Below are 230,686 nucleotides of genomic sequence, written 5' to 3'. Positions count from 1 at the left end.
CCGTTCCATTAACGAATTTCAGAAAACATGTCTTTTCTTACACAGTCCCCTGCCTGGCTTGCATTACAGTCACACCAAACCCAACTAACCCAACATTCCATCCGCGACCTTTTCGACCAGGATCCGCAGCGTTTCGACAAATTCTCCCTGCAATTCGACGATATGCTGGTCGATTTTTCAAAACAACCCGTCACCCAGGAAACCATTCATCTGCTCGTCGCGCTTGCCCGTCAGCAAAACCTGGAAAGCTGGATTCAACGGATGTTTCTGGGCGAAAAAATAAACAACACAGAAAACCGGGCGGCGCTGCACATCGCGCTGCGCAGTAAAAAGCCCATTATGCTTGATGGCGAAGATGTCACAGTCAAGGTCAGAGACGTACTCAAAAAAATGGAACAATTCTCGACAATCGTGCGCAGCGGGGAATACAAAGGTTACTCCGGAAAACCTTTTACCGATATCGTCAATATTGGCATCGGCGGCTCGGATCTTGGACCGCTGATGGTGACCGAAGCGCTCAATCCCTATGGTTTGCCGCATCTCAAGCCCCATTTTGTTTCAAATATCGATGGCACGCAGCTGTACGAAACATTGCAGCGGCTTGATCCGGCCACAACGCTTTTCATCATCGCGTCGAAAACATTTACCACGCAGGAAACCATGACCAACGCGCATTCGGCCCGCGCCTGGTTTATTGCGCAGGGCGGCCGCGAGCAGGACGTCGCCCGCCATTTCGTCGCTGTTTCCACCAACCGCAGCGCAGTGGAAAAATTCGGTATTCAGCCTGATAACATGTTTGAATTCTGGGACTGGGTTGGCGGCCGATACTCGTTATGGTCTTCCATTGGATTGTCTATCGCATTGACGATCGGCATGGATCATTTTCATGCGCTGCTTTCCGGCGCGGATGCAATGGACCGGCATTTCGCCGATACGCCGCTGGTCAAAAACATCCCGGTATTGCTCGGACTCATTGGTATCTGGCATATCAACTTCCACGGCATCAGATCGCATGCTGTGCTGCCTTACGATCAGTATCTGCACCGCTTTCCGGCTTATTTGCAGCAACTGGAAATGGAAAGTAACGGCAAGCGCATTTCCCGTGACGGGGATGCGGTTGACTACCAGACCGGCACTGTCATTTGGGGAGAGCCTGGAACGAACGGACAGCATGCCTTCTATCAGTTGTTGCATCAGGGCAGGCAAACCATTTCCGCCGATTTTCTGGCGCCCTGCCAGAGCCATCATCCGATCAACACGCATCACAATTTATTGCTGTCCAATTTCTTCGCGCAAACAGAAGCACTGATGTGCGGCAAAACCGATCGTGAAGTAAGGGCAGAACTGGAAGCTCAAGGCATGCCTGATGAATCAATAAAAGAACTGCTGCCCCATAAAACGTTTCCCGGCAATCGTCCGACCACATCCATTCTATTCAAAAAACTCGACCCCCAAACCCTAGGCGCATTAATCGCGCTCTATGAACACAAGGTATTTGTGCAAAGCGTGATCTGGAATATCAACCCATTCGATCAGTGGGGCGTGGAGCTGGGCAAACAGCTTGCCGGCAGAATTCTTCCCGAGTTGGAGCAAGAAGCACACGATGAAACAGTTACATCCCATGATGCGTCCACCAACGGACTCATTCGTTTCTTCAAAATGCACCGGTAGTATAGAAATACAGAAGTGCGTCAGAGAATATTAGGTTGCTTTCGACCAAAAAATGGGGCCGGTATTTTCTTTCGGATACACCGCTATCTGTCCACCCGCAGAAAAAACAATCTGTCCGCCAGCCAAGCACTTACACTTCTTTTTGCTGGTGAATTGCCTGATTTTTGATAGTTTTTTTTCGGTTCTTAAGTACCTTGAAAAACTACCAATAGGTTAATTTATGGCAATTCAATGCTTTGCGGGAGTTATTGTATTAAGCAAAATACAATTAATCGCTAATAATGGAAATCCAGCATTCGTTTTGAGAACATCTGAATTTTTTCTGTGTTAACCAGTTTACAACGGCTATTTAATAATACTTCCAATGCGGATTTATAACTTCTTTCAATTAAATCTTCACAATACTTAACACTGTTGGTTGATTCTATAGCACTTAATAATTTATTCTTCAAAGTCTCAGCATCATGATTACTGCTGCGCAACAGATGCGATAGTAATTCTTTTTTGCCTTTAGTCAAATTTCGCAAAGCAACCGCAACTGGCAAAGTTATCTTGCCATGATCCAAGTCTTCAAACTGAAGTTTAAGATTGCTGTCAAATCCGGTGATATTAATTATGTCATCTCGTACTTGAAATAATGTTCCGATTTCTTCAAAAAAATCTCCAAGCACCTTAATTTGTTCAGCAGAGCCACAACCGAGTATCGCCCCCATTCTGGCAAAGGAACCGAAAGGAATACCTGACTTCCTTTTATGAATATCCATCACCGTATTGAAAACAGTATCAGTGCTAGAGCCTGAATCTTCAAGTACTAGTTTTAGCCCTTCGATATCCAGTCCCTGGCCAATGTGTGCATTCAGTAATAAAGACATGTACTCTTGATAGAGCGCTAATTTTCTTTGATCTTCGAGTACGGAATTTTCAATAAGTTTTTGTCCAATGAAATATGCAAATGTACCAGCATTAATTGCAGCGCCTGTCCCATATATGAGGTGGCATGCTTTTCCTCCACGACGTATCTCGGATGAATCCTGAACATCGTCGATTATTAGTGAACCTACATGCATTATTTCAGGTAGAGCTAACCAGTCCAGATATTCATCAAATTGATTTCCGATTGCTTCACAAGAAACCTGAAGGATATAGCCACGCCACCCTTTTCCTTTGCGCTTTAGAATCTCCCATAAAGGAATTGATAAAGCATTGTAGGCTCGTTCATCAATTTTTATACACTCATTAATAGCGCAATCTTTAGTTGAACAAATATTTTGTAGGAAATTTCTTTTCTTTCTGGGAAGAAGTTTTTCCAAAGCGCAAAATGTATCTTGATTTGCCTTTTCAATTAATGCGTCGAATGAAACTTCTTCTTTGGATATAAAATACATTATTTAGTAGCTATATAAAAAAATTAATTGCAGCTGTTGCTTGAATTCAAGTATTGATTTGACAGTAAGAATGTTTCGGTCAGTAATTGTTAGGAAGCTTTCAACAGATCGAACTTATGCAAAAAATTTGTGGACTAGTTGTCAAGTAAAAAGCGTGTTTAGGTACTCTTTGACCCATAAATAAGAATCCGAAGAAGAATGTCTGGGCGCAAAAGGATTACTGGCGATTTGGTCATATGTAATACGAAATAATATGCATAAGTAACAGTCGAATCTTTGGTGCTGGCTCTAGCAACCATATCTGAAAATTTGTGCAGCATTTTGGTCACAATATCGGTTTTCATTCCTGAAGTTTCTGGCCAGCGCAAATCTTCATTTTGAGAGATCATCCAGGCTAACCGGTAGTTATTGCATAATTTACTTTGAATGAATTTGCAATCCTGGCTATCAAGCGTTGACCGTGAATTAAGTTGCGTTTTCAGCTTCTCCATCGCTAAAACAATGCAGGTAATGCCTTGACCGTATATAGGATTAAACGAAGCAATTGAATCACCAACTACGATAAAACCCTTCGGCCAGTTCTTCATTTTGTTATATTGTAAAAATTGACTTTCGTTTTTTATAAATCGTTTTATCTCGGTCACTGGCTGCGCATCTTTAATGGCATTATAAATGGTGTTGGTTCTAAGGCTTTTTGCAAACGCAAAAAAAGCACTTTCATTATCGGGTGGGCAATCTTTTGAAAAACCATATAGCCCGACGATATGTTGATTGTTTTCAATTGGGAAGATAATTCCACCGCGCGTTAATGAAGGCGCATTACTCATAATATATGCTGCCAGAATTTAATCTTCCAGGTACACATTCTTAAAGATGCGTGTGGAGTACCCTATATAAGGATAAATCTTTCTTCTAGGTACAACCCCGAATCCTTGTTTCTCTAGATACATTGGGGTTTTGGTGTTGCGGCCAGAACAGTCGACTAATAAATCGGCTTCTAAAACCCCTGTTTGTTGTTTTCTTGAGTAAATCACTTCTGGAGGATGGTGCTTTGCAAGCCGCATGTCGAATACCGTTGCATCATCTAAAACCTCAAGATTGGGGTAGGATCTCATAACAAATTCTCGTAGCGTTTGCTCAAGCATTTGCCGGGACTGGTTTAAAGAAAACAAGTCAGACTTAAAACGGAACATGAGTCCCTTGGAAAACATGGTCTGCCAGTCTTCAGATGATTTAGTAGAAACTGATCCTTTCGATTTTAGCGTTTGTATAAATCCGGGCAACAAATTTTCAAGGCCCTGCAATCCGCGAGTTAAAAGGAGATGAGCGTGAAAAGATTGTGCAGTGCCTTTACGCGGACTGACAGGATCAAAAATTTTATCTCTTTCGATAATAATAACTTTCTTGAAAAGTGGCGATAAAATAGTTGCGCAAAGCAAGCCAGAGATACTGCCGCCGATAATGACTGCTCTTTCTTTCATGTGAAGTTTGATAACAATCTAAATTTTATAATCCGATACAGGAAATTTTGTTCAATGCCACTATTTGGAATAACTTAAATTCATCACCATGAACCTGAATATTGCATGAAAGAAGGAAGCAATTCCTCTTAAATCTTTTATAAATCAGTTATCTAGGCTGCATAAAGAGAGAAATTGCCAGTGTCGAATTGTATCCAAAGATCGCTCAATTTTCCAGAAGTAAGAAAACGTCTGTAGAAGCGAATTTTAGGGCTGGAGCATCACTTCTGATGGCGGCGAAATATTACTACGTCAGGTTGATCGATTGATTGGGCTAAGTAGAGCCGTAGCAAGCGCAGTGAAGGACAACCGCAGACAGGCAAAAAGCTGTAGGCATGACGGATTGATCTGTTATGGCTGCGGATTTTGGATTGGCATCGGGCTATGAAGATTTGAGTGATCATCAAAAGCAGAGCAATCCGGCAAAGAACGTCATATATTTATCTATAAGGAATATCTTAATCTACTCAACCAGGGCACCGAACCGATTGACTGAGTCAACACGACCGATGAAAGATTACCTTATAAAAATTATTTTTGATCAATTGCTTATACACTATACCCGCTGCCGGTAACGCTCCCGCAGCATTTCATAAAGCTGTCCCAGCCCGAGCAGTGTTTCCTTCAGTCCATTCCGTACTCGCTCCGAACCCAATGCCTGCTTGCTCATGGTGCTGTGCGCCGCCAGGGCGTCCATAATGGCGTTTAGGAGTTCATCGTTAAGATCAGGTGAGCTTGAAAACTGTTCTTTCGAATTATTTGCCGCCTGCTGAACGAGAATGTCGGATTCCAGCAGTTTTCCCTTGATAACGTTATTCACATAGATCAACCGGTCATTCTCGGTGATATCGCCATCAAACAGGTCATTCACTCTGGCAATGATCTCGTAGAGACAGGCTTTTTCCTTTTCCTGAATGGAGCCGCTGCCCGATTCGGTGAGCGGTTTCAGTTTGGGATACTCGCCGTCAATTAATGACAGCGCTCTTTTGCCTTGATGCTTCAGCGTATGATGAGTCAGTATCACCTTTGACAAATCAATACCCTCCCGTTCCCGGCCAAATTCCAGCAACGGCAACAGCCGTTTGTAGAATATGAAACGTTTTTCAATAGCGGTGTTGCCATAGTCAAATATCTGCGACAAAAATGCATACATGCGCTGGTATGCTGTCATGTCATGCTTGAATAAAACCAGTGCATTCAATTCATTTTGCGCTGCTTCAATCGCCTTAACATCATCTTTTGCCCTGGCGGTTTTGAGTTTTTCCTGAGCAGCCTTGTAATGATGCAAAAGACGGGACACCACGGGCTCCAAAGCGGCTGCCAGATCGCTTTGTCTGGATTTCGCATTAAACTCGACTTCTACTACACGGTTCACCTCGAAGTCATCGTAATAACCGGCGGCATCCAGCTTCATGCGAAGATCGTACACCAGATGGGGGTCGGTTACGTTCGAGAGTTCTGCAGTATCGTAGTAGGTTCTGAATGCCCCCAGTATCTCTTCCGGGTCGTTGACAAAATCCACCACATACGTGGTATCTTTACCGGGGTGCGCACGGTTTAACCGGGAAAGTGTTTGAACCGCTGCAATACCCGCCAGACGCTTGTCGACATACATGCCGCAGAGAAGAGGTTGATCAAATCCGGTTTGAAATTTATTGGCGACCAGCAAAATTTGATATTCATCCGTGGCAAAGGCTTCCCGGATGTCCCGTTTTCTTAACTCGGGGTTCAGGTGATGACTGGTTTCTGTGAAAGGATCAGGGCCAGATTGTGAATCGTTGACTTCTCCCGAAAAAGCGACCAGTGTCTTGATACTGTAGCCTTGAGACTTGATATAGCTGCCGATGGCAATTTGCCAGCGTACCGCTTCAAGACGGCTGGAAACGACCACCATGGCTTTACCTCGACCATCCAATAGTGGTGCCACACTGTCCCGGAAATGTTCTACAACTACCTGAACTTTCTGACTGATGTTGTATGGATGCAGTTTAACCCATCGCATAATGCCTTTGAGTGCTTCGCTGCGTTCCACTTCCTTTTCATCGAATTCTTGACCATTATGGGCGAGTTTAAACGCCAGCTTATACGGCGTGTAGTTCTGCAATACGTCGAGAATGAAGCCTTCTTCGATCGCCTGACGCATGGAATAGACATGAAACGGTGCTGGCACATTATTATCACTGGCAGGTAAATCGGGATTGGGGCGGCTACCAAACAGTTCCAGCGTCTTGGCCTTGGGAGTGGCGGTAAAGGCTACATAACTGATACCGCTGTCCACTGTACGTGCCGCCATTTGTGCAGCCAGCAAATCTTCGGTGCTGACTTCACCGCCATCGTTCAGCTCATCGAGTTCCTGGGCCGATAAAACCGCTTTGAGCTTGGCGGCTGCTTCTCCCGTTTGAGAAGAATGGGCTTCATCGGCAATCACTGCAAAACGTTTGCCTTGTGTGGCTGCCAGTTCCTGCACGGCCTTTAATGCAAAGGGAAAGGTCTGGATGGTGCATACCACAATTTTCTTGCCACTCGACAATGCCGTTGCCAGTTCACCGCTTTTGCTGACGCCTTCGCCTTTAATGGTGGCGACGACCCCGGCGGTACGTTCAAAATCAAAAATGGCTTCCTGCAGTTGACTGTCCAACACATTGCGATCCGATACCACCAACACGGTATCAAACAGTTTCCGGTGTTGCTCGTCATGCAAGTCCGCCAGAAAATGCGCCGTCCAGGCAATCGAATTGGTTTTTCCGGAACCGGCTGAATGTTGTATCAGGTATTTCCCGCCGGGGCCTTCGGTCAATACTGCCGCCAACAGTTTTCGGGTGGCATCCAGTTGGTGATAGCGTGGAAAGATGATGCTTTTGATCTGTTTTTTGTCATCCTTGCGGGTCACCAGATAACGCCCCAGAATTTCCAGCCAGCTATCCCGTGCCCAGATGTCTTCCCACAAGTAGGCCGTACGGTGGCCGCCCCGTTCATTGGGTGGATTACCAGCCGCACCCTGATCGCCCCGATTGAATGGCAGAAAAGTTGTGTGTGGGCCTTCCAGCTTGGTGGTCATGCGGACTTCGCTATTGCTGACCGCAAAATGCACCAGGGCGCCATTCGGAAAAGACAGCAGTGGTTCGGGGGTGCTTTGGGCTTTGGGGCGGGACAGGCGGTCAAAACGGTATTGATCGACAGCGTCATCCACCGATTGGGTAAAATCGCTTTTGAGTTCCACCGTTGCAACCGGTAGCCCATTTAAAAACAACACCAGATCGATGGCATTCTCGTTATGCAGCGAATAACGCAATTGACGCACCACCCGCAACCGATTTGTAGCGTAGCGGACCAGAATATCGGGGTTCATCGCCAAGGCCGGTTTGAACTGCGCCAATGTGAGCGGTTGCCGTAAACCGATCATTTCGATGCCATGACGCAACACATCCAATGTACCCCGCTGATTGAGTGAATCACGCAGTCGCTGCAGTAATATGTTTGTGGCCTGTGCGCCGTGATTCTTCTCCAGCATTTCCCAGGCTTTGGGTTGCGTGGTTTTTACCCAATCGAATACATCTGCCGGAAATAAGGCGCTTGCCCGGTCATAGGCTTGCGTATCGCCTTGCCCATAAAGCCAGCCGCGATCTGCGAGACAGTCGCAAATTTCAGTTTCAAATTGGATTTCTTTATGCAGATCGCTCATGGCCGGAATACCCGCGGCTCAATACACCGCGTCATGATCGCCCACATTCACCGGAATAATCCGCTTATCCTGAATCAGTAACTCCAGGGTAATGCGGCAAGACAGATTGATGGAAACCGAATGCAAACCCTGATGCTTGCCCTGCAAGGGATGCAAACGCAGAGAGGGATGATTTGGGTTGGCTTCCAGCAGTTGCAGCGTTTTGGCGTAAGTCTGTTTGAGTTCAGGATGTCGTTTCAAGAACCTGACTTCCTTGCGCTTGTACTGTTCAGTGAACACTAACTCGAACATGCTTGGTCAAGCCAGGCCGCATGTTCCTCGGCAGTCTCGGTGGTAAACCGGCCTGCCGCCAGATCCGCCTTCGTTTGCGCAATGGCGGCATCCAGCTCGCACTCGCGCAGGTAATGGTAATGCGCGATATCCATGACCACAAACCGGTCCTTGCCGCGCACCGAAACAATCGCTTCCGGCGAATCACCCAGCGCCGCTTCAATGGCGGCGACCCCTCTGGTTTTCAAATCGTTGGCGCTGATATGGGACATTGCATAAACTCCTGACAATCAATTAACAATACGATTAATCATATGCTTAATCGTGCGATTAAGCAAGCGATACTAACGCTCTACCAGACCGCGCACATCGATCTTGCCGGTGACAGCGGCTGAAATTAAGGCTGTACGGCGTTCTTTGAGTAGTTCAATAGCTTTTTCGGCTTCGGTTGTTAACTCATCAATTTTGATAGTTTCGCATTCTAGAAATGAAACAATTTGAGCTTGTTCGTCTATGGAAGGTAGTCCAAATGACAATCTGGATATTTGTTCGAAATTTAATCCTTCACGAGCGGCACCATTTTGAATAGCATCGATTTGAACCTTTATAAAATTAGATTTCATAACCATTGCTATATAACTTCTAAAGTTGATTTCAGCAAGGCGAATAATACAAACATGTTGATTTACATTTGCTGGCACAAAATTATCCGGAACCAGGCAAGTTCTTCCCAAAGATGCACCCGTGATATTTAGAAGTATGTCTCCTGGAAATACACGTGAAAATGACATTTCTGAATCGGTTTGTTCGGCAATGTAAACCACATCATCTATTATTAAGCCTTCATCATATACATTTTGGCTTCGAATAAATAAAACTCCACTATCAATATAGGTTGTTGAGCCTCCTAATGGTGTTTTGCCGCTTCCTATTTTTTTACAAATAAAACCAAGTTTTTTGACTTCCCAATGCTCCGGCACATCACCCAGCCATTCAATACCAGAATCCTTCATCGGCACATCAGGATTCAGTCCTTTGGTAACCGCATGAGAAATAACCGCCTGCCGTTTTTCTTTTAGCAGTTCAATGAGCCGTTGCTGTTCGACAATCAGTTCATTAATTATGGTGGTTTCTCGGTCTAGGAAGTTGGCGATATGTTTATGTTCTGCAATCGGGGGAAACGGCACCTCGAAAGTGTAAAGATTACTTGTGGTGAGCTGATTGACAGTAGATGTTAAAAAAGAACCAGATTGAAATTTGAATAGACTAGAGTTGAAAATATAAGATAGATAGTTGTTATATTTACTTCTAAAAATGGTCATGAATGCACCAAAGGTTAGCCCAGTGGATTCCGTTCCAATTTCAGCATTTTTTCCGATCAATGCACGGCTTCCATTCCGTGAGCAAATCAATATATCGCCAGTCTTTGTGATTAATTTTTCAGGAATGATTTTTCGTACATAAACATTATCTTCAAAAACAATTTTTCCATTTTGAACATTTGATGATCGGAGTACCAATGTACCATCCTCGCCTACAACATCCGATGGATCGTATGTCAATCCAATTAATGCTTCACCCAAATATTTAAGTTTTTTTATCTCCCAATGTTCTGGTATTTCTCCTAGCCATTCAATACCAGAATCCTTATACCTTTCATACCGTGGAAAACTCATGCCGACAATCCCTTGATCATTGTCAGGATACGGTCAGTGCATTGTTTTAATTCCGCATCAATTTCAGCCAGTGGGCGGGGTGGTTCGAAGACATAGAAATGCCTATTGAACGGGATTTCATAACCGACTTTGGTTTTGTCAGGGTCAATCCAGGCATCGGGTACATGCGGCAATACTTCCCGTTTGAAATAGTTTTCTATGTCTTCACTCAGCGGCACATTCTCGGTATCCCGCAGACTGGTGTCCGGTTGCGGTTTACCTTTTTGCTTGCCTTTGGTGGCTAACACGATTTGACCGTTCTCGTCGCGCAATGGCCGTTCTAGGGTAATGGTACGGTAGCCGAAATCGGTATTTTTGAAGATACGGGATATCGGTTTTTTGCTTTCACTGCCTTCGTTGACTTGGCTGGCTTCAATGAACTGCCCGAACAGGCGGGTGATTTCGGTGATATGGTCATCGGACAGTTCCTTGCGTTTGGAACCCAGACTTTTACGCATTTTCTGCCAGTAGCCTGATGCATCGATCAACTGCACCCGTCCTTTGCGGTGTTCCGGCTTGCGGTTGGAGAGTATCCACACATACGTGGAAATGCCGGTGTTATAGAACATGTCCGTCGGCAATCCGATAATGGCTTCCAGCAGATCGTTTTCCAGCACATAGCGGCGGATTTCACTTTCCCCCGAACCTGCCGCACCGGTAAACAATGGGGAGCCGTTCAAAACGATGCCAAAGCGGCTGCCGCCATCGACAGCGGGGCGCATTTTGCTGATCAGGTGTAGCAGGAACAATAACGAACCGTCCGAGACACGCGGCAGGCCGGGGCCGAAACGGCCATTGTAGCCTTGCGTTTCATGTTCCTTGCGGATTTCCTTTTCAACCTTTTTCCATTCCACGCCAAACGGCGGATTGGAGAGCATGTAGTCGAATTTCCTGTGCAGGTGGCCGTCATCGGAAAACGTATTGCCAAACGTGATATTGGCGACATCCTGACCCTTGATGAGCATATCGGCTTTACAGATCGCATACGATTCGGGGTTGAGTTCCTGACCATACATGGTCAGGCGGGCATCGGGATTGTGCTCGTGCAAGTATTCACCCGCCACGGACAGCATACCGCCGGTGCCTGCCGTTGGATCATAAATGGCGCGTACCACGCCGGGTTTGGCCAGCACATCGTCATCCTCGATAAACAGCAGGTTGACCATGAGGCGGATGACTTCACGCGGGGTGAAGTGTTCACCGGCGGTTTCATTGGAAATTTCGGCAAACTTGCGGATCAGTTCCTCGAACACCAGTCCCATCTGGCTGTTGCTGACTTTATCGGGGTGCAAATCGACATGGGCAAAGCGTTCGGTGACCTGATACAGCAATCCGGCTTTGGAGAGCCGTTCGATTTGGGTATAACAATCAAACCGTTCAAAAATATCCCGCACTGCTTCAGAGAATCCCTGGATATAGGCAAACAGGTTTTCCCTGATGTGATCCTGATCGCCCATGAGTTTTTTCATGTCCAGCGGCGATAGGTTGTAGAAACTTTGGCCGGCTTTACGCAGCAGGAAGGGTTCGGGGTTGATGTCGGCTTTCAGTTTGTCGGCATGCTCTGCCAGCACCGCTTCCTTGGTGGATTCCAGTACACAGTCCAGACGGCGTAATACCGTGAACGGCAATATCACCTTGCCGTATTCCGATTGCTTGTAGTCGCCGCGCAGCAGATCGGCGACCGACCAGATAAAGGCGGAAAGGGATTGATGGTTCATGCGTTTTTTAGTTGAGTTTTTATTGTGCTATTGATGCGGAATTTTTCATTCCAGAAAGGTACCAATAACACGAATTCTCAAAAAAATGAATACTAACGGGATAACAGGCGTAATATTTTCGCTGGAATTTTCCCTGGATACGCATTCCGCAATTCTTCAATTGTGAGAATTCAGTTTAATCCGGTTTTTTAAAAATGGCTCAGCGTTCATGAATACACCATCAAAAAGCGTGCAGCAACTGTGCGTGATTCAAATATCAGACAATTTAACACTGCCGCTGTCGGAAGTTGAAATCCATGCGATACGCGCGCAAGGTTCCGGCGGGCAGAATGTGAACAAGGTATCAACCGCCGTGCATCTGCAATTTGATGTCGGGGCTTCCTCGTTGCCCGACCCCTACAAGGAAAGGCTGCTGAATTTGCGCGACAGCCGCATTTCAAAAGACGGGGTTATTACGATCAAGGCCCAGCGTTATAACAGTCAACTGAAGAATAAAGAGGATGCGCTGAACCGGCTGGCAGCGCTGATTAAAAGCGTTACCGTTCAGAAAAAAACGCGCAAGCCCACGCAACCGAGCAAAGCGGCTAAAGCAAAACGGTTGGAAAACAAAGCCAAGCGGAGCCAGATAAAATCACAGCGTGGCAAAATCGAGGGCGTTTAGCGATAAAAGCAACTAAATAAACCCTGTTTTTAACCCAATTCGGCACCGACAACAGGTATTAGCAAATATCGTGCCAAGCCATGTTACCATCTATGATTATTTAATCTATTTTATCCAGACAATTACAGTGGCGAAAAAGGAATATAGTTTTCAACAGATCAGTTGTAATTGCGGCGTTATCGCCTTGCCTGATCAGTTAACCCGAACAGGTGGCGGATCTTGCTTTTTTTACAAATATCATGTGAGAATTTTCACTTTTTTTTCCAGATCTACATTTTAGAATGTTTCTAAACCGTAGGCGTTTCTTACAAACGAGGGGGTCGCCATGAAATTATCCGAATTATATTGGCATCGCATCACACCATTGCACTTCTTGCTCTGGCCACTGAGTTTATTGTTCGGTTTATTCATGCGCATACGCAAGTTATGTTACTGGCTGGACTTTTTTCCGTCGGTCAAGTTGCCTGTGCCCGTGATTATTGTTGACAGTATAACCGCCGATGATGGCGGCAAAACACCACTGGTATTATGGCTCGTCGATATGCTGCGCGCACGCGGCCTGTGCCCCGGAATTATTGCACGGGGAAATCTCGATACGGGCAATCCGGAAGCAGTGACACAATCAAGCAAACCCGCCAGTGTGGGTGGCAAGGCGTTGTTGCTGGCGAAGCGTTTTGAGGCTATCTGCCCGGTATGGGTCGGAGAAGATCCTGTTGATGCGGCACAAGCGTTACTCCATGCAAACCCCGGCTGTAATATCATTATTTGTACGTTTGGGTTGCAACATCATCGACTGGAACGCGATTTTGAAATTGCAGTCGCCGATTTTAGCGAGCAAAGCTTTGGAAACGGCATGTTACTGCCTGCAGGGCCGCTCCGTATAAACCTTAAGTATTTGAACAGTGTCGATGCGGTAGTCGTGAATGGTTCGCCAAAGCATCGTTTCGATACCGACGACTGGGCGCCAACGTATTATATGAAACTGGCCGGAGAAACGGTCTACAAGCTATCCGATCCGGACAGCCGTCATCCAGTATCCATTTTGAAAGATAAAAAACTACACGCAATCACCATTTACGAAAATTCGCAATGGTTTATTCATCAATTGCAACGTCATGGGTTGTGGAGCGATCTGCATACCGTAGCTGAAGACCATCGGTTTGTGGCAGAAGATTTTTCCGGCATGCATGCAGAAGCAATCATCATGTCCGAAGAAAGCGCCCTGCAATGCCTGGAATTTACACATGAAGCAATCTGGGCGCTGCCTGTGGAAGCATGGGTTGATGGTAATCTGCAAGCACAAGTGCTCAATAAGCTCAGAGAAAAATTTGCTGATACCGAGGTTCTGAACGAAATGATTTGTCCGCATTGCAAATGTCAGCTTCGCCATCAGAAAAAAGAAAACACCCTGGTTTGCGATCAGGAACACAGGGCTTTCCCTATTAAAGATGGTATACCCGCGCTTCAGTTACAGGACAGCCATGAACTTGCTGCGTAAAGCCAAACCTTACACGTTACGTGAAATTCGATACGATGCAATCAATCCGGTGCCAAGAAAAGCACCGGCCAGCATCAGAATCAGATAATTGCCCGTAGTTACGTAAGGTGTCGCGCCATTAAACCCCTGTGCTTCACCATGTAATCCAGCAGTAGTAAAGACTTCGATCTGTTCCAGAACATTTCCGCGCTCGTCGATAATGGCTGTTAAACCGGTATTGGTTGCGCGCAGCATATAGCGGCCAGTTTCCAATGCCCGCATTTGCGAGATCTGTAAATGCTGATGCGGCCCGATAGACCGGCCAAACCAGGCGTCATTGCTCACATTCACAAGTAGCGTCGCCTGCGGCAACTGATTGATGATTTCTTCACCGAATACATCTTCATAACAGATATTGATTGCAACCCGTTGTCCAGCCAGTTGCATCGGCTGCTGATCCAGGCTTCCGCGCGAGAAATCGGATAACGGAATTTGCAGCACATTGATAATCCAGCCAAAAACCGGCTTGAACGGAATAAATTCACCGAATGGCACCAAATGATGCTTGCGGTAAACCTGTTCAGGCGATGTACCAAAACTGAACATGCTGTTGTAATAGGTGTCATCGCCATTTTCCGCGTGTTCAGCCAGACCGATCAGCACATCGCCATTATTGTTCCTGGCATGGTCGGCCAGATAAGCCAGATATGCAGGCGGCACCGCATCGTTGAAAAGCGGTATGGAAATTTCGGGCGTCACAATGAGGCGGCTTTTACTTTCCAGAATCAACTCCGCGTAGGTTCTCATGGTACTTTCCACATGATCTTCACGCCATTTCAAATCCTGTTCAATATTGCCCTGCAACAAACTGACAGTGACCGGCTCGCCAGTCGGCTGTGTCCAGTTAATCAACTGAAGGCCAAATCCGCCAACCCAGATCAAAGCCAGGAACGCACCAAGCCGCCATGCAGCCATTCCTTTTTCAAGCCAGCAACAGAACAGTGCGGCGCTTAGCACCAATATCAATGAAACGCCATAAACACCGACAACGGGCGCAAACCCGGCCAAAGGACTGGCAGGCACCTGCGAATAGCCAAGCGCCAGCCACGGAAATCCGGTAAACAATGTTCCCCTCAGCCATTCAGTCAACATCCAGGCTGCCGCCACGGCAAGCGCCCAGACATATGGCGAAGCCAAACGCATGCGTGCTGCCAGCCAGCCACAGGTTGCCGGAAACAGGGATAAATAGGCGCAGAGTATCAGCAGCGCAAAAATTGCAAGCGCTGGCGGCATGGCGCCAAAATCATGGAGACTGACATAAAGCCAGGTAACGCCTGCGCAGAACAGCCCCATACCAAATGAAAAACCCAGCCATACGGTCTGGGACGTTTTTGCACTGGTGCGCCAAAAAAGAAATAGAAGGGTAAGCGTTACCAACGGCACCGGAAACCAGTAAAACGGCGCAAAACCGGACACGGTTATAACGCCCAGAAGGAAGACGGTTATAAGTCTAAAATAAAAATTCTTCAATCGAAAATGGCCAGTTGTTTTTTCTGAGAACCTGTTCAAGATCTTGATCAAAAGATGCGGTACACGTCAAAATGAAACTAAAAACGGCGCATACACAAAGTATGCGAGCACCCCGAGTTCTATTTTAACGCTGTAATGCGTTCTTCAGTGAGACATGAACAGGTGCCGAGTATATCATCCCCAAAACCGCAACTGATCAATCGAGTCAATATGACCGGACAATAGACCGGAAACAACTCAGTATCCCATCAATGTGTGCTACTTGCTTTTGCAATATTCAACACGTTGATGAGATACTGAATTTTTTATGTTTGATGCCTTCAAGGCGCATCAAAACTTACAAACAAGAATGTTGCACAATCATTGACCTCACACCCCCCCTCGAACTCGGTGACCTGTTTCACGAGCTGCTCCGGAATAATTTCTCCATGATTTCTTACAAAGAAATCAATTTTTGCCCTCATGGGATCGTTAAAAACACCGTTGCCATTATTAAATAACACTGAAGTACCATTTGCCTGCGGAACCAAGTCAGCAGAAAGATTGCCCGTCAATGTCAATTCATTGCCATCACCTGATACATCGCCAGCAATACGCAACAGGATACGCTGCGAATCATCACCAGCGATATTGTTAATATCGATCCAACCGGTGTAAGCGTTATGCGGTGCAATAAAATTTACACCTCGTAACCGGACGCTGACACCTCTGTTCGTCCTGGTCAATTCAGCCAGCCCGGCAACCTGCTGATTATCCAAATTCACAATAGGTGCGTACTGAATAGCGCTTTGTGGTGCTGCATAGCCATTCACTGCCAAAAAAAACAACCATAAAAATAGTATTGGCAGTGCAATTTTCGTTTTCATTCGCGTCTTTTGCATCATTTCATTCTCCATTAATGAGCGATCAAAAATTAGCGTGGTTAAACCCATGCACCCATATTGACCATATTACCGACACCGCAGCCACAACCGCCGCCAGCATCCTGAGCATGCTTCCAGTAAGAAAGCATTTCTTTTGAAACTTTGGTGGTAGCCACTCTGTTCATCGGTGCAGACGGCGCGATCAGAAATTCATTTCCGGGTGCGACAATAATCGCGTCATCAGGCACATCTTCGGTAATTTCAACAGGCCCGAACACCAATGCTCGCGCACCGATTCTCACGCCATCGTGCACGCGGGGTCCGAACAAAACCGCGCCATCACCGACATGAACCGCGTTACCGATTTCAACCGGACCATGCAACACAACCCGGTTACCTATAACACAGTTCTCACCGACTCGACATGACGTAAATGTCAGTTCATGCAGACTGGAATTCCGTCCGATCACTGTGTTCCTGCCGACTGACACAGTCGGCGCAACATCACCGAGCACATAGGAACCAGAACCAACCCGAACGCCTTCTTCGAGTTTGCAGCCGCCCAAAACAACCGCACCATCATCGATTAATTCCGGCGACATCACGTTTGGAATGACAAAACGCGCAGTACTTTCCGGAGAATCTGACGGCGGGGCATTCAATCCTAATCCACCCATATCCGGAGCCGGGGTTGAAGGTGTAGGCACTGGCGAATGTGGTTCAAACAAGCCAAAACCAAGATCACCGAGGTTCGCCTGACGACCCGGGATAACCCCGGTTCCACGGCGATAAATTGTAGGCGGTGCAACCGACAATTTGCCAAATGCCTCGATCAGTTCCGGAAATTGATCTCCAGGATTACGTGGATTCCCGGCTTCATTTGAAAATGGAATCATGCGTCCAGCTGCACGGTATAGCAGATTAAATCCACGTGCCAGCACCAGATTTTCCTGATCAACATCAGCAAAAAACAACGAAAATGGCGCCGGTACCGGCATAATATTGGCCTGCACATCATCTTGGGAGAGAATACGCGCACCAAACAACACCAGACTTGCTTCTGGAATTTCAATCGGTTGATGCGGCGTTGAGCCCAAAATATGCGCCGCCAGACCGGTAAAGCTTGCATCATGGATATGTGCATTCTGCACAATCGCATTAATTCCTGTACCACAGGCCTCACCGATATGCACATTGCCAACAAATGTCACGCCATGCGCTGTAAATGTGCCATCCCCCAGATACAGGTTGCCATGTCCGCCCTGCCCATTAACGCCCTCATAATTCAGCAAGCGACAGTTATCCTGTAAATTTACCGCATTGCCGACATCTGCAGATTGCCCGTTTAGATCGACAAACGCATCAATTAAACTGGCTGCGCCGAGACTCAGATGCCGCACATTCAATCCCGCAGTTGGATGAATGAAACTGGTAAAACCAACCGCACCGTGCGATGGCCGTACCACTGAGGCACGGAAACTATTGCCGCCGTGCTTAGCGGCCGTAGCTTCGCGCCACCCCGGAATCAATGCTTGCCCTGCACCCACAGCTCCTGCCGCGAGTGACAACTGCAGCATTTTCCGTCGCGAAACTTGTGGTATGAATTTGTTATCCATTTTGGATGCCCTCAAAATAATTGGTCACTATTCTTACTGACAATCAGTCGATTAAACGCACGCCCGTTCCTGGGAAATTCCATTCAAGTTGCATGTGCAAAACCGTTCCAGGCGGAAAACCGGTTGCCGTCGGTGTTGGCACGGCACCGTAAAGAATATGGTCTGAATGCAGATGGGTGATGATGGATAACAGTCTGTTACCTTCGATTCCATATTTCGCAGCCTCGGTCGGGCAATAATTCAAATAGCGCTCGTAGACAGCATCACCATTGTTATCGGTAATATAACCATTCGGCACGCCACCATACGGTTGCGGGAAAATCGCGCCATCGGCTCTATGCCACATCGCCCATACGGTATAGGCCCTGTTTGGGATTAAATCACTGACACTGATTCGCAAATGCGCACTGCCATCGGGTTTACAACGAATTTTCATTTTACCGGTAGCCTTAAGCCAGTCTCCAAGGGTAATCGGGTCCGGTGAACCGGGTTCCGCTTGGGCCTGAACTGCGATACTCGCTTCAGAGTGAAATGGTAATGTCACACGGCTATGATCGACCAATGGTGCATTCATATCGGCGTTGCGATGATTAATCAAGCCAGACGTCCAGGTACCGACATCACGCAACGGCACATTTATCCCCGCCGGATTCGGTGGAAAAGCATCTAATGCCCCCGGAAAAACGATATTCAAATCTGGGTCGACAATCGTCGCCAAAACCGCATCCATCGGTGTATCCGGTGTAATCGGCATCGGTTGACTGTGTCCCGGATTATAAACACCTGCGGTATTGGCGCCCGCTGTGCGCAAATCAGCCGATAGAAAGTCCCATTCATACCGCACCTGGCCTAGATGCCGATTCCAGCCGGTCGCATTTTCGGCTTTAATCACCGCGACATCGACACCCCGGTTATTTTTATTTCCGGTAGCCCAGCTGGTTTGACTCAACATGAATGTTGCACATAATAGGACCACTAACATGTTACTTTTCATATCTCTCTCCTCTATTTCGACAGCAAAACCGGTTTTAAAATCTAAAAACTGTTTTCAGTTGCAATAGTAAAACCACGTTCCGCATGTTAAAAAAACAGGGAATTATGTGATGTGATAAAAATCACAGCGTATTTCTGGAATTTGTGTAATCAGGCCAAAAAAAACTTTATTCCAATATCAATCGCAAAACTGTAATCATGTCATCCCCTTGAGCAATTGATTGCAATGCAAAAAATTTCACAAAATAATGAAGACTTCAGTTGTATATAGAGCCGTCATCTTCTTTTCCTCAATCAAAAGGGCGGGATCTACTATGAATTGTGTAGCACAAACCTCACCAGCTCCGGATCGAGGCACCCAAGACAAAACACACATTCCGCATGTATTTTGCAAGTACTGAACGTCGCCATGACGAAAATCAACTGTACGTCGTATAATTAAGACCCCATAACACATGTAATGAATACAACTATTCAAAATAAAAACTATTATGACCGAGGAAAATCCATCCGCTTCGACCCAATCCGATGAAAACCAGATTATTGCCGAGCGCCGCGCCAAGCTGGCTGCGTTGCGCCAGAATGGTAATGCGTTCCCAAATACTTTCCGGCGCGAGCATCTGGCTTCATCGTTGCATGCGCACTATGACGGTCATTCCAAGGAGGCGCTCGAGACTACACCGATTTCAGCCAAAGTTGCCGGGCGCATGATGCTCAAGCGCGTGATGGGCAAGGCAAGTTTCGCCACCATCCAGGATATGAGTGGACGTATTCAGTTGTATATTTCCAATAATGATACCGGCGAATCGTCCCATACCGCATTCAAGCATTATGACCTCGGCGATATTCTCGGTGCTGAAGGCACGCTGTTTAAAACCAAGACAGGCGAGCTATCGATACGTGTCACCCAATTACACTTGCTGACCAAATCGCTGCGGCCTTTACCGGAAAAGTTTCACGGCCTGACCGATCAGGAACAAAAATACCGTCAACGGTATCTTGATTTGATAACCAATGAAGACACCCGCAAGGTTTTTACAATACGTTCAAGAATTATCCAGGCAATGCGTGATTTCTTTGTTGCGCGCGATTATCTCGAAGTGGAAACGCCGATGATGCACCCGATTCCGGGCGGCGCTACCGCACGGCCTTTTGCCACGCACCATAATGCGCTGGATATGGAATTGTTTTTGCGCATCGCGCCTGAACTTTACCTCAAGCGGCTGGTTGTCGGCGGCATGGAAAAAGTCTTTGAAATCAATCGAAACTTCAGGAATGAAGGAATTTCGACGCGGCATAACCCGGAATTTACCATGCTGGAATTTTACGAAGCGTACCAGGATTTCAGCTATCTGATGGATTTCACAGAAGAACTACTGCGATTTGTGGCGCAAACGGTATTGGGAACCACAACATTGATTTATCAGGAACGCGAAATCGACTTCAGCAAACCATTTAATCGCATCACCATCACCCAGGCGCTGATGAAATTCCATCCCGAATACACGGCAAATCAACTTGCCGACCGAAACTTTCTGATACAGCATTTAACGGCGCTCAACATTCATTACAACCCGCATGACGGGATCGGCGGTTTGCAATTGTCACTTTTTGACGAAACTATCGAACATTTGCTGTTTGAACCGACATTTATTATTGACTATCCGGCGGAAGTGTCTCCACTGGCGCGCCGCAATGACCAGAATCCCGAAGTCACTGACCGTTTCGAACTGTATATCGCCGGACGCGAGATTGCCAACGGATTTTCCGAGCTAAACGACCCGGAAGACCAGGCTGAGCGCTTCATGGAACAAGCCAGGGCCAAGGATGCAGGTGATCACGAAGCTATGCATTATGATGCCGACTATATCAGGGCGCTCGAATACGGACTACCGCCTACGGCTGGCGAAGGTATCGGCATTGACCGGCTGGTAATGCTTTTTACAGACAGCCCGAGTATTCGCGATGTGATTCTTTTTCCGCAACTGCGCCGCGAGGATTAATCCATTCAGCGTTTTTATACCCGGCCACGCTATACGGCCGGAATAAACATTACCCTCTGGGATGATGCATGCTATGCAGTAGCTTTAATCGTTCACGTGCAATATGCGTATAGATTTGTGTCGTCGAAATATCCGCATGACCCAACAATAACTGCACCACGCGCAAATCCGCGCCATGATTCAATAAATGTGTAGCAAACGCGTGCCGCAAGGTATGCGGGGAAAGATGTTTCTTGATTCCGACCGTCCGTGCATGACGCTTGATCAGATACCAGAACGCCTGCCGGGTCATTGCGCCGCCTCGTGAAGTAACGAATACGGTATCCGTTACAATGCCTTGCAGCAACAATGGGCGGGACTGCCGGGTATATCGATTTAACCACTCAAGCGATTCCTCACCAAGCGGTGTCAGGCGTTCTTTCCTGCCTTTACCCATTACTTTGACCACACCCATGTCCTGACTGACTTGTGAAAATTTTAAATTGATCAGCTCTGAGACGCGCAGACCTGTGGCATACAGCACTTCCAGCATAGCCCGGTCACGCAAACCTAACGGATTGCTCAAATTGGGCGCATTCAATAGTTGCTCAACTTCTTCTTCAGTTAAACTTTCCGGTAGATTGCGGAGTAATTTGGGTGGATCGATATTCAGACTCGGGTCAATCGTTATTTTTCCCTGACGCAGTAAATAACGATAAAACCGCTTCATGCTTGACAATTCTCGGCTCGTAGTGCTGGCTTTGACTTTGGCTGATACTCTGGCTGCCAGAAATTCGAGCAAATCAGAATGCGTCGCATCAATAAGCGATTCCTGTTCCCGTTGTTCCTGCTTACTGAGCCAATCCGCAAAAAGCTGCAAGTCATTGCGATAACTCTGCAATGTATTGCGCGAAAGGCCATCTTCCAACCATAGCATATCGAAAAACTCGTCGAGTATTGCCGCGTTTTTTTCAGACACTCTCATGTTGCAGCAACCACCGTTTGATATCCAGTGGTTCTCCTTCTCTGGCATTCATAAAACCTCCTAAACTGCCATTTTTTGCAATGATTCGATGGCACGGTATCACAATTGGGATTTTATTCGCACCGCAGGCGCGCCCTACGGCTCTGGGTGCTGAATGTATCTTTTCCGCAATTTCTGCATAACTGCAGGTGTGACCACTCGGAACACCCTGAATTTGCTCCCACACGCGCCGTTGATGCACTGTCCCGCTGATATGAAGGGAGAGATCAAATGTATAACGGGGATTTGTCAAATAAGCCTGCAATTGCGCACAGACTTCTTTCGCCAATGGCGTGCTTGGTGTCATAAGCGGGGTATTCAGCGGCAGATAATCAATTTCGGTCAACCAGTCCTCGTCTGTACATATGCCAAGAACAGCAAAAGGCGCATGTATTCTGGCCTGAAAACGGTTATCGGCAACAACTTTTTGATGATTCTTGATCTTGCTCACGCTTTTTTGTTCTAACACTTTGAGATTCCGATATAAAAAAGCATTTATAGCATAATCTCATAGACTTCAAAATTGTACTAAAGTTGCATATTGGGCACGCTTAAAATAATTTAAACAGATATCAAAGCCTCCCAATCAGACGATGTCTGACGGGAAGCTTGTAAGGAAAGGAAAGTCAGAAGATACGTTAATTACTGTCCATTCAACGACGTGGATAATAATAAATCGTTGAGCCGTTTCACAAAGGCGGCAGGATCTTCCGGCTGTCCGCCTTCCGCCAGCAAAGCCTGGTCAAACAGGATGTGACTCCAGTCTTCAAAATATTTATCTTCAGTTTTGAGCCGTTTTACCATCGGATGATGCGGATTAATTTCCAGAATCGGTTTACTGTGATTTACTTGCTGTCCTGCCTGTTTTAACAACCGTTCGAGATTACCGCCCATGTCATAGGTATCAGCCACAAGACATGCTGGTGATTCAGTCAAACGCAGCGTTACGCGTATATCCTTCGCTTTGTCTTCAAGCGTTTTTTTCATGCGCTCGACAAGATCCTGATATTCATCGGCTTCTTTTTTTTGCTCTTCTTTCTCTGCTTCGTCTTCCAGATTGCCAAGATCCAGGCCACCCTTGGCCACGGATTGCAACTGTTTTCCTTCGAACTCGGTCAGATGACTGACAAGCCACTCGTCCACCCTGTCAGCCAGCAAAAGTACCTCTATCCCTTTCTTGCGGAATACTTCCAGGTGCGGGCTGCTTTTTGCTGCTTTTAAGCTGTCCGCCGTAACAAAATATATTTTCTCCTGACCTTCTTTCATCCTGCCGACATATTCCTCGAGAGAAACGGTCGGTTCATCAGTTTCGCTGGATGTGGTCACAAATCGTAACAATTTAGCAATCCTGTCGCGATTGGAAAAGTCCTCACCGACGCCTTCTTTCATGACCTGACCAAACTCTCGGTAAAAGGTTTTAAACTTTTCCTGGTCTTCTTCTGATTCACCTTTCGCGAGATCTTCAATCAAACCCAATACTTTTTTGATAGACCCTGCGCGGATTGATTCGATGTCTTTCGATTCCTGCAGAATTTCGCGTGAAACATTCAACGGCAGATTATTGGAATCGATAACGCCACGCACAAAGCGCAGATAATTCGGCATCAATTTTTCTGCGTCGTCCATGATAAATACGCGTTGCACATACAGCTTAATCCCATGACGATGTTCACGGTCAAACAAATCAAAAGGTGCACGCGAGGGAATATAGAGCAATTGAGTGTATTCTTGCCGGCCTTCTACCCGTGCATGCACATAGGTTAGCGGCGGTTCAAAATCATGCGCAACATGTTTATAAAATTCATGATACTGCTCTTGAGTTATTTCGTTTTTTGGACGCGCCCATAATGCATTTGCCTGATTGATGGTTTCATCTTCGTCAGTAATCGTGTTTTTCTTTTCTTCATCCGACCATTCTTCCTTTTTCATCAGTATCGGCAATGTAATATGATCAGAATATCGTCGAATAATATTGCGCAGACGCATGCCGTTGAGCAGATCGTCTTCGCCTTCACGCAAATGAAGAATAATCTCCGTACCACGTGCTTCTTTCTCGATGGTTTCCAGTGTGTAATCACCCTCACCTGCAGATTCCCAACTTACGCCATGCTCTGCTGTCAAACCCGCACGCCGTGTATTGATTGTTACCTTGTCGGCAACGATGAACGCCGAATAAAAACCGACACCAAACTGGCCAATTAAATGCGCGTCTTTAACCTGATCACCGGTTAATGAATCAAAGAACTCGCGGGTACCCGATTTCGCAATTGTACCGATATGGTCAATGACCTCCTGACGGGACATGCCTATACCATTATCAACGATACGAATTGTCCGCGCCTCGGAATCATAACTGATCCGGATTTGTAATTCTGAATCGGATTCATACAATGCGGCATCCGTCAGGCCTTCAAAACGTAGCTTATCCGCAGCATCTGAAGCGTTCGATATTAATTCACGCAGAAATATTTCCTTGTTGCTGTATAAGGAATGAATCATCAACTTGAGCAGTTGTTTCGCCTCGGCCTGAAAACTCAGATGTTCTTTTGTTGTTTCAGCTTGCACAGTTCTCTCCTTAAAAAAATCAGATGATTAATAATGGGGGCAATATTCTGAATTTCAAGTTGCCTTGAAGATGTGACTCAGGCAATTATCAGGTCGTTAAAAACCTGCAAGCCTAGAATAAAGGAATGAAAATTAATATATAAGGATTTAATCTGAATTGACCAGCAAAATGTCGACAGAGTGGCCATTTTGCTGGCAATCAATACGTTACATCGAGTTTTGAATTGCGTAAAGGCTCAACCCCATCAGCGATTGAGGAAATATTCCCAGGATAAGTACAGCAATCCCATTGACACTGATCAGTACTTTGACATCACTGTTAACGGTGATCGGCTCTTCAGTATCTGGTGCATCAAAATACATGAACTTGACAATACGCAAATAATAAAAGGCGCCAATGAGCGAAAAGATGACCGCAGCGACTGCCAGCCAGATGAACCCGGCATTCACAACAGCTTGCAAAACGGCGAGCTTGGCATAAAAACCGACCATCGGCGGAATGCCTGCCAATGAGAACATGAGTAGCAATGTGATAAATGCGTACCATGGGTTACGCTTACTGAGTCCTTTGAAATCGCTGATATTTTCCGCTTCGAATCCACTGCGCGACAACATCATAACCATTGCAAAAATACCCAATGTCATCAGTACATAAGTAATGACATAAAACAATGCAGAGCTATAACCATTCCAATCCGCGCTGATAAACCCGAGTATCAAAAAACCCATATGAGAAATGGTCGAATACGCGAGCATGCGCTTGATATTTGTTTGTGCAATTGCAGCAATATTGCCCACCGCCATTGACATTACGGCAAGGATAATGAGCATACCTTGCCAGTCTGTCACCATCTCGCCCAGCCCTTCAACGAGCAAGCGCATCACAAATGCAAATGCAGCCAACTTGGGGGCAGAACCAATAAACAGGGTTATGGCTGTTGGCGCACCTTCGTAAACATCGGGCGCCCACATATGAAAAGGCGCCGCACTCAGCTTAAAGCTTAATCCTGCTACGATAAAGACTAGCCCAATGACCAGTACCTCGTGATTACCGACACCATTCTTAATCGCTTCTGAAACATTAGCGATATGCAGCGAACCGGTCGCTCCATAAACCATGGACATGCCGTATAAAAGAAAGCCTGAGGCCAAAGCACCGAGTACAAAAAATTTCATCGCCGCTTCTGTCGCCACAATGGAATCCCGGCGTAGTGCAACCAGCGCATATAGCGACAATGAAAGCAGCTCCAGCCCGATGTAAAGTGTCAGGAAATGACTGGCAGAAATCATTACCATCATGCCGAGTGTGGCAAATAGAATTAGGCAGAAAAATTCGCCTGTCAAGATTCCACGTTCACGCACATAGGTATATGAATAAATCAACACTGCGGATACTGTGCCATAGACCATTATTTTCAGGATATCCGCCATCGCATCATCTACAAACATGCCGGAAAATGTGAATGTTGTTTCCGCTGAAAACGACACAAAAGTCAGGAATGCGCACCCCAGCAACGTTGCCTGTGTCAATAAGTAGGTGATGTAGCGCCTTGCTTCACCAGCTGCCAGATCTACCAGCATAACCACGCACACCATTACAAGTATAAAAATCTCAGAATAGGCTGGTGTAAAATCAGGTGGTAAAAAATTCATTAATCGTTCATCCTCATCTCGAGAAATTTATTATTCTGGAGTTTAATTACAGCTTGCTGTTGCCCACATGCACCAGCAGATTATCCACAGTAGCATGCATGACATCGGTTAACGGGAATGGATAAACACCCAGCCATAATACCGCTAACGCCAGTATGGCAAGCACAACGAATTCGCGCTTGGAAATATCCTGCAGGCCTTCTACAGCCGGACTGGCAACTGCACCAAATATCACGCGTTTATACATCCATAATGTATATGCTGCGCCGAAAATAAGTGTCGTCGCGGCAAGAAACGCATACCAGAAGTTAACCTTCATCGCACCCATAATGACCATGAATTCACCGACAAACCCGCTGGTCCCCGGCAAGCCTGCATTCGCCATTGCAAACAACATAAAGAATGCGGCAAAAACCGGCATTTTATTGACAACGCCACCGTAGTCTGCAATTTGTCTTGAATGCAGTCTATCGTACAAAACACCCACACACAGGAACATGGCGCCGGAGATAAAACCATGTGAAATCATTTGCACCATGGCGCCTTCTATGCCGTAAGCATTAAACAGAAAAAAACCGAGGGTCACAAAACCCATATGGGCAACTGACGAATAGGCGATCAGCTTCTTCATATCGGCCTGCATCAACGCAACAAGACCAATATATACGACAGCCACCAGCGACAGCACAATCATCATTTCAGCCAGATAATGGCTTGCATCCGGGACTATCGGCAACGAGAACCGCAGAAAACCATAGCCGCCCAGCTTGAGCATAATTGCCGCCAGTACGACTGAACCTCCTGTCGGCGCCTCCACATGCGCATCCGGCAACCAGGTATGCACTGGCCACATCGGCACTTTTACCGCAAAAGCAAGCAGGAATGCGATAAAAATCAGGATCTGTGCATTAAATGGTATAGGTAATTGATGGAATTCTTCAATCGAGAAGCTGCCCCCAGCCGACTGATACAGATAAATAAAGGCGACTAACATCAATAACGAACCAAGCAGGGTATACAGAAAAAACTTGATTGCCGCATAGACCCGGTTTGGACCACCCCAAATACCAATAATCAAAAACATCGGTATTAATGATGCTTCCCAAAAAACATAGAAAAGCATGGCATCCAATGATGAAAAAACGCCATTGACGATACCCGACATGATCAGGAATGCGCCCATGTATTGAGACACACGCTCCTGTATAACCTGCCATCCGGCAATTACAACGAGTGGTGTCGTAATACAGTTCAGCAAAATTAGCGGCATGGATATGCCATCTACGCCAATGTGATAATTGACATTAAATCGTTCGAACCAAGGGCGATTCTCAACAAATTGCATTGTGCTTAATGCAGGATCAAACCCTGTGTAAAGTGGTATCGCCACCAAAAAACCCAATATCGATCCTGCAAACGCTATCCAGCGTGCCAACTGCGCATTGCGATCATCCCCGGTAGCAAATACGGCGATACCAACTAGAATTGGTAACCAAATAATCAAACTTAAAAGTGGGAGACCAAACAACATGTTTATTCCGTTCTATTTGTTAGTGTTTATCAGTTCCAAGCTGCAGCGGTTTACTGTGATATAACAGCAAATACTTAATATAACCACAGGGTCAAGATTGCAAAAATTCCGACTATCATTGTAAACGCGTAGTGGTAGATATATCCGGTCTGGAATCGTCTAACCAGCGTGGCAATCCAACCGACCAGCCTGGCTGATCCATTAACGATCAATCCATCGATTAGTTTAATATCCCCGAACTTCCATAGTCCCGTACCAAGCGCCCTTGAACCGCCTGCGAATAGCCACGAATACAATTCATCAATGTAGTATTTACGATCCAGTATTGTATATATCGGACCACACGCCTTTTTAATCTTGCCAGGAATATCGGTTCTGACTGTATACAAAAACCAGGCCGTAAAAATACCCGCGACAGATAACCAGAAAGGCGCGGTTGTCAGCGCATGAACCATCATGCCGCCTACACCCGTGAATTCGGCGCCAAGCTTTTCAATCGCTGCATGCTCAGGCAGTACGTGTATGACATTATTGAAATAATCACCAAATACTATTGGCCCAATAAACCATCCCGCCCCAACCGTGGGGATAGCCAGTATCACCAGTGGCAGCGTCACAACCCACGGCGATTCATGCAAATGCGCCTTGGTATGTTCGTCCATGCGCGGTTGCCCATGAAAAGTCAGGAACAACAATCTAAACGTATAGAGTGCTGTGACAAATACAGTCGTCAGTACACAGAAGTACGCGAATCCCACACCGGGTATATCTGCAAACCCTACGGCTTCAATAATGGCATCTTTTGAAAAGAAACCTGAGAAACCGGGTACGCCTGCACTGGCCAATGCCGCAATAAACATGGTCCAGTAGGTAATGGGCATATATTTTTTCAATCCACCCATTTTTTCCATATTCTGTTCATGGTGCATGGCAATAATCACAGAGCCTGCGCCAAGGAATAGCACTGCTTTGAAGAATGCATGCGTCATCAAATGGAAAATCGCGGCCGAATAAGCCGATGCACCGAGCGCCACCGTCATATAGCCTAGTTGTGACAACGTTGAGTAAGCGACTACACGTTTAATGTCATTTTGCACGACTGCGACAAGTGCCATGAACAGCGTTGTAATTCCGCCAACAACCAAAATCGTCGAAAGCGCAACATCTGACAATTCGAACAAAGGGGACATGCGCGCAACCATGAAAATTCCGGCAGTAACCATTGTTGCAGCGTGAATGAGGGCTGAAATAGGTGTGGGGCCTTCCATTGAATCCGGCAACCAGACATGTAACGGAAACTGCGCAGATTTACCCATTGCACCGATAAACAGCAAAATACAAATCACAGTAATAACCAACCAGGATGTACCCGGTATTAATTCAATCGTTTGTCCCGCAACATCCGGTGCCTGCTCAAACACAGTGGCGTAGTCCAGTGTACCAAAATAGACTAATACCAGCGCAATACCCAGTAAAAAGCCGAAATCGCCGACTCTGTTTACCAGAAATGCCTTCATATTGGCGTAAATTGCTGTCGGCCGTGTATACCAGAAGCCAATCAATAAATACGATACCAGCCCGACCGCTTCCCAACCAAAAAACAGCTGCAGGAAGTTATTCGACATAACCAGCATCATCATCGAAAAGGTAAACAATGAAATATAACTGAAGAAACGTTGATAGCCCGGATCGCCATGCATATAACCGATGGTATAAATATGCACCATGAGCGAAACCAAGCTGACCACAACCATCATAGTTGCAGATAATTGATCAATCAGAAAACCAATTTCAAAGCTTGTGTTTCCGGTTACCAACCATGTATATACAGTACCGTTGAATACATTGCCGTCCAGTACATCCTTAAAAATAATCAGGGATGCTATAAAGGAAACAAAGACCAACGAAATGGTTACGCGATGGCTCCATACTGTGCCAAGATAGCGGCCAAATAACCCGGCTGCGATAGCACCGACCAGCGGCGCTATCGGAACCAGTAAATAAAGTGTTTGCATCTCAATCTACTTATTTAAATGTCAGTTATAATTTTCTTATTCAAATAGAAATTGTTCTAGCCTTTCAATTTGTCCAGATCATCTACATTAATCGTACGCAAATTCCGGAATAACACGACCAGTATTGCCAAACCGATTGCTGCTTCTGCCGCAGCAACGGTTAGGATAAAAAATACAAATACCTGTCCGGATATATCCTGCAGATAATGTGAAAATGCAACAAAATTCATATTCACAGCCAGTAGCATCAACTCAATTGACATCAGTATGATAATGACATTTTTTCTGTTGAGAAAAATGCCTACAATACCTATTGCAAATAAAATTGCCCCAAGCACCAGATAATGAGATAACGATACCAAGTAACTACCTCTTTTAAATTCAAATTGTTATAACAATCGCGCAGATTTACGAATTCTTTTTATCTGCAGGCATTGAAACTATACGTAAGCGGTCTTGTTTTTTAACGCTGACTTGTTTCGCAATATCAAGCGATTTTTTATCTTCCCGTTGACGCAATGTCAGCGCAATTGCTGCAACCATTGCCACCAGCAGCAAAACCGCCGCCAGCTCGAATGCATAAACATACTCTGTATAAAGCACCCGACCTAATTCTTTGGTATTACTGTAATCAGCGGCTTTGGGTTCCGGTGCCGGCATTTCTGCCAAGCTAAAGTGATTGCCAAACATGATCATCGCAATTTCAACAACCATTACCAGCGCAACCACTCCCCCCAAGGGAAACCACTTCCAGAAACCTTCGCGCAACTTATCCAGATTAATATCCAGCATCATTACGACGAATAAAAAAAGCACCATGACTGCCCCGACATAAACCAGAACCAGTGTGATGGCAAGAAACTCAGCTTCCAGTAATAACCATAGTCCCGCACAGGTTACAAAAGCCAGAACCAACAGCAAAGCGGAATAAACCGGGTTGCGTACAGTTATCACGCCTAGCGCCGAAGCGATAAGCACTGCAGAAAAAAAATAAAAAATGATGTCCTGAAAATTCATTCGTATTTACCAGCGTGTATCATCGATAAGGCGCATCCGCTTCTCTATCCTTGGCAATCTGTTCCTCATAACGATCTCCAATGGCAAGCAGCATCTCTTTGGTGTAAATTAAATCGCCACGTTTTTCACCGTGATATTCAAGGATACGTGTTTCAACAATCGAGTCGACAGGGCAGGATTCTTCACAAAATCCACAGAATATACATTTAGCGAGATCGATATCATATCGTGTTGTTCTTCTTGTACCATCCTCGCGCTGTTCTGAATCAATGGTAATTGCCATAGCCGGACACACCGCTTCACAGAGCTTGCATGCAATACAACGCTCTTCTCCGTTCGGATAACGTCTCAGCGCATGCAGCCCGCGAAAACGTGGCGACTGAGGTGTTTTTTCTTCAGGATAATGTACGGTTATTTTGGGCTTAAACAGATATCGCCCAGTAACCATCATTCCCTTCCATAATTCCAGCAACAGAAAAGTGCTAAAAAACTTTTTGATTCGATTCATAATACGTTCTCTTTTTAGAACCAAAGATTGAATGGAAAATCATTCCGAACAGATTCTGGCAGCTGCATAATCAGTCCCAGTACAACTATCCAAACCAGCGTTATTGGAATGAATACTTTCCAACCCAGTCTCATAATCTGGTCATAGCGATATCTTGGGAATGTCGCACGGAACCAAAGAAAAAAGAATAACAAGAATGCTATTTTTAACAATAACCAGATAAAACCTGGAATCATATTGAGTGGCGCAATATCCAGAGGTGGCAACCACCCGCCAAGAAACATCAGTGCAGTTAATGTTGCAACCAGTATCATGTTGGCATATTCAGCCAGAAAAAATACCGTAAACGCCATTCCCGAATAATCGACGTGAAAACCCGCAACAATTTCCGATTCACCCTCAGCCACATCAAATGGCGCCCGGTTTGTCTCCGCCACACCGGATATAAAATAAACCAGAAACATGGGAAACAATGGAATCAAATACCAGTGCAGCATACTGCCACCTTGCTGACCATTAACGATATCGCCCAGGTTCAGACTTTGCGACATCATGAGCACACACACCAGCGCAAAGCCCATCGCAAGTTCGTAGGAAACTACCTGCGCTGCTGAACGCATCGCACCTAAAAAAGCATATTTTGAATTAGACGCCCAGCCCGCGATGATCACACCGTAAATACCCATTGATGTCATTGCCAATATATAAAGCAAACCTGCATTAATATCAGCCAATACCAGTTCAGCAGAAAACGGCACTACTGCCCATGCTGCCAGAGCGGGCATTATGGTCAAGATCGGCGCCAATATAAACAGAAACTTGTTTGCACCTGTCGGAATAACAATTTCTTTCATTAACGCCTTCACGGCATCAGCTATCGGCTGCCCCCATCCGCGTAACCAGGGTATCCCAAAGAAAGTAACGCGATTGGGACCCACGCGTATTTGCATATAAGCTATGATCTTACGCTCGGCAAAAGTCAAATAGGCTACGCCAAGCAGCAATGGAACGACAATGGCAAAAATAAATGTCACATTTGTCGCAAGCGAAAACAACATGGAACCCCATTCCGTTCCAAAAAACTGTTCAAACAGTTGTTGTATAGATTCCATCAAAAATCTCAATCCTTAGCATTACAATTTTTCTACCAATATTTCCCCGAAGAGTGCGCCCAGTTTGGAAGTTTTGGAATGTGCGCAGGGAATTCGTACACAATTAGCAGGTAATTTGTCATCACAGACAACTTGCAGTATTGCAACCTCATCGCCCTGTTTGATGCTGACTTGATCCCCAGTGGTGACACCTATTTTTTCCATTAATTCAGAAGTCATCCACGCAGCAATCGAGACTGCATCCCGAGTTTCCTGCAAAGACTGGGCTCGCCGAACAATTGGATCAGCCATATAAATGGGCACTTCTCCGATACGGTATATCGCGTTTTCACTATTCGTTTCCAGACTAAATACCGAACTTCTTAGGTTATTACTCAGATATTTACCGAGTTCGGTGCCTTCCGAGAAAATTTCATCACGAATCTGTTCGGAGGTTTCGTAGTTGAAATTATCCAAATTCAGTAAATTAGCCATGACTCGCAGTACTTTCCATGCAGGCCTGGCTTCTCCCAGTGGCGCAACAACGCCATTAAAACTCTGAACACGCCCTTCGGTATTGACAAATGTTCCCGATGTCTCAGTAAATGGAGCAATGGGTAGCAATACATCAGCATATTCCTGCGCACGACCCTGATATGCACTCAGCGATACTACAAAATCGGATGATGCTACGGTTTTCAACGACTGCTGTGCATTATAGGTATCGCATTCCGGCTCAACATTCATCAAAATGAGTCCGCGGCATTTATTATCCATAGCACCTTGCAACATTTGTACGGCATTTAAGCCAGTCGGCGCATGTTGAAATAAGCTAACTGTCGCAGAAATGCCCGTCATATCCGGCACGGCGCCTGCCATATAAGCGCCAACACTATTGGCCGCTTCTCCCAGAATACCAAAGCTTGCTCCGGTAATCTCCGCAATTGCACTTGATAGCACATGAATTTTCGTATAATCTGGATGGTGCCGCGCGATATTTCCCAAATAGACTGCCGCAGGCGCATTGTCTATCAAGCTGGCAGCAATTGCGCTCGCATTTTCGCCGACCTGTATCGATGCTAATAATCCGCCCAGTGCTTCCGGTTGCCCGACGTCCTTGATTTCTATCGCTGCTTTTAGAATTTCTGCTAACGTTCTTGCAATCGTTTCCGGAGCTACAATGGCTTTGTTACTAATCCTTGTCAATAAATCATCATCGACAGGATTTACAATATTCAGTTGTGCACCTGTCTTCACAGCCTGTCTGATTCGCTGCGCGATTAACGGATGGTCTTTACGTAAAGTGCTGCCCACAATCAGAATTGATTTCAATTCCGAAATTGCCGCAATACTGGTTCCTAGCCAAGGTATGCCACGTAATTGTTTATCTGCACTAAAATCGGATTGACGCAGGCGATGATCGATATTTCCGCTTCCCAGTCCACGCATCAATTTTTGCAGCAGATACAATTCTTCTGTCGTGCTATGTGCAGAACCTAGCGCGCCCAGCGCTTGAGCGCCAAAATTTTCTTTGATTTCGATGAGCTTATTCGCCGTAAATTCCAAAGCCTCTTGCCATCCACATTCCTTCCACTGACCATCTTGCTTGATCATCGGCTGCGTTAAACGGTCTTCTGAATTCAATCCTTCGTAGGAAAAACGATCTTTATCTGACAACCAGCACTCATTGATTGCTTCGTTATCTCGTGGAAGTACTCGCATCACCCGGTCATGTTTAACCTGAACGATTAAATTAGATCCTAAACCACAATGCGGGCTAATTGATTTTCTGCGGGACAGCTCCCAGGTTCGCGCGGAATAACGGAACGGCTTGCTCACCAATGCGCCGACCGGGCAAAGATCTATCACATTACCCGACAATTCAGAATCTATGGTTTTACCGACAAAAGACAGTATTTCTGAATGTTCGCCACGCCCGGCCATGCCGAGTTCCATAATACCTGCAATTTCCTGACCAAAACGGACACAACGCGTACAGTGTATGCAACGCGTCATATCGGTGGAAATTAAAGGACCAAGATTTTTATTGGCGACGACACGTTTTGCTTCCTGATAACGCGAGCCACTTGCACCATAACCAACCGCCAGATCTTGTAATTGACACTCACCACCTTGGTCGCAAATAGGACAATCCAATGGATGGTTGATCAATAAGAATTCCATGACGCCTTTTTGTGCCGTCACGGCCTGTTTCGAATGGGTATATACTTTCATACCATCCATAACTGGCGTTGCACATGCCGGCAATGGCTTTGGTGCTTTTTCCACCTGCACCAGGCACATACGACAATTCGCCGCTATGGATAATTTTTTGTGATAGCAAAAATGCGGAATATAGACTCCGACCTCCTTGGCACCATCCATGATGGTACTTCCTTTAGGTACAGATACTTGTTTCCCGTCGATTTCAATATTGACCATCGGCTAAAATTCTTGTTATTAAAAGTTTCTAAAATAGAAAAAGTGTTCACTTATCTACTTATAAATTAACTGAGCGTGTCGCCTAAACATTTACACCATGCATTTCTTATGTTCAATATGATAGGCAAATTCATCTCTAAAATGCTGAATCATGGCGCGTACCGGCATCGCAGCAGCATCACCTAACGCACAAATCGTTCTTCCCTGAATATTATCTGCGATATCATCCAGTAAATCGAGATCTTCCTGACGCCCTTTTCCATGCTCAATACGATGGACGATCCGGTAAAGCCATCCTGTTCCTTCCCGACACGGCGTACATTGACCGCAGGATTCCTCAAAATAAAAATAGGATAAACGTTCAAGCGCTCTAACCATGCAAGTTGTTTCATCCATAATGATAACTGCGCCTGATCCCAGCATGGAGCCGGCCTTTGCGATGGAATCATAATCCATATCTGTTGCCATCATGATATCGCCTGGCAACACAGGCATTGATGAACCACCAGGTATACAACCTTTCAGCTTGCGGCCACCACGCATGCCACCGGCAAGCTCAAGCAGCTCGGCAAATGGTGTCCCGAGCGGAATTTCGTAATTGCCCGGTTTATTGACATGACCGGAAACAGAGAAAATCTTGGTGCCGCCATTATTGGGCTTGCCCAATTTCAGATATTGCTCGCCTCCATTACGAATAATCCAGGGAACCGACGCAAATGTTTCTGTATTGTTTATGGTTGTTGGTTTTCCATAAAGACCATAATTTGCCGGAAAAGGCGGTTTAAAGCGTGGCTGCCCCTTTTTACCTTCTATGGATTCAAGCAGCGCCGTCTCTTCACCACAAATATACGCGCCATACCCATGGTGATTATAAAGTTGAAAACTGAAAGATGATCCCAGTATACTATTTCCAAGATAGCCAGCTGCTCGCGCTTCCTCAACCGCTTCTTCCATGCGCTCATAGGTCGCCCATATTTCACCATGGATGTAATTATAGCCCGCTTTTGCACCCATTGCATATGCGGCTATGATCATACCTTCGATCAAAAGATGCGGGTTATAGTGCAAAATATCACGGTCTTTAAAAGTACCGGGTTCTCCTTCATCAGAATTACAAACGATATATTTATCGCCCTGATAATCCTTGGGCATAAAACTCCATTTTAAGCCGGTCGGAAATCCCGCACCACCTCGCCCACGCAGCGCCGATTTTTTGACCTCTTCGATAATTTCTTCCGGCGGAATCTTATTAGACAGAATTCTTCTAAGAGCTGCGTAACCCTCGCGTCTTAAATAGCTGCTCAGACGCCAATTGTCGGGATCTGACGGATCTACGCCATTGAGCAATGTAAGTGGATACTGTTTCATTTTTTTAATTCCTCCAACATTTCATCTATTTTTTCGTTGGACATGAAACTGCACATGCGCCTGTTGTTAACCAGCATTACCGGCGCATCTCCGCAAGCACCCATACACTCGCCTTCCTTCAACGTAAACTTCCCATCAGGTGTTGTTTGATTAAATCCTATTCCCAATTTTTGTTTAAGGTGGTCAGCCGCTTGATTTCCCCCGGATAATGCACAGGGCAAATTCGTACAGACTGTTATTTTGTACTGACCGACCGGTTCAAGGTCGTACATATTGTAGAATGTAGCAACTTCATATACCGCTATGGGCGGCATACCCAGGTAGTCTGCAACAAAATCCATTGTTTCATTTGCCAACCATCCTTTTTCATTCTGAGCAATTGCCAAAGCCGACATCACTGCGGATTGCTTTTTGTCAGCAGGATATTTCGCTATTTCGCGGTCTATTTTTTCTAAGGATTCAGCGCTTAACATCTCAATTATCTATCTATTTCACCAAATACTATATCTTGTGTGCCGATGATTGCCACCACATCAGCGATCATATGCCCGCGCGACATCTCATCCATTGCCGCCAGATGCGCAAAACCAGGCGCACGGATTTTCAGGCGATAAGGCTTGTTCGCACCATTTGATACCAAATAGATACCGAACTCTCCTTTAGGGTGTTCAACACCAACATAGGCCTCTCCTGTCGGCACGTGAAAACCTTCTGAGAACAATTTGAAATGATGTATCATTTCTTCCATATTCTGTTTCATATCCACACGCGACGGCGGCGCAATCTTGTGATTATCAGTAATTACCGGCCCCGGATTCTTGCGTAACCAATCAACACACTGTTTGATAATACGATTGGACTGACGGAATTCTTCCATACGCACCAAATAGCGGTCATAGCAGTCGCCATTGACACCAACCGGAATGTCAAAATCCACCCGGTCATAAACCTCATAAGGTTGTTTTTTTCGCAAATCCCACTCCACCCCCGATCCCCGCAACATCGGTCCGGTAAAACCAAGCGCTTTGGCGCGCTCAGGTGACACCACACCGACATCAACAAGCCGCTGCTTCCAGATACGATTATCTGTCAACAAGGTCTCGTATTCATCGACGTAAGCCGGAAAACGTTCGGTAAAATCCTCAATGAAATCCAGTAGCGAACCTTCTCTGGCTTGATTTCTTATTTTTGTTTGTTTCTCATTGTGTATTTTTGAAGATTGATATTGCGGCATGGTGTCAGGTAAATCGCGATACACCCCACCCGGCCTGTAATAAGCAGCATGCAATCTCGCTCCGGATACTGCCTCATAGCAATCCATAAGGTCTTCTCTTTCACGAAACGCATAGAGAAACATGGTCATTGCTCCAACATCCAGTGCATGCGCACCAATCCACAGCAAATGATTCAAGATCCGCGTGATCTCGTCAAACATGACGCGAATATATTGCGCCCTGATTGGGACATCTACCTCCAGCAGTTTCTCGATAGCCATCACATAAGCATGTTCATTGACCATCATTGAAACGTAGTCCAACCGGTCCATGTAGGGAACGGATTGCAGATAGGTTTTGTTTTCTGCGAGTTTCTCGGTTGCGCGATGCAATAATCCGATATGCGGATCGGCGCGCCGCACCACCTCCCCATCCAATTCCAACACCAATCGCAGCACTCCATGCGCAGCTGGATGCTGAGGTCCAAAATTCATGGTGTAATTTCTTATTTCTGCCATTTCTTGTTTTTAGATATTCAAATTTTTATCATTCAAGCACAACGCTATTCCGTATGACTATCGCCATAGTTTTTCTCACGAATAACATGCGGCGTTATTTCACGTGGCTCTATGCTGACCGGCTGATAAATGACTCGTTTTTGTTCTTCATCGTAGCGCATTTCAACGTATCCTGATATCGGAAAATCCTTACGAAACGGATTACCCACAAATCCATAGTCAGTAAGTATTCTTCTTAAATCCGAATGTCCAGCAAAAACAACTCCGTAAAGATCGAAGGCTTCACGCTCAAACCAGTTTGCAACCGGCCAGATATCCATTACAGAATCAACTACCGGAAATTCATTATCTTCCGCAAATACTTTCATTCTCAGTCGCTGATTGAGGTTCACTGAAAGCAAATGATAAACGACTGCAAACCGCCTGCCATCCGATTGACCCAACGCATTCGAATTATCCCCATAGGTCGAGTAATCGACACCACACAAATCTATCAGTGTATCGAAACTTAAATCTTTATGATCTCGCAAGATTTCGCTCACCGAACAGACATCTTTGGCATGAACCACAATTGTCAGTTCATCAAACAATTGATGCTTGCTCACCAGACGATCAGCCAGAATATTTGTCAGCGCTTCAACCAATACTTGTTGTTGATCTGTATTCATGCCCCTACCTACCGCGCAATCGTGTTGGTACGGTGAATCTTGTTTTGCAACTGTATAATGCCATAGAGCAACGCCTCAGCAGTTGGCGGGCATCCCGGAACATAAATATCAACCGGTACAATGCGGTCACACCCGCGCACCACAGAGTATGAATAATGGTAATAACCACCACCATTTGCACATGAACCCATAGAGATTACCCAGCGCGGTTCAGCCATCTGATCGTATACTTTTCTAAGCGCAGGGGCCATTTTATTGCACAACGTACCCGCAACTATCATCACATCTGACTGCCTCGGACTTGGCCGAAACACAATACCGAAACGATCAAGATCGTAACGCGAGGCACCTGTTTGCATCATTTCCACGGCACAGCAGGCCAAGCCAAATGTCATCGGCCACATCGACCCGGTCCGTCCCCAATTAATTACCGAATCCAGGTTTGTTGTTATAAAGCCTTTTTCCAAGGCGCCTTCAATACTCATAACCTTAATCCCACTCCAATGCGCCACGCACCCATTCGTACACGAAACCCACCACTAGTATGCCAAGAAACACCATCATTGCGACAAAACCAAATAATCCTATTTCGTCAAGCACGATCGCCCAGGGAAATAGAAACGCGATTTCCAAGTCAAATAAAATAAACAATATCGCAACAAGATAATAGCGCACATCGAATTTCATCCGCGCATCTTCAAACGCTTCAAAACCGCATTCGTACGCAGATAACTTTTCTTTATCTGGACGATTGGGCGCCATCATCCACCCGCCGATCATGCAACCGGCGCCAACTACAAACCCTATAATCAGGAATAATAAAATCGGAAAATAATTTTCAAGCATAGCTATATTTTACTGTATAAATTGACAGTCTGAAGATGTTTATTTAAAAAGAGACGATATGAAGATACCAACCATTCACTTGGTGCCGACGGCGAGACTCGAACTCGCACAGCTTTCGCCACCGCCCCCTCAAGACGGCGTGTCTACCAATTCCACCACGTCGGCGGCTCGACTATATTTACGTCAAGGTATTAAAATACCCTTTATACATTCCTAATCCGGTATCTGGTTTGCTTTCGATGCACCTTCACTTTCGGAAATGCTCGGGGCAACCACTTCCTCAGCATCTGATTCTAGATTGAGTTGTTCTGACGGTGTGGCATCTTGATTTTCTTCAATTTCACCCATCAAACTCATCACGCCCAGATCTTCTGATTGATTCATCGAAAGATAAGTCAAACTCATGCTGGTCACAAAAAAAATTGCAGCAACTATTCCTGTTGTTCTACTTAAAAAAGTCGCTGAACCACTTGCACCAAATAAACTTCCTGCCGATCCGCTGCCAAAGGCAGCACCCATATCAGCACCTTTACCATGTTGCAGTAATACTAGCACGATTAATACCACCGCTAATATTACATGAATAGACCAAACCAAAGTTTCCAACGTGTAACTCCAATAAATTTAACTTTGTATTGCCTTGCAAATAGCAATAAATTCATCTGCGATCAGCGATGCGCCACCAATCAAACCACCGTCAATATCGGACATTGCAAAAAGCTCAGCAGCATTATTTGCTTTTACACTGCCGCCATACAATATCGTCAAGTTAGCAGCAACTTCCGAATTCTGTTTAGCAATGCCTTGCCTTATAAAGCGATGTATATCTTGAGCCTGTTGAGGCGTGGCTGTCTTGCCCGTTCCAATCGCCCAAACCGGTTCGTAAGCAACAACCGCCTTTGCCAACGAATCAACGCCTGCCGATGTTATCACTGCACTTAATTGCTCATCGATTACCTGCTCAGTTGTACCCGAATCCCGCTGCTCCAGTGTTTCACCGACACACAATATAGGCGTCAGGCCTGCTTTTTGTGCAGCGACATATTTCTCAGCGACGACTTGACTGCTTTCACCATAAAACATTCTTCTTTCTGAGTGACCTACTATTGCGTAAGTGCAATCAAAATCATTCAACATTGCAGCCGATACTTCTCCAGTGAAAGCGCCTTTTTCATGTTGACTGACATTCTGCGCACCCCATTTTATTTTTGTGTCTTCTAGTTTAGACTGCGCAAAAGCCAAGTAAGGATAGGGTACACAAACTGCATAACTGGCATCAGTTCCCAGCACTGAAATTCCAGCAACCATTGCACTTAATAGTGCATCATTTTCTTTAAGGTTACCATGCATTTTCCAGTTACCAGCTACCAGTTTTTCTCGCATTTTTTAAATTCCTTGCTTTCTCAAAAGGGGCGATGCTACCTCTGATTGACCAACTAGTCAATCTCATCGCAAGTTACAGGCATTTCAACAAAGCCATAAATATTAACAAAAAACGCCAAATTATCAGCTGCTTGGAAACGCTCGAATGAAGCAGAACAGTCTGTTTATAGACCTTTATCAGCTTTAAATGTTCGGAAAAAAAGCTTGATTAGCCAAAGCGGCCTGTTATGTAATCTTCTGTTTGCTTATTTTTTGGTTTGATAAATATCGTATCTGTTTCATCAAATTCAATTAACTCTCCGAGATACATATACGCTGTATAATCAGAAACGCGTGCAGCTTGTTGCATGTTATGCGTCACTATTAGAATAGTGACTTTATCTTTAAGATCTGCAATGAGCTCCTCAATACTTGCAGTTGCTATTGGATCTAATGCGGATGTCGGTTCATCAAACAATAATATCTCAGGATCAGTTGCTAATGCACGTGCTATACATAATCGTTGCTGCTGACCACCCGAAAGGTTGAATGCAAGATCATAAAGCCGGTCCTTTACTTCATCCCAAAGGGCTGCATTACGAAGCGCGTCTTCAATTTTTTCATCAAGTATTGCGCGTTGTCTTATTCCTCTTACTCTTAAACCATATGCAACATTCTCATAAATTGATTTTGGAAATGGATTGGGTTTTTGAAAAACCATGCTGATTCGCATTCGCACTTCTATCGGATCAACTTTAGGCAACAAGATGTTTACATCATCCGGATAAAGAATAATGTCTCCTTCATAACGATTTCCCGGATACAAGTCATGCATTCGATTAAAACATCTCAGAAATGTCGATTTCCCACAACCTGAGGGGCCGATTAGCGCTGTAATTTTTTTGTCATGCAGCACCATATCGATATTTTTCAATGCATTAAAAGTACCGTAATAAAAGCTCAGATTCTTTACCTCTGATTTGTACTGATTTAACTCCGTACTATTTTGCATTTCTCTACCATTTAATATTCTTACGCATGCGATAACGCAAATAAATTGCCAATCCATTCATCGTTAGTGTCATGACAACCAATACCAGTCCAGCTGCCGCTGCATTTAATTGAAACGCCTCTTCCGGTCTTGATACCCAGTTAAACATCTGTATCGGCATCACTGTAAATGGCGCAGTCAGCCATTCAAACGAAATAAAAGGAAATTCATCGGTTACAGGTGACGGTGGCAAGAAAGCTATAAACGTCAAAGCGCCAATTGTAATTATCGGCGCTGTTTCGCCAATAGCTCTGGCCAACCCAATAATAATCCCAGTTAGAATGCCAGCAGCCGAATACGGTAACAAATGATCCGAAACCGTCTGCCATTTAGTTGCGCCTAATGCGTAAGCGCCTTCACGAATTGCAATAGGTATCGCCCTGATCGCTTCACGCGTTGCAACAATAACTACCGGCAAAATCAACAAAGCCAAAGCCAGGCCAGCGGCAAGAATACTTTGCCCAAAGCCTAACTGATATACAAACAAGCCTAAAGCAAGCAATCCATATATGATTGAAGGCACGCCCGCCAAATTGGTCACATTGATTTCTATAATTTCGGTGAAAAAATTCTTTGGTGCATATTCTTCAAGATAAACGCCTGCGCCAATACCCAAGGGAACGGCAGATACTGCAGTTACTAACATCACCAATGTAGTCCCAACCCAGGCCGACAATATTCCCGCAGCTTCTGGGCGGCGAGATGGAAAAGAAGTAAAAAAATCCCAGGACAATCGCGGCATGCCATCAATCAACATCTGTGTAAATAATGCGATAAACGTCAGTATTGCAATCATTAATGCAATGATACCGGTAATCATAAACAACAAATCCCAGCGTTTATGATGTTCGATTATTTTTCTGAGCTCGCTCAGATTATTTACATTTCTCATGCGTCACATACTGAAATGATCAAATCTTAGTAAATTTCTCTGTAACGTTTACGTAACAGATGTCCAATGATGTTAAATACAAGTGTTATCAATAACAACGTCAGGCCTGCTGCAAAAATGGTCTGGTATCCTACGCTCCCATGTGGCAAATCCCCCAAACTGACCTGAACGATGTATGCAGTTATCGTTGCGGCTGGTTCCATGGGATTCCACGTCAAGTTTGGCTGCATACCTGCTGCAATTGCAACCACCATGGTTTCGCCCACCGCTCTTGAAATACCCAGAATATAAGCAGCTGCAATCCCAGAAAACGCGGCTGGCATAACTACACGAATAGCCGTCTGAAAGCGTGTAGCGCCCATTGCATAAGAGCCTTCTCTCAAATGCATTGGCACTGCCCGCATTGCATCTTCAGTCATTGAACTGACATAGGGAATGATCATAATTCCCATCACCAAGCCCGCCGACAACAAGCTGAAACCTGGCAGTTCAGGAAAAATCATTTGCAGTAACGGTGTAACAAATAGGAGGGCAAAATAGCCATATACCACCGTAGGCACCCCACCGAGTAACTCCAAAAATGGTTTTGCGACTTCACGTACAGCAAAAGGCGCAAATTCAGAAAGATATATTGCAATAATCGTACCCAAAGGCAATGCAACGCATAGCGCAACCATGGAACTAACGACAGTTCCCGATACCAACGGCAAAATTCCATAATGCGCGTCATCAAAGAGGGGAGTCCACTGTGTGTCAGTGAGAAATTCCCAAATCGAGACATGTTGAAAAAATACGACTGATTCCTTTACCAGCATCACAATGATTGCGAGCATAATAAAGACAGAGAGCATAGCAGACAGGAATAAAATCGATTCTATAAATCGTTCGTGCAAATTACGTCGGTAGCTATACCCTAGTCTACCTACATAATTTTTCTTTTTAGACAACTCTTTTGACACAAGGATTTGTTTAATAAATTCGGGTACTTTTTATTAAAAAACACTGTCCTGTAACTTTTAAAACGCCACTATCATCTTACGTTTTGTTTAAGTTAAATTGCTTAAATATACAGTGCTGTTTATATTCTGCTAAAACCGAACTTGAATATCCATCAAATTAGAATGATTAATAAGCAATTCTGGAGCATTTATTTTAACTCCAGAATTGCTACGGTTTTATGACAATAATTTAATAATCATCATCCCAGTCATCATCGTCATCATCCCAGTCATCATCTTCATCGGCCTTCAATACCATCTTGCCCTGAGCAAGACTCGCATCAAGATCCGTCATCGGGGCTTCTTCATGCACCAGGTTCTGATGACAATCTATACACGTCGCTCCCTCTGTTTCCATCTTCTTATGCGCAGCCTGTGCATCCTCTCCAGGTGGATCCGGATTCTTATGACAATCACGACACGTCACACTGTCCCATTTCTTCAGGTTCATCCGCGCATCATGCGCCATGATTAACCGACGTTCGTTAAACTTCTCCAACGTCGAGTAATCATTCACCAGCTCCAGCCATAATTCCCGCGCACCATCTACTACATGAGTATAAACCGCCAAATGAAAGTTCTTGAATCCCTGCGGTATATGACAGTCCTTACACCCAGGATTGACTCCCAATGCCCCATAGTGGGTCGATTCTCTCAGCTCGTCCTGGGTATACGTCATCGAGTGACAGCTCGTACAGAATTCTTCTGTCGATAACGCCGCCTCTCCGCCAAATACTATACCCACCAGAACGATCCCCAGTAACGCCCCCGTTAACAGGGTGCCTATCGCTCCTTTTTGTAATGCAGTCATTCAGGTCTCCTGTTAATCATCATCGTCATCGTCGTCTTCGTCGCCTTTCTCACCCTCTTGGGCGTTGGCCTGGAATTCATCGTGAAACTTGAATTTCGGTTCGCCGACAAATGCACCATCCAGTTTGTAGTGCGCATGCATCGCACTGTCGTCTTTTACCATTTTGTCAAAGTCAAACCGGTATTTCTCATCAACTTCTGGTGTGAATGGCGTATAGGGTGCTTTCGTGCCTTTCCAGCCCGAACCTTCATAGTTCAGGTGACACCCCGCACACGCTTCTTCAAAATGAAAGTCCTGACCTCTGTCCGCCAGTCGCTTGCGCTCGGTGGTCCTGCCTGTTCTTTCAAATTGCTGCCCGCCTTTTCGGTGATCGCCCCTGTATCTTTTGCCAGCACCATGGCAGGATTCACACCCTACTGCCGCCAGTTGACGTCTCGGCCGCTCTATGGTGTATCCTCCTCTCTGCTCCCAGCCATCAACATGGCAGCCTACGCAGTCTTTGTCTTTGGTGTAGTCCTTGTCTGGGTCAAGGCCTGCTTTTTCTTTCGCTTCCTTGCGCTCGCCTGCCTTCAGCGATTCCATCGCTTTGGCATGCGCTGTCTCGCGCCATGATTTACCTTGTGATTTGTGGCATGAGCTGCATTTCTGCCGCCCCTCAAAATCCGCTACCGCTGTCCCCGTGAAAAACACAAATGTCGCGAGTATAGCCAGTACGTACGTTATTGGGTGTTTCATCCTTCCTCCTTGTACTTTTCTTATTTCAAGTTCTTAAGCCGCGTATTGTACGCGATCACCCGTTTGTGTAAATGCTTATATGGATGCCGCGTGCTTTTTTTGTTCTTGTTGTTGCTTATTTTAGCTGTCTCTGTCTACGCTGTCTTTATTGTATCAATCCATCGCTTTCGTTGCCCGGAATTTTGTATACCCAGTAACCGCCCTGCTGGTATACCAGTTGCAGTGCTTCCAGTTCCATCGGCGCGTCTTTGTCTGTGAACGGCAGCATTCGCGCCAGCAGGGTTTCACTGCTTTGTGCGTCGCTCAGAAAGTAGACTCTGATTTGCGTATCGGTTATCGATTGCAGGGTATAGGTGTCAAAGTCGTTTTCCTTGAGTTGTACTTTCATGTGGTTGATCATGCCATGGATGTTGCCCGTCATTGGAAAGTTCTGGTAGGCAACGCCAATTTTATCCGGGTACATGAGACCCAGTTTATACAGGTCTGTAACATGAACGATGATGTAGGCTTCCCGGTCCGTTCCAACGAGGCTGCGAAGTTGGGCTACGCCTTCTTCCGCTTTGGCTGTCAGCGCCCGGCTAAATCGCTCGAATTGCTCCAGTTCGCTTTGGCTGGGTTTGCTTTGCCAGAACGCCTGTTCATACGCATCTATGGCGTCCATATATTCATACCAGTGCTGCGGTATGATTAAAGGTTCGTTCAGGTGGCTGGTGAACAGGGTTTCGTGTCCGCTCAACAGGTTGATCTGTTGCGAGATGTCCCACCAGGCTAAGATGAGCGCATCTTTTTCTGCGTATTGGCCAATGGCTTTGGCCAGCGCACTCAGTTCGGATGATTTCCAGTCTAATGCGTGCAGGGTTTCTTTGCTGTGGTTCTCCCATTTGACCAGCACCGGCGCTGCGCCGTCCCGTTGCGCTACTGTTGCCTGCGCTATGGGCTTTTCAACATCCGGAACGATGACGTCATACCGGCTGATTTCAAGTTCAGGCCACGCATCCAGTTCCAATTCGGGATACTGCTGCGGATTCCCTGAGGATTGCTTCTGGTACTGATACGGTGCCGCTACCGGTTCAAACCATAAGTACGCAAACCACCCCAGAAAAACCAAACCTCCCGTCACCAGGAGTATGCCTAATGACGGGAGTAGTTTATCCCCCGACCGCTTCACTTGCGTGTCGCGGCCGGTCGTCTCTGCGGGTATCAAGCTTCGCTTTGCTTACGTTTACGCCATCCTGCCAAGGCTAATGTGCCTGCCAGCAGCATGCCGCCACCTAAACCGCCCAACGAGATTTTCTCTGCTGTACCGTCCAGATCCAGTAAGCTGGTGCGTTTGCCTTCGAGTTTGGCAACACGTTCTTTTAACGCGACCATTTCCCGAATCCGGAAGTTTTCGTCTTGTACTTCAACGTACGCCCGGTTCATCGGTCCCCAGCCTTCGGTGTAGGTCCAACCGCCTGGATTGACGTGTGCAAGACCAACGTGCATTTTAGCCAGGTCGTTTTCACCCATCTCGAGCACTTTCAACTCCATCGAGGCCGGGTTGTTGTCTTGCGACCAGAATAATTGCGTGAAGATCATGAATCCCGGTTTCTCCGGTGCCGGTGGATTCGGACGGTTGGTCTTCTGTCCTGCCAGCAAACCTTCGTTGTACAGCTTCTCGACTACTGCATGTGCATCCTGGTATTTCGCCAGACCTTGCAAGGTGCCTTTGTCCATCAGATCCAGATACGAACGTGCAAAACGCTCTGAGTGACACTGAGTACAGGTTACTACCCATGCATCCAGTCTCTCTTCTGACCATTCGCTGTTGATGTTCTCTGCTATCCCAGGTACAAATGGATAGTTCGCCCAGCGAATCTTTCTCACCATGTTGTGCGCGTATTCGCCTTCAAATTCCATGTGACAGCCCGCACAGGTCGGTGCTGTCTGGCCACCTTTGCTGTATGCATCCGAGAGTTGAACTTCCCAGTTCCAGCTATTGCCCAGCATCGCTACCATCTTGCCGTGCTTGGACATGGAATACGCTTCCCAGTTGTTGTGGTCTACACCACTGTGACAGGTCGCGCAGGCTTCCGGCTTACGAGATTCCGCCGCTGAGAATTCATGACGGGTATGACAGGTGTCGCATTTGTTCTGGTTCATGTGACACATGGTACAGCCTTCGGCTACTTCACGTTGTGGCATCGCCGCCCATACCGTGGTCTCTACGTTCGCCTTGTAGTCCAGCGCATGCGATGGACGTCCATCTGGCCACTGTCCGTTCGGCCAGATCAGCGTGTCACGCTCTGATTCGCGTTCCGCAAATTCCTGCAAGTGACATTTGCCGCATACATCCGCCGTCGGCATGATCAGGTCTTTGCTGTGATCTATCTTGCCCTGCTCGTTGATCCCAGCATGGCAATCTATACAACTCACTTCCTTCAGCTGCTCGCCTTCCTTCAGGTAACCCATCGAACGCAGATTCTTCTCTACGTCTTCAAGCTTGCCTTTCTTGTAAAATGTCGGATCGCTTGGCTTTAATGCACGCACTTTGTCCAGATTCGCATGGGTACTCTTCTTCCATGCGTTGACCCATACCGGCGATTCGTCCGAGTGACATTCCACACACTCTTTACGATCCGCTTTGTCTCTCATCGAGGTCGGCGGCTCATAAAATGTCGCAGGATCCATGTATCTGCTCAACGGAATCGGCTCCCAGTAATCACCCATCGTGCCCTTGCCCGCGCCTTGCTCAGGATCCTTATAACGCTTCACCAATGCTTCATGCAACTCCTTCGGACTCGCACCTCTGTCTATACCCAGTGCTTCATACGTCACGTCAGGAACACTTGGTATCGCCTGTACCGCACCCGCCAGCGCAAATGCACTTACAAACATGACCAATCTTAGCCATACCTTGGAAATCATCTCTCTCTCCTTTGTCTTTCTGTTATTTCCAGTTTTATTTTTACTTCTTTCTTCTTCTCTTCAGTGCAACAATTGCGCTTCCAAATACCCAACATACCTCGCGCATACCTCCCAATCCCACGCATAAATATGCAAATTCCCTTCCAGTATCCGAACCCCAATTCAACGCACTTGCCCTACCTTCCTTCGCTCCCCTAGACTACTCAGTCACCTTAACACTGTCAAGAAGTTTGTGCGTACCCTTTCACCCATAAGCGGGAACAAAGCAAGCTTGCCACTTACTGCAATCAAAAAATTACGATTTGCTTTCTTCCTCAGCTTTTTTACGACGCATGAAAAAGAATGCGGCACCACCGATTATGACTGCAACCAATCCAATTTCTATTACGCCAAAACCGCCTCCGTGTCCGCCATGACCGCCACCACTGCCACCAATAGCAAACGGCACTCGCCCAGCTACGACCACATTACCTGCCTCATCCTTTCTTTCTAACAAAATCTCATAATTACCTCTTTTCAGATCAGCAGAAACAACAATGATGCCCGATGGGTGTTTCATATATGGAATGTAATTAATACCGTGTTCTGCTGCACTCGGATCAACTCCTCCCGGACCATCATGCTCCATGACATGATCTTCATGATCGTGCATGTCATGACCCGCGTGATCTACATCGTCTTTTTTGCTCGCAGCACTATCAGATGACGCTGTTTTTTTTGCATGTCCACCATGACCACCATGCCCTCCATGACCAGCCTCCACCAGACGTACGGCAAGTGGTATCTCGCGTGAATCCCAATCCGAGAGCTCTACGGTTAATTGCACCTTACCGGGAGTTGGAATATTTTTGCAGAAAGAATGGAGCGGCGGAATGTCGCCTTCAGGCACTTCATAACCACTAAACGCTATAGGAAATTCACCACCTTTGATTTCACAGCCGCCGGCATCATGATGTCCTTCGTGAGCAAGCATTAACTGCGCATGTGCAGGCAGCGCCAACGTCGCAATTAGAACAGCACCGCCCAATTTTGTTACCCATCCACTTATTTCCTTCATATTCTCTCCAATTTTTTCAATGATCACTTCTTCTTTTACTTTTTTGTTTTACGCTCAGCAATGCTGCTCGAATAACTCATTTTGGAATTGTATAACAAAAATTTCAGAATATTAAACCGAATTCGCCGGATTCCTTTTTATTTCCATATAATGAATTAACATTCCATTTGCAAACAAAGCTGGCACTTCCATCACCTCAACCGATTCAGTATTTTATTTAAACGCGCAAAGCAAAACCGCCAATTCATTTAGTAACGTTTTAAAAACTTACCAAACCAATCAGCGGTCTTCTCTTAGCGGGGTCACGATCAACATGAATAACCCGCATAATCGACTACGTTTTCTTCACGCGCATAAACTACAAACGCGCTTCATGTTTCATTACTTCTTCTATGTTAACCCCGACTTCTGATTCACCGCTAAATACCGTACCCAATTTGTTGTTTTTCATGTTCTCCAAATTCTGGATATACACGGTAGACGATAGTGGAAAATATTTGACTTCGGTTACCAGTGCAGCCGCATTTTCCATAAAAAATTTCACAAAATCCTGTATCTCTGGCTTGCTGGTTGACCGGGCATTAATATAAACAAAAACAGGTCTCGATAATGGTTGATAACTGCCATTTTCCACAGTTTCGGCAGATGGGATTACACCGCCGTTACCGCTATCAACTGCAACTGCAGTAATTTTGTTTTTATTCTCAATATAATAAGCAAACCCGAAGAAGCCTAGCGCATACATGTCACTGGCAACGCCTTGCACTAAGACATTGTCATCTTCAGAAGCTGTAAAATCACCCCGGCTTGATTTTGCCCTACCGACCACAGCTTCAGTAAAATACTCAAAGGTACCCGAGTCCGCGCCCGGGCCAAAAAGTTTAACATTTCTATCCGGCCACGAAGAGTTGACCTGATTCCAGTTCATAATCTTTCCTTGGGCCTCTGGTTCCCAGAATTGCTTGAGCTCATCCACGGTCATGGTTTTACTCCAAGTATTTCTTGGGTTAATGACTACCGTTAACGCATCAATAGCAATCGGCATTTCTATATATTGCACGCCAGCCTTCTTACAGGCCTCCATTTCCAGTTGTGTAATAGGCCGAGAGGCATTAACGACATCCAGTTCACCTCGACAAAATTTCTTAAAACCTCCGCCAGTTCCTGAAATTCCAACAGTAACCCGCACGGCACCCCGCTTGGCGATTTGAAAATCCTCTGCTACTGCTTCAATAATCGGATATACCGTACTAGAACCATCAATTCTGACTATTGGACTCGCACTTACATTCACACTCAACAGAAAACAACATGAAACCAGTATGACGATAAGCCCTTTCAAACGCATTAAACTCAACATCCATGTGCTCCAAATTAAAAATTTTAGCAAAATGTATATAATTTTTTCTTGTTATCTAAGAATCAAATTGTATGACAGTATTATTACAATTTCGTGACAAGCAACTTTAATTATGTGCCTGAGCTCGCCTCTATCAATCAATCTGATTACATTTTTTTTGCACTGCAACCGCAATCTCTTCAGCCCAGTGTTTCACTTTCTGATCAGATTCTCCTTCCACCATAACACGTATCACAGGTTCGGTTCCGGAAGCACGCAACAAAACACGTCCTTGGGTATTCAAATCGGCTTCTGCTGCTTTAACCATAGCCTGGATTTCCTGTTGATTCTCGACATCAAATGGTTTCGCCACTTTAACATTGATGAGGTAATTCGGATAAAGCGTAATTTCCTTCAAAGCCTCAGCCAGGGTAAGTTCCCTGTCCCGAAGCGCATATAAGACCTGCAACGCTGAAATTATTCCATCACCCGTAGTATGTTTATCCATGCAGATAATATGTCCGGAGCTTTCCCCACCGATATACCAATTTTTTTCGCGCAAAAGCGTCATCACATGGCGATCCCCAACCTTTGCCCTAAGAAACGGAACGCTCAGATTCTTGAGTCGATTTTCTATTGCCATATTTGTCATCAATGTGCCGACAACACCGCCTCTCATCAACCCAGCCTGGCGACGATGTTGCGTAATGACATAAATCAACTGATCTCCATCGTATAACACCCCTTTATCATCAACCATCATGACCCGATCGCCATCGCCATCGAGCGCGATACCTAGATCAGCGCGGTTCAATTTAACCGCTTCTTGTAAAGTTGAACAATGCGTTGCCCCGCACTCAAGATTGATGTTTAAACCATTAGGCTTGTCGCCGATTGTCACCACATCGGCTCCAAGTTCATGAAACACATGGCCAGCAATGTTGTATGTCGCACCATTCGCACAGTCAACCACGATTCTTAAACCTCTCAAATCAAGATGGTAGGGAAAAGTACTTTTACAGAATTCAATATACCGCCCACTGGCATCTTTAAGTCGTTGCACTTTACCCAACTGCGCGGAAGGCATTGTTTTTATCGGCGAGTTGATTTCTGCCTCAATCTGTTGCTCAATTTCATCCGGCAGCTTTGTTCCCTCAGCAGAAAAGAATTTAACGCCATTATCTTCAAACAGATTATGCGATGCCGAAATAACAATCCCGGCTTGTAATCTTAGCGCACGAATCAAATAGGCAATTGCTGATGTCGGCATCGGACCGGACAGCAGCACATCCACCCCTGCGGCTGACAGGCCCGCTTCCAGCGCTGACTCCAGCATATAACCCGACACACGCGTATCTTTACCAATTAATACTGCGGGACGCTCACCTGCGGCCAGATGCCAGTCTTTGGCAGCCAGCACCTTACCTGCGGAATAACCCAAATTTAGAATACGATCTGGCGTAATTGGGTCTTCTCCAACGCGCCCCCGAATACCGTCTGTTCCAAATAATTTTTTAATCAATGGCTTAAATATTTATTAGTGATTGAAAAAAAGATATCGATTTATGCTGATACTTTAGTGTTATGACTGCTCATGATTATTTGCAGCTTGCACAGCAGAATAAAAAGTCAAAGCATCCTTTGTTGCCTTTACATCATGTACACGCACAATTCTCGCGCCATTGGCGACCGCAATTAACGCCGCTGCAATACTTTCATGAATACGCTGACCGACTGCATTACCCGTAATTGCGCCCAACATTGATTTTCGTGACAACCCAACCAAAATAGGCACATTCAATTCCGTTAATTTTTTCAAGTCGTTTAGAAGCGCAAGATTATGGTGCAATTTTTTTCCAAAACCAAAACCAGGATCAATAAGCAGGCGTTGCCGGGAAATACCCAGTGCAGCCGTTGCCTGAATACGCGCCTGCAAGAACTCATAGACATTGTTAACAATGTTGGAGTATTGCGGGTTTATTTGCATATTAGCAGGACTGCCTTGCATATGCATCAAGCAAAATAGTACCCGATCATCTGCCGCAACCACTTCTAATGCGCCGGGCTCACGTAACGCATTGACATCATTAATAATATCAACACCAACAGCAATTGCCTGTCGCATCACTTCAGGTTTGGACGTATCCACTGAAACCAATACATCCTCATCCACCAATGCTTCAAGAATTGGCATAACACGTTTCAATTCCTCATCAACGCTGACAGCAGAACTGCCCGGACGGGTTGACTCGCCACCAATATCGAGGATATCCGCACCTTCCTCAATCAGCTTTCTGGCATGGTCAATGGCATCGTCTATTGAAAAATACAGACCCCCATCCGAGAATGAATCCGGTGTTACATTGACAACCCCCATAACAAGTGGCTTTTTGGAAGTATGAATAGGATGGGAAACGCTCAATGCCATTATTAGGATATCGAAAACAAATGAAAACGGGATACGATCTATTAATCGTACCCCGCCCAAATAACCCCGTCGAGAATTAATTAAAACGCACTATTCAGCACTCTCCTTGGCAACGCCTTGTGGTGGCGTATCTGCTTCACCTGTATCTTCTTCTGTGGAAGCTGCTTCTTCTGCAGCTGGCCCTTCCATAGACTGAGGCGGTTTAGGCGCACGCGGAGGACGTCCTTCCATAATATCTTTGATCTGATTGCTGTCAATGGTTTCCCATTCCAGTAAGGCCTGTGTCATGGCTTCAATCTTATCCTTGTTTTCCTCAATCAATTTTCGTGCAAGCGCATACTGTTCGTCCACAATCCGACGAATCTCAGCGTCGACCTTTTGCATGGTTGCTTCACTCATGTTCTTATGGGTAGTAACAGATCGACCGAGAAAAACTTCCCCTTCATTCTCACCGTACACCATAGGGCCAAGCGAATCAGTCATACCCCATTGAGTAACCATCTGACGCGCCAGTTCAGTTGCACGCTCAAAGTCATTTGAAGCGCCTGTTGTCATTTGATGCATAAATACTTCTTCAGCAATACGCCCGCCAAACATAACCGACAGTCTTTGCAAGATTTCCTCTTTTTCCATGCTGAAACGATCTTCGGTTGGCAGTTGCATTGTGACACCCAATGCACGCCCTCTTGGGATAATCGTTACTTTATGCACCGGATCCGTTTTAGGCAAAAGATATGCTACAACCGCATGCCCCGATTCATGGTAGGCCGTGTTCTTGCGCTCATGCTCAGGCATGACTACGGATCTCCTTTCGGCACCCATAAATATCTTGTCTTTGGCGTTCTCGAAGTCTTCCATATCCACCAGGCGTTTGTTTTTACGTGCTGCAAATAAAGCCGCTTCGTTAACCAAATTGGCCAGATCAGCACCTGACATACCCGGTGTTCCACGTGCCAGAACGTCAGCTTTCACATCAGGAGCCAGCGGGACTTTGCGCATATGCACATTGAGAATCTGCTCACGTCCACGTATATCGGGCAATGGAACGGTCACCTGCCTGTCAAAGCGTCCAGGACGCAACAATGCAGGATCAAGCACATCAGGCCGGTTGGTTGCTGCAATCACGATAACGCCCAGCGCACCTTCAAAACCGTCCATTTCCACAAGCAATTGATTGAGCGTCTGTTCGCGTTCATCGTTACCGCCACCCAATCCTGCACCACGCTGTCGACCAACCGCATCAATTTCATCGATAAAAATGATGCATGGCGCATGCTTTTTGGCTTGTTCAAACATATCACGGACTCTAGATGCACCCACACCGACAAACATTTCCACAAAATCCGAACCGGAAATACTGAAGAAAGGAACCTGCGCTTCCCCCGCAATCGCGCGCGCCAATAGTGTTTTACCCGTACCCGGGCTGCCCACCATCAACACACCACGAGGAATACGCCCCCCCAGTTTTTGAAACTTGGTAGGGTCGCGCAGAAACTCAACAAGCTCCGCAACTTCTTCCTTGGCTTCCTCGCACCCGGCGACATCATTGAATGTCACTGGATTCTGAGATTTGTCCAACATACGGGCCTTGCTTTTACCAAATGAGAATGCGCCGCCATTACGACCACCGCCCTGCATTTGGCGCATGAAAAAAATCCATACTGCGATCAGCAGCAACATTGGGAACCATGAAATGAAAATACTCATTAACATTGATGGTTCTTCTTCAGGCTTTGCTTCTATCACAACACCTGCTTTTAGCAAATCGCTAACCAGCCATGGATCTGATGGCGCAAAAGTTGTAAAACGCGCGCCATCTGTATTGGTTCCCCTCAAGGTGCGGCCATCAATCACTACCTTTGCAATACGGCCACGATTTAAATCAGAAATAAACTGCGAGTAATCAATCGGCACCTGCGCTTGCTGTCGCACACTGAATTGGTTAAATACCGTCATCAAAATGAGTGCAATAACAAGCCAAATGGCCATATTTTTAATCAAATTATTCAAAATAGCTCCTTGGTTTGCACCTTTTAAAATTTTATCTAGTCTTTTTACACCAAACGGCTCAAATTTCCAACTTTCGGTTTTAATTAAAACCGAATGGCAACATCAAATATAGATTAATAATTATATAAATTAAGTTCGTGTTATCAATATTTATTTATTCAGACAATTTGTTTTTTAATTCTGCTTAAATTAACGTTTCTTTTCAAGTCCTAACAAATAAACTTCAGAACTGCGATCACGAGAAGCCTTCGGTTTCCGTATCATAACCTTATTAAATCCATCGCGCATTTCCCGTAAAAATTGATCGAAATCACTGCCTTGAAAAATTTTGACCAAAAAACTTCCACCGTAGTTCAGTTTTCTCATCGCAAAATCCAAAGCCAACTCCGCCAGATACATACTGCGCGCCTGATCACATACACCGATACCACTTATATTGGGCGCCATATCCGAAAGAACAAGATCCGGCTTACTTCCTGCCAGTATCTGATCCAACTCAATGATAGCACTTTCTTCTTGAAAATTATCCTGTACAAAAGTCACACCCGGTAATGGCTGCATTTCCAGCATATCCAGAGCAATCACTTTACCTTTGCATCCCACCTTATGCAAAGCAACCTGGGACCAGCTCCCCGGTGCCGCACCGAGATCAATAATCACCATTCCTTCTTTAAACAAATGATCGCGCTCATCAATTTCAAGTAATTTGTAAGCAGCACGTGAGCGAAAACCTTCTTTATTGGCTAACTTTACATAGATATCGTTAACATGTTCATGCATCCATGCATTGCTGGTTTTAGTACGCCTCATCGAGTAAAATCAGATATTTTGAGTAAGACTCATGTTAACTTTGAATGTTGTACAACGTCGCCAGTTAGCTGCTCAAGGGCATGCGCTGAATCCTGTAGTAATTATCGGTAAAGCCGGGCTCACAGATAGCGTTCTGGAAGAGCTCGATCGTGGGTTGCTAAGCCATGAATTAATTAAAGTTAAAGTACATCTAGACGACCGCAATGAAAGAAAATTAGTACTCGAAAAAATCTGCAAAGCACTTAATGCCGCACCTATCCAGCATATCGGCAAGACTTTTGTTATTTACCGGCCCGCTCCTGAAGAAAACAAGCAGAAGAAAACGGTTAAAAAACAAAAACGCGAACCGCGTCGTACCAAACGCAGTTATCAAGACTGATAATTTATTCAGAAATCAAATATATTTAACACTTAGGATTTCATACTCCCGAATACCACCTGGCGCCTGAACTTCTGCGATATCACCTTCATATTTACCGATCAAAGCGCGCGCGGTCGGCGAACTGATCGAGATTTTCCCATCCTTGATATCGGCCTCATCGTCACCAACGATCTGATAGGTCACGCTCTGACCATTTTGCAAATCTTCAAGCTCAACGGTTGCGCCAAAAACACAAGCACCATCCGCATTGATGAGCGCCGGATCGATAATTTGCGCACTGGACAGCTTGCTTTCCAGATCCGCAATTCGCCCTTCAATAAAGCCTTGTTTCTCCTTGGCAGCATCATATTCGGCATTTTCAGAAAGATCGCCATGTGCGCGGGCTTCTGCAATTGCCTCAATAACAGCAGGGCGATGCACCGTTTTCATCTCATGTAATTCCTTACGAAGCGCTTCTGCGCCCGCCACAGTTAAAGGAATCGTAACCATTATTGCTATTTATCCTTCTTTATTCTTCAAATTTATCGATTCACACTATTCAATCAAAGACATGCCAACTGATAATTTCAATCAAGTATGCATTTTTTGCAGCTTATATGCTTTTAATTCCTGCATATTAATCATACCCACACATGCAGCCCGCGCACCCGCCAAAGTAGTATAGTAAGTTACTCTGGCTTGCAACGCTGCATGACGAATTGAATAAGAATCGCGTATTGCGCTGCGTTTATTTTTGACGGTATTAATGATTAAGTTGATTTCACCATTCTTAATCATATCCACAATATGTGGGCGCCCCTCAGCAACCTTATTGACAGCCATCACCCGCAGGCCTGCTTCAGTCAGTGTTGCAGCCGTTCCCCGTGTAGCATAAAGTGTAAACCCGAGTTTCGCAAGATCATGTGCGATTTCGATTACATGAGATTTATCCGATTGGCGTACACTAATAAAAGCCGTACCTGATTTTGGCAACCGGATATCCGACGCGAGCTGAGATTTAACAAATGCCTCAGCAAATGTATCACCAATACCCATTACCTCTCCGGTCGATTTCATTTCTGGCCCCAAGATCGTATCTACACCAGGAAGCTTAATAAAAGGAAAAACTGCTTCTTTGACAGAATAAAATGCAGGCGTTACTTCCTGTGTTACACCCTGTTGCTTCAATGTCTTACCTGTCATACAGCGCGCAGAGATTTTAGCTAGCTGCAGACTTGTTGCCTTGGAAACAAACGGAACAGTCCGGGATGCCCGAGGATTGACCTCCAAAACATAGACGCTCCCATCCTGGATAGCAAACTGCACATTCATTAGCCCCACAACATGCAATGCACGCGCCATGGCCACTGTTTGGCGACGCAACTCATCTTGGATTGCCGATTGCAAACTGAACGGCGGCAATGAACAGGCGGAATCGCCCGAATGAACACCAGCCTCTTCAATATGTTCCATGATACCACCAATCAACACGGTTTCACCATCATGTATCGCGTCAATATCCACCTCAGCCGCATTGGTCAAAAAATGATCGAGCAAAACAGGTGAATCGTTGGATACTTTTACCGCCTCACGCATATACCGTTCCAGATCGTTTTGTTCGTGCACAATTTCCATAGCACGACCACCCAGCACATAACTCGGCCGGACAACCAGGGGGTAACCAATTTCCTCAGCAGCAACCAGCGCAGCTTCAGGATTTCGTGCCGTACGATTTGGCGGTTGCTTTAACCCGAGTTCTTGCAGCATTTTCTGGAAACGTTCTCGATCTTCAGCGCAATCGATCATATCAGGACTGGTGCCGATAATCGGTACGCCGTTGGCTTCCAGATCTCTTGCAAGCTTCAATGGCGTCTGTCCACCGTAATGCACAATCACGCCTTCCGGTTTTTCAACAGCCACAATTTCCAGCACATCCTCGAGTGTCAACGGTTCAAAGTATAGCCGATCCGAAGTATCGTAATCAGTTGAAACCGTTTCAGGATTACAGTTCACCATAATGGTTTCATAACCGTCTTCCCGTAACGCCAGAGCAGCATGCACACAACAGTAATCAAATTCAATACCTTGACCTATCCGGTTAGGGCCACCACCGAGTACCATAATTTTCTTTTTGTCGGTTGGTTGCGCTTCACACTCCTCTTCATAAGTGGAATACATATACGCCGTACTGGTAGCGAATTCCGCAGCACAGGTATCCACACGCTTATAGACAGGCCGCAAATTATACCGATGGCGATATACACGCACCGCAGTCTGGTCTGTGTTCAGCAGCTTTGCCAGTCTTCGATCTGAAAAGCCATTCCGTTTAAATCTACGCAATGCTTGTTCATCCAGTGTCTCCAATCTTTTTTTGGACAACGATTGTTCCTGCCTGACCAAATCCTCAATTTGCGCCAGAAACCAGGGATCAATACGCGTCAACTGAAAAACATCGTCTACAGTCAAACCACCACGAAATGCATCAGCAATGTACCAGATACGTTCCGAACCTGGATTGGCCAGTTCGGACTCTATTTTCTCCAGATTGTTTGTCTTCTCATCCAGACCGTCAACACCTATTTCCAATCCGCGCAAAGCTTTTTGCAGCGATTCTTGAAATGTTCTGCCGATGGCCATCACTTCACCGACAGATTTCATCTGTGTTGTCAATCGATCATTGGTTTGCGGAAATTTTTCAAATGCAAAACGCGGCACTTTGGTTACAACATAGTCGATTGTGGGTTCAAATGACGCCGGTGTAATTCCACCGGTAATATCGTTACCAAGTTCATACAGGGTATAACCCACTGCAAGCTTTGCGGCAATTTTAGCAATAGGAAATCCGGTAGCCTTTGAGGCCAGTGCTGAAGAACGGGATACACGAGGATTCATCTCAATGACCAGCATCCGTCCATCATCCGGGTTAATCGCAAACTGCACATTCGACCCGCCCGTTTCAACACCGATTTCACGCAATACTGCAATGGAAGCGTTACGCATCAACTGATACTCTTTGTCCGTCAATGTCTGCGCTGGCGCAACGGTAATCGAATCGCCGGTATGAATACCCATGGGGTCAAAGTTTTCAATGGAACATATGATGATACAGTTATCCTCTTTGTCCCGGACAACTTCCATCTCATATTCTTTCCAGCCTATCACGGATTCTTCGATCAACAATTCCTTAGTCGGCGAAGCATCCAATCCGCGTTCACAGATACCAACAAATTCTTCACGATTATAGGCAATTCCACCGCCACTTCCACCCATCGTGAAAGATGGACGAATAATGACAGGATAACCCACCATGGCCTGCACCTGAAGTGCTTCCTCCATACTGTGCGCCATAGCTGAACGTGCAGAATTCAGACCTATCCGGGACATCGCCTGTTTAAATTTTTCCCTGTCTTCCGCCTTATCGATTGCTTCACGTGAGGCGCCGATCAATTCCACGTTATACTTGTCAAGCACGTTATGCTTGACCAGATCAAGCGCACAATTAAGCGCCGTCTGTCCGCCCATTGTCGGCAACAGTGCATCCGGGCGTTCAGCATCAATGATTTTTTCCACCATTTGCCATGTAATGGGCTCAATATAAGTTGCATCGGCCATTTCCGGATCGGTCATGATTGTAGCCGGATTGGAATTCACCAAAATGATGCGATACCCTTCTTCACGCAGCGCTTTGCAAGCCTGTACCCCTGAGTAATCGAATTCACATGCTTGACCAATAATAATGGGACCAGCACCGATTATAAGAATGGATTGTATGTCGGCGCGTTTAGGCATTTTCAGATATTGACCTGATTTTATTATTATAAGAATAAATGAACTGCATTAATTTCTAGCGTTTTGCATCATTTCAATAAATCGATCAAAAAGATAATCGGCTTCATGCGGACCGGGGCTTGCTTCCGGATGACCCTGGAAGCAAAAAGCGGGTTTATCCATCAACTCGAGTCCCTGCAGACTGCCGTCGAAGAGTGAAACATGTGTAACACGGATGTTATCGGGCAACGTATCGTCACTTACTGCAAAACCATGGTTCTGACTGGTAATAAAAACTCTTTTACTGCTAACATCCTGCACCGGATGATTGGCGCCATGATGGCCAAATTTCATTTTGAGTGTCTGCGCACCACTTGCCAACGCCAATAACTGGTGTCCAAGACAAATACCAAAAATCGGTATATTTTTTTCCAATAATTTGCGTGTTGCGGCTATCGCATAGTCGCATGGTTCCGGATCGCCCGGACCATTTGACAAAAAAACACCATCCGGCTGCAAGGCCAAAATCTCTTCAGCAGATGTCTGCGCCGGCATCACGGTTATTTTGCAGCCACGCTGCGCCAGTTTCCGCAAAATAGTGCGTTTAATGCCAAAATCCAATGCCGCCACGTGAAAATGCACACTTTCCTGCTTCCCATAGCCTGATCCCAGCAACCATTCACCCTCATTCCATGTATAGGGCTTTTGACACGAAACAACCTTTGCCAAGTCCATCCCGGTCAATCCAGGATAAGCACGTGCATATTCAATTGCCTGCTCCTGATCAATCTGACCAGCCATAATACAACCCGATTGCGCTCCTTTTTCACGCAAAATACGTGTCAGCTTACGGGTATCAATTTCAGCTATGGCCACCACCCTCTGACTTAACAGAAAATCCGTTAGTCGCTGCTCTTGGCGCCAGCTACTCGCCCTTATTGGCAAATCACGTATCACCAGTCCCGCCGCATAGACTTTATCGACATTACCCGATTCAAAATCTTCCGGGTTGGCACCGGTGTTGCCAATATGCGGATAAGTCAATGTGATAATCTGCTGACAATAAGAAGGGTCAGTCAGTATTTCCTGATAACCTGTCATCGCAGTATTAAAAGCAACTTCGCCCGTCGTGATACCCTCTACACCAATAGAAATGCCATCAAAAACAGTTCCATCTGCAAGTGCAAGAATGGCATGCGGGCATTGTGACACAAGAGCTCCTTGGATTTTGATTCGTAGTATTAAAGAATCGGGGGGAAATTCAGATTTACCCGATTTTTGAAGTAGAAATTATACGTGAAAACATTTCGAGTTTCTATGCAAAAGCACCATCTAACGGCTTCCAACCTGATATATTGTTTGCGTTATGGAACAAGTGCACTTACATTTCCATGCAGTGCTTAAAGACTTTATTGCGCCGATTGAGCGACATAAAGTGATTGTTCATGACTTTAACCGCAAAGCGTCTGTCAAGGATGTGATTGAATCCTACAATGTTCCACACACAGAAATCGACTTGATACTTGTCAATGGCATTTCGGTTGACTTCAATTATATCGTACAGAACGAAGATGAAATTCATGTCCATCCACGTTATCCGACACCCAAAAAATTCATCGTCACACCAATTTTACATTTGTCCCCACCGATATCAGGCACACCCAAATTTATTGTCGATGTCAATTTGGGCAGGTTAGCGCGTTATCTAAGGCTGCTTGGTCTCGATTGTCTGTACTGTAATCATTTTGAAGATAAGACAATCGCCGAAATTTCCAGCAAAACTCAACGTATCGTATTAACCCGGGATCGCAAGCTGTTACAGAGAAAAATTATTATCTTCGGATATTTTGTACGCGCAGATATTCCCAAAACCCAAGTCATGGAAGTTCTTACTCAATTCAATTTGCGTCCTTTGTTAAAGCCCCTGACACGCTGCACGTATTGCAACGGAAAATTAATTCAGACCGAAAAAAGAGATATCACACACCGCCTCAAGCCATTGACCAATAAACACTATGACAAATTCCTGATCTGTTCAGAATGCGACCAGATATACTGGCAAGGTAGCCATAGCGCACATGTCGAATGTTTAATTAAGGAACTCACTGACAATTCGTAATCGTCACCTCCCATCTTGGTTACCCTACCAAGATGGGAGGACACTTCAATGATAATAAACTCAAGATTCCGGTCTATTCCGCATTATTTCTGATTGCGCACCTTTAATCTCGTTTTCCAGAGACTCTATTTGTGTTTCCAATCCTTCGAACAAGCCCTTAACCTCTGTAGATTTATCCTGAGACTGCATCTCTAGCAGGGCAATTTTATTTTCCAGAGAATCGATACGCGCCTGCAATTGTCCATCCGCCTGTTCGCTTTCCGGCCCGGCCATATGCGTAAACTCGACACTATCCTCATAGGGCTCGCGGGTTGTTCCGGTAATTTTAATGACGATACCGGCGACAAGACCACCGACAATTGCAATACCCAACGTAATACCGATACCGGTTAACTGTGCCGTGGCAACACCTGGAACGACCAACAATGCACTAAATCCTCCCAATAATCCGGGCATGCCATGCAGATTATGGACCCCGCAGGTATCAATAAGCTTGAATTTTTTTTCCAGCATGGGCAAGAGGAAAACATAACCCAGTACAGAAATTGCCCCAGCCAACAAGCCGATGCCAAATGCACCCGAAGGCGATACCACATCACACACCGACCCAATACCGACACCCCCAGCCAATGCAGCATTGGCCATATCGACCATGGATGTTTTACCACCGTTCAATTTGTAACTTAAGAAATAGGTTGCAATTGTAGCGCCAGACAACGCCAATAATGTATTGGCAACCGTCTGCGGCATGTCCTCAAGCGGTGCAAGCGCCGTTGCAAAACTCGGCCAGAAAAGCCATAACACCATGGAACCCAGCATTGCAAAGCGATCTGAAGTATGATCGGATTCAATCGGTTTGCTGCGCTGATATTCTGTGGTCAGCACAATCGACATGGCCAGACCGAAATAAGCGCCGAATGCGTGAATCACAACTGACCCTGCCGTGTCCTGAAAGCCGGTCGTCAGGCCTAGCGCATCATCCAATACTATCCATTCATTCAGTAAATATAGCGGCACCACCAAAAGCGCCAGTAAGGCATATTGAAAGACGCGCAATCGACCCAATACTGCGCCCATGGCAATGAGCGCGGTGGCAACCGATAATTCAGCAAACAATATCGCATCCAGTGTATGCGGATCTAGATGATGTCCAAAAATGCCATTGGCGCGCAACAGAATATACAGCGGCAATCCAACAGCAACAACCAGGTAAGTACCCGTTACTGCTCCGAAACCATAGCGACGCACAAAAACCATCAAAAAGCCGAAACCGATCAGTAACATCGCCAGAATATGGATGATGTAATTATACTGCGCAACGGTTCGCGCTTCGCTCATGACCGGCGCAGCTTCTGCACTTACCCAACTGCTGAAACCCAGGAGAAACGCACTCACTGCTCCCAGCAATATCAAGCTAAAGCCCTTTTTCATATTATTAATCCTTATATAATGAATATATTTGTGGGGAAGAATTTTTATGTAAAGCACACCCCGGGGTAGAGTGTGAACCCTAATCACCATAAATACAATAGGGTTTTATAGGTGAGTTTACTCGATAAAAAGAAATCTTATCGGAAATATACGGTAATTTAAGCCAAACCTGGCTTTATTGAATCCCGGAATTTAGGGCGGTGAAACGAAAATACTTTGAATTTACTAGAATTAACGCTGGAAGAACAGTTAATGCTGCTTGAACTGCAAATTGGCGGACCGAATCTAACGATTAGATTGCGCACGAAAAAATAAACGAACGCAATCTAACCTTTTTCTATTTTAATCACACTTTTTTCCTAACCAACACGATTGATAGATTCAAGTCAAAAAAGATTGACTTGCATGCCTAGCGATATCGCAAGAAATTCTCGCTGAATCGGCTTTTGAAAAAAAATCAAAACATTTCTGTTATCTCACGCTGTATTTCAGACTCATCAAAATAGTCCAGATCATCTTCAACAAACTCCATTTCATCGATGATTTCTACGACGCGGCTTTCAGCGGTCATGTCTTCCATCACTTCATCGAAATCGTCCAAATCATCGATATCCTCAATAGAAAATTCCATGTCCATCGCAGCATTCCTCCATAAAAGAAAGATTAACGGGAAATCACATTAGACATCATGCAGCGTATCAGTTAAAGCACAGACAGTTAGTGATTTATCCCACAATTCCATGTTTAAAAAACAAGAGAACAATTTATCAAACGGAAAAACACCGAGATAATTCAGCTTTTTGTATGTAATGCGTTATTTTGCTATTATTTTGGCCCGTGAATTATGAAGACCGAACGGTTCCATTTTACCGGCTGGTTTCGGCGGATCTGCTGAAAAGCTTCCAAAACGAACTCGAACCACAAACTCGGCAGCTATATGTCGCAGCAGTAATGGCAAGAATGGGTGTCACCGGATATTGACTATATCGAGTAATGTCCAGGGTTGTCCGTCCCGTCCACTGAGTAAAAAAGATTTACTCAACAACCACCAACGGCCAACCGATTAGCAACACCGTTATAGTGACCACCGCTGCCAGCACATTCATCGGCAGCCCGACTTTGAGAAAATCCGTAAAACGGTATCCGCCCGGCCCATAGACCATCAGGTTGGTCTGATAACCCAGAGGCGTTGCAAAGCTTGCGGATGAGGCCATCATGATGGCTAAAATGAACGGCACGTTATTGAGATCTGCTTTTTCGGTAATTTCCAGCACGATAGGCAGCATGAGCAGTGCTGCGGCATTATTGGTAATCATTTCAGTTAACACCGAAACCGTCAAATACGTCAGGATGAGCAATAGCCAAGGTGTACCGTTGCTTATATCCACCATATTTTGCGCGATGTATTCCGCAACGCCAGTTTTTTGCAGTGCAATCCCTAAAGCGAACGAAGCCGCAATGGTGATAATGACCGTCAAATCGAGACTTTTTTCCGCCTGACTGGCCGAGCAGCATCCTGTGATCACCATTAATCCCGCACCGACGAGCGCGGCATTGAGCATACTGATGATCTCAAAGCCTGCTGCGGCAATAATGCCGACCAGTATTGCCCAGGCAAGATATGCACGTTCATGACGCGGCGATTCGGTATTCAGATCGCTGATTAACAAAAAATCCTTGTTATAGCGCTGACGGCTGACAAAAGCCGGTCTTGCCTCGAGTAACAAGGTATCGCCTGCCTGCAACTTGATGGTACCCAGGTTCCCCTTGATACGTTCACCGTTGCGCGCCACGGCCAGCACGACCGCACCATACTGCGACCTGAACCGCGTATCGCGAATAGCTCTCCCGATTGCCGCGCAGTGCGGGGATACCACAGCTTCCACCAAACGTCTTTCGGCACGCTGTGTCATCAACACATGTGCTTGATCATCCTCGGTTGATGGTACGATACCATTGATACGAAGCAAGTCAGAAATGGCATCGATTTCTCCCGCAAAAACCAAACGGTCACCACTCTGTAATGTCTCTTCGGATGAAACTGCGGTAATAACAGTACCGTCTCTATCGATTTCAACCAGATAAACGCGCCGCAAATGTCTCAACCCGGCTTCCTCTACAGTTTTACCGACGAGCGGCCCATTCGGAGCAACGGATACTTCCAGCGTAAATTCACGAAGATTAGAGAAAGCCTCACTCTTGGTCCGATCCGGCAGCAAACGCGGAAACCATAACCACATCAGTAGAAATCCGGCAAGCGCCACAGGTAACCCAACTGCCGTAATCGAAAATAACGAAAAACCAGGTTCACCGGTCAATGTCTGATACTGGCCATTAACGATTAAATTCGTACTGGTTCCAATCAGCGTCAACGTACCGCCAAGAATAGCGGTATAACTTAAAGGAATCATGAGCTTGGACGGGGAAATCCCGATTTTACGCGACCAGGTATAAATTGCCGGGATCATGGTTGCAACGACAGGCGTGTTATTGAGAAAACCGCTCAATGCCACCACGGGAAAAAAAATTCTTGATAGCGCTGAACGGACTGTCTTTGGACGGCCAAGTATGTGATTGACTAGTAAATCAATCGCTCCCGAAGCGTGCATGCCCGCAGCGACGACAAACATGGCCGCCACCGTGATCAAACCCGAATTGCTAAAACCCAGTAAAGCTTCTTCACTGGTTAAAATGCCTGAAACACTTAAAATCGTCAGTGCTGCGACCATAACCAGATGGGGACCAATACGGGTAAATGTCAGCGTCAATAACACGGCGACACATAGTCCCATCGCAAACCAACCTTGCCATTCCATTATCCTGATACCCCAGAAAAAAATCCCGTGCGTAATATACAGCAGTCATCAATATAATTGGAAATAATATATTTTGATTATCATATATATTTTTGTTATATATGATTTTTGTATACGCGGCAGGCTTCGGTACCGCAAAGCGTTTTAAAGATCAGGCCAGTCAAGCTAAATAATGGTATGCTTTCACGCTGATAATGAATAAATTGCTTCTAAAAATAAGAAATACAGCTGATTTAAGACGACGCCTCTATAAATTCAACGTTTTAAACAAGACCAAGACGAGGCGAGAACAGAAAATACTGCCGCAGCATATGATTGATATGCAAGGATATATTTTTTGTGAACAACAAAGTATTGTGACAAAATATGGATTTTTAGAGATGTCCTGAATAAAATATCTTTATTCTACCCCATCATCAACAACTTAATTGTATTGCTTATATGAAAGATTTATTGGTTAGCTTGTCTCTCTATGGATTGGCGCTCGTTCTTTATAGCCATCTTCTCAATGAAAATTTTGACCACGGCGGCAACAGCGGCAGTTATCCCGCTGCGAGTTGGAATTACAAGGAAAAGCTCGCTGGATATACCGATCGCGAACGGCCTTATCGCCAAGCTTCTTTATCTGATGACAACAATCGCGAATTATATCGCTAATGCTTCATCAAAATTGACATGACATTTGCCATTGGCCAAATGTATTTATCTGTTATTAACCTGAGTTGCTAAGAACGACCCGGTAGCGCGCCTTGCCACTGGCCAGATGCGCTATCGCTTCGTTTGCCTGATCAAAGCGAAAATACTCAACAACAGGCTTGATCTTGTGCTGCACTGCAAAATCCAGCATGGTGCGGATTGTATCCGGGCTGCCTACCGGAGAACCTGAAATACTGCGCTGCCCCAAAATTAATGGAAAAACCCCAATATCCAGCGGCTCCAAAGTCGCTCCAACAAAATGCAGACGGCCTTTGGGGCTCAACATGGCAACATAAGCATTCCAATCCAATCCGGCCTGAACAGTAGATAAAATCAGATCGAATTGTCCGGCTGCCGCTTCCAGTGTCGCGGAGTCGGTTGAATTTAATACCTGATACGCGCCAAGTTTCAGAATTTCGTCCTTTTTACTTTCATTGTGCGTAAATGCAGTAACATGACATCCCCAGGCATTCAGAAATTGCAGCGCCAAATGGCCTAATCCGCCAATACCGATGACGCCCACCCTGGCGGTTGGTTTAATATTGAACTGCATCAATGGATTGAAAACAGTGATACCGCCGCAAAACAATGGCCCTGCACTTTGCGCATCCAGCTCGCGCGGCAGTTCGACTACACTTGCAGCCTGCGCACGAACCCTGTCTGCAATTCCGCCATGCCGTCCAATAAGCGTTCCCTGCGCCTGTGCGCAAAGATTATGATCGCCGGACATACAGCTATGGCAGTGCATACAGTAACCGGCATGCCAACCCAGACCCACCCGTTGGCCTGGCCGAACATGCTGCACTTGATCACCGATACCGGCAATTGTCCCGATGATTTCATGTCCCGGCACAAACGGGTATTGTGTCATACCCCATTCATTTTGCAGCATACTAATGTCGCTATAACATATTCCGCAATGTTCAACGACAATTTCAACATCCTGCGGCCCCATCGGCCCCGGATCATACTCATACGGCTCAAGCTTGCCGCCTGGCTCTGACGCAGCGTAGGCTTTAAACATGTTATCTCCCTGAAGTTACCTTATTTCGCCATTGTGTTCTGCATTGTATCGTGTTCCGCGCTCAATACACACGCCAATTCTTTTGACACCCCGTATAATATCCAGCTTTGCAACACTGATTCTCACCCACGGCGACTTAAATTCTTTCATAATGGTGTGCGCAATATGCTCGGCCAGCGCTTCCAGTAACATAAAATGTTTTTTCTCGAGAATCTCACGAATACATTCAACAACACGTGCATAGTCAACTGCATGATCAATGCTGTCTGTCTCAGCCGCGCGTTTATCGGGTAAGGCAATTTCAAGATCCAGTTGTATCGTTTGTGCGACCTTGCGTTCCCAAGGATAAATACCAATTAATGTTTTGGCCTTGAAATCGCTAAGAAAAATAATATCCATTATTGACGGCGAAATGTAATCATTCGGACTGTTTTTTACTATAATTCTATTCTAATTTACTGGAGCGATACTAATTCTTATGACGCTATTGGCTTTTATTTTTCTTGCCTATCTTATTGGATCAATTCCTTTTGCACTGATTTCCAGCTGGATTTTCAAGCTCCCAGATCCGCGCACATATGGCTCGAAAAATCCCGGCGCAACCAACGTTCTACGCAGCGGCAAAAAAGCGGCAGCTGTGTTAACGCTGCTGGGCGATGCTGGCAAGGGCTGGCTGGCGATCACACTGGCACACTATTTTGCACCACCCTGGAATTTGGGCAATGAAGTTGTCGCCGTTGTGGCGCTCGCAGTATTTCTGGGTCATGTATTTCCTGTATTCTTGAATTTCCAGGGCGGCAAAGGCGTTGCAACAGCCGTAGGTGTGTTACTGGGACTCAGTCCAATGCTCGGCCTGCTTGCAATGGCGACCTGGGTCGCGGTTGCCGTCATTTCCCGTTACTCTTCGTTATCCGCTTTGGTTTCAGCTGCACTGGCGCCCATCTTTGCATACCTCCTATTCGGATTTACTCTGAATACGCTGACTGTCTTCCTGATGGCACTCATGCTGATCTGGCGTCACCAGGCCAACATTTCCAATCTTATAGCCGGCAAGGAAAGCCGTATCGGTCAAAAAAAAACGTCTCCCTGATCAACGCTTGCAAACATTTATGTGTAATTATCAGTATTACAGATTTGCATTTGTTATAAACGAGCCAACAGCAATTGCCTGATTTCGGCATCGGTTAAGACTATGGGATTGGTTTTCATGCTGCTGCCCCGTGAATTGGCTACCACTGGATCCAATGCCACTTCTTTCAATCCATAATGAGACAAACGCGGCAGCCCAAGTTGCTGTGTCCATTCGGACAGCAGTTGTATCAATGCAGCATGCGCCGACGCTTCATCATGAAAATGTTTTTGACACAATATTCCGGCTGCCTGCGCATATTTTGCCAATGCCTTATTACCGGGTTCCCTGGCCAGCATACTGTTTATGTTTATCGCTGTTGCAGATGCAACCAAAGTACCGCATACCACCCCATGCGGGATCGGATAAAATGCGCCCAAAGGCGATGCCAGTCCATGCACCGACCCGAGACCTACTTGCGCCAGGGTAATCCCTGAGAGCAAGGCGGCATAAGCCATTTTTTCACGACATTGCTCAATCTTCTCATCGGGTTGCACATTTTGCTGTACGCTGTGCCGATACAGCGGAATCAATGCCTCTCTTGCAGCTTGCAATCCACTGACCGCCAATGCATCTGTAAATGCATTGGATTTAAGCGAAACATACGATTCCAGTAACTGGGTCAATGCATCCATACCATTGGCGGCAATCACATTGGGTGGACAACCGCTCAACAATTCCGGGTCGACAATGGCATATTCGGCAACCAGTTTCTCATGACGGAAAGATTTCTTGAATCCCTGCTCACCTTGCACACTCAGCACAGCATTTTTGGTCGCTTCACTGCCGGTACCCGCTGTTGTCGGTACTGCAATCAACGGTATCGCAGGCCCTTCATAGGGTAATTCCGGTCCGATGCCTTCAAGATAATCCATAACCGAACGCTGCACTTTCAACAAACCCGCTATGGCCTTGGCCGCATCAAGCGCGCTGCCGCCACCGATACCCACGACAACATCGAAAGAATGTCCAGAGTATGCCCTGACGGTATCATCGATTAAAGCCGGAGAAGGCTCATCTGCAACGGTGCAATGAGAATAACCGATCGACCTGAGCGTTAACGCGCTCAAGAACGACTGCCAACCTGGAATATTGTTATACGAATGCGCGCCCGTCACTAACAAAATATTCGATCCGTATCCTGTGACAATATCCGGTAATTTATCAAAGACACCTGAGCCAAACTCGATTCGCGGCAATCTTGCAATGGAGAAATTAAACATCAGGCATTTACCACAGGATATAATCCTTGAAATACAACGCCCTGTCGCGGCCCGGCTATCCAGTCGGCCACGGTTTCGCGCCACGCAAGATAGTGTTCGGTTTCTTTATGGGCCGCAGCATCCTGTTGTGTTTTGTAGGCTTCGTAAAGCACAAATTTTGTCGGCTCGTCAGTTGACTGCAAAATATCAAAGCGCATATTACCGGGTTCCTGAACAGAACCCTCGTGGTTTAACCGGCAAGCCTCCTTGAACGCTTCTACATATTCCGGCTTAACTGAAACATGCACAATGGTTACATACATTATCGTTCCTCCTTGAGTTTACTGGTTTATTAACGTTCACACCTCATTCCGGTAAAGCATACCATCAAACGGAGCAGTTGTTGGATGACCTAGAATATAGTAAAAAGGGGTATGGGTATTCATTTGACTAATCATCGTTTATTTACAACCCACGCCCAGCAGGCTGGGTGCCGCTATAAAAATGGCCATCATTCGTATTAAAAATCTGTTGCTACGCACGTATATCGGCTTTAACGATGAAGAGATCGACAAGATGCAGGATGTCGTTATTAATCTGATGATTGATGTCGATCTGAACCTGGCGATTAAAAATGATTCAGTAGACAACTCGTATAATTACAAAACTATTACAAAAAATATCATTGCGCTGGTTCAGGGGCAAAAATTCAAGATGCTGGAAAAATTAACGCAATCTATCTTGAATGAAATCATGAAAAACAAGAAAGTCCGTTTTGCCAGAGTGGAAGTCGACAAACCGCATGCACTGCGTTTCGCGGAATCGGTTTCGGTTGAACTGGAAGCGACACGCGATGTCATTGCGGACAAGTGCTAACCGATGAAGAACGATACAAATGAATGCATCATCGGCATCGGATCCAACATCAATCCCGAAAAAAATGTCGAAGCAGCTCTTACAATTTTGAAGCAGGAGGTCGATGTCAACAAAACATCGACATGGATCAAAACCTCACCGATCGGCATTGTCAGTCAAAATGATTTTGTTAACGGTGCCGTGAAAGTCCACACCACCATGTCACGAAAAGAATTCAAAAATTATTTAAAAAACCTTGAAAACAGACTGGGACGAGATCGTTCGCTCCCTAAATTCGGCCCTAGAGTGATTGATCTGGACATCATTGTCTGGAACAGTGAAATTGTTGACAATGATTATTATAGAAGGGACTTTGTCAGGAATTCGGTTGACGAGTTAAGATAGCGCCAGAAACCGATAGAATTCAGAAATTTGCCCTGATACATCAATTTTCCAGGCATTCGTTTAAAATCCGTCACCCCACAACGCCAGTCAGCACGCTTTTTTCTGCCCGGACACCTTGCTAACCGTGAAAATGTTCTTATGTTATACAATGCATTCAGACGATAAAGATTACGAAAAAGGAGACATCAATGTCGATCAGCGAACTCTGTAATCGGGAAGTTGTTATCATACAGAAAGAAGAATCTGTACTTGAAGCCGCCAAGCTGATGCGTCAGCATCATGTGGGCGACGTGATCATCGTAGAAGAACAAAACGGCATCAAAAAACCCATTGGAATTGTAACCGACAGGGATCTTGTTATTGAAATCATGGCTACGGAACTGGACCCCGCGGTCATGACCGTCGGTGATATTACGACACCAAAACTTGTGACTGTTCATGAAAACACCGGGGTTTTCGACGTCATTCAATATATGCGACGCAACGCAATCAGACGCGCGCCGGTCATTGATAACCACGGTGGATTAGCAGGTATTATTACTTTGGATGATCTTTTGCAATTGTTGTCCGAAGAATTATCCGAACTTGCCACACTCGCAGGACGTGAAATTGAAAAAGAAACCAAACAGCGGCCTTAAATGAACACAATCTAGACATCACCGATTTTTCTTTTCCAATAAATCATAAAAATACCGTGAGTTGATCGAGCGGCCTATTTATGTCATAGTCAGTTTGTAATAACAAAAAATTGTTGATTAATTTCCCCTTCTTTTAAACTAAACCACCTATATCCAGAGGGAAGCGTTTTATGAAAAATAGCAACTATTCAAAATTAACTGTTGCCAGCATCGCCAGTCTAACCCTGACAATAATGGGTTGCGCTTCAAGCGGCGGCGGCAGTAATGTTCTCGGTTCGGTCGATAGCGGTTTGTCTTCTATTGAGCAATCCGCACAAGCCGGACGTCAAGCGATTGCCACAGGAACAACCGCTGCAACAGATATCGCAACCCAGACCAATGCGGCCATCGCATCAGGCACGGCAGCAGCGACAGGCATGTCCAACATGGCTGGTGCAGCGACCGGACAAATCGGCTTGGTGGATATCCTCTCCCAGCAACTCGGCATTTCGCAACATCAGGCTTTAGGCGGTGCAGGCGCAATTTTCCAGGCCGCACAATCTGGAATGGAACCACAAGCTTTTTCAACACTGTCCCAATCTGTTCCCGGAATCACAGAAATGCTCAATGCAGCCCCTGTGGTTTCAAATCCGCTGGGCGGCATGGGTAGCGGCGTATCCTCGCTGTTAGGCGGCGCAGGTAGCACCCTAAACAACGCAGCGTCACTTGCCACGTCGTTTCAGCAGCTAAACCTGTCACCGGATATGGTCGGTCAGTTTATACCGATTGTGACCGATTACGTGCAAAATGCCAGTGGACAGGTTACGGCGAACTTATTACGCTCAGCGCTAGGCGCACCATAATTTATGGAAAAGCACATAAAAAGCTGAACAAATGGGAAAACAGAAGCCTGTTTTCCCAAAAATATACTGAATTTATTTCAATTTAAACTCTACGCGCAGCCCTGTTCCGTCATCGTCTTGATCGGTTTTCTGCATACCCAGTACAAACAACCGCTCGCCAGAAATTTCCCCTTTATCCAGTAACCAGTTTTGCGCCGCGACAGCCCTGTCTTCAGCCAGATCCTGCATATCATCGTTGCTAACTTCGATATGTGCCAACAGCAACTGTTCCATTTCCGCATCGGGCAGGCTCTTGGTCAAACCCAAAAAGTTGGTTGGTTTCTCAAAATCCGCTGCTTTGTACACGGTTTCCAGGTACTCGCTGTATTCTTCCGGTGTCAATTTGACATCTGCAAGCGCCCCACCGGTTTTACCTTTCTTTGCATCTGCCGCCAGCTTTTGAGCCTTCACCTGACGCTGCAAGAACGCATATTTTAATCCTTCGTAGTCCTTGACTGGGTCGACATAGCCGGCAATTTCCAAGCGTAATGCAGGACGATCCTTAAGCACTTCGGACAAGGTTTGCAAACGACTTTCTGCCGTCGCCTCAATAAATGCCGAACCTGGAGAAAAGGTGATTTCGGACAATTCTTCACCATCTCCGAGCATTGAACCAAGCAGCGCAAAGGGCGCGGTTATCGCTCGGGTTATGAGGTTAATAAATGCATCCAGAATAATGCTTCCAAGACTAAACTGAGGATCATCGATAGAGCCTTTGATCGGCAGATGAATATCAATTTCGCCTTTCCGGTTTTTAAGCAAGGCTATGGCCAGTTCCAGCGGCACCGATACCGCTTCCTCACTTTCTACGCGTTCACCGAGCGTAAACTGATCGAGAAAAATATTATTTTCCGCAGTTAGCGCACCCTGCTCGACATGATAATGAACATCAACTGACAACTTGCCTTTTTCAATAGCATAACCGACGTACTTGCCGGAATAGGGACTGAACGGCGGCAGATCGATTTCTTTCGCCTTTGCAACAATGTCCAGCAACAAATCTGGACCAAACGGCTCAATACTGCCATGAATCTCCAACGGCGCAGTTCTGTCGATTGACCCTTTGATATCAATTGTGCCGGACCGCTTGGAATGAATAGGCCCGATCTGACCAGTAAGGCCGGTCAGATTTGCATGATAATTCGGTTTAATAAAACGATCATAAAAATCGACATCACCCTGTTGCAAAATAATTTTTCCGATATACAGCGGCACGGGCTTACTTTCTTCTTGATCAACCGCAACCTGAGCCTGCTCGTCAGTCGGCATCTGCGTTTCATCCTGCCGCACAATCTGTTTGAGATTCAACTCCCCATCGGGTAACAGCATCACGCGCGCGAAAAAATTACCCAGCTTTACACTGTCAACATTGATTTTCAATGGTTCATTGACAAAATCAAGTCCAATGATATCGAGATTTTTCCAGCGCAGCAGATCTCTGGAACGCTTCTGGTCAATTATATTGAAATTTCCCAACTGCCCCTCTCCGTTGACAACAACCTTGAGTGGCTCTCCCTCGGCTTTAACATTACCCTGAAATGAAATATCGCCACTGGTCAGCAGAACGTTAAGCACATCGCCCGCCCAGCCTTGCAATGACACCAGATCCACTGCTTTCAAATTCAGGTTCAAATCGGTCGCAAGTGGCGACCATGCCAGAAGACCGCTGGCCTCTATAATACCGCGCTGATTGACTTGCGCTGACAGCTTCAGATCAAGTGGATTCACACCACTCACATCGATATTATCCACGCTTAAATCCAATGGACTAATATTCATTGGCGCAACATCATTCAATGCTAAATCGGCGTAGCGTATGGCAGCATCATTGAGCCTGAACTGATTGACCTGAACAACCCACGAGGGTGCTTCACGACCAGATGGATCTGGCTCTTTTTCAGGTTCTTTTTCAATTTGTGCCGCACGTTCCAGCCAGTTTTCATACGGCGGTTTTCTTTCGGGAACCGGGATAATTGATTCCGCAATCTGTATCTTTTCCTGACTTTCTGCGAGTTGGCGCCATGCTTCATAGTCTTCACGAGATGGTTTTCGGCGCGGCTTCTGTATGAATTTTTTACGGCCTCTAGGTTCGGCTGTAGTAGCGACAACCGTATCAGCGGGATTAAAAAAATAGGTCAGATCGATACTGCCGTCTTGTTCACGATTAATATTGCCTTTTAAGCCATCCAGCGTCACTGTGTTCAGAACAACCTGTTTGCCCGTCAGATCGATCATCACGTCATCAACAGCAAGATTCTGTAATGAAACGGCCGCTTGCTGTTGATCCGTGTCTGATGTCAACGGTAATAAAGCAATGTCACCCAGGCTTAATACCAGATGAGAACGCTTCAGTCCGGACAGATCAAACTGGCCCAGATTGAGATGAAAATTTCCTAAATCAAGGCGATAAGGTGCTGCTACAGACTCGTTATTAATTGCGACGCGCTTTAAATTGACATCACCGGATAATGTAATTGCGGGTTCGTCTTCACTGACTTGCGTGAATGCCACGGTGAGGTGACTATCGAAATAGCCTGAAACCAGGTTGATTCCAGCTGGAAACGGCACATACGCATCAATATTCGTCAAATCGATGTCACTTAGACTGAGCACCAGTGTTGCTTCGCGCTTGTCCGCAAAAGGACGCAGCTTGCCTTCCAATGAAAAGGGCGCGCCATTCACCTTGGCATTGAAATGCGGCTCAATCCAATCGGCCTTCAATTTGTCCAGATTCGCGACAAAAGGTATGGCAAAGTTAATTTCGGATATTTCCTGATGATTCTGCTTAAAATGATCCACCCACTCTATATGGCCATTTTTCAGCACAATATTGCTGACTGAAAAAAACGCTGCTGTTTCATCTTCATCTGCTGAAGGCTGAGAGAATTTCTCAATCAGATCGGAAAAATTAAATTCGTTCTCGCCTTCTCGCGCCAACCGGATATGCAGCGTATCCAGCGTTATCGAGCTGATTACCGGCGCAAGCCGGGTAATCGACTCCGAACTGATATCAATATACAGTTTCTTAAACGAAACGAATGTTTCCGCTGCATCCATACTGTCATCTTTCTCGCCGACCCGAAAACCACTGACCGACAGTTCCAGCGTATAGGGTTTAACTTCGATTGCCTGCACACTTACCGGACGATCCAGCAATTCCGACAAGTGTAATTCCAGCTGTGATTTTGCATAACCGGGTAGCCAATAATACCCCAGCAATCCAAACAGGACAACCAATACAGCAAGAACAGCCAAGCTGATGCCTAAACGTTTTACCGCTGTAGAACGCATGCCAGTAGTCTTGGTTTGAATCTGATTCATGACATATCCTTTTCCGGTTTAACTTGTAAAAGATATTTTTATTGCATGTGTATCAATTTTAGACCATATCTTGAAAACATGCCCGGAACCCCTATGAATATCCGGGCAAATCAAAAACTGCAAAAAATCAATAATGCGAACCGTCCTGTATGCCAATTAATTCGACATCAAAAATCAGCGTGGCATTGGGCGGAATGACTCTTCCGGCACCTTGTGAACCGTAAGCCATAGACGATGGAATAATAAGCGTGCGCTCCCCACCAACCTTCATACCTCTCACGCCATGATCCCATCCCTTAATCACTCTTCCAGCACCCAGCATAAACGAAAAATGCGCTTTCCGGTCATGTGAACTATCGAATTTTTTTCCTTTGTTGTCCGGTGCATTGTCATCATACAACCAACCCGTGTAATGCACATTAACCGTATTTCCGATATCCGCTTCTGCGCCCTCGCCCACTTTCCGATCAATTTTTTCGAACTGCGGCTCCGAATCTGCCGCCCGCACTTGATTGGCGAATGCAGTATGCAGCAAAAACATTACCAGCAACGTAATTACAATACTATTTGATTTAAAAAGATTTTTAATTATAGTCATTATTTTCCTCAAAAATTAATAAAACTTTGTTCAAAATATATACTCTCATGTATCATACCCTAACATAAATGAATATTTTGGGACGAATCCTTTTGAATTGCATTTTTTGGGCATTCTTATCGACTAGAGACTATGCAGCTATCCGAAAATAATCGAATAAACGCCAACAGACAGGAATTACTTGATGTACAAGGGGCAGGTCTTTTATGCCTGCATCATTCGCCAGTAATTCGCAGTCTTTATTTAGGAGCAGGGTTTACTGCGCTCATGCTTGGTGCGCTGGGCGTTATACTGCCGATTCTGCCGACAACGCCTTTTGTACTTCTGGCTGCCGCCTGTTTTGCGAGGGGTTCCGAACGTTTTCATAACAAATTGATGACCAATCGCTATACCGGGCCAATCATACTTGAATGGCGCCTGCACCGCAGCATACCCCGCAAAGCCAAACGTGTCGCCTATATTATGACTGCCTTGTCTTTCAGCGTATCAATTCTCATAGTCCCTGAAATGTGGCAAAAGATAATGCTCGCAACCATTGCCTGCATTCTAACTTTTTTCCTGGCACGCATCCCTGTACGATAATCTCTTGCATCGAAAACAACAAGGGCTGATTTTTCTCTGCAAAAAAAACCATGATTTCTTTTTTTAAAACACAGAGATCGCCTACAATATAGCCTTTTTGGTTTTCAGTCTTAATTTCTAGGTATGGATCTATCGCTTGTTGCGTTAACGCCGTTTCTTGGTGCGGGTTTTGTTGCCGCCATTTCGCGCCGCGGGCGTTTGCATGCCGCTTGGGGCGCAGGTGCTGTTACTTTAACTGCATTACTTATTCTTTCCCCATTTATTAAAGATGCTTTCTCGGGCCAGGTTCTGGTGCAAAGCATTTCCTGGATACCCTTGCTGGGAATGGATTTCGCATTCCGCCTGGATGGACTGGCGCTATTATTTGTGCTGCTGATACTGTGCATCGGCCTGTTGATCATACTCTATGCCAGATATTACCTGTCAGAACGCGATGACATGGGGCGTTTCTACGCCTATTTGCTGATGTTCATGGGTTCCATGCTGGGCATTGCCACATCCGAAAACATTATCCAGCTGCTGATTTTCTGGGAAATGACCAGTCTGTCTTCGTTTCTGCTGATCAGTTACTGGCAGACACGCCATGAATCGCGCAGTGGCGCACGTATGGCTTTAGCCGTTACCGGCGGCGGCGGACTGGCGTTACTCGGCGGTTTTTTGCTACTCGGAGAAATTGTTGGCAGTTACAACTTAACAGATATTCTGGACTCCGGCGACCTGATACGTTCTCATGATCTGTATCTGCCCATGCTGATTTTGGTGTTACTCGGTGCATTTACCAAGTCCGCACAATTTCCGTTTCATTTCTGGCTGCCCAATGCCATGGCCGCGCCCACACCGGTGTCCGCCTACCTGCATTCAGCCACCATGGTCAAAGCCGGCGTATTTCTGCTGGCACGGCTGTTTCCAGCCCTGTCGGGCACATCAGCCTGGTTCTGGCTCGTCTGTTTCACCGGACTGGTCACGTTGCTTGTTGCCGCCTACATCGCATTGTTTAAGCATGATTTAAAGGGATTGCTTGCCTACTCAACGATCAGCCATCTCGGCCTGATCACGTTACTATTTGGCATCGGCACGCCAATGGCCGCGCTGGCGGGCGTTTTCCATATTATCAATCACGCAATTTTCAAAGCCTCGTTATTTATGGCAGCCGGCATTATCCACCACGAAACAGGCACGCGGGATATGCGTATACTACGCGGTTTATGGAAATACATGCCGCATACCGCGCTGCTCGCGATGGTCGCTGCGGCATCTATGGCGGGCGTGCCATTATTTAATGGTTTTTTGTCAAAAGAAATGTTTTTTGCCGAAACATTATTTGTCATCAACCTGCCCTGGGGGTGGCTGCTGCCGGCAGCCGCAACGCTGGCTGGCATTTTCGCAGTGGCGTACTCATTGCGATTTATTCACAACGTCTTTTTTGACGGCACGCCCGTTGATTTACCCAAACAGCCGCATGAACCGCCACGCTGGATGAAAGTTCCGGTCGAGATTCTGGTGGCGCTATGTTTACTGGTTGGCATTTTTCCCGCGATTACTGTTGAACCGATATTGGCTGTCGCCGCATCCAGCGTATTACAAGGGCCTGTTCCCGAACATGATTTGGCCATCTGGCACGGATTTAACACCGCGTTTTTTATGAGTATGGCCGCACTCGGCGGTGGAGTTCTCCTCTATCTGATACGCAAACCCCTTTTTGCATTGCAGGAAAGAGTGGAGAATCTGCTGGATTTCAGAGCATTATTTGAATTTCTTCTGGAAAAGCTGTTTTTTCTGGCAAATACCATAACAAGCATTCTGAACGCACATTCATTGCAACGCATGGTGTTTATTTTTATGGTGTTTATTCTGATGCTGGGAATCTCCGGCGTTCTCGCAACAGATTATGATTTCGGCCTGACCGGCGAACGCGACACACTTTCCATAGATGGCGTCAGCTTGCTAATCGCCACAGTACTTGTCGTTGCGGCAATTGCCACCGTTGTCATGCATCGGCAGCGTTTGGTCTCGCTTGTTTTGCTGGGTACCGTCGGGCTCGGAGTATCACTGATTTTTGTTAAATTTTCCGCGCCGGACCTGGCTTTAACTCAGCTATCCGTCGAGGTTGTCACGATAGTGCTGATGTTGTTAGCATTGTATTTTCTGCCACAACAATCGCCCGACGAATCAGGCAGGTGGCTGCGCAGCCGTGACGCAGTAATTGCAACGACTGCAGGCGGCGGTATAGCCCTGCTGGTCTGGGCGGTATTAACCCGTCCTTATGAAAGTATTGCAGACTATTTCCTGGAAAACAGCCTGCCGGGCGGTGGTGGCACCAACGTCGTAAATGTCATTCTGGTCGACTTCCGAGGATATGATACGCTTGGAGAAATCACTGTTCTTGCATTAGCCGGTTTAGGCATATATGCCATGCTGGAACATTTGAAGATCGCCGGCGCCAGCCATGACAGCGAGGGACGCGCCTGGGATAACGATATACACCCGGTCATCATGGCGTCCTTTACGCGCCTGCTGTTACCGCTTGCCGTTCTGGTCTCCATGTACATTCTGTTACGCGGCCACAATCTTCCGGGTGGCGGTTTTATTGCCGGGTTGATTACTGCTGTCGCCCTGGTTATGCAGTATCTGGCAAATGGCGTCATCTGGACACAAGAACGTTTACCAATCAATATGCAAAAAGTGATTGGCTATGGATTGCTGATTGCTACAGTCACGGGACTGGCCAGCTGGTTTTTCGATTATCCGTTCCTGACTTCGACGTTCGACCATATACACTGGCCGGTTATTGGTGAATTTGAACTGGCATCTGCAATGGCGTTTGATCTGGGCGTCTATCTGGTTGTCGTTGGCGCCACACTATTAATTCTGGTTTATCTGGGACTGGTTCACCATCAAAGCCATCAAATGAAACACAGAAAACGAATTCGCTAATGGAATTACTCATAGCTATCATCATCGGAGTACTCACAGCCTGTGGCGTCTATCTGTCGCTGCGCGGCCGTACATTTCCCGTTGTACTGGGGCTGACCTTTTTATCGTATGCCGTCAATCTGTTTCTGTTGATCATGGGCAGATTGACCGTCGGCGCTCCCCCGATTATCAGTGATACCGCAACCCATTATGCGGATCCATTACCGCAGGCGCTGGTTTTAACCGCCATTGTCATCAGTTTTGGTATGACAGCTTTCGTGATTATTCTTTCATTGAAAGCATTCCTGGAAATGGGCAATGATCAGGTCGACGGGAAACACAAGCCATGATGAGCCATATTGTTATTTTTCCGGTGATTCTGCCGCTGTTGACCGGCATAGTGTTGCTGTTGCTGCCCGGGCAGCAATGGTCGTTAAAACGGATTGTCAGTTTCACCTCGATATGTTTTCAAATTGCCATTGCAACATTCCTGCTAATCACCGTCAGCAACGGCGATATTCTGGTGTATGCGTTAGGTAACTGGTCACCGCCCTTCGGCATTGTACTGGTCACCGACCGGCTGGCAGCGTGGATGCTCATTATAACTGCGCTCGTCGCGGCATGTGCATTGCTTTATGCGATACGCGGCACAGATAAAAACGGCGCACATTTCCACACGCTGTTTCAGTTACAGTTATTTGGTCTGAATGGCGCTTTTCTGACCGGCGACCTGTTCAATCTGTTTGTATTTTTCGAAATTCTGCTGCTGGCATCGTACAGCTTGCTGCTGCATGGTGGCGGCCGCTTAAAAACCAAGGCCGGTTTGCATTTTGTCATCATTAATCTGGTTGGATCGACGCTGTTTCTGTTTGCCGTAGGGATACTCTATGGCTTGCTCGGAACGCTCAATATGGCAGACCTGGCGCTAAAAATTGCCAATACGCCGGAAGAGAATGTTGCCTTGATACATGTGGCCGGTCTGCTGCTGTTTGCAGTATTCGCCCTGAAAGCCGCACTGCTTCCGCTTTATTTATGGCTACCTGCAGCCTATGCCCATACCACGGCAACCGTCGCCGCATTGTTTGCCATCATGACCAAGGTAGGCGCTTACAGCATATTGCGCGTCTATACCCTGATATTTGGCGCACAAGCTGGCCACCTGGCAAACCTGATTGAAAACTGGTTATTGCCGCTGGCTTTATTGACATTAATTGTCGGCGTTCTCGGAGCGCTGGCCAGCACCCGGTTGCGCCAGCAGGTTGCCTATCTTGTCATTGTTTCCATCGGAACACTGCTGACGGCATTTGGCATGCATACCCAGGCCGGTATTGCCGCCGGTTTATTTTATTTGCCCCATTCGACCTTTGCGGCAGCGGCATTATTCTTACTTACTGACTGTATCGCCAACCGGCGCGATGTCATGGATGACCAATTCGAACCAGGTCCGATCATTCAACAGCAACGATTAATGGGCATTCTGTTTTTTATACTCGCCATTCTCATTGCCGGCCTGCCGCCATTATCCGGGTTCATCGGCAAATTTCTGATTCTGCAGGCAGCCTTGACACATTCGGCCTTGCCGTGGATCATGGGCGTTATTTTAATCACAAGCCTATTTACGCTGATTGCGCTGGCGCGCGGGGGCAGTATGCTGTTTTATCGCGCGCAGGCACCGCATATCTGCAATATCGATCCCAATGCAGATGCGCAACGAAACAGCCTGTCTGTGGCTATGGAATTGGCTTCAGTTATTTGTCTGCTTATGCTCTGTATCGGCCTGCTGGTCTGGGCAGGCGTTATCACTGAATACACAACAGCGACTGCAAATCAGCTGCTGCACCCTGAATTTTATATTCAATCGGTATTGAACATGGAGATCAAACAGCAATGACTCGTTTATTACCGCACCCCATACTCACACCGGCTCTCGCAGCAATATGGCTGCTGCTGAACAACACCATTGAACCGGCTCATATCCTGCTTGGCGTGATCCTGGGCTGGGCCATACCGGTACTTACAATACGTTTCTGGCCGGAAACAGTTTCGATTCGCAAGCCGGTTATCTTGCTCCGGTACATAGCGGTTTTGTTGTTTGACATCATCATGGCAAATTTTATCGTTGCGCGGCTGATACTCGGAAATCCGGACAAATTGCAACCTGCATTTGTCAAACTGCCTCTGGACCTGACTTCAGACCTGGCAATCAGTCTTCTGGCCAACAGCATCACCCTGACGCCGGGTACTTTATCCGCACAACTGGCAGAGGATCAAAGTTATCTGCTGGTGCACGCACTGAATGAAACGGATCCCGATAAACTCATTGCAACCATCAAACAACGTTACGAACATCCACTGAAGGAGATTTTTGAATCATGTTAGCGATTTCAATCCAGATAGCACTCGCCATGGTCACTGCTGCAGTTGGCATGAGTTTCTGGCGGTTATTGCGTGGCCCCGATGTTCCGAGCCGGATATTGGCGCTGGATACGCTTTATGTCAATACCATTGCAATACTGGTACTGCTGGGCATTCATCTGGGCAGTGCACTTTTCTTTGAGGCCGCACTCCTGATTGCACTCATGGGATTTATCGGTACAGTCGCCCTGTGTAAATACGTGTTACGTGGCGATATTATCGAATAAGTTATGCTGGAATACTTTTTATCTTTCTTGATTCTAACGGGCGCGGTATTCACATTTATCGGCTCTCTGGGATTGGTCAGACTCAAGGATCTCTATACCCGCCTGCATGGACCCACCAAGGCCACAACACTTGGCGTCGGCAGCCTGCTGATTGCCTCTGCAATCTACTTCAGCACATATGGCGAAAACATCAGTCTTCATGAAGTATTAATTACTTTCTTCCTTTTCATTACCGCACCGGTAAGTGCGCATCTGCTGGCCAAGGCCGCATTACACCTGGGTTTACCCTCTTTGGCCGATATACCGGAAAAAGAAGTGGAAAACCAGGAATCACCAGAAGCAAAAAATACTGCCACCGAAACTGAAGCGACCGAAAAAAAAGAAAAACCGGAAGAAGCTGGAGAAACCCAAAAAACAGACAGCGTTGATACGCCCGTATCGACTGAACTAACTGGAACAAAACCCACAACTGAAGCACCGCATACAACCGATCCAACAAAACCCTAGTAAAAAATCCCACACATGTCTGCATCCGGATCAAAAAAAGTCATTTTTGCCGCACTCATCGGAAATACTTTAATCGCCATCACCAAATTCATTGCCTCAGCTATTACAGGCAGTTCCGCGATGCTTTCAGAAGCGATTCATTCATTGGTCGATACCGGCAATCAGGGATTGCTGCTTTATGGCATTAAACGCGCAAACAAACCGGCGGACAAAGATTATCCGTTTGGCTATGGCAAAGAAATTTATTTCTGGAGTTTTATTGTCGCCATTCTGATTTTTGCTTTGGGTGCGGGCGTTTCCATTTACGAAGGCATCCGGCACATTATTTCACCGGAACCGATTACCAATCCGTACATCAATTATATTGTGCTAGGACTCGCTTTACTTTTCGAAGGTGCTGCCTGGTATATGGCGCTTAAGGAATTTAATAAAGGCAGAGGAAAGTGGAGTTATGTCAAAGCCGTTCGGCGCGCCAAGGATCCATCCATATTTGTTGTACTGTTTGAAGACTCGGCCGCATTGCTGGGTCTGATGGTCGCATTTCTGGGCGTGCTATTGACGCAAGTCACCGGCATTTTATGGTTTGACGGACTCGCATCCATTATTATCGGTTTTATTCTGGCCACCATCGCGATCTGGCTTGCCATCGAAACAAAAGGATTATTGATTGGCGAAAGCGCCAACAGCGAAGTCAATCAGGAAATTCATGCCATTGCTACAAGCCACAGCGGTATTGATCATGTCAATGAAGTGCTTACCCTGCATATGGGTCCTGGGTTTATTCTGGTCAATATCAGTATCGACTTTATGGACAATCTCTCAGCGGCCGAAGTTGAAGAAACGATCGCAGCCATCGATCAGGAAATCAAGTCAAGGAACGTGCTCGTCAAACGCGTTTTTATCGAAGCCGAGAGACGCAAGGCACGCAAACAAGCACCCGATCAGATTATTGAAAAAGATACCGATTTTTTATAAATAGAGCTCAAAGACTATTCGTCTGCCTTGTGCACTACGATACGGCTGATGAGCCCGTCAGCTTCAAAGTAAATACATTCACGCCCGTGTCTTCTGACAGGCTCATCAGCCGCCGCATCCGTTGCTGTCATCAAAAAATCAAATTCAACACCCTCATTACCAATCGGACGATAATTCGATACTTCCCAGTGCACATCGGGATATCGCACAAAGAAACTCTGCATCATTTCACGAATGGCGACACTGCCTTTGTATTCACCAAAAAATGCTGAATGGTAGGTGGCGCTCCCTAAAAATAGGGTTTCAATACGCTTGAGGTCATGTTTGTTCGATAATTCAATGTAACTTTTCGCCCACTCGATATTTTTTTGTACGTTCATTGACAGCCTCCCCGATGACTGATCTGTAATAATATTCGCTTTATTTCTGCGTCAACTCTTCGCGCTTAAAAACCCATTCACACTCGTTGCTTTCCGCTTCACAAAACCCGTAACCTGCAACATCGAACTGTTTAATTGCTTCTGGCGCCGTTAATCGGTGTTGTATGATAAAACGGCTCATCAAACCTCGGGCTTTTTTTGCAAAAAAACTGATAATTTTATAAACACCGTTTTTCTGATCTTTAAAGACCGGGGTAATGATTGTTGCGTTCAGTTTTTCCGGTTTAACGGATTTGAAATACTCGTTGGATGCCAGATTGATCAGAGTGTCTGTTTTCTGATTTTTTAAATCCTGATTAATGGCCTCGGTAATGGTATCCCCCCAGAATTCATATAAATTATCGCCGCGAACATTTTTTAGCTGCGTACCCATTTCCAGGCGATACGGTTGCATCAGGTCGAGCGGTTTAAGCATGCCATACAAACCGGAAAGAATCCGCAAATGATTCTGAGCAAACGCGACATCATTGTCACTGAGTGTTTCGGCGTCCAGTCCGGTATAAACATCGCCCTTAAACGCATACATCGCTTGTTTGGCATTTTCCAGATTAAACGGGCGCTTCCATTCGTAGTAGCGGTTTGAATTCAAAGTGGCCAGCTTGGGGCTGATTGACATGAGTTTGCCGATTTGATCCGGTTCCAAAGTTCTCAATTGATCAATCAACACCGCCGAGTCGTCAAGAAAAACCGGCATGGAAAACTTTTTAGTGTGAGCAGGCGCCTCAAAATCCAGTGTTTTTGCTGGAGAAATAACGAAAATCATGTACTTTATCTCTGAAATTTTCTGATCAAATAACATTTAGACGAGTAAGTATACTAAAATCTCGACTTATTTTCGTACAAGTAACGGTTAAACGCTGCCATTCAAGGTACAACATGACAAAACACTTCAAGCGAATTCTTTTGGGTATTTGCGTCGGATTGTTTGCTATCGCCGTCTATCTGACACCTCAAGGCCAGTTGCTGGAGGAAGAGTATGGCCTGTACTGGCTTTTCCAGTTACGCGGCACAACACCCGCACCAGACGAAGTGATTGTTGTCGCCGCAGACAGACCATCAGCCATTCAAATGGGTTTACCGGTAAACCCCCGCTTCTGGCCATGGCCACGTGATTATCATGCACGTCTTATAGAACAACTCGCTCAGGCCGGTGCAGCAATCATTGTACTTGACCTTGTCTTTGATTCACCCGGCCCGGAACCAGAGCATGACCGCGCTCTCGCTGAAGCGATTGAAAAAGCCGGCAATGTAATCCTGGTCGAAAGATTATCGGCCGCCCCACCAGAAAATGCAGACGCCTTTCAATTGCAAATAATCCAACATAGAAGAATAGCGCCGTTGCCCGAAATAGCAGCCGCAACCCTGTCACATGTACCATTTCCTTTACCCCGTATCCCACGTATTAACGCCTACTGGGCTTTCAAAGCCGATACCGGCGACTTTCCCACTATGCCGATTGTTGCTTTGCAAGCCTTTTCACTCGGGGTTTATGATGACTTTATTGCATTGCTCCAGGAAATAGAAAATTTTGATATTGCGGATTTACCCACCCATAAGGAACAAATCACGGATCTGGAATCACTGATACTCAATTTACGCGAAAAATTTGTTAATCATCCCGGGATCAAACAACAACTCCTCTCCGAATTACGCAAAAATAAAGGTCTTGACAACCACACCAAATATTATATTCACGTGCTGGCTAATCTGTATTCAAATCAGCCGTATCATTATCTCAATTTTTATGGTCCACCGCGCACAATACACACTGTTCCTTACCATCAAATACTTCTACCCAACGATACCGGTGCAAACGCATATCAATCCATACTCGGAACAATAAAAGGCAAGGCTGTTTTTGTCGGACTTTCTGCTGCGACGCAATCCGAGCAGGATATTGTCCGCGATTCTTATCACACTGTTTTTACCGAATCTGAAGGGCGGCAAATTGACGGCGTGGAAATTGCCGCTACCGCATTCGCCAATCTGCTCGAAAATAAACCCATCAGCCCCTTTCCCCATGAAGGCAGCCTGGGATTGTTATTTATCATGGGCTTGACACTGGGTTTTATTTTTCCACTGCTATCCAACAGGAAACTGTTGATCATCAGTTTTTTTCTGGCCGGCGGCTATACTTTTTTTGCTTGGCTAATCTTCAAACAGGCTAACATCTGGTTACCGCTGATCACACCGCTCTTGATTGTCATCCCCGGTTCAGTTTTTGGCGCTACTGTGCTCAAATATCTGATTGCCCGACACGAGCGTGACCAGCTTCTGGAGTTATTCGGTCAATTCACACCCGAGCGCGTAGTCGGAGATTTTTCCCGGCAGGTGGATTCCGTATTACACAAAGATCAACTCGTTTTTGGCGCTCTCCTGTTCACAGATATAAAAGGGTATACCACGCTTGCAGAAGAAATGGATGTCCGGCAGCTAAGGCTGCTTATGGATGATTATTTCAATGTCCTATCTCAGTCAGTTAGACAAAATAACGGCTCCGTTTCCGAAAAAATCGGCGATGCCATGCTGGCAATCTGGGAATCAACTTCCGCCAGCAAAGCATTACGCAAACACGCTTGTGAAGCAGGCCTTTCCATCGTTAACAACGTTAATAAGTTTAATAAAGACAGCCGTCATCACAAGCTTCCTACTCGCATCGGTATCCATTTTGGAAAACTACTGGTCAGCAAACTGGGTTCCATGGATAACTATATCTACCGTGTTGTTGGCGATCTCGTCAGTACAACCAGCCGTATTGAAGGCACAAACAAATTTCTTGGTACAAATTTACTGGTCACCAATGAACTCATGGATGGCATCGATTGTTTTCTGACACGCCCTGTAGGCAGCTTTCGGTTTGCCGGAAAATCATTACCGGTCAATTTATCTGAACTGATTACATATCGACAAAAAGCCAGCGAAAGTCAGTTGTTGTTATGCGAAATGTTTACAGACGCCTTAAATGCTTACCTGCTACAACAGCACTCAGCGATCCAGAAATGGACACATATTCTCAAACAATTTCCCGGCGATGGACCGACTAAATTCTATCTGAACGTCTGCACACAGTCCCCACCGAATCAATGGAAACCGGTCATTGAATTCACCGAGAAATAACAGCACCTTTTCCCACCTCAGTTGTGATTATTGTCACAGACAGCATACTGCTTTCTTCATATAGTTTCTGGCTGTACTTGAGCAACCTGCCACCTCGGATTTAATACGATTCGATCAGCACCACGTGCGAAATATAATCCAGAAATAACATTTAGACCCAATGATCAAAATTGTTTTATGTTAATCTGTATACCTGCGTGACCTGTATGGATTTATAAATCACCTATCTGACTTAATATAGACATGAATTTCTCGAGGGCATCAATATTAAAGCCAGGCGTATGTAGATGCTACGGTCTTACAGCTATCATTGCCGCCCTCTTGTATATTCTACTTACCCGCGCTGTAATTGCCGCAAACGTATGCTCACCAAAAGTCGCACAAGTGGTCTCCGTACAGGGAATCGTTGAACTCCGCCGCAATAACTCAACTGACTGGAAACCCGCAGATCTTGATACGCATCTTTGCGCGGGGGATTCATTACGCGTGCGCAAACACAGCCGCGCTGCGATACGGCTTAACAATGAAAGTCTGATGCGCCTCGACCAGAGAACCGCGATTACCATTCCCCAGACTGAAGAAAAAAAAGCCACTTCATTGATCGACCTGATCAAAGGCGCAATCCATATCATCACGCGCACACCCCAACCGTTTAAAGTCAGAACGCCTTTTCTGAATGCAAGCGTAGAAGGCACGGAATTTTTCGTTGGTGTTGAAACGGATCATGCCCGCGTTGTTATCTATGAAGGCCGCGTTCTGGCCAGCAATGATCAGGGTAGTTTGCAACTCACTGATCACGAAGCAGCCATTGCCTATCAAAACCGGGCGCCTATTAAAGAAACAATCGTCAGGCCGCTGGATGCCGTGCAATGGGCGCTTTATTATCCGGCAATCATCGGCTACCACCGGGGTCCGGGCAACGTAAGTTTCGATAACCAACTGCATGAAGCAGAATACTTGTTATCTGTCGGACAAGCCGATGAAGCCAAAGCCATTATAGACAGAATCTTAACCGCCGATCCGGATAACAGTAACGCCATGGCATTACAATCAATTATCGCCGTGGTTCAGAATGACAAGGAAAAAGCACTTGAACTGGCAATCCAGTCAATAGAATTCGATAAGTTATCCGTACCAGCATGGCTCGCACTATCTTACGCGCAACAGGCTGCATTTGACATCGATGCCGCACTTGCCAGCGTCAAACAGGCCGTTGTACTTGATCCACAAAATGCACTGATCTGGGCGCGGCTGGCTGAACTGCAAATGTCCGTCGGCAAACTCGAACAGGCACTGGAATCTGCACAGGAAGCGGTCAACCTGAATCCGACTGTCGCCAAGACACAAACCGTATTGGGTTTTGCGTATCTGCTGCAAATCAATACGACGGACGCCAAATCGATCTTTCATGAAGCGATTCTGCTTGATCAGGCAGATCCCATGCCAAGGCTCGGCCTTGGACTCGCACTTATCCGTGAAGGCCAGCTTGAAGCAGGCCGCATCGAACTCGAAATCGCCGCCAGCCTCGATCCCGGTAATTCACTGATCCGCAGCTATTTGGGCAAAGCGTATTTCGAAGAAAAACGTTACTCTACTGCAGAAACACAATTCGAACTCGCCAAAGAGCGCGATCCGCTCGATCCCACGCCGTGGTTTTATGACGCCATTCAGAAACAAACACAGAACCGCCCTGTTGAAGCACTCAAGGATATCCAGAAATCGATCGAATTGAACGACAACCGCGCTGTCTACCGTTCCAGACTGCTGCTCGATCAGGACCAGGCCGGACGTGGTTCGAGTCTCGCACGCATCTACGACAATCTTGGGTTTGAAAAACGAGCCTTGATGGAAACAGCCAAGTCACTGAGCTTTGATCCAGCCAATCACTCAGCGCACAGATTTCTATCGGATGCGTACACCAATATTCCGCGTCACGAAATTGCTCGAGTAAGCGAGTTGCTGCAAGCACAATTATTGCAACCTATAAATGTGAATCCGGTGCAACCACATCTTGCAGTCGCTGATTTAAATGTTATCACCAATACAGGTCCCGCCGAAACAGGTTTTAATGAATTTGCATCTTTGGTTGAACGTAATCGGGCACAACTCGTGGCTTCAGGTATTGTGGGAAGCAATAGCACTATCGGAGATGAAGTTGTCGCATCGGCACTTTATGATCGCGCTTCAATCAGTGTTGGACAGTATCATTATGACACTAATGGGTTTCGCGCAAACAACGATCTGCGACATAATATTTATAATGCTTTTATGCAGTATGCAATTACATCCAAATTGAACATCCAAGCTGAAGTACGTAAAAGAGAAACAGAGCATGGAGATTTGCTGTTAAATTTTGATCTTGATGATTTTGACTCAACTAAACGCAGGAAATTAACACAAGATACAGCACGTATTGGAGGACGGTATAACATTTCGCAAAAACAAGATCTTATTTTCTCTGCAAGTTATATAAATCGTAAAGATGATAATAGTTTTATTGTCCCTCCTATACCAGGAGCCCCAGAAATACCGGAATTGGGGAGTATCTCCACTGGCAGAGTTTTTAAAGATAATGCTTATTTAATAGAAACTCAGTATTTATTTAAAGATAATCGGCTAAACTTAATTGCGGGTGGTGGTACATATAATGCTGACGTAAAACTCACACAGTTTACAGAATTCCTAAATACGAACGAACAATTAATCACTTCACGTCCTGGTTTTAATAGAAAACGAAATAATGGTTACATTTACACAAATCTTAATTTTCTACCAAATATGAATTGGACTTTTGGTGTAAGTTACACCAGTTTTGAAGCTGGCGAAGGTAGATATAAAATTAATAAACCCAACCCAAAATTTGGATTACAGTGGGATTTTACTCAGAATTTAAGGCTTAGATTTGCTTGGTTTGAAACGATCAAATCAGCTTTAGTAACAAATCAAACACTAGAACCTACTCAGGTTGCCGGATTTAACCAGTTCTTTGACGATGTGAATGGAACAAAGGCACACCGCATCGGAATCGGACTTGATACATTTTTAAATAAAAATATTTATGGTGGTATTGAAATATCAAGGCGTGAACTTGATGTTCCAAATTTTTCTGATGCTTTTGATCTAAAAGATGCGCCAGTTACAGTCGAACAACAAAAAGAAAACCTTTATCGAGCATATTTGTATCTGATTCCAAATACAAATTGGACTATCAAAAGTGAACCACAATTCGAAACATTCGATCGCGCAATAATCATCAACAATAATTTACCAATTGAAATTAGTACATTAATAATACCTACCAGCATCAATTACTTTAATCCATCTGGTGTTTTTGCTGCATTATCAGGTGCATTTGTTCGACAGGATATAGAACGTTTTGAAAATTTCACAACTGAGAAAAACTCGGGTATTAGTGACTTTTTCATGGTTGATGCTGTTATTGGTTTTCGGATGCCCAATAGAATGGGAATAATTAGTTTAGAGGGCAAGAATCTTCTCAATGAAGAATTCTCTTATAGAAATATAAACTTTCAGCAATCTGAAATCACGAATACACGATTTACACCCCGTCGCACTTTTTTTGCGCGATTAACTTTAAACTTCTAGATGGAGCTAATAATGAAAGTCTTGATTCTTTTTTTTGTAATATTAAGTATTGTAGGTTGTCAAAGTGAGAAAAACGATCATGAAAATATAATCGAGAAAGTCGAACGAGAAATAAAAGAAGACATAATTTCTCATGTTGAAGATAAACTTATTTTTTCCAATCCAAAACCATGCGGAAAAAACACTCCAAATCCGCATTGCCGACTTGATGAAATAAACAATCCTGTAGTTGCGAATGAATTGATAAGCCAGGCAAAAAAAGCAAACTTAAAAGACGTAACAATAGTTGTTCTTATTGATTCAGAAGGAAATTCTTCTCAATTGCTATTAGATATTGAACAATCCAATAAGAAAGGCAATAAGTTTATTGTTAAACGAGAAAACCTTCAACCAGGCCAAGACCCAACCCCAACAAACGAGTACAATGCTACAGCAATGATAATCCCATTTGTCAAAAATCCAAATTGCGTAAGATGGTTATATGGAGGATATAATGGCCCTCAAGGAGGTTCACAATATACAGATTACTGTTTGATATGGAAATAGAAAAATAATCATTACAAGCTTTACCTATACAACCACAATTTATTACCACTGGTTGTATAGGTAATAAAAAGAGTTCACTCAGAAATTCATCAAACTATTTAACTTGTCAAATAATAATTTCGTCTTGAGATGAATAGACGACAGCATGCAGGTTCATAACTAGCGAGTAGCCTGGATAAGGCTACGCCATCCAGGAATATCATTCACTCCATTTAAAAAAAGTGTTTTTCTGCGCTTCGTGGGGTTATTTGAAAAAGATTCATATACAACCAATCAATCGCTTAACGTACGATATTGTGTTACGGCATAGTTTATAAATCTCCAGTGAGTTTTGCAAAACTCTCAATAAATATCGTTTTTTGCATCTGATAAGACAATCCTGGATGGTGTAAACTTATCCAGGCTACCTTGCTGTGTAAACCCTCTTTGGCCATATTTCCCGATTATTTTCTTGGCATGCATATCAATCTTTGGTAAATTATTAGTGAATAAAATTTTGAAAAGGCTAGGAAATGGCCAAAAATACCAGTGTTTCGCTTGGCGATCATTTTGAGACTTTTGTTGATGAACGGACAAAGGCGGGGCGCTATGCTTCAGTAAGTGATGCCGTGCGCGCAAGACTCAGACTTCTGGAACAGGAAGAAACTAGACTGGAGGTATTACGCGCGGCGCTTGTCAAAGGCGAGGAAAGCGGCATTGCCGAGGACTACGACATCGAAGCGATACAGCGTGAACTTGATGAAAAAGAGTGATGCGCTTTAAGGTTTCAAAAGAAGTGCGGGAAGATATTCGCAAGATTGGCCGTTATACGCAACGTAAATGGAGCAAGGATCAACGCCGGAATTATTTAAACGATCTGGATAAAAAATTCGGATTACTTGCAGAAAACCCTCTTCTGGGTCGTCGCTGCGACAGTATAAGAGAAGGGTATTTTTGGTTTGAATATGTGTTAGCCACGTTATTTTTTACAGACAGGAAAAAGACTTTATAGTTATTTCCCGTGTCATACACCAAAGCCGCGATGTAAAGGCGTTACTCAGTGAAACAGGCAAAGCATGAAACAAAAGAATAAACGCGGATATTTATACAAAATTGCCGGATAAACGCATCAGGAATATCCGGAAATTTAAATAAAATCTGGATGCATCAGTACACAAGATTATTATGAGAATAAAAAGTTACTCTTGACATCAAGATAAACTTTACCCGACAGCCACCCCCAAAAAACTATGATCCAGCACCCCGACAATCGAACTGTCTTCCACCAAGTCATTGATCTGAATAACCGCTTCATTCACCACCAGCCTGACCATCACATCAGCTGGCCAGAGTACAACTTCTGGCACATCGTTAAATGCTTCCAACACAAATGTCTTAAAATCCTCTGTATTTCTATCATTGACTGGGAATTGAACAATCGGTGTTAATTCCGTTTGGTCAAATGCGGAAAACATGTTGATCAAGGAACCGTAAAACAACGACTCTATGCTTTCATTCGTAGCCGGGACTTCAATGCCCAAATCGACACCCAGTTCTTCCGCATCATAAACACCGTCATTCGCTTGAAATGGAAATTGCGGCCCGAAAACTGAGTCATATGACGCCGGGTCATTCAAAAGCGGTTGAACAAACTCTCTCAGGGAGTCCGTCGACAACGCTTCTGAAATATTATCCACATTGTCAGCATATGCTTCATCGTTTTTGTTGAAACTGACAAATTGACTGAAAGCGCCCAAATCGGCATTCACCAAAATACTGGTATCGTCCAGTTCACTGGAATCCAACCCAAAATCCGCAAAATAATCGCTGATAATGTCTGGAGAAAGATGGGTTATTTCGCCCAGCATTTGCGTTGTAATCGCATATTGAGAAGCCACATTGAAAATTGTTTCCGGTCGCTCAACATTTGTAACCAGAAACTTCAATGCCTGTGGAACGGTAACGCCGAGTTTGGCAAGATGTGATGCTGCTAACATGGACTACCCCCTTTTGGATGGATTGATTTGCATTAATATTTAGCCAGAAATCTGCTCGATTGAACAAGTTTTTCATTATCGGACAACTTGTTGCGGTACGTAATCATTGACTCTTTGTACTGATCGACCCTCATTTGACAATTTATAGCACATTCCAATCCTAATCAACTTACTATTGTTTATATGTGGAATTTCTCACATCCGGCAAATCATTTTTATGGTAAAAAATTGAAACCGAACAAAATCAATAACTTTTTAAATGAATATGCTAGCATTAGCATTATTGTTAAATTAATGTTCATCACGTCAGATGGAGAAAAATTGCGTTTTCAGTTTAACAATATGTAATGATGCATGTATTGCGGATAACAAATATGCTATGGTGCTCAATCAAGCGGACAAGCTTGTTAACACTCTCTGTCTCGGCAGTGCTTTTTCTCATGCTGGCACAGTTTTTATTTGCACGTAGCGCGCAAGCAGCGCAAGTCTGCCACTTTGCAGCAGCGCAAGTCGTTTCTATACAAGGCACTGTTGAAGTGCGAAGAATGCGGGAAAGCACATGGCTTCCCGTCGAACTGAATACGCAACTTTGCACCGGAGATCACTTGCGTGTGCGCAAACACAGCCGTGCGGCGCTACGGCTAGTGAACGACAGTATGTTGCGACTGGACCAAAAAACAACGATTACTTTTCCGGAAACCCAGGAAAATAAAACCACGTCATTAATGGATTTGATCAAAGGCGCGATGCATATCATTACCCGAACTCCCAAACCTTTTAATGTCAGAACGCCATTTATGAATGCGGGCGTGGAAGGCACGGAATTCTTTGTTGGCGTGAATGAATTGCACACACAGCTGGTTGTTTTTGAGGGCCGGGTAACCGCTCAAAACCCCTTTGGCCACATTGCCCTGGAAAGTCATGAAAAAGCTGTCGCGTACAAGAACCAGCCACCCCGGAAAGAAATCATCCTCAACCCGATCGATGCGGTTCAGTGGACGTTACATTATCCGACGATAATTGAATACTGGCTGGACAACCGAAAAGACAAACACCATACCGCTATCGAAATTGCAGAATCCGCGCGCCTGCTCGCGCTAGGCAGCGTTGACGGCGCTGAAGAAATCATAGCGCAGATTCTGCAATCGGATTCTGCAAACAGCGATGCCCATGCATTAAGCGCAATTATTGCACTGACGCAAAATGACAAGGCGCAGGCACTCGAATTCGCACAAACTGCTGTAATCCTGGATACAAATTCGGCTGCGGCAAAACTGGCGCTCTCGTTTGTTCAACAAGCGCATTTTGAAATTGAAGAAACGCTGGCCAACGTGCAACAGGCAGCCAAGCTTGATCCACGAAATGCATTGATTTGGGCGCGGCTGGCAGAGTTACACATGTCAGAAAACGAAATTGATCTGGCGCTGGATGCCGCCACGGAAGCCGTCAGATTGAATCCGGAAATTGCCAGAACCCAAACTGTTCTGGGATTTGCCTATCTGACGAAAATTAATACAAAAAGGGCAAAACAGACTTTTAACCGGGCAATCGAACTTGACCAGTCCGATCCAATGCCACGCCTCGGCCTGGGTCTGGCTTTAATCCGTGAAGGTCAACTTGAGGCCGGGCGTATAGAGCTTGAAATTGCCGCCATTCTGGATCCGGCCAGTTCTCTGATCCGCAGCTATCTGGGCAAGGCCTACTTTGAAGAAAAACGCTATTCCCTGTCCAGTACGCAATTTGGCATGGCCAAGGATCGCGATCCCAATGATCCAACCCCCTGGTTTTACGATGCCATACAAAAGCAAACACAAAACAGACCTATTGAAGCGCTTCGTGACATCCAGAAATCAATCGAATTGAACGACAATCGCGCGGTTTATCGCTCCAGATTATTACTGGACCAGGATGAAGCCGCGCGTGGTTCCAGCCTGTCACGCATTTTCGACAATCTGGGTTTTGAGAAACGCGCAATCATGCAAACGGCGCAGTCTCTAAGTATTGATCCATCCAATCATTCGGCACATCGCTTTCTGTCGGATATTTATGTCAACATCCCGCGCCATGAAATTGCCCGTGTCAGTGAATTATTGCAGGCACAACTGCTGCAGCCAATCAACACCAATCCGGTACAGCCGCAACTCGCCGTTGCCGACTTGAACATTATCACCAATACCGGACCAACCGCGGTCGGATTTAATGAATTCGCGCCACTGATGGAACGCAACCGTCCGCAACTGGTTGCATCCGGGATTGTGGGCAGCAACAGCACCTTCGGTAACGAAATAGTCTATTCCCAGTTATATGAAAAAACCTCTGTCAGCTTCGGACAATTTCATTACCAAAGCGATGGATTCAGAAAAAACAATGATCAAAATCATGATGTACTCAATGCGTTCATTCAGCATGCCTTTACACCCAAGCTTAATGTTCAAGCTGAGGTCAGGACACGTGAAACCAAGCATGGCGATTTGTTATTGGACTTTGAAGGAAAAAATCTTGGTTTAAATAAAATTTTTCGTGAAGAAACACGTCGCAAGATAAAAGAAGATGTCGCACGCATTGGCGCCAAGTATGAGTTAACACCCGATCAGGATTTGATTTTTTCGGGAAAGTATATTGACCGCCTCGAAAAATTAAATTCAACTACTTTAAAGAATGAGGGGTTCCAATTTGAGGCGCAACACCAACTCCGTCATGAATATTTCAATACAATTGCCGGTGGTAGCATCTATCGATTTAGCTGGATTACAAATGATTCACAAAAGCAAATTCCTTATAAATATATGGATCGTGAGAATTTGTATGCATACACCAATATTAATTATTGGCGTGATCTTAATCTGACATTAGGCTTAAGCTACGATAATTTTAGCAGCACTCTAAACGTCACAGAAAAAAACAGAAGTGACAGGGTAAATCCTAAATTTGGCTTACAGTGGAATCTACTCGACAATTTACGTTTACGAGGCGCATGGTTCAGAACTACCAAATCGCACTTGATTGCACAACAGACACTTGAACCGACGCAGATAGCCGGATTTAACCAGTTTTTTGACGATGTTAACGGTACGCGCACAGAACGTACGGGTATAGGACTGGATTATTACATTAATCATGCATTGTATACCGGCATCGAAGCCACCAAACGTATCTTGAATGTACCGTCAACCGTTTTTCTTGACGATGAACCTGATAAAGAAAACGAAGCGACAATAAAACAAAAAGAGCATCTATATCGAGCATATATTTATTGGATGCCACACAAATTTTGGACTATTAAAGGAGAGTTGCAGTATGAACAATATAAGCGAAGAGATGAATTTGCTGCCTTGCTTTCAACAGATCCTGTACGTATTCAGACGCTTATAGCACCAATCAGTATGGAATTTTTTCATCCGACGGGTATTTTCTCCGGTATGACTGGCACATTCGTACGACAGGATTTGACGCGATTAGGTGATATTGACGAAAATAACCATAAAAAAGAGAGAATTCCCATAAAAGATAATTCTGGTATCGACAACTTTTTTTTATTAGATGCATTTGTCGGATTCAGATTACCTAAACGAAAAGGTATATTAAGTTTGGAGGCCAGAAATTTACTCAATCAGAATTTTTACTATAGAAGTATCAACTTCCAGTTATCAGAATCTGTAAACCCACGATTCATTCCGGAGAGGACTTTTTTTGCAAGAATAACTTTAAACTTTTAAACAGGAGAATACAATGACAGCTTATAAAGTTGAAAAAGATGCCACAGGCAAATGCCATATTTTCAAGCGGGAAAATGATGGCAGTTTTAGGAAAATTAGTGACAGCAATGGAGAAGTGCATACTTCAGGTGGTACTTACAAAGCAGAAAAAAAAGGTGAAATATGTTGTGTTTACCTACATGAAAAAAGCCCAGGAGGAAACAATGAAACAGTCACATATATTATGAAGCAAGGAGAAATTAAAACAATGTAGATATTTCGTATATCATATCACTGCTATCCCGCTAACTGATACATGAAGAGACCCGGTTCAACCAAAATTGTCACAATAGGATTTTCGATAACTTATTGAATAAGATTGAGAACAAGGCCAAGTACATTGTAATACAATCCTTTCCCATGTTCTAAAATTTGTTTCGAGACATGAAAAGTTAACAAGACAGCAGTGGTAAAAAGAAAGAGTTGTAATCTTAATAGGGTTGGCCATTCAAAAAAGCCATGATTTATTTTCCTGTGCTCTGCCCAAAGTAAAATTGTATACCAGAAAATAACCGCCCCGTTCTACCAGGGTGATGTTGACATTGACAGGCCCGCTTGAATAATCGGCCACACCGGAGTAGTTGATTCGCTTCTCGCCAAATAACGAAAAGGCACTCGCTGTCCGCGAGAAATCCAGCTCATCAATGGAATAAAATCGGCCAAAACTGCGGTAGTGATCGAGTAATTGGTCCATTTGTTCATCGGTGATGGTTTGTTTGGCTTCGGGCGCCAGATGTCTTAACAAGGGTTCTTTCTCCCAGGTCGAGATTTCTTTCAGAATTTGCGCAGCTGCTGGTTCTGCGGTTGTGCTATAAAACTTCTGTTCGCGGTTGGTATGAAAATACAGCATGACGACGATTGTCATCAATACCGCGATAATGAGACGTAATGTTTGAACTTGCATAATTCAGAATTTTAATTAATTTCGGCCAACAAATGATTTTATTCTTCCCACAGCTCCCCCTGCAAACCATTCCTCGGCAAGGCCACACCAAAATGCCGGTAAGCAATGATTGTCGCCATGCGCCCGCGCGGCGTGCGTTTCAGGAATCCCTGTTGAATCAGATAAGGTTCCAGTACATCTTCAATAGTGTCACGCTCTTCACCGATTGCTGCAGCGAGATTATCCACACCGACAGGACCACCGTTAAATTTTTCCAGTACAGACAATAACAACTTTCTATCCATGATATCCAGACCGATTGCATCGACATCAAGCATGCTCAAGCCCGCATCGGCGACTTGACGCGTTACTTGTCCATTTGACTTGACTTCAGCGTAGTCGCGCACCCGGCGCAACAGACGATTGGCAATGCGCGGCGTACCACGTGATCTGCGTGCGATTTCCATCGCGCCGTCCTGCGTTATCTCAACATTCAATAACCCAGCTGAGCGCACAACAATCTTGCTCAGTTCCGCAGCTGTATAAAATTCCAGTCTTGATACAATTCCGAAACGGTCACGCAATGGATTTGTCAGCATGCCCGCACGCGTGGTTGCACCCACCAATGTAAACGGCGGCAGGTCCAGCTTAACAGAACGTGCTGCAGGTCCTTCGCCGATCATAATATCAAGCTGGTAGTCTTCCAACGCAGGGTATAATATTTCTTCGACTATAGGAGACAAACGGTGAATCTCGTCGACAAACAAGACATCATGCGGCTCCAGATTTGTCAACAGGGCTGCAAGATCACCCGCCCGTTCAAGTACTGGCCCTGAAGTATGGCGTAAGTTAACGCTCATTTCTCTGGCGATAATATGCGCCAGTGTTGTTTTACCGAGTCCCGGTGGACCGAATAACAGCACATGATCCAGCGCCTCTTGGCGGCGCCGTGCTGCTTCGATAAAAATCTGTAACTGGCCGCGGATTTTTTCCTGCCCGACATATTCATCCAGTTGCTTCGGCCGCAAGGCGCGTTCCAACACTTCTTCCTGGGAAGATGCAGTTGTGGCATTTATCAATCGATCAGTTTCAATCATTGCGAACGGTGTTTACTTATCCTTGGACAATCGCTGCAAGGCCTGTCGAATGCCATCAGCCACGGTTGTTTCAACCGGTATTTGCTTGACAGCCCAATTAGCCTCTTTTGCATTATAGCCCAAAGACATGAGCGCATTGGTAATGTCTCCGGTTTGGTCAGAAACCGCTAACGCAGTCGTCGAGCGCATTTCTGTGGCACTCAGTTTGTCACGTAGTTCCAATAAAAGGCGTTCCGCCGTTTTTTTGCCGATACCCGGAATTCTGACAAGCCGCGAGCTGTCATCCGATTTAACGGCATGCTGCAGATCCGTCACACTCATACCGGACAATAATGCCAACGCAGTTCTCGCACCGACACCCGATATTTTGACCAGCTGGCGAAATGCCTGACGTTCAATCTCGGTTGCAAAACCAAACAACAAATGCGCATCTTCGCGAACCAGAAGATGTGTAAATAGCGTTGTTTGCTCCCCGATAGCCGGAAGGTCAAAGAATGTGCTCATGGGAACGTCAATTTCATAACCGATACCCTGCACATCCAGCAACACTTGCGGTGGCTGTTTTTCCAGCAAAATACCCTTCAGGCGACCAATCAAACCAATCTTCCCCGTTTCATACGCAGACCCATTGTTGAAATTTTTCCTAACCCGATGCTGCCATGTGCATGACATATCGCGCAAGCCAGCGCATCAGCAGCGTCCTTAGCGGGACTTGTTGACAAGCTTAATAAATGCATGACCATTGCCTGAACCTGATTCTTGTGGGCATGACCATTTCCTACGACAGCCTGTTTGATTTGCAATGCAGTATATTCCGCAACTTCGAGATTATGAAGAACAGCCGCACAAATAGCCGCACCTCTCGCCTGTCCCAGCAACAGTGTCGACTTCGGATTGACATTAACAAAAACTTTTTCTATGGCAACCTGATCAGGGCGATACTGCAGAATAATTTCGCGCAAGTTATCCAGGATCAACTTGAGCCGATGGGGCAGCGTACCTTCCGATGTCTTCACACATCCACTACCAATATAGGCGAGTTGATGTGCATTCTGATCGATGACACCAAATCCGGTGATACGCAATCCAGGATCTATACCTAGAATACGAATTTGAATACCTTTATGAATTAGAATTTATTCATCGAGCACAGCCGTCGTATAAACAGCCTGTACATCATCCAAATTTTCAAGTGCATCCAGAAGTTTCTGCATTTTGACCGCATCGTCACCCGTCAGAACCGTTTCATTGGTCGGCTTCATGGTCACTTCAGCAAACTCGGCCGTAAAATTAGCTTTTTCCAAAGCTTCCTTAGCGGTAACGAATTCATCGGGTGCGGTAATGATTTCTATACTTCCGTCATCATTATTGATGACATCTTCAGCGCCAGCCTCAAGTGCGGCATCCATCAGTTTTTCTTCATTGGTACCCGGTGCAAATACAAATTGTCCGCAATACTTGAATAAAAAAGCAACCGAACCATCTGTTCCAAGATTGCCGCCAAATTTACTAAAAGCATGACGTACATCTGCAACAGTACGTATACGGTTATCCGTCATACAATCTACCATCACAGCCGCCCCTGAAATACCATAGCCTTCATAACGGATTTCTTCGTAATTAACGCCTTCCAGATCGCCACTACCCCGTTTAATGGCGCGCTCAACATTATCTTTAGGCATATTCTGACCAAATGCTTTGTCCATCGCCAACCGCAAACGCGGATTACTGTCGGGATCAGCGCCACCCATACGGGTCGCAACGGTAATTTCTTTAATGAGCCGGGTAAAAATCTTGCCGCGCTTGGCGTCTTGCGCAGCCTTTTTGTGCTTAATATTAGCCCATTTACTATGACCTGCCATTGGATTCTATCTCTTATTTAAGGTGCGCCTATCTTACCACCCTGTCTTGCAGGGATAAAGGTATATCATACGTAACCAGAATTAATCCTTCAATCCAGAAACAAACCAATGAATTGCTCAAAGCCAGGCTGATTATTCCACTGTTACCGCTTTCGCCAGGTTTCGGGGTTTATCGACATCGGTACCCTTCACAAGCGCCACATGATAAGCCAGTAACTGTAATGGAATAGTGTGCAGAATCGGACTCAAGATGCCGGCATGCTCAGCGAGCCGGATAACGTGAAGACTTTCGTTTTCTTCAATCTGTGTGTCCGCATCAGCAAAAACATATAATTCGCCACCGCGGGCATTCACTTCCTGCAGGTTGGATTTAAGCTTGCCCAGCAGTTGATCGTTTGGCGCGATTGCGACAACCGGCATTTCCCTGTCCACCAAAGCCAGTGGGCCATGTTTTAGTTCGCCAGAAGCATATGCTTCTGCGTGAATATACGATATTTCTTTAAGTTTGAGCGCACCTTCCATTGCTATTGGGTAGTGAACGCCACGACCCAGAAACAGCGCATGGCGTTTTTCCGAGAAACGTTCCGACCATTCCTGTACTTCGGGTTCTATCTGTAACGAAGATTGCAATGCTGCGGGCAAATGCCTTAATGCGGCAATCATTTCCTGTTCTTTTTCTACCGATAGTTTATTTCGTAGCTTCGCCATCAAAATAGCCAATAACAGCAAGGATGCAAGCTGTGTAGTAAACGCTTTTGTCGATGCAACCCCTATTTCAGGCCCGGCGCGCGTGAGAAAACGCAAATCTGTTTGTCTGATCAGGGCACTTTCCGCCACGTTACATATAGCCAGACTATTTTTATGACCCAACTCTTTCGCATAATTCATTGCAGCCAGCGTATCTGCGGTTTCACCAGACTGGGAAATACCCACTACCAGTGTTCGAGGATCTGCAACCGGATCCCGATAACGATATTCACTGGCAATTTCCACGGCGCAAGGTATTCCGGCAACGGATTCCATCCAGTATCGCGCCACGAGTCCCGCATGATAACTGGTGCCACACGCAAGAATGAGCACACTGTCCGTTTGCGAGAAAATCTGTTCTGCTGAACTGCCAAACAATCCGGGTGATATGGATTGCGCGTTAAACACCATTTCCAGTGTATTCGCTACTGCGCCGGGTTGCTCAAATATCTCTTTTTGCATGAAGTGATCATAGGGACCCATATCAATTGCATCGCTGGTCAGATCACTCTGATGAACGGGACGTTTAATTTCCTCACCAATACAGCCATCCGTGCAATCGAAGATACGATAGTGGTCCTGATAAAGTTCAGCGACATCACCTTCTTCGAGATATACCATATTGCGGGTAGTTTTCAATAAAGCAGAAGCATCTGAAGCTGCGTACATTCCGTCTTCACCCAATCCCAACAACAACGGGGCACCTTTTCGAGCGACCACAAGTCGGTCAGGATATGCTTCTTCCATAACTGCAATAGCATAAGCGCCTTGCAATTCAGATATCGACAAACAAACCGCATTTAGCAAGCCGGTTGTATTTTTAAGTTTAGACGCAATCAGGTGCGCAATCACTTCGGTATCCGTATCCGATTCAAACTGATAACCCTCAGCTTGTAGTTGTTTACGCATGGCCTCATGATTCTCGATGATGCCATTATGAACGACAGCAATCTTTGATTCTTTGCCAGATAAATGCGGATGCGCATTACGTTCGGATGGTTCACCATGTGTCGCCCATCGTGTATGTGCAATCCCTGCCAATCCATTGGTTTTTTGTTCAGCAGCCTTCTTTTCCAGCTCTGCAACCCGTCCAGTTGTACGCAGACGCTGCAATCCGTTATTGGTAATGACCAAACCAGCAGAGTCGTAGCCTCTATATTCCAGTCGCAACAAGCCTTCTAGCAATACCGGAACCACATTATTTTTTGCAACAGCACCCACAATTCCACACATTTTATGTTTCCTTGCTTCAGAGGTTAATTCAAATTTTGGATAATTTTATGTTTTTGACGGACGCTTCCATCCGGTTATACTGACTTGTTTCGACCGTGATAATGACAATTCATTTTCAGGTGTATCCTTGGTTATTGTAGAACCGGCGCCTATTGTTGAACCATGCGATACTTTGACAGGCGCAACAAGTTGTGTATCAGAACCAACAAATACATTATCTTCGATGATTGTTTGATGTTTATATGCGCCATCATAATTACAGGTTATGGTACCCGCACCAATATTGACATTTTGACCGATTATCGTATCGCCAATATAACTCAAGTGATTGACTTTACTTCCCGATGCAATCCGGCTTTTTTTTACTTCAACAAAATTGCCGATATGCACATTGTCGATCAGCTGAGTTTCCGGCCGTATTCTTGAATAGGGGCCAATTTTGCAATTGGCGCCTATTTGTGAATTTTCAATATGGCTAAATGGCTGAATGACAGTTCCTTCAGAAACTGTAACATCTTTCAAAATACAGTTTGCCTTGACCTTAACGCCATCTCCTAATGTTACCAAACCTTCAAATACGCAATTGATGTCAATCTCAACATCATGGCCACAGATCAGTTCGCCGCGAACATCAATGCGAGATGGATCAAACAGCATAACACCGTTATCAAGTAGTTTTTTTGCATTTTCTTGCTGGTAGATACGCTCCAGTTGCGCCAACTGTAATTTACTATTGACACCCAGAATTTCCCAGTCATGCTGTGCATTTGAAGAGACAACTGAAACATTCTGATCGACAGCCATTTTAACGATGTCCGTCAGATAATACTCCCCCTGGGCATTTTTATTTTCCAAACTTGGCAACCACTTGTGCAGATAATTATTCGGAATGACCATGATTCCGGTATTAACCTCATTAATGGTTTTTTGTGATTCGGTAGCATCCTTTTGTTCGACAATACCTTTAATAGCATTCGTATTTCGATCACGGATAATTCGGCCATATCCATACGGATTCTGGAGAACAGCCGTTAAAATGCCACAGGTATTATCCGATGAAACTTCGATGAGCCGGTTCAGTGTTTCTAAACTGACCAGTGGTACATCTCCATACAAAACCAGCGTCTTACCATTGCAACCTAAGTAAGACTTCGCTTGTAATAATGCATGACCTGTTCCCAGTTGGGGTTCTTGTTTTACCCAAGTTAGATCTGGATCTTGTATAGAATCCTTTACACGTTCACCGCCATGTCCGATAACGATGCAAATCTGCTCTGGTGATAAATTTCTTGCCAAATCGACAACATGCGATAGCAATGGTTTTCCAGCAAGTGGGTGCAGTACCTTGGGTAATGCCGAGCACATGCGCTTGCCTTGACCTGCAGCCAGAATTACGATATTCAGTTTAGATGCCATTTGAAATTCTATCACTTAAAAATTTATTCCAAGTTCTACAAATTCCCGCTATTGAATATATTTTATCAATCACAAAAATAGAAACACATCTTGTTTTACGAATTTCTACTGCTTTCTAGAAACCAATTTTACATGGAAATACACCAATTATTTATATCAAACGCTTCGAAAAGAAACACTCATGAATCGCTTCATCGTTAAATAATCACAAAACCAAAATCTAGATTCATAAAAAAGGGCGACATGATTTATTGTCGCCCTTTTAATTATTCTTGAATATTGTACTAATGTCTGCGTTTTCTTAATTTCTCAATAGCTGCCAACTGCGATACAGCCTCCATCAGCTCGGCCTGCGCTCTTGCATAATCTAATTCAGAAGCCCGGTCTTTCATTGCTTCTTCCGCAATACGTTTGGCTTCAATCGCTTTTGCTTCATCCAGATCATGACTTCGGATCGCTGTATCTGCGAGAATAGTAACCACATCTGGCTGCACTTCAAGCATGCCGCCCGATACATAAACGAGCTCTTCCTCTTTTAATTGCGCTTTAATTCGAACCATGCCCGACTTAATTCTTGTCAGCATAGGCGTATGCCGAGGATATATACCGACTTCTCCCATTTGTGCGGGTGCCACTAAGAACTCGACTGGCCCCGAATAAATGGATTCTTCCGCACTCACAATATCCAGATGAAAAACTGTACCCATCACTCTTTACTCTTTATTGAATACTTTTTGCTTTTTCTACTGCTTCTTCGATACCACCCACCATATAAAACGCCTGTTCAGGAAGGTCATCGTATTCACCTGTCACAATACCTTTAAAACCTTTAATCGTTTCTTTCAGTGGAACATATTTTCCTGGCGACCCTGTAAATACTTCAGCCACGTTAAACGGTTGAGACAAAAACCTTTGGATTTTTCGTGCACGACTCACAGCCAATTTATCTTCTGCTGATAGCTCATCCATCCCAAGAATAGCGATAATGTCTCTTAATTCTTTATAACGTTGCAATGTTTGCTGCACTTCCCGTGCCGTAGTGTAATGTTCTTCGCCAACTATCAACGGATCGAGCTGTCTTGATGTCGAATCAAGTGGATCTACGGCCGGATAAATACCCAGCGAAGCAATATCACGTGACAATACAACCGTTGCATCCAAGTGGCCAAAAGTCGTTGCGGGTGATGGATCCGTCAAGTCATCAGCAGGAACATATACCGCTTGAATCGAAGTAATAGAACCTGTTTTAGTTGATGTGATACGCTCCTGCAATCGACCCATTTCTTCTGCCAGTGTTGGTTGATAACCTACAGCGGAAGGCATACGACCCAGAAGCGCAGAAACCTCAGTACCGGCAAGCGTATAACGATAAATATTGTCGACAAAAAACAAGACATCACGTCCTTCATCGCGAAAAGCTTCCGCCATCGTCAATCCGGTCAGTGCAACTCTAAGCCGGTTGCCTGGAGGCTCATTCATCTGCCCATAAACCAGCGCAACTTTGTCCAGTACGTTGGAATCCTTCATTTCATGATAGAAATCGTTTCCTTCACGGGTACGCTCACCAACACCTGCAAAGACAGAATATCCACTGTGTTCAATCGCAATGTTACGGATCAACTCCATCATGTTCACAGTCTTACCAACACCAGCACCTCCGAACAGTCCGACCTTACCGCCTTTGGCGAACGGGCAGATCAAATCAATCACCTTAATACCCGTTTCAAGTAATTCGGTGGATGCAGACAATTCATCAAACGCCGGCGCTTCGCGATGTATGGACATTGATTTTTCAGATCCAATATCTCCCATTTCATCAATGGGTCTACCGAGTACATCCATAATCCGGCCCAGTGTTTTAGGTCCAACTGGAACACTGATTTCAGCACCAGTATTCTCAACCATCATGCCACGACGCAATCCATCAGATGATCCCAGCGCAATTGTACGAACCACACCATCACCTAATTGCTGCTGGACTTCCAATGTTAGATCAGAACCTTCCATCACCAATGCATCATAAACTTTTGGAATGGATTCACGGTCAAATTCCACGTCAACCACTGCACCAATACACTGAACAATTTTTCCTTGACTCATCGTTTTATCCTAAATACTTTTATATTTAAACTGCTGCTGCACCGCTCACAATTTCCGATAGCTCTTTAGTAATTGCAGCTTGTCGAGACTTGTTGTAAATAAGCGTCAATTCATCTATGACATTGCCTGCATTATCGGAAGCAGCCTTCATCGCAACCATCCTGGCTGATTGTTCGGATGCCATGTTTTCGGTTAACGCCTGATAAATCAATGCTTCGACATAACGCACCATGATGTCGTCAATTACCGGTTTTGCTTCAGGCTCATAGATATAATCCCAGCCCGCTACTTTTGCAGAGCTTTCTTCCTGGGCATTGTCTGACTGCATTTTTTCGTTACTTAATGGCAGCAGTTTTTCCATTACCGGTTCTTGTTTCATGGTATTGATGAAACGATTATAAAAGATATACACACGATCAAATCGATCTTCGGTATAGCCATCCAGAATCACTTTTACCGCACCAATAAGACTTTCCATATCCGGCGTATCACCAAGTCCTACAACCTGGGAAATAACTTTTGCCTTAAGTCTTGACATAAAGCCGAGGCCTTTACTGCCAATACAACATACCTCTAATTCCTCTCCTTCGGACTGCCATTTCTTCATTTCATTCAACGCGCGCCGAAGGACATTGGTATTCAAACCACCACACAGTCCTTTATCTGACGTTACAACAATAATGCCAATACGCTTGACAGTATCTCGTTCAATCAGAAATGGATGGCGATATTCGGTATTTGCTCCACTCATATGTGCTGCAACATTTCGAATTTTCTCGCCATAGGGCCTGGCCTTTTTCATGCGATCCTGGGCTTTGCGCATCTTGGATGCAGCAACCATTTCCATAGCCCGTGTAATTTTTTGTGTATTTTTTACACTTCTGATCTTATTACGTATTTCCCTGCTGCCTGCCATGGCTTAATATGTTCCGTTCTTTTTGAATTCTTCAATTGCAGCAACCAATTGCTTTTCTGTTTCTGAATCGAGCTCTTTGGTGCTCTCAATTTTTTCCAAAATTGAGCCATGCTGACTACGGATAGAGCTTTTCAAAGCAGACTCAAATGCCAATGCACGATTGACTTCCACATCATCAAAATAACCATTGTTAATGGCAAACAAGGTTAGCGCCATTTCAGAAACGCTCAGCGTTGCATATTGCGGTTGCTTCATCAATTCCGTTGCCATTCTACCACGGTCAAGTTGCTTGCGAGTCGCATCGTCCAAGTCAGATGCAAATTGTGCAAATGCAGCTAATTCACGATATTGGGCCAGTGCCAATCGTATACCGCCGCCCAGTTTCTTAATCACCTTGGTCTGTGCAGCACCGCCTACTCGGGATACTGAAACACCTGCATTAATTGCCGGCCGAATACCTGCATTAAACAAATCCGTTTCCAAGAATATCTGGCCGTCGGTAATAGAAATCACATTAGTAGGTACGAACGCGGTTACGTCGCCTGCCTGGGTTTCAATAATCGGCAATGCCGTCAGCGAACCCGTTTTTCCCTTAACTGCGCCATTTGTTTCCTTCTCAACATACTCTTTACTTACTCTCGCGGCTCTTTCCAGTAAGCGTGAATGTAAGTAGAACACATCGCCTGGATAGGCCTCACGACCAGGCGGTCTTCTCAACAACAGTGAAATTTGACGATAGGCCCACGCCTGCTTGGTCAAATCATCATAAACAATCAGTGCATCTTTCCCAATATCGCGGAAATATTCACCCATTGTGCAACCAGAATATGGCGCAATAAATTGCATCGCCGCAGATTCAGATGCCGTGGCTGCAACCACAATCGTATATTCCATCGCACCGAATTCTTCAAGTTTACGAACAACGTTTGCAATAGACGAAGCCTTCTGGCCAATTGCCACGTAAATACACAGCATATCCTGGCCTTTCTGGTTAATAATCGCATCAACCGCAACCGCTGTTTTGCCTGTTTGACGATCACCGATAATCAATTCTCGCTGACCACGCCCAATCGGCACCATCGAATCTACCGATTTCAGGCCAGTTTGCACGGGCTGATCAACTGACTTACGCCAAATCACGCCCGGAGCAATCTTTTCAATAGGTTCTGATTTTTCAGAAGTAATGGGGCCCTTGCCATCAATAGGTTGTCCCAGCGAATTCACTACACGACCGAGCAAACCCTCACCAACAGGTACTTCCAGAATTCTTCCGGTACATTTAACCGTATCACCTTCTGAAATATGTTCATATGAACCCATAATAACCGCACCTACTGAGTCCCGTTCCAGGTTAAGTGCCAAACCATATGTATTGCCCGGAAACTCCAGCATCTCACCTTGCATGACATCTGATAAACCATGTATTCGGACAATACCGTCTGTTACCGAAACAATGGTACCTTGTGTACGAACTTCTGCTGTTTCAGCAAGTCCTTCTATCCTATTTCTAATCAGTTCACTGATTTCGGACGGATTTAACTGCATTTTCTTTTAACTCCTAGCTTTTAAGGGCATTAGACATTGCTTCTAGTTTACCGCGAATGGAAGCGTCAAATATTTCATCGCCGATTTCGACTTTAATTCCGCCTATCAATTCAGGATCAACTTGAACCTTAGCCACTATTTTCCTTTTGAATTTATGTTCAAGATCGGCTATCAATTTCCTAAGTTGCCTGTCATTCATTTGAAAAGCCGAAATGATATTTGCCTCGAGTACACCTTCATGCTGTGCTTTCAGTTGTTCAAACAGTTGGCTAATTTGTGGAAGAACACTAATTCTGCTGTTTTCTGCCAGCATCATCAAAAAGTTGCGGCCTTCCTGATTAAATTTGCTTTTGCCGATCTCAAGCAGCAATTCACCCAATTGTTTAGCCGACACAACCGGATTGCCAATAAGCGATCTTATTTGGCCATCCTGTGCTATATCCGCTGCTAATTGCAGCATTCTAGACCATTCTGTTAAAGCATTCTTGGCGACTGCCAGCTTAAAAACTGCTTCAGCATAAGGTCGCGCAACTGTAATTGCTTCAGCCATTATTTAAGATCTTCCTCAATTGATGCGAGTAATTCAGCATGCACATTAGCATCGACTTCCTTACGCAGTATCTTAGTCGCACCTGCTATCGCAAGGCTTGCTGCGTGCTGTCTTAATGATTCTTTGGCACTGAAAATCTCATGATCGATTTCTGCTTTCGCACCTGTAATGATTCGATCGCCTTCTTCTTTAGCTGTATTTTTGGCCTCTTCCACAATTTCAGAAGCGCGTTTCTCAGCTTGGAGAATAATCTCAGATGCTTGTTGTTTTGCTTCTTTCAAAATTTCTGAGGAACGATGACTTGCCAATTCCAACTCATGGCGCCCACGTTCACCAGCTGCCAAACCATCTGCAATTGTTTTTTGACGCTCTTCAATCGCACGTAATAATGGTGGCCAAACAAACTTAACTGTAAACCAGATAAATGTTGAAAAAGCTAATGCCTGAGAAATTAATGTAAAGTTAATATTCATGACCAACCCATATTGGATCTAAACAAAGATTAATTATTGAATAACTGCCAACAATGGATTACCAAATGCAAACAACATTGCCAAACCAACTGCAATAATAAATGACGCGTCAGTCAAACCGAGTAACAAAAATACCTTGCCTTGTAAAGTCGGAATCATTTCAGGCTGTCGCGCAGCGCCTTCCAGGAAACGACTACACATTACACCCACACCGATACAAGCACCGGCAGCACCCAATCCAATCATCAGACCAATACCGATTCCGGTATATGCTTGAATCAACGCCAAATACTCTAAATTCTCCATGCCTATTTCCTTTAGTTATGATTAAAGATTTTGTTACAAAAAAAGTTAATTAATGCGATTCATGCGCCATAGAAATATAAACCACCGACAGCATCATAAAAATAAATGCCTGCAGTGTCACAATTAATATATGGAAGATAGCCCAGCCTGCACCGAGTATAGCTCCGAAAAATGCACCCGCAACACCGGTCGCGGCCCACATACCAATCAACAAGAAAATAATTTCACCCGCGTAAATATTTCCGAACAATCGTAACGAATGTGAAAGTGGTTTGGAAACATATTCAATAAAATTGAAAAGCAGATTCAAAATCCATAACAACGGATTCTTTCCGAACGGCGTACAAAATAACTCATGCATCCAACCGCCCAATCCTTTGACTTTCACACTGAAAAATATCATCAAAAACCAGATTGAAAGTGCAAGTGCAAATGTTGTATTGACATCCGTTGTCGGCACTATCTTCCAGTAATGCAGGCCAAATACGTTTTCAGTAACCCATGCGGTAATATCGATAGGCATAATATCCATCGTATTCATCAACAGTACCCAGACAAAAATTGTCAAGGCTGTTGGCGCGACAAACACATGCCTGTTTCCATGAAAAGTATTTTTTACCTCGTTATCGATGAACTCAATCATCAATTCAACGAAAGCCTGACGCTTGCTCGGCACCCCTGGAGTCGCCTTGCGCACAACCAGCCAAACGGACCCCATTCCCAGTATGCCCAGTAGAATTGACGTTACCAAGGTATCAACATGCAAAGCCCAGAATGCACCTTCCTGGACTTGCACTGTCATATGTGTTAAGTGATGATCGATATATTTTGTTGGAGTAAGCTCTGTATCTGCTGCCATGCGTTACCTGTTATCTGGTCGAATTCTTTATTAATTACTATGATCTATATTTTTGCTATCTGATACGAATAATGCCAAGCTGTGCACTATCACCGTTAAAATAAACGTCCCAATAAACGCAAATGCATTAACGTTATCATATAGCTTAAACACTATCCAAAGCAGAATTACTGTTAAGAAAATTTTAACGGCTTCTGCTCGTAACGCTGTTCGAATTGTTCCGCCCGCTGTATAGCCTTTGTGACGCGAAACGATTATTGCAAATGCCGTTGAAGAAATTACACTGACCATTCCTCCGAGCAATGCTGATGTCGCACTTTGCAAATCAATCAGCAATGCTAAGGCAATAACAACAGCAATTGTAACTATCAGCTGCCAGCGCAGAACAATCAAAAGCGGCTTTACTGTTATCCAAGATGTCATACGAGTTTATCCTGGAACACGGCTTTTTTGTAAAAACCTCTACGCTTGAAAAAAGCGGGATTCTAAACTGATATACACTTTCCGTCAATGCAAATCTAATTATCATGGAAATATCTAGCACGATTCAACTGATTGAGTTCAGGGTGATTTGATTGATGATTTTTACAAATAATCCAGAGCGTTTATTGTACTGTTACTTGAAACTGTAAAGCAGCCAATTGAGCATACAACCGACTCGATATCATTAACTCTGAGTGTGTGCCTATTGCTTCAAGCCGGCCGTGATTGAGAACAGCGATACGATCAGATGATTGCACCGTCGACAACCGATGCGCAATAACCAAAGTTGTTCGATTGGTCATTAATTGTTCGAGTGCCTGCCGTATCCAGAATTCACTCCGCGCATCTAGCGCACTGGTCGCCTCATCAAGCAGCAATATGGGCGCATCAGCCAATATTGCACGCGCAATCGCCAGACGCTGCTTCTGGCCGCCAGATAATCCTTGCCCCAAATCACCAAGCTGCGTTTCATAGCCTTGCGGTAATTCTTCGATAAATTCATGTGCATAAGCTGCCTTAGCAGCAGCTTCAACCGCTTCACGCGTCGCACCGGGCCTGGCGTATTGCAAATTCTCTAGAATTGTTCCATAAAACAGCGCCGGTGTTTGCGAGACCAGCGCACAACTCCGACGCAAGTCGGAAAGGTTCAGTTGACGGATATCAATCCCCTCCAGCCTGATGCCACCCGATTGACAATCAAAGAATCGCAAAATCAAATCAAATAATGTCGATTTACCTGCGCCGGAAGGACCTACCAGAGCGATCGTTTCACCCGCACAGATTTGTAACGACAGCTTATCGATGGCACGGATTTTTGGACGGGATGGATAAGCAAAAGATATCTGGTCAATCTCGATATTGCCTGAAACCTTAGGAAGCAACAGCGCCTGTTTTGGTGATGTGATTTCGTTAGGCGCATGCAACAATTCCATGGTGCGTTCCGCTGCACCTGCCGCACGCTGCAATTCACCGATGACCTCTGAAATCGATGCGACCGCCGATCCGACAATCACACTATAAAAAACAAAAGCGGCCAATTCTCCACCGCTGATACGGCCCTCAATAACATCGATACCACCCACCCAAAGCATCAGTCCAACTGCACCCAATACCAGAATAATAACCATGGTTACGAGTAATGCACGCTGTGTAATCCGATGTTTTGCAACAGTAAAAGCTTCTTCTACATAATGTTGAAATTTTTGCTGATCAATGGATTGATGGTTATAAGCCTGCACTGTCTTAATTTGACCCAGAATCTCACCGACATAAGCGCCTACAACCGCCACTTTATCCTGACTTTCTCTAGACAATCCGCGAACCCGACGGCCAAAAATCAATATTGGAACAACCACTAGCGGCACACAAATCATAACGATTGCAGTCAATTTGGCATTGGTAATAAACAACCAAATAATTCCGCCAATCATCATGATGAAATTGCGTAACGCAAATGAAATTGACGAACCGATAACCGACTGTAATAACGTCATATCAGCTGTCAGACGTGTCTGAATTTCCAGACCACGGTTATGCTCAAAAAAACCCGGATGCAAATGAATCAGATGATTGAACACATTGCAGCGTATATCGGCAACAACACGCTCACCAAGCCATGTCACCCAGTAATAACGGGAAAACGTGCCGACAGCGAGTGCGAATACCAGGCATAAAAAAACCAGCACATACTGACTCAGCAAGTCTTTCGACTGGGTCGCAAAACCTTGATCAATGAGCAAACGAATCCCCTGGCCAATTGATAGCGTTATCGCCGCAGTAAAAAGCAAGGCAATCAGGCTATACGTTATCTGTCGTTTATATGGCGCGAGAAAACACAAAGCCATTTTAACGGCCTGCCAGCGATTTTTTTGTTCAGCTAATGGATTCGGATTCATGTGAACTGATGTCAAGAAGAAACAGCTGGTGTTTATACAACACTAAAAAGGGAGCCTGTGGCTCCCCGAGTTTAATTGACAACAACAGTTGCCGACATTTGTTAATGTCAATCTTTTCGTTCTGTCACTTCTACCAGATGGTAACCAAACTGCGTTTTAACAGGTCCCTGAACCTCGCCCACCGGCGCACTAAAGACCACATCATCGAATTCCTTGACCATTTGACCTGGGCCGAATTCACCCAGCTCCCCACCCTGTTTCCCGGATGGACATAAAGAATGCTGCTCAGCAATCGATCCGAATTGCACACCATTCTCAATCTCTTTTTTCAGATTGTTACACTCTTCTTCAGTTTTAACCAATATATGCCGCGCACTCGCTTTAGCCATTTATGCTCTCCCGTTCATGTTTGAAAGATGTATCGCATTGCGCATTTAAACATGGATTGCCTTTTTATCAAAATATCCGCCAATCCGCTTTCAGCCAAAATTATAATGAATTGAAAATCCTGCCTCGCCGCGATAGCAGGAAGCATCCAGTTTCCCTCCCTTGCCAAACATAATCGGATGATCGGTTACATCCCTTTCCAGAAGATAGGTGCCAAAAGCGCCTTCCTGCGCGATCACCTGCTCACGACAGGCGTTCACCACTGATAGCGCGGCACGGGACAGAATACTCGTTTCACCGACTTGCGCACCGATAACAAGTGGAATTTTCATCTCGCCTGCTTTTTGAGCAATTGCCAATGCACGTAAAATACCGCCCATTTTGGAAATACGCAGATTGATAACCCAATTACTGGGGTATTCAGTCAAATCGCCAAACTGTGCGTTATTTAAAAAACTCTCATCCAGAATAATCGGAATCTTTAACACAGCAGCGATTTTCTGGCAGCCGGCATAGTCACTCACCGCCAGTGGTTCCTCAACGCCATTAAAGGGAAAATTCAACGCGCTGACATATTCAATCGCCTGCGTCGCATCTTTCCACAGATTATTGGCATCAAGGCGTACTGTTAATTTCGCGGTCATACTCTGCAATAGCACCATTTTCTCCTGATCCAGCGCAAGATTACCGGACACCTTGACTTTAAAATCGGTAAACCCCATTTGCACATAACGTTGCAGTTGTTTGGCGTACACCGCCAAATCATCCGCACCCAAAACCGCACTGTACCGAAAACTGTTTGATAATTCAGGCAAACCCAGCAAGGAATCGACTGATTCACCAACCTCGCGGGCAAGCAAATCAAGTAATGCCAGTTCAACCGCACACCATGCCGCCGGGTTTTTGTTGATTTCGGCCTCGTGGTATGAAATCCTTCGTTTAAGATCGTTTAAGCACCGGATACCATAGATACTAGTGTTGATTTTCTCGAAAAATTGCAGCGCCGATTCGATGGTTTCTCCCGTGACATAGCGCCTCGGACATCCCTCACCATAGGCAACATGACCGCTTTTGGAAATTGCCTTTACCAGTACTGTCTCGGTTGATTTGCGCACAGCCGAAGCATGTCTGAAAGACTGTTTAAACGGAATCTCCAGGCTTTGTATACTCAAATGATCAAGCTGCATGCACGTTTATCTTGTAGGGTTCAAAATCAAAAGTACAGTCATGACTATTCTGCAATTTCAAGAATTTAAATTGTCCCTCGCGCTGTCCCAGTTCAAGACAATGTTTTTTGTACGCCTCGGCGGTCGTTTTGGAAACAAAACACACGCTCGTTTGCTGTAAACGTCCACTCTGGCGTTTGGCGGAAAATTCGATATTTAAATCACTCAAATGTTTCTCCAGCAGCACAGTTACTTGCGCAAACGGCTCGACCGCAATATACAGCGTATAACACAGCAAATCAGGACAACCGAGCATCATAAAGAAATTGAAATCAATATTGAGCGCCAACTTTATTCTGTTGACAGCCTCGATCACCTGGCTTTCGTAAAGCTTTTCCCCGGTTAAATTAACGACACCCTTTCCTTTTTGAACGAAATGAATCGTCGGCGTGCCGTTATACCAGCCGTCAACTTCGATGATATCGTTGATAAAATAACGATAAAGCCCGTTCTGCGTGGTGACAATCACATAATATTGCTTGCCTTTAACCAATGAAGATATCGTTTGAAATTCTTCGATTTTGTTGTCCCATTGATCACGCTCCACAAACTCAAAAAAATTCTCATGAATTGTCGGAATACCTTTATTCCGGTCCACATCTACTGTAATACTGCCCCTGAATTCACTGCTCAAATAACCCATTTCAACAATTCGGGTCGTCTGATTCAATTGTTTTTGCAGGGATGGAATCAAAACTGCACAACTGCCGTAAGTCCAGGTTGTGACAGTCTGCAGATTTGGCCAGATATCCGCAAAAATGATGACACATTTTCTGGCATGCAGATTTTTGAGCGCTTCAGCCCGTTGTGGATTTGCGTGCAATCCGTATAGATTCCCCGTACCGATTTCATGAACCAGTGCCGTCCAGTGGGTTTTGAGAATTTCCGCGATCTTCAGTAGTGTTGAAGGATTTGCCGTCGCAATCAACGTAATATTCTCTTCCGCTACCGCAAATACCGTGATCAGACGGTATTTCAGTTCATAATCGGCCACTTCAAATACGCTTGCCGGTATTACATAATTGGCTGACACGAAATCGGGCATACTTCGATAGATCAAACCAGACATGCTGCCGTAAGGTGCTCCGGAAGGCAGGTAACCTTCGACTGTCGGGCTGACAATTGCCAGCACTTTTCCTGAATACGTTTTTGGCATCGCCGAATGAATAGCATACGCCACGCAGTGCTGGCTGCGACGATACTGTTTAATTGTTTCAGGCAGAATCGGGATATATTTCGGCCTACCCGTAGTACCACTGGTTTGCGCATACATCACGGGCTGCTCGGCAGTGATGCAGGGTTTCTGATCATCTTCCTGTCGCTCAATAAGTCCCCTCAAATCCTCATAATGCCGTACCGGCACAGTCTTTTGGAAATCAGCAGAATTTTTTAATTTTGAAAAACCAAACTTTTTTCCAATATCGGTATTCCTGTTTTTATCCAGAATTTGCTTTAGCAGCTTGTCCTGAATGTACTGTGGGCAATAAGTCTGATTGATCAATGGCCGCCACAAAAATAGTCCGACCCACGCCATTCTCAGACCGATCAATAATCGGGTTAAAACAATACTGTGTATATTCACCGTTGATCGAGATCTTTGACAAATGGCGTTTTCATCTGCGCCAAAAAACTTTGCGGATAATGACGGTTAATCAGCCCCAGCTCGCCAACCTGTTTATTTTCCGGCAAATATCGGGTCCCAAACAATGTATCCCATATAATCAGATTATTTCCGTAGTTACGATTCGATTCTTCAACTTTCCTGGAATGATGCCAGCGATGCAACTCCGGTCCGCTGACGATATAATTCAAAAACCCAAGCCGTAATTCAATATTGCAATGCTGAAAAAAACCGTTGACACTGTAAAAAACAAAATAAAGCGCAAGAACTTCTTCTGAAATACCCAGCAAAATAAAAGGCAGCGCATCAAAAAGATACTGAATCGACTTTTCGACAGGATGGAATCGGCCAACATTCAACCAGTATAATTTTTGCGGCGAATGATGCACAGCATGCAAACGCCACAACGGCGGCACCCATTCATGCGCGGCACGATGCAACCAATAACGCAAAAAATCAGCGGCCAGCAGCATCAAAACAACCTGAGCCGCAATAGGCCAGTCATGCGGCCATCCCAGATTAATGGTCAGACCATTTTCGTTTATCGCCGCCAACAGCGTCACCGCAACAAAAAATGAAAGTAAACGCGGCAGTAACACCTGAACCAACACCATGAATATCAGATCATTGCTGAAATCGTTGCGATCTGGATGCCATTCTCGGTAATGCGGATGATTCCATTCAAAAAAAGAAATCGCCAGTGCGCTCAATACAACTGGCAAATATGTAGCCCATTGCAAATTTATCTCACTATCGATGAGCAGGTGATGCATACCCATGGCCGATATCATCATGCAAGGATAAATCAGCCGCGCGCTCAGAAGATTACGACTGTTCTCAGAACTCAACAACCTCATAAAATCCAGGTGGACAACAGGAAGGCACAACAAACCATGTTCTTTTGCACTGCTTAACTTTGAATTTATTTGGATCACATTACCGAATAGCGATTATTCTTTGCAGACATCATTTGATTATCTGAATCGCTTTGTTCCATCTCAATACTTAATCGAGCAAGCAACTCTTCAAATAAAACCGGCCTGCCTAGGCCATAGCCCTGTGCGTAATCGACACCGATTTCAATCAGTTTATTTTTTATGTCATCGTTCTCGACAAATTCGGCAATTGTCTGCATACCCATTATGTGCCCGATCTCGTTGATCGATTTCACCATGGCATAATCTATTGGATCGTCAACAATGTCTTTTACAAAAAGACCATCGATTTTCAGATAATCTACTGGAAGACTTTTTAAATATCCGAATGACGACAAACCACTGCCAAAATCATCCAATGCAAATCGACACCCTAATTTTTTCAAGGTTGTAATAAATTGCGTTGCAATATCTAGATTTGCAATCGCGGAAGTTTCGGTAATCTCGAAACAAAATTTCCGCGCTTCCACACCGATCGTATGTATTTGGGAAATGATAAAATTGTAAAAACCCTCATCAGCGATAGACTGACCGGAGATATTGATCGAGATAAAATCAATCTGCCTAACAAAGTGCTGATTCTCATTGAGTAAGGCGAAAGCCTGTTTAACCATCCAGCCATCAAGCTTGGTCATGAGATTATAACGCTCCGCAGCGGGCAGAAATGTCCCTGGCATAATCAAGTTCCCCTGATCTCCTATTTTTCTGATAAGCAGTTCATAATGAACACCGGTTTGATTCCCGAGCGGCACGATAGCTTGTGCATACAGCACAAATCGGCCATCTTCCAATCCCCGCTGAATACGTTCCACCCAGCGCATTTCGCCCTGCCGCTTAGCAATATTCTTATCTTCCAGCTGGTACAAGTGAATTCGATTGCGCCCGGCCTCCTTTGCCATATAACACGCTGTATCGGCCTGCTTTAACACTTCGGTAAAATTGAAAAAATTGGTCTCGGAAATAGCAACCGCGCCAATACTGACACCGATTCGAAAAGCATGCCCCTCCCAACGGAACTGAAAATCCCTGATTGCTTCAAGAATTGTATTTGCGACGCGTTTCGTTTGGGCCAGCGAACAGTGCCGGAGAATAACCGCAAACTCGTCGCCCCCAACTCGGGCCAGTGCATCACTTTCACGCACCGCAATTCGCAGTATCTTCGAAACCTGCCGTAACAACTCATCACCGGCTGCGTGACCACAGGTGTCGTTGACAATCTTAAACTGGTCGAGATCCATAAACAGCAGTGCATGCTCCACCTTGTCCTGGATTAACGTCGAGAATAAATTTTCTGTCAGTCGCTCGAACTCCCGGCGATTAATAAGTCCGGTCAAAGCATCATGTCTGGCTTGATAATTAAGCTGCTCCGTCAGTTCGTACTCAAATGAAACGTCGTCATTGATGCTGATAAAATGCGTGAGATTACCTTGTGCATCCCTGACACCTGAAATAGATGCGCGGTTGCGATATAGCGTGCCGTTTTTTTTCCGGATCTCCATTTCACCTTTCCATTCTCCTTTTGACTTCAGGTTCGTAAATATTTCTTCGTAAACGACATCCATAGCTTCAGTAGGCTGCAACAGGCGAGGCGTTTTACCCAGCACTTCCTCTTTTGTATAGCCGGTCGTATCGGTAAAGCTGGAATTGACGTATTCTATGCAGTTATTCTTATCAGTAATAATTACCGCCGAAGAACTGGACTCCACTGCACGCGAAAGCTTTCTGAGGATTACTTCAGCTTCATGACGTTCTGTTACATCTCGCACTAAGGCCGTATAGAATTTTCTGCCATTTAAAAAAATCTTGCTGACAACAAATTCCATTAAAAACTTTGAACCATCCGAACGTTTTCCCTGCAATTCATTCCAGACATTTAACTTTTCTTCGTTACCGGCTTCCACAAATGAACGCAACAATTGCTTATGGGACGGCGCAACCAATATACTGATGTTTTCCCCGATAGCTGCGCCGGTATTAATGCCGAAAATTGTTTCAGCTGCACGATTGAACGAACGTATAGTCCCGTCCTCATTTAAAACAATAATACCTTCGGCCACATTATCCATGATGGCTTGCAAACGTAACTCACGATCCATAACTTCCTGATGCTGCCTAAGCATTGACGCATGCATTTGATTGAAATCACGGGCAAGCCGTTTGATTTCTATAATTTTGGTATCGGTACGCAAGTCAATGGCGTGATTACCGGCGGCTATCGATTTCGCCATATCACGCAAATTGGCTATCGGGATTGACAGATGTTGTCCAAAAAACAAAACCAGTAACAGACTGATGAGCATATAACTTGCGGCAAAATACGTACCGCGGTAATAAGCAAGCTCGATTAAATCGATCGTTGGCTGTTCATCGTAACCCAACTGCAGTATGCCTAATGGTTTTCCAGTCAAATCATCAATAACAGGCACCGCGATATAGTAAACAGCATCATCATGCTGCCCAAAGAATAAATCCTCAGTAAAGCTTAAATCTGGCGGGATAAATTCAACTGTTGGAAAAATTACCTCATTGCGTTCATTAGTAAAAGCAGCATAAATAACGCCGCTATTCAGTAACGCTTCATCCAGATGTGAAATAATTTCAGATTCAGGCTCGTTTTTGTTGAAATCTTCTTTGATGATTAATGCATGAAGATTCGCCTCATTACGCACACGATCAACAAATTTACCTTGAAATGCATGTTCGAAAATGGACAAAAAACCAAAAAACAAAATGGGCACCAGCAGAAGATGTATCAAAAACACTCCCATTACCATACGGCCGGTAAAGCTGTACCAGAGTTTTTTTACTTGACGGAGCTTGAACATAAAATTCTCCATGATTTCAGTCCAGCGTCATCATCTGACCACATTTGAAGGCGTTCCAGTGTAAATTGCGTTCTCTTAACAAAAAAACACATCCAGGAACCGCAACCACATAGCGTTGACGGCAAAAATAAAACATAAAATCTTTGAATAATTCAGCACAAATAAATAGCGGATGTGCGCTTTGGTAATTGTCAAAATCATCTACAGTATTAAGGACACAAAATTTAAAGCGCTTTTGATTCTCATTTTACGGCCAGTATCGATCAACTCACCACACAACATTCTTTATTACTTTCATTTTAACCACTTACACCTGACTCAATCTTACAAAAACAAACATCTTTTATAGCTAATCAAAGCAAATCATTCATACCCGATTAATGAAACAGGAAAAAACAAACTGCCCAAAATAGCAATCGGCGGAAAAAACCGTAACTGTATTATTGCGTTGGCAAAAATCAGAATGCGCGGAATACCGCCGCGTTTATAATGTGCAAATTAAATTGATTTGATCGCGGGTTTTTCCCAAGAAACCCGCTGCTGTAAACAATGGCTTACATTGGCGCGACAAACCCTGCATGATAAACGGGGTGAACGATAAGGGTCTTGGATTTCTTACACCTGAGTCAGGGTTATGGTTACCTGATATTTTGCAACGAAGGCGTACAAACAGTCTTATTCCTTTTCCACAAAACTTTCATAACTTGACTTCAATTCCGGCATCACTTTTTGCGCTGCGTTGTATCCGATTTCAAATAGTTGTTCGCCGCGCGTAAAATCGGAAAATGGGTATGTGGAAGTATCGGGCGTGATCAGGAAATCGCTTTCCGACATATGCATTTTGGCAAGTTCATGCGAACTGACTTCAAGTACACGGTTCAGTGTCGAAAAATACCCGACATGCCTCATCTCCGCCTCGGTCGTTTGGGCTGTATTTTTCCCAAAAGTAGGATGTAATTTTGTACCAACATCAACGGCCACAATATAATCGACCTGCTGTTTTCTCAACACAGAACTGGGAACGTTTATAAGCACGCCGCCATCAACCAGCGCAAGTCCATCGCGCCAGATAGGTTTCCCAAATACCGGATAGTTGATGCTTTCAAGTACGCAACTGACCGCTTCTCCGTTTGATCGTATAATCGCTTGTCCACTGATCAAATCCACCGAAATCGTATGCACGGGTAACAGCAGCTGTTCGAGTTTGAGATCTTTCAGATATTTGCGAAACCTGTGTTCAATCAATCCGAAACGAAACAACGTCCACAGGTAAAAATTACTGGCCTTGGGAATCAGTTTCATGACACGTGGCGGCCTCATTTCATTATTAAACAAATTAAGCAAATGTTTTGGGTTAAAACCGGCACCAAGCCCCACGGCAATTATCGCACCTGCGCTGGTTCCCGCAACGCGGTCAAAATAAAGCCCATTCTCCTCGAATGCTGAAATAACACCAATATGCGCCAGGCCGTGCGCACCCCCACCGCCCAATGCCAAGCCCAGATGGATATCTCTGGCGATATGATACAAGCGCGTAAGATCCGCGGAACGCACCTCATTGCTATATGCGCTATAAATACAGCGTATCGCCTCAAGATTTGTTGGAATTGAATACAACGTATTTTCAGCCAGTTTGTAGGTTTTTTGTTGAACCCAGACAATCTGCACGCGGTTCTTTAGCTCTGATTGCTGCTCAAGCAATGTTTCTAATTGATCGGTAAGGGATTCCTTTACCGGTAAATTTTGTTCTATAAACCACCAGATACGCTCACATTGTAGCAACAATTCAGAAATAGCACGATTGCCGTAAACATCAATAAATACATGATCACAGCGCTGGGTTGCTGCCGCGAGTTCCAGTAAAAATTTTGAATAATCGGATTCCGAGTTTAACGCATGGATTGGAAAAATGTTTTTATGGGCGGTTAATTCCCAGAATGACAAACGATCTGTAAAGATTTCGATTTTTTTATTTTTAGCGGCGAAATACCGCACAATGGATGGCGCAATCAATGAAGTTAATTCCGTTGTGCGCACCAATCCGATAATGCCGAGTTTATGACGCATTATTTTACGCGTTTGCGCTCCCAGCAACCATTTCCCGATCGTGCGGCTGAGTTTGATCGAAAATTCGGGTAAACTGCGGGTAAACCGATAAAAATCCCGCTTGGAAATTTCCAGCACTGTAGTGTCAATGATTGCCGTTGCCGTTGCGGCGCGACGGCCACCTATCAGCAAAGACAACTCGCCAAAATGTTCTCCTTGCCGCAAAATGTTGACGACTTGTTCATTACCGTCCTCACGCAGTATGCTCAACCGGACACGTCCGTATAAAATGAAAAACATGCTTCTCCCGATCTCGCCCTGTTGAAACAGTTTCTCGCCGCTTTTGAAAGTTCGGCGCGTTGCTGCTTCAATAATTTTTTGCGAATCTTCGTTGCTGAGTTCACCGAGATCAATCGGCAAGGTTCGATTACTGACTATCTGGTCATTCACGGCAAAATCCTCGCACACTGGTTCTTGATATTCTTCCAGTAATTGATAGGATGATCAAGTTATCACTGACATAAAACTAAACAATTGAAAAAACATATAACAAAGCAATATCATTCAGAAAATCTGTCAGGTCACAGTATTATATAGCCGGAGGTGTGCTTATGAATAAATCTATAACATTTATAGCCTTGTTCTGGGGATTCATGGTCAGCAGCAGCGTTGCTGATAACGCGCCCCGTTTCGAAAACGGCGTTCTCACAATACCACGGGTCGATACGCCGGAACAGCTCGGGCAATATGAAAATGCCCGGTTCAGCCTGGCACCCGACGGCCGCTGGGATTTACTGCATGCTGAAGTTGGTCGGCATGCATTCATTGATGAAATCGAAATCCAGATACTGGAAAGTTTTCCGGTACAGGTTCTTGTCCGCGTTTCAGGCAATCTTCCTACCCCGTGCCATCAGCTTGGCCCCATTCATAAACGTTCCGTCAATAATCGATTGGAGACTTCGGTAAATTATGTGCTGCAATTAAATCGCTTTGAAACGTGCATTCAAGTTCTGGAACCATTCGAGATTACGATACCACTGGATGTATATGGAATACCGAAAGGCAATTACGAAGTCATCGTCAATGACAAATCGGCCAGTTTTGAACTGGAAATCGATAATCGGTAGATCGGGAATTAATGCGGCACGGATTGGTTCAAGGTATTGAGGCTGCGTCCATCGCTCTGACCCAATCCGTTTATACAAATGTCATGAGAATGGAGTATACTGGATTGCATAAATTTTAAACTTCTCTTAACTCAGTGGAGAGGCTCAAAGGATGATTGGAATCAAGATTTCCCTTCAAATGGCAAACGGGTATCTAAAACGAAACAATTTCGCCAAAGATCATTCAGCGGAAAATTCGAAAAACAATTGGCTGCAACGAATTCCCGCAGATTAGCATTGCTATTCCTGGAAACCCATAGCCCGGTAACATATTAAGATAGCCCCTTTTAACTTGTAGCATTATCTTTTTCAAGTTTATGATAGGCACCTACGAAAAATGTATCGCGCTGTTTTCCAAAAAAAATTCCCGTATCTTAATTATCGCCGGTGAAGAAGATGAAGAAATCATGCACTGGCGCAATAAAAGCGCAATGAATGTTGACTTTATCTCGCTGCCCAGTAGCGGGAACGGGAATCTTGAAAGGTTTAATACTGCTATCAATCCGAAAACTAATGATATCAATCAGCATGTCGGATACGATCTCATAATACTGGATCACGTATGTGAATCGCCGTTACTGGGTACAGCAATACAAACCCTTGAATGGAAGAAACGACAGGAAATGTTCTTTTCACTATCGAAAAAAATACACGAACAGGGCAGCATTATTATTTTTTCAAATAATGCAACTGACGTAAGAAATCCCGCAGTCTTTTTTTATGCATTAACCAATCTTTTTTTAAATACCTTTTTCTCTGGCTCTTTTGCTGGTCAAGTAACCCGTGAATTGAAAAGGGCAGGATTCTCGAAATTTGATTGTTTTTATCTTTATCCGGAAATTAATACCTTTTCTCAGCTGATTTCCGACAGCAGAAAAGCTTTTGGTGATGCCATTAAGAGCAAGTACTTTTTGCCACTTAAGATATACCGCCGTCCAAAACTCTGGCTTCGTTGGCTTGGTTGCTATCTGCAACTGGATCGTTGTCTTTTATCTAGTCAAATGATTTGGGCCCGGAAATGATTGTGCAAATTTTGGACGCACTTTTCGATCATCCGGAGTTTCCCCGCGACGATGAATATGCATTAAATATTGCGATTAGGGACCCACTCCTGATCAAAATCTTTTTTCGACATAATGGTGTTTTTTTTATAAAGGCGGCGTCAAAACAGATAAACGATAGTGTCAGAAATTTCAGAGGATTCATCAGTAGCGGACGTGTAAAGTTTGACACTTTATCATCAGGTTTTAAGAAAATCGTTCGCGAGCACGATGCATTTGAACAATGTAAACGAATGTATCCTGGCTTGATGCCGGTTCCCATTATTTTCAAGGAATCTGATCATTACGTCATTTTAGTGACTAATAATATAAAACATACCAATATTAATATAGACGAGCTTTTCCAAACTGACGGTCAAATACAAAATTTTTTGGTCGGTAACGACAGGATAATTGCTTCGAGAGATACTGATTTGGCTGATCATATATCCACTTTGAATCAAGCGCTGGATTTATTGCCGCAGAGTTTGCAGTATCAAATTCAAAATTTAAGATCTTTACACGCCTGGGACGAAATGCTTAGAGCGTTTCCGGCAATTCCGCAGCATGGCGACTTGGCTATTAATAATATTGCAAAGACTGCTTCAGGGTTAATTCTGTTTGATTGGGAGGATTATGCGTTTGTAAAGCTGCCCGGTTTTGATCTATGTATTTTGCTTGTTTCCGGCAGTGATTTTGATTTGTCAAAATTAATTTTTATGATAGAAAATGATCTGCAGAAAATAAATCACAAGTCTTTTTTGCATCCAATGATTCAAGGACTGGGGATTAACACCGCACAATTATTTGATTTGATATTAATAAATTTAATTATTTTTTATCAGCTTAAAAGTCAGCATGGATATGGTCGGGAGGTAATTGACAATTCAGAATGCTTGTTACGACAATTGACCATGTTTTTGTTAGAACGTAATGATTAATTTCTATTTCAAATATTGGCAGTCAGAATCATTCAGAGAATTATGGATGCTTCTGCTGGATGAAATTGTTCGACTACATACGGTATGTGACCAGCAATTGGCTTTTATTCAATAATTTTATTGCCTGACCGTAGGTAACTAAATCGAACAGTGCTGAGGATATTATGGATTACAGAGAAAGTCATAAAGCGCGCGGGGCATCGTATGATAAAACCCTTGAAGAAGAAGCGATTAGTAATTATATGACAAGAATAGAAGCTGGCTTGTTAAGAAAGATTGTGCCCGTGCTCTTTCCAGAAACACCTCCCAAATATTTGGATTTTGCCTGCGGTACTGGCCGTATTACCAGTATCGTGGCCGCCATGTCGACACACTCATTTGGCGTGGATATCTCGGAAAGCATGTTGGAAAAGGCAAAGTTAAAGTGCCCAGATACGCAATTTTTTCATATGGATATCACCAAAGACTCATTGAATCTGGAACCACTTGACTTGATTACATCATTTCGGTTTTTTGGTAATGCACAAGATGCGTTACGCGCAGATGTTTTGCTGGCTTTGAATAAATTATTAAAAAAAGACGGTTATTTATTAATCAATAATCACCGAAACCCCTGGAGCTTGAAATATATGCTTGGCCGATTGACGGGCGGCAAAAAGAAGCTTGATTTGTCGCCGGTAAAATTAAAAAAATTGCTTAACGATAATGGTTTTAAAATTACAAAGGTTTATGGCATCGGCGCATGGATTTTTAGAAATTCGCTCGCCCAGACAAAGTATTTAAATTCGAAATTCGCAAAGTCTCTTGAAGCTATCTCCAGATTCCCTGGTACATATCTCATTTCCCCGGATTCGCTGATTGTCGCAAAAAAATACAAATAATCTTTTAATGAAATGTATCTCGTTTTAAACCGAAAAGAATTCATCAGTTTAATAAAGCGGATCATTATATTAATAATATGCATTTAACAAGTAAGGTATTGAAAATCAGTGAGTGAATCTGCAACACAACCTCAAAACCGCAAATTTCTTAATGGCGCACTATGGATGATCGCAATGCGATGGATGATGCGTTTGTTTGGGTTAGTGAGCACTATTATTCTGGCCAGACTATTAACCCCGACAGACTTTGGTATCGTCGCCCTTGCTTTAATCGTTGTCGGATTGCTGGAAGTGCTTTCATGGACAGCGCTCGATTTGGCGTTGATTCAGAAGCAGGAAACAACGCGGGAGCATTACGATACGGCCTGGACGATGCAAATATTGCAAGGATTATTCATCGCATTATTGCTGAGTGTCTTGTCACCGTATGCTGCCCATTATTTCGATGAACCGGCTTTGACGAATGTTGTTTATTTACTGGCGCTTAAGGTTTTTATTTATGGATTTCAGAATATTGCAGTTGTCGATTTTCGTAAAGATCTGAATTTCTCGAGAGAATTTAATTTCCATTTATATAAAAAAGCATTCACTTTTTTGTTTGTGGTCAGTCTTGCATTTATTCTTAAAAATTACTGGGCTTTGATTTATGGCATGCTTGCTGCTTCGGTAATCGAGGTCATTATTAGCTATCGGATGCATCCATTTCGCCCGCGGCTTTCGTTGGCGCGTATCCGCGATATCTGGACTTTTTCCCAGTGGATTTTGTTGTCCAGATTGGGCTATTTCTTGAACCAGAAAACGGATCAGTTTGTGATAGGCGGGGCATCTGAAACCGAGGTTATGGGTGTTTATCACATGTCAACAGAGATTGGCACCATGCCATCCACAGAAGTGGTAATGCCCTTGCGCCGTGCTTTTTTCCCCAATTTTGCAAAGATAATGCATCTTCCTGATGAATACAGGCGTTATATTCTAAGCACAATCGGGATTATCAGCGGTTTGATTTTTGCATCTGGCGTGGGATTGTCGGCTATTTCAGAAGATTTTGTCTTGCTTGTATTAGGTGAGAAGTGGGTTGATAGTATTCCATTAATACAAGTGCTGGCGATTTTTGGCGTTGTCGCAGCATTGTCATCTGCTATGGAATTGCTGTTGCTGGTCTCGGGCAAAGGAAATCTTTCAACGATCGAATCATGGATACAGCTTATCGTGCTTGTGCCTGTGGTATGGTTTGCAGCGCACACTTATGGAGTTTATGAGGTTGCATTCAGCAGAACTTTGATCGCAAGTTTGTTTGTTTTCTTAATGATTTATTTTCTTACTATTGCGACACCGGTCAGCTTCTTTTCTGTTATCGGTGTGATTTGGCGTCCCTTCCTCGCTTCAATAATTATGTTTTTTGTAGTCAAGTTATGCCACCAAGATAACCTGGACTACATTGCTCTGAGGCTTTTAATGGATGTCTCGATAGGTGCACTTACTTATATAGGCAGTGTGTATTTGTTGTGGATCATGACTGGTCGCTCAGAAGGTTTGGAACAAACTGTCATTTCCAAAATTTGGTTATTCTTCGATAAAAAAAAAGCCAGAGCTGAAACTTGATCATGACTATCCTGTTGAGCAGGATTCAGTATTGATTCAGTGCTAAAGCCTTTTTGCATTATCAACGTTAGAAACAAGACCGGTTACATCTCTCCGGCAACGATAGTTTTTCAGATAAATCAACCACGCGGTCAACTTGTCCTTCAGACCTCTGGTCTTTTTGTAAAGTGGAAATTTATAAACCGATTTTAAATCCGCCATCGTCAATTGTAGATTCAAAAAACGATTGAGTTCTTCTACTGTTTTCTCCGGTGTCAATTGTAAATCTTCGAATTTAAATTGTATAAATTCCAGATGATTTTCGTGCAAAAACTTTTTTATGCTATTTGTAATAGCACCATTATAAGCCTGGGTGAATGCACGACTTTGAATATGGCGGCGTATGTTTGAAGTAATCCACGCCTGCACATCATCACGCGTAAGTACGATAAATCTAGTGTCATCAAGCGGTAAAAATTTTGCCCAGATACGTATCGTCAGCGCAAGCCTGGGATCTTTCCAAATCCATGGTTTGTGCTGCTGACAGTCTTCAAGAAATTTTCGGTAAGGCGTAAGGTCTATGGCTGAAGCTTTGAGCGCCAATTCATCCAATACTTCAGTTGAAAGTATTTCATGCTCGCGATTTCCAGTGTAGTTCAATTCGTTCAATAGCTGATTGTTTAATTCAACCAATCTGAGATTCTCGTAAGTATCATAATCAACTTTTTTAAACGTGTTTTCACCATGCCAGTAACCTGCTTTGCCGAGTAAGGCCGCAAACACTGAACTACCTGTCCATCCATGTGTAAGAATAATGACATTTTTCATTGCTGTACCCTGTACCCATTATCATTAGTAAAATCGTTCATTTTAAACAAACGATATTTCGTTTTTTTGAATGTGTTTAATGGTATATCCCTGAACTGCCTACGTAAATGAGTAAATTATCTCATAAAATTAACATTCTGATTCTGTGTTTATTGCGCGGATTAATTCAAAGTTGCTTACTGGGAGATAATCGCTATAAGCCATAACTGAAGGAAGCTTGTTTTAGCCCGCATTGATTGCCGTGCCTGGTGGTGGGTGCTTGTGAAGATATCTGCCAATGCAGTCTACAACAAAGAAACCGGCCCAGAATGTAATGACGGCTATTCTCAATACACCTATGTCCCCGATTAGCTTTCAGGGTTAATACAAATTTGCCCTGCAAGGGAAATGGTTGATTCTTGACAATTTCTTGACATTTGATGTGTTATTCTGCCTGTTGAAAAGTATCAACAATAATTTTATTTGTGCTATACGATTGATTTACATTGTTTTTATGAAACAGGAAAGATCAAGCATAAGCACCAACAAAAATTGTACTTTGCTTTGCACTATCCATATTTTGGATACATATTAATTAATAACAATAGAATTAAATAGTTTCAAAAAAAGGGGAAAATATGCTTAAAAAATTGAGTATTCTGATTGTTGCAGCGATGCTGTTGGTTATTAATCATACAGCATCCGCTACTGTTGAATATGTGGAAGATTTTCAGACATGGGGACAAATTACGGCAAGAGGTAATTTCGGTGCGCTTGGCAACGAAAAAGTATTATGGTGGGTTGAAGGACAAGGGCGTTTTGGTAATGACAGTACAAGATTCTCACAAGGAATTATCCGGCCTGGTATTGGTTATGCTGTCACTGACAAGATCAGTGTATGGTTGGGTTACGCCTGGATTCCCACCAGTGTGCCTTTTTCAGGTGCATCCGGACCCTATAATGAACACCGGATATGGCAACAGATACTCTGGAACGACAGATTCTCATTTGGCTCGTTACAAAGCCGTACCCGTTTTGAGCAGCGTTACTTCGATATACCCGGCAGTACGGACGTGGGCTACAGAGTACGGCAGTTATTCAAACTGACTGTACCTATTGCAGAAATACCTAACCTGAGTTTTGTTTTGGCAAATGAGATTTTCTTCAACACAAATGATATCGACACTGGAACTAAAGGCGGATTTGACCAGAATCGTGTGTTTGGCGGATTTGGTTACAGATTTACACCGGTGATATCAGGTGAAATCGGGTACATGAACCAATATTTCAATAGAAACAAAGTACCAAGACCTGATCAGATGCAGCATATTCTGGGTGTTAATTTGTTCCTGAACTTTTAAATTTACAATAAGAAAGTCTGCTCTTATACAGTATATTGCTTAAAAATACTGTAATCTCGTTCAATCCGATCAATTTTCGTCAAATGAATAAATCCCGAAAATTGATCGGATGATTTTTTGTTTTGTACAGTAATACTTTCAACACAACATTGTTTCAATTCTCCGTATATTCGAAAAGTTATTTGATCCATACCGTTTTGATATTCACAAATTCGCGGATGCCATGGAAAGACAACTCCCGGCCAAAACCGGAATGCTTGACGCCTCCGAACGGCAAGCGCGGATCGCTTTTAACAACACCGTTGACAAAGGTACAACCAGCATGGATTTTTCGCGCAATACTTTCTCCGCGTTTCACATTTTGTGTCCATATACTGGCACCGAGGCCAAATTGAGTACGATTTGCTAACGCAATAGCTTCATCAAGATTTTTTACTCGCACCATGGCCGCTACAGGACCAAACAGTTCTTCATCGAATGCGGGCATACCCGGTCGCACATAATCCAGAATTGTGGGTGCATAATAAGCGCCTTGCTTCCCGATAAACGTTCCACCAATCATAAGTTCTGCACCCATAGAAATACTGCGTTTAACCTGTGCATGCAAATCGTCACGCAGGTCGGTGCGCGCCATCGGCGCAATGTCAGTCATTTCTTCTTTGGGGTCCCCGTAGCGTAGTTGACTTACCCGGTTTTTAAACCGGGCCACAAATTGATCGGCAATGCCATCAACGAGTACAAATCGCTTTGCGGCAATACAACTTTGCCCCGCATTCTGAAAACGGGCTATGATGGCCTGTTCTGCTGCAAAATCAATATCTGCATCGTCAAGCACAATGAAAGGATCCGATCCGCCCAGCTCAAGCACACATTTTTTTAAATGTTTGCCGGCTATCGCCGCCACTTTACTGCCCGCAGCCGTGCTTCCGGTTAGTGTAACCGCCGCCACATTCTGATTTTCGATAACTGTTTCGGCCTGCTCTGCGGTGATCAATAAACTGCGGAACACATCTGCCGGAAAGTCCGCTGCACGAAAAGCTTCTTCCAGCGCCAAAGCGCAAAGCGGCACATTAGCAGCGTGTTTCAGGATAACGGCATTACCTGCCATCATGGCCGGCGCAGCGGCGCGTATCAGTTGCCAAAAAGGAAAGTTCCAGGGCATGATGCAAAACACGACGCCCAAAGGCTGGTATGCAACATAACTGTGCGTGGCGTCTGAAGCAATAGGTTCATCAGCCAAAAATGTTTTGGCGTGTTTAGCATAATATTCACATCCGAGTGCGCATTTTTCTACCTCGGCCCGGGCTTCTTTTAATAACTTGCCCATTTCTTCCGTGATCAGATTCGCATATTGATCACGAGAATCGCGAAATACCTGCGCAAGATTCTGAAAAAAGTTTGCCCGCTGATCGAGACTAAACGCTGCCCAATGAATTTGGGCGGATGCAACATTATTCAGAATTGCGGCAATATCCTTGCCTTGGAAAGCAGGAAAAGATTGTATCATTTGCCCTGTAGCTGGGTTAATAGACTGTATGCACATAAAAATCCCTCAATAATTGATCTATCCTTTGATTTCAAGAATGCGATCAATATTTTGCACTTTTCTAATAATCAAATCATTTGATTATGCTACAGAATGCTTACTTTTTTAGGGAAATTGACAATAAAGCGGATCAGTGAATCTACACATGCAATCTCATTGGAAATGTAGCTACTTCTACTGATTTGGTGGGCAGCGTACTAATTGTACAATCATTGATTATCGTGTTATCTGTGGCAATTCATCCAGTTGGCGTTGCAGCACTTGAAGATTTGCCTCGCGCACGCTGATTTCATTTTTCAGGCGTTCAACTCTGTCTAAATATCTTTGGTAATTACGCTCGCTGCCCAAACGATCCGGGTTGCCACCTTTATATTCAGCCTTGATAGCTTCCAGAAAATCAGACTCATCAGCTATTCTTTGTTCAATTTCTTTTCGCTGCGCTCTGATCTCTTTATTTTCTCTTCTTTTTTTGATCCGTTCATCCACACCTTCGGTATTAGCGGAAGGGACAACAATTATGGACGGAAGATCGACTTTCTCGGCATTACCCGATCGAACGTTTGAATAAGTAACATTGCCATGTTCGTCAACTTGTTTGTAAACACCGGAATGTGCCGGAAAGGCATAAATGAAGAAAATTGCGAGCAAGAAAAAATATTTTGATTTCATAATCGTTTTACCGGATTCCTAAAGCTACAGTTTTGCGAGTTCTTTTCTTATGGCCGAGATATTATTTTCATGCCGCAACAGTTTGTGTTGCAGCTGTCTGAATTCTTCGTTTTGTTGATAATCGGTATCATTGACGCGCATCAGGGACAAGTTTTTGCGTGCATCAGAAAATAATTTCATTTCAGTCGCCAGTTCATGCTGAAGGATTTCACGTCGCTTGATGTCACGCTTGTTTTGTGTGTTGGCAGTATCTTTTGGAACAACAGGTTGAACTTTTGATACATAGGGTTGAACGGTGGAAGATTGTGGCGCTGTTCTGGTTTTTTGCGCCCCTTTGATAGGGCGATTGGTAAATGTAATGTTCCCATCCTGATCAACATATTTATAGATCGTTGATCCGGCGTGTAACACAGGCAAAAAATTTAAACTCAAGAAAACCAAAATGATAAATTTACTTGGCGTACTCATATCTTTATGACCGTGAACAAATGCTGAGAGTTGCTACTGAATGAATAACCAGGCATAGTTTACCAATCGATCTGATTTGGAAAAGCTGAAAAAAGACTGTTAATCCATTCTTTTTATCCTGTTGATGCTATTCTCAATTTCAGATTACAAACTGTAATACATGTCAAATTCGACAGGATGTGTTGTTGTTCGCAACAGTAATATTTCTTCCATTTTAAGATGAATATAGGCATCAATCATATCATGCGTGAAAACGCCACCTCGAATCAGGAAATCACGGTCGTTGTCCAGATGATTCAGAGCCTCATCCAGTGAAACACACGTATTGGGAACTTTGGCGGCTTCTTCCGGCGGCAGATCATAAAGATTCTTATCCATAGGATCAGTTGGGTGTATTTTGTTCTGAATACCATCAAGTCCTGCCATAAGCAGTGCCGTAAAGGCCAGATAGGGGTTCGCGGTGGGATCGGGGAAACGCACTTCTATACGACGGCCTTTAGGGCTGCTCGAGTGCGGTATACGGATTGCTGCCGAACGGTTGCTCGCTGAATAGGCCAGATTTACAGGCGCTTCAAAGCCGGCAACAAGTCTTTTATAGGAATTCGTACTTGGATTGGTGATGGCATTGAGCGCCTTGGCATGCTTGAGAATACCGCCAATGTAAAACAATGCCGTTTCGGACAAACCGGCATATCCGTTACCGGAGAACAAATTCTCGCCATCCTTCCAGATGGATTGATGAACATGCATGCCGGAGCCATTGTCACCGACAATTGGCTTGGGCATAAACGTAGCCGTCTTACCATAGGAGTGCGCAACATTATGTATGACATACTTCAGCAACTGGTTCCAGTCTGCGCGTTTTAACAGACTGTTAAAGCGTGTACCAATTTCGCACTGGCCTGCTGTAGCAACTTCATGATGATGCACTTCTACCGGTATGCCAAGTTGTTCCAGAACCTGGCACATGGCTGAACGGATATTTTGCAATGAATCCACTGGCGGCACCGGGAAATATCCGCCTTTGATTGCAGGGCGATGCCCGATGTTGCCGCTGTCATATTTAATAACTGAACTCCATGCCGCTTCCTCGGATTCGATTTTGACAGAACAGCCGGACATATCGGTATGCCAATAAACCGAGTCAAAAATAAAAAACTCGGGTTCCGGACCAAAATAGGCGACATCGCCAATACCGGTCGATTTGAGATAAATTTCACCACGTTGCGCGAGTGAGCGCGGATCCCGACTATACCCTTTGCCGTCAGCAGGATCGACAACATTACAGGTCATGATAAGTGTGGGATCATCCATAAACGGATCAATATTGGCGGTTTCCGGATCCGGTATCAGGAGCATATCGGATGCCTGAATACTTTTCCACCCAGAAATAGATGAGCCATCAAATGGGTGGCCATCTTCAAATTTGTCAGCGTTGAAACTATGGGATGGAATCGTAACATGTTGTTCTTTTCCATTTGTGTCAGTAAAACGTAAATCGACAAATTTGATTTTACTGTCTTCAATTAATTTTAAAACATCAGCTGCCGCCATTTTTTTCTCCGATTGGCATGGTTATAAAATAAATACTCTAATCATTTGACTGAATTATACCAGTGCCAGTCAATTGATAATTGAAACCGCATATGGCCTATCAAAAGGTTTTTTTATTTATTTTTAACATATTTGAGACAATGAAATTATTGCATGTATATACTTGTAGCTTGGAAAAATTATTCACTGTATCGGAAAAAGAATGGTGCCATTCACTCAACCCAAAAAAATCGGTCTGGCCTTAGGTGTCAGTTTTTTGGTAACCACAATTATATTGCCTGCTCCCGCAGAAATGTCAGAATCTGCATGGCGCACATCCGGTGTAGCTTTATTACTGGCCATCTGGTGGGCTACTGAAGTTTTACCCATTCCGGTAACCTCGTTACTGCCAATTTTGTTGTTTCCCGCATTGGGCATCATGTCAATGGAGAATAGCACAGCGCCCTATGCGGCACCAGCGATTTTCTTGTTGCTTGGCGGCTTTATCGTTGCAAAAGGACTGGAAAAATGGAATTTACATCGACGCATTGCATTGAATATTCTGGCGCGCGTTGGCAGCAGTCCAGGCGGACTTATTGCGGGTTTTATGGGCGCCACTGCATTGATATCCATGTGGATTAGCAACACTGCCAGCACACTAATGATGATTCCGATTGCCATGTCCCTGGCGAGTGAAATGGTTAAAGACGAAATCGGGCAACACCAGAAATTTATCCTGTGTCTGATTTTAGGTATTGCTTATTCAGCGAGCATTGGTGGATTAGGCACCATTATCGGCACGCCGCCCAATTTATTTGTAGTCAGTTTCATGAAGCAGAATTATGATATCGATATCAGCTTTGTGAAGTGGATGATGTTTGGGGTGCCTGTTGTAATCGTGATGACGACTTTGGCCTGGTGGGTACTTACAAAATGGGCTTTCTCGTTTGACCTGCACGGCGAACATATTTCAAAGACAATAATCGATGAAGAACTCAAAAAACTCGGCAAATTGACTCAACCGGAAAGACGCATCACTTATGTTTTTGCATTCATTGCAATGGCCTGGATACTGCGTGTGCCGGTGCAAGAGCAATTTGAAATTATGCTATGGTTAAACGATGCCATGATTGCAATTGGCGGCGCTGTACTCATGTTTGTCATTCCTGCGGGACAAGAAGTAGCGCAAACGCCTGAAAAAGCAACGGCACTCATGGACTGGGAAAGCGCCAGCAGAATACCCTGGGGTGTACTCTTGTTATTTGGCGGCGGTTTAAGTCTGGCAGCCGCGATTAAGGATACCGGCCTGGCTGCCTGGATTGGCGACGGTTTGTCGGGACTGCCGCACTTGGATTTGATAGTGATGATGTTTGTATTGGTTACACTGGTGATTTTTTTGACTGAGTTGACCAGCAACACTGCAACAACCGCTACCTTGCTGCCTATTCTAGGAGTACTGGCTGTTTCCAGCGGCATCGATCCAATGTTGTTATTTGCGCCCACAGCCCTGGCAGCCAGTTGTGCCTTTATGCTGCCCGTGGCAACAGCGCCGAATGCGGTTGTATATTCAACAGGCCAGGTCACCATTTCCCAGATGGCCAATGCCGGTTTGAAGCTGAATCTTGTCGCGATTGTTGTGGTTACTGCATTATCATCTGCATTGATTCCCTGGGTGTTTGGATAGTTTTCCACGTTATTATAATGAATTTATAGTACGCACAATGAAATACAAGAGTTAAAAAAACGCATTACTACATGTCGAATGCACTAAATATACTCAAAGAGGTTTTTGGTTATCCGGCGTTTCGCGGACAGCAGGCGGAGATCATTGAGCATCTTGCAAACGGTAACGATTGCCTGGTACTTATGCCAACAGGTGGCGGCAAGTCGCTTTGTTATCAAATACCCGCCTTAATGCGCAAAGGTGTCGCAATCATTGTTTCTCCTTTAATTGCTCTCATGCAAAACCAGGTTGCGGCACTCAATGAAGTTGGCATACAGGCTGCGGGACTTAATTCTTCTTTGCCATTCGAAGAAGCACTAATTGTTGAACAGAAATTACTCGCCGGCGAATACGACTTGCTTTATGTTGCGCCGGAACGTTTACTGACAAAACGTTTTCTTAATTTAATAGAAAAAATACCGCTGGGATTATTTGCGATTGATGAAGCGCATTGTGTTTCACAGTGGGGGCATGACTTTCGTCCCGAATACTGTCAGCTGGATATTCTTAACTCACGTTTTCCGAGTGTGCCTCGCATTGCATTGACAGCGACAGCTGACGCCGTTACACGAAAGGAAATCATTGAACGTTTGGTATTGCACGAAGCCAAAATTTTTCTATCCAGTTTTGACCGGCCTAATATTCACTACCAAATAGTGGACAAGGTAAACGGCAAACAGCAATTGCTTTCATTCATCCAAACAGAACATCCGCAGGAAGCCGGTATCGTTTATTGCCTGTCACGCAAAAAAGCAGAAGATACCGCCGCTTGGTTCAATGCGCACGGTGTCGCCGCACTTCCTTATCATGCGGGAATGACTCCGCATCAACGTTTATCGAATCAGGAAAAGTTTCTTCGCGAAGAAAACGTTGTCATGGTTGCAACAATCGCCTTTGGTATGGGAATTGATAAACCGGATGTACGTTTTGTCGCCCATCTTGACATGCCCAAAAGTATTGAGGGCTACTATCAGGAGACAGGCCGGGCTGGCCGTGACGGCCAAAAAGCGAGCGCCTGGATGGCTTATGGTTTGAATGATGTGATTCAGCAACGCCGCATGATCGAAGAATCGATGGCACAGGAACAATTTAAACGCGTTGCAACCGGAAAACTCGAGTCCATGCTGGCTTTATGCGAAACAACAACTTGCCGCCGTACTCATCTATTGGATTATTTTGGCGAGCAAGCGGCGTTTTCGTCATGTGGAAATTGCGATGTTTGTTTAAACCCGCCGAGTACCTGGGATGCAACCGTTGAAGCGCAGAAAGCATTGTCCTGTGTTTATCGTACCGGTCAGCTATTTGGCGCCGGACATTTGATCGATGTATTGCATGGAAATCAAACAGTGCGGGTCAAACAATGGAATCACACACAAATCAGCACATTTGGCATCGGACAAGATTTACCAGTTAAAACCTGGCGCGCAATTTTCAGACAGTTGATCGCACAGGGGTTACTGACTACGAACAACGAAGGTTACGGATCGCTTTGCCTTACCGATGCAAGCCGAGCCGTATTAAAGGGGCAACAAAAAGTTTTTCTTCGTCAGCAACCCGAGCAAAAACAAATTTTGATCAAGAAGCAACCAGATGAACCTCAAACACTTGACCCGGCTGCACAACAACTTCTGGACCAGTTACGCAGCTGGCGGGCAAAAACAGCCAGAACACATGGCGTGCCTGCGTATGTTATTTTCCACGATGCAACTTTGAGAGAATTAGTACGCGTCTGCCCACAAACAGAAAATGAATTGCTTCAGATAACGGGGATCGGCATGCACAAGCTGGATCGATACGGCGATAATTTAATCGAAATTTTACGTAGCGGGTGATTTTAAATAATATTCACACTTGTTTTCCGGCATTGACGATAAGAAATAGTTTTTCATTAAAATCAATAGATAACCTCAATCTTCCACACAAACAAATAATGCAAAACCTATAAGTTATTAACTCTTATAGGCGAAAAAACAACAATTGTGTTGCGCAAATGCAACATATAGTGCGTTATTTGCAAAAAAAAGATTCGTTTTTCTTGCAGGAATGCATTGTGTTCGGCACAATCCAATCAAACCTTCCAGATTGGTAGGTCAGAAAAAAAGCGGGGTGCATTCCACCGGAGCAAAGTTAGGTTTATTGTCGACCCCCAGTCGTTTAAACATTAAAGGAGAACTTCCCTATGAAGAAGAAGCTTATTTCGTTAGCAGTTGCCGGTGCGCTTGCAACACCAATGGTTGCGTCAGCACAAGGAACCAATGTCACCATGTTTGGTAGCGCCCAGGCAGAATATTCAACGGTTGACTTCGATGGCATGACCAGTCAGGCACAGATCGGTGATGAAGCCGGTCGTTCAAGATGGGGCGTGCATGTTGTTGAGCAACTTGGCGGTGGATTGCAAGCAAAGGCCCATTTAGAATTTGGTTTCAACACGGGTAATGGCGACTTGGGTGTAGCACGAGAACGCTGGGTAGCGTTGGCCAATGATGCTTGGGGTGAAGTGAAATTTGGCCGTGTTCAATCTCCGTTTAAAGATTTTGCAGGTGGTCAGACTATTGATCCATTTGCGTATACTACACTGCAAGCAGCAGGTAGTGGTGGTACCATGACCGCATCAGCGAATGGTATGGGATCAGGTGCGCAAGGCTTTGTGAACAGTGCAGCCCGTTATGATTCACCAACCGTAGAAGGCTTTTCATTTGCAGCCTTGCTGATGCCAGGTGATTCCAATAATCTCGATCCTATATTGGGTGGTGGTATTGCTAATTCAAGCAACTTTACGCCTAATAGTACCAGCGGCGGTGAAGATGGCGAATGGGATTTCCAGATCGCGGGTAAATATGAAGCAAATATTGCAGATCACAACGTTGGCGTTTTCGGTGGTTATTCCAGAGATAATATCAGCACAAACCAGAAAGCATTCCAAGGCATCGGTGCCGATGATGAAGAAATCTGGCGTGGTGGTGCTTCTTGGAGCTTCATGGGCTTCCGCCTGAGCGGTCAGTATGAAAACATTAATAACGCAAGTATCAACGGTGCTGCTTCCTGTACTACCGCAGCGGCATTAGGCTCGACATTAGCGGGCGGCGCAAATAATGGCAGTGGACGTGGACAATGTAACTCAGCCATGAACGTGAATGGTGATGGACACCTCTGGTTTGTCGGGGGCGAGTATGAATTGGGCAATACACGTCTGCTCGCACAAGGTGGTATGGGTAAAGCCGACGCAACAACCGCTGCTGTAAAACGTGAAATCAGTACTTTTACAGTGGGTGCAATCCACAATCTGAGCAAACGTTCCAGCTTGTTTGGTGGTTATCAACGTAACATGATCGATAACAACGCTGCAAGCGGTTTTAGAGATAGCAACGTGTATACAGTCGGTATGCGCCACAATTTCTAAAAGAAAAAGCTCTCAACAAAAAAGGCACCGCTGGTGCCTTTTTTGTTGTTCGAAAGAAATACTCCTATCGCCTAATCGTAACTTTTCTTGATTACTGGCACAGTAATTGACCTTTAGCCAACTGTAACGTAGAGTTAAGCAGCAACATAATTTACTTTAATGTGATGAATATAATTACAACAGTCTAATTGCAAGAATTACAATAATTCCAGGCATATAGGCGCCGAGAAAGTATTCAGGCTAATAAAATAACACCTAAGGGGGACTTGCTCACTATGAGTATGAGAAAATGGACAGATGAAGAATTAGTTTCAACGCGCGACAAGTTGGAAGAATGGCGTAGCAAATATCAAAAAGCGGGAAACAAAATGTGGCATTTGACTGCTTTTCTGGGTGCCTTTGCTGTTTCGACAGGTATTGCATTTATTTTTCTAGACGGTGTAGACGTACTTAATGTTCTCTTGATTGTTATGGGATCGCTGACTTGTCTTGCCTGGTACAAAAGCGAGAAACGGCGTAAGGACAATCTGACATTTCTCGCAGAAATCGATAAAGAAATGAAACAACGCGCAAAGAAAACAACCAAATCCAAAGCAAAGCAAGACAAAGGCGAAAAAGTTAAAAAAGAAAGCGACACCGATCAGAGCGGGACAGCCGATGAGCAAAAACCAAACGCAGATAAAATAGATACCGATAACGGAACTGACAAAGAAAGCAAACAGTAAGGCTTGAATTGTTATGAACAGGTGGCTGAAAAGAATAGCGGATCTATTCTCATTAAAAAGTACACTAAAAATAGATAATGCAGTGCAGAGCACTGCGTCAGGCGATCAAAAAAAAGTCGCATCTAATACCGAACTCAGCGAAGAAAATAAACGATTGTTCGATACTCTGCGTCAATTTATGTGGATACAGGGTGAACCGTTGCCATTAATCTTCGATTTGAATGAACAGATTTATACACAGCAGGGTATTACCCATGAAGCACTCAAACAACTGGAAGCCTGCGGACTGATTAATTTTGAGCCGGACGGGTTTGTTAAAAAAAAGTTTGGCAAACATACGCGTTTGTTTTATTGTGGAAAGCCAACAAAAATTGGCTTTCCTGATGACATCAATAATCAGCTTGACCTGGGCTGCGTTAAGCTTACCGAGCAGGGAAAAGCACTGGCATCAGACCGTGAAATACCCAGGAACCAGGCGTATTATGAATACGTAATCGGCCGTTGGTATCAGTCAGGCTATACCGTATCTTCAATACAGGTTGATCAATAAACTGTCCTGACCCGCAGTGCGTAACTTCTGAATCTACAAAATCAAAATGACGCGGTAGTCATTGACATTGGTATACGTTGGGCCAGTCGTCACCAAATCGCCTAATGCTTTAAAAAAACCATAGGCATTATTATTATCCAAAAATTTTTCCGCATGAAATCCCATATTGCTACCACGCTTCAAGGAATCAGGCATTATTATCGCGCCGGCGTTATCTTCGGAACCATCTATACCATCGGTATCGCACGCCAGTGCGTAAATATTGTCCAGGCCATTGAGTTCAATGAGCAGCGATAATAAAAACTCTGAATTACGTCCACCGCGCCCGTTTCCATGCAGGGTCACTGTAGTTTCACCACCCGACAGCAACGCAATGGGCGGTTTCAGCATACCAGGATACCGGCGGATTTCTTTAATCAATGCCGCGTAAACTTTTGCGACTTCACGCGCTTCTCCGGTCACGGTATCGCCAAGAATCAACGTATCGATATTCATATTCCGAAAATATTTTTTTGCCGCCACGAGCGATTGATGTGCACTGGCAATAATAACGTTCTCAACACGCTTAAAAATTGCGGAGCCGGGCTTGGGTGTTTCATCCAACTGCTGACTAATACCGGCCGCAAGGATGCTTCTTAGATTCTCGGGCAGCTTGAGATGATAGTGTTCCAGCACTGCACTTGCATCGGAAAAATACGTTGGGTCCGGCGCACAAGGCCCGGAGGCGATATGCGTGGGATCGTCGCCGGTGACATCGGATATAATCAGCGCACGTACGGGTGCTTTGCAGGCCGCTGCTAGCCGTCCACCTTGCAAACACGAAATATGCTTACGTACAGTATTAATTTCTTGAATGTTTGCACCGCATCCCAAAAGTTGTTGCGTGAGTTCCTGCAAATCCGATAACGTAATTCCGTCTAACGGCAAAGATAACAAACTGGAACCGCCGCCACTGAACAGGCAAAGTAATAGATCCTGCTCGTTGAGCCGCTTAACCTGTTTCAATATTTCTTGTGCAGCTTGCATGCCATTCTGGTCGGGTACAGGATGGCCGGCTTCAATGATCTTGATTCGGCGTGTAGGCAGCCCATGGCCGTAGCGTGTAACGACAATGCCATCAAGGGGAGCATTTTCGGGCCAGTTCTTTTCTACCGCCAATGCCATAGCTGCTGACGCCTTACCCGCACCGACCACAAAAATGCGCCCCCCGGAAAATTCGGTTGGATCAGGGAGATGTCGCGGTACGATTTGCGCAGGATCGGCAGCGCTGACTGCAACATGAAAACTGTCCAGCAGCCAAGCACCTGGATTCATTTCGATAGGATTCCGCGCAAATAATGTCCGGTGTAACTGTTTTTATTCTTCACAATATCTTCGGGCGCACCTTCGGCTACAATACATCCGCCACCATCACCACCTTCCGGCCCCAGATCGATTATCCAATCTGAGGTTTTGATAACATCAAGGTTATGCTCAATGACGACAACCGTATTACCATGATCGCGCAGTTTGTGGAGCACCTTCAGCAATAAATCGATATCCTGAAAATGCAAACCTGTTGTCGGCTCATCAAGGATATACAAAGTACGCCCGGTATCACGCTTGGAAAGTTCCAGCGACAATTTTACACGTTGCGCCTCACCGCCAGACAGCGTTGTGGCGGATTGGCCCAAGGTAATATATCCTAATCCGACGTCCAGCAGTGTCTGCAGTTTCCGTGCAACAACCGGCACTGGATTGAAAAATTCAAATGCATTTTCTATTGTCATTTGCAGGATTTCATTGATATTTTTGTTTTTGTACTGTATTTCAAGCGTTTCACGGTTGTACCGCTTGCCATGACAAACATCGCAGGTCACATAAATATCGGGAAGAAAATGCATTTCAACCTTAATCACACCGTCACCTTGGCAGGCCTCGCACCGCCCGCCTTTGACGTTAAATGAAAAACGGCCGGGCGCATAACCGCGTTCCCGTGCTTGCGGCACACCAGCAAACAATTCACGTATGGGTGTAAACAAGCCGGTGTAGGTTGCTGGATTGGAACGTGGTGTCCTGCCAATCGGGCTTTGATCCATATTGATGACCTTATCAAAAAATTCCAGGCCATGAATTTTTTCAAACGGAGCCGGTTCGGCAACACTCGCATAAAGATGCTGCGAAACAGCGCGATGCAGGGTTTCGTTGATGAGTGTCGACTTCCCTGAACCGGAAACACCGGTAATGCAGACGAATAATCCAACAGGCAAATTCAACTGTACCTGTTTCAAATTATTACCTGCAGCACCTTCAATACATAAAATCCTGTCACGATTTGGCACAGTACGCTGGTCCGGTGTTTTTATGGATAATCTGCCGGAAAGGTATGCGCCCGTCAGAGAACCGGAATGCACCTCGATTTCTTCCGGCCTGCCTTGTGCAACTACGATGCCACCATGCTCTCCGGCGCCCGGTCCCATGTCGACGACATAATCTGATATCTGGATGGCTTCCTCGTCATGTTCAACAACAATCACGCTGTTACCCAGATCGCGCAAATGTTTGAGGGTATTAAGCAGACGATCGTTATCGCGCTGATGCAGTCCGATGGAGGGCTCATCCAAAACATACATGACACCAGTCAGGCCCGAGCCTATCTGGCTGGCAAGCCTTATGCGCTGGGATTCACCGCCGGATAACGTGTCGGCGGACCGATCCAGAGACAAATAATCAAGACCGACATTATTCAAAAATTGAAGTCGGCTGGAAATTTCTTTAACGATTCTTTCGGCAATCGATTGTTTATGCCCAGGCAACACCAGTTGATCGAAAAACATTTTGGTTTGCTTGAGTGGTAATGCGCTGACTTCATAAATCGCTTTCGCGTCTACAAAAACATGGCGCGCAGCAGTGCATAAACGGGTGCCAAGACAATCCGGACATGTTTTGGCATTCAGATATTTTCCGAGTTCTTCACGTACCGTTTGCGATTCGGTTTCCCGGTATCGCCGGGTTAGATTTGGAATAATGCCTTCGAATGCGTGCTTCTGGCGGCTTTTCTTGCCGCCTTCATTGAGATAGGTAAACTGGATTTTTTCCTGTCCAGAGCCGTGAAGGATAATATCCTGGATTCTTGCGTCAATACTCTCAAAAGGGGTTTCAATATCAAAATCAAAGTGTTTCGCCAGACTGGTCAGCAACTGAAAATAAAATTGATTGCGCCGGTCCCAGTTTTTTACTGCGCCTGAAGCCAGCGACAAATGTGGAAATGCCACCACACGCATTGGATCGAAAAAGGTGATCTGACCCAGGCCGTCACATCGCTGGCAAGCACCCAGCGGATTATTGAACGAGAACAACCTTGGTTCCAGTTCGGAAAGCGAATAACTGCAGATGGGGCAACTGAATTTTGCTGAAAAAAGATGTTCCTGACCACTGTCCATTTCCACTGCCAGGGCACGCCCGTCGGCATGCCGTAGCGCAACTTCGAATGATTCGGCCAGCCGTTGTTTCGCATCTGGCGATACTTTCAAGCGATCCACGACGATTTCAACGGTATGTTTCCTATTTTTTTGCAGCTTTGGCAAATCGTCAATATCACACACTGCCCCATCGATGCGCAAGCGGATAAATCCTTGTGCGCGTAATTCATCGAATAAATCCGCCTGTTCCCCTTTACGCTCTATAATCAGAGGCGACAGAATCATCAAACGCGTACCGGAAGGCAGCTCAAGTACATGATCAACCATCTGTGAAACACTCTGCGCTGTCAGGGTAATCTGATGCTCGGGACATTGCGGATCGCCCACACGGGCATATAACAAACGCAAATAATCGTGAATTTCTGTTACGGTACCCACTGTTGATCGTGGATTATGCGAGGTTGCTTTTTGTTCTATTGCGATAGCTGGCGACAGTCCTTCAATTGAATCGACATCCGGTTTCTCCATTAACTGAAGAAATTGCCTGGCATAAGCGGAAAGCGATTCTACATAGCGCCGTTGTCCTTCCGCATAAAGCGTATCGAATGCAAGTGAAGATTTTCCAGATCCGGAAAGTCCCGTTATCACGACAAGCTTGTTGCGTGGCAGATCAAGATTGATGTTTTTGAGGTTGTGGGTGCGCGCACCGCGGATTCTAATCAATTCCATTGGCTATCTATGTACGAGTCAACCTGATAATATACCCAACTTTTTAGAAAACACATAACCTGATTTATGTCTGCTTCAATTTCATCTGAAAAAATGTCACAAACCGAATTGCGGGCTACGGCCGGACTGGCCAGTGTCTATGGTTTGCGCATGTTTGGATTATTTATCATTCTGCCTGTCTTTGCTTTTTATGCAGAGCATTTACCCGGTGGCAACAACTATGCTTTGGTTGGGATTGCTCTGGGTGCTTATGGACTTACACAGGCTATACTGCAAATTCCGATGGGTTGGTTGTCTGATCGCATCGGACGCAAACCGGTGATCTATTTGGGCCTGATATTATTCGCCATTGGCAGTTTTATCGCTGCTCTGGCAACCGATATTTACTGGGTGATTTTTGGACGTATTATCCAGGGCGCGGGCGCTATATCTGCGGCCATCATAGCGTTAGCCGCCGATTTGACGCGCGAGGAACACCGCACCAAGGCGATGGCGGTTATAGGCATGACTATTGGAACTGTTTTTGCACTATCGCTAATTATAGCACCCGCACTGAATCAATGGATCGGCGTGCCCGGCATTTTTGCCATGACGGGCGTATTGGCGATTGCCGCCATTTTCATTGTTAAAAAACTGATTCCCGATCCGCTTATCAGTCGTTTCCATTCCGATACCGAAACTTCGGCTGACAGCTTCGGTAGCGTGTTAAGGAATACCCAATTACTGCGTTTAGATTATGGCATTTTCGCGCTTCATGCCACACTCATGGCGCTGTGGTTGACTGTGCCGTTAACGTTACGTGAAGCCGGTATGGCCGTTGATCATCACTGGCAAATTTATTTGCCGGTTTTAATCTTTTCCATGATACTCATTATTCCGGCGATTATTTACAGTGAAAAGAAAGCCAAATTAAAGCAAGTTTTTGTCGCAGCAATTGCATTATTACTCTGCGGACAAGTGGCTTTGGCAATGACTGCAGGGTCGATTCTTGGCACGGCTTCAGCTTTATTCATATTTTTTGCGGCATTTAATTTGCTCGAAGCCAGCTTGCCCTCATTGATTTCTAAAATTGCTCCTGTGGGCGCCAAGGGTACTGCAATCGGTGTATACAGTAGCACACAGTTTCTGGGCGCATTCGTCGGGGCCGCAGTTGGCGGATATTTGATAGAACATCATGGCAGTTCTGCACTGTATATATTTTGCAGCGGGCTTTTGGTGATGTGGTTAATTTTTGCATATACCATGAAAGCACCTGCAGCAGTGCGCTCAAAAATGTATCATGTACTGGAAATGAATAACGCAGCAGCTCAGCGTTTGTCGCAGCAGCTCGCGGGATTGACCGGTGTGCGCGAGGCATTGGTGCTAGCCAATGAAAGAGTGGCTTACTTGAAAGTTGACATGAAAGGATTTGACGAAGAAGGCGTTAATAAATTGCTGGGCGAAAAAGAGGAGGAACCAAATGGCATCAGTCAATAAAGTGATTCTTATCGGAAACCTGGGCAAAGACCCCGAGACGCGATATATGTCTAGCGGCGATGCGGTAACCAACATTACAGTGGCGACAACTGAAGTCTGGAAAGACAAAAATGGCGAGAAACAGGAAAAAACAGAATGGCATCGTGTTACTTTTTACCGGAAATTGGCTGAAATTGCCGGTGAGTATTTGAAGAAAGGGCGCTCAGTCTATATTGAGGGAAAACTAGAGACCCGAAAATGGACCGATAAAAACGGCATGGATCGTTATACAACAGAAGTCATCGCTACTGACATGAAAATGCTCGGAAGCCGTTCAGGCAGTGACAGTTTTGATTCATCCGGCAAGGAGGGCAATGAGCACGCTTCTGGCCAGTCTTCAACCAATAGAAACAACAATGGATTTGATGATATGGAAGATGATATTCCGTTCTAGGGAGAAGTAAGATGCTTTCCCTGGAATAATGTGTTGCATCACATAAACCAGGGAGTATCGCGTCTTTTTGGTTTGTTTATTCGGGTGACAGCAGTGGCTCTTTAAGTTCTGAATCGTATAAATTGCCAGGGTTATTTGTTAATGAAAATTCTATATTTTCTATTTTGCCACCAATGTCTTCTGCCAAATGGCGGAAATCCGTTGCAAGCATAGTCTTTGGAACAATAAAAGTCTGTTGATGGCCGGATTTAAAGTTTACTTTTATTCTCATAGTACAGAACTCAACAATCAAAGGTTGGAAAAATCTTTCAACGACTTAATCAAAAGAAACTTTAATTTGTCTGCTTGATAATTCTGAGAATAAAATCGATAGACTGTGGCCCTTTGGTTGAATTATTGTGGATTATGGACAATCCATCGTGTCGACATCCCTGCCATCATATGATCATTGACATGGCAATGAAATAACCAGTTTCCGGGTGAGCGCGTGACCATATCGACGGTCGCCATGCTGGCTGGCATGACCTCAATAACATCGGTTCGACGTCCATGATGTAGAACCGTCTGTCCATGCCAATGAATAGTATGATTATCCTCTTCGTTACCCAAAGCAACAATATGCCAGCGCGCCTTTTCTCCCAGATAGGTTTCGTATCCACTCAGGTTGCCAAAAATGCGGCCATTAACGGCATGTTTCAGACCGCTTTCTTCCCCGTCTTCTTCATCAAAAATCATATATAACGCGGTAAATTCTCGATCGACATCATTGGGCGACGGGTCTTCACTTGAGCGCGCCATTCCTTTCCGTGTCACCACAATCGTGCCAACCAATCCCAGGTTCATTTCCTCTTCCGCCATCACATGCGAATGGTAAAGCCAGACAATAGAAGATGGATCATTAGGACCCGGGCCGGATGCTTCATCAACAATCCAGGTATAAGTATATCGTTTCTGCGGCAAAACCAGCGCGCCCTTGCCGCCGTCGGCACCCTCGTTATCCTTGTCGTAAAGCATGCCATGCGGGTGTATTGAAAGCGGCCGGTCGGTTTTATTCAGAAAATGGACATTGACCGTATCCCCGACTTCGGCACGGATTTGCGGACCCAGGATGCCCATCCATTCAGGCTGTGATATGGGTTTGGAAAAATCCTTATCGTGATAGCCCACATAACGGTATTTCTGATAGACAAGTGTCTCGCCCCAGACATCCAGTCCATCTTTTTCAGCAATCTGGTTTTTTCCGCTGGGTGCATAATTCCAGGGCATTTTTTCTGCGGCAATCCAGTATTCTCGAATGGCTGCCTGTGACGAGAATGCTGTCCCTGCAAGTATCAAGAAAACAACATTAAGAAAAATAGAACGAAAACCTATTGAGGCCATGATGCATTTTTTCTCTAGAATATAAAATCAATTGAACATTTCATGTCATTGTAAATTCTTTAACATCCGAATACCATTATAAAACGTCGTGACTCTGGACTTATCCAACATAACGCAAGGTTTGCGGAAACGGTCGCAGTAGCGTTTCGTTACAAAGAAAGCTTCATGTCGGATACAGTCTATCGGGCAGATGACCATATCAGAAATGTTCAGCAATTTGTGCAACTCGCTTAAGGACGTATCCAGACGACTGTGGAAACTCAGAAAATGACCACCAGCATCTTCTACAATCTGGCGATAAGCCGGATACAAGTGCTCTTGTCCACCGACACAGAGCACAGACCGCCCCGCCAAATGTGCATCGCGCTTGTCGAAAACAGGCGTAGATGCTTTGATAAGCGGTATCGAAACAGCGGATGTTTTTTTAGTTGAAGCGAGGCTAATCGTGTTTGCTTTCCGAGCAACATTGTTCATCCCACGTAAAGCCGTGTCAAACAGTGTTTCGAAGCGGGCTAAAACAAAGAAAGGTGAAATCGGGACTGCTGCGTGTCCTGTAGCAGGCGATACCAAATCAAAGACCAATTTCTTCATGAATTTCATATGTGAAATCTCCTGACAAAAAAGGCTGGCTTGCCTGGAAAGGAACAGGCTGGCTTGCCAAAGTGCCGTGGTCAAAGGAGAAAGGGCCAACCCCAACGGCAAAAAAAAACTTTGTTTTATTTAGTCAGAATCAACTTACCATTGCGCGTTCGTCGCAATACATAACAATCACCGCGATGTTGAATTAACACGACATTGCCCCGGATAAACAAAGTGCTGCTATCTATAATCTTGTCCTGTACCGGTAAAGCGGTTAAATGTGGGGTAACTGGAATGTCCGGTTGTGCCGAAATTTTGACTAAATTGCCCATAACTATTTTTATTAACGCGAATGAGAATGATTATCATTATATCAATAAAAAAATAGAATGCAAGCATTAAACTAAATATTTTGAAGAAAAAATGAACTGAAATTATCCTTCTCTTCCGACCAATAAAACATACACCGATAATACCCCAAGACACACAAAAGCGAGGAATGACCAGTCCGGTATTGTCAAAGACAGAAACTCCCAGTCGACATCAGTGCAATCACCGTTCGCTTCAAACATTCCCGGCCACCATTGTGCAATCGGTAACGAATTGAGAAAGGCTTCTTCCGGACTGATACCGCACTCAAACGATTCAGGGTAACGAATCAGCCAGGATTGGCGGAATGCCACAACTGCGCCGATCAACGCAAAAACCGTCATGAAAAAACCATAAATCTTGCGCGCAAGCAACTGGGGATTACGAATAAATGCAAGTAATGCCGTCAACCCGAGTACCCAGTACGCCAGCCGTTGCGCCACGCAGAGCGGACAGGGCAACAGGTTTTCAACATGTTGCAAGTACTGGGCGTAGCCAAGCAGTCCCGCACATGTCAGAAATACAAACAGGAAAAGCAATCGCATGGTATCTCGCAGACTTTTGATTAGTTAGCAATAGATTATTATCGCTATTTTAAACTGTTCTTTAATTGAACATAAAAACAGGATAAGTTCGCGTAATTTTAACAGGATTGCAACGATCCAGATTGTATCCGCAATGAAAAATTTTTTATTTCTTATTTTATGTAAAACTTAACAACTGTAAATAACGTATTGTAGAATTGGACATTCTCGTATATGGTCATCCAAGGATTCAAAACATATTCAATCATTGAGCCATTTTTCTAATTCATGTTCAGGCCAAACTGTTAACTAACAAGGAATGTACGGATGCAAAAAATAGTCATAAAACACATCACCGGAACCAAAGCCGATCAAACTGAAACCTTTGAAATGCCCTTTAATACGTTAACTTTTGGGCGCTCGGAAGAAAGTTGCCAAGTCAAATATGATCCAGAAAAAGATGATCTTGTCAGCCGTACACATTTACAAATTACGCCAGATAATAATAATCAGTTTTTACTCACCGATTTGAACAGTAGCAATGGCACATTTGTTAATGGACAAAAAGTAACCGAATCAGTAACTTTACAATCTGGAGATACAGTTCAGCTCGGCAAAGATGGTCCAAAATTTGTTTTTGAAATGGATCCACCTCCGGTTGCAAAGAAAACACGCCAGGCTGAAAGTCCTTCTGCAGCAATGCCAACTCAACAACGTGAAACTGTTCAGAGTAAAGCAATACATACCGAAGAAAAAAGCACAATACACGCAACCACACCGGTTAAACAGGGTATTGGTCATGCAACATTAGAACGCAGGGTAAGTCAGGCAGAAACAAGCACCCGAAAAAGAATGATCAATATCAGTGCCGGCATTTTTACCGTAATAGCACTTGTCGTGGGTTATTTCTGGTATCAAGGCGCTCAAGATAAACAGGAATTGCAGAATACATTCGATACGAATATGGCTGCAGCTCAAGCTGAACAAGCGCGGCAACTGGAAGAAATAAGAGCCAGTGCGCCCATGTCGGCTACTGAAATATCGCGATTGTACGGCCCATCGACTGTTTACATCGAGACTAGCTGGAAACTCATACATGTTGACTCAGGCGAGCAGGTATATCAGACACTGACATGTATCGAAAAACAATCGAATGGTCAATGCCAGAAAGCTGGCCCAGTTTATGAGTACAACAATGGTAAATTGACACCCGCATTGAACTTTGATTCGGGTAGGCCGATTGGAGGAATCGGAACAGGCACTGGATTTGTAGTACATGGTCAGGGGTTTATTCTGACGAATCGCCATGTTGCTGCAGGCTGGGAGACAAGCTATTCTTTTCAATTTCCAGGATTACTTGTATGTACTGGCAACCAAAAATGCGATCCCAGAATCATTAATGAAAATGATCCAGTTGTGAAAGCTATGCCGGACTGGATACCATCTGAAATATATAAGCAACTATCAATTCAAGGTAAGGTCGTACATGGCAGACACGATTTTCTTGAGGTCACATTTCCCAAATCTTCTCTGAGAATTCCCGCCAATCTGGTACGCGTTTCTGATACCGCTGATGTCGCGTTGATTAAAGTAGATGTGCCCCAACAGTTGCAGGCTGTTCAAATAGATCCAGTAACACCAGTTTCTGCTGGCGATCAAATTACAGTCATGGGTTATCCAGGTATTTCTCCTGATGTTTTGGTGAAACTGGAGTCTCAGGATTTTTTAAATCGCAGAGGCGAGATTCGTTCAGTGCCTGAACCGACAGTAACAACCGGAAATGTTGGCAAAGTATTTTCCAATACGGCAAGCAATCCCTCCGAATCGGTCAGTGAATACTTGAGCATGGCCGGAGATTCGTATCAACTGACTGTGAACGCTACTGGACCAGGTAATAGCGGAGGTCCGGTATTCAATGATAAAGGCAGTGTAATTGGGATTTTTACCGCAATGCGGCAACATCAGGGCGCCATGATTACTTTTGCCGTTCCCATTAAGCATGCTCAGGACATCATGGGTGTCCAAAGAACCATTAATTAAAATGTCAATGTTGGCTGAACTATGGGAACGTTTTCTCAGGAATGTTCCCAGGTTTACAAAAATCACCGGTCACACGCCGGTTGACTATCAAATGGAAATCGGTTTATTGACCGACAAAGGCCTCACCCGCTCAATCAATCAGGATAATATCGGTGTGTTTCAATTACCGGACGGCCAGGGCTGTATTGCCATTGTTGCTGATGGCATGGGCGGTCATCAGGCAGGTGAAATCGCCAGCCGTACGGCAGTTGAGACAATCCAACAGAACTATTTTAGACTGGACAAACACGCTCCAGATCAGGCGTTAAGTCGGGTATTTGACATGGCCAATTGCGCAATTTATACACAGGCGCAAGATGATCCTAAACACCACGGCATGGGAACAACGCTTGTTGTGTTGGCGTTACATAAATCCATGGCCTATTTTGCACATACTGGAGACAGCCGGCTTTACTATATGCACGAAAACGGATTACACCAGCTTACACAAGATCATACCCTGGTAGCCGAAATGCTGCAGCAGGGACTGATTGATGCCGAACAGGCAAAAAACCATCCAGAAAAACATATTATTACCCATGCTGTCGGTACAGAAAGGAAAGTATTTGTTGAATTACCGTACACACCACTACCCATAAAAATCGGAGATTGTTTTTTATTGTGCTCTGACGGCCTTTATGATCTGGTTGATGATACGGAAATACTGGATATTTCAATGAAGTATCCGGCGCAGCAGGCCTGCGAAGAACTGGTTAGACTGGCCAATGAGCGAGGCGGCCATGATAACATTTCAGTAATTATTATCCGGATTGTGCAAGAAACCGAAGCGAATCTAAGAACACCGATTACTCGCGTGTAGATAACGATTCTAAATTATTGAGAACAGATAAAACCATGGATGTAATTGGACCTTATAAAATCATCGAAAAAATCGGTGAAGGTGGAATGGGGGAAGTCTATAAAGGCTTGGACACTATGCTGGAGCGCGAGGTGGCAATCAAGCTGATGCGTCCGGAACTGATCAACCGTCAGGAAATCGTTGATCGTTTCAAATCGGAAGCGATTGCGACCGGCCGGTTGAATCACTCCAATATCACAACACTTTATAACTTTGGCCAGGAAAATGACCAATATTATATGGCGCTGGAATTTGTCCCAGGCAAAGAACTGGAGAAAATCCTGCAAAATGGGGCGCTTCCCTGGCGCAAGGCTGTGGAATATGCGATTGCCGCTTTAGAAGGGCTCGAATATGCGCATCAATTAGGCATTGTTCATCGGGATCTTAAACCCAGCAACATTATGGTGCATGACCAGGGCACGGTCAAAATCATGGATTTCGGCATTGCCAGAATACTGGGAAAAGCCCGGTTGACCAAAACGGGAAATTTCATCGGTACTCTAGAGTATACTCCGCCCGAACAAATCCAGGGAAAAGAAGGTGATGCACGGTCGGATATTTATTCCCTCGGTGCAGTGCTGTATGAAATGCTAACAGGGAATACACTTTTCACAGGAACGACCGAATTTGAGCTCATGAATGCACAGATCAAGGAAAAACCGCGCGCACTGCGAAAATTAAAACCGGAAATTCCGGCAAAACTGGAAAAAATCGTACTACAGGCAGTAGAGAAGGATCCTGCAAAACGGTTTACCAGCGCGAAGGAATTTAGTACGGCGTTGCAGCAACTGGTACGTGAATCGGGGCACGAACCTAAATCCCCTGGCAGTTTGGCGTATTTCTGGAAAAACTATCCGGCTGTCGTCATAGCTGTCGCACTTCTGGTTCCAGGTGGTGTTTTCATCTTGTGGCATATGGATACAACCGCACCGGATACAGCGCCACAAACAGCAGCTATACAACCGGAACAATCCACGCAACAACAGATTACCAGCTCGCCGCCGCCGAATCTATTGTCAGATGATCTGTCTGCTCCGGTAGATTATGAATCTTATGCCCCAATGGATCCGCAACCTCAGCCAGAGTTTTCAGACGCAAAAATTCCACAATTGGCCTTGATTCCTGACCCCGGACTCGGTCAACCCCTGCCCGATCTGGAGGAAGTTGAGCCGTTCACAGATATTGACGATTCCGATTTTGCCACACCCAAAACAGGCCAGATTCCAATTCCGGTACGTAAACCAGAAAGCATTAAGAACATGCAGCCTGTCCGTACCGTGGAAACAACACAACCCAGAAAAGCAACGTCTCAACGCACGGAACAACCTGCACCAGTCCGCCAGCAAACGTCACCGGCTGCGCCACAGCCAAATGACGACGAGGATATCGGCGAATGGGCGAAAGGGTTTTTTGGGGAAAACTAAAATGCTAGTCTTATTCATAAGGAGAAAATGATGAAAAAGTTTATTCTCGCAATCGCATTAATGGCCGTTTTTCTGGGTGGTTGCGCCAATACCCATAACATGTCGCAAGGTCAGCAAACTGCTGTTGGCACAGGTTTGGGCGCATTGGCAGGCGCCGGCATCGGCGCGTTGATTGGCGGCAAGCAGGGTGCGGCTATTGGTGCAGGCCTGGGCGCGCTTGTTGGCGGTGTTGCAGCGCATATGCTCGCCAGCGACCCGTACACGCAATCGGTCAGCCAGCAGTCCGAAACTTGGCAGAAGCAAACCGGCGCACAGACTGAAGCTGTCAAGGTCTCTGAAGTGATCGAAAACGGCGAAGCCAGGAAACAGATCGACGTGCAAAAAATGGCGCTGTCCAGCGATAAAGTAGAGATCAATAACCAGTTATCACCCACCATCAAACAGCAACTGACCGTGGCGAAAAATGAAGCGGTCAAAACCGGCGGCCTCGTCCATGTTGCTTATCCGGCGGATATTCCGCCAGCAGTTTTGCAGGACATCCGCAGCATTGGCGTTAGTACGGAAGTGGATAATTCGCTCAGAGACGGCTACGTCATATACCTCGCTCGCAGCATGAGGGATCTGGCCAGTGCTGTAAGCATCTGATATTCCCGAATTAAAGTGAGGCAGCACCGTATCGCCAGATTCTCATGACCGCACCCCGGTCTGAAATCTTCATCAGCGCCGCGACTAGCAACCTTGGCAGCTGCAGGCAATTGATCAAGGAAGCGCTGCTGACGCTGCATTATGCGCCAGTTGAGCAGACCAATTTTCCGCCTGATGCCAGGCGGGTGCAGGAAAAACTGCGCGAGAAAATCACCGCGTGTCATGCCGTGATCCATGTCGCAGGCATCGCTTACGGCGGCGAGCCGGTCTATGTGTTCGTCTGCAGCGAGGATTTTCCTACGATGCGCATAAACCCGAAGATGATAAACGGCGTGCGCTGCAACAGGCGCACCGTAATCGCTTGCTGGACACCGACCACGAATACACACAGATCAACACCCGCGAGGAACTGGAAAAACGTGTTCTCGCACTGCAACTGAAAATCGAGCAGTTTAAAAAACTATTGCTCCGGCTCAGCAACCTAAACAAACATTACCCAGAACAAACAGGAACAAACAGTACCAAGTCTTGCATTAATACATTTTCAGACAAAGGTCTAGTCCACATTAGTAGACTATAAAGCACGATCGGTGATCGAATCAACCTGCTGAAGCTGATTACGCCTGGAATCTGAAACAGGCTATTGACCATTCTTTGGCTGTTTTTTGCAGCAAAAATAAGCATTGCCTCTGAAAATTTCTGAAGAAAAATGTGACGATAAGATAAATAATTTCTGGCTGAAATTCTGTCCAGTTGAATTTTCAAAATATCCTTTTTCAGTGTCGACTAATTCTACTTTGTCAGATTCAAATGACCCCAAAAGTGTATCAAACTGATGTATAATAACACTTTGTTTAATAATTATTAATCACGATCATGTCGTGAAAATACTAAACGGTCACTCCAATTTGCCCTTCAGGGGCTTCCAGAAGCGCTTAGCGCACATTTATCGTTATTTTCATCATTTTTTGTATCGGCGACGCGCGATGCGTCAGCGACATTCTATGGCTACCTGCGTGGACTGTTTCAATCTGAACGAGCAAATATGTTACGCATGGGCGAAGTCAATGAAGTTGACCACCAGGCGATGCAACACATGCTGACATCAGACGCGATTGACTGGAATGGATTTGGCGAGCAGATTGCGATTGAGACGGATGCGTTGTTGGGTGGTTCTGCTGCTGTTTTGATTATCGATGAAAGCGCTTTTGCGAAGAAAGGCGAATCATCAGCAGGTGTTTCCCGACAATGGAATGGCCGTCTTGGTAAGGTAGACAATTGTCAGGTTGGTGTATTTGCCAGTTTGTGCCAAAACAGCATGGCCAGTTTGATTGATGCGCGCCTGTATTTGCCACAACATTGGATGAGCGATTCGGATCGTTGCAAGAAAGCAGCAATACCTGAGGCATGCCAGTATTATCAAAGCAAATGCGAGATTGCATTATCAATGATCGAAACAGCCAAACAACGCGGTGTGCGTTTTGGTTATGTCGGCATTGATGGCGGCTATGGCAAGGATCCTGCTTTCTTGCGTGGTGTTGATAAACTTGGCTGCACATTTGTCGCTGATGTTCACTGTCGGCAGATGGTTTATCTTGAAGACCCAAAACCGGGCATTCCTGCCTGGAATAGCCGTGGCAGGCAACCGAAACGCCTGAAAGCACAATCTGAGGCGATACGTGTTGATCAATGGGTATCAGAGCAGCCGGATGCAGTATGGCGGCGCATTAAACTGCGCGAAGGCGAGAAAGGTATGCTGGAAGCGGAATATCTTCATGCATTTGTATGGGTATGGGATGGCAGCGAGAAACAAGCGCATCGCTGGCACTTGCTGGCAAAGCGGGAGGTTGGCGCTAGCGAAATATCGCATTATAGCTTATCCAACGCGTCACTTGAAACACCGTTACAGCAACTGGCGCAAGTACAGGCGCAGCGTTTCTTCATTGAGCACAGCTTTCATGAAGCAAAAAGCGAATGTGGCATGGCTGATTATCAAGTGCGCCGGTGGGATGCATGGCATCATCACATGGCGCTAGTCATGCTGGCAACGCTATTCTTGGTCAAGCAAAAGATGCTTGGGCGCAAGCAATGGCCGATGTTATCCTTCAATGACCTGGTGACCGCATTAGCGCACATGCTGCCAAAAAGACAACTTACCACCGAGGATCTGGCAGATGTTATTCATAAGCGGCACCGGCGACGGCTCAGCGCTAAAAAGTCTTTTGCTAGGCGAAAAGTGGCTTTTGGGTAATCTGACAAAGTAGAACTAATTAAAAACCATAAGGGCATCTCTAAAAATTGATATTACAAGACAGGGTAATTCAGGAAGGGAAGCCATTTTTCATAGTTAGTGTATAATAACACATTGTTTATTATAGTTAATAGTCATATTCACTGATATAGGATTCCATCATGCAATTCAGTTTTTTTGACCTTGAAAATCGCTATGAACAGCTAAGCAAGCTAAGAGATCCGCTTGAAGAACTGAATCGCATGATCGACTGGAATTTATTCGCTGATCTTCTCAGGGAGACGACTACGAAGCCTAGGAAAAGCGCGGCTGGTCGCAAACCCTTTGATCGGGTGATGCTATTCAAGATGCTGGTATTGCAAAGAATGCATAATCTGTCGGATGACCAGTTGGAGTATCAAGTACGGGATCGATTGAGTTTCATGCGTTTTTTGGGGCTTGATTTGGCGGGGGTGGTACCGGATGCAAAAACGATGTGGGCGTTTCGGGAGGAGTTGAAGGAGAATCAACTGATTGAACGGCTATTTGCGAGATTTGCTGAATGTTTACGGGAGCTGGATGTTGAGCTGAAGTCAGGTCAGATCATTGATGCAACTTTTGTGACGGTTCCCAAGCAACGTAATACGCGTGAGGAGAACAAGATCATCAAGGAAGGTGCGATTCCGATTGAATGGGGGCAAAATCCTCACAAGCTGGCACAAAAAGACATTGATGCGCGTTGGACGAAGAAGAACAACGAATCGTTTTATGGTTACAAAGATCACGTGAATGTGGATCAGTGTACCAAGTTGATAACCCATGGGAATTTACATCAGCGGAAGTTCACGATAGCCAGGTTTTGGCAGAAGTGCTGCAATCCCCTAAAGAGGGAGGGACTGATGTTTACGCGGATTCAGCCTATCGCAGCGAAGCACAGGAAGAAATTCTGGCTACTTCTGGACACACGAGCCGCATTCACGAAAAAGGTGCTCGCAATCATCCACTCACGGACACGCAAAAGTTTGGCAACAAAAAGAAATCACAGGTGCGCGCACGGGTTGAACATGTATTTGGTTCGATGACGAATGAACTGGGTGGAATCACTATTCGTACCATAGGGCTTATGAGAGCAAAAGTACAAATAGGCTTGCTCAACCTCGTTTACAACATTAAGCGTGTGGTGACGTTGATTCGCAAAAGATGTTTCAGTTTCGACAGGGTTATTACGCCCAGAATTGCCTAAAATAGGAAAAACGAGAGGATAACAACCCAAAACGCCTTGAACTGAGCAATAATCAAATTCTTGAACAGAAAAATATCGGGAATCGAACTAATCGTTCCCCGGCTTGGAAAAACTCTCTTTATATAAGGTATTTTTAGAGATGCCCATAAGATAATTTATGATAGGTAAACCCCGGCTTTGGCGTAGGTTATTTAACCGGCAGACAAGTATTTGGCAAGCGTATTGTAAAGTAGTTTCGGTGTAAGCAGACAACCAATCCGGTTATACTGCGGGGTGTTCGGATCTAGAATTATAGCCTACACAATAGGCCTGACGATTATCTGAGAATGTATCAATGCAAGACCTGATGGTACCACTGCGAGTCAGACTGGTTGAATGCGGGGGCTGAATGAGGATTCAAATATTTGACGGCAGATTACGTTTTTGGTACTTTCATAATACTAAAAGTATTTATTTTTCCTATACTTTTATGAGGCATCAGCTTTTCACCCTTTATATGAGAAAGAACTATGAGCGAAGACAGTCAGAATCTTGTTTTGGAGCACCTTAGACATATTCGGGGGCGTGTCGATCTCATTGCCGATGATATGAAAGAAGTAAAGCTCAGGCTATCCTCTTTGGATAACAGTTTATCCCTAGTGCGTCGAGAAATCATTGTCGGTGATGAACTGGCGCTCGCCAACAGGCATCAATAGACAGAATTATGGAACGTTTGGAAAGAATAGAAAACCGGCTTGACCTGAGGAATGAAACTTGAACTTGCTGGTTTATTGTGAAATTTGATAGTAGAACCTGTGAATGTTGCAATGCATGATCCCAATTTTTGTTAGCAGAGGGAAAACAAGACCAATCTTGTGGATGATTTACAGATAAGTGCTGTTTTCCCTTGATCAAATTTCAACTGCTTGCAGATAAAATCGGAGCTAAAATTAATTACCCGAAATGTGTGTTTGCGTATAAGTTGAGCCAAATAAAGCAACGCCACCACCACTTACATACTTTAATTCGTTCTCATCAACAATTTCAATTTCATTGACAACGTTTTCATTATTTGATTCTGAAAAGAGTGTGTTTGGATTGTCGAGTTTTGTATTCATAATTAATCCTTTAATTTGTTGATTTACATACAGATAAAAAAAATAATAATCTAAAAAACTATACTTACATTCATAAGGTTCAAGCTTGCAAAAAACTTAGCGGTAGTCCCACCCCTGTAAGCTTGCAGAGATACACATCAAGCACTTCTCCATTTCGATCCACGGTTTGCCAGAGCTATGCTGTTTACCCTTATTCTTGTGTCAATAACCTTTCTCTAAGCGAAAGCCTTGGGCATCGTGAGGGGGGAGGTGAAAAAAAGGCCTCCTGCACCCCCGCTGATAGTTGTTACTTCGTTCATTGTTAATTCGACTACAGAGGTTGTTGGGGCTAATTTTTTTTCAGTTGCCTCTGCTTGAGGTTTAGAAAAGGGCACGTTCAAATTTTCAGTTTTTGTGTTCATGCGTATTCACCTCATTATTTGTTGATTCCAAACAACTTACTGGTTATAAGGACATTTCTAACCATTTGCCAATAGTAAATAATAAATTGATAATTTGCAATCAGAAGATTTGAACCTGTTGAGAACGAGTAACTGTTGGAATTTAAAGTAAAAAGATATAGGCAAATAATGAGACTAGAACTTTGATTCTGAATAACCATAATTTTCTCCTTGGGATGCAAATCAATTTGTCTCCTTACTTTGAATAGAATGAATAGCAGAAACATCACTTATAACCTTTCCATCACTGAGCGTTATCACTCTATCCGCACTCGCTATAGTCTCGGGACGGTGTGCAACAATAATTCGCGTCAATTTCAGTTTGCTGATAGCCTCGTTCACACTGCTTTCGCGTGCCACATCCAGATGGCTTGTTGCTTCATCAAGAAATAAAATCTTTGGTTGACGATACAATGCGCGTGCTAGAAGTAACCGTTGTTTTTGACCGCCTGAAAGCACCGTTCCCATGTCACCTACCAGCGTGTTGTACTGCATCGGCATGGCGGCAATGTCATCATGGATTGAAGCAAGTCGAGTGCAAGCTTCGATACGTTCGAAATCAGGTCGGGGGTCAAAAAAACAAATATTTTCAGAAATAGACCCGGCAAACAGTTGATCATCCTGCATTACACTGGCAACGTGGTTGCGATAGTACTTTACGCCAATGCGGCTAAGTGATTGGCCATCCACTTCAATTGTACCGTCATTAGGATGCAAAAGGCCAAGCATTAGTTTAACCAAAGTTGTCTTGCCGCAACCTGATGGACCAACAATAGCTATCGACTCGCCAGCTTGCACACTGAAACTCACATCTTGTAACACCAAAGGGTCTGTTTCCGTATGCCGGAAAGTTACATTCTTGACCTCGATACGTCCTTCAAGCGGAATCGATTTGGAGATGCTTGAATCATCATGCGGTTCGGGGATAGTGAGCGCAATATCACCCACACGTTCAGTATGCAGTCCGAGCATGCGCAGCTCTATACCTTTTTCTATCAATGCTGCAACCCGTTGTACAAACTGTGTTTTATACGCCACAAAGGCAAATAGCATCCCTATCGAGAAGCCAGCACCATTTGCTGTATCCAGCACAAGCAAAGCACCCAGCCAGATTGTGATTACATTTTCGATGCCGAACAAAAGGCCGTTTAAACCCTGATATAGAATACCCAAACGTTGAGTGCGAATGCTTGCATTATATTGATCGACAACCAGATTTTGCCAGGCAGCTGTACGAGGCACTTCGTGAGCAAAAAGCTTGATGCTTTGCATTCCGCGTGCGGTTTCTATAAAGTGACTTTGTTGTTTTGCGCCGCGCACAATATGTTCTTCAGTTGCCAGACGTAAAGGGCGATAAAGGGCAAAACGCAATAATGCATATAAGCTTGCCGCGATCAAGGCAACCAGTGTGAGTTGAAGACTATAGAACAACATCACGCAGAAAGTAACAATGACCATTACCCCGTCGATTAGAGCCTCCAGAAACCCGGTTGTCAGTGTGCGTTGAATCACATTAAGCGATTCGAAACGAGATACGATATCGCCAATATGACGTTTGTTAAACCAGCTCATCGGCAACCGAATTAAATGCTGGAACATATTAGAGATCATTTGCAGGTTAAGCGTTGTGCCCAGCACCATCAAAATCCATGCGCGTAAAGCAGTTACGCTAGCTTGAACCACGGCAAGCAACAAAAACCCTATTCCAAGCACTGTAACAAGATCATAATCTTGCGTTACTAACGCCTGATCAACAATCCACTGCATATAGAAGGGCGCCAGGATAGCAAAGAACTGTAGCACCAAGGCCAATATCAACACCTGTGCCACGGTACTACCTATACCCTGCATACGTCCGATAAGAGACGTCAGCTTGACCTTGCGAATATCAACGCGAGGTATAAATTCATTTGTCGGTGTCAACTCTAAGGCGATGCCCGTAAAATGCTTGGAAAATTCCGCTATTGGCAGTTCGCGTTCACCAATCGCCGGATCTTGTATTAACACACGATTGCTATATACCTTAGTGAGCACGACAAAATGATTGAAGTCCCAATGGAGCACGCAGGGCAATTTGAGCTCAGGCATGTGTTCAAGATCAAGTCGCAAGGGACGCGAGTTAAATTTGAGTAGTCCAGCAAGTTGTATCAAATCGGCAAGTGTCGAACCACGTAGTGAAATAGTATGACGCGCGCGCAAAGTGGCGAGATCAATCTGATGACCATGATAACCGGCTACCATTGCCAAGCAAGCCAATCCACACTCTGCTGCTTCATTTTGCAGGATGACGGGCGCGCGTTGCCTTAGAGAAAAGTTAAGCATACCGGCAGCTTATAGTCGACCGCTAATAGATAATAGTGGGTCAAAAATCCATTCGATCAGGCGACGCCGATCAATGTGAATGTCTGCATCCAGTAACATGCCTGCCTGGAGTTGCATTGCCTGACCGTAAGCCTGAATTTGTTGTTGGGGCAAGCGAACCGTCACGCGATATACCGGTTCTTGAATGTTTACAGGTAAGCTGGATTCATTGGGTTGGATCGCGGTTCGTCCAACTTCTACAATTTCACCCAGATGATGCCCGAAGCGCTGATAAGGAAATGCCTGGTAACGCAATGAAACTTGCTGGGTTGGTTTAATAAAACCCACTGCACGTGTTGGAACCAGTAACTGCGCCTGTAGCTGAGCGCCAACAGGCAAAATAGAAAGTAACAGCTGTTCCGGATTAACTGTCTGTCCTGTTTCAGTCAGAATCGTGGTAACGGTGCCATCTGCCGGCGCGGTCAGTACAATACTGCGGCGTGTATCCGCTTCTGTTAATTGTTGTTCGAGTTCTGAGATTTGCCTTTCTATCGCCGCGCTATTATTGGCACCTCTTAGTCTGGAAGAGGAAAGTTCCATATGTGCTGTATCTAGTTCTCGGGTCAGGCTGGTAATATTCTGCTGTACTTGAATCAATAGGTTTTGTTGATCGATTAATTCCTCTTCCTTTTGTTGCACAGCGGCTTCAGAGATAAATCCCTGCTTCAGCAATTTCTCATGGCGCCCCACATTCCGTTCGGCGCTCACCACACGTTTAGATAAAAGCGTCAATTGAGCTTCTGCCTGACGTATTTCAGTTTCTAATCCACGAATACGACCAGCGATGCTATCGGCCGTAAATATATCGATTTCTTGTTGTTTACTGAGTTCTCGTATATGACTGTCACGCCGTTGCCTGATTTCTGAAAGCATAGTTGCATGCGCTTCCCCGGTAATCTCGGTTGCCCGTTCGCTGGATATAACCAACAATCGTTCACCCTTTTTGACGATTTGACCTTCAGTGACAAATTTTTCCAAAACAATCCCGGTTTGGGGAGTGAAGAGCCTGATCATCCCTTGTGTTGGTATTAGATAGCCCAAGACATGCTCTTTCCGGGTGTGTTGACCCCAGAATATAAAACAGGCAACTGCGACAGCAAACAGTACAGAGATCCACACCAGAAACCGGATAGTGAGTGATCGGGCAATAAGCACTTCGCCGTACAGGCACTCTTCTCGATGTGTTAAAGCCTCGGATCGGAATAATTTTTTATTCATGAACAGGTTTTACAAAAATCTACGATGCACACGCACGCAGTTTAACAAAGTGCGCCGCAAAAATATGGATTTCTACAAACAAAAAAAAGACTGGGCATTTGCACATCACCACATCACGTGCAAGTAATAAGTTTTATAAAGTAACTGATTGATAAAGAAGTGATACAATCTCCATGTTCCATGAATTTAACACAAGACTCTTAAGCCCCCTCTGGCATAGAAGGGGCGTTGCTTAGCTCTAATACGGATTACATGTGCCCTCGTCGTGATCATAGAAGCCGCCATCTTTAAGCTCAATACCCTTCATTACGACTCCTTCATCTGACGTACGCGTCGGGGCTGTTGACCATCTAAAATAGTAAGCACCGCCGGCTACACTTTCAAGTTCGTTAATTGTTAATTCATTCATAATAATGCTCCATTTAGTTAAAATTAACTTGCATAATTGCAAGTTCAGTAAAAGATACTTGAAGTTGAATGTTTAGAATGTGATTTTCTTCACATGTTGGCCAGAGCATTTCATCATGACGATAAATCCTAATTTTCCTTTAACAGTCCGTTGAAAAACTATTTGCGTTGCTGTTTTGGCGTTAATAGTGATGAAAGCATTGCTACGCCCTGAGTGATGAAAGTGATTCTGGTACTGTGTGGTTATCAGATATCGTTTAATTTTCAGAAAACTGAGGACTTAAAATTCGTTAACGGCGATAACTTGAATATTGCACCAGTACGTTAGGTTTTAGCTTGTAATCGTCATTATGATTACATTTCGTTAAATGATGAAAAAGTACAGTTTGTCCCCACGGTGTAACTTGCTGGTTTTTAACTTGCCTTGTTTTAAATTGAACGCACATGCTCTCTTAGCCGCAGAATAACTGCGCCTGCGGTCGCGAGCACGCTCAATTCAAAACAATTCGGCGTTTAAATTCCAGCAACTGGTGCAATTTTCAGGTTAGACAAAATGGAGATAAAAAATCAACAGATAACCAGCAGTGACAAAAAATCCGAACCCTAGATCCAGCCAATGCGACCAAATCGAATGGCTCCATTATGGTGAAAATTAAGTGGCTCTATTATAGTGAAATTTCACTGGTTCCATTATGGTGAAATTGGACTGGCTCTATAGGGGTGAAAACTGACGCCAAGAAACAGCCAAGGCCAAGCGTGCGCTGAAACGGTTGAGAACCATTGCGGGTATTTTGATACGGGAGCTCAGCAGGACGCTGCCGCAGCAAGGCATCAATCGCCTGTACAGCGCGAAGCAATATCATCGTCGGCGTTGTCAGCCATGAACAAAACCAGCATGACAGCCATACGTTGCCGGAAATACTTCAGCATGTTGAAACATCGCGTGGCAAAGCGGCCCGCCAAGCGGTATGTGATCGCGGTTATCGCGGCAAGAGTGAAGTGAGCGGAACACTTCATTCTACCGGGAAAAGCACTCAAACGAGACTGTCGCTACCAGAGAGACAAGAAGCGTAAACAATGCAGAGGCGCGTATCGGATTCGTGTTATTCGATTATTCTAGCCTGCACGACAATTGCGCCGGGGTGCCTATTGAGTGATGGCAGTCGAATGCGAGTTGTATTGCAAGACCTGAATGCGCAATTAATTCGCAACATCATGGCAGTGCCAGCTTTATGTTACCAATCGATTTTTGAGCCTTCGGATGAGATCCATACGTTCATGCAGCACTGCTACAATTATTGGATTCGCACTGTTTTCAGATTGCAGGTAGAAAATATAATGATGTTCACAATGCGTAAACAGTAAATCAGGTCTTCTTTTTAAAAGTGTTCTTGGTGTAACAACTCCCTGCGCAATCACTTGGAATCGTTTTGACAGTATTTCCTCATAACGTTCAGTCTGAGCCATTCCCCATTTATCTATCGTGTAACGAGCAATGTCTCTCAAATCTTGTTCAGCATGCGTAGTGAGTCTGTAATCTGGCATTACTTGGCGCTTTCACTATAGACTTCCTGAAAAATTTCTTTAACCGATTTCTGGCTTACCTTTCCAGTCTGTACTGATTTAGCGCGTTCATCCAGAAAAGCCTCTAATTCCTGCAATGCCATTTCTTCATCGGAGGATGTGGGCAGAATTTGATTCAGTACATATTCCTTTATTGATTTGCCTTGCATAGCAGCGATGGCTTTGATCTTTTGATGTTGCTCTGGCGTCAGATCGATAGATAAACGGATCATCTCCTTTCTCCCTGCACTATTAATCACAATAAAATTGTAGCATGACATGAACAAATGAACATATGTTCATTTGTGTGGAATTGGGGTCAAATGGAATTAAGGACTACCATTGGATTTTGCAGGATGACAAGTCGTATCTCAAGCTGTTAGTATAGATATGTGGCTCTTGGGATCGGCGGCCGGGATTCTGGTTTGCTAAACTTGAAATGCCGTCCCCGTCCTGCATCATCCGGAGTGCCGTACGCTGCTTGAAGGTTGCAATGCAAGACCTGACGTGACGCCGAATTTCGTGGGTAGATTCTAGAAAGAAGTTTTTCATGAAATTGGTGGAAAATATTTTGCGGCCATCCATGCAGCAACCAAACTGCTAACTACATTAATAAAGGGCATCTCTAAAAATACCTTATATAAAGAGAATTTTTCCAAGCCGGGGAACGATTAGTTCGATTCCCGATATTTTTCTGTTCAAGAATTTGATTATTGCTCAGTTCAAGGCGTTTTGGGTTGTTATCCTCTCGTTTTTCCTATTTTAGGCAATTCTGGGCGTAATAACCCTGTCGAAACTGAAACATCTTTTGCGAATCAACGTCACCACACGCTTAATGTTGTAAACGAGGTTGAGCAAGCCTATTTGTACTTTTGCTCTCATAAGCCCTATGGTACGAATAGTGATTCCACCCAGTTCATTCGTCATCGAACCAAATACATGTTCAACCCGTGCGCGCACCTGTGATTTCTTTTTGTTGCCAAACTTTTGCGTGTCCGTGAGTGGATGATTGCGAGCACCTTTTTCGTGAATGCGGCTCGTGTGTCCAGAAGTAGCCAGAATTTCTTCCTGTGCTTCGCTGCGATAGGCTGAATCCGCGTAAACATCAGTCCCTCCCTCTTTAGGGGATTGCAGCACTTCTGCCAAAACCTGGCTATCGTGAACTTCCGCTGATGTAAATTCCCATGGGTTATCAACTTGGTACACTGATCCACATTCACGTGATCTTTGTAACCATAAAACGATTCGTTGTTCTTCTTCGTCCAACGCGCATCAATGTCTTTTTGTGCCAGCTTGTGAGGATTTTGCCCCCATTCAATCGGAATCGCACCTTCCTTGATGATCTTGTTCTCCTCACGCGTATTACGTTGCTTGGGAACCGTCACAAAAGTTGCATCAATGATCTGACCTGACTTCAGCTCAACATCCAGCTCCCGTAAACATTCAGCAAATCTCGCAAATAGCCGTTCAATCAGTTGATTCTCCTTCAACTCCTCCCGAAACGCCCACATCGTTTTTGCATCCGGTACCACCCCCGCCAAATCAAGCCCCAAAAAACGCATGAAACTCAATCGATCCCGTACTTGATACTCCAACTGGTCATCCGACAGATTATGCATTCTTTGCAATACCAGCATCTTGAATAGCATCACCCGATCAAAGGGTTTGCGACCAGCCGCGCTTTTCCTAGGCTTCGTAGTCGTCTCCCTGAGAAGATCAGCGAATAAATTCCAGTCGATCATGCGATTCAGTTCTTCAAGCGGATCTCTTAGCTTGCTTAGCTGTTCATAGCGATTTTCAAGGTCAAAAAAACTGAATTGCATGATGGAATCCTATATCAGTGAATATGACTATTAACTATAATAAACAATGTGTTATTATACACTAACTATGAAAAATGGCTTCCCTTCCTGAATTACCCTGTCTTGTAATATCAATTTTTAGAGATGCCCTTATGTCATTTGGTTTAAGATGGACTGCACTTTCAAATACTTGAATTCTCGAATCTGGTTTACCAGCAAACAAATAAAAAAGTGATTTTAATTGTTCTTTTGGTACACGGGCGACTACTTCATTTTTTGAATCGCTAGACTTGATTTTTTCAAGTTTTCCACTTTCCATATAGAATCCCCAATAAACATAAAATTAATTGACACCTAGAATCGTAGAATCGGGTTCAAATCTTGCATTCACACACACTCCCCTTTAGCCAAACCCCGGTTACTCTGCAATTCCCGTATACACCACCAACAATAGCACGCATCAACTATAATCCGCTAGCAAGTAAGTCATGGTAACCAATAATGCAGATCAGGGCCACCCGCAGCGACCAAATCCTGAAAATACAGTGCGAAACTGTTATTGAACATGCGCCGCTTGAGGGTTGCTGGCTTGCGGCCGAGTATAAAAATGGTCTCTGTTTTTGTGTCACCAGCAAGTAGCCCGGACAGAACTTGTGGAATCCGGGACATATAAGGGCATCAAGTTATTATCGGTTAAAGGGAAAATGAATGTTGCAACATCACTTGACGCGCAGGACCATCAAGAACCACGGCTTTTTTCTACGTCATTAGCGAGCCAGATCTTAATCAAAGACTGATATGGCATATCACGCTTATTTGCTTCAATCTTTATACGATTCAACAACGCTTCAGGTAATCTGAGCGAGATTGTTTTGGTTGATGGTTTCAGGTTGGGAAAAGAAGTCGATTGAGCCCTGGACCAGTCAACATAATCACTGGAATCATGGCTTTCCCAGAAAGCTCGCTCTTCAGCTTCTGTTTTAAAATCAGGAATCTTTTTGGTTTTGTTCATAAAAAAATTTCTCTTTACGGTGCATATCACGAGCGGAAATAATGCGAATCAATTTTCCATTATTTCGTAGGGTAAAGGTAACGTGCAGCAATCGGGCATCATCGGTAATGCCAAGCGCATGGTAACGTGCTTCCCTTTGGCTATGTTTAGAATCAGACAAAATCAAGATTGGCTGGTTAAAGAACACTTGCTCCGCTTCGAGTTGTCCAACGTCATGCTTCACTATGTTCTTGCGAGAATTACCTTCATCCCAGTCAAAACCATATATTTGTGCCCAGTTAATCATAAACGTATATTACCATCATATACAAAACTGGCAAGAAAACAAAAACACTTGAAAATTCTAGCGGGATGTTCAGGTCTTGCGTTCACACACAATCAATGCTATTGAGATGAATTCATGAACCCAGCATCTATATTTGTTTTTACACATTACACATTACACATTAACATACTACTCGCTCAGCATCATGACCCGATCCATAAACGCCACAAGATCATTAAGGTCATGTTCAATAATTTCAACAACCCGGTTAAAGTCGATTTCCTGGTATTCATGTACAGCGAGATTACGAAAGCCGACCATTTGCTTGAGCCGCTGCGCCAATTGGTGGCTTATTGTGTTACTCCGGGCGAGCAGTTCGAAGCTCTCTGCACTGGAAGTGGGAATACTTAGCACTCTATCCATATGATAGTGTCAGGTACAGCGTTACCGTGGTGTCCTGCAGCTAGGCACAGTACACAGGAAAGGGTTGTTCCCTTTTCAAGTACTGTAACACGGCTGCAGGACACCACGGTAACGCCCTGTGGGTGAGCTTGTCAGCGCTCATGGACTGCGTTGTGTCTTTTGGCAATGAACACTATTTCCTGCAAGGCACGCCTTGCCATGTACACTGACAAGCCCACTGAGCCCGGTAATATCATATGGATAGAGTGCTTGCTTATCTCTCTTGATAATGTAATTGGCCATGTCGATAGCCAGTTCACAAGACCGGATCAAATTTAAAACAGCGGCATCTTGCGCATCAAGGTCTTGCAAAAAGCGGTTTTGATGTTTCCGGTAAATTTTCCGGGATCTTTGAATGCACCGCTGGGTACTTTGAATCTTTTGCATCAGTGTATCATTCATATTCTGTACGCGCGTCCGGAGCGATGGAAGTCTTCCAAAATATCTTTTCGTTCTTCATTCAATTTTTGGTAATCGGACAGCACACGCATTTCGAATTCACGGATTGCTTCCGGCTTATGAACGAAGATAAGCCGTCCGGCATTCAGGATTTTATTTTGCAAAACTGTATTGGTCATGCGCAAATTGATCAAATCAACGTTACGTCCCAGTTTTGTTTCCAGATCAACGCGGCAGGGCGATAAGGGTAAATCTTTTGATCTGACAGCGGAATGAAAAGGCAAAAGTAACGCCAGGTCTATATCGCTGTCCGGCCGCTCGTTGCCGGTATCGTAACTGCCGAAAAGATAGACGCCTTGAATATCGGGATAGAAATTAAGAATGGATTGAAGGATCATTTCGTGCTTCATGTCAGCAGCGTAAAGGTTAGAACTTCCATTTACACATCCTTCGCTTTACCCAAACTCCGACCACCCCACAACGCCTGTATACGCTGTTAGCAATATGATGCACCCAAAAATTATCCGGTAATAGGCGAACCACGTAAAATCATGATTGCTGATAAAGCGGATCAGGCCGCGCACGGCAATGAGGGCGCTGAAAAATGCGGCGACAAAGCCGACGGCGAACATGCCGATGTCGTTAAACTCCAGAATGGCGCGGTTTTTGTAGACGTCGTAGAACGTTGCGGCGAACATGATTGGAATTGCCAGGAAAAAGGAAAACTCGGCGGCAGCTTTGCGCGACAGGCCAAACAGCAGGCCGCCGATGATGGTCGCGCCGGAGCGCGAGGTGCCTGGAATCAACGCCAGGCATTGTGCGCAGCCGACTTTCAGTGCGTGCTTCCAGTCCATGTCATCGACCTGCTCGACTTCAATTTTGTGATCGCGCCGTTCCGCCCATAAAATCACAATCCCGCCGATGACCAGCGCGGTAGCAACGGACAACGGATTAAACAGATACTGCTTGATCACATCGATAAACAGCAGACCCAGGATGGCCGCTGGCATGAACGCGATGAGCAGGTTCAGGACAAAGCGTTGCGCCGATTTGTCCGAGCCGATTCCCATCACGACATCGGTGATTTTCTGACGGTATTCCCAGCAAACCGCCAGAATCGCGCCGAGCTGGATGGCGATCATAAACACTTTTTCCCGGTCGCTGTTGAAGTCCAGCAAATCGCCAACCAGGATTAAATGACCGGTGGATGAAACCGGCAGAAATTCGGTCAGCCCTTCAACAATGCCAAGGATTAACGCTTTAAAAAGTAAAACTAGGTCCATGCGGGTTCCAGATTATTTATAACTTGTTATAAATTTCAGCGCCCGCTTTTTTAAATTCGGCGGCTTTTTCATCCATACCCTGTTTGAGGGCTTCATCTTCGCTGACACCTTGTTTGGCGGCATAATCACGGACGTCCTGGGTAATTTTCATCGAGCAGAAATGCGGTCCGCACATCGAGCAGAAATGCGCGACTTTGGCGCCTTCCTGAGGCAGGGTTTCGTCGTGAAACTGCAGCGCCTTGTCAGGGTCGAGACTCAGGTTGAACTGATCTTCCCAACGGAACTCAAAACGCGCCTTGGACAGGGCGTTATCGCGAATCTGCGCGCCGGGATGGCCTTTCGCCAGATCGGCGGCATGCGCTGCAATTTTATACGTGATAATGCCGTCCTTGACATCGTCCTTGTCCGGCAGGCCAAGATGTTCTTTCGGCGTCACATAGCACAGCATTGCGGTGCCGTACCAGCCAATCATTGCCGCGCCTATGGCCGAAGTAATGTGATCGTAACCGGGGGCAATATCGGTTGTCAGCGGTCCCAGGGTATAAAATGGCGCTTCATCGCAATGTTCCAGTTGCAAATCCATGTTTTCCTTGATCAAGTGCATCGGCACATGGCCGGGACCTTCGATCATGGTCTGCACGTCATGTTTCCAGGCAATTTTGGTTAATTCCCCAAGAGTCTTCAGTTCAGCGAACTGTGCTTCATCGTTGGCGTCATAAATCGAACCGGGGCGCAGGCCGTCGCCGAGTGAGAAGCTGACATCGTATACTTTCATGATTTCGCAGATTTCTTCGAAGTGGGTATACAGAAAGCTTTCCTTGTGATGCGCCAGACACCATTTCGCCATAATCGAACCGCCGCGCGAAACAATGCCGGTCATGCGTTTCGCCGTCATCGGCACATAAGCCAAACGCACGCCGGCGTGAATGGTGAAATAATCAACTCCTTGCTCGGCCTGCTCAATCAGCGTATCGCGGAAAATCTCCCAGGTCAGTTCTTCGGCTTTGCCGTCGACCTTTTCCAATGCCTGATAAATCGGCACCGTGCCGATCGGCACCGGACTGTTGCGGATAATCCATTCGCGCGTTTCATGAATATTTTTGCCAGTGGATAAATCCATTACAGTGTCGCCACCCCAACGGATCGCCCAGGTCATTTTTTCGACTTCTTCCTGTATGCTCGAGCCTAATGCGGAATTGCCGATGTTGGCGTTGATTTTTACGAGGAAATTGCGTCCGATGATCATCGGTTCCGATTCCGGGTGATTGATATTTGCCGGAATAATCGCGCGGCCGCGCGCGACTTCGTCACGCACAAATTCCGGCGTGATTTTTTGCGGTAAAAATGCGCCGAAGTGTTGTCCGGCATGCTGTCGCGTCAATAAATCATGGTTTTCGGCATTAAAGGCTTCATAGCGCTGATTTTCGCGAATGGCGATAAATTCCATTTCCGGTGTAATAATGCCCTGTCGCGCATAATGCATTTGTGTTACATTCTTTCCCGCTTTAGCGCGACGCGGTTGCCGTTTCAAGTTAAAGCGCATGTCAGCTAATTTAGAGTCTTGCAATCGCGCCTGGCCATAGGAAGAACTCAAGCCTTCCATGATTTCAGTGTCGTCGCGTTCGCTAATCCAATGTTCACGCAAGGCGGGCAGGCCCGAACGAATATCGATTCTGGCAGCCGGGTCGGAATACGGACCGGAAGTGTCATAAACCCAGATCGGCGGGTTTTTTTCCGCACCGTCAGTGGTCATGGTATCGCTCTGGCTGATCTCGCGCATCGGTACCTGTATATCGGGACGCGAACCCTGTACATGGATTTTGCGCGAATTGGGTAACGGTTTTATGGCGGCTTCATCGACAGCGGCCGTGGCGCTGGAAAAATTTTTTTGATTTAGAACTGTAATACTCATTAAGTTGCTCCTTAAAATGCCATAAAAGAGCGGGAGAGCAAGCTCCAGCTTCCCTACGGCGGCATTATCCGCGTCAGGTAATAAGGGACTTTCTCACCAAAATTCCAAAAATTCAGGAAATGGACCCCTAGCTGATGCTGTGAAGCTAATGGAAATGTGAAATAATTGCAAGTATATTATTTTTTTAAACAGAAAGCATATGAACATTGAAATGAACCCCGAACAAACTCTTGAACATTTACGATACAACATGGTCGTCCAGCAAATCCGTCCATGGTATGTGCTGGACGATAAAGTGCTCGATCTTCTGTATGAAATCCGTCGCGAGGAATTTGTCCCGGCCGCGTATCGGAAAGCCGCCTTTGTTGACATGGAAATCCCACTGGGAAACGGTCAAGTCATGCTGGCGCCCAAGATGGAAGCACGCATCCTGCAGGAATTGCATATCAAGAAAACAGATAAAATTCTCGAAGTCGGCACCGGTAGCGGGTATATGACCGCATTGCTTGCGCATCTGGGCAGCCATGTATACAGTGTTGAAATTTCCCCGGAACTTAAAAGCACGGCCGAAGCCAACCTGAAAGCACACAATTTTGCCAATGTCACCTTGGAACAGGGCGATGCTGCGCATGGCTGGTCCAAACATGAACCTTATGATGTAATTGTGATAACGGCTTCCACGCCCGTGTTGCCCGATAGTTTTCAAAACAGCCTGAATCCCGGTGGCCGCCTGTTTGCAATTATCGGGGAAGACCCTGTCATGGATGCCGAATTGATTACTTGTGTTGCACCCGGGGAATTTAGCGCTCAAAAGCTATTTGAAACCAGCACACCCGCACTGATTAACGCAGCGCAAGCAAGCAGGTTTACCTTTTGATTTTCGCTCAGGCATTAAAGCATTATCCGGGAATTTTTTTACAATGAAAATGTTCAAAAGAATCTACCGGCAGTCAAGATGAAAATCATGCGTAACGCATTTATTTTGCTTGTTTTTATGGCAGGCACTTCTACGAGTGCTTTGCTCAGCGCTGCAAATTTAATGGACGTCTATCAGGAAGCGCTCGAGATGGATGCACAGTATCAATCTGCCCGGTCAGCTTATCAGGCTGCGCAGGAAAAAATTGTTCAGGGCCGAGCCGGGTTTCTACCTAACATTAGTTTGTTAGCGACTCGTCAAGCCCAGGAAGTCAAGTTCGGTTCGACTACAAATACCATTCAAAGCCGTGGCGTCACTATTTCCGCAACGCAACCGCTTATCCGTTTAGAGAATTTCATTATTTATGCGCAATCTAAAACCGAGGTATCCCAGGCTGAGTCGCAATTTGTAATCGCCGCGCAAGATTTGATTTTGCGTGTCGCCCAGGCTTATTTCGATGTGCTTGATGCGCAGGTTGATGTCGAAGTTGCTGAAGCGCAAAAAGAAGCAATTCTCAAACAACTGGAACAGGCAAAACGCAATTTTGAGGTTGGCATTGCAACAATCGTCGATACCAATGAAGCGCAGGCGCGCTTTGATCTGACTTTGTCACAAGAAATTGCTGCACGCAATGCACTGGAAATCAGTAAGCGCACACTGCAGGGTATTATCAACCGTTTTCCTGAGCGGCTTGCGAGTAGCCGTGAAATTGCTGCCGATCTGCTGAGTCTACATTATGACAGTATGGATGAATGGGTGGCAGTCGCGGAAGAACAAAATTTTACATTAAAAGTCCAGCAAGCTGCCTATGACCTGGCCGCCAAGGAAGTCAAAAGAAACGCGGCGCAGCATCTCCCGACTTTGGACCTGGTTGCAGCATACAGTGATCAAACAGGCGTTGGCGCACAATTCACAGGAATTGGCCGCGACCTGACAACGGCGTCCATCGGATTGCAATTGAATCTGCCAATATATCAAGGGGGCGGCACGCAATCAAGAGTGCGAGAAGCAATAGCCAACCAGGAAAGAGCGCGCCATGATCTGGAAAATTTCCGCCGCAATGTTAAGTTGCAAGTCAGACAGCAATATCTCAATGTAACCAATGGTATTGCACAAGTTAGAGCGTTGAAGCAAGCCCTGGTATCCAGCCAGACGCAACTCGATTCAACAATGCTCGGGCAGGAAGTCGGCGTTCGAACAGAAGTCGATGTTTTGAACGCCCAGCAGCAGCTTTACTCCGCCCGGCGTGATCTGGCCAAGGCCTACCACAACTATCTGATGTCACGATTACGCTTGAGCGCGGAGGCGGGAGAGCTTGATGAAGCAGTGCTGCAACAGATTAATGATATGCTGCGAGGATAACGCACCATTAAAATTTAATAACGCGTGCAATTTCAGTAGTGTAAATTTCTTTACGCATGAAGATTCTGAAGGTTTGTTGATCAAACAAAATCATGTATGAAATGATAAAATACGGATGAAGCTGGCCAGACAGTCGCTGCCTGCTGTCCGCTTGGACAACAGGCAGAGGAAAGTCCGGACTCCAAAGAGCAAGATGTCGGCTAACGGCCGAACGCCGTGAGGCGAGGAACAGGGCCACAGAGACGAGCGTATTCAGTTACGGTGAAACGCGGCAACCTCCATCTGGAGCAAGACCAAATAGGCAGGCGATGAGGCTGCTCGCGGAGCCTGCGGGTGGGTTGCTTGAATGTGCGGGCAACCGCACATCTAGATGAATGACTGTCCACGACAGAATCCGGCTTATCGGCCAGCTTCTTTCATATGTTTACCAGAGTGATCGTGTGCGCCATTTTGCCTCCATACCAAGCCTCAGGAATATTCTTTCATGAATACCATGAAGCGATGGCTATATTCGGCCATACTTATAACCGTGTTGATTTTGCCTGTATCCGGTTGTTCCGTATTCCTCGCCGCGCAACAGCCGCCCGCAAAAAATGTTGCATTATTTGCGGTTGGAACGCCCAGAAATGAAATACTCGCCGAGTTCGGACCGCCTTTTATCAGCGAAAAAAATGAAGGAAAAAAAATCGAAATATTTATTTTCGTTCAGGGTTACAGCAAGGTAGCAAAATCAGGGAGAGTCCTTTTTCACGCTGCAGCGGATGTTTTTACGCTGGGCCTCTGGGAGATCATCGGCACACCGACTGAATTGTATTTTGATGGCACTGAAATGGCGTTTCATGTCAGCTATGATGAACATGAACGTATTGAGGAAGTCAATGTATTGCGTAAGGAATAATTTTTATAGACGGCATTAAGTTGCCAGCCCACACGCCGGGAACTCTAAAATGAAATCTTTCAAAATTCTTGTGGTCGCTATTCTTAGCGGTGCTGTTATTGTATTATCTACCGGTTGCGCAACCTATCAGACGATTTCTGTCGCCAAACATGGCACCTCGAGTCCGAGAGTTTACAGCGGTACCCGGCTTAACATTCACACGATAACGGGCAACCGCTATGCGCAAAAAAAGTTTAAGATTGCACCGCCCAAGTATCCGCTTCTCGATTTACCCGCAAGTTTTGCGCTTGACACATTAATTTTACCCATGACCGCATCATCGGTCATAACTCAGGAACTGGGCCTATAACCGGTCGGGGCATTATGTACCCCATATCCCCAAACGTTATTTCTGCAAGTTATTCCCCTTTTGAAATTTACATTGAACAAAGAAACCATCCTTTCAGGATTTGAAGGAAGCCCCTGCCTACCGTTCAGGACACAACCAACAATTCAGTGTCGGCAAAAATACCAACGCGTGCAATCCCGTCGTTGCTGATCATCCCACGATACATGCCGCGGGTATTAAACTGCATGGCGGTGTTACCGTTTGCATCCAGTACGATTAATCCACCTTCACCGCCAATAGCCGAGATTTCCGCCAGTGTATTGTCAGCAGCCGTGACAATCGATTTGTGTTGCAGCTTTACCTGTGCCGCTGTATTGAATGCTGCCGCAGTGCGGATGAACATTTCGCCGGTACCGGTTGCGGATACAGCTATCGATTGATTATCTGCATAAGTTCCGGCACCGATAATGGGCGTGTCGCCAACACGGCCAAAGCGTTTGTTAGTCAGGCCGCCCGTCGATGTACCGGCGGCAAGATTGCCATAGCGATCAAGTGCAACAGCGCCTACGGTGCCATGTTTTTCGTTATTGTCAGTCAAGGAATCGGCTACCAAATCATGGTCGAGTACGATCTGTTTCTTGGCAATGGCTTTTTGTAACTGATCCCAGCGGTGTTGCGTGTAAAAAAACGATGCGTCGACAATCTCCAGGCTTTGTTCAGCCGCGAAGGTTTCCGCACCCTGAGCGATTAGCAACACATGCGGACTTTTCGTCATTACTGCATGCGCCGCACGGATCGGGTTACGGATCGTTTTGACCGCAGCAACCGCACCAGCCATTCGCGTGTAACCATCCATGATCGATGCATCGAGTTCATTATGTCCCTCATGACTGAATACCGCACCCTTGCCTGCATTGAAAACAGGTGAATCTTCCATTACCACTATCGCGGCGATTACGGCATCGACACTGCTTCCACCAGCAGCAAGTACGGCATATCCCTCACGCAGCGATTGTGACAGTATCTGTATGAACATCCGCTCGCGTTCCGGCTTCAGCCTGTCGCGCCGGATTGCACCGGCTCCTCCGTGAATCACCAGACGGATTGGACAATTTTCTGTTGTCATGCTGATCCTATGTAATCAGGTATGCGTATAGTGGGCAATTAGATTGTCTGTCCATTTGACTGACCCATGGTCTCCGATCTTGAAACAATGGAAATTTGGTCGGGCAGGCTTCTAATATGAATATCCTGATGCGGAAAGGCAATTTCGATTTTTGCTTCACGAAAGCGCTGGTCGATTTCCATAAGCAAGTCGTGCCGCGTTTCCAGAAACAAATCAGGATCAGGAATGTAGATTCTGAGTTCAAAATTCAGCGAACTGTCGCCAAAAGCGACAAAACGTGCACTGGGTTCGGGCTCAACGAGCACATTGCGATGATTATGCGCAATCGACAACAGAATATCGTTGGCAAGCTTTGTATCGGATCCATACGCAATACCGACAGGAATGACAATACGTAAAATTGAGTCCGACAACGACCAGTTGATGACCTGACCGGTGACAAATTCCTTGTTGGGGATAATGAGTTCTTTTCTGTCCCAATCGATAATCGTTGTTGCACGCATCTGGATGCGAGAGACTTTACCGCTGATATTACCCAGTGTTACCACATCACCAACTCGAACCGGCCGCTCAAACAGTATGATCAACCCGGATACAAAATTTGCAAAAATCTCCTGCAATCCAAAACCAAGCCCAACAGTTACGGCGGCCGCAAGCCACTGCACTTTTGACCAGCCAATTCCCAGCGCACTGAATGTCATGGCAAAACCGACAATAATGATGAAGTAACGCGCGATAGAAGCAATGGCATAACGACCGCTCGGTGTAAAAGGCAATCGCTGTAAAATAGCAATTTCAAGCAAGCCCGGAATATTGTTACTAACAAAAAAAGTCATCATAAAAATAACTATCGCCAGTAACAGGCTAGCCAAAGTGATCGGGGCCAAACTTGTCGTTTCACTACCGCCTTCGGTACTGGTTACTGTCGTGTTCCATAACACGACATCGTTGAGCATGTTAAACGCCGGTAAAACCTGCGCCCATATTAATGCAAGCCCGATGACTATTGTAAACCAGAGCGCTGTATTCAGAAGCTTCATGGTTTGGGTGCTGATGGTTTCGACATCCAGTTCGTCTTCTTCGACACTGATTTGTTCTCCTGCATCAGCTGTTTTGCCCTTTTCATCGTCCTGTGCTGCTAATCTTTTGCGCCATTGTTCAATTGCCAGTTTGCGCTGCTCAATGTTTAACCAGCGAATGAAGAGCGCTCTTGCAATAATCACCGCAAAAACCAGCATTAATGAGTTGATGATCAGTAATGACAGCTGTCCGGCGGTATACATATAACCAATGGCCACTGTAATGGCCAGACAGATTGGCGTTATCGTGAGAATTGGGAACCATAGATTTGCTAGACGGCTGATCCAGCCCTCGGTATGTTTTTCCAGATAATTATTAGGTAAACCGCTTGCTGGATGCAGCAAACGATAAACCAACAGCGTTGTCGCAGCCATTAATATGAAAAAAACCAGACGTCCCAGGGAATCATGATGTGCCTCAGTAGGTTGCTCCAGGGTCATAACAAAAATAAGGACTAAAGGCAATGTGACAGACAGGTACCAGGCAAGTTGTTTCCTGATCAATGCCATGTTTTCAGGCTTCCAGCGAAAATGCAGTTCTCCAAGTCCTTCTTTTCGGCATAAGTGGCGCAGCAACAAACCGGAAAACAACAAATAGGCCAAAGCAGAAAGCCCGCATCCCAGCGCGAGTATGAATGCTGAGTCGCTTTCAATATGCTGGATACGCCAGGCGATCAAATAAATAAATAGTGGCCAGGCAAGCGCCATTAATAGTGTCACCACCACAGCCCATAGTGTATCGATGAATTGCGCTTTACTCAGTTTGGTGACATAACGCCCCAATGACGATAATTTTCTTTTTAAATTGCTCTGCATAATAAGCAATCCAATTACAAAGAAAAGGAATGGCGAAATAACCAGAAAGTTTTTACGAAAATCATTGCCCAAATAAGATACCGTTTGTATCCATGATTGCGGATCAAGCAGCCAAGCTACTGCTGCACCCAGACGTTGAATATCATGCAGCTGTATAACCGGTGCGCTTTGAATCCATAGAATACGGGTATCGATGAATTCCTTGTAATCCTTGATCAATGCGATGAATTTCAACTCCTTTTCAAGGGTTGGATAGAGTTTATTTTCGAAATAAACATCATAGGCGTTAATCAGTTCATCAAGATAATCTTCTTTTTGTTTGTATAGCGCCTGATAGACTGCAGCTTGCAGCTTATTCAGTGCATCACCAGTTAATTTAATGTTGGCATCGTCTATCAGACGTATGGCATCTTGGTTTATATCAACTAATTCCAGTAATCGATCTTCAAGCTCGATGCGCCTAAGTTGAACTTGATTGATTTCCAGATTGCGAATCTCTATTTTCTTTTCGTGTAAGCCGATATCGGGTAACTGTTTCCGGTCATTACGCAGCTTTAAACCAATTGCATTGGTTAAACCGATCTGTGCAATTTTTTCCCGGATTCGATCATAGTTGCGTTGTGTCCTGGTAAAGGCCTGATCCAGTTGTTTCTTCTCTTCACTCAAAGCCGCGCTGCTTACTGTAATTTTTTCCAGTTCGGCAGCAAGAAAGGAATTTTCATCAATGATTGCCCGCACAAGCGGATGGGCTGTATCAGCGGCTTGGCTGGCAGTATCCGCTGCTTGCTTTGCATGGGCGGCAGCTTCTGCACGCAGTTGATTGATAATTTCTTCAAAAATATTATAGTTTCGTTCTGCAATCAATAGATCACGCTCCGCCGCATGCCGCTGTGCACGCAAGAGTTCACGTTGCTGATTGTAGCTTCGGTCTTCAAGTTTAAGCTCCTGAAGTAATTGTGTTAAATAATTAATTTCTGCATTTTGTGCGATTTTTTGTGCTTCTATGTTCGAGTCATCCGTCAGTTCAGAAACTGTGGATGCTTTCTGTTTTAATTCGTCTATACGTTTGCGTGTAAACTCAATATCTTCTGCGATTTTAGGTTGGCGCTCAGTACGCCGCGTAATTTCCTGCTCAATTTCCGTTCGTGCTTTCTGTGCATCTGTCTGTGCGCTTCTGACGGTATCAAACTGCTCTTCAAGTTTTTCCAGTGGTTTTTTCAGGTCAATATTTTCAGCCTTTAATTCTTCTTGTTGCAGCGGTGTATCCAATTTCCGTTCAATGATTTTGAGTTGCTGTGGTGCATTTTGCGAAGATTCAACATATTTCAAAGCACGATCAGCTGAGTCTATGCTCTTGTGCAAAAAATCATGCGCCTGACTTAGTGACGATAACTCGGATTGTTGCTGGGGATCCAGTTGTTCTATCTTTTTTAAGGTCGCGATACGTTCTTCAATATCTAGCAGTGTTATGCTGAATTTGTTTCGATTTTCTTTTAGCGCTGTTTCAATTTCGTGAAATGAATTTTCCTTTTTTGCAGCTAAAACTGGATTGTAAAAACCGAAAAAGAAAACAAATAAAATGAGCAAAGTCACCCATAAAAAAAATACCCGGTTTGTCGGCGCCTTGTTTGGGCGCAATAAGGTTATCAAATTTACTTTCAAAATGTTATTTCTGAGGATTTTTCAGTTGTAATTATTTTTCCCTCAAAAAGGGATTATCTAAAAAAATTTAATGCTTATTTGGCATTTAAATAAATCGTTATGCATACGCCTTTCGGAATATTTTTTTCTATGGACAAATCACCGCCATAGACTTGTATGATGTCACGCACAATGGCAAGGCCGATGCCATGCCCAGGAATTGACTGGTCGGCACGCACGCCGCGTTCAAGAATTCTGGCAATTTCATGTTGTGCAATGCCAGGGCCGTCGTCTTTGACTTGGATAACAATACGATCCTGGTCTTGCCGTGCGGATACCATAATTTTTTGATTACACCACTTGAACGCGTTGTCGACCAGATTGCCGAGCAGCTCCATCAAATCGCCTTCATCGATACGCAGACTGATGGTTTTATCAAGCGCCATCGTTATTTCCGGATTTTTCTCATGATGGGCTTTTCGCACAGTATTGACAATACGGTCGACAACAGGATACAGCATGATAGGACGCATTCCGGGAGAGCTTCCTGCTGTTGCCGCCCGGCGTAACTGGTACTGGATGATATTGTCCATACGATCAATTTGCTCACGAATTGTTTTTTCCTCCAACTCATTATCTTGAATTGTCGCTGCACCTTGAAGGATGGCTAAGGGTGTTTTCAAGCTATGCGCCAAATCAGCTAACGCATTGCGATAGCGCTTTTGCTGCTTTCGTTCGTGATTAATTAATGAATTAATGCTATCGGTCAGCAATTTCAATTCACTTGGATAAATACCTTTTACATTTTCCTGTTTACCGGATTCAATTGCCGATAGCTCAATTGATACCTGGCGCATGGGCTGCAAACCCCAGCGTAACACCAGCATTTGCGTTATCAAAAGCAACACGGTCATAATGCTCAACCAACCCCAGAGGTCTTCGCGGTAACGCTCTATCTGCGCATCGAACAGTTCTGTATCTGTTACAACATTAAATGTCAGCGGAAAACTGCCCATTTCAGTGGCCCATGCGACACCAAAACGGTAGATAAAATTAAATTCGTTGTTAATGGTAACCTGACTGAATTCTTTTACACCTTTGTCTAAAAGCAAAAGCTCAGGAATTTTTTTATTTAACGCCGATGTCGATTTCCAGGCAATCGTTTTATGATGATCAATGATAAATGCATAGGTGTTTGAGTCGGGTCGACTGAATTCCGTATCAAGCAGATTGGTCGGCATTTCCAGTTTTCCGTTATCGTCAACTTCTGCATCTCCCATCAACATAAGCAGTCTTGCCAGCATACGATCCTGGACACCCAGCTGTGCGCTGTCATGAAAAGCCCTGTCCAGCGCTAACGCAATGCCTACAATAAAAACAAGCAAAACCAGAGTAGCGCTTATCAATATGCGTTTGTTCAATGACATCATGACGTTTTATCGCATGCTATCGTGAAACGATATCCCCTGCTGCGTAATGTTTCGATGGGATTCAAACTGCCAGTGGGATCAAGTTTTCGCCGTAAGCGACCGACCATAACTTCAAGGACATTACTGTCACGATCTTCATCGTGCGGATAAAGATAATCGGTTAAAACCTGTTTGGACAACACTGTACCCTGGTGTCTGATCAGATGCTCAAGCAGGCGATATTCAAATGTAGTCAGATCTACCTTTTGTTCATTGAGGGTTACGAGTTGCGTTGAAACATCAATTGCAATAGGACCACATTTGAGGGAGGAGCCGGTTATTCCCGTCGCGCGTCTGAGCAGAGCCTTGAGCCGCGCTTGCAATTCTTCCATTTGGAACGGTTTCGTTAAATAATCATCTGCACCAATCTCCAGTCCCTTTACTTTGTCCTGCCAGCTATCTCTTGCCGTCAATATTAGAATAGGTAACAAATTGCCCTGATCACGCAGTGTTTTGATCACTTCAAGTCCCGATATACCGGGTAAACCAATATCTATAATTGCAGCATCCAAAGGATATTCATGAGCGATGTATAGGCCTTCTTTGCCGTCACCGCAAACATCAACCATATAACCGGCCGATTCCAGTTTCTGGCGAATCTGTGCCTGCAGTTTTATCTCGTCTTCAATAACCAGAATACGCATACATTTTCAGCCAAAATTAATGACCTGTTTTAATACTTCCGTCAATAACACTGACCTGTACGACATGAACCGAGCCTTGATCGCTCAGTATTTTAACGCGGTATACTCCATCGTTACGCCTTATATCCAAAACACGGCCTTTGATATGCCGCTGTGCAATCGATATCGCTTTCTGTTGCGAAATATTGGCCTGTTGATTACTTGTTTTATAAAAATTTGCGGTTTGGTCTTGCCGCTCGGCCATGACATTTATTGGAAGGCAGGTTATCAAGAAAGTAATCAGAAATTTTTGCAGTCTATTCATGAAAAAGTAGCTTTATGCGCCATTGGATTACAATAGATTGCCTGACATATTGAATTCAAGCAAGACCTGCATGGAGAAACCTTTTGTCTCCTTGCAGGTGCTTTATTGGTCAATAGCGTAACATAAAGCTCGCATTTCCGGTATTAATACCAAGCGATACATTGGGTGGATAGCCATAACCTGCTGCTGGCGGGTAACTGATCATGTTCGGTCGATAGCCATAGGCTGGCCGAGGATTATAATATTGTTGATTGTAGTAGGGCCTGTTGTAATTAGGACGATTGTAGTAACGTTGTGGCGGACTGTAAATTCGATTGTATCCACTATAATATGGATTATGTCGGTTGTAATAGTGCTTTTTGTAATGGCGGTGATGGTGAGAATGTCCATGACCATAATAGTGATGGTTATGCGAATGACCATACCGATGATGCCCTCTGCTCGCTTCAACCGTAACAGGTATCGCCAAGACCAATCCAATCAACATTATCAACAGCAACATATTTACCGGGGTTATTGTTCTGGTTTTCATTGGAAACCTCCGTTTAATCGTTAAAAATATAGACTCGTGTTCTATCAAATTGATATTGCCGGATTTACTGACACGTTCATTAACCAGGCAATCTTGATGTATGACGTACTCGTGCCTGGTGATTTAACTATACGCAGGAAAACATGAATGCAAACTGAATATAAAAAAAGGAAATGTTATGGATGGCAAAACGGAAAAGCGGCTGAGAAACAGTACGGACAAACAGTGTATCAAAACGAATCGAGTAATGACGACTGCCGTATTCAAACAGGCAGCAATTGGCGCTACATTTTAAATATGTACGTGACCAATTCAGAAAGTACTGATTATTAAAAATAAAATTTCCAGAAAGAATAGAATTGTGCGCCAAAGACAGAAGGCTTGCATTTTAAACAAGCCTTTGTTTTATATGGCGTCCCCAAGGGGATTCGAACCCCTGTTACCGCCGTGAAAGGGCGATGTCCTAGGCCTCTAGACGATGGGGACCAAAAGAACTGATTACTACCAATATAGCATCATCTAACAAGAAACTGGTGGAGATAAGCGGGATCGAACCGCTGACCTCTTGCATGCCATGCAAGCGCTCTCCCAGCTGAGCTATACCCCCTGATCAAAGGAACAAGGATTATACTGATGCAAGACGTCAAAGTAAAGTAATTCTATGAAGCTGCTGCCGCTTGTTGTGTATCGTTATTTATCCTGTGGCCGCCAAGGTAACTGTTATCGGATGAGTTTGATGGGTTTAATCTAAAAAGTTAAATACAAGAGGATAAAATCCGACATGGTCGGTATCGCATTTGTTAGGTATTTTGGGAAATTTCCCATAGTTTATGCGCTCATCACGCGTATACAGAAGAAGCCCTGATTCCAATCAATAAAGGGTATCCAAACGTATGGATACCCTTTGCCGGTTAAAGAAGGTATTTACACGGATTGCCTGCTATTACATTTTGGCCATCACTTCAGCGACAGTTTGTCCCATAAGCGATGGGGTAGGGCAGATGGTAACGCCAAGCTCCTTGAGCGATGCAACTTTCTCAGCGGCGCTTTCACCCGCTGATGAAATAATCGCGCCGGCATGTCCCATACGGCGGCCTTCGGGTGCGGTAAGACCGGCAATATATGCAATCAGCGGTTTGGTCATATTTTCCTTGAAGAAAATGCCCGCGTCGACTTCCATCGGACCACCGATCTCGCCGATCATTAGCGCCACCTTTGTTTCCGGGTCCTGCTCCAGTTTTTCCAGAACATCAAGATGAGAACTGCCTATGATGGGATCGCCACCAATACCCACAGCGGTTGAAATACCGATACCCAGAAGCCGCATTTGATCGGCAGCTTCATATCCCAGTGTACCTGAACGTCCCACGACGCCCACATTACCCCGCGCATAAATATGACCCGGCATGATCCCCAACATGGAACGGCCTGGACTAATCGTTCCGGCACAGTTTGGTCCAGTCAACATCATGCGTTCTTCCTTCGGAAACCGGCGCAGAAAGTTCTTGACGGTCATCATATCCTGTGTAGGAATGCCATCGGTTATGGCAACACAGTATTTAATACCCGCGTCAGCAGCTTCCATAATTGAATCCGCTGCGAATGCGGGCGGTACGAATACAATACTGGCTTCTGCGCCGACCTGTTGTACCGCTTTCTTAACGGTATTGAAAACCGGTAAGCCCAGGTGTGTCTGACCACCTTTACCGGGTGTTACACCGCCGACAACATTTGAGCCGTAATCTATCATCTCCTGTGCATGGAAAGTACCAATTTTTCCGGTAAAACCCTGAACAATAATGCGTGTATTTTCATCAATTAAAATCGCCACTTTGTACTCCCTAGCCTTCTTGTGCAACAACCTGATTACGTGCAGCCACAACTTTTTCTGCGGCTTCCGCCAGGGTATCTGCTGTAATTATTTCCATTCCGCTGTCTGCTATGATCTTGCGGCCTTCTTCAACGTTTGTCCCGGATAAACGCACCACTAATGGCACCTGCATGCCGATATTTTTAACTGCCTGTACTACGCCCTCGGCAATCCAGTCACAACGGTTAATGCCGGCAAAAATATTGACCAGCATGGCTTTGACATTTTTGTCTGCAAGTACCAGACGAAACGCTTTTTCAGTTCTTTCCGCAGACGCGCCACCCCCTACATCGAGGAAGTTGGCGGGTTCACCGCCTGCAAGTTTGATCATATCCATTGTCGCCATCGCAAGTCCGGCGCCATTGATCATGCAGCCTATATCCCCATCCAGGCCGACATAGCTCAAACCCACCTCGGCAGCAGCCACTTCACGTGGATCGACCTGTGAGTTATCGCGCAGTTCAGCGATTTTATGACGCCGGTATAACGCATTTTCATCAAATGCCATTTTGGCGTCGAGTGCAATAATTTCGTTATTGGCCGAAACGACCAGTGGATTGATTTCCAGGATATTGGCGTCAAGATCGCGTAATGCACGGTAACAGCCTTTGATGGTCTTAACTGCATGGTTTAACAGCGATGAATCAAGTCCCAGAGCAAACGCCATTTTGCGCGCCTGAAAATCCTGCAGGCCGACAGCCGGTTCGATATAGATTTTGATAATGGCATCCGGATTCGTTTTCGCCAGTGTTTCGATTTCCATCCCGCCCTGCGCCGAACCGACCATGATTACGCGCTCGGTACTCCGGTCAATCAAAAATGACAGATAAATCTCTTTGGCAATTTTGGTGCCGGCTTCGATATACACACGGGAACACAGTTTACCCGCCGGTCCGCTTTGATGGGTGACCAATGTTTTTCCGAGCAACTCTTCTGCGGCAGCCTCGACTTCATTATGCGCCTTGCAAACTTTGATGCCGCCGGCTTTGCCACGCGCACCCGAATGAATCTGCGCTTTGACGACCCAGACATCTCCTTCTATTTCTCTCGCGCGTTGCGCAGCTTCTTCAACGCTGTAGGCAATGCCGCCTTCAGCTATTTTGACGCCGTAACCCGCGAGAATTTCTTTTGCTTGATATTCATGAATATTCAATTCGATTTCCTCATCAATCGCATTTGTTTATCATGGTTGAACTAAGCTCAGAACCATGTTTTTTAGTTAATCAACGTATATTTTAAGTTTAATTATTTGTTGAATGAAAAAGGCCGCTTAACGCGGCCTTAACAATAAACTTATTTTCTTGCAGCGATAGCGTCGGCTATTCTCACCACATTATTGGCCATTCTTTCCGATGCAGCATCAATCAAGCGGCCATCGAGTGCTGCTGCGCCTTTGCCGAGTGCGGCAGCTTCCTTTAGAGCGGCCAATATGCGCTTGGCTTTTTCGACTTCGGCTTCGGGGGGCGTAAAGACTTCGTTGGCCAGCGCGATTTGCGTTGGGTGAATAGCCCATTTACCTTCGCAACCCAGTGCTGCCGCTCGTCGTGCAGCCAGTTTGTAGCCATCCGGGTCCTTGATATCGCCAAACGGACCATCGATAGGACGCAATCCATATGCACGGCATGCAACCGTCATACGGCTGATGGCAAAATGCCACTGGTCGCCCGGATAATCCGGGTTGAGGCCACCGATATTGGTGGTTCGTGCACGGTTACTGGCTGCATAGTCCGCAACACCAAAGTGCAATGCTTCCAGTCTTCCATATGAACCATTGCGTGCTATATCTTCAACATTTGCCATACCTAGAGCGGTTTCAATGAGCGCTTCGAGACCGATCCTGTTTTTCAATCCCTGCTGCATTTCCAGTTGACTAACCATCGCTTCAACCATATAAACATCTGAATACACGCCAACTTTTGGAATAAGTAAAGTGTCTATTTTTGCGCCGGCCTGTTCAACAAGGTCGACCACGTCGCGAACCATAAATTGTGTATCGAGTCCGTTAATACGTACCGACAGTGTAACACCGTGACCTTTCCAGTCTAGATCGTTAATCGCCTGAATAATATTCTTCCGGGCCTGCAACTTGTCATCTGGCGCAACTGCATCTTCGAGATCAAGAAAAACAAAATCCACACCGCTTTTTAATGCTTTTTCAAACATTTCCGGGCTTGAACCTGGAACCGCCAGTTCACAGCGTTGTACCCGTTGTATTTTTGTTTCATATAGCGTGTGACTCATTTTTTCTCCCTGAAATATTGAATAATTATACCAATCTATGGATTGCAAGCGTTATTGGTGTTTATTTGTTTTACATAATCCCATTCCGGAATAACCAATAAACCTGTGATTATAACATCCGATGTCTATGTGATTTTAACAATGCAGTATTTGCCGATTTATTTGTCAACCGACGCACTTATTTGAAGCGATAAACGCACTATAGTTGTGCACAGACTTTCGCAGCGATTGGAAGTTTTTTGTAATTTGCCAGCCAGGCTAGCGGAATTGTTGCTTTATTCTGCAATTCTGCGTGAGCCGCTGCAATTGCACCCAGCATAATGGCGCGTCCGCAACTGTCTCCTCCGGCACGAATATTCGCTTCTACCGCCTGCTGATAGCCAGTTGCGTGTAATGCGATATGAGCGATAACGGGTATGCCTTCGAGTACATGACATGCCGAACCAAAGCGCTCTGCAACTTCAATACTGTTCAACGATTCTGTGCTCAGCGCTTCATTCAGCAATGGTTTTAGCTTTTCACCGGCGTGCGGCAATGCAAGTATCAAGGCTTCATTGACCGGTTTGCCTTCTAGAACGGCGGATAAAACGGATGCCGAATATTTTGCAGCCGCTACCGCATCATCGTTATTATTGGTTAGACGCACAACGGTCTCAATTTTTTCTAGTAGATCGTCCTGTGATCCACTGTGTGTGGCGGTGATTACCGGTACAGTTGCCAAGGCTGCGAACTGGTCATCGTCGGCACCGGAAACTTCAGGAAAATCATCCGGTATTAACGGAATCAGTTTAAGCAGTGTCTGACGTGTAGGCGAATCGATATAACCGGCATAGGTTCCTCCTGGACCGAAAAATCCTCTGAATTCAGTCTGATATGCTACCCGTTTGAATTCACCGTGTGCTGCAACATGATTCAAGATGAGCAGGCAAATTTCACCATACCCGGATGAATCGCCAGCAGCTTTATTACCATGTGCAAAAAAACCTTTCACATCGGCATAATTTTCAACATCGGGCTGTAAAAAAGTTAGTCCTTTTGTCTTTTCCAGTTCGGCAATTCGTGCGGGATCATAGAGCCAGTGCAGCCCGAGCGCTGCCGCATCGGCTACCAGTGCACCTATAATTGCCGCAATACGTGGTGTTAGCCTGATATTAGAATTCATTGTAAAACCTGTTTATTTTTGATAAAAAGTAATGTAAATCAATGATTTCAGGTAATCTCTACTTCATCTGGTATTCTGCGCGCCTCGTCCTCAAGCATAACCGGTATACCATCCTTGATTGCAAAAGCCAGGCGATCCGGTTTGCAAATCAGTTCGTTATCCTGTTTTTTATAAAGCAAAGGTCCCTTGCAGAGCGGACATACCAGAATATCGAGTAACTTTGTATCCATAATATTCCTTTTTATCTGGTCATTATTCTTATTGTATTGTTCATTTTATAGCTTACTCAGTATATCATCCAATTGATCCAGGCTTGTGTAATGAATGACAACATTGCCACATCCTTTTTTACCGGATTTAATGACGACCTGCGCACCCAGTCTTTCTGAAACAGCTTCCTGCAGCGCCAAAATGTCACGGTCTGTTTTTTGAGCTTGACGAATCGCTGGCTTATTGTGCTGCTGAATCAGTTTTTCGGTTTCACGCACCGAAAGTTTTTTCAGCACAATCATATTGGCAATTTTGATTTGCTGATCAGGTGTCAATGCAAGCAGGGCGCGGCCATGGCCCATGTCGATTTTACCCTGCATCATGAGCGCCTGTACCGGTTCAGACAAATTCAACAAGCGCAAAAGATTGGTTACCGAACTGCGCGAATTGCCCAGCGCTTCTGCAGCAGTCTGATGCGTCATACCAAATTCATCAATCAGGCGTTGAATACCCATAGCTTCCTCAAGCGGATTCAGATTTTCGCGCTGAATATTCTCAATCAGAGAAATTGCCAGTGCAGTGTCATCAGAAACTTCGCGGATGATCGCAGGCACTTCGTCAAGCCCTGCCAATTGGGCGGCACGCCACCGCCTTTCACCGGCGATGATTTCGTAATTCTCCACACCGATAGCGCGAACCAGTATCGGCTGCATGATGCCTTGCGACTTTATGGATTCGGCCAGTTGTGCCAGTGCTGTCTGGTCCATGTTGGTGCGAGGCTGGTATTTGCCGGGTTTAAGCGATGTAATATCAAGATCCTGCAACTTGTCAGGGGTCATTTCACTGGCCTCATTACTTGAAAGCAATGCATCCAGGCCTCTTCCCAAACCCTTAAGTTTTGCCATAGTTTTTTCCTTACATAGTCTGTTTCTGGTCAATCAAACATTGAGCACTTCATTTGCCAGTTCGAGATATGCCTTAGCGCCTTTTGATTGTCTGTCGTGATAGAGCACAGGAATACCAAAGCCCGGCGCTTCGGCCAATCGTATATTTCTTGGAATAACGGTACGATAGACTTTGCTGCCAAAATGTTGCTGCAATTGATCAGAAACCTGTTGTGCAAGAATATTTCTTGGATCAAACATGGTGCGTAACAATCCTTCAATACGAAGCCTCGGATTAAAATTCGCTCGTACTTTTTTTATTGTATTGACCAAGTCGCTCAGTCCTTCCAGCGCATAATACTCACACTGCATTGGAATCATGACTGCATGCGCAGTACATAACCCATTGAGCGTCAAAAGATTGAGTGCCGGCGGGCAATCTATAATGATGAAATGGTATTCTTCTTCTATTTGGGATAGCGCCGATTTTAACCGCATTTCTCTTTTGGGAAACGTTACCATTTCAACTTCAGCACCCGCCAAATCGCGGTTTGAAGGAATCAGATCGTATTTGGTTTGTAAATTTTTAATGCGGACAGAGCTGATCTCTATTTCATTGAGCAAAACCTGGTACACAGTTTGTCGCACAGTCTGTTTATTGGTTCCGCTGCCCATTGTTGCATTTGCTTGTGGATCAAGGTCGATCAATAAAACTTTCCTACCGGCCGCAGCGAGGCTTGCGGCCAGATTAACGCTTGTCGTTGTTTTACCCACACCACCTTTTTGATTGGTAATTGCCAGAATTTTTGTCAAGTCTGTCACTCCTGATCTTCTGCGACAGGTTTTGTCGATTGCCGGATGATTATCAACTCCCGCTTTGCAGAAAGACCCGGAACAATTAGCGGCACAGTGTTTTCAACAAAAAAGGGAGTTGTAACCTCAGTAAGTTCTTGCACTGCACAATTGCTTTTCATTGCGATCCATCGGCATTGATTATTCTGCGATGAAATCAAATGCCGCGTCGATTGTATAAAAGTGCCCAGACTTGCATAGGCCCTGCAAACAATTGTGTCAATATTTACTTTAATTGACGTGTTTTCAATACGTTGTGGCATGATTGCTATGTTATCAAGTTTAAGTTCAATCTTAACTTGCTGTAAAAAAGCCGTCTTTTTTTGATTACTTTCAATCAATATCACCTGCCAGTCTGGCCGTGCAATAGCGATGGGTATTCCAGGCAACCCTGCACCTGTACCGACATCTACGATCACCGGACCGTAGAGATGATTAATAACAGAAAGACTATCCATAATATGCTGGTGCAGCATATCTTCGACTGTCTTGATTGCCGTTAGATTATACCGTTTGTTCCATTTTTCTATCAGCATAAGATACTGAATGATTTGCTCCTGAGCCAGCAAATCATGCATGAGCGCAGGATTTTTTAAAGCAAACAAGCTCTGTTCTACTTGTTCGGACAAATTCATGCACGTTGTTTTTTGCTTGAGACATTAAATCCACGTTTAAGGTGCACTAGCAGCAAGGAAATTGCAGCGGGCGTAACCCCTGATATTCTGCTGGCTTGACCGATTGTTTCTGGTTTGTGCTGATTTAATTTTTGCTGTACTTCATTCGACAGCCCCTTAACTTGGAAATAATCAATATCTGCAGGTAATGCTGTTGTTTCGTATTGCAATTGCCGGCTAATTTCCTCTTGCTGGCGCTTGATATAGCCTTGATATTTGGTCTGAATTTCAACTTGCTCGGCAACCTGCGGCGCAACCCCCTTCGGCGCCAGTCCGGGTAGCGACATCAGATTGGTATAAGTGACATTTGGCCGTCTTAGCAGTTCTGTCAGTGTATATTCATGTTCAATCGCTTTACCCAAGACTGGTATTAATTGATTTTCAGGAATTGTGTCTGGAAAAATGCGAATACTGTCAAGCCGTACTTGCTCTTTTTCTATGGCTTCTCGTTTCAGAACATACGTTTCCCATCTTTCATCATCGATCAGTCCCAGTTTTCTGCCGATTTCAGTCAAACGTTGATCTGCATTGTCTTCGCGTAATTGCAGACGGTATTCTGCGCGGCTGGTAAACATCCGGTAGGGCTCCGTTACACCGGATGTAATAAGGTCGTCAACAAGAACACCGATATACGCTTCATTTCTTTGTGGGCACCAGCTTTCTTTCTGTTTCGCGCTCAATGCAGCATTAATTCCTGCCAGTAAGCCCTGCGCGGCGGCCTCTTCATAACCGGTGGTGCCATTAATCTGTCCGGCAAAAAACAAACCGCTTATCGTTTTGGTTTCCAGCGAGCGCTTCAGGTTTCTTGGATCGAAATAATTATATTCAATCGCATAACCGGGTCGAGTAACGTGTGCTTTCTCAAGACCGGCGATTGAATGAATCATTCTGACTTGGTAGTCATAGGGCAGGCTTGTAGAAATACCGTTTGGATAGATTTCATGTGTATCGAGACCTTCGGGTTCAAGGAAAATGGAATGACTTTCCCTGGAAGAGAACCGTACTACTTTGTCTTCGATCGATGGACAGTATCGGGGACCTACACCTTTAATTTTACCGGTATATAATGGCGACTCGGAAAGCCCTTCATGTATAATTTCATGCGTATTTGTATTTGTATTTGTAATCCAGCACGACACCTGCTGCGGGTGTTTGACCGTATGGCTCATAAATGAAACTGTGGGCGTGGGCGAATCACCGGGTTGTTCCTTCAACTTTGTGTAATCGAGGCTACGGCCATCAATACGTGGCGGCGTTCCGGTTTTCAGCCTTCCAACCGGGAGATTCATGCCGTTCAAGCGGTGCGCTAGCGTAGTTGCAGGCGGATCGCCCGCTCTTCCTGCTTTGAAATTTGTTTTACCGATATGCGCCAGTCCGGCCAAAAAGGTACCAACCGTCAAAACAACACCATGCGCATAATACTTAATACCAAGTTGCGTCACAACACCGCTTACCCGATCATTTTCAAGAATCAAATCATCGACAGCCTGTTGTATTACCCAGAGATTAGCTTGATTTTCTATTCTTTTACGTATGGCCTGTCGGTATAAAACTCGATCTGCCTGTGCGCGTGTTGCGCGCACCGCTGGACCCTTGCTTGAATTGAGCACGCGAAACTGAATACCAGCCTCATCTGTCGCAAGACCCATTACTCCACCTAATGCGTCAACTTCCCTGACCAGGTGACTTTTGCCGATTCCGCCAATTGATGGATTGCACGACATTTGCCCTATTGTTTCGATATTATGCGTAAGTAAAAGCGTTTTGCATCCCATGCGCGCAGCTGCCAGCGCGGCCTCTGTCCCTGCATGGCCACCACCAACAACAATAATGTCAAAATTTCGTTCGTTCATTCAACCAGATATACCGTAAAGTGATTTCCGTTTTAATATATTCGAGCCGGTATGTTTCACGTGAAACAATTTTAGTGTGTGAGTTGAAAATCTCCAGTCCGGATAAATTAAAAAGCCGGCTATTTAGTCAAAAAACCGGCTTTCAGATTAATTGAATTGCCGTTTAATGCAAACGGCAAACTGATCAAGTTAATAATGCACGTTAGTCATCGTTCTGCGCGCCAAAATAAGCATATGGTTTGTGCGCCACAGTCGATTCTTTAAACCGTTTTTGCTCTTCCTTGTTGAGAGACTTGTCCCACCAAACACTTCTGGCATCCAGGCGTTTTTGTTGAAGTTGCGGATTCTTTTCCAGAAACTCACGCATAAATTTAGTATGATCAGATTCGTAGCTATAATCCATAATTTTTCTCGTCGTTCAAAATAATTCTAGAACGCACTTTATCATACTATCAACTTGCAATACAGTATCAGATACTAAATCGATATGCTCGCTTTTAAAAACCAATTCAAAAGTTTGAGCGAAGAATGCAACACAGGGGAGAATCAAACAAAAAACGAGCAGACTAGAAATATGTTAGCCTCTAGTATCTCTGTAATTTTGTTATAAATTCTGAAAAAGGTAAGGGAAACTGTTCTTCCAGTTTGAGTGCATTTTTTTTGATGGATTTCCAGGAATGTTTTCCAGGGTTGTTCTTAAACGCAAAAACAATTAGATTCCCTTTGATTTCCGCCATCATGGCTAAAATATGACCGCTAAAACTATGCCCAATCCGCTGCAAGTAGGTTTTAAGCTGTTTGTCGCGACTGAGCAAATTTACCACCAGAATGCCGTTTCTATTTAAAGCACGACATGTTGCTGCGTAAAATTCCTGACTGCACAAGGATGGGGCCTGATAGTCATCATCAAAACCGTCAACCATGATAATGTCAGCTGTCTCCGGATGCTCGGCAATATATTGATTACCTTCAGCTGTAATGATTTCAAAACGTTCATTTTCATCCGGCAATTCAAAAAACTGAAATGCTGCGGTAATCACCTGTGGGTTGTTTTCGATGGTTGTTATCCAAGTGTCCGTCATATGATGATAGATAAACTTGGCCAGGGATCCGCCGCCCAGGCCGATCATTAATATCTTCTCGGGTTTGGGGTGAAACAATAAAAATCCCATCATACACTGCGTATATACCAACTCCAGTGCATTAGGCGCCGAAATCCGCATTGCGCTTTGCACCATCGTGCCGTTTAAATGCAAGGCACGTATACCTTCTTGTTCACTGATGATCACTTCAGGATTGTTGCACAATCTTTTTTTTGTCAATTTTGCCATTGTTTAAATTGCTGATTTAACGCGTATGCATAAATTCAATCCAACTTCGTCGCTAAAAATGCTCTCTGTCTTCAAGATAGCGCCACTTGCCTTCGGGTAGATTGCCTAGCTCGACATGTCCAGTTCGTACGCGCTTTAATCCTGTGACTTGCAAACCGACCAATTCGCACATCCGGCGAATCTGACGTTTTTTGCCTTCGCGAAGAACAAAACGCAATTGATCTTTATTTTGCCAGCCAACTTTTGCGGGCTTCAAACTTTTTCCATCCAAACTCAAACCATAATTGAGCAACGCCAGTTGTTCTTCTGTAAGAGAACCAATTACTCTGACCAGATACTCTTTTTCTATCGATGAATCACTGCCTATCAACTGTTTGGCTATACGGCCATCCTGTGTAAATACAAGCAAACCCTGAGAGTCAATATCTAGCCGCCCTGCCGGCGCAAGATTTCTCAAATGTCCCGGTTTGAAATGCTTGCACGGCGGTTTATGGCAAAATTGTGTTTCCGGTCTGATTAACTGAATTGCCGGCCGATAACCCGGTTCGGGTTGTCCAGAAACATAACCTACAGGTTTGTTGAGTAAAATAGTAACTGATTGTGTTTGCTGTGTTTGCGCGGCATGATGCAGGGTAATCTTTTGCGATGGAAAAATTTTACTGCCGAGTTCAGAAATACACTTTCCGTCGACAAAAACCCAGCCGCGTTCGATATAACGATCTGCCTCGCGCCGGGAGCAGAAACCTTGTTCTGACATTAATTTAGACAAACGAATTTTTTCCATAAGTTTTAAACAAATCAATAACGGTCAGCGAATTATGCAAAATAACGTTATTATAGAGATTTTCAAAACCGGCGATTTATTTTTTGTACGAAATCACTCATGGAAACTATTGATATAATCTTGAATAAAGCACAACAACGCGCCAGAGAAATGGGATTGCCCTACAAAGGCGCATTGCTTCCGATGGAAGCGTATCGCATCCTGCAGGAATCCATTGACGCACAGCTGGTAGATGTACGTACCCGTGCAGAGCTGGATTGGGTGGGACGTGTTCCCGGCGCAAAAGAAATAGAATTGTGCGCTTATCCGGGTATGAGGCCAAATCCTGATTTTATAGGACAACTGGCTGAACATGTCGATAAGAAACGACCTGTTTTATTTATCTGCCGCAGCGGAGCGCGCTCAGGCCAGGCTGCTGAAATTGCGACTGGCGCTGATTTTAAGGAAAGTTACAATATTCTCGAAGGCTTTGAAGGTGACAAGGATGAAAAAGGACATCGTGGTAAAAAAGGTGGCTGGAAAGCAGCAGGATTGCCATGGGAACAAAACTAAAACAAATTTGATGAAGTATTTATAAATCAATTCGTTAAAATGCTTTAGAAGTAACCGGAATACTAAAATTATGATTAAAGCCGGAAACATAGAACACAGGCAATTTTAACCTGAAATCTTTATTTTAACGATTGCAGACACTTGGGCCATGTCGGTGCGTCCGGCAAGTTTGGGCTTTAACTGAGCCATAACTTTGCCCATATCCTGCATTCCATTTGCACCCGTTGACGCTATCGCTTCCATAATCAATGCATCAACTTCTTCATTCGTGAATGCTTTGGGCATATATGCGCTTAGTATATTGACTTCATCTTTCTCAGCGGTTGACAAGTCATGGCGTTTCGCGGCTTCAAATTGTGTAATTGAATCCCGTCGCTGTTTTAACATTTTTTCAATTACTGAAATAATGGCCGCATCATCCAGCTCAATACGCTCGTCTACCTCTTTCTGTTTAATTGCCGCTTGTAATAAACGAATGGTGTCGCGCTTTTTTGAATCGCCCGCGCGCATCGCAGCTTTCATGTCATCAGTAATGCTTTGTTTTAGACTCATGATGATAATTGACCTGCATCCGGCACAGATTCAGATTTAAGATGTTTAAGACGGATAACCATAAATGCGGCTATGGCTAGAAATTAAAATTCTAATAGAGTTTCGGCGGTAAAAGTTGACTACGGAGTCTTTTGTAGTTTCGCTTAACGGCTGCAGCCAGCTTGCGCTTGCGCTCTGCGGTTGGTTTTTCATAAAATTCACGTGCGCGCAATTCTGTAAGCAAACCGGTTTTTTCAATCGAGCGTTTAAAACGTCGCATTGCAACTTCAAAAGGTTCATTTTCTTTGACTTTGATCGTAGTCATAAATCTACATTATCTCCAAATTAAATAATATAAAATAGCAGTTATTAAATGATGTTCTGTTAGTTAAAAATTCCAGACGAAATCTGAGCACACCAAAACCTGCTATTGTACCACATTTTTTAAAAAAACCATTTTTCTCCATGATAATTCTGGGCATTGAAACGTCCTGTGATGAAACGGGTATTGCATTGTATGACACCACGCAGGGATTATTAAGTCATGCACTTTATTCTCAAATCAAAATGCACAGCGAATATGGCGGTGTTGTGCCCGAACTCGCTTCCCGGGATCATATCCGGCGTATCCTGCCACTGATTAAACAGGTATTGCATAGAGCACAGCTTCGGCTGGATGATGTTGATGCCCTTGCGTATACACAGGGGCCGGGGCTTGCCGGTGCATTATTGGTCGGCGCCAGTATAGGCGCGGCGCTTAGTTTCGTTTTAAAAATCCCCGTATTGGGAATTCATCACCTCGAAGGGCATTTGCTTTCGCCACTTTTATCCACGCCTTCACCACAGTTTCCCTTCATCGCACTGCTTGTATCCGGTGGCCATACGCAATTAATGCGGGTTGACGATGTCGGACAATACCGATTAATGGGTGAAACGGTGGACGATGCCGCTGGTGAGGCTTTCGATAAAACGGCAAAACTGCTCGGACTGGGTTATCCTGGCGGCGCAGCCTTATCAAGGCTTGCTGAACAAGGCCGCCCCGGGCAGTTTAAACTGCCTTGCCCCATGCTACATAGCGGAGATCTTAATTTCAGCTTCAGCGGCCTCAAAACAGCAGTGCTGACCTTGATAAACAAGCATGAAATGAACCCGCAAGTCCGTGCAGATATTGCATTGGCTTTCCAGCAAGCTGTTGTTACTGTGTTAACTGAAAAATCATTGGCTGCATTGTCGAATTCCAACCTGGGCCAGCTGGTTGTTGCAGGTGGTGTGGGTGCAAATCAGCAATTGCGCCGGCATCTTACAAAAAAAGCCACGTCAATCGGGGCGACCGTATTTTTTCCCCAATTGGAATTTTGTACCGATAACGGTGCCATGATTGCGTTAGCAGGCGCCCTGCGATTGCAAGCGACAAGCAAACTGGACGCTCTGTCAACGGGTAGCTTCACTGTACGCGCCCGGTGGGATCTATCCCAGACAAAACGCGGTTAAAGATCGAAAAGAAATCAGCGAGACGGTAAAAAAGTGAATTTACTTTTTTGCAATTAGCGATTCATATTTTGCACGTAACTGCACTTTACTTTCGACGACATCCGGATTGGTAATAATACAGTCAACCGGACAAACTTCCACGCACTGTGGAATGTCATAATGACCGACACACTCGGTACATTTTTTTGAATCAATTAAATAAATTTCCTCGCCTTGGGAAATAGCGCCATTCGGGCACTCCGGCTCACACACATCGCAATTGATACATTCATCCGTTATGATTAATGCCATTCTAGCCTCTGATACAGTGTTGTTATTTTAATATCTTACCGCGCAGGCGTTGCGCTACGACGGGATGAACAAATTTATCGGCTTTACCACCCAACAAAGCAATCTCGCGTACTATCGTTGCTGAAACAAACATATATTGTTCACTCGGAGTCATAAATAGCGTTTCGACATCCGGATACATGCTGCGATTCATCCCTGCCATTTGGAATTCATATTCAAAATCGGATGCTGCGCGCAATCCACGCAATATGATTCTGGCATTATGTTGTTGTAGAAAATCCATTAACAGGCCAGAAAAAGGAATGACTTCAACATTTGGGCAGTCAGACAGCACTTGTTCCGCCAAATCTACGCGCTCTTCCAATGAAAAAAACGGGCTTTTTCCGCTGCTGATGGCAACGGCAACAACGACATGATCAAAAAGGCGTGCTGCACGTCGAACAAGGTCTTCATGACCACGCGTAATGGGATCGAAGGTTCCCGGGTAAACGGCTTTATCCATGATTATCCAATCCTGGCTGCAATTCCAATAACTGATAATTCACATTACCTGCTTTTCCTTTTCGTCGTATCCACCATTGTTTATCAGGTGCCCAAGCATCCATTGCTTCCATATAAACCTGTCCGTACACATTGAGATGCGGCGGCAACTTAGGTAATAGCTTAGGCAATATATCCAGCCGGTAGGGCGGGTCAAGAAAAATAACATCAAATTGACGCGCATCAGTCGTTAAGAAAACCATGGCATCCATCCTCACCAATTCAATTTGGTCCGCATTTAATTTTTTCCTGTTCTCGAGCAGCGACTGAAAAACAACTGTGTCCGATTCTAACATTACCACCTGTGCGGCGCCACGTGATGCGGCTTCAAAACCCAGTGCACCGCTGCCGGCAAAAAGATCAAGACATCTTTTGCCATCAAGATTCTGTCCTAACCAGTTAAACACTGTTTCGCGAACCCGGTCGGGTGTGGGCCTCAAATCAGGGCGACGGGGAAAGGTAATGATGCGACTGCGCCAGTGTCCGCCAATAATACGTACCTTTCCCTGACTTAACGCCATATCATGTGCAGGTTTGTGATTTACTGCTCGACCGCGCCGACAATCACGGTCACCATATTTTCCGGGTCTATGCGGCGCTGAAAGGAATCCTTGATATGTGCCGTGGTAACTGCATCAACAGCTATTAGATAATCGTCGAGATAGGTTAAAGGCAGGTTATAAAAGCCAATCATGGCGAGATATCCCAAAATCTTCTTGTTACTGTCAAGCCTTAGAGGAAAACCGCCGATGATATTTTGCTTGGCGGCAATCAGTTCATCCTCGCTCGGGCCTTCCTTAATAAAATTTTTCAAAACGCTTTGTGTCAAGGCGAGTGCTTCTTCTGATTGTTCTTTTTTCGTTTGCAAGCCGATCTGAAATGGTCCTTTTTCACGCAGTGGAGAAAAGAAGCTGTAAACACTATAGGCCAGTCCTCTTTGTTGGCGAATTTCTTCCATCAGACGCGATACAAATCCGCCGCCGCCAAGGATATAGTTACCAACCAGCAACGGAAAGTAATCTGGATCGTTTCGGCGAATGCCGGGATAGGCGAGAAGTATATGGCTTTGTGTTGCAGGATGCGCAATTCTTTTAATTTCACCGACCGGGTTTTCAACGGGTGGCAAATGACTGTTTTTTGTATCTTTAGAAAGGTTTTCCGTCAGCGATTCCGCAATTATTGCAGCTTGCTGTTTGTTAATATCGCCGATGATGGCGACAACTGCATTACGTGCAGTATAGTAAGATTGATAAAAGGTGAGCAGATCTTTGCGTTGAATTTTTTCAACGGTTTCGATTTCCCCGGATTCGTTCAATCCATACGGGTGCTCATTGTAGAGCATCTTCATTAACGCTCGGTTGGCGATATAAGCCGGTTTGGTGCTCGATTCTTTGATACTTGCAATAATTCTGGTTTTCTCACGTTCTAGAACATCCTGTGGAAATTCCGGGTTTTGAACAAGACGAAAAAATATTTCCAGCGCTTGTAGACGCTCTCGATCGCTGCTTAATGTGCGCAGCGTCAAACCTGCACGGTCCTCATCGAAGTTTCCGCCCAGCTGAGCGCCAACATCGGCAAGTTCATTGGCAATTTCATCCTCAGATAACCCGCCGGCACCAAGGTTCAACAAATGCCGCGTCAAACTGGCAACACCTGATTTTTCTGGATTGTCTTTGCTGCTGCCCGCGCTAAATTCCACGCTAATGTCCAGTATAGGCAATTCACTGTTTTCCACGAAATAAACGCGTGCGCCTGAAGTTGTCTGCCAGGACTGTATAGACAATGATGCCGATAACGATTGCGAACAAATACAAATTAGTACAGCAAAAATACTGTGTTTTATGCGCATAAATTTTTCTCGTTGATTGTTAAGCATATTTAATGATTGGCTTACGGTTTAGCCGCTATTCCTGAGCCCCGATGTGACGCCGTTAATCGTTAAATGAATAGAGCGTTTTATCTCGTCACTGTCCTCGCCCGAGCGATACCGGCGTAGCAATTCAACTTGCAAATGATTGAGCGGATCAATATACGGTGTCCGGTTATGGATACTGCGCGCCAGTGTCGGATTATCCTCTAACAGCTCTTTATTTCCGGTTATGGCAAAAAGCCATTTTTTGCATCTTTTCCATTCTTCGAGGATACGTCCAAAAATTTGTTCCCGCAGAGTGGTATCCGTTACCAGTTCTGCATAACGCGAAGCAATGCCCATATCGCTTTTGGCCAGAACCATGTCCATGTTTGATAACAGGGTTTGCATAAACGGCCATGTTTGATACATTTCCTGCAGCAATTCCAATCCCGTACCCGTCTGATCGCCTTGTACAAAGGCCTCTACCGCATGCCCGAAACCATACCACCCGGGAATCATCGCACGATTAAGTCCCCAACTGAACACCCACGGAATTGCGCGCAAGTCTTCAATCTCGTCAGATGCCTTGCGGGAAGCAGGACGGCTGCCGATATGCAGGCCTGAAATTTCACGAATTGGTGTTGATTCCTGAAAAAATTGTTTGAAGCCGGGCGTCTCGAATACCAAGTTGCGGTACGCTGCATACGAATGTACAGCCAGTTTTTCCATTACCTGATAATAACGATTTGCATTATTGCCAAGCGGATCATGGCCTAATAAAGTGGACTCAATAGTGGCGGCCACAAGCGTTTCAAGATTGCGTCGGCCAATTTCCGGTTCGGCATACTTGCTGCTGATAACTTCACCCTGTTCGGTTACCCGTATCTGTCCATTAACGCTCCCGGGAGGTTGCGCTAGAATGGCCTGATAGCTTGGGCCGCCACCTCGGCCGACCGTACCGCCGCGTCCATGAAAAAGCCTGAGTTCGATGTTATGTTTGGCAAAAACCTTGGTCAATTCAATTTCGGCTTTGTAAATTTCCCAGTTAGACGTGATAAAACCGCCGTCTTTATTGCTGTCCGAATAACCCAGCATGACTTCTTGTACATTACCGCGCGAAACAAGCAGTTTTCTGTAATAGGGCAATGAAAACAGTTGATCCATAACTTTGCCGCAGCTGCGCAAGTCCGCGATGGTTTCAAACAACGGAATAATGTTTAAACCGAGATAAGGATTTTCTCTTGCATGTAATAGACCGACTTCTTTCAGCAATAAAGCCACTTCCAGCACATTGATAATATGTGTAGTCATGGATATGATGTAATTGGGTATTGCAGGGGAACCGAAGCGGCGATGAATTTCTGCCGCCATTTGCAGGATTCGTAATTCACCCTGCGTGGATTCCGAGTAATTCAGGTATGGCGAAAGCAGTGGGCGCGGACTGCTGATTTCAGTCAATAACCATTCAATACGTTCATCCTCTGTCATTTCCAGGTAATTCTGACGGTGAGTACCCAGTTCAAAAAGCTCGGCAACAACCTGCTCGTGAACCTTGCTGTGCTGACGCATATCTAATGATGCCAAATGAAAGCCAAAGACATCCGCTGCCCGGCGCAAGTTGCGCAGCGGACCGCGCGCAATCCAATTTGCCTTGTGCTGTTTAAGAGATTTGATGATAACGTCAAGATCATGTACAAATTCTGCGCTGTCAGCGTAAGGCTTCGCCGCATCGAACAAATCTTTTTGCTTGGGAAGGTGTCCGAGATGCTGGCAGGTCGCAATCAAGCGTGCGCCGATTCCGATAAATGCGCGACGGTAAGGCTCATCAATCCGACAGGCTGGAATATCGGGCGATGATGCCGCCAGTTCTTCCAGTTCATCGGTAATATTGACAAGACGCTCGGCCAGGCTCATGGTGTGACCGATTCTTTCAACTTCTTCAATGTAATAATCAAGCGCCAAGGCAGATTGCTGTTCCGCCGCATACAGCATAACCTGGTGCGTGACAAATGGATTGCCGTCCCTGTCGCCGCCTATCCAGCTGCCAATGCGTAGAAACGAGCTTATATTGGGCGCTTCGTCGCCCATATGGCGCTCCAGCAGATTTTCAATCTTTGCATAAATATAAGGTATCTGTGACAAAAACGTATAACTGTAATACGTCAGGCCATTATCGATTTCGTCATGAACGGATAAACGCACCGAGCGTAACATACGTGTTAGCCACAATACCTGAATCATTGCTCGCAGATTTTCATCATTTTGACGCAATTCATTCGGCGTCAACTGAGTCAATGCACGTTCTCTCAATAAACGCTCTATGGTCAGTTGACAATCCAGGATACTTTTGCGTTGAACTTCTGTTGGATGCGCCGTCAACACCGGTGAAACAACTGCTTTGGCAAAAAAATTGGCCAACGATTCACTGTCTATTCCATTTTCAAGTACGCGTTCCAATGCCCGCGTTACACTGCCGGATTGCGGCGGCGAGCCCGCGCAAAGATGCGCACGGCGGCGGCGATTATGATGCACGTCTTCGGCAATATTTGAGAGTTGGGAAAAATAACTAAAAGCGCGCACCACAACGATCGTTGCCCTGTTACTGAGTTCTGAAAGAATCCTGTCCAGCTCTCGACGCGCTTCAGGATCTTGTTCCCTGTGAAAGCGAATAGCAGTTTGCCGTATCTTTTCAACCAGATCAAAAGCAGTTTCTCCTTCCTGTTCGCGCAGGGTATCTCCCAGCATGCGACCTAACAAGCGAATATCTTCTCGAAGCGGTAAATCCTTATCCTCAGTGAATTTGTCCTCGAGAAAGTTTTCTAACCCTACAATATGCATAATGCCATTTGCCTCTAGTTTAAATTGTGTTGTCTATATTGCCTTAGAACCAGATTAGTACGCATTGAAGTTTGTCCACGCCAGCATGGGTCATGCTAGAATGCCTGTTAAACATATATTCAAAATTTTTGTTATTTTTATTATTTTTTTATTTAATGTCCAACGCATTTCAAATTCCGCAACAAATTATTATAGCTTCCCGAGAAAGCCTGCTTGCCATGTGGCAAGCCAAGTTCATACGGCAACAGTTAACCCAATTATACCCGCAAACAGAAATTAGCATACTTGGCATGACAACCCAGGGTGACCAAATACTGGATAAATCTTTATCAAAGATTGGCGGAAAGGGTCTTTTTATCAAGGAGTTGGAACAAGCACTTGAGGATGGGCGCGCCGATATTGCTGTTCATTCGATGAAAGACATGCCCATGATTGTTCCCGAAGGATTCGTACTTGCGGCCATTACCGAGCGCGAAGATCCGCGCGACGCATTTGTTTCCAATCAATACAAAAGCCTGGACGAATTACCGGAAGGCAGTATTGTGGGCACATCCAGTTTGCGGCGGGAAAGCCAGTTACGCGCGCAACTTCCCCATTTGGAAATCAAACCACTGCGTGGCAATGTGCAAACCCGGCTACGAAAACTGGATGAAGGACAGTATGCTGCCATCATTCTGGCCGCAGCCGGCTTAAAGCGTTTAGCGTTATCCGAACGCATTACTGCATTGCTAAGTCCTGAGAAAAGCTTGCCTGCAGTCGGTCAAGGGGCACTGGGAATTGAGTGCCGGGAAGATCGTGCTGATCTGGTTGCGATGCTGCAGCCACTGCACCATCAGGAAACAGCCTATTGTGTCAAGTCCGAACGGGCCATGAGCCGTGTACTGGGCGGCAGTTGTCAGATCCCACTAGGTGCTTTTGCCGAAATGACAAATCATGGGCTTAAGCTGCGCGGTTTTGTTGCCAGCCCCGATGGCAAGCAAATGGTCAACAATGAATTAATAGGCAAGCCTGAAGCCGGCGAAGACATGGGAAAAGAAATGGCACAAAACCTGATTGCCCAGGGTGCCGACAAAATTCTGGCCGCGATTGAAACAAATAGCGGTTGGTGACAATGAATCTGGAAACTAGGCCTTTGAACGGTATCAACATATTGGTTACCCGGCCTGAGCACCAGAGTTTTTTTCTGGCTGATAGTATTCGAAACCTGGGCGGTAATCCGGTTATTTTTCCAGTTTTGGAAATATCGGAGGTCAAGGACAAAGCACCGATACTTAAACTTTTCCAGCAACTGGAAGCATATGATATGGCCATTTTCGTCAGCCCGAATGCTGTTCATCATGCAATGCGGTTTATTCAGACACACCGCAAGTCACATCAAATATTACCTGCCCATCTGAAAATTGCTGCGGTCGGTAAAGGCAGCGCAGATGCGTTAAAGGAATATGGTGTTGGCCAGGTCATCATTCCAATTGATCGCTTCGACAGCGAAGCATTACTCGAGCTAGACGCATTACAACAGGTATCCGGAAAGCGCATCATTATTTTTCGAGGTAACGGCGGCCGGCCTGTGCTGGGTGATACGCTGAAGCAGCGCGGCGCATTACTCGACTATGCAGAATGCTATTATCGAGGCAAGCCCGATATCGACCCAAGTACAATAAGTCATTTAATTGCAAACTGGTCACATGGAAAAATAAATGCTGTTATTATCACAAGTACCGAAGGATTGCGAAATTTGTTTGACATAATTGGCTCATATGGCCAACAATTGCTGAAAATAACGCCTGTATTTACTGCGCATGAACGTATTGCACACAACGCACGAAAAGCCGGACTAAAAAATGTTGTGCATACGGCTTGTTCCGGAGATCGGGGTATACTGCAAAGTATGCAGGATTATTTTTGTGTCACCAAAGATTGAAATAATTTTGATGGTTTGAGACAGCTGTATTTATTCAAACCCTCAAACCAGGGAGCGTCAAAGAGTTGTTGATGGATTGATACGATAATGAAAAAGTTTGGACCAAAAATTCAGAATGCATAAAATATTGCGTCAATGATATAGGGATGGCAAAGGAATGATTGGCTCCAACATTAACAAGGAGAGGATATGAGACTGATACTTTGGGTGTTAGTACTATTTGCTGCTGCTGTCGTTGTCGCACTTGCTGTCGAAGAATATAGTAACGGTTCTATTATGGTAGAAGTACCGCCGTATGAAAAAATAGAGTTGTCACTCGATTATGCTATAGCGGGACTTGTCGCGGCATTGGCTGTTTTTTATTTTCTGGTTCGAATGTTGATCGGTTTATTCAACCGCCGCAACATCAGGGCTGAATCATTAATGCTGATGAGCATAAAAGCCTTTTTTGAAGGCGATTATGATCATGCCAAAAAAAGCGCGGCAAAAGGATTTAAATTGGCAAAAACACCGCTTGTCAAAGCAATTAATTCAGTAATCGCGACACGTTCGGCCCAAAATATTGCAGATGTTGCCACAAGAAATACGTTGCTGGAAAAGACAGATCAGGAACTCCAGGATGAACGGACGTTGCGGCTGGTTACCAAAGCCGAAATGCTGTTAAATGATGGCCGCCATATAGAAGCACTGGATGTTTTACAGGATTTATATACTTCGGGCGGTTTACAGCCAACCGCCGTACTGGAACTGGAACTGGAAGCACAAAAACAGGCCGGGAACTGGGATGCTGTTCTTGAGATAACCGCGGTACTAATACACCGCCATCCACTTAATAAAGCGCATTACGAAAAAATTAGACATGAAGTGCATCTGGAAAACTTCAGAATCAAGGCTTCAGATCTTGAATCGTTAAATAAATACTGGAATAGCTTGCCTGAGAATGAACAGAAAAACAGTCGTGTAGCTGCTGCCGCGACGCGTGCATACATTTCTCTAGGCGATTGCACGATTGCACATAAAATCGTTGAGCAGAATGTTCAGACAGACTGGGATGCCGAGCTGATTTCACTTTATGCAGAGTGCCTTAATTATCATGTCAGCAGGCAGATTGAGTGCGCAGAAGTCTGGTTAAAAGCGCAACCCAATAATGCGGGTTTACTTCTGACACTGGGTAAATTATGCACGCATTGCGAACTCTGGGGTAAAGCGCAAAGTTATCTTGAAGCCAGTCTTTCCGTTGAACCTACTTCAACCGCGCATTTTGCTCTGGCGCAGTTGAATGAAAAACTCGGCAAGCACGAATTGGCTATGGATCAATATAACAAAGCGCTTGAATTGACATTAAAGCGCGGTTGCCCGGGTTAATACTCACGTTGCGGTTCCCACTCACAAACAGATTAATTATTCACTATTTGTCGAGGGTGTAAAAACATCAGAAAAAAAGCCGTCTCTGGGCAGTTTGCGCATCGTCGTAAAATCCTGGTAAGCGGCTTTTACCATCACCGGGGAACCGCATGCATAAACCTGATGATTTTCAAGTGTCGTAAAGTCCTGCAAAACGGCCTCATGGACGAAGCCTTCTCTTCCACTCCAGTTGTCTTCTGGTAACGCATCGGATAATACCGGAACAAAAGTGAAATTGTCGTGTTGCTGATGCCATTGCTCGGCCAAGTCGATCAGGTAAAGATCGGCTTTGGTACGAACGCCCCAGTAAAGCGTCATATTCCGTTTGCTATGTTTATCAGTCTTGCTGGCTTCCTGGTAGAAAACATGTTCAAGTATGCTTTTGATCGGTGCAAAACCTGTCCCGCTGGCCAAAAAAATAATTGGGACATCTTCAGGTGTATCCCGCAAGAAAAATGAACCAAGCGGACCTTCAAAACGAAGAACGTCCTTCACTTTCATGCGCGTAAAAACATGCTCGGCAAACACACCGCCAGGATAGTTGCGTGCATGTAACTGCAGGACCTCATCATCATGTGGCGCATTGGCCAGTGAAAAACTGCGCCGTTTCCCGTCTTTGAGCAAAATGTCGATATACTGTCCTGCCAGAAACTGTAATCGCTGATTGGCCGGCAGCTTAAGGGAAATAATCATTACATCGGGTGCTACGCGGTCAAGCTGTTCGACACGGACAGGTAATGTTTTGATTTCAATATCCTTGATCGCGCTGATTTCGCGGCATTCAATGACTAGATCAGACACTGGAGAAGCACAGCAGAATAATGCCATGCCTGCCTGTTTTTCTTCTTCAGTCAGCGTCTCTTCGTTATAGCGGCCATAATCGACCGTGCCGGTTAAAATTTTCCCTTTACAGATGCCGCAGGAACCGTTACGGCATCCGTAGGGCAATGAAAAGCCTTCGCGCAGGGCTGATTGCAAAATAGTTTCGCCGGGTGCAGCATGCATCACATGCTCACTGGGCTTTATAATAATTTGATGCGACATGCGGTTGCTGAAGAATTAAACAATATTAAACAGAACAGGAAGAAAAAACAGTTATATGAAAAAAACATTACTCATCGTTGGCTGCGGTGATATTGCGCTCCGCACTGTACGACTTTTACACACAAAATATCGAATTTTCGGCTTGTTTCGTAATCCCGGCAATACAGAACAATTTCGTTCACTCGGCGTGATCCCCATTCAAGGCAATCTTGATAACCCCAGCAGTCTTAAAAAACTCTCGGGCATCGCGCAAACCGTGATTCACCTGGCACCACCACCCAACCAGGGCAAACGGGATCCACGCACCACATACCTTCTTGCGGCACTTTCAAAACCGGAGAGAAACAAACAAAAGATTCTACCACAACGACTTGTCTATATCAGCACCAGTGGTGTGTATGGCGATTGCCAGGGTGCCATGATCGACGAAACACGGCCATTGAATCCGTACAATGAGCGCGCCGTACGTAGAGTAGACGCCGAGAAACAGATACGCAAATGGGGTGTTCGCAACCATGTCGTGGTTTCTATTTTGCGCGTACCCGGTATTTATGCTGAAACCCGCTTGCCGCTAAGGCGCATCCAGGATGGTCTACCGGCATTTGAGGCAATCGATGATGGCTATACTAACCATATCCATGCCAACGATCTGGCGCGCATCATCAGTCTGGCTATTCAGTATGGAAAATCCGGCAGAGTCTACAACGCGACAGATAATACCCAAATGAAAATGGGCGATTATTTCGACCTCGTCGCAGACAATTTTAATTTACCACGCCCGCCACGAATTTCACGTAGTCAGGCCGCTGGCCGCATTTCGCCGGGTATGTTGTCATTTATGAACGAATCGAGGCGCATCGGAAATCTGCGCATGAAAAAGGAATTGCAAGTAAATCTCCAGTATCCGACTGTTGCGGAAGGTGTGAAGGATGCAGTTAAAAATAATACTTGAAAAGTAGTATTTCGAACAATACATGCCAAGGAACAGCATTCCGGTTTTTAAGCAATTTAAAATGTAATGCTTGCTTTTATTGCGCTATCCATTTGATATTGCCGGGTACAGTGTTGTCGTGGCGTTATGCAACAAGGCACCGCACTCAGTGATAAGGTTGTTCCCGTTTAAGATCCTCACGGCAGCGTTCTGCGGGTATGCTTGTCAGCGTACATGGTCTGCGCGTGTACTTGTTGCGCCTGTTGACAATTGAACAACTATTTCTGGCAAGTCACGTCTTGTCATATACGCTGACAAGATCGTTGATCCTCGCAAAATCAAATGGATAGAGTACTAATTTATCCGCAAATATTTGTCAAAAATCTTGCAGATACTTCCGACAAATAACTGACCTATTGGCGTAATACTTATTTCTTCGTCATTGATAGCCACCAGACCCGCTTTCTCATGTGTTGCCAGCACAGATAATTCACGTGCAAAATAGTGTTTAAAATCAATAGAAAAAAAAGTTTCAACAGATTCAAAAGATACGACTGAATGGCATATCAATGCATGTATAACTGAACGACGCAATATGTCATCAAGGCTGAGCTCAAGTCCTCGCATGACAGGCAATTTGTTTTGATCCAGTTGGGCATAGTAATGCGGCAAATCGCCATGATTTTGTACGAAGATTGGGCCGGTCTTGCCAATGGCCGACATGCCAAGTGCAATAAAATCACTGTCTGGATAAATTGAATAACCTTGCAGATCATAGTAAAGACGGCCCTGCCGTTGTGCTGACACCAATTGATCGTCCGGACGCGCAAACAGATTCATCCCGATATGAATATAACCTGAATTAACTAAACGATGTATCGCGAGCAGTCTAAGGTCAAACTTTTCTTCTATTGTTGGCAGGTTGCTTGCCCGAATGGTTTTGTGCGCCCTGAATTCTTCCGGCTGATGATTGTAACTTCGTAAATTGATGAGATTGGGTTGTGCTGCGATGATTGCATCAAGTGTATGACTAAAATTCTTTTTACTTTGCCCGGGCAATCCATAAATTAATTCAATTCTGATCGTATTAAAATCATTTTTTTGGGCAATTTCCATAATTTTGAAAACTGTACTATCATTATCTTTTCCGGTTTGTTTGCCACTTGATCGCCGATGAAATTGTGAATCGATATTCTGCACAATAATCGTTAGATAATTCACACCCATTTCCCGAAACAGGTTGACCGAATTGTCACTGGTCAAGTGCGGATCTATTGTGATGCGAAAAGAACCTTCCTTGGCAAGGATAAACTGTTTTTGGATCTCATCCATCAACCTGCCGCACTGGGATTGATCCAATAAAGCCGGCGTTCCACCTCCCAAATGTATCTGCTCAATCTTGGGGGCATTTTGAAAAAGTTCTCCGAGCAGCCTGATTTCTTTTAATAGATAGCCAATGTATCGGTCAAGTAGTCTATTGTCCTCCTTTTCATGTTGGATTGTATCGCAATAAAGACACAATGTACTGCAAAATGGCAGATGGATATATATCGATTGATGCCGGCGGTTTCCACCCAGGTTACGATTGTTGATTCGCGAGAAGTATGTTTTTTCATTAAAAGAATCTGTAAACAATTCAGTTCCAGGATACAAAGTATAATCTTGATCATTGTAGTCAAAGAAACGGACAATATCTGGCTTGACTTCTTTTAGATCAATTTCTTGACGTGGATGCATGAAAACAAAATTCTTATGTATACTGCTAAATAGGCTAACATCCGTTAATTAATTAGGCATTGATTAAGCACGTATAAGTACGCGACTTCCAAGATGGGGACATCACTTCAAAATAAACTTAACACATCAATTCATAATCACAGTAGAATTATGTGTAAAGGTTAAATATCCGGTTTTGATACAGATCAATGAAAAGAATCAAAAATTTTATTTGACATTTGGAATAAATACGCTTTGCTACCAGAAAGTCTTCTACCTACAAATTTTGATGTTGCTCAACTGCGATCAAGTTGCGCTACATGCAGTCTGCGGGAACTCTGCTTGCCGGTTGGTTTAAATGATCAGGAAGTAGAAACCCTTGGCGAAGTGGTTAGTCATAAGCGGAAAATACAGCGTGGCAGTTATTTGCACCGGACTGGTACAAAATTTTTGGCATTATACGCGGTAAAAAGTGGTTTTCTAAAAACTTGCATTCTCGAAGAAGACGGCCGCCAGCAGGTTACAGGTTTTCATATGACGGGAGAATTACTCGGCCTGGACGCAATCAGTACTGAATTGCATACCTGCGACGCAGTTGCGCTTGAAGACAGTGAAGTCTGTGAAATTCCTTTCGCCAAACTTGAAGAAATCAGTCGTGCTATTCCATCACTCATGCATCATTTTCACAAGATAATGAGTCGTGAAATCGTGCGAGATCATGGCGTGATGATGCTGCTTGGTAGTATGAAGGCAGAGGAGCGTTTGGCGACATTTTTGTTGAATATGTCGCGTCGTTTAGCCGTACGTGGTTATTCGGAATCTAATTTTAATTTACGAATGACGCGTGAAGAAATTGGAAGCTACCTCGGATTAAAGCTCGAAACGGTAAGCCGCGCATTTTCAAAATTACAGGATGAAGCGATTATTTCCGTCAATAATAAACATATCCAGATCCATGATCTTGAGCTTTTGAAATCGAAAATGGGAAATTCTTCCTGTGCAGCTTAAGGTCTGGTCTCAACATCACTGAATTATGGGCATCTCTAAAAATACCTTATATAAAGAGAATTTTTCCAAGCCGGGGAACGATTAGTTCGATTCCCGATATTTTTCTGTTCAAGAATTTGATTATTGCTCAGTTCAAGGCGTTTTGGGTTGTTATCCTCTCGTTTTTCCTATTTTAGGCAATTCTGGGCGTAATAACCCTGTCGAAACTGAAACATCTTTTGCGAATCAACGTCACCACACGCTTAATGTTGTAAACGAGGTTGAGCAAGCCTATTTGTACTTTTGCTCTCATAAGCCCTATGGTACGAATAGTGATTCCACCCAGTTCATTCGTCATCGAACCAAATACATGTTCAACCCGTGCGCGCACCTGTGATTTCTTTTTGTTGCCAAACTTTTGCGTGTCCGTGAGTGGATGATTGCGAGCACCTTTTTCGTGAATGCGGCTCGTGTGTCCAGAAGTAGCCAGAATTTCTTCCTGTGCTTCGCTGCGATAGGCTGAATCCGCGTAAACATCAGTCCCTCCCTCTTTAGGGGATTGCAGCACTTCTGCCAAAACCTGGCTATCGTGAACTTCCGCTGATGTAAATTCCCATGGGTTATCAACTTGGTACACTGATCCACATTCACGTGATCTTTGTAACCATAAAACGATTCGTTGTTCTTCTTCGTCCAACGCGCATCAATGTCTTTTTGTGCCAGCTTGTGAGGATTTTGCCCCCATTCAATCGGAATCGCACCTTCCTTGATGATCTTGTTCTCCTCACGCGTATTACGTTGCTTGGGAACCGTCACAAAAGTTGCATCAATGATCTGACCTGACTTCAGCTCAACATCCAGCTCCCGTAAACATTCAGCAAATCTCGCAAATAGCCGTTCAATCAGTTGATTCTCCTTCAACTCCTCCCGAAACGCCCACATCGTTTTTGCATCCGGTACCACCCCCGCCAAATCAAGCCCCAAAAAACGCATGAAACTCAATCGATCCCGTACTTGATACTCCAACTGGTCATCCGACAGATTATGCATTCTTTGCAATACCAGCATCTTGAATAGCATCACCCGATCAAAGGGTTTGCGACCAGCCGCGCTTTTCCTAGGCTTCGTAGTCGTCTCCCTGAGAAGATCAGCGAATAAATTCCAGTCGATCATGCGATTCAGTTCTTCAAGCGGATCTCTTAGCTTGCTTAGCTGTTCATAGCGATTTTCAAGGTCAAAAAAACTGAATTGCATGATGGAATCCTATATCAGTGAATATGACTATTAACTATAATAAACAATGTGTTATTATACACTAACTATGAAAAATGGCTTCCCTTCCTGAATTACCCTGTCTTGTAATATCAATTTTTAGAGATGCCCTTATATAAAGAGAATTTTTCCAAGCCGGGGAACGATTAGTTCGATTCCCGATATTTTTCTGTTCAAGAATTTGATTATTGCTCAGTTCAAGGCGTTTTGGGTTGTTATCCTCTCGTTTTTCCTATTTTAGGCAATTCTGGGCGTAATAACCCTGTCGAAACTGAAACATCTTTTGCGAATCAACGTCACCACACGCTTAATGTTGTAAACGAGGTTGAGCAAGCCTATTTGTACTTTTGCTCTCATAAGCCCTATGGTACGAATAGTGATTCCACCCAGTTCATTCGTCATCGAACCAAATACATGTTCAACCCGTGCGCGCACCTGTGATTTCTTTTTGTTGCCAAACTTTTGCGTGTCCGTGAGTGGATGATTGCGAGCACCTTTTTCGTGAATGCGGCTCGTGTGTCCAGAAGTAGCCAGAATTTCTTCCTGTGCTTCGCTGCGATAGGCTGAATCCGCGTAAACATCAGTCCCTCCCTCTTTAGGGGATTGCAGCACTTCTGCCAAAACCTGGCTATCGTGAACTTCCGCTGATGTAAATTCCCATGGGTTATCAACTTGGTACACTGATCCACATTCACGTGATCTTTGTAACCATAAAACGATTCGTTGTTCTTCTTCGTCCAACGCGCATCAATGTCTTTTTGTGCCAGCTTGTGAGGATTTTGCCCCCATTCAATCGGAATCGCACCTTCCTTGATGATCTTGTTCTCCTCACGCGTATTACGTTGCTTGGGAACCGTCACAAAAGTTGCATCAATGATCTGACCTGACTTCAGCTCAACATCCAGCTCCCGTAAACATTCAGCAAATCTCGCAAATAGCCGTTCAATCAGTTGATTCTCCTTCAACTCCTCCCGAAACGCCCACATCGTTTTTGCATCCGGTACCACCCCCGCCAAATCAAGCCCCAAAAAACGCATGAAACTCAATCGATCCCGTACTTGATACTCCAACTGGTCATCCGACAGATTATGCATTCTTTGCAATACCAGCATCTTGAATAGCATCACCCGATCAAAGGGTTTGCGACCAGCCGCGCTTTTCCTAGGCTTCGTAGTCGTCTCCCTGAGAAGATCAGCGAATAAATTCCAGTCGATCATGCGATTCAGTTCTTCAAGCGGATCTCTTAGCTTGCTTAGCTGTTCATAGCGATTTTCAAGGTCAAAAAAACTGAATTGCATGATGGAATCCTATATCAGTGAATATGACTATTAACTATAATAAACAATGTGTTATTATACACTAACTATGAAAAATGGCTTCCCTTCCTGAATTACCCTGTCTTGTAATATCAATTTTTAGAGATGCCCTTATGTCTTTTCTCCACGTTGGGCTAAATGACTGACGGCTCTGGACAAAAATTATTCTCCATGATTAATGATCCAGTTTTGGCTATTATTGGCCGAATTTTTGATTCTCCGACCAGTGTCAAATCACAAACCAAAGCTGCCTTGATTTAAATCCCGTTTATTTTAAAACCTGCTCCACGCATGAAGTTTTATCTGGCATTGGTAAAACCAAAATATCAAGACCTATACACCAGCAAAAATCGAATCAAACCCGGACCTAAAAAGCCTGAACAGGAACTGATTGGGCTTGTGGCTTAAATGAAACGGCGAAATCCGCGTTCGGATATTGCCGCATTGCTATGCAGACTGTTAAGGAATTTGATATGGATCTCCGGCGTTTCACCGTGGCTCGAATTTTATGCCAGAGAAATACCGGTTTTTATTTTTAATTTGCCAGAAGACTAATGCATCCTCTGGCAGGAATGTCGATTCTTATTGTACTTCGCTATTAGCTAAGAGATAATCAGCCAAACGGTCAGCAGCCTCACCTTGAATATTTGGAAATGCTGGCATTCTCATACTGCCATTCTGAAACTTGTTTTTCAGCGCTTCCTTATTAGCCACTTTCTGGCTCAGAATCATGGCTACATCACCTCTTAACGGTTTATGGCACTCTGTACAAGCTGTTGTAAATATTCTCTCGCCAGTTGCATCTGCAGACGGTGCATAATCATTACTTCCACCGCAACCGGCTAAGGCAGCCGCCGCCAACAGTGTTAACGCAAAACTCAGTTTTTTCATTATTAACTCCCTTTTTTATACATAAACAGATATATCCAATCAGTCTGTCAGTTTTTCGAAATCTTTATCCATCACTGGTCATTTGAAACAAGCGGTAACCTTACCTAGAACGGCAGTATTTTGTCAAACAAAATCATCTTTCAGTAAAGCGCTGAAAATAAAAAAACACCGGGTGTTACAGCCGGTATCTTGCCAAATTGTGTGAGTTGGAGGTCGCGCAGTATTTTCAAGGCAAAATCAGTAATTGGGTGTGTATAACGAATCAATTGCAAACTGCCGGAAAATTCAATTCTTAAAATAAAGGACATTTCTAAAAATCCATATTTTGTCACAATACTTTGTTGTTCACAAAAAATATCTCCTTGCATATCAATCCTCCATGCAACGATGGACAACGATGCTAGACGATCTGAAAACCATATAATCGGGTACGTAGCGATTTCACCCATCTGGTGAATAAAGCTAACAGTATAAAGCCAATATACACGCGACATTTAAAGTATTGAATAGCGATCAACTGAGGAATCTAGATAGTGTCGTCACAAGTTAGAAATTACTATATAATTATGCTGTAAGTGATTATTATAAATGGTAATAATATGTCAGAAGCTCATCGTAGACATGATCTGTCAGATCATGTCTGGTCGTTACTGGAACCCCATTTGCCAGGGCGATCGTGGGGAGGTGTTGCAAAAGATAATCGTCAGTTTATCAACGCGGTATTCTGGATTTTACGTACGGGCGCACCCTGGCGGGATTTGCCGCCGGATTACGGCGACTGGAAGAACACGCATCGACGATTTTGCCGATGGCGGGACAAAGGGGTTTGGGAAAAGTTACTGGAATTACTGGTCAATGATCCGGACTACGAATGGTTAATGATTGATGCCAGTCATATTAAAGTACATCCGCATGCATCTGGCGCGAAAGGCGGGAACCAAGCGATGAATCGCACAAAAGGGGGCTCAACACGAAATTACACCTGGCCGTGGATGCGCATGGTATGCCGGTCCGAATGTTTATTACAGACGGTACCACAGCGGATTGTACACAAGCTGTTGAATTAATCAGAGGCATCAATGCCGACTATTTGTTGGCTGATCGGGCTTATGATACCAATGAGATAGTTGAACACTGTGAGACTAAACAAATAGAACCAGTAATTCCATCGAAGAAAAATCGTATTCGCCCGCGTAATCATGATAAAAACTTATACCAATATCGACATTTAGTGGAAAATGCATTCTTACATCTAAAGCGTTGGAGAGGCATTGCAACACGATATGCGAAGAATGCTGCATCGTTTCTGGCGGCTGTCCATATACGATGCATCGCTATTTGGGCTAGTATCTCGTGACGACACTCTCTAGGTTAAAATATGATCATAATGAAATACCCAAAGGACAGTACTTATGGATTTCAAATACCCAGCATGGCATCGACTGCACAAGCAGAAAGATAAGATGGTTCTGAGCAGTGCTGCGGATAAATCTGGATTGCCGCCTGGTTCACTGGTTCATATCGGCGAGAAACATGAAACTGCCTCACGCATATTCGTGACGCAATATAATGAAGAAACGCTGAAACAGTACGAGATAGAATCGATTTCTAAATTGCAGCAAATACAGGATGATACGCTGATTACCTGGATCAATATTGATGGATTGAGCGACACCAGTATTGTTGAGCGCATCGGCACCGAACTCAACATCCATCCACTGGTATTGGAAGATATTCTGAGTACGCATCAGCGTCCGAAGCTGGAAGAGTATGAAGACTATATCTACATGGTTGTCAAAAGCATAAGCGCGCAATACAACGATGACATGGATTTAGAGTATGAGCAGGTCAGCATCTTGCTGCTTGCAAACCATGTCATTACATTCAAGGAAAGAATCAATGAGGTCTTCAACCCTGTTTACTATCGGATGCAGAATCGCAAAGACCGCCTGCGGCACAACGGCAGCGACTATTTGGCCTATGTATTGCTGGATACAATTGTCGATGAATATTTCGTGGTCGAAGACAGCTTCGATGACATCATTGATCCATTGGAAGACAGTCTTTTGACCGATCCGAATAAAGAAATTCTACAAACCATCCAGCAACTTCGCCGCCACCTGATTATTATGAAACGGAGCATTTCGCCATTGCGCGAATTACTGTCGGCGATACAGCATGCGAACACTGGGCTGATTAAAGAAAAAACACTGCGCTATTATGGCGATGTTTACGATCATGTGCTGCGAGTCACGGATTCGCTGGATTCCTACCGTGAAAGAATTGCTTCCATTCAGGATATTTATCTATCCAGCATCAGCAACAGATTGAATGAAACCATGAAGGTGTTGACCATTTTTGCGTCCATTTTTATCCCGTTAACCTTTATCGCCGGTGTTTACGGTATGAATTTTGAACATATGCCGGAACTGAAATGGCGCTGGGCCTACCCCGCGCTATGGATTATTTTTATTACTCTCGGCATTGGTTTGCTGGTTTATTTTAAAAAAAAGAAATGGCTGTAAAGGAATGGCGCTCAAGGTCAAAAACCATCAGGTTTTAACAGCAACCGGGGTCATGCATTGCATACGTTTATAATATATCGAACCACTCTCCCTTAGCCGACCAGCACCCATTGGATGTCATTGACAAACATAATTGTGAAACCGGTTTTTTCGGCGTATCCTTGTCTAAAAATCAGTAATCTTATTTATCTTTAAAGAAGTTCAGCGTATGAAAAAGAAATTGTTTATTCCAAAACTCGCTGCCGCGTTTATCCTGTCGCACAATTTCGCTTTCGCCATGCCGGGCATGCACGGGACAGGTAATAATGGCGCTACAGAAACACCGCGTGCAACAGAAAGTATGGGCAAGCCGATCAATTCTTCCGGCGCAGAAATGGAAATTACCTACAGCGTGGACGGCAAGACAGCCATTTTTGTTTCAACCCGAGAAGGCAGCATAAATTCACCCGGCAATCCCTATAACTTTGATATCTGGATGTCTCACTATGAGAATAGCGCCTGGCAACCCCCTATTCATCTGGGGCCGGATATTGACCCGACCGTAGGGCCAAACATCAACACGTCTGCCTGGGAACTGGAGCCGAGCTTTTCCGACGACGGCAATGTCATTTATTTCACGCGATACGAACCGGGTAATATGATGTCAGGCGACCTCTATGTGGTCCAGAAAATCAATGGCGTATGGCAATCCGCCAAAAACTGGAACGATGTGCCGGAATTGCCGAATATCAACACGCCGACCGGCGAGGAACATTGCCCGATCATCGCCTCCGACAGCCTGATTTACTATAGCTATAACCAGCCGGGGGTTACGCAGGACAGCGATATCTGGAAAGTTGAAAAAAAGGACGGCGTATGGCAGGAACCGGAAAGCCTGGGGCCGAAAATCAATTCTCCTTACCGCGATCATATGCACTGGACAGGATTGTCGAAAGACGGCAAAAGTTTAATCATTACCAGCACGCGTCCCGATTTGGGCTCGCGGGGCGGGCATGATGAATGGATCGCACATCAGGATGAAAGCGGTGAATGGCAGGAGCCGATAAACCTGGGTGATGCCATCAATACAGGCGGCGAGGATATGTGTTGGACGTTTACGCCGGATGGCAAGAAATTCACCGGCAGTTGGGGAGCGCACGGCACCTACGATATGGATATTCGCTGGATTAACAAAAACGATGTTCCGTTATTAAGGGATTTTGAACCGATCGGTCCGCCACCAAACCTGTTGATCAACAGCAAAGCAAAACAGTAACGAACAAACATTCAAGCCATAGAAAAATCCAGGCCTGGCTTTAGTGTCGTTATTACGTAAAAACCGATGACTTGCCACCGGCTATAGCCGGTGGTTGTACGAACATACCAAACTACCGTTTCTGAATTGAAATTTTCTTGACGTCGGTTTTTTCAACTTCCCTGCGGGGGATAGTAATGGTCAGCAATCCTTTATCCATATTGGCCTGAATGCCTTCGATATCCGCATCTTCCGGCACTGCCAGCACGCGTTCGAAAGAACCGTAGCGCCTTTCCTTGCGGTAGTAGTGCTTGTCTTTTTCTTCCTGTTCTTCCTGCTTGGTGCCTTTAATCACCAGAACGCGTTCCTTTAATTCGATAGACAGATCGTCCTGGGAAAGACCGGGGGCTTCCAGCGTAACCGTATAGTGCTTTTCGTCGCTGGCGATATTGACGCTGGCCCGAAATGCAGGCATAAAATCATCCGAGAAAAACGGGCTCAGAAAATCAGATCGCGGCCGCCCCAGCAATCCAAAACCGCGAAAAGCATCTTCAAACAGCCGGTCAATTTCACGATGAAGCTGGTTCAAATTGTTAATTTGGGGAAGCTTTGATAACGACGGGTCATCTTCTTTAACCGGAACGACTTCGGACTTGGCTTTTTCCGGTTCTTCATGTTTAAACCAGTTCCAGGGGTTCAGTTTATGCAAATCCATGATTAACTCTCCTTTTGATCTTTGAATCCGTTCTTATAGAAATATTAAAAAACCAAAATTATTTTCCTAAGTGGTACAAACAATGACTGAAGGACATCCATCGTTATTAGAAATAAGGATTCCATAATTTTTTTCAACCCTGGGACCTGTTTATGATCGAGTTCTTAAACAGGTTTCTAGCACTCAAGGCAGTGTGGTTTCGCCCATCAAGTAACGATCGCATTCTCTAGCCGCGCCGCGTCCTTCGTGGATAGCCCATACCACAAGACTTTGACCGCGGCGCATGTCACCCGCCGCGAAAACACCGTCGATATTCGTGGCGTACTGCCCTTCTTCGGCCTTGACATTCGACCGTGCATCCCGCTCAAGCGCAAGTTCTTCAAGAAGTTCATCTTCCGGTCCAAGGAATCCCATGGCCAATAGAACCAGATCGGCTGGCCATGTTTTTTCGCTCCCAGGAATTTTTTTGGGGAAAAAGCGGCCATTGCCGTCTTTTGCCCATTCGATATCGACAGTGTGCAGCGCCTTAACATGACCGTTTTCATCGCCGTCGAACTTCTCGGTCATAATCAGGTAAGCGCGGGGATCAGCGCCGAAACGCGCTGCGGCCTCTTCCTGCCCGTAATCGAGCCGATAAACCTTCGGCCATTCCGGCCAGGGGTTGTCGGGTTGGCGCGTTTCAGGCGGTTGGGGCATGATTTCAAACTGGGTAACGCTCTTGCACTGATGGCGCATTGAAGTCCCCACGCAGTCGGTCCCGGTATCGCCCCCGCCAATGACAATGACATGTTTGTCTTTGGCCGAAACCGGTGTGCGGCAGACAAAGTCATTATCGAGCAAGTTTCTGGTGTTTGTATGCAGGAAATCAACCGCAAAATGGATACCTTCCAGCGTACGCCCTTCGATATCCAGATCGCGCGGTTTGGTGGCACCGCAACACAACACAATGGCGTCGAATCTTTCACGCAGTGCCGCCCCGGATAGATCAGCGCCAACCGCCGTATTGGTGACGAAGTTCACGCCTTCCAGAGCCAGCAGGTCAACGCGCCTTTGCACGACGGATTTATCGAGTTTCATGTTGGGAATCCCGTACATTAACAAACCGCCAATGCGGTCTGCGCGCTCATAGACCGTTACCAGATGGCCTGCACGATTAAGCTGGTCGGCGCATGATAGGCCTGCCGGTCCTGAGCCGACGACGGCGACTTTCTTGCCGCTGCGTTTGACCGGCGGATTTGCAACAATCCAGCCTTCATCGAAACCTTTGTCGACAATCGCGCATTCGATGTTTTTGATGGTCACCGGCGGATCGGTAATGCCTAGGACGCATGACCCTTCGCAAGGCGCGGGACATACGCGCCCGGTAAAATCAGGAAAATTGTTTGTCTTGTGTAAACGGTGCAAGGCTTCTTTCCATAAGCCGCGATAAACCAGATCATTCCACTCGGGAATGAGATTATTGATCGGGCAGCCTGAAGCCATACCGCCAATCAGTGTGCCCGTATGGCAAAAAGGAACGCCGCAATCCATACAGCGGCTGGCCTGTGCTTCGAGTTTCTGCACCGGAAGATGTTCGTGAAATTCCCGCCAGTCATTCACGCGTTCCAGTGGAGAACGGTCACCCGGCAATTCACGTTGAAACTCCATAAATCCAGTTGGTTTGCCCATTTTTCTGTCACTCCCCAGGTTGCTGAACGCACGCTTGGTGTTAATTCCCGCCGATCCGCGCCATATCGTTTTTGTTTTCTTCGAATGCAGCCATAATCGCGCTTTCTCCAGTCAGTCCATCTTTTTGTGCACGGTCTAAAGCGTCCAGCATGCGCCGATAATCTTTCGGCATGACTTTGATAAATTTGTACACTTCGCTTTCCCACAATGCAAGTATCTTCCACGCCCGTTCGCTGCTGGTAGCGCTGGCATGGTTCTGGATCATGTGCTTGATTTCATGACTGTCTTCATCTTCCAGCGGTTCAAGCGTAACTGTTTCGAGATTGCAAAGCGTGTAAAACTGCTCATGCTCGTCGTAGACATAGGCAATCCCGCCCGACATGCCTGCGGCAAAATTGCGTCCCGTTGCGCCAAGAACGACTACCCGCCCATTGGTCATATATTCACAGCCATGATCGCCTACGCCTTCAATGACAATGCTGGCGCCGCTGTTACGCACGCCAAACCGTTCGCCGGCCATGCCGCGGATATAGGCCTCTCCGCTCGTGGCGCCATAAAACGCGACATTGCCGACAATGATATTCTGCTCGGGCACAAATGTGGATTGCGGCGGTGGATAGAGTATGAGTTTGCCGCCTGACAAACCCTTGCCGAAATAATCGTTGGCGTCGCCTTCCAGCTCCAGGGTCAGTCCTGGCGGTATAAATGCGCCAAAACTCTGCCCGGCAGCGCCCTGAAAATGAAAATGAACGGTGTCTTGCGGCAATCCGTCGGGGCCGTAGCGCCGGGTGATTTCACTGCCCAGTATTGTTCCGACAGTGCGGTTGGTATTGCGAATGGACAGACTGGCCTTGACCTTCTCGCGGCGTTCCAGCGCCGGTTCGGCCAAATCCAGCAGCACCAGATTATCGAGCGCATTTTCAAGCCCGTGATCCTGCGGAAACTGGGAAAAACGCCCCACCTGCGGACCGACTTCCGGCTGGTAAAGTATGTTCGAATAGTCCAGCCCTTTGGCTTTCCAGTGATTGATAGCCTGCCTGACTTCCAGCCGATCGGTGCGGCCTACCATTTCGTTAACCGTTCGAAATCCCATTTCCGCCATGATTTCACGCATTTCCTGGGCAATAAAATACATAAAATTGACGACATGAGCAGGGTCGCCCATAAATTTCTTGCGTAACTCGGGATTTTGCGTCGCCACGCCGACAGGGCAGGTGTCCAGATGACAGACCCGCATCATGATACACCCCATCGAAACCAGTGCCGTCGTGGCGAAACCGAATTCCTCGGCGCCGAGCAAGGCGGCAATCACCACATCACGGCCGGTTTTTAACTGACCGTCGGTTTCAACCACAATGCGGCTGCGCAGATTATTCAACAGCAGCGTCTGGTGCGTTTCCGCCAGGCCAAGTTCCCAAGGCAAACCCGCGTGTTTGATGCTGGTCAGTGGCGAAGCGCCGGTGCCGCCATCATGCCCGCTAATCAATACAACATCCGCATGTCCCTTGGCCACACCCGCCGCAATGGTGCCGACACCGACTTCAGACACCAGTTTGACACTGATACGGGCATGATGATTTGCATTTTTCAGATCGTAAATCAATTGCGCCAGATCTTCTATCGAATAGATGTCATGGTGCGGCGGCGGCGAGATCAGCCCAACGCCGGGTGTCGAGCAGCGTACTTTGGCAATCCACGGATAAGCCTTGCGGCCGGGCAGTTCCCCACCTTCGCCAGGCTTTGCGCCCTGGGCCATCTTGATCTGCAATTCCTTGGCCTGGGTCAGGTAATTGCTGGTTACGCCAAAACGCGCCGATGCAACCTGCTTGATGGCGCTATTGCGTGAATCCCCATTTGCATCGGGCGCATAACGCGCGGGATCCTCGCCGCCTTCGCCGGTATTGCTTTTGCCGCCGATACGATTCATCGCAATGGCAAGTGCTTCGTGAGCCTCCTGACTGATTGAGCCATAGGACATTGCGCCGCTTTTAAAGCGTTTAACAATGGCTTCCATCGGCTCCACCGCTTCTATTGGGATAGAACTGTCCGATTTTTTCAATTCCAGCAGGCCACGCAAGGTCGCCAGCCGCCGGGATTGGTCGTTGATCAGCGCGGCATAAGCCTTAAAGGCAGCATAATCGGTGTTGCGGCAGGCTTTTTGGAGCAAATGTATCGTTTTCGGATTGAACAGATGCAGTTCTCCATCAGCACGGTATTGGTATTGACCGCCGACATCCAGTGCGGAAGAATTAACCGGCTGTACGGGAAAAGCGCGCGCGTGCCGCCGTTGTCCTTCTTGCGCGATTTCGTCCAGGCCAATACCGCCAATGCGTGAAGCTGTCCAGGTAAAATAGCGGTCAACAAAATCATGATTGAGTCCAACTGCCTCGAAAATCTGCGCGCCGCAATACGACTGGATTGTTGAAATACCCATTTTCGACATGACTTTAACCACGCCTTTTACCGCTGCCTTGTTGTACTTTTTCACTGCATCGTGATAACCGATTCCATTTAACAGGCCTTCGCCGATCATATCGTTCAGGCAGTCGTACGCCATATAGGGATTTATCGCCTGCGCGCCATACCCCAGCAACAAACATAGATGATGGACTTCGCGCGGTTCCCCGGATTCAATCACCAGTCCGGCGCGTTTTCTTGTTCCCTCGCGAATCAAATGATGGTGTAGCGCTGCGCAAGCCAATAACGCCGGAATGGGTGCACGATCATGATCAAACTGCCTGTCCGACAGAATCAGGATTGTCGCGCCTGCTGCTATAGCCTGATCCGCCGACGTGAATAATTCGTTCAGCGCCCGTTCCAGCGCGGCCTTGCCTTCCGCCATGTTGAACAGTATGGGAATTGTTGCGGTTGTCAGTCCGGGGCAATCGAGTTGGCGCAGTTTTTCCATGTCACTGTTGTCCAGGACAGGCGTCTGCAATCGTAACTGACGGCAATTTTCCGGACCCGGCTGCAGCAAATCGCCTTCTGAACCCAGTATCAGCGTGGTCGCGGTGATTAATTCTTCGCGGATCGGGTCAATCGGCGGATTGGTTACTTGGGCAAAGAGCTGTTTAAAATAGTTGTAGAGTAACTGAGGTTGATCAGACAGTATCGCCAGCGGCGTGTCCGTACCCATTGAACCGATAGGCGGCACACCGTGCATTGCCATGGGACCCAGAATCAGGCGCAGGTCTTCAAAGGTATAGCCGAACGCCCGTTGACGCTGCAGGGCGGCACGGTGGTCATACGCAGGCTGAAGGTCAGCGGCATCAGGCAGGTCATTGAAATGAAATGTGTTTTCATCGAGCCACTGCCGATAGGGTTGCGCCATGGCGATTTTCTGCTTCAGCTCCTGGTCGCTGACGATGCGTTGTTCGCGGGTATCAACCAGAAACATTCGGCCCGGCTTGAGCCGCCGCTTTTCCAGCACATTTTCGGACGGCACATCCAGCACGCCGACTTCGGAAGCCATAATCACCAGATCGTCCTTGGTGACGTAGTAACGCGATGGACGCAAACCATTACGGTCAAGCATGGCCCCGATGCTGATTCCATCGGTGAACGCAATCGATGCCGGGCCGTCCCAGGGTTCCATCAGGCAACTATGATATTCATAAAAAGCGCGCTTCTCGGCATTCATACTCTGGTGCTTTTCCCAGGGCTCCGGAATCATCATCATCATTGCATGGGGCAAGTCGCGCCCGCTTAGCCAAAGAAATTCAAGGCAATTGTCGAATTTTGCCGAATCACTGCCGTCGTCCTGAATGATGGGCAGCAGCTTGGGCAAATCATCGCCAAAAAGATCGGAACTGAGCATTGCTTGGCGTGCCCGCATCCAGTTCTCATTTCCCCGCAAAGTATTAAATTCCCCATTATGAATCATGTAACGATAGGGATGCGCGCGTTCCCAGCTGGGAAAAGTATTGGTGCTAAAGCGCGAATGAACAAGCGCCAGCGCAGATTCAACCAAAGTATCGGCGAGATCGGGATAAAAGGTGATGACCTGCCGTGGCGTGAGCATGCCTTTATAAACCAGCGTCCGGGCGGAAAGACTGGGTACATAAAAATAGCTGCCACCGTCTATATTTCCGTAACGAATTGTATTCTCAACCAGACGGCGAATCACATATAGCTTGCGCTCAAAGGCCATGTCATCCTGCAGCCCGGCATCGCGGCCGATAAATATCTGGCGCACAAACGGCTCGCAGGCTTTGGCGGTGTCACCAAGATACAGATTGTCGGTGGGGACACTGCGCCAACCGAGTATCTGCTGACCTTCCTGGCGCACGATTGCTTCAAGTCGTTTTTCGCACTGATGGCGTTGCGCTCTGTCCGGCGGCAGAAAAACCATGCCGACGCCATACTGCCCAGGCTTGGGCAACTCGAACCCGAGTCCATCGCACGCATGCTGCAGGAAAGCGTGCGGAATTTGCAGCAAAATGCCTGCGCCATCGCCGGTATTTTCTTCGCAGCCGCAAGCCCCCCGATGATCAAGATTATGCAAAATCGTGAGCGCCTGCTCGACGATACGATGAGAAGCTTTTCCCTTGATATTGACGACAAACCCGATACCGCAGCCATCATGCTCAAAGGCCGGATCATAGAGTCCCTGTTTGGAAGGAATACTGCGTATTGTCATCTTTGCACCTCTTATTGTCTTTTTTAATGAATCACTATTGCAAATTGATTCAGCAGTAATAGCTAAAAGGCAAACACAACCTTAGTTGCCATTATCCACTTTTTTGGCTGTAATGGTACCCTTGCAAATTCATGTCGCATAAAATTGATTATTGCAAACTATCCAAAAGATTGATGATCGTTCAATTGATGATTGGAGGTAACAGCATATGACAAAACGAATAACGCTGATTCAGGGACACCCGGACGCGCAAACGCGTCATTTTTGTCATGCGCTGGCCAATGCGTATCAAAAAGGCGCGGAAAGCAAGGGACATGCGGTGCGTTGTATCGATGTAGCGGCGATGGACTTTCCCATTCTACGATCGAAGGAAGATTTTGATACTGGAATGCCTTCTGATCCGATAAAACAAGCCCAGGATGCCATTCGTTGGGCAAATCATCTGGTTATCATCTATCCCTTGTGGCTCGGAACCATGCCGGCACTGCTCAAGGCCTTTTTTGAACAGGCTTTTCGCCCGGGCTTTGCCTTTGAATTCGAGGCCCCTGGACAGATGCCGAAAAAAAGCCTGACGGGCAAGTCGGCGCGCATTATTGTCAGCATGGAAATGCCGGCCTTCGTCTACCGCTGGTTTTTCTTTGCACATGGACTCAAAATGCTCGAACGCAACATTCTTGCATTTTCCGGCATCGGCCCGATCAAAACCAGCCTCATAGGCTCCATTGAAAATCTCAGCGAAGGCAAGCGCCAGAGATGGTTACTCACGATGCAGAAGCTGGGTGAATCCGGCGATTGATAAAGCGCTACGTCACTATCTATTCGGTTTTTTTCCTGTGATCCCGGCAGTCAATACAAACTGCATGGCTTCGTCCATGCTCATGCTACAGTGATGAATATCTTTTCGCGGTATCAACACAGTAAATCCACCAATCATATAACTCATCGGAATATACACCAGCACGCCTTCTTTGCTTTTAAACGATGCCGGTAATTTTGTCGTATCTTCCTGGGTCACGAAACCGATCAGTTCCATACCATTAAAGTTTACGGTAACCACCCGGCCAAACTTGTTTTCTTTGGGTGTAAAAAAGTCAAACAGATCGCGCATGGCCCGATAAATCGTTTTTATGAGCGGCAACCGGTAAAGTATTTGTTCGCTAAACAAAAACAACTGGCGCACGATAAAGGCTTTCATCATCAAGCCGACAAAAAACACCACAACCATTCCCACGATCATCCCAAGCCCGGGGAAATATGCCAGATCTGGAAAAATCAAGTGTAACGCACTGCGCATGACATTCTCTGAAGAGATTGCCAACCAGTACAATAGATACAGTGTGAGAACAATAGGTAGTATGGTAATTAGGCCTGTAAGCAACGTTCTACCAATAGAATTCAACATAATAGCTCCAGCATGGCAATAAACCGAGAAGAAAAAAATATTGAGTATAAACTTATTGTATAGCGTTATCACCGTTGCTCCTCCTTCGATAACTTCATGCCCGAATTTACCCTGCAAAAAACTTCTGACCTTAATCTTTGTCAACTATTTGGAGCGAAAAACATTTGACAAAAATACCGATCGGTTTTTAAATACGCACATGATGATAGGAAGACCAAGAAGCGTTGAAACGGAAGACGCATTAAAAGCGGCAATGCTGTTGTTCTGGGAGAACGGCTATGAAGCGACATCTTTGCACGATTTGTTGCAGAGTACCAAATTATGCAGAAGCCGCCTGTATCAATTGTTTGGCAGCAAAGAGGGTTTATTTTTAAAAACAATCGAATTGTATGGTATTGAATTGAGGCAGACGCTTATGCAACAACTGGCATCAAGCTCTTCCGGAAAACAGTTTATCCGCAATCTATTTTCCGAGATTATTTCTGAGGTTTCATCCAGTCAGGCAATAAAGGGATGCTTTCTGGTGAATACCGCTAATGAATTCTCCCAACGCACCGCTGCCGTTACCGATCTGGTCAACAAAGGCACGGGATATTTAAAACAAATTCTGCTTGAAGCAATTAAACGCGACCAAAAAAACAATTTGATCAGTTGCCGCATCAATGCGGATAGTTTAGCGAATTATCTGTTAAACAGTATCTGCGGACTAAGAACGTTGGTAAAAGCCGGTACCGATCAACGAACTTTGCAGGAGGTGATGGATACCACATTAACGCTGTTGGACTAAAGGAAAATTTTTTTGATCACTTAAAAACCGATTGGTATTTATTATAATCCGGAGGGAAAATGACAGAATTACTCGAAAAATCAAATGCCACAGGTCGCGCTAAAGAAGTCTATGATGATATCGATGCAAGTTTCGGGATGATTCCCAATCTGTTCAAGGCGATGGCCTCAGCCGATCCGGAATGGTTGGCTTTGAACTGGCAAAGGGAAAAACAGATTATGATTGAGGATGGACCTTTGGACAGAAAAACCAGAGAATTAATTGCCCTGGCCGTTTCAATCACAAACAACTGTAAATATTGCTCCCTGGCACACGAAGCACTGGCACTCCATTCTGGCGCATCTCGGGAAATGGTCGCCCATACGAAGCAGATTATTGAATTATTTTCCAGCTTCAACGCAATCGCGAACTCATTTCCGGAGCTTCCGTGCGATATTAAACCTAAAAAATAATAATTAGCGTGATAAAAGGAAAAAATCAGAACATTGATATGGCGTCAATTTAATCCTGTTGCATAAAGTTCGCTCAACGTTACGGATAGGCTGATTTCCTGGCAAGGATCGCAGAAAATTACAGATAACTTTTTATCATTTCATCAGCCATAGCTGTCATATCCACAGGAAGCTTTCCTTTTGTAACCTGGGCGATTGCGGACATGCCCTCCAGCAACACAAACAACTTACAGGCCAATTCATCCGGTTTTTGTGAAACGGTATCTTTTGTCAAAGCGCACAAGATATCCAGTTCCCAGCGTTTGAACCGGATACAAGTATCCTCAATGGCACGATCTTTACCTGAAAACTCACCCATTGCGTTGACAGCCAGACAGCCATGAAAATTAACATCTTCAAACCATAGTTTGGCATCTTCAAAAATGATCAAAATTTTTTCTCGACTGGTTTTATCCCGTCGCTCCAGAATTTGATTAAGATACGCCGCATAAGTCGTTCTATAAAATTCCAGCACCGATACGATCAATTCATTTTTCGTTGGAAAGTATTTATATAGGGTTCTTTTAGAGACATTTGCCGTCTGCATGATCAAGTCCACGCCTGTCGCGTAAAAACCTCTCGCCTTAAAAAGACCATACGCCGCTTCCACAATCTGTCTTTTTTTCGGTGTTTCCAGTGCAACTGGCTCCCCTTTCTTATTCATGATGCCACTCTATTTTTATTTTCTTTTAAAAAGCAATATTTTACAAGAAAGTAAACCGATAGGTGTAAATTATCTTCGACAGGGTAAACTGATCTGTGTATAAAAAGCTTGACAATGTAAACAGTTCTGTTTACTATTTTTTCAAGTAAACTGATATGTTTACTTTAATTCAATTTTTATCATCAATTAACAGTCCTAAGGAGATTATCATGACTCAATTTAGAGCCAATCCGAAATTTCTAATTCCAGCACTCGCTTTGTCCATACTACTCCTGCATATCATTGCACCCGTAGCAGCCGATAAGGTTTCTCCAGCAGAGAAAAGTTATGCTGTGTTCAATGATAAGGGTGAGCTGCAAAGACCCACGGGATA

Annotated in this window: 211 protein-coding genes, 3 tRNA genes, 1 other RNA gene, 5 pseudogenes and 1 riboswitch (1 of these 221 only partly in view); of the genes and pseudogenes, 69 read left to right on the top strand and 151 right to left on the bottom strand. The window is 45.1% G+C overall.

Annotated elements, in window-relative coordinates:
• The first annotated feature begins 27 nt into the window (after positions 1-27).
• Entirely contained in the window at positions 28-1,671 is a 1,644-nt protein-coding gene (gene pgi, locus MRK00_07020) for a glucose-6-phosphate isomerase (GenBank protein MDR4517122.1), read from the top strand.
• 275 nt (positions 1,672-1,946) lie between these two features.
• On the opposite strand, the gene MRK00_07015 is transcribed toward pgi, so the two are convergent.
• The 8 genes from MRK00_07015 to MRK00_06980 form a co-directional block, all read right to left on the bottom strand.
• Complete coding sequence (locus MRK00_07015; protein MDR4517121.1) at positions 1,947-3,056, bottom strand: polyprenyl synthetase family protein; 1,110 nt, start codon at positions 3,054-3,056, stop codon at positions 1,947-1,949.
• 158 nt (positions 3,057-3,214) lie between these two features.
• Positions 3,215-3,883 (bottom strand): hypothetical protein, encoded by a 669-nt coding sequence (locus MRK00_07010; GenBank protein ID MDR4517120.1) that lies wholly within the window; start codon positions 3,881-3,883, stop codon positions 3,215-3,217.
• A gap of 18 nt (positions 3,884-3,901) precedes the next feature.
• Positions 3,902-4,537, bottom strand: a complete 636-nt coding sequence (locus MRK00_07005) for a hypothetical protein (GenBank protein ID MDR4517119.1) — start codon at positions 4,535-4,537, stop codon at positions 3,902-3,904.
• Between the two features lie 595 nt (positions 4,538-5,132).
• Positions 5,133-8,258, bottom strand: coding sequence for a DEAD/DEAH box helicase family protein (locus MRK00_07000; GenBank protein MDR4517118.1), 3,126 nt, complete (start codon positions 8,256-8,258; stop codon positions 5,133-5,135).
• Between the two features lie 18 nt (positions 8,259-8,276).
• Positions 8,277-8,498 carry a plasmid stabilization protein gene (locus tag MRK00_06995; GenBank protein MDR4517117.1) on the bottom strand — a complete coding sequence of 74 codons (222 nt, stop codon included), beginning with the start codon at positions 8,496-8,498 and terminating at the stop codon, positions 8,277-8,279.
• Between the two features lie 38 nt (positions 8,499-8,536).
• Positions 8,537-8,818: a type II toxin-antitoxin system Phd/YefM family antitoxin gene (locus MRK00_06990; protein ID MDR4517116.1), complete on the bottom strand. Its 282-nt coding sequence runs from the start codon at positions 8,816-8,818 to the stop codon at positions 8,537-8,539.
• Positions 8,819-8,872: 54 nt separating this feature from the next.
• A complete protein-coding gene (locus MRK00_06985; GenBank protein MDR4517115.1) occupies positions 8,873-10,204 on the bottom strand; it encodes a restriction endonuclease subunit S in 1,332 nt (443 codons plus the stop codon).
• Positions 10,201-11,961 (bottom strand): type I restriction-modification system subunit M, encoded by a 1,761-nt coding sequence (locus MRK00_06980; GenBank protein MDR4517114.1) that lies wholly within the window; start codon positions 11,959-11,961, stop codon positions 10,201-10,203. Before MRK00_06980 ends, MRK00_06985 begins: the two co-directional genes overlap by 4 nt.
• Before the next feature lie 208 nt (positions 11,962-12,169).
• Here MRK00_06980 and arfB point away from each other — a divergent pair, with 208 nt between their 5' ends.
• Together arfB and lpxK are read left to right on the top strand one after the other, a co-directional pair.
• Complete coding sequence (gene arfB / locus MRK00_06975; protein ID MDR4517113.1) at positions 12,170-12,622, top strand: aminoacyl-tRNA hydrolase; 453 nt, start codon at positions 12,170-12,172, stop codon at positions 12,620-12,622.
• Between the two features lie 325 nt (positions 12,623-12,947).
• The gene (lpxK, locus tag MRK00_06970) at positions 12,948-14,120 is read left to right on the top strand and encodes a tetraacyldisaccharide 4'-kinase (protein ID MDR4517112.1); all 1,173 of its coding nucleotides are present in this window, start codon (positions 12,948-12,950) and stop codon (positions 14,118-14,120) included.
• A gap of 9 nt (positions 14,121-14,129) precedes the next feature.
• Here lpxK and lnt read toward each other — a convergent pair whose 3' ends face one another.
• From lnt to MRK00_06950, 4 genes are all read right to left on the bottom strand, one after another.
• On the bottom strand, positions 14,130-15,629 hold the full coding sequence (lnt, locus tag MRK00_06965) for an apolipoprotein N-acyltransferase (protein ID MDR4517111.1): 1,500 nt from the start codon (positions 15,627-15,629) through the stop codon (positions 14,130-14,132).
• A 320-nt stretch (positions 15,630-15,949) separates the two neighbouring features.
• Complete coding sequence (locus tag MRK00_06960) at positions 15,950-16,495, bottom strand: hypothetical protein (GenBank protein ID MDR4517110.1); 546 nt, start codon at positions 16,493-16,495, stop codon at positions 15,950-15,952.
• A gap of 56 nt (positions 16,496-16,551) precedes the next feature.
• Complete coding sequence (locus MRK00_06955; GenBank protein ID MDR4517109.1) at positions 16,552-18,108, bottom strand: hypothetical protein; 1,557 nt, start codon at positions 18,106-18,108, stop codon at positions 16,552-16,554.
• Between the two features lie 43 nt (positions 18,109-18,151).
• On the bottom strand, positions 18,152-19,102 hold the full coding sequence (locus MRK00_06950; GenBank protein ID MDR4517108.1) for a hypothetical protein: 951 nt from the start codon (positions 19,100-19,102) through the stop codon (positions 18,152-18,154).
• 490 nt (positions 19,103-19,592) lie between these two features.
• Between MRK00_06950 and lysS the strand changes: the two genes are divergently transcribed.
• Entirely contained in the window at positions 19,593-21,104 is a 1,512-nt protein-coding gene (gene lysS / locus MRK00_06945; protein ID MDR4517107.1) for a lysine--tRNA ligase, read from the top strand.
• A 49-nt stretch (positions 21,105-21,153) separates the two neighbouring features.
• On the opposite strand, the gene xerD is transcribed toward lysS, so the two are convergent.
• The 33 genes from xerD to MRK00_06780 form a co-directional block, all read right to left on the bottom strand.
• Positions 21,154-22,068, bottom strand: a complete 915-nt coding sequence (gene xerD, locus MRK00_06940) for a site-specific tyrosine recombinase XerD (GenBank protein MDR4517106.1) — start codon at positions 22,066-22,068, stop codon at positions 21,154-21,156.
• The gene (locus MRK00_06935) at positions 22,055-22,558 is read right to left on the bottom strand and encodes a methylated-DNA--[protein]-cysteine S-methyltransferase (protein ID MDR4517105.1); all 504 of its coding nucleotides are present in this window, start codon (positions 22,556-22,558) and stop codon (positions 22,055-22,057) included. The genes xerD and MRK00_06935 overlap by 14 nt, the downstream gene beginning before the upstream one ends.
• A gap of 191 nt (positions 22,559-22,749) precedes the next feature.
• Positions 22,750-24,672, bottom strand: a complete 1,923-nt coding sequence (gene htpG / locus MRK00_06930; protein MDR4517104.1) for a molecular chaperone HtpG — start codon at positions 24,670-24,672, stop codon at positions 22,750-22,752.
• A 207-nt stretch (positions 24,673-24,879) separates the two neighbouring features.
• Positions 24,880-26,325 carry an NADH-quinone oxidoreductase subunit NuoN gene (nuoN, locus tag MRK00_06925; GenBank protein MDR4517103.1) on the bottom strand — a complete coding sequence of 482 codons (1,446 nt, stop codon included), beginning with the start codon at positions 26,323-26,325 and terminating at the stop codon, positions 24,880-24,882.
• Positions 26,326-26,371: 46 nt separating this feature from the next.
• Positions 26,372-27,856, bottom strand: a complete 1,485-nt coding sequence (locus MRK00_06920; protein ID MDR4517102.1) for an NADH-quinone oxidoreductase subunit M — start codon at positions 27,854-27,856, stop codon at positions 26,372-26,374.
• A 74-nt stretch (positions 27,857-27,930) separates the two neighbouring features.
• Positions 27,931-29,871 (bottom strand): NADH-quinone oxidoreductase subunit L, encoded by a 1,941-nt coding sequence (nuoL, locus tag MRK00_06915; GenBank protein MDR4517101.1) that lies wholly within the window; start codon positions 29,869-29,871, stop codon positions 27,931-27,933.
• A 56-nt stretch (positions 29,872-29,927) separates the two neighbouring features.
• Positions 29,928-30,233: an NADH-quinone oxidoreductase subunit NuoK gene (gene nuoK, locus MRK00_06910; protein MDR4517100.1), complete on the bottom strand. Its 306-nt coding sequence runs from the start codon at positions 30,231-30,233 to the stop codon at positions 29,928-29,930.
• Between the two features lie 46 nt (positions 30,234-30,279).
• Complete coding sequence (locus MRK00_06905; protein MDR4517099.1) at positions 30,280-30,888, bottom strand: NADH-quinone oxidoreductase subunit J; 609 nt, start codon at positions 30,886-30,888, stop codon at positions 30,280-30,282.
• 19 nt (positions 30,889-30,907) lie between these two features.
• Positions 30,908-31,396: an NADH-quinone oxidoreductase subunit NuoI gene (nuoI, locus tag MRK00_06900; protein ID MDR4517098.1), complete on the bottom strand. Its 489-nt coding sequence runs from the start codon at positions 31,394-31,396 to the stop codon at positions 30,908-30,910.
• Between the two features lie 14 nt (positions 31,397-31,410).
• Positions 31,411-32,508 (bottom strand): NADH-quinone oxidoreductase subunit NuoH, encoded by a 1,098-nt coding sequence (gene nuoH / locus MRK00_06895; GenBank protein ID MDR4517097.1) that lies wholly within the window; start codon positions 32,506-32,508, stop codon positions 31,411-31,413.
• Positions 32,509-32,529: 21 nt separating this feature from the next.
• Positions 32,530-34,929, bottom strand: a complete 2,400-nt coding sequence (gene nuoG / locus MRK00_06890) for an NADH-quinone oxidoreductase subunit NuoG (GenBank protein ID MDR4517096.1) — start codon at positions 34,927-34,929, stop codon at positions 32,530-32,532.
• 90 nt (positions 34,930-35,019) lie between these two features.
• Positions 35,020-36,297, bottom strand: a complete 1,278-nt coding sequence (gene nuoF, locus MRK00_06885; protein ID MDR4517095.1) for an NADH-quinone oxidoreductase subunit NuoF — start codon at positions 36,295-36,297, stop codon at positions 35,020-35,022.
• Entirely contained in the window at positions 36,294-36,770 is a 477-nt protein-coding gene (gene nuoE, locus MRK00_06880) for an NADH-quinone oxidoreductase subunit NuoE (GenBank protein ID MDR4517094.1), read from the bottom strand. Before nuoE ends, nuoF begins: the two co-directional genes overlap by 4 nt.
• Before the next feature lie 5 nt (positions 36,771-36,775).
• On the bottom strand, positions 36,776-38,029 hold the full coding sequence (locus MRK00_06875; GenBank protein ID MDR4517093.1) for an NADH-quinone oxidoreductase subunit D: 1,254 nt from the start codon (positions 38,027-38,029) through the stop codon (positions 36,776-36,778).
• 44 nt (positions 38,030-38,073) lie between these two features.
• The gene (locus MRK00_06870) at positions 38,074-38,697 is read right to left on the bottom strand and encodes an NADH-quinone oxidoreductase subunit C (protein MDR4517092.1); all 624 of its coding nucleotides are present in this window, start codon (positions 38,695-38,697) and stop codon (positions 38,074-38,076) included.
• An 8-nt stretch (positions 38,698-38,705) separates the two neighbouring features.
• Positions 38,706-39,182, bottom strand: a complete 477-nt coding sequence (locus MRK00_06865) for an NADH-quinone oxidoreductase subunit B (GenBank protein ID MDR4517091.1) — start codon at positions 39,180-39,182, stop codon at positions 38,706-38,708.
• A 4-nt stretch (positions 39,183-39,186) separates the two neighbouring features.
• Positions 39,187-39,543, bottom strand: a complete 357-nt coding sequence (locus MRK00_06860; GenBank protein MDR4517090.1) for an NADH-quinone oxidoreductase subunit A — start codon at positions 39,541-39,543, stop codon at positions 39,187-39,189.
• 80 nt (positions 39,544-39,623) lie between these two features.
• A tRNA-Leu gene (locus MRK00_06855) sits at positions 39,624-39,708 on the bottom strand.
• Between the two features lie 48 nt (positions 39,709-39,756).
• On the bottom strand, positions 39,757-40,149 hold the full coding sequence (gene secG / locus MRK00_06850) for a preprotein translocase subunit SecG (GenBank protein MDR4517089.1): 393 nt from the start codon (positions 40,147-40,149) through the stop codon (positions 39,757-39,759).
• An 18-nt stretch (positions 40,150-40,167) separates the two neighbouring features.
• Positions 40,168-40,926: a triose-phosphate isomerase gene (gene tpiA, locus MRK00_06845; protein ID MDR4517088.1), complete on the bottom strand. Its 759-nt coding sequence runs from the start codon at positions 40,924-40,926 to the stop codon at positions 40,168-40,170.
• 208 nt (positions 40,927-41,134) lie between these two features.
• The gene (pstB, locus tag MRK00_06840) at positions 41,135-41,917 is read right to left on the bottom strand and encodes a phosphate ABC transporter ATP-binding protein PstB (GenBank protein ID MDR4517087.1); all 783 of its coding nucleotides are present in this window, start codon (positions 41,915-41,917) and stop codon (positions 41,135-41,137) included.
• A gap of 4 nt (positions 41,918-41,921) precedes the next feature.
• A complete protein-coding gene (gene pstA / locus MRK00_06835) occupies positions 41,922-42,848 on the bottom strand; it encodes a phosphate ABC transporter permease PstA (protein MDR4517086.1) in 927 nt (308 codons plus the stop codon).
• 26 nt (positions 42,849-42,874) lie between these two features.
• A complete protein-coding gene (pstC, locus tag MRK00_06830) occupies positions 42,875-43,807 on the bottom strand; it encodes a phosphate ABC transporter permease subunit PstC (protein MDR4517085.1) in 933 nt (310 codons plus the stop codon).
• Positions 43,808-44,036: 229 nt separating this feature from the next.
• Positions 44,037-44,657: a NapC/NirT family cytochrome c gene (locus MRK00_06825; protein MDR4517084.1), complete on the bottom strand. Its 621-nt coding sequence runs from the start codon at positions 44,655-44,657 to the stop codon at positions 44,037-44,039.
• Between the two features lie 12 nt (positions 44,658-44,669).
• On the bottom strand, positions 44,670-45,392 hold the full coding sequence (locus tag MRK00_06820) for a cytochrome c family protein (protein MDR4517083.1): 723 nt from the start codon (positions 45,390-45,392) through the stop codon (positions 44,670-44,672).
• A 145-nt stretch (positions 45,393-45,537) separates the two neighbouring features.
• The gene (gene haoB / locus MRK00_06815; GenBank protein ID MDR4517082.1) at positions 45,538-46,596 is read right to left on the bottom strand and encodes a hydroxylamine oxidation protein HaoB; all 1,059 of its coding nucleotides are present in this window, start codon (positions 46,594-46,596) and stop codon (positions 45,538-45,540) included.
• A complete protein-coding gene (locus MRK00_06810) occupies positions 46,593-48,299 on the bottom strand; it encodes a hydroxylamine reductase (GenBank protein MDR4517081.1) in 1,707 nt (568 codons plus the stop codon). Before MRK00_06810 ends, haoB begins: the two co-directional genes overlap by 4 nt.
• 295 nt (positions 48,300-48,594) lie before the next feature.
• Positions 48,595-49,356 carry a hypothetical protein gene (locus tag MRK00_06805; GenBank protein ID MDR4517080.1) on the bottom strand — a complete coding sequence of 254 codons (762 nt, stop codon included), beginning with the start codon at positions 49,354-49,356 and terminating at the stop codon, positions 48,595-48,597.
• A gap of 358 nt (positions 49,357-49,714) precedes the next feature.
• On the bottom strand, positions 49,715-50,716 hold the full coding sequence (locus MRK00_06800; GenBank protein MDR4517079.1) for a PstS family phosphate ABC transporter substrate-binding protein: 1,002 nt from the start codon (positions 50,714-50,716) through the stop codon (positions 49,715-49,717).
• Positions 50,717-50,849: 133 nt separating this feature from the next.
• Complete coding sequence (gene glmM, locus MRK00_06795; GenBank protein MDR4517078.1) at positions 50,850-52,217, bottom strand: phosphoglucosamine mutase; 1,368 nt, start codon at positions 52,215-52,217, stop codon at positions 50,850-50,852.
• Positions 52,218-52,277: 60 nt separating this feature from the next.
• Positions 52,278-53,072, bottom strand: a complete 795-nt coding sequence (gene folP / locus MRK00_06790) for a dihydropteroate synthase (GenBank protein MDR4517077.1) — start codon at positions 53,070-53,072, stop codon at positions 52,278-52,280.
• Positions 53,073-53,213: 141 nt separating this feature from the next.
• Entirely contained in the window at positions 53,214-55,112 is a 1,899-nt protein-coding gene (gene ftsH, locus MRK00_06785; protein ID MDR4517076.1) for an ATP-dependent zinc metalloprotease FtsH, read from the bottom strand.
• 210 nt (positions 55,113-55,322) lie between these two features.
• Entirely contained in the window at positions 55,323-55,943 is a 621-nt protein-coding gene (locus MRK00_06780; protein ID MDR4517075.1) for an RlmE family RNA methyltransferase, read from the bottom strand.
• 31 nt (positions 55,944-55,974) lie between these two features.
• Here MRK00_06780 and yhbY point away from each other — a divergent pair, with 31 nt between their 5' ends.
• Complete coding sequence (gene yhbY / locus MRK00_06775; GenBank protein MDR4517074.1) at positions 55,975-56,322, top strand: ribosome assembly RNA-binding protein YhbY; 348 nt, start codon at positions 55,975-55,977, stop codon at positions 56,320-56,322.
• 15 nt (positions 56,323-56,337) lie between these two features.
• On the opposite strand, the gene greA is transcribed toward yhbY, so the two are convergent.
• From greA to carA, 3 genes are all read right to left on the bottom strand, one after another.
• Positions 56,338-56,814, bottom strand: coding sequence for a transcription elongation factor GreA (greA, locus tag MRK00_06770; protein MDR4517073.1), 477 nt, complete (start codon positions 56,812-56,814; stop codon positions 56,338-56,340).
• Between the two features lie 81 nt (positions 56,815-56,895).
• Entirely contained in the window at positions 56,896-60,093 is a 3,198-nt protein-coding gene (gene carB / locus MRK00_06765) for a carbamoyl-phosphate synthase large subunit (protein ID MDR4517072.1), read from the bottom strand.
• A 48-nt stretch (positions 60,094-60,141) separates the two neighbouring features.
• Positions 60,142-61,284 carry a glutamine-hydrolyzing carbamoyl-phosphate synthase small subunit gene (gene carA / locus MRK00_06760; GenBank protein MDR4517071.1) on the bottom strand — a complete coding sequence of 381 codons (1,143 nt, stop codon included), beginning with the start codon at positions 61,282-61,284 and terminating at the stop codon, positions 60,142-60,144.
• Positions 61,285-61,468: 184 nt separating this feature from the next.
• Between carA and MRK00_06755 the strand changes: the two genes are divergently transcribed.
• The gene (locus MRK00_06755; protein MDR4517070.1) at positions 61,469-62,191 is read left to right on the top strand and encodes a Mut7-C ubiquitin/RNAse domain-containing protein; all 723 of its coding nucleotides are present in this window, start codon (positions 61,469-61,471) and stop codon (positions 62,189-62,191) included.
• Positions 62,192-62,251: 60 nt separating this feature from the next.
• Here the strand turns inward: MRK00_06755 and MRK00_06750 are convergent, their stop codons facing one another.
• The 3 genes from MRK00_06750 to MRK00_06740 form a co-directional block, all read right to left on the bottom strand.
• Positions 62,252-63,622 carry an ammonium transporter gene (locus tag MRK00_06750; protein MDR4517069.1) on the bottom strand — a complete coding sequence of 457 codons (1,371 nt, stop codon included), beginning with the start codon at positions 63,620-63,622 and terminating at the stop codon, positions 62,252-62,254.
• Positions 63,623-64,079: 457 nt separating this feature from the next.
• The gene (locus MRK00_06745) at positions 64,080-64,259 is read right to left on the bottom strand and encodes a hypothetical protein (GenBank protein ID MDR4517068.1); all 180 of its coding nucleotides are present in this window, start codon (positions 64,257-64,259) and stop codon (positions 64,080-64,082) included.
• Positions 64,260-64,656: 397 nt separating this feature from the next.
• Positions 64,657-66,438, bottom strand: a complete 1,782-nt coding sequence (locus MRK00_06740) for an SLC13 family permease (protein MDR4517067.1) — start codon at positions 66,436-66,438, stop codon at positions 64,657-64,659.
• Between the two features lie 441 nt (positions 66,439-66,879).
• Here MRK00_06740 and MRK00_06735 point away from each other — a divergent pair, with 441 nt between their 5' ends.
• Positions 66,880-67,095, top strand: a complete 216-nt coding sequence (locus MRK00_06735; protein MDR4517066.1) for a hypothetical protein — start codon at positions 66,880-66,882, stop codon at positions 67,093-67,095.
• A 55-nt stretch (positions 67,096-67,150) separates the two neighbouring features.
• Here MRK00_06735 and MRK00_06730 read toward each other — a convergent pair whose 3' ends face one another.
• Positions 67,151-68,158: an NAD(P)-dependent alcohol dehydrogenase gene (locus MRK00_06730; GenBank protein MDR4517065.1), complete on the bottom strand. Its 1,008-nt coding sequence runs from the start codon at positions 68,156-68,158 to the stop codon at positions 67,151-67,153.
• A gap of 15 nt (positions 68,159-68,173) precedes the next feature.
• Positions 68,174-68,557, bottom strand: a complete 384-nt coding sequence (locus MRK00_06725; GenBank protein MDR4517064.1) for a dihydroneopterin aldolase — start codon at positions 68,555-68,557, stop codon at positions 68,174-68,176.
• Between the two features lie 79 nt (positions 68,558-68,636).
• Here MRK00_06725 and plsY point away from each other — a divergent pair, with 79 nt between their 5' ends.
• A complete protein-coding gene (gene plsY / locus MRK00_06720; GenBank protein MDR4517063.1) occupies positions 68,637-69,248 on the top strand; it encodes a glycerol-3-phosphate 1-O-acyltransferase PlsY in 612 nt (203 codons plus the stop codon).
• 53 nt (positions 69,249-69,301) lie between these two features.
• Here the strand turns inward: plsY and MRK00_06715 are convergent, their stop codons facing one another.
• Positions 69,302-70,510, bottom strand: coding sequence for an iron-containing alcohol dehydrogenase (locus MRK00_06715; protein ID MDR4517062.1), 1,209 nt, complete (start codon positions 70,508-70,510; stop codon positions 69,302-69,304).
• Positions 70,510-70,812: an antibiotic biosynthesis monooxygenase gene (locus MRK00_06710; GenBank protein MDR4517061.1), complete on the bottom strand. Its 303-nt coding sequence runs from the start codon at positions 70,810-70,812 to the stop codon at positions 70,510-70,512. Before MRK00_06710 ends, MRK00_06715 begins: the two co-directional genes overlap by 1 nt.
• 181 nt (positions 70,813-70,993) lie before the next feature.
• Between MRK00_06710 and folX the strand changes: the two genes are divergently transcribed.
• The 4 genes from folX to MRK00_06690 all read left to right on the top strand — a co-directional run bounded on the left by folX (position 70,994) and on the right by MRK00_06690 (position 73,229).
• Entirely contained in the window at positions 70,994-71,365 is a 372-nt protein-coding gene (gene folX / locus MRK00_06705) for a dihydroneopterin triphosphate 2'-epimerase (GenBank protein MDR4517060.1), read from the top strand.
• A 3-nt stretch (positions 71,366-71,368) separates the two neighbouring features.
• Positions 71,369-71,749 carry a 2-amino-4-hydroxy-6-hydroxymethyldihydropteridine diphosphokinase gene (gene folK / locus MRK00_06700; protein ID MDR4517059.1) on the top strand — a complete coding sequence of 127 codons (381 nt, stop codon included), beginning with the start codon at positions 71,369-71,371 and terminating at the stop codon, positions 71,747-71,749.
• Positions 71,750-71,937: 188 nt separating this feature from the next.
• Positions 71,938-72,387 carry a CBS domain-containing protein gene (locus MRK00_06695; GenBank protein ID MDR4517058.1) on the top strand — a complete coding sequence of 150 codons (450 nt, stop codon included), beginning with the start codon at positions 71,938-71,940 and terminating at the stop codon, positions 72,385-72,387.
• A gap of 170 nt (positions 72,388-72,557) precedes the next feature.
• Complete coding sequence (locus tag MRK00_06690) at positions 72,558-73,229, top strand: DUF2780 domain-containing protein (GenBank protein ID MDR4517057.1); 672 nt, start codon at positions 72,558-72,560, stop codon at positions 73,227-73,229.
• A 72-nt stretch (positions 73,230-73,301) separates the two neighbouring features.
• Here MRK00_06690 and MRK00_06685 read toward each other — a convergent pair whose 3' ends face one another.
• The gene (locus MRK00_06685) at positions 73,302-76,589 is read right to left on the bottom strand and encodes a DUF748 domain-containing protein (protein MDR4517056.1); all 3,288 of its coding nucleotides are present in this window, start codon (positions 76,587-76,589) and stop codon (positions 73,302-73,304) included.
• A 127-nt stretch (positions 76,590-76,716) separates the two neighbouring features.
• Entirely contained in the window at positions 76,717-77,187 is a 471-nt protein-coding gene (locus tag MRK00_06680) for an FKBP-type peptidyl-prolyl cis-trans isomerase (GenBank protein MDR4517055.1), read from the bottom strand.
• Between the two features lie 132 nt (positions 77,188-77,319).
• Here MRK00_06680 and MRK00_06675 point away from each other — a divergent pair, with 132 nt between their 5' ends.
• From MRK00_06675 to MRK00_06640, 8 genes and pseudogenes are all read left to right on the top strand, one after another.
• Entirely contained in the window at positions 77,320-77,769 is a 450-nt protein-coding gene (locus MRK00_06675) for a YbaN family protein (protein MDR4517054.1), read from the top strand.
• Positions 77,770-77,892: 123 nt separating this feature from the next.
• Positions 77,893-80,703, top strand: a complete 2,811-nt coding sequence (locus MRK00_06670; GenBank protein ID MDR4517053.1) for a monovalent cation/H+ antiporter subunit A — start codon at positions 77,893-77,895, stop codon at positions 80,701-80,703.
• Positions 80,703-81,032, top strand: a complete 330-nt coding sequence (locus MRK00_06665; protein ID MDR4517052.1) for a Na+/H+ antiporter subunit C — start codon at positions 80,703-80,705, stop codon at positions 81,030-81,032. Before MRK00_06670 ends, MRK00_06665 begins: the two co-directional genes overlap by 1 nt.
• A complete protein-coding gene (locus MRK00_06660) occupies positions 81,029-82,573 on the top strand; it encodes a monovalent cation/H+ antiporter subunit D (protein ID MDR4517051.1) in 1,545 nt (514 codons plus the stop codon). The genes MRK00_06665 and MRK00_06660 overlap by 4 nt, the downstream gene beginning before the upstream one ends.
• A complete protein-coding gene (locus tag MRK00_06655) occupies positions 82,570-83,061 on the top strand; it encodes a Na+/H+ antiporter subunit E (protein MDR4517050.1) in 492 nt (163 codons plus the stop codon). Before MRK00_06660 ends, MRK00_06655 begins: the two co-directional genes overlap by 4 nt.
• A complete protein-coding gene (locus MRK00_06650; GenBank protein ID MDR4517049.1) occupies positions 83,055-83,324 on the top strand; it encodes a K+/H+ antiporter subunit F in 270 nt (89 codons plus the stop codon). Before MRK00_06655 ends, MRK00_06650 begins: the two co-directional genes overlap by 7 nt.
• A gap of 3 nt (positions 83,325-83,327) precedes the next feature.
• A pseudogene (locus MRK00_06645) lies at positions 83,328-83,639 on the top strand (Na+/H+ antiporter subunit G).
• 207 nt (positions 83,640-83,846) lie between these two features.
• Positions 83,847-84,806, top strand: a complete 960-nt coding sequence (locus tag MRK00_06640) for a cation diffusion facilitator family transporter (GenBank protein MDR4517048.1) — start codon at positions 83,847-83,849, stop codon at positions 84,804-84,806.
• A 14-nt stretch (positions 84,807-84,820) separates the two neighbouring features.
• On the opposite strand, the gene MRK00_06635 is transcribed toward MRK00_06640, so the two are convergent.
• Positions 84,821-85,186, bottom strand: a complete 366-nt coding sequence (locus tag MRK00_06635) for a nuclear transport factor 2 family protein (protein ID MDR4517047.1) — start codon at positions 85,184-85,186, stop codon at positions 84,821-84,823.
• 40 nt (positions 85,187-85,226) lie between these two features.
• A complete protein-coding gene (gene yaaA / locus MRK00_06630) occupies positions 85,227-86,009 on the bottom strand; it encodes a peroxide stress protein YaaA (GenBank protein MDR4517046.1) in 783 nt (260 codons plus the stop codon).
• 113 nt (positions 86,010-86,122) lie between these two features.
• Between yaaA and MRK00_06625 the strand changes: the two genes are divergently transcribed.
• The 5 genes from MRK00_06625 (at position 86,123) to MRK00_06605 (ending at position 93,506) form a co-directional block, all read left to right on the top strand.
• Complete coding sequence (locus tag MRK00_06625) at positions 86,123-88,363, top strand: adenylate/guanylate cyclase domain-containing protein (protein ID MDR4517045.1); 2,241 nt, start codon at positions 86,123-86,125, stop codon at positions 88,361-88,363.
• Positions 88,364-88,606: 243 nt separating this feature from the next.
• Positions 88,607-91,969, top strand: a complete 3,363-nt coding sequence (locus tag MRK00_06620) for a TonB-dependent receptor (protein ID MDR4517044.1) — start codon at positions 88,607-88,609, stop codon at positions 91,967-91,969.
• A 12-nt stretch (positions 91,970-91,981) separates the two neighbouring features.
• On the top strand, positions 91,982-92,515 hold the full coding sequence (locus tag MRK00_06615) for a hypothetical protein (GenBank protein MDR4517043.1): 534 nt from the start codon (positions 91,982-91,984) through the stop codon (positions 92,513-92,515).
• Between the two features lie 512 nt (positions 92,516-93,027).
• Entirely contained in the window at positions 93,028-93,267 is a 240-nt protein-coding gene (locus tag MRK00_06610) for a type II toxin-antitoxin system ParD family antitoxin (GenBank protein ID MDR4517042.1), read from the top strand.
• Positions 93,267-93,506, top strand: a complete 240-nt coding sequence (locus MRK00_06605) for a type II toxin-antitoxin system RelE/ParE family toxin (protein ID MDR4517041.1) — start codon at positions 93,267-93,269, stop codon at positions 93,504-93,506. Before MRK00_06610 ends, MRK00_06605 begins: the two co-directional genes overlap by 1 nt.
• Before the next feature lie 211 nt (positions 93,507-93,717).
• Here the strand turns inward: MRK00_06605 and MRK00_06600 are convergent, their stop codons facing one another.
• A complete protein-coding gene (locus MRK00_06600; protein ID MDR4517040.1) occupies positions 93,718-94,491 on the bottom strand; it encodes a hypothetical protein in 774 nt (257 codons plus the stop codon).
• A 374-nt stretch (positions 94,492-94,865) separates the two neighbouring features.
• Here MRK00_06600 and MRK00_06595 point away from each other — a divergent pair, with 374 nt between their 5' ends.
• Together MRK00_06595 and MRK00_06590 are read left to right on the top strand one after the other, a co-directional pair.
• The gene (locus MRK00_06595) at positions 94,866-98,207 is read left to right on the top strand and encodes a TonB-dependent receptor (protein MDR4517039.1); all 3,342 of its coding nucleotides are present in this window, start codon (positions 94,866-94,868) and stop codon (positions 98,205-98,207) included.
• A 13-nt stretch (positions 98,208-98,220) separates the two neighbouring features.
• Positions 98,221-98,460, top strand: coding sequence for a hypothetical protein (locus MRK00_06590; protein ID MDR4517038.1), 240 nt, complete (start codon positions 98,221-98,223; stop codon positions 98,458-98,460).
• 234 nt (positions 98,461-98,694) lie between these two features.
• Here MRK00_06590 and MRK00_06585 read toward each other — a convergent pair whose 3' ends face one another.
• The 23 genes from MRK00_06585 to MRK00_06475 form a co-directional block, all read right to left on the bottom strand.
• Positions 98,695-99,150 carry a hypothetical protein gene (locus tag MRK00_06585; protein ID MDR4517037.1) on the bottom strand — a complete coding sequence of 152 codons (456 nt, stop codon included), beginning with the start codon at positions 99,148-99,150 and terminating at the stop codon, positions 98,695-98,697.
• Between the two features lie 38 nt (positions 99,151-99,188).
• The gene (ruvB, locus tag MRK00_06580) at positions 99,189-100,226 is read right to left on the bottom strand and encodes a Holliday junction branch migration DNA helicase RuvB (GenBank protein MDR4517036.1); all 1,038 of its coding nucleotides are present in this window, start codon (positions 100,224-100,226) and stop codon (positions 99,189-99,191) included.
• Between the two features lie 12 nt (positions 100,227-100,238).
• Positions 100,239-100,823: a Holliday junction branch migration protein RuvA gene (gene ruvA, locus MRK00_06575; protein MDR4517035.1), complete on the bottom strand. Its 585-nt coding sequence runs from the start codon at positions 100,821-100,823 to the stop codon at positions 100,239-100,241.
• The gene (ruvC, locus tag MRK00_06570; GenBank protein ID MDR4517034.1) at positions 100,820-101,338 is read right to left on the bottom strand and encodes a crossover junction endodeoxyribonuclease RuvC; all 519 of its coding nucleotides are present in this window, start codon (positions 101,336-101,338) and stop codon (positions 100,820-100,822) included. Before ruvC ends, ruvA begins: the two co-directional genes overlap by 4 nt.
• 24 nt (positions 101,339-101,362) lie before the next feature.
• The gene (locus MRK00_06565) at positions 101,363-102,088 is read right to left on the bottom strand and encodes a YebC/PmpR family DNA-binding transcriptional regulator (protein ID MDR4517033.1); all 726 of its coding nucleotides are present in this window, start codon (positions 102,086-102,088) and stop codon (positions 101,363-101,365) included.
• A gap of 132 nt (positions 102,089-102,220) precedes the next feature.
• Positions 102,221-104,068 (bottom strand): glutamine--fructose-6-phosphate transaminase (isomerizing), encoded by a 1,848-nt coding sequence (gene glmS, locus MRK00_06560; GenBank protein ID MDR4517032.1) that lies wholly within the window; start codon positions 104,066-104,068, stop codon positions 102,221-102,223.
• A gap of 45 nt (positions 104,069-104,113) precedes the next feature.
• Positions 104,114-105,484 (bottom strand): bifunctional UDP-N-acetylglucosamine diphosphorylase/glucosamine-1-phosphate N-acetyltransferase GlmU, encoded by a 1,371-nt coding sequence (gene glmU / locus MRK00_06555; GenBank protein ID MDR4517031.1) that lies wholly within the window; start codon positions 105,482-105,484, stop codon positions 104,114-104,116.
• Between the two features lie 284 nt (positions 105,485-105,768).
• Complete coding sequence (locus tag MRK00_06550) at positions 105,769-106,191, bottom strand: F0F1 ATP synthase subunit epsilon (protein ID MDR4517030.1); 423 nt, start codon at positions 106,189-106,191, stop codon at positions 105,769-105,771.
• A gap of 13 nt (positions 106,192-106,204) precedes the next feature.
• Complete coding sequence (gene atpD / locus MRK00_06545; GenBank protein ID MDR4517029.1) at positions 106,205-107,584, bottom strand: F0F1 ATP synthase subunit beta; 1,380 nt, start codon at positions 107,582-107,584, stop codon at positions 106,205-106,207.
• 25 nt (positions 107,585-107,609) lie between these two features.
• A complete protein-coding gene (atpG, locus tag MRK00_06540) occupies positions 107,610-108,500 on the bottom strand; it encodes a F0F1 ATP synthase subunit gamma (GenBank protein MDR4517028.1) in 891 nt (296 codons plus the stop codon).
• Positions 108,501-108,503: 3 nt separating this feature from the next.
• The gene (gene atpA / locus MRK00_06535) at positions 108,504-110,045 is read right to left on the bottom strand and encodes a F0F1 ATP synthase subunit alpha (protein ID MDR4517027.1); all 1,542 of its coding nucleotides are present in this window, start codon (positions 110,043-110,045) and stop codon (positions 108,504-108,506) included.
• A 13-nt stretch (positions 110,046-110,058) separates the two neighbouring features.
• Entirely contained in the window at positions 110,059-110,595 is a 537-nt protein-coding gene (locus MRK00_06530; protein MDR4517026.1) for a F0F1 ATP synthase subunit delta, read from the bottom strand.
• A complete protein-coding gene (locus MRK00_06525; protein MDR4517025.1) occupies positions 110,595-111,068 on the bottom strand; it encodes a F0F1 ATP synthase subunit B in 474 nt (157 codons plus the stop codon). Before MRK00_06525 ends, MRK00_06530 begins: the two co-directional genes overlap by 1 nt.
• A 33-nt stretch (positions 111,069-111,101) precedes the next feature.
• The gene (gene atpE, locus MRK00_06520; protein ID MDR4517024.1) at positions 111,102-111,374 is read right to left on the bottom strand and encodes a F0F1 ATP synthase subunit C; all 273 of its coding nucleotides are present in this window, start codon (positions 111,372-111,374) and stop codon (positions 111,102-111,104) included.
• A 49-nt stretch (positions 111,375-111,423) separates the two neighbouring features.
• Positions 111,424-112,233, bottom strand: a complete 810-nt coding sequence (gene atpB, locus MRK00_06515) for a F0F1 ATP synthase subunit A (protein MDR4517023.1) — start codon at positions 112,231-112,233, stop codon at positions 111,424-111,426.
• 30 nt (positions 112,234-112,263) lie between these two features.
• Positions 112,264-112,656: an ATP synthase subunit I gene (locus MRK00_06510; GenBank protein MDR4517022.1), complete on the bottom strand. Its 393-nt coding sequence runs from the start codon at positions 112,654-112,656 to the stop codon at positions 112,264-112,266.
• A gap of 182 nt (positions 112,657-112,838) precedes the next feature.
• Positions 112,839-114,611 (bottom strand): ABC transporter transmembrane domain-containing protein, encoded by a 1,773-nt coding sequence (locus MRK00_06505; GenBank protein ID MDR4517021.1) that lies wholly within the window; start codon positions 114,609-114,611, stop codon positions 112,839-112,841.
• 107 nt (positions 114,612-114,718) lie between these two features.
• Complete coding sequence (locus MRK00_06500; GenBank protein ID MDR4517020.1) at positions 114,719-115,000, bottom strand: peptidylprolyl isomerase; 282 nt, start codon at positions 114,998-115,000, stop codon at positions 114,719-114,721.
• 90 nt (positions 115,001-115,090) lie between these two features.
• On the bottom strand, positions 115,091-116,185 hold the full coding sequence (locus MRK00_06495) for a hypothetical protein (protein MDR4517019.1): 1,095 nt from the start codon (positions 116,183-116,185) through the stop codon (positions 115,091-115,093).
• Complete coding sequence (locus MRK00_06490; GenBank protein ID MDR4517018.1) at positions 116,175-117,806, bottom strand: GH3 auxin-responsive promoter family protein; 1,632 nt, start codon at positions 117,804-117,806, stop codon at positions 116,175-116,177. Before MRK00_06490 ends, MRK00_06495 begins: the two co-directional genes overlap by 11 nt.
• A complete protein-coding gene (locus tag MRK00_06485) occupies positions 117,803-118,624 on the bottom strand; it encodes a sterol desaturase family protein (protein ID MDR4517017.1) in 822 nt (273 codons plus the stop codon). Before MRK00_06485 ends, MRK00_06490 begins: the two co-directional genes overlap by 4 nt.
• Positions 118,625-118,776: 152 nt before the next feature.
• The gene (locus tag MRK00_06480; protein ID MDR4517016.1) at positions 118,777-121,605 is read right to left on the bottom strand and encodes an EAL domain-containing protein; all 2,829 of its coding nucleotides are present in this window, start codon (positions 121,603-121,605) and stop codon (positions 118,777-118,779) included.
• 675 nt (positions 121,606-122,280) lie between these two features.
• A complete protein-coding gene (locus MRK00_06475) occupies positions 122,281-124,101 on the bottom strand; it encodes a patatin-like phospholipase domain-containing protein (GenBank protein ID MDR4517015.1) in 1,821 nt (606 codons plus the stop codon).
• Positions 124,102-124,262: 161 nt separating this feature from the next.
• Here MRK00_06475 and MRK00_06470 point away from each other — a divergent pair, with 161 nt between their 5' ends.
• From MRK00_06470 to MRK00_06450, 5 genes are all read left to right on the top strand, one after another.
• Entirely contained in the window at positions 124,263-124,778 is a 516-nt protein-coding gene (locus MRK00_06470; protein ID MDR4517014.1) for a hypothetical protein, read from the top strand.
• A gap of 470 nt (positions 124,779-125,248) precedes the next feature.
• Positions 125,249-125,839 carry a hypothetical protein gene (locus tag MRK00_06465; protein MDR4517013.1) on the top strand — a complete coding sequence of 197 codons (591 nt, stop codon included), beginning with the start codon at positions 125,249-125,251 and terminating at the stop codon, positions 125,837-125,839.
• Positions 125,824-126,798, top strand: coding sequence for a phosphotransferase (locus tag MRK00_06460; protein MDR4517012.1), 975 nt, complete (start codon positions 125,824-125,826; stop codon positions 126,796-126,798). The genes MRK00_06465 and MRK00_06460 overlap by 16 nt, the downstream gene beginning before the upstream one ends.
• A gap of 164 nt (positions 126,799-126,962) precedes the next feature.
• Positions 126,963-127,679, top strand: a complete 717-nt coding sequence (locus MRK00_06455; GenBank protein ID MDR4517011.1) for a class I SAM-dependent methyltransferase — start codon at positions 126,963-126,965, stop codon at positions 127,677-127,679.
• A 108-nt stretch (positions 127,680-127,787) separates the two neighbouring features.
• Positions 127,788-129,281 carry a lipopolysaccharide biosynthesis protein gene (locus MRK00_06450; GenBank protein MDR4517010.1) on the top strand — a complete coding sequence of 498 codons (1,494 nt, stop codon included), beginning with the start codon at positions 127,788-127,790 and terminating at the stop codon, positions 129,279-129,281.
• A gap of 42 nt (positions 129,282-129,323) precedes the next feature.
• Here the strand turns inward: MRK00_06450 and MRK00_06445 are convergent, their stop codons facing one another.
• Positions 129,324-130,088, bottom strand: coding sequence for a sulfotransferase (locus MRK00_06445; GenBank protein MDR4517009.1), 765 nt, complete (start codon positions 130,086-130,088; stop codon positions 129,324-129,326).
• Positions 130,089-130,705: 617 nt separating this feature from the next.
• On the opposite strand from MRK00_06445, the gene MRK00_06440 reads away from it, so the two are divergent.
• Positions 130,706-131,428, top strand: coding sequence for a DUF2490 domain-containing protein (locus MRK00_06440; protein ID MDR4517008.1), 723 nt, complete (start codon positions 130,706-130,708; stop codon positions 131,426-131,428).
• Positions 131,429-131,606: 178 nt separating this feature from the next.
• Here the strand turns inward: MRK00_06440 and MRK00_06435 are convergent, their stop codons facing one another.
• From MRK00_06435 to glnA, 4 genes are all read right to left on the bottom strand, one after another.
• Positions 131,607-132,971, bottom strand: coding sequence for an NAD-dependent succinate-semialdehyde dehydrogenase (locus tag MRK00_06435; GenBank protein MDR4517007.1), 1,365 nt, complete (start codon positions 132,969-132,971; stop codon positions 131,607-131,609).
• 219 nt (positions 132,972-133,190) lie between these two features.
• The gene (locus MRK00_06430; protein MDR4517006.1) at positions 133,191-133,643 is read right to left on the bottom strand and encodes a DUF4124 domain-containing protein; all 453 of its coding nucleotides are present in this window, start codon (positions 133,641-133,643) and stop codon (positions 133,191-133,193) included.
• Between the two features lie 24 nt (positions 133,644-133,667).
• A complete protein-coding gene (locus MRK00_06425) occupies positions 133,668-134,054 on the bottom strand; it encodes a DUF4124 domain-containing protein (GenBank protein ID MDR4517005.1) in 387 nt (128 codons plus the stop codon).
• 201 nt (positions 134,055-134,255) lie between these two features.
• Positions 134,256-135,665 (bottom strand): type I glutamate--ammonia ligase, encoded by a 1,410-nt coding sequence (glnA, locus tag MRK00_06420; protein ID MDR4517004.1) that lies wholly within the window; start codon positions 135,663-135,665, stop codon positions 134,256-134,258.
• A gap of 202 nt (positions 135,666-135,867) precedes the next feature.
• Between glnA and MRK00_06415 the strand changes: the two genes are divergently transcribed.
• The 5 genes from MRK00_06415 (at position 135,868) to MRK00_06395 (ending at position 142,042) form a co-directional block, all read left to right on the top strand.
• Complete coding sequence (locus MRK00_06415; GenBank protein MDR4517003.1) at positions 135,868-137,328, top strand: DASS family sodium-coupled anion symporter; 1,461 nt, start codon at positions 135,868-135,870, stop codon at positions 137,326-137,328.
• 71 nt (positions 137,329-137,399) lie between these two features.
• The gene (gene recQ, locus MRK00_06410; GenBank protein ID MDR4517002.1) at positions 137,400-139,199 is read left to right on the top strand and encodes a DNA helicase RecQ; all 1,800 of its coding nucleotides are present in this window, start codon (positions 137,400-137,402) and stop codon (positions 139,197-139,199) included.
• Between the two features lie 347 nt (positions 139,200-139,546).
• Positions 139,547-140,767: a porin gene (locus MRK00_06405; protein MDR4517001.1), complete on the top strand. Its 1,221-nt coding sequence runs from the start codon at positions 139,547-139,549 to the stop codon at positions 140,765-140,767.
• A 275-nt stretch (positions 140,768-141,042) separates the two neighbouring features.
• Positions 141,043-141,492, top strand: a complete 450-nt coding sequence (locus tag MRK00_06400; protein MDR4517000.1) for a hypothetical protein — start codon at positions 141,043-141,045, stop codon at positions 141,490-141,492.
• A 13-nt stretch (positions 141,493-141,505) separates the two neighbouring features.
• Positions 141,506-142,042 (top strand): hypothetical protein, encoded by a 537-nt coding sequence (locus tag MRK00_06395; protein ID MDR4516999.1) that lies wholly within the window; start codon positions 141,506-141,508, stop codon positions 142,040-142,042.
• A gap of 33 nt (positions 142,043-142,075) precedes the next feature.
• Here MRK00_06395 and MRK00_06390 read toward each other — a convergent pair whose 3' ends face one another.
• Together MRK00_06390 and uvrA are read right to left on the bottom strand one after the other, a co-directional pair.
• Positions 142,076-143,356: a glycerate kinase gene (locus tag MRK00_06390; GenBank protein MDR4516998.1), complete on the bottom strand. Its 1,281-nt coding sequence runs from the start codon at positions 143,354-143,356 to the stop codon at positions 142,076-142,078.
• The gene (gene uvrA / locus MRK00_06385) at positions 143,353-146,172 is read right to left on the bottom strand and encodes an excinuclease ABC subunit UvrA (protein ID MDR4516997.1); all 2,820 of its coding nucleotides are present in this window, start codon (positions 146,170-146,172) and stop codon (positions 143,353-143,355) included. The genes MRK00_06390 and uvrA overlap by 4 nt, the downstream gene beginning before the upstream one ends.
• Positions 146,173-146,265: 93 nt before the next feature.
• On the opposite strand from uvrA, the gene MRK00_06380 reads away from it, so the two are divergent.
• Positions 146,266-147,648, top strand: coding sequence for an MFS transporter (locus MRK00_06380; GenBank protein MDR4516996.1), 1,383 nt, complete (start codon positions 146,266-146,268; stop codon positions 147,646-147,648).
• On the top strand, positions 147,632-148,081 hold the full coding sequence (ssb, locus tag MRK00_06375) for a single-stranded DNA-binding protein (GenBank protein MDR4516995.1): 450 nt from the start codon (positions 147,632-147,634) through the stop codon (positions 148,079-148,081). The genes MRK00_06380 and ssb overlap by 17 nt, the downstream gene beginning before the upstream one ends.
• Before the next feature lie 76 nt (positions 148,082-148,157).
• Here ssb and MRK00_06370 read toward each other — a convergent pair whose 3' ends face one another.
• The 3 genes from MRK00_06370 to MRK00_06360 all read right to left on the bottom strand — a co-directional run bounded on the left by MRK00_06370 (position 148,158) and on the right by MRK00_06360 (position 150,061).
• Complete coding sequence (locus tag MRK00_06370) at positions 148,158-148,352, bottom strand: hypothetical protein (GenBank protein ID MDR4516994.1); 195 nt, start codon at positions 148,350-148,352, stop codon at positions 148,158-148,160.
• A gap of 122 nt (positions 148,353-148,474) precedes the next feature.
• Entirely contained in the window at positions 148,475-149,461 is a 987-nt protein-coding gene (locus MRK00_06365) for a multicopper oxidase domain-containing protein (GenBank protein ID MDR4516993.1), read from the bottom strand.
• 45 nt (positions 149,462-149,506) lie between these two features.
• Positions 149,507-150,061 carry a DUF2325 domain-containing protein gene (locus MRK00_06360; protein ID MDR4516992.1) on the bottom strand — a complete coding sequence of 185 codons (555 nt, stop codon included), beginning with the start codon at positions 150,059-150,061 and terminating at the stop codon, positions 149,507-149,509.
• A gap of 2 nt (positions 150,062-150,063) precedes the next feature.
• On the opposite strand from MRK00_06360, the gene MRK00_06355 reads away from it, so the two are divergent.
• Entirely contained in the window at positions 150,064-150,249 is a 186-nt protein-coding gene (locus MRK00_06355; protein MDR4516991.1) for a hypothetical protein, read from the top strand.
• Here the strand turns inward: MRK00_06355 and MRK00_06350 are convergent.
• Together MRK00_06350 and MRK00_06345 are read right to left on the bottom strand one after the other, a co-directional pair.
• Positions 150,178-150,372: a hemin uptake protein HemP gene (locus MRK00_06350; GenBank protein ID MDR4516990.1), complete on the bottom strand. Its 195-nt coding sequence runs from the start codon at positions 150,370-150,372 to the stop codon at positions 150,178-150,180. The genes MRK00_06355 and MRK00_06350 overlap by 72 nt on opposite strands.
• 102 nt (positions 150,373-150,474) lie before the next feature.
• On the bottom strand, positions 150,475-150,954 hold the full coding sequence (locus MRK00_06345; protein MDR4516989.1) for a disulfide bond formation protein B: 480 nt from the start codon (positions 150,952-150,954) through the stop codon (positions 150,475-150,477).
• A 306-nt stretch (positions 150,955-151,260) separates the two neighbouring features.
• On the opposite strand from MRK00_06345, the gene MRK00_06340 reads away from it, so the two are divergent.
• From MRK00_06340 to MRK00_06305, 8 genes and pseudogenes are all read left to right on the top strand, one after another.
• Entirely contained in the window at positions 151,261-152,973 is a 1,713-nt protein-coding gene (locus MRK00_06340) for a trypsin-like peptidase domain-containing protein (protein ID MDR4516988.1), read from the top strand.
• Positions 152,974-152,980: 7 nt separating this feature from the next.
• Complete coding sequence (locus MRK00_06335; GenBank protein MDR4516987.1) at positions 152,981-153,832, top strand: Stp1/IreP family PP2C-type Ser/Thr phosphatase; 852 nt, start codon at positions 152,981-152,983, stop codon at positions 153,830-153,832.
• 35 nt (positions 153,833-153,867) lie between these two features.
• On the top strand, positions 153,868-155,295 hold the full coding sequence (locus MRK00_06330; GenBank protein MDR4516986.1) for a protein kinase: 1,428 nt from the start codon (positions 153,868-153,870) through the stop codon (positions 155,293-155,295).
• 30 nt (positions 155,296-155,325) lie between these two features.
• Positions 155,326-155,940, top strand: coding sequence for a hypothetical protein (locus tag MRK00_06325; GenBank protein MDR4516985.1), 615 nt, complete (start codon positions 155,326-155,328; stop codon positions 155,938-155,940).
• Positions 155,941-155,984: 44 nt separating this feature from the next.
• Positions 155,985-156,380 (top strand): DUF4062 domain-containing protein, encoded by a 396-nt coding sequence (locus MRK00_06320; GenBank protein MDR4516984.1) that lies wholly within the window; start codon positions 155,985-155,987, stop codon positions 156,378-156,380.
• Between the two features lie 581 nt (positions 156,381-156,961).
• Positions 156,962-158,191, top strand: coding sequence for an IS701 family transposase (locus tag MRK00_06315; protein ID MDR4516983.1), 1,230 nt, complete (start codon positions 156,962-156,964; stop codon positions 158,189-158,191).
• Between the two features lie 158 nt (positions 158,192-158,349).
• A pseudogene (locus tag MRK00_06310) lies at positions 158,350-159,413 on the top strand (IS5 family transposase).
• A 509-nt stretch (positions 159,414-159,922) separates the two neighbouring features.
• Entirely contained in the window at positions 159,923-160,108 is a 186-nt protein-coding gene (locus MRK00_06305; GenBank protein MDR4516982.1) for a hypothetical protein, read from the top strand.
• A 234-nt stretch (positions 160,109-160,342) separates the two neighbouring features.
• Here the strand turns inward: MRK00_06305 and MRK00_06300 are convergent, their stop codons facing one another.
• From MRK00_06300 to thiC, 18 genes and pseudogenes are all read right to left on the bottom strand, one after another.
• A complete protein-coding gene (locus MRK00_06300; protein MDR4516981.1) occupies positions 160,343-160,510 on the bottom strand; it encodes a hypothetical protein in 168 nt (55 codons plus the stop codon).
• Between the two features lie 215 nt (positions 160,511-160,725).
• Positions 160,726-160,911 carry a hypothetical protein gene (locus MRK00_06295; GenBank protein ID MDR4516980.1) on the bottom strand — a complete coding sequence of 62 codons (186 nt, stop codon included), beginning with the start codon at positions 160,909-160,911 and terminating at the stop codon, positions 160,726-160,728.
• Positions 160,912-161,133: 222 nt separating this feature from the next.
• Entirely contained in the window at positions 161,134-163,272 is a 2,139-nt protein-coding gene (locus tag MRK00_06290) for a peptidase domain-containing ABC transporter (GenBank protein MDR4516979.1), read from the bottom strand.
• 9 nt (positions 163,273-163,281) lie between these two features.
• On the bottom strand, positions 163,282-164,529 hold the full coding sequence (locus MRK00_06285) for an HlyD family secretion protein (protein ID MDR4516978.1): 1,248 nt from the start codon (positions 164,527-164,529) through the stop codon (positions 163,282-163,284).
• Positions 164,530-164,767: 238 nt separating this feature from the next.
• Complete coding sequence (locus MRK00_06280; protein MDR4516977.1) at positions 164,768-164,938, bottom strand: CCRG-2 family RiPP; 171 nt, start codon at positions 164,936-164,938, stop codon at positions 164,768-164,770.
• Positions 164,939-165,768: 830 nt separating this feature from the next.
• Positions 165,769-165,954, bottom strand: coding sequence for a hypothetical protein (locus MRK00_06275; GenBank protein MDR4516976.1), 186 nt, complete (start codon positions 165,952-165,954; stop codon positions 165,769-165,771).
• 213 nt (positions 165,955-166,167) lie between these two features.
• The gene (locus MRK00_06270; GenBank protein ID MDR4516975.1) at positions 166,168-166,482 is read right to left on the bottom strand and encodes a type II toxin-antitoxin system RelE/ParE family toxin; all 315 of its coding nucleotides are present in this window, start codon (positions 166,480-166,482) and stop codon (positions 166,168-166,170) included.
• Positions 166,482-166,733 carry an antitoxin gene (locus MRK00_06265; protein ID MDR4516974.1) on the bottom strand — a complete coding sequence of 84 codons (252 nt, stop codon included), beginning with the start codon at positions 166,731-166,733 and terminating at the stop codon, positions 166,482-166,484. Before MRK00_06265 ends, MRK00_06270 begins: the two co-directional genes overlap by 1 nt.
• Before the next feature lie 529 nt (positions 166,734-167,262).
• Positions 167,263-168,326, bottom strand: a pseudogene (locus tag MRK00_06260) (IS5 family transposase).
• A 58-nt stretch (positions 168,327-168,384) separates the two neighbouring features.
• Positions 168,385-168,621, bottom strand: coding sequence for a hypothetical protein (locus tag MRK00_06255; GenBank protein MDR4516973.1), 237 nt, complete (start codon positions 168,619-168,621; stop codon positions 168,385-168,387).
• Between the two features lie 167 nt (positions 168,622-168,788).
• On the bottom strand, positions 168,789-168,971 hold the full coding sequence (locus MRK00_06250; GenBank protein ID MDR4516972.1) for a hypothetical protein: 183 nt from the start codon (positions 168,969-168,971) through the stop codon (positions 168,789-168,791).
• A 70-nt stretch (positions 168,972-169,041) separates the two neighbouring features.
• Positions 169,042-169,314, bottom strand: coding sequence for a BrnA antitoxin family protein (locus MRK00_06245; protein ID MDR4516971.1), 273 nt, complete (start codon positions 169,312-169,314; stop codon positions 169,042-169,044).
• Positions 169,289-169,600 (bottom strand): BrnT family toxin, encoded by a 312-nt coding sequence (locus tag MRK00_06240; GenBank protein ID MDR4516970.1) that lies wholly within the window; start codon positions 169,598-169,600, stop codon positions 169,289-169,291. The genes MRK00_06245 and MRK00_06240 overlap by 26 nt, the downstream gene beginning before the upstream one ends.
• A gap of 168 nt (positions 169,601-169,768) precedes the next feature.
• Entirely contained in the window at positions 169,769-170,002 is a 234-nt protein-coding gene (locus tag MRK00_06235; protein MDR4516969.1) for a DUF86 domain-containing protein, read from the bottom strand.
• Between the two features lie 138 nt (positions 170,003-170,140).
• On the bottom strand, positions 170,141-170,428 hold the full coding sequence (locus MRK00_06230) for a DUF86 domain-containing protein (GenBank protein ID MDR4516968.1): 288 nt from the start codon (positions 170,426-170,428) through the stop codon (positions 170,141-170,143).
• An 11-nt stretch (positions 170,429-170,439) separates the two neighbouring features.
• Positions 170,440-170,850: a nucleotidyltransferase domain-containing protein gene (locus tag MRK00_06225; GenBank protein MDR4516967.1), complete on the bottom strand. Its 411-nt coding sequence runs from the start codon at positions 170,848-170,850 to the stop codon at positions 170,440-170,442.
• Between the two features lie 45 nt (positions 170,851-170,895).
• Positions 170,896-171,723, bottom strand: a complete 828-nt coding sequence (locus MRK00_06220; GenBank protein ID MDR4516966.1) for an undecaprenyl-diphosphate phosphatase — start codon at positions 171,721-171,723, stop codon at positions 170,896-170,898.
• A gap of 16 nt (positions 171,724-171,739) precedes the next feature.
• On the bottom strand, positions 171,740-173,635 hold the full coding sequence (thiC, locus tag MRK00_06215) for a phosphomethylpyrimidine synthase ThiC (protein ID MDR4516965.1): 1,896 nt from the start codon (positions 173,633-173,635) through the stop codon (positions 171,740-171,742).
• Positions 173,636-173,668: 33 nt separating this feature from the next.
• Positions 173,669-173,774: riboswitch (TPP riboswitch) on the bottom strand.
• A gap of 60 nt (positions 173,775-173,834) precedes the next feature.
• Between thiC and MRK00_06210 the strand changes: the two genes are divergently transcribed.
• The 5 genes from MRK00_06210 to MRK00_06190 all read left to right on the top strand — a co-directional run bounded on the left by MRK00_06210 (position 173,835) and on the right by MRK00_06190 (position 177,160).
• Positions 173,835-174,512, top strand: a complete 678-nt coding sequence (locus tag MRK00_06210) for a protein-L-isoaspartate O-methyltransferase (protein MDR4516964.1) — start codon at positions 173,835-173,837, stop codon at positions 174,510-174,512.
• Between the two features lie 87 nt (positions 174,513-174,599).
• Positions 174,600-175,913, top strand: a complete 1,314-nt coding sequence (locus MRK00_06205; protein ID MDR4516963.1) for a TolC family outer membrane protein — start codon at positions 174,600-174,602, stop codon at positions 175,911-175,913.
• A gap of 117 nt (positions 175,914-176,030) precedes the next feature.
• An RNA gene (gene rnpB, locus MRK00_06200) (RNase P RNA component class A) lies at positions 176,031-176,331 on the top strand.
• A gap of 66 nt (positions 176,332-176,397) precedes the next feature.
• On the top strand, positions 176,398-176,811 hold the full coding sequence (locus MRK00_06195) for a hypothetical protein (GenBank protein ID MDR4516962.1): 414 nt from the start codon (positions 176,398-176,400) through the stop codon (positions 176,809-176,811).
• Positions 176,812-176,860: 49 nt separating this feature from the next.
• On the top strand, positions 176,861-177,160 hold the full coding sequence (locus MRK00_06190) for a YceK/YidQ family lipoprotein (protein MDR4516961.1): 300 nt from the start codon (positions 176,861-176,863) through the stop codon (positions 177,158-177,160).
• A 124-nt stretch (positions 177,161-177,284) separates the two neighbouring features.
• On the opposite strand, the gene MRK00_06185 is transcribed toward MRK00_06190, so the two are convergent.
• The 20 genes from MRK00_06185 to MRK00_06090 form a co-directional block, all read right to left on the bottom strand.
• Positions 177,285-178,265 (bottom strand): isoaspartyl peptidase/L-asparaginase, encoded by a 981-nt coding sequence (locus tag MRK00_06185; protein ID MDR4516960.1) that lies wholly within the window; start codon positions 178,263-178,265, stop codon positions 177,285-177,287.
• A gap of 38 nt (positions 178,266-178,303) precedes the next feature.
• Positions 178,304-181,822: a mechanosensitive ion channel gene (locus tag MRK00_06180; GenBank protein ID MDR4516959.1), complete on the bottom strand. Its 3,519-nt coding sequence runs from the start codon at positions 181,820-181,822 to the stop codon at positions 178,304-178,306.
• Between the two features lie 74 nt (positions 181,823-181,896).
• On the bottom strand, positions 181,897-183,231 hold the full coding sequence (locus MRK00_06175; protein ID MDR4516958.1) for an ATP-binding protein: 1,335 nt from the start codon (positions 183,229-183,231) through the stop codon (positions 181,897-181,899).
• Positions 183,228-183,914, bottom strand: coding sequence for a response regulator transcription factor (locus MRK00_06170; GenBank protein ID MDR4516957.1), 687 nt, complete (start codon positions 183,912-183,914; stop codon positions 183,228-183,230). Before MRK00_06170 ends, MRK00_06175 begins: the two co-directional genes overlap by 4 nt.
• 16 nt (positions 183,915-183,930) lie before the next feature.
• Positions 183,931-184,218 carry a PepSY domain-containing protein gene (locus MRK00_06165; protein MDR4516956.1) on the bottom strand — a complete coding sequence of 96 codons (288 nt, stop codon included), beginning with the start codon at positions 184,216-184,218 and terminating at the stop codon, positions 183,931-183,933.
• 109 nt (positions 184,219-184,327) lie between these two features.
• On the bottom strand, positions 184,328-184,750 hold the full coding sequence (locus MRK00_06160) for a hypothetical protein (GenBank protein ID MDR4516955.1): 423 nt from the start codon (positions 184,748-184,750) through the stop codon (positions 184,328-184,330).
• A gap of 410 nt (positions 184,751-185,160) precedes the next feature.
• Positions 185,161-185,236 (bottom strand) — tRNA-Glu (locus MRK00_06155).
• Between the two features lie 45 nt (positions 185,237-185,281).
• Positions 185,282-185,357: transfer RNA gene (locus tag MRK00_06150), tRNA-Ala, on the bottom strand.
• A gap of 336 nt (positions 185,358-185,693) precedes the next feature.
• Positions 185,694-186,581, bottom strand: coding sequence for a succinate--CoA ligase subunit alpha (sucD, locus tag MRK00_06145; protein ID MDR4516954.1), 888 nt, complete (start codon positions 186,579-186,581; stop codon positions 185,694-185,696).
• 10 nt (positions 186,582-186,591) lie between these two features.
• Entirely contained in the window at positions 186,592-187,773 is a 1,182-nt protein-coding gene (locus MRK00_06140) for a malate--CoA ligase subunit beta (protein MDR4516953.1), read from the bottom strand.
• 140 nt (positions 187,774-187,913) lie between these two features.
• Positions 187,914-188,861, bottom strand: a complete 948-nt coding sequence (locus MRK00_06135) for a CoA ester lyase (protein MDR4516952.1) — start codon at positions 188,859-188,861, stop codon at positions 187,914-187,916.
• A gap of 199 nt (positions 188,862-189,060) precedes the next feature.
• Positions 189,061-190,023 carry an ADP-ribosylglycohydrolase family protein gene (locus MRK00_06130; protein ID MDR4516951.1) on the bottom strand — a complete coding sequence of 321 codons (963 nt, stop codon included), beginning with the start codon at positions 190,021-190,023 and terminating at the stop codon, positions 189,061-189,063.
• 47 nt (positions 190,024-190,070) lie between these two features.
• Positions 190,071-190,253 (bottom strand): Trm112 family protein, encoded by a 183-nt coding sequence (locus tag MRK00_06125; GenBank protein ID MDR4516950.1) that lies wholly within the window; start codon positions 190,251-190,253, stop codon positions 190,071-190,073.
• A gap of 45 nt (positions 190,254-190,298) precedes the next feature.
• Positions 190,299-191,138 carry a ParB/RepB/Spo0J family partition protein gene (locus MRK00_06120; GenBank protein MDR4516949.1) on the bottom strand — a complete coding sequence of 280 codons (840 nt, stop codon included), beginning with the start codon at positions 191,136-191,138 and terminating at the stop codon, positions 190,299-190,301.
• 33 nt (positions 191,139-191,171) lie between these two features.
• Positions 191,172-191,930 carry an AAA family ATPase gene (locus MRK00_06115; protein MDR4516948.1) on the bottom strand — a complete coding sequence of 253 codons (759 nt, stop codon included), beginning with the start codon at positions 191,928-191,930 and terminating at the stop codon, positions 191,172-191,174.
• A gap of 5 nt (positions 191,931-191,935) precedes the next feature.
• Complete coding sequence (gene rsmG, locus MRK00_06110) at positions 191,936-192,604, bottom strand: 16S rRNA (guanine(527)-N(7))-methyltransferase RsmG (protein ID MDR4516947.1); 669 nt, start codon at positions 192,602-192,604, stop codon at positions 191,936-191,938.
• The gene (mnmG, locus tag MRK00_06105; GenBank protein ID MDR4516946.1) at positions 192,601-194,496 is read right to left on the bottom strand and encodes a tRNA uridine-5-carboxymethylaminomethyl(34) synthesis enzyme MnmG; all 1,896 of its coding nucleotides are present in this window, start codon (positions 194,494-194,496) and stop codon (positions 192,601-192,603) included. The genes rsmG and mnmG overlap by 4 nt, the downstream gene beginning before the upstream one ends.
• Before the next feature lie 202 nt (positions 194,497-194,698).
• Positions 194,699-194,899 (bottom strand): DUF3460 family protein, encoded by a 201-nt coding sequence (locus MRK00_06100; protein MDR4516945.1) that lies wholly within the window; start codon positions 194,897-194,899, stop codon positions 194,699-194,701.
• Positions 194,900-195,080: 181 nt separating this feature from the next.
• On the bottom strand, positions 195,081-195,827 hold the full coding sequence (locus tag MRK00_06095) for a polyamine aminopropyltransferase (GenBank protein MDR4516944.1): 747 nt from the start codon (positions 195,825-195,827) through the stop codon (positions 195,081-195,083).
• Positions 195,828-195,879: 52 nt separating this feature from the next.
• Positions 195,880-196,611 (bottom strand): rRNA pseudouridine synthase, encoded by a 732-nt coding sequence (locus MRK00_06090; GenBank protein ID MDR4516943.1) that lies wholly within the window; start codon positions 196,609-196,611, stop codon positions 195,880-195,882.
• Positions 196,612-196,710: 99 nt separating this feature from the next.
• On the opposite strand from MRK00_06090, the gene MRK00_06085 reads away from it, so the two are divergent.
• Positions 196,711-197,163, top strand: a complete 453-nt coding sequence (locus MRK00_06085) for a rhodanese-like domain-containing protein (protein MDR4516942.1) — start codon at positions 196,711-196,713, stop codon at positions 197,161-197,163.
• 105 nt (positions 197,164-197,268) lie between these two features.
• On the opposite strand, the gene MRK00_06080 is transcribed toward MRK00_06085, so the two are convergent.
• The gene (locus MRK00_06080; protein ID MDR4516941.1) at positions 197,269-197,715 is read right to left on the bottom strand and encodes a GatB/YqeY domain-containing protein; all 447 of its coding nucleotides are present in this window, start codon (positions 197,713-197,715) and stop codon (positions 197,269-197,271) included.
• 91 nt (positions 197,716-197,806) lie between these two features.
• Complete coding sequence (gene rpsU, locus MRK00_06075; GenBank protein MDR4516940.1) at positions 197,807-198,019, bottom strand: 30S ribosomal protein S21; 213 nt, start codon at positions 198,017-198,019, stop codon at positions 197,807-197,809.
• Between the two features lie 140 nt (positions 198,020-198,159).
• On the opposite strand from rpsU, the gene tsaD reads away from it, so the two are divergent.
• The gene (gene tsaD, locus MRK00_06070; GenBank protein ID MDR4516939.1) at positions 198,160-199,185 is read left to right on the top strand and encodes a tRNA (adenosine(37)-N6)-threonylcarbamoyltransferase complex transferase subunit TsaD; all 1,026 of its coding nucleotides are present in this window, start codon (positions 198,160-198,162) and stop codon (positions 199,183-199,185) included.
• A 39-nt stretch (positions 199,186-199,224) separates the two neighbouring features.
• On the opposite strand, the gene MRK00_06065 is transcribed toward tsaD, so the two are convergent.
• The 5 genes from MRK00_06065 to ppc are packed head-to-tail and all read right to left on the bottom strand — an operon-like array spanning position 199,225 to position 204,706.
• Positions 199,225-199,476 (bottom strand): YfhL family 4Fe-4S dicluster ferredoxin, encoded by a 252-nt coding sequence (locus MRK00_06065; GenBank protein ID MDR4516938.1) that lies wholly within the window; start codon positions 199,474-199,476, stop codon positions 199,225-199,227.
• 22 nt (positions 199,477-199,498) lie between these two features.
• Entirely contained in the window at positions 199,499-199,978 is a 480-nt protein-coding gene (gene coaD / locus MRK00_06060; protein MDR4516937.1) for a pantetheine-phosphate adenylyltransferase, read from the bottom strand.
• Entirely contained in the window at positions 199,971-200,537 is a 567-nt protein-coding gene (gene rsmD, locus MRK00_06055; GenBank protein ID MDR4516936.1) for a 16S rRNA (guanine(966)-N(2))-methyltransferase RsmD, read from the bottom strand. Before rsmD ends, coaD begins: the two co-directional genes overlap by 8 nt.
• Positions 200,538-200,557: 20 nt before the next feature.
• Entirely contained in the window at positions 200,558-201,865 is a 1,308-nt protein-coding gene (locus MRK00_06050) for an insulinase family protein (protein MDR4516935.1), read from the bottom strand.
• A 48-nt stretch (positions 201,866-201,913) separates the two neighbouring features.
• A complete protein-coding gene (gene ppc / locus MRK00_06045; protein ID MDR4516934.1) occupies positions 201,914-204,706 on the bottom strand; it encodes a phosphoenolpyruvate carboxylase in 2,793 nt (930 codons plus the stop codon).
• 155 nt (positions 204,707-204,861) lie between these two features.
• On the opposite strand from ppc, the gene hemC reads away from it, so the two are divergent.
• From hemC to MRK00_06030, 3 genes are all read left to right on the top strand, one after another.
• Complete coding sequence (gene hemC / locus MRK00_06040) at positions 204,862-205,815, top strand: hydroxymethylbilane synthase (GenBank protein ID MDR4516933.1); 954 nt, start codon at positions 204,862-204,864, stop codon at positions 205,813-205,815.
• A gap of 2 nt (positions 205,816-205,817) precedes the next feature.
• A complete protein-coding gene (locus MRK00_06035; protein ID MDR4516932.1) occupies positions 205,818-206,627 on the top strand; it encodes a uroporphyrinogen-III synthase in 810 nt (269 codons plus the stop codon).
• Between the two features lie 189 nt (positions 206,628-206,816).
• Positions 206,817-207,992, top strand: coding sequence for a heme biosynthesis protein HemY (locus tag MRK00_06030; GenBank protein MDR4516931.1), 1,176 nt, complete (start codon positions 206,817-206,819; stop codon positions 207,990-207,992).
• Positions 207,993-208,028: 36 nt separating this feature from the next.
• On the opposite strand, the gene MRK00_06025 is transcribed toward MRK00_06030, so the two are convergent.
• Positions 208,029-209,075: a CDP-6-deoxy-delta-3,4-glucoseen reductase gene (locus tag MRK00_06025; protein MDR4516930.1), complete on the bottom strand. Its 1,047-nt coding sequence runs from the start codon at positions 209,073-209,075 to the stop codon at positions 208,029-208,031.
• Positions 209,076-209,130: 55 nt separating this feature from the next.
• Here MRK00_06025 and MRK00_06020 point away from each other — a divergent pair, with 55 nt between their 5' ends.
• Entirely contained in the window at positions 209,131-210,027 is an 897-nt protein-coding gene (locus MRK00_06020) for an SDR family oxidoreductase (protein ID MDR4516929.1), read from the top strand.
• A 333-nt stretch (positions 210,028-210,360) separates the two neighbouring features.
• Here MRK00_06020 and hemN read toward each other — a convergent pair whose 3' ends face one another.
• Positions 210,361-211,743, bottom strand: coding sequence for an oxygen-independent coproporphyrinogen III oxidase (hemN, locus tag MRK00_06015; protein ID MDR4516928.1), 1,383 nt, complete (start codon positions 211,741-211,743; stop codon positions 210,361-210,363).
• A gap of 234 nt (positions 211,744-211,977) precedes the next feature.
• Between hemN and fnr the strand changes: the two genes are divergently transcribed.
• Entirely contained in the window at positions 211,978-212,730 is a 753-nt protein-coding gene (gene fnr, locus MRK00_06010; GenBank protein ID MDR4516927.1) for a fumarate/nitrate reduction transcriptional regulator Fnr, read from the top strand.
• 172 nt (positions 212,731-212,902) lie between these two features.
• Here fnr and MRK00_06005 read toward each other — a convergent pair.
• A pseudogene (locus MRK00_06005) lies at positions 212,903-213,966 on the bottom strand (IS5 family transposase).
• A 252-nt stretch (positions 213,967-214,218) separates the two neighbouring features.
• Positions 214,219-215,282, bottom strand: a pseudogene (locus tag MRK00_06000) (IS5 family transposase).
• Positions 215,283-215,705: 423 nt separating this feature from the next.
• Between MRK00_06000 and MRK00_05995 the strand changes: the two are divergent.
• Complete coding sequence (locus tag MRK00_05995) at positions 215,706-215,852, top strand: hypothetical protein (protein ID MDR4516926.1); 147 nt, start codon at positions 215,706-215,708, stop codon at positions 215,850-215,852.
• A 27-nt stretch (positions 215,853-215,879) separates the two neighbouring features.
• On the opposite strand, the gene MRK00_05990 is transcribed toward MRK00_05995, so the two are convergent.
• Both MRK00_05990 and MRK00_05985 read right to left on the bottom strand, forming a co-directional pair.
• Positions 215,880-216,188 (bottom strand): cytochrome c, encoded by a 309-nt coding sequence (locus tag MRK00_05990; protein ID MDR4516925.1) that lies wholly within the window; start codon positions 216,186-216,188, stop codon positions 215,880-215,882.
• A 140-nt stretch (positions 216,189-216,328) separates the two neighbouring features.
• Positions 216,329-216,556 carry a hypothetical protein gene (locus tag MRK00_05985; protein ID MDR4516924.1) on the bottom strand — a complete coding sequence of 76 codons (228 nt, stop codon included), beginning with the start codon at positions 216,554-216,556 and terminating at the stop codon, positions 216,329-216,331.
• A gap of 231 nt (positions 216,557-216,787) precedes the next feature.
• Between MRK00_05985 and MRK00_05980 the strand changes: the two genes are divergently transcribed.
• The 3 genes from MRK00_05980 to MRK00_05970 all read left to right on the top strand — a co-directional run bounded on the left by MRK00_05980 (position 216,788) and on the right by MRK00_05970 (position 219,968).
• Positions 216,788-217,545, top strand: a protein-coding gene (locus MRK00_05980) for an IS5 family transposase (protein ID MDR4516923.1) whose coding sequence is annotated in 2 segments (ribosomal slippage) — positions 216,788-217,139 and positions 217,139-217,545 — 759 coding nt in all. Because the reading frame shifts where the segments join, the coding sequence is not laid out codon by codon here.
• A gap of 55 nt (positions 217,546-217,600) precedes the next feature.
• Positions 217,601-218,713, top strand: coding sequence for a magnesium/cobalt transporter CorA (gene corA, locus MRK00_05975; GenBank protein ID MDR4516922.1), 1,113 nt, complete (start codon positions 217,601-217,603; stop codon positions 218,711-218,713).
• A 208-nt stretch (positions 218,714-218,921) separates the two neighbouring features.
• Complete coding sequence (locus MRK00_05970) at positions 218,922-219,968, top strand: hypothetical protein (GenBank protein ID MDR4516921.1); 1,047 nt, start codon at positions 218,922-218,924, stop codon at positions 219,966-219,968.
• 112 nt (positions 219,969-220,080) lie between these two features.
• Here MRK00_05970 and MRK00_05965 read toward each other — a convergent pair whose 3' ends face one another.
• The 3 genes from MRK00_05965 to gltB form a co-directional block, all read right to left on the bottom strand.
• Entirely contained in the window at positions 220,081-220,662 is a 582-nt protein-coding gene (locus tag MRK00_05965; GenBank protein ID MDR4516920.1) for an Hsp20/alpha crystallin family protein, read from the bottom strand.
• 183 nt (positions 220,663-220,845) lie between these two features.
• Positions 220,846-222,330, bottom strand: coding sequence for a glutamate synthase subunit beta (locus tag MRK00_05960; protein MDR4516919.1), 1,485 nt, complete (start codon positions 222,328-222,330; stop codon positions 220,846-220,848).
• Between the two features lie 40 nt (positions 222,331-222,370).
• Positions 222,371-226,969, bottom strand: coding sequence for a glutamate synthase large subunit (gltB, locus tag MRK00_05955; protein MDR4516918.1), 4,599 nt, complete (start codon positions 226,967-226,969; stop codon positions 222,371-222,373).
• A gap of 208 nt (positions 226,970-227,177) precedes the next feature.
• Here gltB and MRK00_05950 point away from each other — a divergent pair, with 208 nt between their 5' ends.
• The gene (locus tag MRK00_05950; protein MDR4516917.1) at positions 227,178-227,765 is read left to right on the top strand and encodes an NAD(P)H-dependent oxidoreductase; all 588 of its coding nucleotides are present in this window, start codon (positions 227,178-227,180) and stop codon (positions 227,763-227,765) included.
• A 15-nt stretch (positions 227,766-227,780) separates the two neighbouring features.
• Here MRK00_05950 and MRK00_05945 read toward each other — a convergent pair whose 3' ends face one another.
• Positions 227,781-228,371, bottom strand: coding sequence for a DUF502 domain-containing protein (locus MRK00_05945; GenBank protein MDR4516916.1), 591 nt, complete (start codon positions 228,369-228,371; stop codon positions 227,781-227,783).
• 199 nt (positions 228,372-228,570) lie between these two features.
• On the opposite strand from MRK00_05945, the gene MRK00_05940 reads away from it, so the two are divergent.
• Positions 228,571-229,158 (top strand): TetR/AcrR family transcriptional regulator, encoded by a 588-nt coding sequence (locus MRK00_05940; GenBank protein MDR4516915.1) that lies wholly within the window; start codon positions 228,571-228,573, stop codon positions 229,156-229,158.
• A gap of 59 nt (positions 229,159-229,217) precedes the next feature.
• On the top strand, positions 229,218-229,610 hold the full coding sequence (locus tag MRK00_05935; GenBank protein ID MDR4516914.1) for a carboxymuconolactone decarboxylase family protein: 393 nt from the start codon (positions 229,218-229,220) through the stop codon (positions 229,608-229,610).
• A 118-nt stretch (positions 229,611-229,728) separates the two neighbouring features.
• Here MRK00_05935 and MRK00_05930 read toward each other — a convergent pair whose 3' ends face one another.
• A complete protein-coding gene (locus MRK00_05930; protein MDR4516913.1) occupies positions 229,729-230,313 on the bottom strand; it encodes a TetR/AcrR family transcriptional regulator in 585 nt (194 codons plus the stop codon).
• A 209-nt stretch (positions 230,314-230,522) separates the two neighbouring features.
• On the opposite strand from MRK00_05930, the gene MRK00_05925 reads away from it, so the two are divergent.
• Positions 230,523-230,686, top strand: partial view of a cytochrome P460 family protein gene (locus tag MRK00_05925; GenBank protein ID MDR4516912.1) — the 5' end (the start) only. 463 nt of this gene lie beyond the right edge of the window; 164 of the gene's 627 nt are visible here — the first part of the coding sequence; its start codon is at positions 230,523-230,525; the stop codon falls past the right edge of the window.

This window comes from Nitrosomonas sp. (genome assembly GCA_031316255.1).
In the GTDB taxonomy this organism is placed as follows: Bacteria; Pseudomonadota; Gammaproteobacteria; order Burkholderiales; family Nitrosomonadaceae; genus Nitrosomonas.
This window is presented reverse-complemented; position numbering and strand designations above follow the sequence as displayed.

Coding starts and splice junctions, on each gene's coding strand:
- pgi (MDR4517122.1), top strand. CDS start 28: ATGTCTTTTCTTACACAGTCCCCTGCCTGGCTTGCATTACAGTCACAC.
- MRK00_07015 (MDR4517121.1), bottom strand. CDS start 3,056: ATGTATTTTATATCCAAAGAAGAAGTTTCATTCGACGCATTAATTGAA.
- MRK00_07010 (MDR4517120.1), bottom strand. CDS start 3,883: ATGAGTAATGCGCCTTCATTAACGCGCGGTGGAATTATCTTCCCAATT.
- MRK00_07005 (MDR4517119.1), bottom strand. CDS start 4,537: ATGAAAGAAAGAGCAGTCATTATCGGCGGCAGTATCTCTGGCTTGCTT.
- MRK00_07000 (MDR4517118.1), bottom strand. CDS start 8,258: ATGAGCGATCTGCATAAAGAAATCCAATTTGAAACTGAAATTTGCGAC.
- MRK00_06985 (MDR4517115.1), bottom strand. CDS start 10,204: ATGAGTTTTCCACGGTATGAAAGGTATAAGGATTCTGGTATTGAATGG.
- MRK00_06980 (MDR4517114.1), bottom strand. CDS start 11,961: ATGAACCATCAATCCCTTTCCGCCTTTATCTGGTCGGTCGCCGATCTG.
- arfB (MDR4517113.1), top strand. CDS start 12,170: ATGAATACACCATCAAAAAGCGTGCAGCAACTGTGCGTGATTCAAATA.
- lpxK (MDR4517112.1), top strand. CDS start 12,948: ATGAAATTATCCGAATTATATTGGCATCGCATCACACCATTGCACTTC.
- MRK00_06960 (MDR4517110.1), bottom strand. CDS start 16,495: ATGAAAACGAAAATTGCACTGCCAATACTATTTTTATGGTTGTTTTTT.
- MRK00_06955 (MDR4517109.1), bottom strand. CDS start 18,108: ATGGATAACAAATTCATACCACAAGTTTCGCGACGGAAAATGCTGCAG.
- MRK00_06950 (MDR4517108.1), bottom strand. CDS start 19,102: ATGAAAAGTAACATGTTAGTGGTCCTATTATGTGCAACATTCATGTTG.
- lysS (MDR4517107.1), top strand. CDS start 19,593: ATGACCGAGGAAAATCCATCCGCTTCGACCCAATCCGATGAAAACCAG.
- xerD (MDR4517106.1), bottom strand. CDS start 22,068: ATGAGAGTGTCTGAAAAAAACGCGGCAATACTCGACGAGTTTTTCGAT.
- nuoN (MDR4517103.1), bottom strand. CDS start 26,325: ATGAATTTTTTACCACCTGATTTTACACCAGCCTATTCTGAGATTTTT.
- MRK00_06920 (MDR4517102.1), bottom strand. CDS start 27,856: ATGTTGTTTGGTCTCCCACTTTTAAGTTTGATTATTTGGTTACCAATT.
- nuoL (MDR4517101.1), bottom strand. CDS start 29,871: ATGCAAACACTTTATTTACTGGTTCCGATAGCGCCGCTGGTCGGTGCT.
- MRK00_06905 (MDR4517099.1), bottom strand. CDS start 30,888: ATGAATTTTCAGGACATCATTTTTTATTTTTTTTCTGCAGTGCTTATC.
- nuoI (MDR4517098.1), bottom strand. CDS start 31,396: ATGAATCGAATCAAAAAGTTTTTTAGCACTTTTCTGTTGCTGGAATTA.
- nuoH (MDR4517097.1), bottom strand. CDS start 32,508: ATGGAATCTATACAACAACTGTTTGAACAGTTTTTTGGAACGGAATGG.
- nuoG (MDR4517096.1), bottom strand. CDS start 34,929: ATGGTCAATATTGAAATCGACGGGAAACAAGTATCTGTACCTAAAGGA.
- nuoF (MDR4517095.1), bottom strand. CDS start 36,297: ATGAAACAGTATCCACTTACATTGCTCAATGGCGTAGATCCGTCAGAT.
- nuoE (MDR4517094.1), bottom strand. CDS start 36,770: ATGTTAAGCGCTGAATCCTTAGAAAAAATAGACCGCGAAATAGCGAAA.
- MRK00_06875 (MDR4517093.1), bottom strand. CDS start 38,029: ATGGCAGAAATAAGAAATTACACCATGAATTTTGGACCTCAGCATCCA.
- MRK00_06870 (MDR4517092.1), bottom strand. CDS start 38,697: ATGAATACAGATCAACAACAAGTATTGGTTGAAGCGCTGACAAATATT.
- MRK00_06865 (MDR4517091.1), bottom strand. CDS start 39,182: ATGAGTATTGAAGGCGCCTTGGAAAAAGGCTTTATAACAACAAACCTG.
- MRK00_06860 (MDR4517090.1), bottom strand. CDS start 39,543: ATGCTTGAAAATTATTTTCCGATTTTATTATTCCTGATTATAGGGTTT.
- tpiA (MDR4517088.1), bottom strand. CDS start 40,926: ATGCGAGAAAAACTGGTAGCTGGTAACTGGAAAATGCATGGTAACCTT.
- pstB (MDR4517087.1), bottom strand. CDS start 41,917: ATGCAAAATAGTACGGAGTTAAATCAGTACAAATCAGAGGTAAAGAAT.
- pstA (MDR4517086.1), bottom strand. CDS start 42,848: ATGAGAAATGTAAATAATCTGAGCGAGCTCAGAAAAATAATCGAACAT.
- MRK00_06825 (MDR4517084.1), bottom strand. CDS start 44,657: ATGACTGCATTACAAAAAGGAGCGATAGGCACCCTGTTAACGGGGGCG.
- MRK00_06820 (MDR4517083.1), bottom strand. CDS start 45,392: ATGAAACACCCAATAACGTACGTACTGGCTATACTCGCGACATTTGTG.
- MRK00_06810 (MDR4517081.1), bottom strand. CDS start 48,299: ATGATTTCCAAGGTATGGCTAAGATTGGTCATGTTTGTAAGTGCATTT.
- MRK00_06805 (MDR4517080.1), bottom strand. CDS start 49,356: ATGAAGGAAATAAGTGGATGGGTAACAAAATTGGGCGGTGCTGTTCTA.
- MRK00_06800 (MDR4517079.1), bottom strand. CDS start 50,716: ATGTTGAGTTTAATGCGTTTGAAAGGGCTTATCGTCATACTGGTTTCA.
- folP (MDR4517077.1), bottom strand. CDS start 53,072: ATGGGGGTTGTCAATGTAACACCGGATTCATTCTCGGATGGGGGTCTG.
- ftsH (MDR4517076.1), bottom strand. CDS start 55,112: ATGGCCATTTGGCTTGTTATTGCACTCATTTTGATGACGGTATTTAAC.
- MRK00_06780 (MDR4517075.1), bottom strand. CDS start 55,943: ATGAGGCGTACTAAAACCAGCAATGCATGGATGCATGAACATGTTAAC.
- yhbY (MDR4517074.1), top strand. CDS start 55,975: ATGTTAACTTTGAATGTTGTACAACGTCGCCAGTTAGCTGCTCAAGGG.
- greA (MDR4517073.1), bottom strand. CDS start 56,814: ATGGTTACGATTCCTTTAACTGTGGCGGGCGCAGAAGCGCTTCGTAAG.
- carB (MDR4517072.1), bottom strand. CDS start 60,093: ATGCCTAAACGCGCCGACATACAATCCATTCTTATAATCGGTGCTGGT.
- MRK00_06750 (MDR4517069.1), bottom strand. CDS start 63,622: ATGAAAAAGGGCTTTAGCTTGATATTGCTGGGAGCAGTGAGTGCGTTT.
- MRK00_06745 (MDR4517068.1), bottom strand. CDS start 64,259: ATGGACATGGAATTTTCTATTGAGGATATCGATGATTTGGACGATTTC.
- MRK00_06740 (MDR4517067.1), bottom strand. CDS start 66,438: ATGGAATGGCAAGGTTGGTTTGCGATGGGACTATGTGTCGCCGTGTTA.
- MRK00_06735 (MDR4517066.1), top strand. CDS start 66,880: ATGAAAGATTTATTGGTTAGCTTGTCTCTCTATGGATTGGCGCTCGTT.
- MRK00_06730 (MDR4517065.1), bottom strand. CDS start 68,158: ATGTTTAAAGCCTACGCTGCGTCAGAGCCAGGCGGCAAGCTTGAGCCG.
- MRK00_06725 (MDR4517064.1), bottom strand. CDS start 68,557: ATGGATATTATTTTTCTTAGCGATTTCAAGGCCAAAACATTAATTGGT.
- plsY (MDR4517063.1), top strand. CDS start 68,637: ATGACGCTATTGGCTTTTATTTTTCTTGCCTATCTTATTGGATCAATT.
- MRK00_06715 (MDR4517062.1), bottom strand. CDS start 70,510: ATGTTTAATTTCTCCATTGCAAGATTGCCGCGAATCGAGTTTGGCTCA.
- MRK00_06710 (MDR4517061.1), bottom strand. CDS start 70,812: ATGTATGTAACCATTGTGCATGTTTCAGTTAAGCCGGAATATGTAGAA.
- folX (MDR4517060.1), top strand. CDS start 70,994: ATGGCCATCATTCGTATTAAAAATCTGTTGCTACGCACGTATATCGGC.
- folK (MDR4517059.1), top strand. CDS start 71,369: ATGAAGAACGATACAAATGAATGCATCATCGGCATCGGATCCAACATC.
- MRK00_06695 (MDR4517058.1), top strand. CDS start 71,938: ATGTCGATCAGCGAACTCTGTAATCGGGAAGTTGTTATCATACAGAAA.
- MRK00_06690 (MDR4517057.1), top strand. CDS start 72,558: ATGAAAAATAGCAACTATTCAAAATTAACTGTTGCCAGCATCGCCAGT.
- MRK00_06685 (MDR4517056.1), bottom strand. CDS start 76,589: ATGAATCAGATTCAAACCAAGACTACTGGCATGCGTTCTACAGCGGTA.
- MRK00_06680 (MDR4517055.1), bottom strand. CDS start 77,187: ATGACTATAATTAAAAATCTTTTTAAATCAAATAGTATTGTAATTACG.
- MRK00_06675 (MDR4517054.1), top strand. CDS start 77,320: ATGCAGCTATCCGAAAATAATCGAATAAACGCCAACAGACAGGAATTA.
- MRK00_06670 (MDR4517053.1), top strand. CDS start 77,893: ATGGATCTATCGCTTGTTGCGTTAACGCCGTTTCTTGGTGCGGGTTTT.
- MRK00_06665 (MDR4517052.1), top strand. CDS start 80,703: ATGGAATTACTCATAGCTATCATCATCGGAGTACTCACAGCCTGTGGC.
- MRK00_06660 (MDR4517051.1), top strand. CDS start 81,029: ATGATGAGCCATATTGTTATTTTTCCGGTGATTCTGCCGCTGTTGACC.
- MRK00_06655 (MDR4517050.1), top strand. CDS start 82,570: ATGACTCGTTTATTACCGCACCCCATACTCACACCGGCTCTCGCAGCA.
- MRK00_06650 (MDR4517049.1), top strand. CDS start 83,055: ATGTTAGCGATTTCAATCCAGATAGCACTCGCCATGGTCACTGCTGCA.
- MRK00_06640 (MDR4517048.1), top strand. CDS start 83,847: ATGTCTGCATCCGGATCAAAAAAAGTCATTTTTGCCGCACTCATCGGA.
- MRK00_06635 (MDR4517047.1), bottom strand. CDS start 85,186: ATGAACGTACAAAAAAATATCGAGTGGGCGAAAAGTTACATTGAATTA.
- yaaA (MDR4517046.1), bottom strand. CDS start 86,009: ATGATTTTCGTTATTTCTCCAGCAAAAACACTGGATTTTGAGGCGCCT.
- MRK00_06625 (MDR4517045.1), top strand. CDS start 86,123: ATGACAAAACACTTCAAGCGAATTCTTTTGGGTATTTGCGTCGGATTG.
- MRK00_06620 (MDR4517044.1), top strand. CDS start 88,607: ATGAATTTCTCGAGGGCATCAATATTAAAGCCAGGCGTATGTAGATGC.
- MRK00_06615 (MDR4517043.1), top strand. CDS start 91,982: ATGAAAGTCTTGATTCTTTTTTTTGTAATATTAAGTATTGTAGGTTGT.
- MRK00_06610 (MDR4517042.1), top strand. CDS start 93,028: ATGGCCAAAAATACCAGTGTTTCGCTTGGCGATCATTTTGAGACTTTT.
- MRK00_06605 (MDR4517041.1), top strand. CDS start 93,267: ATGCGCTTTAAGGTTTCAAAAGAAGTGCGGGAAGATATTCGCAAGATT.
- MRK00_06600 (MDR4517040.1), bottom strand. CDS start 94,491: ATGTTAGCAGCATCACATCTTGCCAAACTCGGCGTTACCGTTCCACAG.
- MRK00_06595 (MDR4517039.1), top strand. CDS start 94,866: ATGCTATGGTGCTCAATCAAGCGGACAAGCTTGTTAACACTCTCTGTC.
- MRK00_06590 (MDR4517038.1), top strand. CDS start 98,221: ATGACAGCTTATAAAGTTGAAAAAGATGCCACAGGCAAATGCCATATT.
- MRK00_06585 (MDR4517037.1), bottom strand. CDS start 99,150: ATGCAAGTTCAAACATTACGTCTCATTATCGCGGTATTGATGACAATC.
- ruvB (MDR4517036.1), bottom strand. CDS start 100,226: ATGATTGAAACTGATCGATTGATAAATGCCACAACTGCATCTTCCCAG.
- MRK00_06565 (MDR4517033.1), bottom strand. CDS start 102,088: ATGGCAGGTCATAGTAAATGGGCTAATATTAAGCACAAAAAGGCTGCG.
- glmS (MDR4517032.1), bottom strand. CDS start 104,068: ATGTGTGGAATTGTGGGTGCTGTTGCAAAAAATAATGTGGTTCCGGTA.
- glmU (MDR4517031.1), bottom strand. CDS start 105,484: ATGGCATCTAAACTGAATATCGTAATTCTGGCTGCAGGTCAAGGCAAG.
- MRK00_06550 (MDR4517030.1), bottom strand. CDS start 106,191: ATGGGTACAGTTTTTCATCTGGATATTGTGAGTGCGGAAGAATCCATT.
- atpD (MDR4517029.1), bottom strand. CDS start 107,584: ATGAGTCAAGGAAAAATTGTTCAGTGTATTGGTGCAGTGGTTGACGTG.
- atpG (MDR4517028.1), bottom strand. CDS start 108,500: ATGGCAGGCAGCAGGGAAATACGTAATAAGATCAGAAGTGTAAAAAAT.
- atpA (MDR4517027.1), bottom strand. CDS start 110,045: ATGCAGTTAAATCCGTCCGAAATCAGTGAACTGATTAGAAATAGGATA.
- MRK00_06530 (MDR4517026.1), bottom strand. CDS start 110,595: ATGGCTGAAGCAATTACAGTTGCGCGACCTTATGCTGAAGCAGTTTTT.
- MRK00_06525 (MDR4517025.1), bottom strand. CDS start 111,068: ATGAATATTAACTTTACATTAATTTCTCAGGCATTAGCTTTTTCAACA.
- atpE (MDR4517024.1), bottom strand. CDS start 111,374: ATGGAGAATTTAGAGTATTTGGCGTTGATTCAAGCATATACCGGAATC.
- atpB (MDR4517023.1), bottom strand. CDS start 112,233: ATGGCAGCAGATACAGAGCTTACTCCAACAAAATATATCGATCATCAC.
- MRK00_06510 (MDR4517022.1), bottom strand. CDS start 112,656: ATGACATCTTGGATAACAGTAAAGCCGCTTTTGATTGTTCTGCGCTGG.
- MRK00_06505 (MDR4517021.1), bottom strand. CDS start 114,611: ATGAATCCGAATCCATTAGCTGAACAAAAAAATCGCTGGCAGGCCGTT.
- MRK00_06500 (MDR4517020.1), bottom strand. CDS start 115,000: ATGGCTAAAGCGAGTGCGCGGCATATATTGGTTAAAACTGAAGAAGAG.
- MRK00_06495 (MDR4517019.1), bottom strand. CDS start 116,185: ATGCAGCTTGATCATTTGAGTATACAAAGCCTGGAGATTCCGTTTAAA.
- MRK00_06485 (MDR4517017.1), bottom strand. CDS start 118,624: ATGGGTATGCATCACCTGCTCATCGATAGTGAGATAAATTTGCAATGG.
- MRK00_06480 (MDR4517016.1), bottom strand. CDS start 121,605: ATGTTCAAGCTCCGTCAAGTAAAAAAACTCTGGTACAGCTTTACCGGC.
- MRK00_06470 (MDR4517014.1), top strand. CDS start 124,263: ATGAATAAATCTATAACATTTATAGCCTTGTTCTGGGGATTCATGGTC.
- MRK00_06465 (MDR4517013.1), top strand. CDS start 125,249: ATGAATGTTGACTTTATCTCGCTGCCCAGTAGCGGGAACGGGAATCTT.
- MRK00_06455 (MDR4517011.1), top strand. CDS start 126,963: ATGGATTACAGAGAAAGTCATAAAGCGCGCGGGGCATCGTATGATAAA.
- MRK00_06445 (MDR4517009.1), bottom strand. CDS start 130,088: ATGAAAAATGTCATTATTCTTACACATGGATGGACAGGTAGTTCAGTG.
- MRK00_06440 (MDR4517008.1), top strand. CDS start 130,706: ATGCTTAAAAAATTGAGTATTCTGATTGTTGCAGCGATGCTGTTGGTT.
- MRK00_06435 (MDR4517007.1), bottom strand. CDS start 132,971: ATGTGCATACAGTCTATTAACCCAGCTACAGGGCAAATGATACAATCT.
- MRK00_06430 (MDR4517006.1), bottom strand. CDS start 133,643: ATGAAATCAAAATATTTTTTCTTGCTCGCAATTTTCTTCATTTATGCC.
- glnA (MDR4517004.1), bottom strand. CDS start 135,665: ATGGCGGCAGCTGATGTTTTAAAATTAATTGAAGACAGTAAAATCAAA.
- MRK00_06415 (MDR4517003.1), top strand. CDS start 135,868: ATGGTGCCATTCACTCAACCCAAAAAAATCGGTCTGGCCTTAGGTGTC.
- recQ (MDR4517002.1), top strand. CDS start 137,400: ATGTCGAATGCACTAAATATACTCAAAGAGGTTTTTGGTTATCCGGCG.
- MRK00_06405 (MDR4517001.1), top strand. CDS start 139,547: ATGAAGAAGAAGCTTATTTCGTTAGCAGTTGCCGGTGCGCTTGCAACA.
- MRK00_06400 (MDR4517000.1), top strand. CDS start 141,043: ATGAGTATGAGAAAATGGACAGATGAAGAATTAGTTTCAACGCGCGAC.
- MRK00_06395 (MDR4516999.1), top strand. CDS start 141,506: ATGAACAGGTGGCTGAAAAGAATAGCGGATCTATTCTCATTAAAAAGT.
- MRK00_06390 (MDR4516998.1), bottom strand. CDS start 143,356: ATGAATCCAGGTGCTTGGCTGCTGGACAGTTTTCATGTTGCAGTCAGC.
- uvrA (MDR4516997.1), bottom strand. CDS start 146,172: ATGGAATTGATTAGAATCCGCGGTGCGCGCACCCACAACCTCAAAAAC.
- MRK00_06380 (MDR4516996.1), top strand. CDS start 146,266: ATGTCACAAACCGAATTGCGGGCTACGGCCGGACTGGCCAGTGTCTAT.
- ssb (MDR4516995.1), top strand. CDS start 147,632: ATGGCATCAGTCAATAAAGTGATTCTTATCGGAAACCTGGGCAAAGAC.
- MRK00_06370 (MDR4516994.1), bottom strand. CDS start 148,352: ATGAGAATAAAAGTAAACTTTAAATCCGGCCATCAACAGACTTTTATT.
- MRK00_06365 (MDR4516993.1), bottom strand. CDS start 149,461: ATGGCCTCAATAGGTTTTCGTTCTATTTTTCTTAATGTTGTTTTCTTG.
- MRK00_06360 (MDR4516992.1), bottom strand. CDS start 150,061: ATGAAATTCATGAAGAAATTGGTCTTTGATTTGGTATCGCCTGCTACA.
- MRK00_06350 (MDR4516990.1), bottom strand. CDS start 150,372: ATGGGCAATTTAGTCAAAATTTCGGCACAACCGGACATTCCAGTTACC.
- MRK00_06345 (MDR4516989.1), bottom strand. CDS start 150,954: ATGCGATTGCTTTTCCTGTTTGTATTTCTGACATGTGCGGGACTGCTT.
- MRK00_06340 (MDR4516988.1), top strand. CDS start 151,261: ATGCAAAAAATAGTCATAAAACACATCACCGGAACCAAAGCCGATCAA.
- MRK00_06335 (MDR4516987.1), top strand. CDS start 152,981: ATGTTGGCTGAACTATGGGAACGTTTTCTCAGGAATGTTCCCAGGTTT.
- MRK00_06330 (MDR4516986.1), top strand. CDS start 153,868: ATGGATGTAATTGGACCTTATAAAATCATCGAAAAAATCGGTGAAGGT.
- MRK00_06325 (MDR4516985.1), top strand. CDS start 155,326: ATGAAAAAGTTTATTCTCGCAATCGCATTAATGGCCGTTTTTCTGGGT.
- MRK00_06320 (MDR4516984.1), top strand. CDS start 155,985: ATGACCGCACCCCGGTCTGAAATCTTCATCAGCGCCGCGACTAGCAAC.
- MRK00_06305 (MDR4516982.1), top strand. CDS start 159,923: ATGAGCGAAGACAGTCAGAATCTTGTTTTGGAGCACCTTAGACATATT.
- MRK00_06300 (MDR4516981.1), bottom strand. CDS start 160,510: ATGAATACAAAACTCGACAATCCAAACACACTCTTTTCAGAATCAAAT.
- MRK00_06295 (MDR4516980.1), bottom strand. CDS start 160,911: ATGAACACAAAAACTGAAAATTTGAACGTGCCCTTTTCTAAACCTCAA.
- MRK00_06290 (MDR4516979.1), bottom strand. CDS start 163,272: ATGCTTAACTTTTCTCTAAGGCAACGCGCGCCCGTCATCCTGCAAAAT.
- MRK00_06285 (MDR4516978.1), bottom strand. CDS start 164,529: ATGAATAAAAAATTATTCCGATCCGAGGCTTTAACACATCGAGAAGAG.
- MRK00_06280 (MDR4516977.1), bottom strand. CDS start 164,938: ATGAATGAATTAACAATTAACGAACTTGAAAGTGTAGCCGGCGGTGCT.
- MRK00_06275 (MDR4516976.1), bottom strand. CDS start 165,954: ATGAAGTGTTCCGCTCACTTCACTCTTGCCGCGATAACCGCGATCACA.
- MRK00_06270 (MDR4516975.1), bottom strand. CDS start 166,482: ATGCCAGATTACAGACTCACTACGCATGCTGAACAAGATTTGAGAGAC.
- MRK00_06265 (MDR4516974.1), bottom strand. CDS start 166,733: ATGATCCGTTTATCTATCGATCTGACGCCAGAGCAACATCAAAAGATC.
- MRK00_06255 (MDR4516973.1), bottom strand. CDS start 168,621: ATGGAAAGTGGAAAACTTGAAAAAATCAAGTCTAGCGATTCAAAAAAT.
- MRK00_06250 (MDR4516972.1), bottom strand. CDS start 168,971: ATGTCCCGGATTCCACAAGTTCTGTCCGGGCTACTTGCTGGTGACACA.
- MRK00_06245 (MDR4516971.1), bottom strand. CDS start 169,314: ATGAACAAAACCAAAAAGATTCCTGATTTTAAAACAGAAGCTGAAGAG.
- MRK00_06240 (MDR4516970.1), bottom strand. CDS start 169,600: ATGATTAACTGGGCACAAATATATGGTTTTGACTGGGATGAAGGTAAT.
- MRK00_06235 (MDR4516969.1), bottom strand. CDS start 170,002: ATGGATAGAGTGCTAAGTATTCCCACTTCCAGTGCAGAGAGCTTCGAA.
- MRK00_06230 (MDR4516968.1), bottom strand. CDS start 170,428: ATGCAAAAGATTCAAAGTACCCAGCGGTGCATTCAAAGATCCCGGAAA.
- MRK00_06225 (MDR4516967.1), bottom strand. CDS start 170,850: ATGAAGCACGAAATGATCCTTCAATCCATTCTTAATTTCTATCCCGAT.
- MRK00_06220 (MDR4516966.1), bottom strand. CDS start 171,723: ATGGACCTAGTTTTACTTTTTAAAGCGTTAATCCTTGGCATTGTTGAA.
- thiC (MDR4516965.1), bottom strand. CDS start 173,635: ATGAGTATTACAGTTCTAAATCAAAAAAATTTTTCCAGCGCCACGGCC.
- MRK00_06210 (MDR4516964.1), top strand. CDS start 173,835: ATGAACATTGAAATGAACCCCGAACAAACTCTTGAACATTTACGATAC.
- MRK00_06205 (MDR4516963.1), top strand. CDS start 174,600: ATGCGTAACGCATTTATTTTGCTTGTTTTTATGGCAGGCACTTCTACG.
- MRK00_06195 (MDR4516962.1), top strand. CDS start 176,398: ATGAATACCATGAAGCGATGGCTATATTCGGCCATACTTATAACCGTG.
- MRK00_06190 (MDR4516961.1), top strand. CDS start 176,861: ATGAAATCTTTCAAAATTCTTGTGGTCGCTATTCTTAGCGGTGCTGTT.
- MRK00_06185 (MDR4516960.1), bottom strand. CDS start 178,265: ATGACAACAGAAAATTGTCCAATCCGTCTGGTGATTCACGGAGGAGCC.
- MRK00_06175 (MDR4516958.1), bottom strand. CDS start 183,231: ATGATGTCATTGAACAAACGCATATTGATAAGCGCTACTCTGGTTTTG.
- MRK00_06170 (MDR4516957.1), bottom strand. CDS start 183,914: ATGCGTATTCTGGTTATTGAAGACGAGATAAAACTGCAGGCACAGATT.
- MRK00_06165 (MDR4516956.1), bottom strand. CDS start 184,218: ATGAATAGACTGCAAAAATTTCTGATTACTTTCTTGATAACCTGCCTT.
- MRK00_06160 (MDR4516955.1), bottom strand. CDS start 184,750: ATGAAAACCAGAACAATAACCCCGGTAAATATGTTGCTGTTGATAATG.
- MRK00_06135 (MDR4516952.1), bottom strand. CDS start 188,861: ATGAGTCACACGCTATATGAAACAAAAATACAACGGGTACAACGCTGT.
- MRK00_06130 (MDR4516951.1), bottom strand. CDS start 190,023: ATGAATTCTAATATCAGGCTAACACCACGTATTGCGGCAATTATAGGT.
- MRK00_06125 (MDR4516950.1), bottom strand. CDS start 190,253: ATGGATACAAAGTTACTCGATATTCTGGTATGTCCGCTCTGCAAGGGA.
- MRK00_06120 (MDR4516949.1), bottom strand. CDS start 191,138: ATGGCAAAACTTAAGGGTTTGGGAAGAGGCCTGGATGCATTGCTTTCA.
- rsmG (MDR4516947.1), bottom strand. CDS start 192,604: ATGAATTTGTCCGAACAAGTAGAACAGAGCTTGTTTGCTTTAAAAAAT.
- mnmG (MDR4516946.1), bottom strand. CDS start 194,496: ATGAACGAACGAAATTTTGACATTATTGTTGTTGGTGGTGGCCATGCA.
- MRK00_06100 (MDR4516945.1), bottom strand. CDS start 194,899: ATGGATTATAGCTACGAATCTGATCATACTAAATTTATGCGTGAGTTT.
- MRK00_06095 (MDR4516944.1), bottom strand. CDS start 195,827: ATGGCAAAATTGACAAAAAAAAGATTGTGCAACAATCCTGAAGTGATC.
- MRK00_06090 (MDR4516943.1), bottom strand. CDS start 196,611: ATGGAAAAAATTCGTTTGTCTAAATTAATGTCAGAACAAGGTTTCTGC.
- MRK00_06085 (MDR4516942.1), top strand. CDS start 196,711: ATGGAAACTATTGATATAATCTTGAATAAAGCACAACAACGCGCCAGA.
- MRK00_06080 (MDR4516941.1), bottom strand. CDS start 197,715: ATGAGTCTAAAACAAAGCATTACTGATGACATGAAAGCTGCGATGCGC.
- rpsU (MDR4516940.1), bottom strand. CDS start 198,019: ATGACTACGATCAAAGTCAAAGAAAATGAACCTTTTGAAGTTGCAATG.
- tsaD (MDR4516939.1), top strand. CDS start 198,160: ATGATAATTCTGGGCATTGAAACGTCCTGTGATGAAACGGGTATTGCA.
- MRK00_06065 (MDR4516938.1), bottom strand. CDS start 199,476: ATGGCATTAATCATAACGGATGAATGTATCAATTGCGATGTGTGTGAG.
- coaD (MDR4516937.1), bottom strand. CDS start 199,978: ATGGATAAAGCCGTTTACCCGGGAACCTTCGATCCCATTACGCGTGGT.
- rsmD (MDR4516936.1), bottom strand. CDS start 200,537: ATGGCGTTAAGTCAGGGAAAGGTACGTATTATTGGCGGACACTGGCGC.
- MRK00_06050 (MDR4516935.1), bottom strand. CDS start 201,865: ATGCGCATAAAACACAGTATTTTTGCTGTACTAATTTGTATTTGTTCG.
- ppc (MDR4516934.1), bottom strand. CDS start 204,706: ATGCATATTGTAGGGTTAGAAAACTTTCTCGAGGACAAATTCACTGAG.
- hemC (MDR4516933.1), top strand. CDS start 204,862: ATGTCCAACGCATTTCAAATTCCGCAACAAATTATTATAGCTTCCCGA.
- MRK00_06035 (MDR4516932.1), top strand. CDS start 205,818: ATGAATCTGGAAACTAGGCCTTTGAACGGTATCAACATATTGGTTACC.
- MRK00_06030 (MDR4516931.1), top strand. CDS start 206,817: ATGAGACTGATACTTTGGGTGTTAGTACTATTTGCTGCTGCTGTCGTT.
- MRK00_06025 (MDR4516930.1), bottom strand. CDS start 209,075: ATGTCGCATCAAATTATTATAAAGCCCAGTGAGCATGTGATGCATGCT.
- MRK00_06020 (MDR4516929.1), top strand. CDS start 209,131: ATGAAAAAAACATTACTCATCGTTGGCTGCGGTGATATTGCGCTCCGC.
- hemN (MDR4516928.1), bottom strand. CDS start 211,743: ATGCATCCACGTCAAGAAATTGATCTAAAAGAAGTCAAGCCAGATATT.
- MRK00_05995 (MDR4516926.1), top strand. CDS start 215,706: ATGAAACGGCGAAATCCGCGTTCGGATATTGCCGCATTGCTATGCAGA.
- MRK00_05990 (MDR4516925.1), bottom strand. CDS start 216,188: ATGAAAAAACTGAGTTTTGCGTTAACACTGTTGGCGGCGGCTGCCTTA.
- MRK00_05985 (MDR4516924.1), bottom strand. CDS start 216,556: ATGCAAGGAGATATTTTTTGTGAACAACAAAGTATTGTGACAAAATAT.
- corA (MDR4516922.1), top strand. CDS start 217,601: ATGGATTTCAAATACCCAGCATGGCATCGACTGCACAAGCAGAAAGAT.
- MRK00_05970 (MDR4516921.1), top strand. CDS start 218,922: ATGAAAAAGAAATTGTTTATTCCAAAACTCGCTGCCGCGTTTATCCTG.
- MRK00_05965 (MDR4516920.1), bottom strand. CDS start 220,662: ATGGATTTGCATAAACTGAACCCCTGGAACTGGTTTAAACATGAAGAA.
- MRK00_05960 (MDR4516919.1), bottom strand. CDS start 222,330: ATGGGCAAACCAACTGGATTTATGGAGTTTCAACGTGAATTGCCGGGT.
- gltB (MDR4516918.1), bottom strand. CDS start 226,969: ATGACAATACGCAGTATTCCTTCCAAACAGGGACTCTATGATCCGGCC.
- MRK00_05950 (MDR4516917.1), top strand. CDS start 227,178: ATGACAAAACGAATAACGCTGATTCAGGGACACCCGGACGCGCAAACG.
- MRK00_05945 (MDR4516916.1), bottom strand. CDS start 228,371: ATGTTGAATTCTATTGGTAGAACGTTGCTTACAGGCCTAATTACCATA.
- MRK00_05940 (MDR4516915.1), top strand. CDS start 228,571: ATGATGATAGGAAGACCAAGAAGCGTTGAAACGGAAGACGCATTAAAA.
- MRK00_05935 (MDR4516914.1), top strand. CDS start 229,218: ATGACAGAATTACTCGAAAAATCAAATGCCACAGGTCGCGCTAAAGAA.
- MRK00_05930 (MDR4516913.1), bottom strand. CDS start 230,313: ATGAATAAGAAAGGGGAGCCAGTTGCACTGGAAACACCGAAAAAAAGA.